Consider the following 230686-nt stretch of genomic DNA (forward strand, 5'->3'; position numbering starts at 1 on the left):
GAATTACAAAAAGCGAAATGATGATACAGGTTGATATTACGACAAACTAGTTCATGCATGCTTTTATCAGCCTATTTTTCATTGGTCTAACAAACTTTGGGGCAGATCTGAGCTAGCTGGCACTTTTTGAGAAAAATGCCACGAGTAAAACGTCAGGTCTATGAAGCCTCTGGACAATTCTGAGTCAGTTAGTTTACTAATTTAGCTTGTTTCGGATAACTTTTAGTACTCCAAAGCACAAACAGCTATCGCTTCTCACGATGGCTGATATGCACGAAATGGACAAAACCAAGCAATCTCTATCTATGGCATTGGATTCGCTTTATGCAGAATGTTTCGCTGAACATGCAAAATGGAACTAGACCCGAAAACGCCCTAGATATTCAGCCCTAGAGATATTAAGTCTTTTTCACATTGGCCTATATCTTCAAATTGAATTGCATGCATACCAACAGACTTTGCTCCTTCCACGTTGTAAAGCATGTCATCAATAAACACGGTCTCTGAAGCTATAAGTTCGTACTTATTGAGTAACAAGTGATAAATTTCTGGTTGAGGTTTCAGCATGCCCACTTCCGCCGATACTATCGCTCCATCAAATAGCGGCCAAAATGAGTAGGTTGACTTTAAGTAGGCTACTATTTCGTGAACGTTATCCGTTAGTGCATAGACACCATAACCTGCACTCTTAATGCGTTGAATGAGAGCAATGGAACCAACTATTAGACGTTGAGTCTGCTTTACATAATAAAACAGCTCTTCACACTCCTGCTCTGAGAACCCGAGAATCTGCTGATACTGAGTTTTGGCTTCTGTTTCTGATATGAGTCCTTTGTTCAAATCTATCCACGTCTGGGATTGGAAGGTTGCTTTGGCAAGTTGTTGATGATCTTCACTCTCCACAAAAGTGAGTCGAGTAATTTCTAAAGGATCCCAACGAACAATCACGTTGCCAACGTCGAAAACAATGTTCCTTACTTTTGGTTGAGCCATAGTTTTATACCTGAATGAATTGGTCGTTTAGACATGCTGATACATCAAAGTAATCCCTTGCTGATGTAACTCCATTTATAGTGGGTTGTGTGGGAGCAACAGCGGTAATATTAACAACATCACACCCAGCGCTTAGGGCGGATTGGATACCTGCTAGAGCATCTTCAAAAACAAGACAATGCTCAGGGAGCACTTTTAGTTTTTCGGCCGCTAGCATGTAACCTTCTGGGTCAGGCTTTCCTTTTTGTACATCCTCTACGGTAACCAATATTTGAGGGACTGGAATTGAGGCAGCCATCAATCGTTGAACGGCCAATTCTCTTGGTGCAGACGTATATATTGCCCAGTCGTGATCGTTTAACTTGTTCAGGAAAGCAATCGCTCCGCGTATAGGTTTTACAGAATCGACATTGTCCAATTCTATTGCTTCCAGCTTAGCAACTTCTTGTTTGATATTAAGGTGGGGCATCAGCTCTTTGATGACGTCGTCCGCTGGGCGACCATGAGATATGGCTAAAATGCGATCGACATTGATGTTATGTTCTAGCGCCCATAGACTCCATGCTTTTACGACAGCGTCCTTTGAATCGACAAGTGTTCCATCCATATCAAAGATGAATTTTGCATAGTTCTTCATTCTTTCAACCTCTTTAAGTTGTTGTTAGTTTTGTTTTTGAGGTTAGCTAAGCTCTTGGGACTATTATTCGGTATATTTCGCGCTTTTAGTCGCACTATTTGGACATTAAGTGATACTATTTCGACAATATTTAAAGGCAGTATTTATTGGATCTAGGCAGAATGAGACCTATACCGACGAAAAGCTTGATACGTCCAGGCTACTCTTGGAGACATCATTTAGATGACTCTCCCTTAGAGTTATTGAAAGCTCATTTTCACAGTGAGTTTGAATTTCTGTTGCTGGATCACTACCAAGGCGTAATCAGGATTGGAAGTGTTGATATAGATGTCACTTCGTGTTCTTTGTTCTTGATTCCTCCAGAATTACCCCATGATTTAAGAGGCTTAGTAGCAAATAGTAAAAAGCTTCCCCCCGAGAGGTACAGTCTATGGGTTGATAAAGAATGGGTGTCGAATATGTTGATGCACTGTAAGGAAATGAGAAAGCTATCCAGCATACTTGGTGATGGCTTATCCATTCAATTTTCCCGTTCAACGGCTGTCGAAGTGAAAACAGTCATCAACCAGATTGATTATAAAACCTCAAGCCTAGAGCAGCTATCGGTGCTTTTTCGTGTTTTTTCAGTGGTAACTCAAGACAAGAATCCCGTGACTTTAGGCTCTTCTGAACATGTTAAATTTGAGTCTGAAAAAGATAGAATAGAAGCACTATCTGAATATTTGAATCAGCACTATGCCCAAGATATTTCGTTGCATGATTTGTCTCAGCATATTTTTTGTTGTGAGCGAACGGTAAATCGTATTTTTATTCGTCATTTTGGCGAAACATTTAGTCAAAGGCTGAAAAAAATACGATTGAGCCATGCTGCTAGGTTGTTAGAAACGTCTAGCCTGAAAGTCAGTCATATATGCCAAATGGTTGGATACAATAATCCTTCAAATTTTAATCGGTTATTCAAGAGCTACAAAGGAATAACACCTAGGGAGTACCGAGATAAATTTTCTAGTAAATAGCAGATAGAACTATGTATTCAGATAGTTGTTCACCAGTTAACACAAGTGAGTAGCTCACTCGTTTGTTCATTAACGCCTTATCACGCCCAAAGAAATTGCATAACAATGCAAGCGGAAGTTGTCGGATAGAAGTGTCGATTTTGCACATAAATGAGAGATGCTGAGAACCGTTGTTCCGCACTCAGTCATAACTACAAGTATCGGAAATTCAGCAGCGTGATCCATTGGTTAGTCATTGCACTAAGGCGGAATGGAGCATTTCTGAGTTACGATGATCTACCCCGCCAGCACAGATTTGAACATAAATGAGTTTCAAAAATCCTAACATTAACGATTCATGGGTAACTTCTTATGAGTCAAATAATTCCAATTAATACGCCGTCGTACAGTGCACACTTTGCCTGGTTGCGTTGAGTTTGTATGCTGTAAGTATGAATTTAAAGTCTCTTATTTATAGAAATTTTAACAATGGAGTATCGCAAAATGAATAGCTAGACGAATCAAGTCGCAGCGTTTTATACATAAGTAGGACTGTATTGCTATACTTATTTCATCAAGTCGAGCTAGGTGTGACTTATATGAATGTTATTCGAAAATGTCTGACTGCTATTTTGCTTTTACCTGGTTTGGTGTTCGCTAAAACACTTATTATTGCAGTAGAAGACTACCCACCACATACATCTAGTACGAACAAAGATCACAGAAGACTACAACAGCCAGTGACTCAGATTTTTGAAGAGCTGGGTTATGAAGTGAAATATGAATATACGTCATGGGCTCGCGCGATAAAAGGAGTAAAATCAGGGAAGTTTGACATTACATTCCCTTGGTTTGAAAGCAAAAATAGAAGAAAAAACTTTATCCTCACCAATCCACTGATGACCCAAAAGGTTGTATTTTTTCACCGCGCAGATACTAACTTTGACTGGGATATACCTAGCGATCTAAGAAAGTATTCATTAGGCACTGTCGTAGATTATACAGCGAGAGAAGTGTTGATTGACTTAGGTCTAACTCCATTAACAGGAAACACAGACACATATGTTTTTCGCCTGTTATACAAAGGGAGAATTGATGCATACCCCGCGACAATCGAAACGGCAATTATAAGAATCAATCAAATATTCGATTCAGAGCAAGCAAAAGAGTTTACTTTCCATGATAAGGCGTTGTTTGAAAATGATATGTATCTTTTATTCAATAAAGAAAGGTTTGAAGGCTCTCCATTACCTCAAGATTTTAATCAATTGTGGTTAGAACACATTGAAAAACATCCCACTCCTGATGGTTACAAGTAAATCAACTTTAGGAGGATGAGCAAAGAAATAGCAGTAATTACATGGTATGGGGGATTACAATCCCAACTATTTTGATGGTATAAGCCCCCAAAGAGCTGCCACTATCAAAACTCTTCAGGGGACAATCATTGTTTTCTACTACAAAGAATCAGCCAGAGACTCAAACGCAGCCATACGCTGTTTATTCGTTTCTCGTGATGCGTTTGAAGCACTATCTGCGGAGGAGAAAGCAGCAATGACAAGTTCTTTCTCTTGATTGATATACAATATTTGTCCAAATACACCACGGAAAGTGGCGACATTATTTACCGAGTCATGCACCCACAAGAAGTTTTTGTAACCTTCTAAATTAGAATCGAATGCACTTGAAGAATCGTCCTTATATATGCTTCCCTTAGTATGCTTTCTTTCTTCATCGGTAAGCGAAAAAGAGTCCTTTACCCACGCCTGTGAAAACACCTGCTCTCCGTTATATTTGCCATCATTTTCCATAGCTAAACCAACACGTGCAAAGTCACGTAATGTGGTATTGAAGCCGCCAGTCGCAATTGGCTGGTATGTCATATCTGCCATAAAGAATGCATCATGTTCAACACCAAGTTTGCTCCAAATATTGTCCGAAATGAATTTATCTAATGGCTGCCCTGACACGCGAGATATTATCCACCCAATCACATCTACGTTTGGGCTGTGGTATTCAAAATTTACGTTTGGCTCAAGATCTTCGTTCGCTTCGAACATAGAAGCAAAGCTCAATAGCCCTCTAGGTTCATCTGTTTTCGTTGGGTCTAAAGCCATAAGATCATAGGCTGGAATGAACCCAAGACGCCTAAAGTATTCGTAATGGACGTCATTAGGATTCATATTTACATAATCTTCTGAATAATTTAGCCCTGTGGTCATATTAAGTAGAGTACGAACCGTTTGATCTCCAAAATGGGTACCCTTGAGCTCTTCAATGTAACGACTTACCAACTCATTTGGGTCAACCTTGCCTTGTTCTACTAGTAACCCCAAAGCCTGACCAACTAGTGACTTTGTGCTTGAAGCCCACAGATGGTGAGTTTTTTCAGAAAAATCACCAAAATAAGCCTCATGAACGACCTCTCCTTTGTGCAAAATTATGTAGCCATCTGTACGGTCTTCAATCATGGCTGCTTGGAAATTAATTTTCTTACCACCGTACTCAAATTCATGAGCGGAATACGTAGGTTTTAAATTCACTGGTAATGCATTTATGTCACCACTACGCGAAACCATTAAGCTTGGATGAATCCCCATATTAGAGAAAGCCCAAGTATTAAACGGCACCTGTGTGTAATTACTTAAAGTCACTTGTTCCGTTGCCTTTGCTGGAACTGTCGACATAACAACCGTATTTTCGTTTGCCTTTGCAAGGCTAGAGCTCATGGCTAGCGCTATCAATAGAGAGGTTTGTTTTTTCATTATTCATCACCATAAACATTTACCAATAAGATGAATCAATAATAAACTGGCAATCCCGTACTAATAAATCCATTATGTACGTATAACGCGCACATCCAATGATGTTTATGATAACGCTAGAACAAATAACATGCTTTACCGCGGTGTATGAAAAGCAAAGCTATAGCTCAGCGAGTAAAGACTTAAACAAGGCCCGCTCAACGGTTCGAGAGCGTATTAATGCTATCGAAGATACAATGAATGCAGTTCTATTTAATATTGAAGGGAAGAAGGCAGTACCTACACCAATTGCTGATGGCTTATATCCAAGAGCTAAACTGCTTGCACGACAGTCACTAGAGTTTCAAAACATCGCCCTATCTGCTTATCAAGGTGAATTAAATGAACTTAATATTCAGCACGACACCACAATCTCACCAAAGCTGTTGATTGCAATCGAGAAAGGCATCAATCCGTTAAACAAAAAAATAAAAATTAACTGGCTTCAGCGAGCGCGCGCAGCAAGCCTGAAAAACATAGAGGAAGGAGAAGCTCTGGTTTCGATCATGACGGGGCTAGGAAAACTTCACCCTAACTCAGCGGTAGGTACTATCAACCTTGGGATTGAGCAACTTGGCGTTTATACCTCATCAAACAACATGTGTAATAACCCCACGACTGTTAATGAACTGCGTACATTACCTCAACTCATATTAGAAGAAGATTTCAATAACAACCTTCGCCACATTGAAGGCGCAAGTGACTATGAAATAATCACTAGTATCCCTCTCTTACTAGAAAAACTTACCTACCATGGATGGGCATTGCTCCCCAATAGTATTGCACACTCGTATATAAAACTCGGTTTAATAAAGAAGCTCGATGTCGTTGAGGTACCCAATACACTATCAAAAGAAATCGTTGCGTTTTATAACCTATCCAGTGAAGCCTCACCAGAACAGCACTCATTAATAATGCGTATTAGTAAGATCGTTCGAGAGCACCTTGAACATAAATAAGGAATAGTTTTAGTTGTTCAAATGTTTGGCTTTGCTTTAAAAAAAGAGAGCAATCGCTCTCTTTTTAGTACTACGAATAATAAAGGAGGGGCTTATTTAATGTATTTGTATCACCTTAAAGAGAGCGACACATTTACGACATGAAATTGGAGAGAGTGATGAGCGCAACTGGTTCTATGTTATTAATCCATGGAGATACGCTGGTTCTGAACCGAAAACTTTTCATCGCTAACCTTTAGAAATGTATTGGACATTTTCCCGGACTGCTCGTTCTCACTGAATGATAATTCTGCCTTTCCATCGTGCGATTCAGTTGCAGCTTTAAAGTTATCCCCCAGCTTAGATACCGAGTAAAAGTTATACAAACTTTCAAGATCATTTTCATTATCGAAGAACTTAACTAGGTAAGAGTGTCCATTTTGATTACTGTATTCAAATTCAACGTTGACCGTACCAATTTTATTTATATCTGAAGCAATGAATGGATTATAAGAAGCAATATTAATTTCACCTTGTGTAAAAGTCTGCTTATCACTCCAATCATCCGCCATTACCAAAGATTCTACTTGCTCAAAAATCGTCGCTTTTAAATCTAAAAACTCGTCATTTGGATTAGTACAAAGTCTTAAGGTTGGTTGCCCTGCATTTCTATTACAATTGGCGGATTCATCCATTTCATTACCATTAGAGCAAGTTGCATCTTGCTGGATGATTTTGTCTAAAGTGATATAACAGACTAAATGCTTACTTTTGTTTTGCAGATCATTTTCATGACGAATCACAAATTGCTCAAGCTCTTGAATACTAAAATATGGCGAATCTAAATACTTTGCATTGAATAGGCTATTTTTTACATCCTGCGTAATCACGATAGAGCGTCTGACTACATGCTCAATGCTATCGTGAAGCTGCTCACCATGTCGTGTTTTTACCGATCCAAGTGCATCAGATAGTGGTTTGAATGTCTCATCCCCCTGCCAGTCATAAGAAAAAGTACTCGATAAGGGCTTATCACTTGAAACTGTAGGGGTTGTTGGAGTAGTTGGAGTAGTTGGCTTCTTCGGGGAAGTCACTGCTGACTTTTTTGACGAGTCAGAATTACAACCAAGCAAAACAACCGTCAATAAAGCAGGCACTATTAGTTTGTTCATCATTAGTCCAGATCCACAGTTTCAAAAATATAGTCGCCATCGACTTCCGTAATGTTTTCTAAAAGAATTAAAACACCATCTTCAAACGTGAAGGCTTTTTGGTGCATTCCATAGTTGTATACATATGAAACAGTTCCATCAATATCAATGACCGTAGAAGCTTCCCCTAAATTTTCAACGAGCTGCACAGGTGTTGTTTCACCTTCTTTTAAAAAGCCGAAGTCATGACTTTTCATGCAGCCTGCAAGGGAAGCGATAAAAAACACAGTTATAATTAAACGTTTCATTCGAACCCTTTATTTTTTCAACGAGTTAATGCTCATATTGAGCAAGACTAAGTAATCATTAAACTCTTGATGGTAATCATTACCTGTAATGCACTTTTCATGTTTAAAGCGATATAAGGCTTGATCCATAAGAATAGTTTTATCCCGCTTGGTTAGCTCTCCATCCGACTGTGCTATTTTATTCATGAGATCAAACTCATTAAGGTTCAATGACTTTGTCTGTGCAAGTAATGATTCTGAACGTAAAATTAACTGCTCTACCGATTCAGAGTCGAATTTTTCATAATGACCACAAAGTACAACTCTATTTTCATTATTAACCGTTAAGCCCTTATGAACTTGGCTGGATAAATACATTTCATAAACATCATTTTTAAATAAAAACGCACCTGTCGTCAGAATGAAAATAGAAGCTAATATTCGAATAATGGTCTTATTCATTAACCACACCTTAATTATTAATAAATACTATGAATTCTTAGAGCTAATTTTATCAAGGAAGTTTTATTGGCTATGTAAGTGAATGTAAGGGTTAATATTCATTGAATACCCACTAATATAAACTTCATAAATATAATGTTTTCACCTAATAAAAAGCCGCACATGACGTGCGGCTTGGTGTCTATTTTTCGATAGTGAAAGGTTGGATGGTAACCTCTACACGGCGGTTCCTTTGCCTGCCTTCTTTTGTCTCGTTAGAGTCAATAGGGCGAGTTTCCCCACGCCCATGGAATTCCACTCGGCTAGCATTCACACCTCTTGATATGAAGTAATCAGCGATAGATTCCGCTCGTTTTTCTGATAAACGCTTATTCAGTGTTTCTGAGCCCGTTGAGTCTGTGTGACCAACAATCACCACACTAGATTCTTCATACTTTAATAACGTTTCTAGCGTCTCATCAAACTTATATAGGCTTGAATGTTTTAGCCTGTCGCTTCCTGGTTCAAAAATCGCCACCCCTTTTTGGGAATCAAAGGTAATGGTCTTTTTCTTTGGTAGAACAGGTGCTGATTGTGGTGCAGGCTGAGGGGCTGCAACTGGTGTTGGCTCTATTGCAGGCTCATTCCAAATATCACCTAGGCTCGCCTCTACTTTTAGCTTTGTTATTTCAGCTCTTAAACGATCAATCTCAAGGTTGTACAAGCGGTTACAGTTAATTCGTTCGCGCTTTTCACCAATTGGAATAACCATTTGCACGTATGCGCCAACTTCGTTTTTATCTTGGATGTTGTTGTAGTATCCATTTTGACTTTTATCGTATTTCTGATCTGTTTGTGAGCCAACTAAACCGGTTTGTACATAGGTTGCACTTGCAATAGTAGATTCACAAGTAACGCCATCGGCTGTCGTTACACGATCGTAACCGCTTGGTACACTGGCAGATGGAATAGACACAGCTGCAGCTTTAAACGTTGCGAATGTGACTACTGAGATGATTGCGGATAATACACTTTTACTTCTGAACATATCTTACTTTTAACCTTGTCTGTTGGCTTTGGCACTGAAACAGTGCAAACAGTAAATTTATATAACTGGTTAGGCTGAACTCTTGGCAACCTAACGCTAATATTCTTAAATTGTTCTGTACTTAAATGAATTTTTTGACCTGTTAAAACACCATTAATTTCAACATTAAAAGACTGTTTAATTTCTCTAATGTTTCCCACTGTAATTTTTATTCGTGGTTGTCCATCTGTAGACAGTTCTTTAATTTCTAACGGGTGTTGTACATGAGAGAATACAGAAAAGCTCATCATGGCAATGAATATAAGTATTAAACTCCGCATCTTATTGTGGTCACCATTTTGTATTCTCCTGCCATTAATTCTGAACGATTAAGATTAATAATTGGTGCTATCCTAATTCCAGGTCGGTAAAATTCGCTTTGAATTAATATGCTTTGGTTCTTACCGGTTTTATTATCAGAAAAACCAAAGTTCAATATTTTGTAATCTTCAAAGTAAGACTCGAAATACTTAGAACGGTTATTAAATTCATGTTCAAAAGATAAGGTTACTGGGTTTTGTTTCGTCGCCATTGCGCCAACATTAAAACCCGCATAAGTCGATAATGTCGGTTTTTTATCGTTAAAGATAAAGCCTCCAGAGCTGTCATCTACCTTAATGAAGCAGTAACTTTCTTTTAATAATGGATTGAACGTGACTTCAAGCTCTCTCTTAAGCTCACCATTAATTAAAATACTCGCTCTTTGTTCATCTCCTCCCAAGTAATCGTCATCATCAGCATAGGTCGCCATCATACTGAACGATTCAATCCAGCGTTTTGAATCATTCGCGTGTGGAACAAACTCAAAATTATAGCCGTTAGAACTGGCTTTCTCAGGAGGCTGAAGCCCTTGATTGATATAGATTGAAGTGAAAAACTCATCATCGGTTCGGTTTAACTTAACATTGCCCTTAAACCGAATGTAATTTCCATCTTTATCCTTTGGAGGCGTTATCGTCCAGTAAGCCCCGAGTTCACGCAGGTATCTTTTATCCTTAACGATTGGAGCCGAAGGTGAATAACACACTCGCGTTGGATATTGTTTACCATCTATCGCGTTTTTTATTGATAAGTTCTTACACGACTGCTGATTTGAGCTTGTGATATAAGTCGCACTCGCAAACGTTGGTAATAAACAGATAGACCATAGGCATAATAGAAGTCGTTTCCTCATCCTTCTTTTGCCTGTATCAATTTAGTTTTTGGGAAATAAACTTTTACTGGAGTACACATTCTTGTTCTTGGAATCCCCGCTTTCGGGCTTCGCGCAATAGTGCAGACTTCTAATGAAACTTTTTTATCTGGCTCGATATTCGGCAATCTTATATAAGCTTTTTTCTGCTCTCGCGCTTGTAGCTTGACGGTTTGCCCTGTCATGATTCCATTCACTTCAATGTCATAAGTGTATGGAGTGCTATTTAAATTGCCGAATTGAATTTGAATGGTTGGTCGTTGGCTGTATACGATCTCTTTAATTTCATCTTGATTTTGCGAATGTGACATTACATTGAAAGAGGTTGCCGCCATTACAGCGGCTATCATCACTAATTTTTTCATTTCTAATTACATGAGATTAAATCATCCTTCTTGCTTTTCGCTTTTGCCTTATCCGTGTTGATGGTGTAAATCGCATTTCCGTTTTTGTCGTTTTTATAAAACTCCAAACGGCTATCGTTAACATCAACTTTTTTAATCCAGCAAATTCTTGGTACTTTTTCAGAAAAAACCAGTGTTGTACTGTAAGAACCAAAAGAGAAAAACAACAAAAACAATGTCGTGATTAATTTAATAGCCATACCTATCCCTTGCATTACTTGTCGATATACAAGTAATGCAACAGCATGGCTCTATATTCCAACGCTATTGGCGGGCTTTATGATCTGCATTCACAAATATCAATCACCCGGTCAAAGCACTGGCGTGTCAACTTTTTGGTTATGCTTTACAGTCAATAGTTAGGACACTTTCTACAGTGTACGAACCTTCTTTGATCTCTGTAGAGTCTAGCTCTGTCACTGCAATTGCTTTAAGCGAAGAACCAATTGCAAACTCTGTAGCCGTATTCTCAGCAAGTACTTTTAGGTAGTCCGCATCACGCTCATTCGCACCAATCCATAGCCCAGCTTTAGCTTCAGAACCATCGATTTTCTTCACATCATTCTTAACCGTATTTACCGTGATGTTTGCTTTAGTCTTGCTTCCGTTTGATGCTAGTTGAAAGTCTACAAATGTTTCACCATTCGCATCTTCATCATTAAATTTAATCGAACCCTCATGGTAAGCATTACCATTCGTGCGGATACCACAAACCTCAGCCACATTCTCTTTAAATGTCATAGTTGCACTCGGTTGAGCGTTAACTGCTGTATGAGGGTTTTGCGAAGCTGCAATTGCTGTGAATGAAGCCGATGCGATTACTAGAGCTAAAATTGTCTTTTTCATGTGATGAATTCTCTTACCAGTCAAAATATTTCGCCTAAAAATTGGCGCGTCAAATTATGGTCGAATTAAAACATTTATATGACTCAAATCACACATTGAGAATGTAATTGCTTGTAAGGCACCCAGCCCTTTGTAAGCCACAATGACCAAAGAACGCTTACATTAGTAAAATTTTTGATTGGAGAAGGTAACATTGAAGGGTTAAATAACAGCGAGAGAACGCTTTCAAACAGAACTGTCATTTCGTTGGCAGGCTTTAGAGAGCCGCTTTAATGACGTTAGTGATGTATTTCATACTAATCAATGTACAAACCTAAAAAAAAAGAACCGCTGCCGGTTCTTTTTATTATTCAGACTTAATCACTTTCTTTTTCTATACAGCCCAAGTCCAAACAAACCAAGAACGAATAAGAATCCAATAGAGCCTCCTGAAGAGCCGCCGCTATTTAAAGCAGGAGCAGGTTGAGGTTCAAGTGTTGGAGCAGGATCTGGCGTTTGTTCAGGCTCTGGAGTCGGAACTGGGCCTGGTGTTGGCACAGGCTCAGGAGTCGGAACTGGATCCGGCGTTGGTTCGGGCTCTGGAGTTGGAACCGGATCTGGTGTTGGTTCAGGCTCTGGAGTTGGAACTGGATCTGGCGCTTGATCACCCACAGAATGATAATTGCTGGTGTCTAAGCTCTGATCATAAACGAGAGGGCTACCAGGGTTATAACCTTCATTATTGATGACGTCATTAATCCAATCTTGATAATGAATCAGTTCAGTAAAATTAGAATGTACGCTACTACCGCTATTTACAATCCCAACCTGAACCTGCTGCCCGTTTGAATGGTTGTAATATAGAGGACCACCCGAATCACCCTGTCCTGTAACGCCATAGTCACCGCGATTATAGTCAGGGTGGATAGTGCATATTAACTTATCTATGTGCGCATAGCCTGAGACGTAGCATGTGTCATCCCCTAGCAGTTTGGTTTGACCATATTGCAGCACTCCGGGGATATAGGTGACAAAACCATTGTCTTCTCTCGCATAACCTAACCCAACCATATCTAGCATGGTATCCGGCACATCGTATTCCTTATCAAAAGGCAATGTAATGGATTCAACATTATCAATAGGGTTAATCGGTGTTTGTAATTCTATAATTGCGATGTCGTAAATTCTTTCATCAGCAAGCGTAAAGCCGAGTGCTTGATGTTTAAACTTAAAGCTTGGGTGAGCGTAAAAGTTTTTAACGGCTTTTAACTCAGATTGGGTCACATCCCTCGTTGGGTTTTTCACTAGAATCTTAAGGCTATGCTTATCGATTGGTGAATAAACGGCAGCTTTTTGGATTCCCGAAGAAGTATTACCCGGCACATTATAAACAGGAGCAGAGGTTTGATAATAAAGACAATGCGCAGCCGTTAAAATAAGCGTATCACTAAGAATAGAGCCACCGCAGAACTGACTACTTGCTTGACCTTGTTCCAAACGTAATTGCGCGTAACTTTTGAACTTACTTACGTCTGCATCATCACCACCAATGACATAGGCTTCTGGAATAGCCTGACCAGCAGCTATACCAGCGCTGAAGCACATCGTCGTTAGCAGCATCGGAATAGTATTTATCTTTTTCATATGCCCTCTCCCTGATAATTTTATAAAACTGGAGGTTAACATAAAAGCAACAAGCCAAAAGAACAAAAAAACCAATTAGGACAACAAGTTAAACGCTATCGTTCTAAATTTTTAATGTAATAAGAAAGAAAACCTTACAGGGCGGGGTTCGCTTAGTAAGCACATAAATGCTTATTCAATTCGTATTATTCCTGATTTCGGTTTACAAAATCAAAGCAGTCAACTGAATCAAAGATGAAGTCGATATATAGCTGGCGCTTACCAATTGATTCCAGATAAGTTAGTTTTATGGACAACACATTCCTGAGCTTGATTAAACAGCATGAAATCGACCAGTTCGCTCTGTAAAGCATGAGTAAAGCTATCTTGCTTGCTGGCTCCCCACTTAGCAAAACCACCTTCCATCACCAAATTATGAATATTCAGCACTGCTATTTTTCGGTCCACTTTGCAGTCCATTCTACCAACGAGCTCACCCTGCCATAAAATTGGCAGACAAAAATAGCCAAATTGTCGCTTGGCTTCTGGCACATAGCATTCAAGCAAATAATCGTAGCCAAACAATGCCTGCATGCGCTTTCTTTGAATCAATAAATTATCAAAGGGAGACAGAATTTTTAGCTTGCTTCTCGCTAGCGGCTGGTTTAACAAATCTAACGATTCCGACAAGGCAAAGTATGTAAAACCATTGACCGAGATCTGTAGCACACTTCCCTCTTCCAGCATTTCAGACAACACTTTCACTACGAGTGGCTTGGTATTTTTCAATAGATAGGACATTTCTGCAGCGTGACCAAGCCCATTAGCTTTCAAATACTGAATGATTAAATAGCGAGCATATTCTTCTGCAGTTGGTATGGAAATATCAACATCTACAGGAACGACTCGCTCTGTTAAGTCATACACCTTATGAAAGTTTGAACGTGAAGAAACCATTAAGTCACCCTGCATGAACAAGGTTTCTAATGCTTGTTTCGCCGGTTTTCCGCCCCACCCTCCTTTGTGTTTTCTTTCGCCCTCAAAATCTTTAGCCATTAATGGACCTTCGCTTTCGATTCGTTGAATAACACTTTTCATCAGATCATGATTGGGCTTATACCAATGGCTTAACGCACCAGTTTTAAAGGCGTTCTTTCGGTACAAACTGAAACGGTAATCCCGCATAGGTAAGTAAGCGGCAGCGTGCGACCAATACTCAAAGACTTTTCTACCTTCTACCAATTCATCAAGGTGACTAAGTTTATAACGCGGGTTTCGATTCCACAGCGTGTGGTGGTGGGCTCTTTGAATAACAGAGATGGTGTCTATTTGAATGTAACCAAGCTGTTCTATCGCAGTGAGAGTATGTGAAACAGCACTTCCTTGCGCTTTCTTTTTAGGTGGTAAACCTTGTGAAATCAGGACTAACTTTTTAGCTTGGGAAGGAGATAAAGCATCCATTTTCATACTCTCTTGAATCGGTTCGAAGCCAATTAACATACGCGATTTCATTCACTTTCACAAAATCAGCACGGTTTAGAAAACGGAAAAAGTAAAGAACCACAATCAGTTAAGCGTTATCATTTAAAAATTCTTATGTAACCGTTATGATAAGCACCAATATCGTCTTGGTGAATAATGAAATGGTAAAAGTAACAGCAGCAAAAGCGGAACTGACCCGTCAAAGAATTATAGATGCGGCATTTAAAATAACGTTAAGCGAAGGTTTTGAAGCGGCGACTTTTACTCGTATATCTCAAGTGGCAAAACTTTCTCGAAGTGGTATTAACACACACTATGCAAGAAAGTCTGACATCGCCAAGGTACTTGCGCCTCTTTATGTTTCTATTATCCAAAAGCCTTTAGATAACAGCTCTACAGAAGCTTTCTATAAATCATGGGTGGATGCTTTTGAGAATAATCCGACCTTTAAAGCCGCGGTGGTAACAGCAGGACCAATCATCCCAAAGTTAACGGGTGTGAAAGGTTTATTTGACTTAATCCAAGGTGACCCAGACCAAATACAGATGTGCGTTTATGCTTGTGTTGGCTACTCGGTTATTAACGCGTAACTTCAAAACACTTTTATCCTGTGAAGCCTTTTACTTCTAGATTCAGCTTCTTTACTAATATGATTACGGTCTATCTACAAAATGAGCCGTAGAATGAGTAATAGAAAAAGGAGCAAGCTCAACAAGCTTCGAATCAATTCAGTGTATGCCATAAGCCTCATTATTTATTGTTGGAATAAGAGTGAGTCAGTGCATTTCTAATGCATCTAGATTGCCGCGATTACAGGTGCGCCAACCCTTATTGCGGATTTAGTCCTTTTACTTTCGACAATAGACCTCCATTGAAGGTGATCCTTTGAGGCTTACCAGTAAGCTAAATCCGTAACTCATCGTAAACAGCTCAATCAACCAAACTATATTTAATTTAGGCTGGGCATTGTACATATTAAGGATATCATCCACAAAAGTATTTATGCATTCGATCTATATTGAAAATAAAGCATCGTATTAGGTTGAATTTACCTATTGAACAAGGCTATAAATAGCGCGCGAAAGTCAGAGGACTTAATAAGAACAAAACCAGAGGATCTCAAATGAAAACGATGACTTGTAAACAATTGGGTGGTGCGTGTGATGAAGCATTCACAGCAGCAACATTTGAAGAGATTGTTGAGCTAAGTAAGACACACGGAATGGCAATGTTCCAACAGCAAGATGCGACTCATATGGCAGCGATGATGGAAGTACAAAAGATGCTTCAAGATCCTGCAGCAATGATGCAGTGGTTTGCGACTAAGAAACAAGAATTCGACAACCAAGCCGAAGACTAGAAGCTTCTGTTGCTTTCTATTGCGCAGGTAACTAAGTAATAAAAGTCACTCAATTAAGCTGGATTATCGAGGCTTAATTATCGAAGCTAAGTGAACAAAGCTAAGCCGTAAAAAGTTCACTGATGAATATCAAAAAGCCAGCGAATCTCAGTATGTACTGTGGTCCGCTGGCTTTTTTATGTGAGTGCTTGTTATGACTTCAGTAACTCACGGAGAATAGTCAATACACCTGAATCTTTATTGCTTGGAGCCATGAAACGCGCGGTTTCTTTTACTGTTTCATGGGCATTTTCCATTGCGTAAGAATGGTAGCTCTCTTTTAGCATTTCTAAATCGTTTAGATAGTCACCAAAGCTCATGGTTTGTTCATGAGTAAAAGCTAAGGTTTGCTGTAAGTGCTTCAAAGCCGCACCTTTAGATGCTTGAGCATTCATCACATCCAACCAAATCTTAGCACTCACCACCACTTGATAATCAGCCCCAAACTTGGCTTCAATTGTTGGGTTTACATGTTCTTGTGAACCATCAAAATGACAGATTGCCACCTTGATAAAATCATCTTCAACCGCTAATAAATCAGCAACTTGCTCGCAGCGATGATAATACTTAGAGAACTCTTTTAGTGCGTCTTGATTCTTCGTTTCAACATAAGCCGAACGCTTACCGCACAAGACAATATGTGCACCTTCAATCTGCCTTGCTTCTTCAATAATGTTCACAATTGATGCTTTATCAAGTGTACAACTGTAGAGTTCTTTCCCTTGGTACATCACTAATGTGCCGTTTTCAGCAATGAACATCATGCGATCTTTTAACGGTGCGAACGTTTCAATTAAGCTGTAATACTGACGACCAGAAGCCGCCGCAAACATAATCTTTTTTTCTTCTAATTGCTGGTACACATCGAAAAATGCTGGGTCTAATTGGCTATGTTCATTCAGTAATGTGCCATCCATATCTGCGGCAATGAATTTGATTGATTGTTGTGGCATCTGTAGGGCTTACCTTAAAAATATTGGTGCATCAAAGTACACTTAAAAAATGGAATACCACCATTACGATGAGAGCAGCATTCAAATATTACTGTGCGAAGATTTATCACTTAACGCTTTTTGATACAAGGGATGAACAATTCTGGCTTGTAAGATAATCAAGCGTGTACCAGCGCTTGAACAGACTGACGATACTGATTTTGGTCTGTCATGCTAACTCCAAACTCGCTTCTTACAATCATGCCTTCAATGAAAGTCATAAGGATTTCAGTCTTCATCATCATTTGAGCCGCGTTCAAATTATCATTCAATTCTAGGCAGCCAATGACCGACTCTTTGAGCCACGCTTTATGCTGATAAGACAACATCGCAATAGTCTCTTCAGTTTCTTTGAATTCAGCTAAAGCATGCATGAACATACAGCCTTTAAAATCTGGCTGTTCAAACCAATCGAAATGCCAATCTAGCAAGGCGTTCAAACGATCCATTACTGATGAATGACCATCTACCCTGCTCGCTAAACTCGATTCAAATCGTTGATGCCTTCTGGCTAAAACCGCTTCGATCAGCTTAGTTTTCGAACCAAAGTGGCGATACATCGACGTCTTCGAAACTTCTGCTGAATCTCTAATCATATCGACTCCAACTGCAGTATATCCGAACTGATTAAACAAGCTTTCTGCAACATCAAGAATATGTTCTTTCTTACTCATTCACTTTCCACGAATAAATGGGGTTGCACGGAGTGTACAGATCTGTATCATAAATGTCGAACAGTACAGGTCTGTACACTTTGAATTATTTCTTGATACGCCCATTAGTTGCGCGTACCCAAAGGGGAAACATAATGGAAAAATTAAAAGGTGGAGGCGCATTACCGCCACAGCCAACATTCAGCCAGGTTTTTAAAGGGTTTCTTGGCGGTACTTTAGGCATTCTGGTTCTTTCACTCTTAGCTGAGTATTCAGGTTCTCCTTGGCTAATGGCACCGTTTGGCGCAACCTGCGTGCTCATTTTTGCCGTACCTTCTTCTCCTTTGGCGCAACCAAGAAACGTTATTGGCGGGCATTTTATCTCTGCTGCTGTTGGGCTTGTGGCACTTTACGGTTTTGGTGATTCTTACATTGTGCTTTCACTTTCCGTTGGCACTGCAATTATGCTGATGCAATATTTCAGAGTGCTTCACCCACCAGCAGGGGCAAACCCAATTGTGGTGATTCTGGCAGGAACCAGTGCTGTTGATTGGTCTTTTCTATTCACGCCTGTACTAGTGGGAAGCATTGCGCTAGTGGTTATAGGTTTGATAGTGAACAACACCTCAACTGCACAAAACTGGCCGGTATATTGGCATGGTGTGCCGACTAAAAGCACTTCTAGTAAGCAATGATAAAATTCAATGATAAAATTCAATGATAAAATTCAATGATAAAAAGCTTATTGAAATAATTTGTTGACCCAAAAACTGATCAGGACTACCATTAATCGTCTTTTAACGATTAATGGTAGTGAGTAATGACTTCAACATGCCAACCATCACTGAATTGTCTTCTTCCTGAAAAAAACGAACAGCAAGAAAGTGATTTTGCCGCATTAGCGAAAGCCCTCTCACACCCGGCACGCATCCGAATTCTCAGCATATTATCTGCATTAGAGAAATCGGGTGGCTGCTTGAATAGTGATCTTGTGACTGAGCTTGGACTCGCACAATCTACTGTTTCTGAACATTTACGCATTTTGAAAACATCGGGTTTTATCACGGCGGAATCGATTCCACCTAAGATGTGTTACCGCATAAATAGAGACACCATTAAACGTTTTGAAGGCATCATAGATAACGTTTTAAATTAATAGAATTCACAAAGCACGCTCTGTAAATCAGCAATATGCGTGCTTTTTAATAAACATATTAATCGTATTTCGACGATTTACGATTGGTAAACTTTTGTTTCCAACATAACCAAATCAGAGGTAATTGTTATGCAACCAAAACTCGGTTTTTTAGATAGATACTTAACATTGTGGATTTTTGCCGCGATGGGGATTGGGGTATTGTTTGGCATTCTATTTCCACAGATTGAGCAATGGAATGAATCCATGTCTGTTGGCACAACCAATATACCACTCGCGATTGGCTTGATTTTAATGATGTATCCACCTTTGGCTAAAGTGAATTACAGCCTGCTAGGTACCGTTGTTAAAGATAAACAAGCCATCAAACTGTCACTTATCATGAACTGGATTGTTGGCCCTATCTTGATGTTCGTGCTGGCTATTACTTTCCTAGGTGATCACCCAGGATACATGGTAGGCGTGATCCTGATTGGTTTGGCTCGATGTGTAGCTATGGTTCTGGTTTGGAACGATATCGGCGGCGGTAACAAAGAATACGGCGCAGCATTGGTTGCATTGAACAGTGCATTCCAAGTCGTCACCTACAGCTTCATGGCATGGTTGTTCATTAGTGTTCTTCCACCAGTATTTGGCTATGAAGGCATGATGGTTGATATCTCGATGATTGATATTGCACACAGCGTGCTTATCTATCTTGGTATCCCATTCTTAGCCGGTTTCTTAAGCCGTAAGATCCTTGTGTCGATGAAAGGCGAGCAGTGGTACAACGAGATATTCATTCCGCGCATTTCACCAATGACTTTGATTGCGCTATTGGCAACTATCGTTCTGATGTTCAGCCTGAAAGGTGAAATGATTGTTGAACTGCCAATGGATGTTTTACTTATTGCTGTGCCACTGACCATCTATTTCACAGTTATGTTCTTCATCAGCTTCTTCATTGGTAAGAAGATGGGCATTGCTTACGACAAAAATGCTTCGATTGCTTTCACGGCAACGGGTAATAACTTTGAACTCGCCATTGCGATCGCTATTTCAGTATTCGGTATTAACTCAGACCAAGCGTTTGCTGGTGTGATAGGTCCTCTGATTGAAGTACCCGTATTGATTTACTTAGTGAATGTGGCTCTAAAAATGAAAGAAAAATACTACCCACAGACGGGAACGGCTGAATCATAACTCGTACTCAGCGACCTTAAGGGCGATAAGATAAGCCCTACAAAAAAATAGCCGTGCCAGTATAAAACTGACACGGCTTTTTTATTGTTCACTACGCTGATTTAATCAGATAGAGAAAGATTCGAACTTAAATTCATCAGCAAGCATTCAAAAACAGAAGTCACGTTATTCGCTGTTATCTGCCCAATTGAACTTGCTTTCATCCACCCCTTCTTTCGCTTCTTTAATTCGCTCTCGTCTAAAGCGCTCTTCAGCACGAGCATCGTCAATTTCTTTCATGATAGCGTCAATATCAGCTTCACTATCGAGCTCTTGGAATTCACCAGTCAGTTCTGTCTCTGGCGTCAACTCGCCTTTTTCATACAGAGCCCACATTTCTTTGGCGTATTCGGTTGTTAATAGTTCTGGTGCGAATTGCCCGTAATATTGACGGATATTGTCGACATCTCTCGCTAACATCCATTCGGCGTTATTGTTGGCAGACGCATCAACCGCTTGGGGTAAATCAATAATGACCGGTCCATGCTCATCCACTAACACATTAAATTCAGATAAATCGCCATGAATGATGCCCGCGCAAAGCATCTTCGCGACATAGCCCATCATTGTATTATGGTCTCGCACCGCTTGCTCAGCAGGGATCTCTACGTCATTCAATCGAGGAGCGACATACCCTTCGTCATCAGTCACGAGTTCCATAAGAAGAACACCGTCAAAACAGCCAAAAGGTTCTGGTACTCTTACGCCAGCTGCTGCCAGTTTATATAACGCATCCACTTCTGCGCTTTGCCACACTTTTTCCTGCTGTTCTCGACCAAAGCCAGAGCCTTTTTCCATCGCTCTTGCTCGGCGGCTATTTCGAACTTTACGACCCTCACGGTATGCCACGGCTTGCTTGAAGCTGCGTTGGCTTGCCTCCTTGTACACTTTGGCACAACGGATCGTATCGCCACAACGTACAACGTACACTGAAGCCTCTTTGCCACTCATTAATTGGCTTTTCACCTCATCGACTAAACCATCGTCAACTAGAGGCTGTATTCTCTTAGGTATTTTCATAGCATCCTTATACCCTAGTTCTCTGATAGATGTAATCTTAAGCTGTGTTCTGGCTTCTATTAATTCAACAAAGTCTTTTATTAATTCAACCTCGCCTCCGATTAATCCAGCAAAGTCTTCAATTTGTCTTCCAACCAAAGCTGAGCAGGTCCTTTCACCTGTAATTTAGAAGTGACGAGATCAACAGGTGGGCTCCAAGCTTTATGATCAAAAGAGCTATTAATTTCGACTAAGGTTTTATTTTTAATTTCCGCTTCCACCATATGCTGAGGCAAATACGCCCAGCCAGCTTTACTATTTAAAACAATGTCTTTGATTGCTCTAAAGCTAGTCGACCACCAAATCTTACCTGCAATGGTCGGAAATTGGTCAATAAGCCCTCCATTATTGCCTCTTAAAACAAACTGTCTATATATAATAAAGTCACTCACTCGCGCTTCATCAAGCTCTGCTAAAGGGTGGTCAGGGTGACAAACCGCATAGAAAGGTAAGCTACCGATAAAGCATGGATCAGCATCCATATTAAAGTTCAAATCAGTAAACATAAGACCAATATCAGCGCGTGATTCTTCAATTAATCCTGTCACATCGGTACTTGCCGTGGAGATAAGCTCAATTTCGGTGGCAGGAAATGTCTGGCTAAATTCATCAAGGATCTTCGCAAAAGAAGGCAAAAGTAATGCATCATCAAAGGCAATTCTCACTAACCCTTCTTCATTATTGCCTATCGCATTAACCGTCACATTAAGGTCTTCAACCTGTAAGACAATGGCTTTCACTTGTTTAAAAAGCTGCTCGCCTTCTGCGGTTAGCGTGGGTTTTCGTGTTGAACGGTCAAATAACTGAACATCGAAATCAATCTCCAGGTTACTGATCCCTTGGCTTACGGCTGACTGTACTTTTCCTAGCTTACGTGCGCTGGCAGAAAAAGACCCAAGCTCCACAGCCGCAACAAACATCCTGAGTTGTTCAATGTTATACATCTCGCTTACCTTCTTCTTTAACCCAGCTCAAACCATCAGTAATAGTGATGGTTATAATCTTTTTATAATCACAAATAAAGATATTATCTCACCCAGACAATCAATATACGCAACAAATTAGAGAAAACGTATGTCACATAAAGAACGAATTTTACACATGGTTCTATTTGAACTTATTGCTCTGGTAATAATGGCAGGGCTTGCAACCTATATTACCGGCAATGGCGCGGGGGAAATGGCTGGCTTAGCTCTTTCGATGTCGTTAATCGCGATGGGATGGAATTATCTTTATAACTTTGGTTACGACAAAGTTTTCGGTGCAGACCGCAGTAAGAGAACAAAGTCAGTGAGGGTATTGCACGGGCTTGGTTTTGAATTAGGTTTACTAGTAATGACGCTGCCTGTACTGATGTGGGTACTACAACTTGACTTCTTAACCGTATTTATCATGGATATTGGTTTAGTGATTTTCTTTGTTCTGTACGCTATTGGATTCAACTGGACTTACGATTCGGTTAGAACTCAGTTGGTCGAAAAAGGCAAAGTTGCAGCTTTGGTTTAACTATCACAGCTCTGGTTTAACTATCACAGCTTTGGTTTAACCGCTGCAGCTTTAATTTAACCATTACAGCTCTGGTTTAATCCATTGATAAACGGCACGACAAGCTTGGAACATTTCCAATATACATAATGGCTGGTAACTATTTTTACCAGCCATTAGCGCTTTTACCAGACATTAACACTTTCAATCGGAACCTCAGTGTAATTATTCACCACTCACGCAGCAGTATCACAAAACTCCTCCAACCAGTTGTACATTCACATTCATAAGCGTAGTTTTAGCCCCCATAACAGATTCATTTGGAATAAAACACTTTCAAATGAGCCCCGCCTAATGAGCAAAGTTGCTCTATTTAACAATTAACGCTCCTTTCATTAACAAATTCATGCTCAAACACTCACTTTTAATGTTCGTTTGTTTTCGAATTCGCAAATTTATGCAAAATACACCCTGCTAAATAAGCACAACTAACAAGGACTCGAACATGACAACAAACAAACACCCCTCCTTATTTGGAGAGTGCCTCGCGGAATTTATTGGTACTGGGCTGCTGATATTCTTTGGCGTAGGCTGCGTGGCTGCACTGGTTTTAACAGGCGCAACATTTGGACAGTGGGAAATTAGTATTATTTGGGGCTTTGGTGTCTCTATTGCTATCTACTGTACTGCTGGCGTTTCTGGTGCACACATCAACCCTGCGGTAACCATTGCCTTAGCTATGTTCCACGGCTTTGATAAGGCGAAAGTTGTACCTTACATTATCTCTCAATTACTTGGCGCATTTTGCTCTGCGGCTTTAGTTTACAGCCTCTACAGCAACTTATTTACTGACTACGAAATCGCAAACAACTTCGTTCGTAGCAGCCAAGATGCTCTATCAACTGCTGGTATTTTCTCGACATACCCACATGCTTCACTTTCTTTCTTCGGCGCTTTTGCTGTGGAATTCGTGATTACAGCAGTACTGATGTTCGCTATTTTGGCTCTAGGTGATGAAAACAACGGCGCATCACGCGGCGCAATGAACCCATTACTGATTGGTATTTTAATCGCAGTGATCGGTGGCTCACTAGGTCCACTGACTGGTTTCGCTATGAACCCAGCTCGTGATTTTGGACCAAAACTCTTCGCTTACTTTGCAGGCTGGGAATTCGCACTGACTGGTGCACGTGATATTCCATACTTCATCGTACCTATTCTTGCTCCTATTGCTGGTGCATGTTTTGGTGGCTGGTTATATCCGAAAGCGATTGCGGCTTACCTACCAGTTGAAGGACAAGGCTGCACAATCCCAAACCAATGTGACACAGAAGAAGAAAAAGAAGCTGAACAAGCTCGAGCTTAAATTTTTGCTATGAGCTGTTGGCCATGAACTGTTAGCTATCGCCTAGAAGCCATAAGCCATAAGCCATAAGCCATAAGCCATAAGCCATAAGCACTCTACATTGACTAAAATATAAATAACGAAACAAAAGGATTCTTACCATGACCGAGCAAAAATACATTGTTGCACTAGACCAAGGCACAACCAGTTCTCGCGCTGTAATCCTCGACCATGATGCAAACGTCGTGAGCTCTTCTCAAAGAGAATTCACACAGATTTACCCGAAAGCGGGCTGGGTTGAGCATGATCCAATGGAAATTTGGGCAACGCAAAGCTCTACGTTAGTTGAAGCATTAGCAAAAACAGGTATTCGTAGTGACGAACTAGCCGGTATTGGTATTACCAACCAACGTGAAACTACGATTGTATGGAATAAAGAAACGGGTAAGCCAGTTTATAATGCGATTGTATGGCAATGTCGTCGTACTGCAGATATTTGTGAAGACCTTAAAGCACGCGGTTTAGAAGACTACGTTCGTGATAATACTGGTTTAGTCCTTGACCCGTATTTCTCAGGAACCAAAGTAAAATGGATTCTAGACAACGTGGAAGGTGCGCGCGAAGAAGCAGAAGAAGGGAAATTACTTTTCGGTACAGTTGATACTTGGCTAGTTTGGAAGATGACACAAGGTCGCGTGCATGTAACGGACTACACCAATGCTTCACGTACCATGTTATTTAATATCAATGACTTATGCTGGGATCAAAAGCTACTTGATGAAATGGGTATTCCAGCATCAATGATGCCTGAAGTAAAACGCTCTTCAGAAGTTTATGGTCAAACGAACTTAGGTGGTAAAGGCGGAACGCGTATTCCAATCGCAGGCATTGCAGGTGACCAACAGGCTGCATTGTTTGGTCAAATGTGTGTAGAAGCGGGTCAAGCGAAGAACACTTATGGCACGGGCTGCTTCTTATTGATGAACACTGGCAAAGAAAAAGTGACGTCTAAGAATGGTCTACTGACTACTCTAGCCTGTGGTCCTCAAGGTGAACCTGCTTACGCACTAGAAGGTGCAGTATTCATGGGTGGGGCTTCAATCCAGTGGTTACGCGATGAAATGAAGTTACTTGCCGATGCAAAAGATTCTGAATACTTTGCAACAAAAGTGGATTCTTCAAACGGCGTGTACGTAGTTCCTGCATTCACCGGTTTAGGCGCACCATATTGGGATGCTTACGCTCGCGGCACCATTGTTGGTTTGACTCGTGGTGTTAACTCTAACCACATCATCCGAGCGACCCTAGAAGGTATTGCCTACCAAACTCGTGATGTACTCGATGCGATGCAAGCGGACTCTGGTATTAAACTGGCGAACCTTCGTGTTGATGGTGGCGCGGTTGCGAACAACTTCTTAATGCAATTCCAATCTGATGTATTGGACACAGAAGTTCATAGGCCTGAAGTAACGGAAGTGACAGCTTTAGGTGCTGCTTACCTTGCAGGTCTTGCTGTTGGCTTCTGGGATAGCATTGATGAGCTGCAAAACAAAGCAGTATTGGATCGCACTTTCGAACCTCATCACGACGAAGAGAAACGCGCACGTCGTTACAAAGGTTGGAAGCGAGCAATCAAGTGTGCGCAAACTTGGTCTGAGCTTCATGATGATGAAGACGTTGAATAACTCAATTTAATAAAATGACATCAAAGAGCATCTATTTAGGTGCTCTTTTTACTTATTAGCTCCCAAGTTTTTGTATTTACGCCCCCTTTTTGGACTTTAAACCATAATTACTGACTTTCGTCACTTCTCTACACTCTCCAATTCGAGCACAATAGCGTGAGTATATATTTTCGAATTTGATGCACTAGAGCTTTTTCTGTGTGCGAAGGAGTGGTAATTGAAACAAATACCAAGACACCAGCAAATTGTTGATCTGGTGAAAACACAAGGATATGTCAGCACAGACGAGTTGGTTGAGAAGTTTGAGGTGAGCCCACAAACCATTCGTAGAGATCTCAATGAACTGGCAGATAGTAATAAAATTCGCCGTTACCATGGTGGGGCAACCATTCCTCTGAGTTCTGAAAACACCTCATACAATACTCGTAAAGCACTAAACTTTAATGAGAAAGATGTCATTGCAGAAGATTTAGTCAAGCATATTCCTGATGGCGCGACATTATTTGTGGACATCGGCACTACGCCAGAAGCGGTCGCTCGCGCACTCAACAAAAATCATAAACAATTACGCGTTGTCACGAACAACATCAATGTAGCTAGTATTCTGTTTCCCAATCCTGAAATTAAAGTGATTCTTGCCGGTGGTGAAGTCCGCAGCCACGATGGCGGGATTGTAGGGGAAGCAACCCTAGATTTTGTTAAACAATTCAGCCTGGATTTCGGTATTTTAGGGGTCAGTGGTATCGACTTTGATGGTTCGCTGCTTGATTTTGATTACCATGAAGTACGAGTGAAACAAGCCATCATCGACAATAGCCGCAGCATTTTCCTTGCGGTTGACCATACAAAATTTGGGCGCAACGCGATGGTTAAGTTGGGTCACATCACTCAAGCTCACATGGTGTTTACTAACCAACAGCCACCACAAGAAATTCTCAGCATTCTCAATGAGTCATCGATTCCTTTAGAAGTCATCGAAACAGGTAACATTCCTTCTGAATAATCTAATCGTCGAATAGCTAAACCGTTGAACCGCTAAATAGTTAGTTAGCTGAAAAGCCATAACCGAATTCGATGATAGGAGTGTTTACTTCTATACTCAGTAAAACCTCATTAAACCTCTTCTTATTTATAAGTAGAGGTTTTTTTATGCTCAAATCACAGAAAACGCTCATAAACGAAAATAAAAAGTGACCAAAAACGAAAGTTCATATAGGATTTGTTTATGTTCTAAAATGCTCGTTCGCTCACGAAGGAATCAGAAATTATGAGTGCTCAACAAAATAATTCAAAAAATAGCCAATCCTCCACTTTAGATTTAATCGTGATCGGTGGCGGCATTAATGGCGCAGGTATCGCAGCAGATGCAGCAGGTCGAGGTCTTAATGTTGGTTTGTATGAAGCCAATGACTTTGCATCAGCGACGTCTTCTGCCAGTTCTAAACTCATCCATGGTGGTCTGCGCTACCTAGAGCATTATGAATTCCGTTTAGTTTCGGAAGCACTCGCTGAGCGTGAAGTGCTATTAAGAAAAGCACCGCATGTTGCACAGCCTATGCGTTTTCGTTTACCTCATCGCCCATTTTTACGCCCAGCATGGATGATCCGCTGTGGCTTATTCCTTTACGATAATTTAGGTAAACGCACGACTCTTCCTGGTAGTAAAACAGTCAATTTAGCAAAGTCAGGGCTACTCAAACCGGAAATGAAAACAGGATTTGAGTATTCAGATTGTTGGGTCGACGATGCGCGTATGGTGCTTCTCAATGTGTTAGCAGCAAAAGAAAACAACGCAGAAGTTCGTAACTACTGCCGCGTAGAGAAAGCCCACCGTGAAGGCGATATTTGGCATGTGACGATTCATGATGTCGTGACGGATGAGCGCTTTGAACGCAAAGCAAAAGCGTTAGTAAATGCAGCAGGACCTTGGGTGAAGCAGTTCTTTGACGATGGTTTAGAGCAAGAATCACCACGTAATATTCGCTTAATCAAAGGCTCACACATTGTTGTCCCTCGTATTCACAATGAGCCACAAGCCTATATCTTGCAAAATAAAGACAACCGCATTGTTTTTATGATCCCTTATCTAGATAAGTTTTCAATCATCGGAACCACCGATCTAGAGTACAAAGGTGATCCACGTGAAGTCGCTATTTCTGATGATGAAGTGGATTACTTAGTCGATATCGTTAATCAGCACTTTGTCGAACAGTTAACTCGTGAAGATGTGGTGTGGACTTACAGTGGCGTAAGACCATTGTGTGATGACGAATCTGACTCGCCACAAGCGATTACTCGTGACTACACTTTAGAGCTGGATGCAGAACTTGACCAAGCACCACTACTTTCTGTCTTTGGTGGAAAGCTAACGACTTACCGTAAGTTAGGGGAAGCTGCACTTAAAAAACTCAGCCCTTACCTTCCCAATATGGGAACACCATGGACTGCAAATGACACGCTGCCTGGCGGTAACTTTAGCTGTAGCCGTGAGCAACTTGCTGAAATGATCCATTCAAAATACGAGTGGATGTCTGAAGCTTTACTGCTGCGTTACGTTACTCAATTTGGCACGTTAACGTGGAATTTACTGGAGGGTGTGAACACCCCTGAAGACCTAGGCATTACTTTTTCAGATGAAGCAAATGGCGTGTACCAGATTGAGATTGATTACTTGATCAACCAAGAGATGGCTGTAACAGATGAAGATATTCTATGGCGCCGTACGAAATTAGGGCTGTACCTCAGTGATGTGGAGCAAACAACCATTTCTCAATACGTGAAAGACAAAAGTGCAAAGGATGTAGGCGTACAAACAAAAGACCCGAAAAAGGTCGTGGAGTTTTCACAAGTGGGATAACGGCAAGTTCATGCTTGAATGAGCATTCCCTAGGCCGCTAACTGCATTAAACAAGAAGGCACTTTCACTTTGAAATAACCATTTTCTAAAGTGAGGTGCCTTCTATCTTCTATCTTCTATCTTCTATCTTCTATCTTCTATCTTCTATCTTCTATCTTCTATCTTCTATCCAAAGCCTAATAGTACCGATTCAATTATCAATTTAAATTTGATAATGATTCAAATACTACCCTGTTTATTGAATCGATAACTATCGCTATTATTTACTCCATCAACACGGCACACACATCCCACACCGTGAAAAACAATGAATCAGAATTCGAGGAAACTAATATGACTACACTGACTATTATTGCGAACATCGTTGCTAATGAAGATAAAATTGAGCTTGTAAAAGCAGAGCTGCTTAAATTAATTGATATCACCCGTGCTGAAGAAGGCTGTATTAACTACGATCTTCACCAAGATAATGAGAACCCAGCCCACTTCACTTTCTATGAAAACTGGACATCTCGTGAACTTTGGCAAACACACATGGGCAATACTCACCTTGCTGAATACATGGCAGCAACAGAGGGTGCAGTAGCATCATTTACGCTAAACGAAATGACAAAAATTGCTTAACTCATTTGGATATTCAGCGTTGAATAAAGCTACCCGAAATGGCTAGCTTCAGAGACAAAAAGACCACGCTTTTATGCATGGTCTTTTCTATGTTTGATTCTTAATAGTGGCGACAGATTAACAAGTCGATTAAACAATCGACTTTATAAGCAGGCGCTTATTCTATTAAAATGGGTGATATTTAAAAATATCCTCAATCATGTCATTGAGCTGAGCTTGACCTTTATTGGCCCGAGCATAAGTTCTTAAACCCATAATCTGAATTTGAACATGCCTTGCTAGCTGCTTGGGATCTTTATCTTGAGAAACTTCGCCTTGCTCTTGTGCAAGTTCAATGACTTGTAAGAAAGCAGTTTCCATCACCCCTAACAAACGTTGAGCTTCTGCTAATACCTCAGAATTCTCTTCGGTTAATTCAGATATGGTTTTCGCCAGCAAACACATTCCACTTGGTGCGGTTGCTGATTTATCAATTATGGTATGACGAACAAATAACTTTAATGCTTGCAGTGGCGAGCCTGCTTCTTGTTGGCATTGAGCTAAATGCGCTAATCCCATGTCTGCGTATTCCGCTAACGCTTCTTTAAACAGACCTTCCTTGCTTCCAAAGCTTGCATAAATACTGCCTGGTCTCATGTCTATGACATCTTGAAGGTTGCGCATCGAAGTGCCATGAAAGCCTTTTTCCCAATACAAGTTGGTCGCTTTTTGGATAACCTCTTCTCGATTAAACTTTGCTGTATTCGCCATTGTTCTACCACTTAGTAAATCTGAACATCTGTTCAATTTTATCGATTATAATAATAAAGATCCACACCCATTTATTATTAACCAAATCTATAATCTGTTTAATGATCATAACTCATTATCAAAATTACTGTTCCTTGTTATTCTTTACCTCAGCAATACAACACATATTAAAACGTAGGGTAAACCCTGCTTCTCAATAAGGAACGAATAATGCAAAAAGTTATCCTAATTACAGGCGCTACTGATGGTATTGGTTTTGAAACAGCAAAAGTGCTTGTTGAGCAAGGTCACCGAGTTTTAGTCCACGGACGCAACCCTGCGAAACTAAAAGAAGTTGAGTCTAAGCTTGCTAGTCTTGCAACTAAAAGCAATGCGATTATTGAAAGCTATGTGGCAGACCTGTCTAGCTTAAGCGACACGGTTGCTCTTGCCGATTCACTTAAAGAAAAACACACGAAAATTGATGTGTTGATTAATAATGCGGGGGTCTTCAACACTGCTAACCCAACGACAAAAGATGGCATTGATGTTCGTTTCGCTGTAAACACTATTGCACCTTACCTGCTCACATTACGCTTACTGCCTTTACTGGGTGAAACCAGCCGAGTCGTTAACCTTTCATCGGCAGCACAATCCACCATTAGTGTTGATGCTATTGCCGGTAAAAAATCACTATCAGATGGCGAAGCTTATGCGCAAAGTAAGTTAGCAATTACTATGTGGACTCGAGAGTTAGCAGAAAAAGTAGTGAAGCAAGAACTCAACGGTAAAGGACCAATGATCGTCGCGGTAAACCCTGCATCAATGCTAGGCAGTAAGATGGTAAAAGATGCCTATGGCGTTGCGGGCGGTGACTTAAGCATCGGCTCTGATATTTTAGTAAGAGCGGCTTTAAGTGATGAGTTTGCTAATGCTTCAGGTCTTTACTTTGACAATGACAGAGGCGTATTTAGCAAGCCACACCCAGACGCTTTAAATGACGATAAAGTACGTAACGTTGTTCAAGCTATTGACGGTGTTATCGATTCTATTCTTGCTTAGTTTCGTTTCGTTTAAATATTGATTTCACCAACAAAAAAGCCTCATAACGAGGCTTTTTTGTTGGTATTAATTAAACCGAAATCAGTAGCCAGTAATTCAGTTTAATAAAAACTTTGAGGAGTTAACCCACCAAACGCTGATGCAGTGAATCTTTCAGCACCGCTCTATCATGCTTCATTTGGTGCATTTCACCATCATCAATTGGAGAGCCATTTAGCTCAAGTTTACGTATTTCTTTATCAAGCTCATCATATTTCGCCATGTCATTTGCAAACACTTCGTCTGTTTTTACCAAACTCGCAATTGCATCTTTCATTTCTGGAAATTCGCTTAGAAGAGAGTGATTTTCACCTAGCATAGAGACCCCTTTGATCGATAAATAAACCTATTGATAGCTTCTTCAAGCCTTCAATGATTTACCATAGCAATTGCAATAATGAACAAATGAGACCTAGGGCACAGCATGAGATAAAGGTCATACAACGACGAAATTAACAAGTATTTAACTTTAAAAGTCCTTGCAATGCAGTCTTTAAGTCGCCTTAATCGAACAGTTCAATAACAAGCTTATTATTTTTAATCACTAGATTAGGTTCCGCTGTTTTTATTAGCGCTTCTTGAACCTTAGCCCCATCCAATTTATAAACAGGATGCTGAGATAAAGCTTGCCCTATCATCGCAACGGCTGGCTTTAATAAAGTTTTCACTTCAGGCGTCAAGCCCTGGCTATGCTCTTCCAGTTTTTCAAGCCTTAATGATTTCAGAAACACTTCCCCTGTTTCTTGATTGTATTCAGGGACAGCACTAAATTCGATATCTAAATCCAACCCCATATTCGGTGAGCTCAAGATCTGAATCAAAGCACTGGTGTTTGCAAAAACAGACACTCGCTCTGCCTCTTCTCGCCCAATTTTTACACGAAGATCTTCAACCGAGACTTGTGCATACATAACATTTTGAACACCAACCGATTGTTCAAGGCTGACATTATCTTGTAGGTATTGGGTCATGTCATTTTCAGTAATGTTGTAGCTTACACATCCGCCCAGCGTGAACGCTGAAAATAATACGAATGTTGATCGACACGCTTTAAAAAATTCCATCGTAGTTCTTATCATTCAACACCACTCTTTAAGTTTATCCGCCATAAGTTTATCCGCTATAAGTTTACTAAAGCCAAGCAATATAGGTGAAGTGACCCACTCAGCATATCAGGCGTTAAAGGCGCAGAAGTTTGATTACAATTCAAAGCCAATGCATAGCCATGAAGATAGTCCACCAGCAGCTCTAACGCGCGCTTTTTGTTTTCATCACTTAAGGATAGCGGGCTTAGCACATTATCAAAACGTTCACTAAAGACATCTGAAGGGCCCAATGCTTCCATCTTCAATAAAGTCTCAAGCAGACCTGGGTACTGGTTTAACAGCGATACATAGCTCACACACAGTAAATTAAGCTCATGCTGCCAATCTACATTCGATTTAGGCTGGTAAATGTCGCTCATAAGAGAAACCGTAATCGATTCAAGTAACGCATTCTTATTTTCAAAATAATGGTAAATCGCCATCGCATCGACACCTAACTGCGTGGCTAATCCTCTAATACTGGGGACCTTCCCACTTTCACGCATCAATTGCTTCGCTGTATCTAAAATCAACGTAGCGCTTAATTGGCTGCCAGATCCTTTAGGGCGCCCTCTCTTTTTCTCCTTGACAGACATTAACTCCCCCTCTTAAACTTTACATTAATTTCTACACTGTAGATTTATTGTATCAGTGATCAACCAAAAACCAAAAACCAAATTTAACCTGAAACTGGAGCAAACCATGTCAAACATCGTATTTATTGCCACAAGCCTAGACGGGTATATTGCCGACAAAGAAGGCGGTTTAGACTGGCTACATGCAGTTCCTAACCCAGAAGGAAACGACATGGGTTACAACGCGCATTCTGACCGTATCGATGCTCTTTTAATGGGAAGAAATACCATGGATATGGTACTCAGTTTTGGCATTGATTGGCCTTATACAAAGCCAGTGTATGTGTTGTCTAACACACTGACACAAGTACCAGAGTCACTTGAAGGTAAGGTGTTCTTAATCAGCGGAGAACTCAATCAGATTATTAAAACATTGAATGAAAAGGGATTTAACGATCTTTACATTGATGGTGGATTAACCATTCAGAATTTTTTGAAGGAAGATTTAATTGATGAACTGATTATCTCGACGATTCCAGTTCTTTTAGGTGGTGGCTCACCTTTATTTGGTGAACTCGTGAAGCCTTTGGACTTTCAGCTACAAAGCTCTACAACTTATCTAGACGCTATTGTGCAAAGTCACTTTATACGTAAGCGTTTTTAGTTGAGCCAAAATGAGTAAAACTTGATTTCCCTCTACCTTGCCTTACTCTAAAGTAGTATTATTTATGGGACTTCATTCTAAATAGATATTTAAAAACACATGAGACTTTTAGTAGATAAAACCGGTGAGCAGTTTTTACAGATACTGGATGAATTCGGCGACGTTATCACCGTCCAATTCATTAGTAATGAGGGTATTCGTAAAGGGAAACCTTTTACTGATTCTATGGCTGGTTTATTTCTTACCGGCTGGAAACCACGCGCTACCTCAACGGCTATTGGCTTAGAGCGCTTCAAACAAGGCAAACTAGAAGATCCAAAAGTCAGCTTTGCCTTACATCAGCTTTATCCTTTGGGTAGAGACGTAAAACTGCCGAATGGAGAAGTCGCCACCATCGCTAGCTATGCCAATACTCATGCAGATGGCTACTATATGTATGTTCGTATCGACACCGAATTGAAGCACTTCAAAATAACCCCTGAGTGGGTATTACTGCCTTCTCAAGTACTTTTGGCTTTACCTTTTTATCCTGCGCCGAAAACTCAGCAGGAAATTGATAATATTGATGAGTTTGATTCATGGGCGGGTGGGTTTTAAGACGAATGCATACAGCTTAAATGCTATGTGATTTGTCGCTAGTCACTTGTCACTTGTCACTTGTCACTAGAATGATGGCGAACCAGTGTCTGGGTTTCAACGCCGCCATAGACATCAATCGTAAAGTCTCTTTGCTTGGCATAGTTTTGCGGGGTTAACCCTATTTGCTTTTTTAAATGACGAATCAAATGGGGCTGATCGCTAAAGCCAAACAGATACGCCACTTCCACCCAATCAATATCTTTCAAATCTCTTTGATAGAGGTATTCCAACATCGCTTCTAGCTTTTGCATGGTATGACACTGTTTAAGAGTCAGCCCAGTTACTCGGCTAAAGCTTCGTTCTAGCGTTCTTTGCGAACAGAATAAAGCGTCTCCCAACTCTGATATTGGGGTATCAGCTAATAAAGGCAATACTTTCCGAGTCAGTTCACTGTGCTTATCTTCTGATGCTTTAGTAACCCAAGGCAGCAAAGCTTGATCTAATATTTTGCAGCATTCATCAGGGTTGCTTTGAGCCAAATTAATCATCGCATCGTCTGTAATTTGGTAATGGTTCAGCAATGCTTGCTGGCTTTGAGCATGCACATTATCTAGCTGTGGATGAGCGCAATCTGGCACATTCAATGAATATAACGCCCCAATTTTGAATTTAATACCAAGGTGAATAAACGGCTTGGAGTGATCAAGCTGCAACGTTTCTCTATAGGGAAATAGCCAATGGCTGCCTAAACCAGCACGCAAAGCCGACTTTGCTTGATAATGATAAGGCTGGTTTGAAGGCGAAATAATAAAATGAGCGTTGGACTCTGGATTCAATTTTGGAAATGCATGGCTATCGCTGTCTGGCTGCTTTTCTATCAGCCAGTAGCACTCGACGTATTTCGCAATTTGAGTAGAACATGGAGGTTGTATCCAACTAATCATGAGAAACCATGCCTTTAATTTTATGGAGTTGTATTGTTTGGAGCCGTACTATTTTGAGCAATATGGTTTGAAGTAGCACTTGATGAGTTATGACGGTTCAAACTCAAATTGAACAATGCGGTTTTTAGATCGCATGCCAACTCGGCTGATCGCTCTTTGAGCACCAATATTACTCACTTCTGTAGAGCAAATTGGCGTTAATTGCTTATTTAATGCATGTTCAACCAAGTGCTCTAGAACGCCTGTTGCAATGCCTTTCCCACGTTCAGATTGCGCCACTATCATACCTAAATCAGCAAATTCTTTTTGAATATCATCAAAGAATCGACACTCACCTGTCGCAACTAGCTGACCTTCAACCCAGTAGCCCCAAAGCTCATCACGCTGAATTAGATTTGCAAAATAGCCAGACAGCCATTCTTTAGGCGCACCAATGGCGCTTGCTGCAAAGTCGACAAAATCATCCAACTTCTCAGGCACAGCAAGCTGCATTGGCAAAGCGTCATTTCTATTATGTTCTTGATCTTTTGATGCTGGTTCGAAACGGTACATCATGGCATTCACGTTAAATGACACCGAATTATCAAGAGTCATCGCCATGTATTCCGTTTCTGCCGTACTCACAAAGGCGCCATTTAAAGTGCCAATCACTGAGCTATTTCCTTGTGCTATCAAAGTATACAAGTCGCAAGCTTCAGCTTTCGCAAGTGGTGAAAGGTAAAATTGCAGCAAGTAGTTCTCACCATTTACCACGCAATAACCAACCAGTTGATTGTCTTCATAAAAACCGAAATGATCCGACATTGGGACAAACCCGAAGTGCCACATCCCATCTAAAGGAGCGGTTGCAGCAGCAAAATACGCTTGTTTTAGTTCACCAAGTTCACTGATGGATTCAATCTTTTTAATGTCTAACATCGTAATATTTCTCACGTACATTTTAATTTATGCACGCTAATTCACGTACACGATTCTCAAGTTTTCAGCCAAAGGCTTCGATACCGAGAATAGTAAAGGCTTCTACTTTCGATAGATTGAACAAAAACGACAACCGAGCTTTTTACCTGCATCAATAGATGCTAAAGCCCCAACAGAGCGGCAGAACAATTAGATTGATAACACGTTGATTTTATATAAATAATAAGGGACGTTTATAATAAAAACTTATAAGGAAAGCTTAGGTTGAATAAAATCAATAAATGCAGAAATTCGCTTAGAAACAGAAGACGAACGGTAATACACGGCGTTTACCCACTCCCTTTCAGTATTACTTAGTTTTTCATCCTCTAATACTGACATTAGCCTGCCGGCAGCCAAATCGTCACGCACCATAAACCCCGACAAACAAGCAATACCATTTCCTGCAAGAGCAAGCTGCCTGACCGTTTCACCATTACTGGCAGACACGGTAGGCTCAATAAACGGGTGCTTAGGCAAAGGCCACTGATTCAAAACTTTTACCCCAAGAAAGCCAATAGTTTGATGGTTAGAAAGATCGGCTGTTTGTTTAGGGGTGCCACGTTTTGCCAAATATTCAGGCGAAGCGACCAAAAATAGAGGGCTTTTACCAAGCAATCTTGCGTGTAATGTTGAATCATTGAGCTTTCCGATACGAATAGCGAGATCAGTTTTCTTTTCGATCAAATCAACAAACCCTTCGTTTGAGGTCAGTTCAAGTTCGATCTCTGGATAAGCTTCTTTGAAACTCTGCACTAAAGGGATAAGTTGATGGAAAATGAAGGGGCTTGCCGCGTCCACTCTCAAGCGTCCTTTCGGCTTTTCGCCTCGTGAAACAATGTCACCTTCTGCTTGCTGAATGTTCTGAAGAGCCACCTTGATTGAATCGACAAACTGTCGCCCTTCTTCTGTAACTTCAACACGTCGAGTCGTGCGATTAAGTAAAGTGACCCCAAGCTGCTTTTCTATCTTACTAACAGAGCGAGACACTTTGGCGACTTGTATGTCTAACGCCTCTGCTGCTGCGGAAAACCCACCACTTTCGACCACTGCGAGTAGTATTTCCAAATCATCTGATCGAGTGAGCATGTTCACCACCTTTCTCTCTTGTTAGAACACGTGAAGTTCAATTCGTTGAGTGCCAGTTAATCAAACCTATTAGCTTCTAATTAAATCTATAGCTCCTGATTAAATCTACAGATCCTGATTAAATTTATAGTTTCTAATTAAGCCCTTGCTGATTAAGGCACCAATAAAGATGGCTTATTATTGCATTTTTAACAAAAGAAATTTGCTAGTAATACTATTTTTCACAAAGGTAATTCCCACCATAATCTCGCCATCCAATACATACAGCCCAAAAATTCTGACTAATAATCAGCACCACCAAACTTTAGGCTGTCACTATTAATCGACACGAGATTACTTATTATGCCTTTAGCATTATTTGCTTTAACGCTCAGTGCGTTTGCCATAGGAACCACTGAATTTGTCATTGTTGGATTGATTCCAACCATGGCTGCTGACTTAAATGTTTCCCTTCCTTCTGCTGGTCTTCTGGTTAGCTTGTATGCCCTAGGGGTTGCGATTGGCGCCCCCGTACTGACCGCATTAACAGGGAAATGGAACCGAAAATACGTATTACTGACCATTATGTCTTTGTTTGTTCTTGGTAACTTACTGGCATGGCAAGCGCCGGGCTACAACACGCTTATTACTGCTCGCATTCTTACCGGCTTGGCTCACGGCGTCTTTTTCTCAATAGGATCAACCATTGCTACCGGTCTTGTGGCGAAAGAAAAAGCTGCCAGCGCCATTGCGATTATGTTTACAGGTTTAACCGTGGCACTGGTGACTGGCGTACCACTCGGCACCTACATTGGTCAAAGCTTTGGTTGGCAAGCAACATTTTTGATTGTGGCGATACTAGGATTAATCGCTCTGATTGGTAGCGCGTTCTTAGTGCCCAACAATTTAAAACAGCCACCAGCAGCAAAGTTATCAGCACAATTAAAAGTATTAACTCAGCCTCGTTTACTTTTGGTTTATGCGATTACTGCTTTAGGTTACGGCGGCACATTTACCGCGTTTACTTACCTTGCACCTATTTTAGAAAACATCTCTGGGTTTGATTCAAGTGCAATCAGCTTGATCATGTTGGTTTACGGGGTATCAGTGGCTATTGGTAACATTTGGGGCGGAAAAATGGCTGATAAAATGGGACCAATTAAAGCCTTAACCATTATTTTCTCTGGCTTAGCCACTGTGTTAGTTGTGTTTAACTTTACTGCATTTAGTCCTTATACCGCTGTTGCAACTATCCTAATTTGGGGCGCATTTGCTTTTGGTAATGTCCCTGGCTTACAAGTTTACGTAGTGAAATTGGCAGAAAAATACACACCTGATGCGGTCGATGTGGCTTCTGGCTTAAACATTGCGGCATTTAATGTGGGCATTGCACTGGGTTCTTGGGGAGGAGGCATCATTGTCGCTGAATCTGGGCTAATGAATACACCTTGGGTTGGTGCAGTGGTTGTTATCATCGCATTGGTGCTAACTAGAATCAGTGGCGCGTTAGATAAAAAGCCAACCGTTGAAGTCGCTAGCGTAAAGATGGCTTAACTCATCAATATGACTAAATCCTCGAATACCGCTTTAAGTGTTTAAAAGAGTAAACATCATCAAATTCAATCAATAAGCACGCGTGATATTCACAATAAAAATGGCAAATATTGAACAAGGGGCATGATTCGTTCGTGCTCCTTGTCCATATGCACATAACGAAAATAATCGCTCTGAAAAAGTGTTATTTACGCCAATTTGAGACCTCTTTATCAACAAAATAACCACACAAATACTATGCTTATATAGGCATAGGTAACAAGAGGTCAGATTATGGAATATAGACACATACTTGTCGCACTGGAGCTTTCAGAAGAAAGCAATGTGCTGATAGAAAGAGCCAAATTTTTAGCCGAATTACTCGATGCTAGAATTTCTTTCATTCATATTGATGGATCACACGGAGAGATATACCCCGATCTAATAAACTTACAAACGACAACAGGATTAGCGCCACTCAACACCAGCTCAATTAAACAACTAAGAGATTTTGAAGCCGCTATCGACTACCCAGTAAGCAATATATTAGTTGGTACTGGTGATTTAGCCGATAAACTTGCAGAAACGATAATGGATAATAACTTTGACTTATTGATTTGTGGTCACCACCACGATTTTTGGAGCAGAATCATTTCCTACTCTAAACATCTTATCAATAAATCTCCTATCGATATTCTAGTGATACCAATAGAGCCTTAAATGATAAATTACATTAAGCGTTACAACACTTAGCCAGCAGAGCATTTCACTCTACTGGCTTTTTTACGTTTTGATTTTTAAGATAAATGAAGCACGAGCCATAGAATATCCACTAAGCCGTCAATTCCAGTCTGTTTCCATCTGGGTCAAACACGCAGCTTTCATAGTAACCGTCACCAGTGCGTCTCGGACCATCAATCTTCTCATATCCATCTTCAACTAAACGCGCTGTAAGCTCATCTACCGCTTCTTCTGAGCCTAACGACATCGCCATATGAATGAAGCCTGTAAACTGTTCATATCGGTCGTCTTGAGATTTAGGGATAGAAGGCATTTCCATAATTTCTAATCGGCTACCACTCTCGAAAGACAAAAAGTAAGAAGAGAACTTCTTCTTAGGGTTAAAGTATTTATCGTTAGCTGTGGCGTTAAAATATTTGATGTAGAAATCTTTTAATGTTTCAAGTTGGTTGGTCCAAATCGCGATATGTTCAATTTTCATTCTCAAGTATTCCCATTAATTTCGAGACTGTTCTTTTCAGTGCTGATGGTTCAGTACCGAACCATTCAATACAGATAGGTTAATGGGAAATAGAGGAACAAAAAACAGAACATAACTGAGTAATTATGTTCCGATTTTATTTTGAGCACTTATTGTGACGACTAGATACTAATCACATCTTTAAGCGGATAATCACATAGTTAACCGGATAATCACGTCTAGCATTTGATCAAAGCATGGACCTAGCGCTTGCTCATCAACAGCATGGCAATACACACCTTCCAATTGATCCGATTTATAATCACCAGCAAGATCCGTGTCATCCAGCATTGCAGGATCGTTCGCCATTCTAAGCAGAAGATCTTCACCATATTCGCTGTCAGGTCCGGACGTTGACGTTAATGAGGAACCAAGCCCAAGTGTAAATACATAAGTGCCTTCTAACCTTGCGGCTTCCGCCATATCTTCAACTAAGTTACGAGCCACCCTATTTACCTTGGTAAACAATTGGCTGGTGCTGTTTGTTGTATATTGAGTGACGGGTCTGACTGAATGGCTTGGGTTTAATACTTTAAACTCCGCTTCGTCTTCATCATGAGGGTTATAGTGTTCTGGCAGTTCTTCTAAATCCGAATAAATCGAGCTACCTGCATACCCATCACCGGATAATTTAGTCGCCATCGAATCATGTCGCCATAATCCATAAGGTGTCCCACTGCTCTCGTCATTGGTACGAATAGCCCCTGCATGAATATTGCCATCGGTAAATTCAAAATGAGACGCAAATGTATTCGGTGCGCCATCCGTAAAAAATACGATGACCTTTAAATTAGCAGGATCAGAGACATTTCTGATTTCATCAAGCGCTCTATACATCCCCTCCGATGCATTAGTGTATTGGGCATTCCAATAACTCCCGAAATTAAACGCATCAATCGCAGTAGTAATATCTGAGCGGCTGTGACCTCTTGCGTCAGTAAACTCAACGGGGACTTGCGCTCCAAAGGCAAATTTAACCAAAGAAATACGGTCGAAGCTTTCATGGAAGTTTTCAACAAATGATTTAGAGCGATCCACCACATCTTGGGTAACATCGCCAATACTGCCGTAACGAAGAGAGGTCGTATTATCAATGACCAGCACCAAATCCACAGGTCGACGAACAGACTGAGCCTCAACACTCGACTCGAAGCTATCGAAACCTAATATGGAAAGAAACAAATTTGGCACTTCTACTGTGGCGTTAATATCGATAGAAATATTGCCAAATTCGTCATACCCATAGTTCACATTATTTAAGGTAGCGGTGCTGTTATGAAAATCAGCAGGCATATTTGCGGAAAAATACCGGTTGGCGGCTTCTCGCCCTGCATCTTCACCATTTGCAACCGCTCTAGCAGCCGCAATACTTGCCGCATCCACCGCCGAAAATAATTTCGCTTTCACTAAAAAAGTACGGCCGGTATCCACAGCCAGCCCAATGACGGCCAGTAAAATTGGTAACGCAAGCACAGTCAGTATTGCGACTAACCCTTTCGAACGTTTCCATTTTATTTGAGGTAACTTCTTCATAACCAGTACCTTCTATAAATAAGTCGTGTCAGTTATTGAAACGCCACTTTCTAAGAAAAAGCTGAAAGCGGGATTGTACTCATACAAAACTTCAACAACGTAGACAGATTCACCTTCAGACAAATCAATGGCAAAATTGGATAATGATGGTAGGTCATCTTCATCCAGTACACATTGATCATTGCTATCCCAACTTGCGCAATTACCCCACGTCTCACTGTCCACTGAGTAACCAAAATTATCCCATCGGTGTTGGCTACTTACGTAAGGGTCGGCATCGTCCTGTCCAACAACCAACGTGATGTAAATATTACCGTCTGCACTCAAATCAAGTGGTGAACTTGTACTGGCAACAATATCCATAATTTCTTGTGGTGTTTCTGTACTACTACGAGAAATAATATTCGCCCCTTCTCTGCTTACACTAATGATCAAGTAATTGGCTTGAATCATTTGAATCAACTCGATTAGACCAACCAGAATCAGTAATAAAACAGGACTAACAATCACGGTTTCAACCGCCGCAAAGCCACGCTGTTTTGAATTAATCGGTTTGAGGAGAGCAACGTTGGAGTTATGTGCTTTAGCTTTAGCTTTGGATTTAGATTTAGATTTAACTTTAGTGTAGGCAGCTTTAGAGCTAGCCATCTTGGAGCAAGTGGCTTTAACATGGTCAGCTTGGGAATGAGTTAAAGACGATAAATGCTTAGACATAAATACACCTAGAATGACTCGTTTTTCATGGCCGCACTCACGGTAAATTTGTAAGTACCGTCTTCAACGAAAGGTAATATATAAGGGCTTGTCGTTGACCACTCACAATCAAGATGGATTGCGATAATATCACCAGGACCACCGAAGCCCGTCACAGCATTCCCATAAAGATCTTCGACTCGAATGTCATCAGTTTCGATAACTCTAGAAAGCAAACCATTAGAAGAGTCGGTGATTTTTTGGATAATGGCGGCTTCACGGTTACTGGCTCCATCGGGGTCGAGATTTGATTGACCTGTCACTGCATACCGCGCGCCTTCTCTCACCGCCTGTTGCATTGTGAGTTTGACGTAACCGTACATGCCTATATCAATGATTGTTAGGATAAGCGTTAAGAAAAAAGCAACCACAGCGGTAAATTCAATCACTGCAATACCACTTTGTTTAGACTTGTGTGCCGCAGCTTGCTTAGACTTATGTGCCACAGCCATATTTGCAGAAGCGATATTATTCCCTGAAAAAGTTTGGCTTTGTGTGTTGGCTTGGTGGCTTGCAGCAGATAGAAGGCACTCTTTAGAGAGCACTAACGGCGGTTCGAAAAAAATGGCAGGCTTGTTTACTAAATCAGCTTGTGTTTGAGCACTTGACGTTTCCATAATAAGACATCACTCATGTTTTAATTACATACTCTCCCATGCAATTAAATTTCATTGATGACACTTCTATAGATTAAATTTGGTGGGTTTTCTAATGCTATTCACTAAATTATCAATAGTGAGATTATTGAGGATTTTAAGAAAAATAGCTCATCCGATCTAACTCCTTCTAAACTCTCAATTAAGTATTACGAGGCAGTATTTCCCTCTCTTTTTTATTTTTAAAAAACTTAATTTTTAAAACCAAAGTTTACTGAAAACATGAAACTCATAAGGGTAAGTTTAACCTGCACATCAATGTCTATTATGATTTTGCAACTCACCAATCAGTGGTCTAGGTTTGGCGATACCAAAACCTTGAGCGTAAACCACATCTAATGCAGTCAGTAGCTCCGCATGAGCTTCAGTTTCAACAAACTCCGCCACCGTCAGTAGCCCCATATTCTGCGCAATTTGGCTGATGTTTTTTACTATCGCTTGGTCAGTTTCATCAGTAATTATATTTTTAACGAATGAACCGTCTATCTTAAGAATATCAACCGGAATACGACGTAAATAGTCAAACGATGCATAGCCAGTTCCGAAGTCATCCAGTGCAATCGTACAACCAAAAGACTGCAAACGAGTAAGATTGTCGATAACCAAACATTCGTTTGTCAGCGGCATGCTTTCAGTTATCTCAAAGCACATCTTATTCAGCGGAATATCAAATTCTTTCGCACAATCTAAAATGTAATTATCAAAATCGATCTGAGTAAGAGCCTGCGCAGTGAGGTTGATTCCGCATCGGTCAATGCTTTCCCACTGACTAACATGCTCAGACAACACTTTAAACGTATTCCTGATTACCCACTTATCCAACTCAATCTCTAAGCCAAACTCATTGATCAACGGGAAAAACTCAGCTGGTGCTAATACATCTCCGCCCTGTTTAGGTAAACGAAGTAAGACTTCAAAAGACAATTCTGAGTGAGTTGGGTTTTGCAAATTACGATATGGCTGGCAATACAGCTCAAATTCATCGTTATCAAACGCTGCTTGAATTTGGCTCAATTTACGAATCGAAGGATCTGTCTCACTGGATAGCATGACTTGCGAAATAGGGCTTTGCGCGTGGCTCTCAATGTTACGTGAACAAAGCTGTGATACCACTTGTTCGAACTCTAAGTCAGTATCTAGAAAGACATAGCGCACTTCTGGTTCAAGAATTTTTATCGAGCGATGATTCCAATCAAAAGAGAACTCGCATAACTGCTGGTGAAGGGTTTCAAGTTCTTTATCTAAACCTGACTTTTCAGGTAACAGATAGAGTAATGAAGTCGTAAACGGGGCGACATAACCCTGATTACATAAGGTGTTTTTTTCTTGCAAGAACTGGCTTAACTGCTTAAGCAACTCACTTTTTTCAGCCAATCCTAAAGCTTTAACCAGCCTCGTGACTTGAGAAAGGTCGATCACAACAAGCGCTGGGATTTGAGAATGACCTTTTGCGTCCACTTTTAGCTGAGCAAGAGTATATAGGCGCGTATATGGGTCTCTACGTTCAGATTCGATTGCGGCTTTATTGGTGAGGTAGTTTTTGATGGCTTGAGTAATCATCAGAAAAATGGTCACACACAGCGAGAACAACACCACAATCAAACCATAAAAAACACTGCTATCAATTAACTGCTGCTCATAGGCACTGACAGCCCCCGCAACATTAAACAACACAATAATCGCTGTAAAAATTGCCGGTAGAATAAAGCCAAATTGCCCTAAGCCTAACCCAATAATTGGCATGATTAATACGGAAAGCGCGCTGGAGGTAACATGATTTTTAGCTCCAAACGCTGCCAATAGTACTAAGCCTATCGCTCCCAACCAGTACCAATGCAGTTTAGAACGGTTAGATTGCTCATACATAGCACGGTTAAGTGCCAACAACTTATCACCACCTTCAGCTGAAACAAACGCCAACATAAAAAACAGCAAAGGAGTTAAAACTAACTGCGTCATCGAGCCGCTTAAAATGCCATAACCGTAATAGTTCAAGTCCGTCATTAACGGGTAGTCGTACAGATACGCAATCAGCGTCATTACTAAAGTGTTAATAATGGGATAAAGCACGATCATCAAGCCAGTATAGGCAATCGCAATTAAGGTAAGGTTCTTATCTGCTAAGCGCTTTTGCACATGAAGAAAAAGCTCAGAAAACAGCATCATGACCAGTGGTAACGCGAGCGAAAAAGTGAGGGCTACTGCGAGCCCGCGCTGTGAAATGAACAAATAATGTAAGGCGAGCCCTGAAATAATGCCGGGCAAAGCTTGTTTTCGGTAACGAAGAAGAAGAGCGGAAACTAAACCTGCGGTCAGCGAGATCACATGCACTCTATCCGCTTCAAGCGTAAACCAAAATGAAAGCTGGAAACTCAACAAAACTAATAAAGCGGTCGCAACACTTGATAGAGTAAAATTTGATTTCGAACGGTCGGAAAACAGCGTAAAGGACGAATAATTCATTTTATAGTCTCAAGCATTACAAATAATAGTATGGCATTCGCACATTCTAATGATAATAGCCTCTTTTAACAGTCGTTATGGTCGTTTTTTCTCCATCAATCGGCATTAGCTCGTCTTCTAAACATCAAAATCCCAAAAGATGACCAATAATTAAAACAAACAACAATCATAAGAAATTGATATTACTTACTTTAAATCAATAATCATGATTTATTTTAAATTTTATTTCTAAACATTTCGTCTTACTAAAATGGGCTTCGTCTTAGAGATGTAATTAGAAAATAATTAAACCAATTCGGAGTAATACCATGATTAAATTGATTAGCTTTAAAAACTGCCCATTTGTACAACGTGTTATGGGTGCCCTTGTAATGAAGAATGTGCCATTCGAAATCGAATACATCGAGCTGAATAATAAGCCTCAATGGTTCCTAGACATTTCACCTAATGGTCAAGTGCCCGTACTCGTCACCGAAAATGACACGGTACTGTTTGAGTCAGACGCCATTGTTGAATACTTAGATGATAAATACGCTCCGATTGAGGAAGTATCCGCAGAACAAAAGGCGCTAGATCGTGCATGGTCTTACCAAGCAAGTAAGCACTATATGCCTCAATGTGGCACCATGGGCAGTAAAGATAAAGAGACCTTTGACACTCGCCTTACCAACCTTGCTAAAGCCTTCACGAAAGCGGAAGGAAAACTAGGTGATACGCCATTCTTCAAAGGTGACTACATTTCTAACGTTGATATTGCGTGGCTACCAATACTTCACCGAGCATCCGTTATTAAAGACCACTCAGGCTACGACATGCTAGATGGCTTCCCTAAAGTACAAAAATGGCAAGCGGCATTGATTGAATCAGGTTTAACGGCTAAGACCGTTCCAGCTGATTTTGTTGAGAAGTTTAGCGGCTTTTACCTAACCAATACTTACTTAGCAAGCTTAAAAGACAATAAAGAAGTAGCGTAACCAAGGCTCTCGGCTCTAGTAGAGATAAACTGCCGAAGCGGCTTAATCCATTCACTTACCGTCACTAGATCCCCCTGAATCGCGAGTTCTTACGACCTCGCGATTTTTCTACTCTCATCGCTAATTCCCCAGCCATTCATTCGGCACTCTAACTGCCACCACGCTCGCTTTGGCACATACCACTCCTTTAGATAATAATTGACAATCTAAAGTGATTTTATTCTCTTTGGCTTCTTGAATAGTTGCCTGAAGTTCGACTTCACAATCTATGGCGACAGGCTTTAAAAACGAGACATCTAATTTCCCTGTGGCAAACCAAATGGTGTCACCTTCGCCAATGGCTCGCCCAGCCATTTGGTAACCTTTTGCAATGGCGGTGCAGACACAATGGCAATCGATAATCGTAGAAATGATGCCGCCGTTAAGAAAATGAGTCGGTCCGGCAGAGTGGTGGGAAGAAGGCATAAAAAAGCAAGATGAGGCATCATCCTCTGTCCAATAGCTTTTGATTTGCAGCCCATCAGGGTTTTCAGCCCCACACCCGTAGCAGTGGTTATTTGGAATTTGGTCTTGGAACATTATTGGCTTAGTCATACTCCCCCTCCATTTTTACAAAGTATATAAGAGTATGAAAAAAGTGCAGGTTTCTATGATTTACACGATGTCAGCTCCACCAGCTGATCAAGGACATCTTTATCTAATATTGGGTGAGGCTTCACGCCCAAAACCAAAACAATATCCACGGAGGGCAACGCTGGCATATTCTCTAACACCTTCAAATTCGAAGTCGTGCTCAATTTACCCAGCACACCTATAGCTAAACCTTCTTGAACAATACCCCGCAATGCAGAAGCCGTATTACAACATGCAAGCAATTGGTAAGGAGTACCTTGTTTGGTCAGCACATCCACTGCCGCGCCGTGATATTTACAATCCGATTGAAACAACGCAAGCGGTAAAGGTTGAGAATCATCAATCTCAAAGTCAGGATGGCTTATCCACACACCTACATCATTGGTTAGCCAATAGCCTTCTTCCGTGCCTGGAGCACGAGTCAGAATTGCCGCGTCTAACTTTCCTTCATCCAACCATTCTCGCAATGTGATACTGGGTTGGCTGAAGACTTGAATAGAACACGTTGGTTCTGACTGTTTTAAAATACGGATGACTTTAGGAAGAATGGCGTCGTTGTAATCTTCAGGACAACCCAGCCGAAGTGGTTGTTTATTTTCGTAACGCTTCACTTGTTTCAAAGCTTTGTTGTGTAAAGCCACCAATTGTTCAGCATGAGAACGTAATGCTAGCCCCGCCTCACTTAGCACTAAATTTCGCCCTTCTTTCTCAAACAGGGTGACACCAAGCTCTTCTTCCAACTTACGCATTTGCGCACTGAACGCTGATTGGGTGCGGTTAATTTGTTTGGCTGCTCGGGTAAAGCTGCTGGTTTCAACAAACGCTAGAAAGCTTCTCAACGCATCAATATCCATATCTTTCGCTATCCATCGTTTCTATAAATGTATGACATCAAAATTATCCGTTAGTCCCGGATAACACAATCCCTTAATCTGAAAACACACAAGGCAAAACTCACACTCGCGACAAACAAGGAAGAATCATGCAGCTTTTTATTGGTAATCAAAATTACTCCACTTGGTCATTACGCGCTTGGCTTATCTTTGCCCAATATAAGATTGAAGCCGACATTACTAAACTTCAACTGTTTAGTGATGATTTCTACAATACATTGCAAGAAGTGACACCTACGGCAAAAGTACCCACATTGGTCGATGGAGATATTCATGTATGGGACTCTCTCGCCATTTTGGAATACGTTAATGAAACCTATCTAGATGGGAAAGCATGGCCGACTATCACAAAAGAGAAAGCTCACGCACGAGCGATTACCGCTGAAATGCATTCTGGCTTTTTTGATTTAAGAAATGAGCTGCCAATGAACTGCCGAGCAAAGCGCGAACTTGATCTAAGCAAAGGAGCATTAAAGGATTTATCGCGTATTGATGAGCTTTGGTCACAACAAATGGATCAGCACCCAGACGGATGGTTATTTGGCGAGTGGTCCATTGCAGACGCAATGTATGCCCCTGTTGCATTAAGAGTAGAAACTTACGGTATTAAGTTATCTGAAAAAGCGACTGTTTATCAGCAAAAAGTACTGAATAGCCCTGCGATAAAACAGTGGTTAGCAGAGGCGAGCCTAGAAACTGAAATCGTAGAAGAAGACGAGGCTGGTTCTCCCGCTTAACTGCTCTAAAATCACGTTTGGTAAAATCAGTTAAACCAAGCTGAGCAAGGCAAGGCAAGGCAAGGCAAAGAATAAAACACCGCTCAAATTTCGAAGCGGTGTTTTATTTTGGGGGGTACTTGTGAAGCGTCTTAGATGCACAAAACAATCGAGCCACAAAGCATCAATAAGATGGTCGCATACCAAAATGCTTGCACTTTATTATCAGCAACGTTTACTCGAATGTAGTTAACCTCTTCATTTGCCATGGTGACAAATTCAGAATAGTCGATTGATAATTCTCTGTTTGCATCTTTTAAATTTTGTTGAAGCTTGCTAAAAACAGTATCAACAAAACCGCCAGCGCCTCCTTCTGTGCCCGCAGAAAGGGCAAGGTTATCCCATACCACCATCCGAGATTCGTATTCACTTTCACTTACTCGGTTCATTGCACGTAAGTCATACTCACGTTTAGTACGTTCATAACCCATTTTTTTCAGGCTAAGGTTTTGTAAACCATTCACAGTTGGTACTCCAAAAATTTCATTAGATATAAAAGAGCATTCAAAGGCTCATAAACTGTGACAAAACAGATCTTAAAAAGGGCTATCTAATGACAATTTTTTCAGGATAAATATATTTTCAGAGCTTCGAAGAGCAAGATAAATTGCTCACCTGAAGCGCTTAGTTTCGGGCAGGCATAGTAGATAGGTCGTTAATTCATCGCAACTAGGGGATTTTGTCTAGACGACAAATAGTTTTGCGCGAATAAATGGCTTACAAAGGAAAGGAGCTGAAGATTAAATTTAAAGTAAGTGGGGATAAACGAAGATAAGCAGACAAGCAGACAAGCAGACAAGCAGACAAGCAGACAAGCAAAAAGTAATGAACGAAAACCGAATACAAAAATAAGTACCGCAAAACGGATGTTTACGATACTTATATTGATCATCTAAAGCAGTTTCTGCTCAGAAAACTAAGGGATGACTCGTTAGCGATTAATTTGCCGCAGCGTGATGTTTCACAAGTTTTGTATGCAGTTTGTCTTTCAACTCCATGCGTTCAACTTTGAGGTTATGCATATTGTCATCATCAATTGGGCTGCCAGAAATTTCTAATTGGCGAATATCATAATCAAGCTCATGATACTTTTGAAGAGCCGCTTTGAATGCTTCATCATCATGATTTAGCTGGACAATATCGAGTTTAAGCTCTGGAAAATCTAAAATAAAAGCATGGTTTTCATTTAGCATCGGCATTTCCTTTTATAATCTGATTGTTCGTTAGTATAGAAGTAAATCCCAACCAGAAATGCGGCTTAAAACGCAAAATCGCCAGCTTATTATGACTCTACTGCTTTTCAGTAAAGGTCACTTCATATTGACCTAATTCACTATAGTTAACCTGGGTGAGTTGGTTGAATTCAACGTTGACAACACCACAGTAAGATCCAGTAATCAAAGCTTCACCCGCTTGGAAAGCTACGCCTCTGCGAGTCATGTAATTCACCAGCCAATAGATAGGGCTTACTGAATTCTCATTTGGATGAACGCCAGAAAAAGACTGTTTGTTATCCCCTTGAGTCACTTCAATTGCAATAGACGCGGCTGAGAAGGCTTTGTCACGTTCAATTTCAGGGCCAATGAATAAACCTTGGTTAGTCAAACCGTCTGCTAACAAATCTGGAAATTCAGTGCCACTGTCTGCAGCGTAACGTGCTTGGATGAGTTCCAAAGCCATATGGCAAGAACCAATCGCGTCATTGATTTGTGCTTCAGTGTAACCTTCATCGCTAGCAAGCAACGCTTTCGATAACACAAATGCAATTTCTGGCTCGATGCGTACAACACCTTTGTCCGCATAAAGCGCACAATGCGTACCTTGTTGTACGTCATTACCAAAAATAGGGCCAACAACCAGCTTACCTTCCGCTAATGGTTGCAAGCACTTCCAACCCGCCACGGTGTCATCATTTAACTCGATCATTGCTGATTGAATACATAGTGCATCTTCAACGCTGTTTGGGCGAATTGCTTCGCTTAAGCATGGCGCTTTAATTCCTGCAACACGACGGCTCAACAGCTCTTGAGCGGCTTGCTTATATAGATCACTCATATTGGATCTTCTTTTATTTGTATTATTAAATTACATGTATGATATATCAATTTAATTCAACAGGGTAGAGAATCATTCTTGCTCTTCGACACTGTTATCGAATACGTAACTGGTCATTATTCTTTATCAAAACTGTCCACAATAATCGCGCCCATTGAGGCTGGCATTGTGATCACGATTATCCGTTTAAACGAGACAATTGGGTCTTCAGTCAAAGGCAGTTTATCAATGCAGAACAGCACTAACGCGACTACAAAAGCCGCCATTAAGTAAGCAATAACAATTCGAGAAACAAATACTAACTTACGATTACTGACTTCCCTTTGAAAAACACTTTCATAGGTATATAGCCCAAGAAAAACCACAGACAAAGTGAACAACAACATTAAATTGGTGGCAGGCAAGGTTTCCCCCAACTTCCACGCTTCTTCAGAAAAAGAGATAGGAACAGCTAAAGCGAATGCGCCAACAAATATCTGGCTTGCATCTTCAATATTAAAGCTCCATTTCATTTTAGCCTCCGCTTCCATTCGGTTTAGTTTCTAGCACGTTTAGTTTATAGCTCACAGCAATCTTCATTTATAACTTACAGCAATCTTGAATCCGTCTTGAATCCAAGTCGATTCTTACTCTGCGCCCAATATCCTCTTTATCCATCATCCATCATCCATCATCCAGAGACTAAGCTTCGCTGTTAAAGCCTCGGAAAATGTTCATCAGCGTAATCATGGTAAACACAATAATTACGAAGGATAAATGCCACGCTTCACCTAAACCTAACTTCACTAACCCCATACTGACTAGAGATGAAACCACCATTTGCCCGCCGCCCGACATAGCCGCCGCCGCACCAGCATTTTTCTTGTAAGGCTGCATAACCAAAGCTTGAGCACATGGCAAAGCGATACCATTACCTAAAATCATTAACAGCTGACCCAGCATCAAATACAAAGGTTCAACAGGGCAGAAAAAGAACCACACCGCTGCTGCCACATGCAAAACTGGCGTGCATAACAGCATTTTCTTGCTGCCTAAAATTGGACGGAATCGGTTACAAATACTGGTGCCCCCCAACATACCCAATGCCGGAATCACCGCCCACATTGCGTATTCGTCGGAAGTCATCCCGATTTGGTTTTGCATAATAAATGGCATCACGGAAACCGTGGTGATCATTAAGCTAAAGTTCAACCAGCCAATGCTCGCAAAGCTCATGAAGTAACGTGACGTCAGCAGTTCTTTGTATTGCAGCACCATATTTTTTACCGATGGAATACTAGAACGCTCAGCCACTGTTTCTTTAAAGCGAAACGCAATAATCACCCACGCCAGTGATACATAACCAAACAAAGAGATGAACACCATGCTCCAGCCGAAGTGGAAATTAATGAACCCGCCAAGCACTGGTGCAATTAAAGGAGTAATCGAAGCAGCCATCGCAATGTAAGACATCGCAACGGGCAGCTCTGCGCCACTGAAACGATCGCGAGTCGATGCTCTCGCCAGTACCGCGCAACACCCGGTGCCTAACCCTTGCAGGAAACGTCCCATCACAATTCCAGTAAAGGAGTCGCTCAAAAATATGATCATCAATAAACCGAGCAAGGCGATAAACAGCCCAGTTAACAACACTTTCTTGCGCCCTAACGCATCTGAAATCGGTCCGTAAATAAACTGAGAAGGACCAAAACCCAATAGATAAATACTGACGAGCAGTTGAGCTTCTTCAAGAGAGATTGAAAAGTCTTTAGCTATCCAAGGTAGTGACGGAAAAACTAAGCCCATACTCAGCTGACCTACACTGATAATTAAGCAGGCTAAAAGAATGGTTCTAAATTGAAATGGGCGACTCATGATTTACTGCCTTCTTCGTCAAATTCATCGACTAACCGCTGCGCACCATTTCCATTTTCATGGAGGATGTCTTCAGGGTTGAGTAACTGGCACTTCTTCATACTCAAACAGCCACAACCAATACAGCCCGTTAAATTCTCACTTAATGACTGGATCTGCTTCATTTTATGGTCGAGATCTTTCTGCCACTTCTTAGCAACCTTTTCCCAATCTCGCTTCGTCGGCGTTTTGTTCATGGGTAAGCTCGCAAGCTCAAGCGTAATTTCTTCAAGGGTGAAACCGATGGATTGAGCCACTTGAATAAGCGCAATTCTGCGCAACATAGAGGTGTTGTATCGGCGTTGGTTACCATTAGTCCTTATCGATGATATGAGGTTCTTGGTTTCGTAAAAACGCAGAGCAGACGCTGCCACTCCGCTTCTTTCTGACAGTTGCCCTACGGTTAGGTAGTTATTATTTATCATGATGTTAAACCTGAAATACAACGATGAGATCAATATGAATGAAGACATTAACTTGAAGTTAACTTTAATTATATACTATACGCCAACGGGCAAATTTTGTTCGAATAATTAAACTGATTTCTTATATTTTATGGAGAGAGTCTAAGACAGGTATTGATGCTCACTACGCAAGAGACGTAAATAGTAATGAGCAACAAAGCAGACAAAGAACAGCCAGAATAACGGTACGACTTAACAAAGCGATGGGGCTTAGTTAAGTGATGAGGCTTACCAAAGTGATGAGAATAAATAAGCGATGAAAATAGATAAGTCACTTAATTCAATCGATAGACGCGCCACTGAATAAATAGATAGGCATGTAGATATGTCACTTAAATAGATAAAGAGAAGCGACTAACTACCGCCAAAGCATAAATACTTCACATCTAAATATTCATCGATGCCTTGTTTAGCACCTTCTCGCCCAATACCCGACTGTTTGATTCCGCCAAAAGGGGCAACTTCCGTTGAAATGATCCCTTCATTAATCCCCACCATGCCATATTCCAACGCTTCAGCAATTTTCCATACTCGATGAATATTCTGGCTATAAAAATACGCCGCTAACCCGTAAATGGTGTCGTTCGCCATATGGATTAACTCTTCATCACTGTCAAAGCGCATGATTGGCGCCACGGGACCAAAGATCTCTTGCTGGACGATATCCATGTCATGGGACACATTTCGAAGCACCACCGGCTGCATGAATAATCCAGGAAGCGTTTTAAGAGGAGTGACTGGGATAGCACCTTGCTCAATAGCGCGGTCAATTTTAGATTGAATACCCGTCTTCGCTGATTCACTGATCACAGGACCTATATTCACCTCGCTTTCCAAACCGTTCCCTACTTTGAACTTTTGAACCTCAGCATCTAACTTAGTCACAAAAGTATCGTACACATTGCTGTGAATATAAAATCGGTTCGCGCAGACACAAGTTTGCCCAGCATTACGAAACTTAGATGCCAATGCGCCTTTTACTGCGGCATCAATATCTGCATCTTCAAATACAATAAACGGAGCATTGCCGCCGAGTTCCATAGAAGTTCGCTTAATGTCATGCGCACTTTGCTGCATCAACAGGCTTCCAACTTTAGTCGAACCAGTAAAGGACAGTTTTCGTATCAATGGGTGTGAGGTGAAAATATCTCCAACTTGAGGCGCTGTGTTTCCTAGCACCACTTTTATCACGTCGCGCGGGATACCCGCTTGATAGGCAAGTTCAACGACAGCAAAAGCCGATAGTGGCGTCAGTTCAGCAGGCTTCACGATAAAACTGCAACCAGCAGCCAATGCCGGAGCCGCTTTACGGGTGATCATCGCAATAGGAAAATTCCAAGGCGTAATGGCGCATGCCACGCCAATTGGCTGTTTGATGGTAACAAAACGTTTATCGCCAGAATTAGCGGGAATGGTTTCCCCATATGTTCGCTTGGCTTCTTCTGCAAACCATTCTATAAAGCTTGCCCCATAGAGCACTTCACCTTGAGCTTCGGGTAATGGTTTACCTTGCTCTAAGGTCATTAACCGGCTTAAATCTTCTTGGTTCTCTAATAGCAGTTCATACCAGCGGTGTAAAAAGCCTGAACGAGTTTTCGCAGGAAGTGCCGCCCAACTTTTTTGCGCCGTATGCGAACGCTCAATGTCGGCTAATATTTCAACATCACTTGAAACTGGTGCATAGCCGATAATATCGGCTGTCGCAGGGTTACTCACAGCAAGCGCTTTGTCTGATTCTGTAACCATAAAAGACAGTAAGCTTTGATTTTTTATCTGTTGCATACGAATACCTTTTCGTTGTCTGACATTCTTAGCGTTAAGCCATTTTCCAGACTGAAAACAAGCTTAATTCACCCACCATACCGCTACAAACCACTTGTCGAACGACAATATCGTTTGATCTTTTTTAGCTCCTATTGTGCGATTAAAAAGTTGTGGTCTACCTCATTTCGGCACTATTTCTTGCAAGGGATACAACTCGTTCTTGCAAGAGATACAACTCGCCAATTTCAACTTATTGAATAATTTTCAGTCCATTCGGGTAATAAAGGTTTGCTCATCATCCACAAAAGCCACAAAGCCGCCGTGATAGATGAACACTCGACCCCGCCCCTCAACTAGACAGGCTAGCTGTGGGTTCAAATCTTCTTCATTACCCTGGCTTTGAAATGTACCGGTATCGGTGATTACGCCGCTAAATGTAGGCAGATACCCATAAGTACGCTTGGCTTGATCAATCAAGTTCAATTCGCTGAGGGTAGAGAAGCAAGATGGGATCGCACCGGCTTCTTCGATAAACATAGTTTTCAGTTCTTCAAAAGCTGTAATCACCAGCCAGTCGATGCCGTTAACATGATGGATAAACATAGATTATAAATACCTAGTTTCTCGATAATTTTGATGCGGAGATTCTATCACTATCAAGGGCAAAACGTAGTGAAGATTTAGTTGCTAAAGATGGTGATTCTGCGCCATTTCCGGATATTCAATAGACCAACTTGAAACAAGTTTTTGCTATTAAGGCTGATTGTCCATTTATGCCACAGGTGTCAATGAATGGGCTATATTTATTTTTTGATGTTGTACTTAATCAAAGTTATATACATCAAATACAATTATTATCATTTGGTATAAATAATTATGGATATATGCGGTTTATGGAGCAACCAGGTGAAATTTCTCAGTTCTTAGATTTTCTAGTGGATGCAATTCTGATTGTTGATCAGCATTCTAATATTGTGTTTGCGAATAAATCATGTGCTCAGTTATTTGGTTATGAGAGAGAGGTATTGTTAAACCTTAGACTGAATGACTTGATGCAGCCGGATGTTGTTAATCACCATGATATGAAGGTCAGTAACTTTGTACTTAATCAATCTCAAGCTAGAGAAATGATGTCTAGAAGTGTTATGCCTTGTCGAAATGCTAATGGTGAGGGGTTTAACGCAAGGATTTCCATCGGAAATATTATGTTTAATGGTGCGAAGTGTGGGATAGCAACGTTACATGATTACTCTAGAGTTCAAGAGGTAATCGATGAACTAAAGGATGAAGCGAATACGGATGCATTAACAGGTTTGTTTAATAAGCGGCACCTTGAGAGTTTATTAGAAAATCAGTCATTAAACGTGCTTAATTCTGGTTGTTTGGGAGTTGCCTACCTAGACTTAAACGGATTTAAATTAATTAATGACACGTTTGGGCATGATATTGGTGACCAGCTTCTTGTTGAGATATCTACTCGCTTGAAAGGACAGTTACGGAGTAGTGATATCTGTTTTCGAGTAGGCGGAGATGAATTCCTAGTATTGTTTGATATTCATGATCACAAGAACTGTGAACAAGAAGCTAAAGGTATTGCGAGTAAACTGCGTGAACTAATTTCAGAGCCCGTTTCGGTAGATAAGGTCGATGGTGAGATTGCGGTTGGAGTCAGTATTGGAATTGGCATTTATCCGCATGATGATCGTGAATTATCAGTATTAATAGATAAGACGGACAGAGCTATGTATATAGCTAAAAAGAAAAAACTGCCGTACGTGCTTACTTCAACTTTAAGCTGATCTGCATTAGTAATTAAAGTGATTGACCGTTTTGCTTATCTTATAAGTACTGATGAGCTATCGATATTCTTTTCGAGCAGTACTGACTGCCTCGATCGCTATGAGCAATAACCTGCTCAGGAAACCGTAGGCGAGGTGTCATTCACCTCGCTATTTCCTACGGTCGGACATGTACCAATGCGATATCGAGACCAAAGGAGAAGGATTCTTAGGAGAACTCCACTTTTATTAAACTAGGCTTTTATTTCTTCTATATTTTTCTGCATTGTTAAGCATTTTTGTTTGAACAGATTTCAGTGTTTCAATCTCTTTCTCAGACACACCTTCAAGTAAAATATCATTCCATTCTTTAATGATTTGAATCAGTACCATCTCAATCGCTCGGGCTTTTTCAGTCACAAAGACTAACCTAGCGCGGGCATCATTCGGGCAGCGCTCTCGCGTGACCATACCTTTCACTTCTAGTTGTTTCAAAACCCGTGTGGCACTGGCTTTATCAACTTGCACTTGAGCTGCAAGTGCGTCTTGTGTGATCCCCGATTCAACATAAAGAGCCATGATAAAGGGTAATTGTGAGAACGAAATATCGTGAGTCTCTAATAGATTGCTGAGTGCCCATAACTCTTGACGATAGAGCGTTGCAATTTGCTTGCTGATCGGGTTTTTGGGTGCTGTGCTTTTCATTCGTTCCTCGATGAACTTTTAATAATTAGTTGCGCTGTCAACTATATTGTATCTTTGATAATACCAATAAACAACAATTGAAGAGAACCGAGGCCAATAATGAAACATCAAAAATCCATTCCGATAATATTGACCACTTTGTCGACGCTTTGTGCTGCTTCGTCAGTAATGGCGGCAAGTGATGCAACAGCCTACATAAACGGTAATATTTACACGGCTAATACGCAGCATCAATTTGTCACCTCAGTTGTTGTTGAAAATGGTGTGTTCAAATATGTTGGCAACGACTCAAAAACGGCAGCTTCATTTAACAAAGACATAAGAGTTGTTGATTTGAAAGGTAAAACCGTGTTCCGGGGCTATATGACAGCCATATCCATCCAATCGGGGCAGGTGAAAAACTGTTATTTGAATGCCATCTTCCTGCCAGCGCTAACGCTGAAGAAGTCATCACTTTGGTTGCTGAGTGTGTGGATACAATGCCTGCGGGTTCATGGATCATCGGCTCTGGTTGGGGGTCCGATATTTTGATGTCTGCTGATATCCCAACGATCAAAATGCTTGATGACGTATCAAAAGATAGAGCCATTTTGCTTACGGATTACAGCCATCACAATGTGTGGGTGAACAGCAAAGCCATCGCTGAAAGCAAAATTACACTTGCTAGCATGGAGCAATACAAAGACTTAGTCATCTATGACGATACAGGTGCTTTCTCTGGATTTTTCTTAGAAGGTGCGGGTGCCCCGTTACATAATGCCGTGCCTAAACGCACCAGTGATGAGTATGCGCTTTCAGCTAAAAAAGTGATTACTGAACTGAACAAAATGGGCGTTATTGGTGTTAAAGATTCTTACGTATTTGATAAGGAATACAACGCGTGGAAACAACTCGATGATAATGGCTTATTGACGGCGAACGTCGCGTTATCATGGGGTTGGCCGACTAGCAATAATATGAGCCAAGATGAAACACAAAAAGCGTTCATGGATATGGTCAAACCAAGTTCAGGACACCTTTATTCTAAATTCGCCAAAATGACGCTAGATGGTATCCCACCGACAAAAACGGCTGCGATGTTAGCACCCTATAGCGATGATGAAAAAGCAGCATTAGGTAAGCTTAATTATTCCGAAAAGTTGCTTGCAACAAACTTGATGTGGTTGGATAAGCACGGTTTTACTACACAAGTTCATGCTGTGGGTGATCGAGCAGCGCGTACCATGCTCAATGCGGTTGAAAAAATGCGTGAGATACAAGGTGATTCGGGGTTGAGACATGAGATTGCCCATGCATGTATCGTTGATCCATCTGACATCAAACGTTTCTCAGAGCTGAATGTGGTTCCTAACTTCTCACCTATTTTCTGGTACCCAAGTATGTTCCAAGATGGGTTAGAAATGGCGATCGGTAAAGAGCGTGCGGGTAGAAACTGCGCGGTTAAAACGTTATCGGAAAACGGAGCGATGCCAACAGGGGGTTCTGACTGGCCCATATCACCCGATGTGAATCCATGGAAAGCAATGGAATCTCTGATTACTCGTAAAGACCCTAATGGCCTGCGTGCTGACGAAACAGTATGGCCAGAGCAAAAAATTAATATTGTTCAAGCGTTAGAGCTATATACGATTAATGGCGCTAAAGCTCAGCGCCGAGGCGATAAAGCAGGTTCAATTGAAACAGGTAAATCTGCAGATATGTTATTACTAAATCAGAATGTGTTTGATGTTGATTCGAACGCTCTCGGTGAAACAAAAGTGGATCAAACCGTATTTGAAGGAAAAACAATATACACAAGTCCAGAATCTCAAGTTAGAACAACAATCGAGAAATATTCAGCAAGTGTATTCAACGCAGATACAACAAGTTTAAAGCAGATGTTTCACACTAACGCAGTGATGGCTGGTGATCTTCCTCATGTTCATCTTGCAGGCACGCCTGAACCATTTATTAAAGATGTCGCTTCACGCCCATCGATGGCTTCTCAAAACATCAATTTCATCTCTAAAATTACTTACATTGATGTTCAAGGTGATACCGCAAGCGTAACTTTAGAAGAAGAGAACTTTTTCGGTAATGGTCGTTTCGTTAACTATTTGAGCTTAGTTAAGGAAAACAACCAGTGGCAAATCGTATCTAAAGTATTCACACATAAATAATCATTCAGAGGGTTCAGGTTTTGAACCCTCTACTGAAACCTTGCCAGCCATTTGCTAACTCATGAACAGCATTTTAGTCGACACACCTATAGTTACGGCAATCATGACAAACTTGATAAGCTGCTGACCTTTCGCCAAAACCAGTTTCGCTCCAACCTTTCCGCCGATGACTTGCCCGATAAACATCAACAAACCAACATCCCAAGGAATGTGTCCGTCGTAGACAAAGCACTTCAAAATATACGGCAGAGTTTCCACAAGCCGCGATAGCGGAGTTTTTACGCACGGGTGGTTACGATCTTCACATGCGAAAAGTGTCAGAATTTTTCATACGACGTTGCCTATCTTCCATCTCCCGCTCTTTACCCTTCCTTCTACACTGCAACACACATTGGAGTGCCAGAAACTGGATCACGGAATACTCTGGCTTTTAAGTCGAAAACTTCATCAAGTAATGCTTCGGTAAAAACCTCTTCAGGTGAACCTTGCGTTATCAATGCGCCTTGCTCTAACACTATTAAATGGTCACAGTAGCGACAGGCTTGATTTAAATCGTGCAACACCACAACAACCGTTTTGCCATTGTCGTTCATTTGCCTCATTAAATTCATGAGTTCCACTTGATGAGACATATCTAAGTAAGTCGTCGGTTCATCCAGCATCACAACGTCTGTATCTTGAGCCATCACCATAGCGATCCATGCTCTTTGTCTTTGACCTCCAGAAAGTGACTCGACGGCTTTATCTGCAAATTCCGCCACCCCTGTATTTAACATGGCCTGTTCAACGATCTTTTTATCTTCCTGATTCAGACGCCCCCAATGAGATAAATAAGGTGAGCGACCGTATTCCACCAGCTTCCTAACAGTAATACCTTCGGGGCTCACTAATATTTGAGGCAATAGCGACAAAGAACGAGCTAAAGATTTATCTTGATAACTGCTTATGGCTTTACCCTCAAACAGTACTTCCCCAGAAGACGGTTTATTTATACGCACTAAGGTTTTCAATAAGGTGGATTTGCCACAGCCATTAGGCCCTACAAGAGCCGTAATTTTCCCTTTAGGAATGTTCAAAGACAAATCTTGAATGATGGTTTGCTTGCCGTACGCGACGGAAAGGTTCTGCGTTTGTAGCATGTTTACCAACCTCGATAACGATACAGTAGAAAGATGAAATACGGCGCGCCAATCACCGACGTTAACACACCTGCGGGCAATTCAATTGGCGGCTGGATACCCCGAGCGAGGCCATCAGCGCAGACCACGAGTAAGGCACCGAGAATAGCGGCACTTGGGACTAAGAATTTATGATTATGACCAAACAACAAACGTGCTAAGTGAGGAGCCAGCAACCCAACGAAACTAATGGTACCCGCAACAGACACACTGACACTGGCAAGCAAGACGGCTGCGATCAACGCCCATATTTGGATTTTTTTCGGAGCGACTCCAAGCGTTGTTGCACTTTCATCACCAAGCCCCATCACATCTAAACGCCAGGCTAGCCAAAAAGCCAATGGCAGTAACAGAAGTAAAATGAACCAAATATAAGGGACTTGCTGCCAATTTCGCCCCCACAAACTGCCCGTTAACCAGACCATTGCAGTGTTAATTTCAACTGGATTGACGATCAATAAAAAATCGATGCCACTCGCCAGAAAGGCACTGACCGCAATACCAATTAAAGCCAGCCGAGCCGCTGTGGGTTTTGACCAATAAGCCAGTACCGCAATCAAACCTGCTGCAAATAAACCACCAAACATAGCAACAAATGGAAGCAGTGATACGGGGGCATTAGGAAACAACACTAAACAGGTGGTCGCCGCTAGACCTGCACCAGCACTTATCCCCATGAGATCGGGGGACGCTAATGGGTTACGGATAACCCCTTGAACTAAAACGCCCGAGAGCCCTAACCCCGCACCGACACCAATCGCCAGCACCATTCGGGGTAAGCGATATTGGTGAATGACAAAATCGGTATTCGAGAAGGCAAAGAGATGATCGATCACTTGCCCAAAAGGAATTTGAGCAGCACCAGCGAAAAGCGTTGCGAAAGAAGACACCATCAATAGTGTCAATAAAGCCATCAACTTGGCGGTAAGGCTCATAAGGATCTCCTTACAACAATAACAATGAAGCAAGGCGTCCCAAGTAATGCAGTAATTACGCCGACGGGGGTTTCTGCCGGGAACGCAATTGATCTAGATAGCGCATCAGACCACACAACCAATGCTGCTCCACTTAAAGCAGAAACGGGAATAAGCACGTGGTAATTATGACCGACTATTGGTCTCACTAAATGAGGGACAAGCAAACCGACAAAGCCAATAGGGCCGGCTATCGCGACGCAGGTTCCCGCGAGCAAAACTATCGCGACGCCACTGACTAAACGAGTCATAGATACATTACTGCCTAGCCCAACAGCCACTTCTTCACCTAACGATAATAGATTCAAATTACGCGCTAAACCCATGGCTAAAATCAGCCCCAATAATGCTGGCGGCCAAAGCAGTTGCCATTGAGAAGCATCGACACTTGAAAGCGATCCTGTTAGCCAATGCAATACGCTGTATGCCATGTCATCCGCTAAGATCACCGCAGCGCGAGTTAAACCAATAAGCAAAGCACTAACCGCGATCCCAGCTAAAACCAAACGTAATGGATGAAAGCGAGAAGAAAAAAAACCGCCCAAAATCATGACGGTAATACCACTAAACAGTGCACCTGTTACCGCATTTAAAACAGGATTGATTTGGCTTAAAACCGGAACCCCGATAGAGGCAAGAGCCATAAAACATGCAGCACCAGCGTTAATACCAAGAATGGAAGGTGATGCTAATGGGTTACGAGTGAGCCCTTGCATTAATACACCCGCGACAGCCAGACATGCTCCAATCATTAAGCCGGCATGAGCGCGTGGCGCACGAAGCGTTGCTAAAATCTGCTGTATCATATTGGCTTCATCAAAGTGAAACCAATACTGAAATAGGCTGTTTAATGTTAATGAAAAATTCGACCAGCCCAGCATAGACACGGCATAGCCAGAACAAGTAATGAACACCACCAAAACCGTAAAAGCGACGGTGCGCCAATGCGGCTTAACCATCGCTTTACCCTGTGTAAGAACAGATATACTCATTAGTGACCTAGTAAAGTTTCAAGCTCATGAGCAATTTCTTCAGCGGCAAGCATGCCACGATTTAAAGACCATAATGCCGGAGACACTTCGACCACTTGCTCTTTTTTTGATGATTTTAGGATCTTGAATAAAGGGTTGTTTTTCCATTCATCCACAATATTTGGTTGTGAATAAGCACCAACCAACAGCCAATCAGGGTTTGTTTTTAATAAGAACTCAAAGCTTGTCGGCAGGTAGGCTTTGCCTGAATGTAGATCTTCGGAAGGAGTGTTGTCTTCTTCCTGCTTAGCAAGAGGGCTTAAAATCCCAAGAGAACTTAACACCCCACCAGCATAGGAAGCTGGGCTATGAAGCCACATGCCTTTATCCGAAACAACTGCAAATTGAACCGTTTCTTTACTGACTAATCGGTGTTTACTTTGAGCCATATGATGTTGATGCTGCTTTATACGCAGCGCCATTTTCACTTCTTTATCTAATGCAATGCCAATTTTTTGGGCCGATTCTAAGTTTTCTTCGTATGTTTCACCTCGGCTTTTAAGTAATAGAGTCGGGGCAATGCGTTGTAAATCTTGGTAAATAGTTCGGTGCCTTTCTGCATCTGCAATAATCAAATCCGGCTTCAATACCGCAATGGCTTCCAAACTAGGCTGAGATCTCATACCAACAGACTGCCACTTGCCTATTTTTGATCGAACAGAAGCAATCACCCGCGTTTCATCATTATCATCAGCCACCCCAATCGGCGACACTCCAACCGCAGCCAAAGCGTCCACAAAAGAAAACTCAAGGACGACAATTCGGGTTGGCACTGATTCTATTTGAAACTGACCTTGCTCATCCTTTACCGTGCGTATTTCTGCACTTGAAAAAGAAGACAGCAACATCATGACAACTCCGAAGATGGCATATACCCAGTTCCACTGTTTTTTAGTATTCATCTTTTCACATTCCATAACCTGATAAATCAACAGGTTTATAAATTGATTCCCTTGTAAATTGATTAACTTACAAGTCAAAAAGCTGCCAACTCGCATTTCCTGCTCAGATTGACAACTTTTTGAGATAACTTTGATTTAACTTTATTTAACTCTTTTTAACCCTTACTTAACTCTTATTTAACTAAAGTTAAAACTGGTAGTTAAGATCAATCGTGTAAGAGCGCCCCGGAGCCGGATAGCGTCCTACAGGGCTGGTATCAATACCGCGGAAGTAATACTCCTCAGCAAAGAGGTTATTCACCGCAACATTCATACGTAGCAGGTTGTTTTCATCTTTATAAAGATCCGTGCCTAAATTAAAGTTCCAGACCATATAAGACGGTACTTTTCCTTTTGCTCCGGTTGCATCTTCTTCACTCGTATTAGCATTATCGGTATACGCATCACTGAAGTAGAAACCTGATAACGTCGTATCAATTTTTGTAAAGGCGTATGTTGCATCCCAACTAAGTTGATGCTGTGATGTATGAGGAAGTTGATTTCCCTTATTCGCACCGTCTTCTTCAAGGGTTGCATCTAGGAAGTTATAGCTTGCCCCTAAGCTTAACGCCTGCATAGATTCAGGAGTGTAACGACCAGACACTTCAATACCTTGGTGAAGTGTCTTACCAATGTTGTCAAAGGTTTGCGTTCCACTTTGCCACTGAAGTTGGTCTTTAAAATCAATGCGGTATAACGCAACATTAAAGCTGGTTGACTGTTGGGTGTAACGCGCCCCTAATTCGTAGTTCCAAGCAAGTTCGCTACCTTCTTCACCCAAACCTCGGATGTACGCAATTTGCGGTGCTCTCAATGATTTCTGCGCGTTCGCATAGCTAACCCAATTTTCATTCAAGTGATAAGCAAGCGTTAAGCCTGGTAGCCATTCCGTCACTTTGTTGTTCGAATTTTCACTCTTTCCTATATCTTTAAATGCCATATCTACTGATTCATATCGAACCCCAGGTGTGACTTTTAAAGTATCATTCAAGAAGCCTATTTCATTACTGATGTAACCGGCGAAGGCATCCGTATCCAAGTGCCAATCACGTGGTGTTGCGGTTGCACCACCCGCAATAGGTGTTTGAGTTAATTTGTAGTCCACATCTTCATTAACGTAACGCGCACCAACAATCCAGTTTTGGCTCACGGATTTGCCTTGACCGAAATAAAGTGCCAGTTTTGGCTCGATGCCGTATACATTGAATTCACGTGGGGAAGTGCGAATATGAGTCGATGGCAAAGCTGGATCAGCCCAATGTCCACCTGCGCTATTAAAGCCCCATTGGAAGAAACGTTCCGACTTATGACCAAAAGTCAGTAGTTCAAACTCGGCACCATCGGCAATATCTAAATCATGAAGGTATTTCAGGCTCCAACGTGTAGATTGCCCTTGGTATTCGTCATAAGGACGTTTAGATTGAGTGCGATCTTGCTTGTAGTCATCAGGCGATAATGCCCCTGGCATTTGAGTATCGGCATCGTAACGCTGAATAAAAGCTTGTAACTCTTGTGTATCACTCAGTAACCACTGAACTTTTGCTTGGAAATTTTTAACGTCCGTATCGGAATGATCTCTGAAGCTTTCTCCTTTTAAGAAGTTACCCTCAAGCTGTAAAGCCAAGTTATCCGTTAACCAACCGCCGGTTCTCAAGTAAAAGTCATTAAGAGGCGTATCACCGTCTTCAAATACCGTTAATCGGTTACTGACCTCTGTCTGCCATTTGTGAGGTATCGGCTTAGTGACTAAGTTAATGACACCTCCAACGTTGTTCGGTCCGTATTGAACGGCAGCACCGCCGCGAACAATATCAATCCTTTCAAGCATAGAAAGTGTCGCTGGGAAAATGGATTGTCCAGTATGGCCATATGGAGCCAAAGTGAGTGGCACGCCATCCATCAAGAACTGAGCATGACCACTTCGGCTTGCTTTTAAACCTCTAACGGAAATATTCGGCAAGACTCCTGTGCCCGTTTCATCTTGCACCTTGATGCCTGGAACACTTTGCAAAGCAGAATCAATAGAATGAGCCGCGGTTTTTTCAATTTGTTCACTAGTCAGTACCGTACGAGCACCAGGGTACTCACGAACATCTTCAACCTGTGAGTTGCCGATAACACTTGCGGTCACCACCACCGTTTCCATTGCCGTCACATTGTTATTCGGGTTAGACGCCGCCATAGCGCCCATCGAAGTAGCGGAAAGAATCGCGATACTGAGTAAGCTGCGACGCGGAAAATGATTACGTAATGCACCATCCAAATTCTGGTAAGACATGGGAATCCTTAAAGAAAATTAGGCGACTTAATTGTTTATTTAAGTCGCCATAAAAGCTTAAGACTCATATTGAGTAATAAGATAAATGAATCTTTCGATAACAAGCTGTAAACGCTCGTTTATTTTCGAGTTGTCTATGGGTAAGTTGTTTATTGAGCTTTAGTATTTATGAAGCTCTAGAATTGATACCCGTAACTCAGCATGAATTCGACAGGAGCACCGTAACCAATCTGATTCAGACCCGACTTGCCATTCGTTGCACCCAAAATGTATTTTTCGTCAAACAGGTTATAAACGTTGGCTTGTATTTTGTGTGATCCAGTAGTGTAAGCCGTCATCAGATCAACCGTGGTGTAATCGCCGAGTGCTACCGCTTCATCGTTGCCTGAATAACGGTCACCTACGTATTTCACCCCGCCACCAAGGCGCCAGTTGTCATCCAGTTGGTAAGTACTCCAAAGTGAAAACAGGTGATCAGACACATCATTTGGCTTTTTACCTGTATCTTTGTCTTCCGCATCTAAGTAGCTATAACCGACAGAGATGTCCCACTCTTCCGTGATTTTCCCTCGGGCTTCAAGTTCTAGGCCTTGGTGGCGAGCTTCAATTTTAGCAATCACATCCCCATCGGTATTCGTTTGAGGCTGCTCTTGATCGATTTGGAAAATAGCAGCGTTAAGCATTAAAGCGTTATCAAGAAGGTAGGCTTTGGCTCCCACTTCCTTTAAGTCTGTTTGGAAGAACTCAGCCAATTTAGGGTTAATGTAAATCCCTGAATAAGGCAGCTGCCATGAGCGCGCTAAGCTGCCGTAGACCGAAACATCATCACTAATTCGGTACACCAAACCGGCGCGATAACTTACTTTATCGTCATCTAAGTTTTCTTTTTCAGCACCGGCTTTTTGTTGTTCAAGATCCATGGAGTCATAACGCACATTACCGATCAGCGATAAATCACCTAAGGTGTAAACGTCTTGAATATAAATGCCAGTTGTTGTTGTCGTGTTATCACGAAATGGTTTGAAGCCAGGATCTGGAGTTGGTCCCACGACTGGATCATAAATATCTTTAGGAGGAAGAGTTTTATCACTCGCCAACGTTAAGTCGATATTGATCTGATTGTAATCCGCACCAATCATCAGTTGGTTATCACTTGTTTCCCATACCAACTCGGATTGAAGGGTGGTAGTGGTACGAGGGTCGTAACCAAAGTTGTTTACGGTTTGTGAGACTTCACCTGCGGTGACTGTCCCTTGGCGTGTACCTTTCTGTTCTAATTCTATATGGCTGTATGATGCTCGGTTATTCCACATCCAATCTTGATTCAACTGCCACTCATAATTAACCGCTAGGCGTAAACTATCAGACTTTTGATAATCATTGGTGCCGCCATAGAAAGTATCAACGGGTACGTCGACTGGCTTACCATTATGCGAAGGAACGCCACGGTATGGCACCAATTCTTGATGAGCATATTCCACATCAATATCAATGATATGGTTGTGAGCGGGTAAGAAACGAAGAGTCGGTGCAATAAAGAAGTCATTAGAATCGACGTGATCAACGTATGAGTCTCCTTCGCGATACTCTAGATTCACACGTCCATTGACCTTATCTGAAAAGGAAAATGAGCTATCGACTTGACCAACATACTGGCTATTACTGCCAACACTGCCATTAACATGGGTAAACGTGTCACCATTCGCACGCTTGGTGACTAAGTTGATAATACCGCCCGCAGAACCTCTTCCATACAAAGCGCCAGCTGCACCTTTGACCACTTCGACTCGTTCGATATTGGCTAAACTGCGGTAGGATTGAAGCGTACCGTCATCACGCATGCCATCTCGGTACATATCATTTAAAGCATCAAAGCCACGAATAACAAATTGATCTCGGCTTCCTTCGCCCAGCGTGTTATTCACTCCAGCAACGCCGTCAAGTGCATCCACTAGACGTACCGCGCCTCGGTCTTCCATTTCAGTTTTTGTTACTACCGATACAGATTGTGGAACGTCTAACCACTCGACATCTGTTTTCGTTCCTGATTGCGGCATATGCTCTGCATAGCCCTCGTATTGATGCCCATAGATTTGCATGGTCTCAACATCAGACTCTTGGCTAGAAGTTCCTGTATTCGCAAAGGCACAAGTCGTCATAACAAGGGTAGAAAATGAAGCTTTAATTGCTAAAGAGAGAAGGCTCTTGGAGGGTAATAATGTCGTCATTCTTAATTCCATTTTAGTTTGTAAAAACCAACGGGTGAGAATAAGAACAAATATCATTTATATTTGCAATAGATATTTTGGGGTTATTTATAATCTACAAGTATGAAACCCGACTAGTAATAAAATTAACAATAAAATATACGGGAAGAATAACTGTGCGAGCTTTTAACTAAGACGGATCATGCTACTGAACCTTGCCCTTGCCAAATCCAACTTCACTTCACTTAAAATCGTAAATACTTACAGATTGGGTTTTATCTAAGGCTTTAGGATTAAGTTTTGGTTATGGAGATAATGCAAAGCTAGATGTCTAAATTGATTTCTATGAATGCTTCCAAAAAAGGCAATAGGAACAGCCGTAAACGAAAATACCACCGAAAGGTCGGTGGTATTAATTGGTGAATCAATATCCCCATTGAAACGGTAAATATCTATATTTAAACGGTAAGTGGCTATATTTAAACGAAAAAATAGGATACCGACGTCAAGATTAGGCTAAGGTTGCCCCAACCCCGTTATTGACTTCATTGAATAATACGTTGGCTTAAATGATTCAGCTTCAGTAGTGCTTGAAGCCTTAACTGAGCTCAAATCATGAATGAAGAAACGACTGGTCATGGTGTGCTTTCCATCATTCATAAATATTTCTATGACAGACTGATCAACATACATTTCAATCTGCTGCGTAGAAGCCCGTAACCTTGGTGATTTACGAACTGATCCATATTCTTCAGCGTAAAGCTCACTCATCTTGGAGCGATCAAGGGTAAACTCAGTCTCGCTGCCACTGAAGGTTATTTTTTCTCCAAAAGGATTACTCAGCTCAATTGAAAAACCCTTCACACTGGCATCAATCGTTAAGCAAAAGCTTTTACTTGGTAAGTCAAAGTCTCCTTCAAATACAATGGCTTCATTACGTAACGCCGTAATTTCTTCAACAACCTTTTGTACCAAAAATCCATCCTGAACATGCAGCTCTCTAGGCAGTGTTAACATGCCTGCCCATTCATGTTTCACGGAAGGGGTATCAATTTCAGGCAGCCCAACCCAAGCGTACATAATGCGACGCCCTTGTTCGTCAACATAGGTTTGAGGCGCATAGAAATCGAAACCGTAATCGGGCTGCTGAATGCTTTGCTCCCCTTCCAGTTCCATCGAACCAACATTTAATCTGTCACCTATTAGGTAGGTCACTGAATAAATATTCTTAAGATCATACGGGGTAGAAGTCGATATACCTTGAGGAGAAAACAACATTACGGCCTGACCATCTAACTCAAAGAAATCCGGGCATTCCCACATGTAACCAAAATCATCATACGAAGTTTGAATCGGTCCTTTATGCTCCCAATCAGTCAAGTTTTGACTGTGGTAAAGCACCATTGCCCCTTTTAAACTCTGTGTTTGAGCCCCCACAACCATGAAATAATCATCTCCTTGCTTCCACACCTTAGGGTCACGAAAGTGTTCGGTATAAGCAGAATTTTCAACAATGATTCCTCTCTTTTCCAATACACCACTTTTATCTAAAGTCGCGTAGCACTGCGTGGGAATTCGATTCCAATTCTCGTCTCTTTGGTTGCCCGTATAGAACAGCAATGCTTTATCGCCTTCAACGATCGCACCACCGGAATAAGCCCCATGAGAGTCGAAATATTGATCAGGATGAATAGCAATGCCGTGATCGGTAAAATGTATAAAATCTTTGGTTGAAAGGTGATACCAATATTTCATGCCATGAACAGGACCAACAGGCGTCCATTGATAAAAAACATGGTGCTCACCATTGAAATAACACAAGCCATTTGGATCGTTCAGCAGACCAAATTCAGGGGCAATATGATAATTAGGGTATCCTCCATCTAGCCGTCTTTTTCCAATCATTTCAGATATCTGAGAATCAGAAATATCTTCAATACGACGGTATCTTTGTTCAACCGTCCATTTTTTATTTTCTTGTCTAGCCATACGATTTAAACCAGTCATTTCCGCAGTGAACTCGTCACTCATTTAGCGATGATAAACTCAAGCAGCTCTTTTTCAGTAGGTAGAGCACTCATGGCGCCCTTTTGAGTTGTCGCTAATGCACCGCAGGCATTCGCCCACTGTATTGCTGTTTGCAGTACATCTTGTAATGTATCGGCATTTTGCCAATTGGACAGACGAGATAGCTTTGCTAAAAGTCCACCAACAAATGCATCACCAGCACCAGTTGTATCGACTGGTTTAACCGCTTTTCCTGATACTAATTTTCGTTCTTTATCCGTGACAACAAGTACACCTTTTGCCCCTTGGGTCACTAATACCAATGAATTATTCAAAGGCTTAATGGCATCAAGCCCTTCATCGATTTCAAGAGTATCCGTCAGGAAGGTCAATTCTTCCTCTGAAAATTTCACCACATCGGCAAGGCTAATAGCTTCCATAACCACGGGTTTAATCTCTGCTGGGTTAGCCCAAACTTCATCACGTAAATTTGGATCAAAACTGATATAACCGCCCGCCGCTTTCATTTTTTTCAATGCAGTAAGCGTTGTGGAACGGCTGGGTTCATTCGCTAATGCAATAGAACATACGTGCAGCCACTCTCCTACTGAAAACGTAGGAATATCATCTAGCTGAATAAATTGGTCAGCACTTGGCTTAACCATAAAAGTGAACGTTCGCTCGCCATCTTTATCGAGATCGACAAGTACTGTCGATGTTCTATGCTGAGCGTTTTTCACTAAGTTATCGACATCCACTTGCTCATTCGCAAGCGTTGTTTCCATGAAGTACCCGAATGGATCCTCACCAACTCGACCAAAAAACGCAGCGTCGCCGCCAAGGCGTGCAACCGCTACGGCCACATTAGCTGGTGCTCCACCAGGACATTTCAATAAGGTGTTACTTGAATCTGGAATTAGGTCAACAACCGCATCTCCAGTTACCCACACTCGGTTCATAATACTTACCACCAAAAAATACTTAACACCAACAGCTCAAATTTACCTGACGGCTTGTTCCGCTATTCGTTATCCATCAACCCATTTTTCATCCATCGATTTGTCCGTTATCGATCAATACAGCGATAGGCTGTGACAACTATGCGGATGGGTCATACCAGCTATGCAGGCAGTCTTACTATCTACTGTCGTGACAATTACTTAAAAAAAGCTAGCCAAGCCAATGCTTGGCTAGCGTCCTAAAAAAGGAAAGAGAAGCTGAAAAAAGGGGGACAGCTTACTCGTAAGGCAGCAGAAGCTTCTGCCGTTATTTTACCTGTGCTAAGCCGCGGCTTTTGTATTCACGACTTTCGATTGTTTCGCTTGTTCACGTAAACCAAGCACAACCGTAAGACTAAATGCAGTCGCAAAAGCAATCAGCATCCCAACAACATAGTATCCAATCTTGTCTGGAGCGATGGAAATAATCCCAGGGATACCCGCCGCGCCAAGAGCTTGAGCTTTCACCGTAAACATAGTGATAAATGCACTAGACAGAGCGGCAGCAACAATGGCAGCAATGAATGGGTAGCGTAGTTTTAAGTTCACACCAAACATCGCAGGCTCTGTAATACCAAGAAGACCAGTAACACCCGATGGAATCGCAATTCCTTTCATTTTTTTGTCTTTTGTCATAAGACCAACCGCAAGCGCCGCTGCACCTTGAGATACGTTGGACATAGCAGCAATAGGGAAAATGAAAGTACCGCCCGTTGTCGCAATATCAGCCAGAAGTTGGGTTTCAATTGCAATAAAGCTATGGTGCATACCTGTAATAACAAAAGGCGCATAGATGAAACCAAACAACGCTCCACCAATGAAACCCGCGCTGTTATAAATCCAGTTAAGTCCATCACCCAACAAGAAACCAATATCACGAGTCAGTGGACCCACTAACGTGAAAGTCAGTAACCCTGTGATAAAAATAGCAAGCATAGGAGTTAATAGATTATCCAATACCGATGGGATGATTTTTCTTAAACCAAGCTCCACTTTTGCAAGAATAAAAGCAGAGACAAGGACAGGTAAAACCGAGCCTTGATAACCTACTTTTTCTATTTCAAAGCCAAGAATGTTCCACACTGGAATTGAACCAGATACAGACGCACCGCCAAATCCCCATCCATTAAGCAAATCAGGGTGAACCATCAGCATCCCTAGCGCTGCACCTAAAAATGGGTTACCGCCAAATTTCTTACTCGCAGAGAAAGCCAATAAAATAGGCAAATAAACAAAAGGCGCATTAGCGAAGGTATTGATCATATTTGCAAGGTCAGTTAATCCTGGATTTGCATCAATCAAAGAGAGCCCATCAATGAATAAGCCTTTAGCGGTCAAAAGATTGTAGATACCCATCAATAAGCCACCAGCGACAATAGCTGGAATGATAGGTACAAAAATGTCAGAGAGACCTTTCACTGCGCGCTGTACGATGTTTTGGTTTTCAGTACCCGCAGAAGCAACATCATTGGTCGACATATCACTCATGCCTGTCAGTTTTGCCATTTCTGCATACACTTGGTTCACAATGCCAGAGCCAAAAATAACTTGGTATTGACCCGCCACTTTAAACTGCCCTTTAACACCTTCTAAGTTATCGATTTCACTTTCATTGATTAAAGATTCGTCCGCGACCGCTAAACGCAAGCGAGTTGCACAATGCGCGAGTGCCGTAATATTGTTTTTGCCACCTAAGTGATCTAATAGCTGCTTTGCTATTAATGGATAATTCATGACATACCCCAGTTATATCTAATTTGTATACGCTTGAAGTTTTTTTGGGAACGTTTGCAAAGCTGATTTTTGCTGATCGAATAGTAATCGTCAAAGATAAACAGCAAATAGTGTGAAATTGATCTGTAAAAAGGCTCCATAGCGAGTACTAAGCACGGTAGAATCATTCTTAGAAAGTAGATTGTTGACGAAAATCTGCAAACAATCCCAACTTATTAAAAGAACAATCAAACGGATAAATTCAGATGGCAAGCCTACATGATGTCGCCCTCATAGCTGGGGTTTCAAAATCAACAGTGTCACGTGTCATCAACGATGAATACGGCGTAAAAAATGCGACCAAAATAAAGGTCCAGAAAGCAATTTCTGAGTGTGGTTATGTGCCTAACCAAGTCGCCAAAGATCTTAAATCACAGAAGACAAACTTGGTGGGCGTGATTGTTTCACGCGTTTCTTCTCATGCCACAGCTTTAGGTATTGACGGGTTAACCAGCATCCTCGAAAAAGCGGGAAAACATGTATTGCTCGCCAGTACCCATCAAGAACACCAAAAAGAGCTGGAGTACATACAGATTTTTAACCAAAAGCGTGTAGAAGGGATCATTTTATACGCCACTCACTTAGACAAAGTACTGGTTAACGCGATCCAAAACTCTAATGTTCCTGTCGTCTTAGTCGGGCAAGATGGCTCAATGCATAATATTCCAAGCATTGTCCATGATGACTACCGTGTTGGCTTCGAGGCAGGTAACCGCCTTATCAAACAGGGTTGTAAGAACATTGGCTTTATTGGGGTTCAAGGTGATGATGTCGCGGTTGATAAGCTGCGTTCCCAAGGTTTAACAGATGCACTGGAGTTCAATCAGTTACCGCTCCTGTTTCATTCTCGTGGCGATTTCTCTATTGAATCTGGCTACGAAATAGCAAAAGAGTGTCTTGCTAATTTCGACTGCATTGACGGTATTTTTTGTGCGACCGACAGAATTGCTGTTGGCGCTTTACGAGCTATTAATGAAAGCGGTATGACTCCAGGAAAGGAAATAAAAATACTAGGCGTTGGTAATGATGAACTCGCTTCTGTTTGCAACCCGACGTTATCGACGTTTAGCTATGCCTTTGATAAAGCAGGTGAAAATTCCGCTAAGTTGCTGTTAGAACGAATTAAAAACCAAGGTCATGAGATGAGTAAGGTTGTGCTTACTTTTCAAAATATTGAAAGAGAAACCTGCTAATACAATTTCGCCAGCCTAAATTAGGCTGGCGAAGTCTTTGTTTTTAATCACTACACTTTAAAGTGGCGACCTAAAACCAAGTTTCCATTTGAAGAGCAAAGAGCACTTCACCGCCCTCTCCCATTGTCGCTGCATCCGCAGCAGTGCTTACTGAAAAGTTGTCCAAGTCTTCACTCCAATCTACATAACTCACAGCAAAACGTAACTCTGGTCGGTCAAAGAAGCCTTGGCTTGTAGATAACTTCAAAGTTGGCGCAATAGTCGCTTTATAAAAGCTGCCGCTCGCTTGATCCGTGGCGTTATCTAAGTCCATGTATTGATATGAACCTTCATAAACCATTTCAAAGTTCTCAGTTAACTCTTGTGCTAGCCTTAAGTTAACTGTCGCCCAAGCGAATTCATCATTTTTTTCAAAGCGATCTTGGCTGTACTCTGCCATGAATGATGGCGCAGCACGCCAGTTATCAGCAAAACGAGTCACACCGTAAGTAAATGCACGTACTGCCTGCGCATCTTGAGTAAGCGAACCATTTGAGCCAATACCCTTCAGCTCTGCGCCTAAGCCATCACCCAATAGAATGCCTGACTTAGAAAAACCATCTGCCAAACCGAAGAAGCTATTGGCATGGTAAGCCACTAACGCATGAATACCTTTATCAGCGGCATTTTGCGTTAATTCTTGGTTATCAGAAGCCGTCATACCGCTTAACATAAACTGCCACTGACCAACCCAGTTATTCATGGTCGCAATGTAATTTTCTACATCCGTAGATGAGCTATCAATTTCACCAAAATCTCGACCATAAATTGAGAAATTCGCTTTCCACTCATCAGCTAACTGAACATCATAGACACCCGCACCAGTACCCGATAAGAAAACGATATCAGAATCTAAAAAGTGGATATCATAGTTTGCTCGATCAAATCGCTTTCCCGCCCAGAACGTTGCATTAGACAGTGATTCCGAGTCTCGGAATGTACTCAGGTTTGATAATTCGGAATACACTTGCCTTACGTTTAACTTGCTGTCGTCAGCCGTCCATTCATTGTTCGTTTCTACGCTGTCCGCCAACATAATATGGAAGCGTGCGCTAGAGCCATCATCCATAAAACGATTATGAATGAGGTTTGCTTCAACGTAATTATCGTCTTCTACACCCAGTCGACCAATCGGTCCACCCAGAGCACCAGCTGGCGTCATATAAGGACCCGAACCTGTTGCTCCATTCATATCATCATTGATTAACAACCCTGCGCGAGCATAACCATGAAATTCAAAGGAAGATGCTTGGTCATCAGCCTTTTCCGCCGTTTTTTCTGTCTCTACAAGTCTCGCTTCTAAGTCATTAATACGTTGTTCAAGTTCTGAAACCTCAGTATTCGCCAGTACATTATTTGATCCAAGTCCCAGCACCACAGCTAAGGTAAGTAAATTCATTTTCATTTTTTATATTTCCGTTTTGGATTGTAGTTAGGTACACATTTGCAAACGTTCCCATAAATACAGATTCAAACAGATGAAATATAATGCCAGTAGTGTAAAGGCATATAAAGTAACCAGTAAGCTATAATGAATACTGATAACTTGTTTACGTTATTGCTAAGTCAGGAATATACGAAATAAATCGGGAACGATCCCGAACATTTATAAAAAGTGTAATTTCAATCACGTAAAAAGAGGCTGAATGAACCAAAACTGCCTCAGAGATCGAGTTTAGTGATTTTTACAAAGTGAGTGAGCAGAGCTAAGAGCTAAGAGCTAAGAGCTAAGAGCTAAGAGCTAAGAGCTAAGAGCTAAGAAAGCGCAGCATATAAATACTCAATAAACGCTATCGTTCATAAGAGTGCAGGTATTGATTGGAATAGAAAATAGAATCCATAAAGAAAATAAGCACAACATAGTTGGTATGTTGTGCTTTATTGATAGTGGTCACTCTAGATAATAGCCACAGCTACAGCTGCTTCAATAGCGAAGCTTTATAGCGGGTTGACTCTAGTAGGCAAGAACACCTCACCTAGCATGCAACGAACACTACCACCGCCAATATCTTCAATCGTTTTTACGTTGAAAGGCAGCAGTTTTCCGTGAGTTGCAAGCTGCGTAAGTTGGGCGGGAGAAAAAGCATCATAAGCTGACTGAGACATAGCAATCACTTTATCTCCGTTGATCGTCTCTAACTGTAAAATATTGCCACAAAAACGGTTCATTTGATCTAAAGAGATAGAGATAACTTGCTTATCTTTCGCTAAAGACTTAATCACAAAGCGTCTCTCAAATTCAGGAATGACTTCATCGCAAATCACACAGAAATTATCGCCTATCGCCATCATTACATTGGTGTGGTAAATCGGGTGCCCTGAAGGCAATGCCGTTTGAAAAGAGACAACACGATTGTAACCAATACGTTTGGCGTAATCTTCTAGCACCTCACGGTCACAACGCTGCGACAGTGCGGCATAAATCGTTTTATTAATGTGATCGATAACCATTACACCAGTACTTTCCAAATAAGCACCTTCTTTAAGGTAAGACTCTAGGGAATCAACTTGGTTAACAATGCGACCAGACTCTTCTAATGCAGTCACTAAAGCATCAGGCTTCACTTCTTGCTGGCGGTTTTCACAAGCCATAGGAAACGTATACAAGCTTCCATCTGAACATGAACTAAACCAATTATTAGGAAATACTGCATCAGGGGTTTCAACATCTGACTCAGGGTAATCAAACTCTACAACTTGCACACCTTCTTTACGCAATGACGACACCATGCTTTTAAACTCAGCCATAGTTTGCTGCTTAACTTCAGCTTCACTCAAACTAACTTGGTGTTGGAATTCATTGTCGAGAGCGGTTTCTTCATTAAAACGAAACTCTTTGGGTGGCACCATAACAACGCAGTTAGCATTTTGAACGTTGGTAACATGCAGTGGTTTTTTATGTAGGCTTAACATCTGGACTATCCCCCTCATTTAACTAACGAGAATTGTAAACAAGTTGTTACGTTAAAATTCACTGAAATCGCAGCTATTTTTCCTTCTACAACGTTTTTTTACTGACTAATAAGTAAATAACCGTAATTTTTACTGTTGTTTGAACTGCATTTAACATTACCAGGATGTTAACAACTCATTTATCAAGATAAACTAAATGTGTAAAATCATTGATCTGGTTACATTTTAATCCAATAAACGGTAGGATTATAAAATCAGCAGCATAAAGAATAGAGTCACGCTATATCTCTTCTAATTTTCAAGCAAACTCCCTGTTTATTATAACGAAAACTTAACCCAGCACTTTCTCGCCACTACCGCGAGAACCCTAAACTTTTAACATTTAGATCGGCATTCAGATATGTAACGTCACAGAGTATATAAAAGAAAGAAATAACAACAAAAATGGCTTTAAGCACTCATGAATGAGGCTTTGTAAGGAAACCTATATGTATAAGAAATTTGAAAGCTTTACCGAAGCTTTCCCTAAGGATGAACCAATACAACCGCCCAGCGGGATATTGGCTTTTTGTCGACATTACACCAAAGGCTTTGAAAAACCGTTAATAATCCTTGGCTTAATGAGCATGGCGATTGCGGTTATTGAAGTATCGTTATTCGGTTTTATGGGACAACTTGTTGATTGGCTATCCACCAGTAACCCAGAAACCTTTTTAGCAGATAACCAATCCACCCTAATTGGCTTGAGTGTATTGCTACTGATCGTGATGCCAATAACCATCGCGATTTATTCATTGCTTCTCCATCAGACATTGCTTGGTAATTACCCAATGGCAATTCGATGGTTGGCTCACCGCTACCTTCTGAAACAGAGTCTGTCTTTTTACCAAGATGACTTTGCAGGGCGTATTGCAACGAAAGTGATGCAAACATCGCTGGCGGTACGTGAAACTGTCATGAAAATGGTCGATGTCTTTGTTTATGTCATTGTCTACTTTACTGCCATGATTTTCATGTTGGCTGAAGCAGACTGGCGCTTAATGGCTCCAATGCTTGTCTGGCTATTCATTTATATTAGTATCCAGCTGCATTATGTACCGAAACTAAAAGACGTATCTTCAGAGCAAGCAGATGCCCGTTCATTAATGACAGGGCGCATTGTAGATAGCTACACCAACATCGCTACAGTGAAGCTGTTCTCTCATAGTAAGCGAGAAACCGAATACGCAGAAGAAGGCATGGAAGGTTTCTTAGATACTGTGCATAGACAAATGCGCTTAGTTACAGCCTTTAATATTTGGGTAGAGATCGCAAACTATTTACTGGTCTTCAGTATTGCAGCAATTTCCATCATGTTATGGATGGACAGCGCGATTAGCGTTGGTTCAATTGCTATTGCGATCAGTCTAGCGCTACGTATTAATGGCATGTCTAAGTGGATCATGTGGGAAATTGGCGGTCTTTTCGAAAACCTTGGAACCGTAATCGATGGCATTAAGACTTTATCTAAACCTGTTGATATTTTAGACAAACCAGATGCCAAACCGCTTACTGTTCCTCAAGGTGGTATCACTTTCGATAACGTCAGTTTTAACTACGGTGAGAATAAAGGTGTCATCAATAACCTAAACTTAAATATCAAGCCGGGTGAAAAGGTTGGATTAGTTGGGCGCTCTGGTGCGGGTAAATCCACTCTGGTGAACTTATTGATGCGCTTCCATGATGTAGAAAGTGGTGAGATTCGCATTGATGACCAAGTGATTTCATCGGTGACACAGGACTCACTGCGCAGCAAAATTGGTATGGTGACGCAAGATACTTCTTTGCTGCATCGTTCAATTAAAGACAATATTCTTTACGGCAACCCTGGTGCAAGCGACGAGCAGCTGTATGCCGCAACTAAGCAGGCTCATGCTCATGAGTTTGTGGAAACACTGACCGACCCGTTTGGTAATGTTGGTTATGATGCTCAAGTCGGCGAGCGCGGTGTGAAGCTTTCTGGTGGTCAACGTCAACGAATTGCGATTTCACGAGTATTACTGAAAAACGCACCTTTGTTGATACTTGATGAAGCGACTTCAGCCCTTGATTCAGAAGTTGAAGCCGCTATCCAAGAAAGTTTGATTGAACTGATGGAAGGCAAAACGGTTATTGCCATTGCGCACCGTTTATCGACCATTGCTGCAATGGATCGTTTGATCGTACTTGACCAAGGTAACATTGTTGAACAAGGCAGCCATAAAGAGCTAATCAGCCAAGATGGTATCTATGCTCAATTATGGGCGCACCAAACGGGTGGCTTCATTGGCGACGATTTAGGACAAGAAAAAGAAGATTAAAAATATTGGTTATAAAATATGCGATTCGCTTCACCCTTTGTAGTCCACAGATTGCAAAATGGCTATAGCAAAACGACATATTGTAACAATATAATCACACAATAAACCAAGACGCTTCGCTTGCGCGTTTCTGGAATAAGGCTAGACTTCGGGGGGAGGCTAGCCTTTCTTTTACCCGCCGCTTCATGATGTTCTCCTTTCATATCTTCCTTTTTTTTCTTAAAATCTCGGCCAATGACTTATATCGAGATCAATCATGAACAAAAGTATTCTTACTAACCTCCTTGCACTGGCTTTGCTAGGGGCTGGGTATTCACTAGCGAACCAATACCTGTTATATGCAGGGCTATTCGCTTTCTCTGGCGCTATCACTAACTGGCTAGCCATTCATATGCTTTTCGAAAAAGTACCGGGGCTATATGGTTCAGGCGTGATCCCAGCACGCTTTGAAGAATTCAAAGCCGCTATAAAACATTTGATGATGGAACAGTTCTTCACAGACAATAATATTGACCGCTTCTTAAATAGCGAAATGTCAGGCAAGTCACTTAACCTAGAGCCGGTAATCAACAAGATTGATTTCAACCCAACTTTCGATTCATTAGTCGAAGTAATCGCTAATTCTTCTTTCGGCGGGATGCTTGCGATGGTTGGCGGAACTGAAGCTCTTCAGCCGCTAAAAGCTCCATTTGTAGAAAAGATGCAGGCTTCAGTTGTAGAGATTAGCCAAAGTGATGCAGTGAAAAATGCGATAAAAGAAGAGTTAGAGTCTCCAGCGATGATGGATGAGATTAAACAAAACATCGAAGCGATTATCGACCAAAGATTGAATGAGCTGACGCCTAAACTTGTCAAAGAGATGGTTCAACAAATGATTAAGCAGCACTTGGGCTGGCTTGTTGTTTGGGGCGGAGTGTTCGGCGGCTTAATCGGTTTAATCTCAGCGGCTTTAACGGTATAACTCGAACACTATTTAGCTCAAATACTGTATAGCTCGAATTAAAACCCAAGCGCTGGAAGTGATTGATAAGTAAATCAGCATTCACTCATAAAAAATGGAAGCTCACGGGCTTCCATTTTTATATTCACTGACTCAGTTTTTATTAATGCACTATTTCATAAGTGCGTAATGCTATAAATGCCCTACCTAAGATTGCATTATATCTAAGACAAAAGTGTCGAAGCGAAGGCAAGCGCTTTTAAGGCAGAGTACCCAACAGTTCAGCATTCACACCAAAGCCCGTTTTGTGCTCTTCGATCACAACTTCACTTCGAGTTTGTATCACTCCAGGTAATGTACCCAATTTTGTTGCCATAAAGGCTTGGTAGGCTTTCATATCTTTTACTCTGACTTTGATCATAGTGTCAAAGTCACCAGAAAGTGAGTAGCACTCTTCCACTTCTGGCATCATTTCGACTGCCTGTGCGAATTTCTCAAAAATCGAAAAACTGGTTTGATCCAAACGAATATGAATAAACACTTGTACATCTAAACCCAGCTTTTCTGAGCATAACTCTGCGTGGTAGCCCTTAATAAACCCTTCTTTCTCAAGTCGTTTCAATCGGTCTGAACACGGCGAAGTAGTCAGGTTAACCTGCTTAGCAAGTTCGACAACAGGCAAGCGACCTTTCATGTGTAAAATTCGTAGTATTTCTTTATCAATACGATCTAAATGATGCTGCGGCATAAAAACTCTAATGTGACGTTGAATATCGGATTATATTCTAAATAGAAAAACAGGAAGAAAAGTCCCTTCACAACTTAACAAATAAATTACATATTCGCGATAAGCGTATTTATATCAACAAGTAAATACTGAGTGATACTTTTGAAGTAACATCACACTTTTCTGCTAAAGCACTAAACAAAGTGAACAGTAAAACATCGATGAGCTTCAGAAAAACTCGTTAAATAGCAGTTGTTATATAAATAATACAAATACTAAGCATTCAATCATAAATATGACCGGGTGATGTTAATAATTTGAAATAATAATGACCTTTTTAACAAATAAGTTGAGCTTTATAGACAAGTACATAAGTAAGGTAAGGCTAATAATAGATAAAAAATAAGAGAAGGATACTCGGACAATGATGACACAAGTACTTGCATATAAGCCTTACGGAATTGGCTCATGGACTCACACAACGGTTTCTAAAGATGTCGCAAGAGTCTTAGCGATAGAATACGCAAGCTATGGTTGGCCGGTCATGATTGACGGGGATGAAGCACAACAACACGCAGCTTAATGCTTAATGCTTAATGCTTAATGCTTAATGCTTAATGCTTAATGCTTAATGCTTAAAAGAATAACTCAATAGCAACGTCAGGCTAGCCCAATTTGGGTTTGAGGGACAGCACTTGGGCTTTCAGAACGACAATTACACGTTCTACAAAAGTGCTGTCTTTCCATCTCATAATAACACTCACCACTAAAAAACTTAGCTGCCCACTGCTGCATTCGACCGGGAAGGGTATCGGCTTCCAATTCACAACGTCTCATCACTGACTTATGTAACGTCGTTCTTTTACATGCTTTGCAATATAGATCTGGCATACCTTTGTCCTATCAGGTTTATGTAGTTACTGACAATTGACACATCTTGTCCGATAGAGTTCCGTAATTCATCGTAGGGATTATAAAAATGAGGCGTGTGTTCAATAAATCGACATTTTCAAGTCCATTTATATGACATGAAACATCCACAACACTTTCAAAAAACAAATTTCCTTACAGTTGCCCCTACTCTATCCCTTACATAGCTTAAATTTACAATGTAAATCACTTGTTACATTAAAAATCTAAACCGCTTACTTAAATAGATAAAAAGCCACTCATTTAACGAGCAGATGAGTGACTTTGTAAAGAACCTCTCTATAAGCGGTAAGTATTGTGTTTAGAAACCAAACTTACCGTTATCATTTTTCCAATCAGAACGAGTTGGAATAGCTTCGATGGTGTCCCAATGTTCTACGATTCTTCCAGCTTCAACTCGGAATAAATCATAAAATGCGACGTGCTGATTCATAAAGTGACCTTCACTCACCGACAGAACGAAGTTGCCTTGTCCTAAAATGATATGGTTCTTTTCGAAGACCATTGGCATGCCTGCTTTTGCAAGTGCTCCTAATGCTTCACCTAATCCACTTAAACCGTCGGCAACCCCAGGGTTATGCTGTAGGTATGCACTGTCTTCATTATCAATATAGTGGTTTATTTTTGACATATCACCATTGATTAGAATGTCACTAACAAAGCCAGAAACAATCGCTTTATTCTCTTCTGTTTTGTCTAAATCAGTCACGAGTACTGTTCCATCTAACTGAGTTCGCCCACTCGCGTTCGCAGGGGAAATAGCTTGTAGGTTGTCCCAATGCTCGACAATAAGTCCATCTTCAAAACGGAAAATATCGAACCCTGCTTTTGGACCAAAAAAATCATACTCCGTGTGCGTTACAACATAATTCCCATCTTGGAACGAACGCTTAACCTGCGCTTTTGCGCTTCCTTTTGGCAATTGTTGCATCACGGCGCCAAAGCCTTCTAGCCCATCTCCGACAGCAAGGTTATGTTGAATATACTTCTCAGGGTTAACATAACTAATGGCTGCATGGTCACCTGTTTCAATACTTGAAACTAATGCGACAGCCTTATCTTGAAGGCTTAGATTGTGCTCTTCTGAGTGGTTCGCTTCTAAATGAGTTGAACATGCTGCCAACCCTAACGCACTCGCGGTTACTAATACTGATTTAACTATTTTCGATTTAATTGTTTTTGATGAAGTGGTTTTGGGTGCACTTGTTTTAGATGAACTTATTTTAGATGCAATTGCACTTGATGAACTTGCACTTGAAGAGATTGCTTTTGGTGCATTTAAAGCGTTAACGGCTACTGATGATAGGTTAAGTTGTGTTTTCATTCTGTTGTCCTCGTATTGGCTTGGGAGCAATATTAGAGAAAACAGACAAGATGAGGGAGAGTGTATATGCGCTTAAAAATGGTCAATCTCGAACCTTTCATTTAGCTACCTGACAATAATAGGTAGCTCCAGATAGAACCAAGAACCAAGAACCAAGAGCAACGATTACAGACCACTTTCAATTGAAGGGGTTTTATATCTTTTTTGGAAATCACTCGGCGTCATGAAAGTGTGATTTTTAAAGTACTTAACAAAATTACTCGCGTCATCGAAACCAAAATCATACGCCATTTGCTGTGAGGTTGTACTGTTCACCACCATCTGTCGCTTCATCTCAAGCACCGTGAATGAATCGATCAACTGCTTGGCTGTCATGCCTGTTGCTGTCTTGCATATCTGATTCAGAGTTTTATACGTCGTATTCACTTGAGCTGCGTACCAATTAGCATCACGCACTCTTTGATAATGTTGTTGCAATAACTCAAAGTATCGAGCAAATTTCACACTCTGCTGATGCGTCAGTTTATCTTGCCTCACTTCCGGTCTAAGCCTGTGAAGGATCAAAGCAAAAGCAGAAAATAGGTACATCACAATAAGTGGTTCTGGTGTATCGCTATCCAACTCTTCAATGGTTTGCTCAATAAGCGTGCGACCGCGAACGAAGTTTTTATCGTCTAAATCCAGCAAAGCAGAGTGGCTTGAATTCAAATGGGTAGGCGTATAGTTCGGCAAGCGCATATTCGCATGAACATTATCAAGAAATGCTTGAGTAAATACGATAGCCGTACCTTTCGGCTTAGAAGAAAAATCAAAGGAATGAACTTGTTCCCTTTGAATAAAAATGACACTGCCTTTCGAGAAGCGATAGTCTTTAAAATCCACCATATGAGTGCCATTTCCCTCTTCGATAAAGACTATCAAAAAGAAGCTGATTCTGTGTGGTTTTTGAGAATCATGTTTTCTCTCTAAAAGGCCTTCATTCTCTTCTGGATTTCGGTTTTTCTCTTGGGTTTGAAATAACCGAGAAAAATTAAATAACCGAGAAAGAGGAATGAACTCGATTTCTGATTGATTGGTTTTTTGGTGATTGAAGTGAATACTAGGGATACCAGACACGAATTAAATATTCCTTACTTGCTCAACCAAATCATCAAGATACAAAACCATGACGGGAAACTGCCACAAAAAGACAAGGCTACATGTTGGCTTTATCAGTGTAATCCACATAAAAAAATAGAGCCACCGAAGTGACTCTATTTCATTTACTTAATCATAATATTTCATTTGTTTAACCAGAAAATTCGTAAACTGAATTCAGTTCAACCTAATCTAGATAAACCTTAATCTAATTCAACTAAGTTCTTTTTAAATGCAGCATGCTGTTTCTTAACTGAATCTTCAGGTTCGCCAGTCATGTAGCTTACAACCACAATAGAAATGGTTGAAAGGATGATTCCCGGTACAATTTCGTACACGTCAAACCAACCGCCAGTGAATTGCTTCCAAAGTACAATCGTTACACCACCCACAACAATACCCGCTAGAGCACCATTACGGTTCATACGAGCCCAATATAGGCTAAGTACAATAGCTGGACCAAATGCAGCACCAAAACCAGCCCAAGCGTAAGATACAAGGCCAAGTACTGAGCTATCAGGCGTCATAGCTAGGAATAGAGCAACCAAAGAAATAAGTACAACAGCAATACGACCTACGCGAACGATCTCTTCTGATGTTGCATCTTTCTTCAGTAACTGCTTGTAAAAGTCTTCCGCTAGAGCTGAAGAAGAAACAAGAAGTTGTGAATCAGCAGTACTCATGATTGCCGCTAGAATTGCAGCAAGTAAGATACCCGCGATTACAGGGTGGAACATTGCATTCACAAGAAGCATGAAGATTTTTTCGCCGTCATCTAATGCTGGAGAACCAGAATTAGTCACGTAAATCAAACCAACTAAACCTACCAGCATTGCACCAACCATAGACAATGCAGACCAAACAACTGCAATGCGGCGAGCGGTAACTAAATCTTTGTTTGAACGTGTGGCTTTAAAACGTGCAAGGATATGCGGCTGACCAAAGTAGCCAAGACCCCATGCAGCTAGAGAGATAATAGCAATGGCCGAAAGTGGCTCACCTTTCGCATCATTCCAAAGTGTAAGAAGCTCTGGGTTGATGGTGTGAAGGTCGCTAGAAAGTTGACCTAAGCCACCATTCATTGCTGCGATAGGCACAATTAATAGTGCTGCCGACATCAGTAGACCTTGCACTAAATCTGTCCAAGATACCGCTAAGAAACCACCAAATAACGTGTACGATACAACACACACTGTGCCGATGATAACCGCTGTTGTGTAATCTAGGCCAAATACCGTTTCAAACAATTTACCACCAGCTACCAAGCCTGAGCTTGTGTAGAAAAGGAAGAATAAAAGAATGAAGAAAGCAGAAATTGTTTGGATCAGCTTCGAGTTGTCATTAAAACGACGAGCTAAGAACTCAGGTAAAGTCAGAGACTCAGTCGTAATACTGTAAGTACGTAAACGCTTAGCACTGATAAGCCAGTTTGCCCATGTACCAATTAATAAACCACCAGCAAGCCAAAACGCTTCAAAACCAGCAGCATAAGCATAACCAGGTAAACCAAGCAGCAACCAACCACTCATATCAGAAGCACCCGCAGAAAGTGCCGCAGGCCAAGGGCCTAAACTGCGCCCACCCAAGAAATAATCACTTGAGTTGGATGTACGTTTGTAAGCAATAACTCCGATCGCAAGCATCATGATCAGATACGCAATAAACGTGGATGTTATTGCAAAACTATTTTCTATCATTTGATAGTCCTCATTTTAAAATCGCCTTCCCTGTCCAGCACACTCTCGCCACCGCCTTATTGCACAGCATAAAAAGAGTACTGGGAACCCACTTAAACATTGATGCTTAAGTGGGAAAGTATTGAAGGTTAGTGGGCTTCGCTTCCAAGCTCTAGCAAGGTCGCATTACCACCCACGGCTGTTATATTTATAGTTCGCGTACGCTCTGTAATAAAGCGCAGCGATAGGTGTGGATCGTGAGCAATATTCATTGCGTTCAGATCCGTTTCAGACACTAAACCGACGATAGCACCGTCACGCTTAGCAAGTTGTAAATTGATAGCTTGTTCTGTTTCTGTATTGCCAACGTAGCCAACACTTCTTACATCGCATGACAACAACTGTTGAGCCGCGTCATAAGGTGCAATCTGAACAAGGTTTGAAGGAAAGCTAGCTTGCTGCACTGCTTTTTCAATTAAGTTTGTGAATTCCACATCATCACTACAAAGCTGCACGCTATTGCCAGCCAGTAATGCTGAAGTGAGCATTGCCATCGCTGTTTGCTGAGCTTGTAAAGAAGCATCACAATGATCGACAACCACTAATGCAACACCGCGACCAGCAGCGTATAACTCATTCGTTTCACCGGTTGGACCAACCAATGAATGCCCTTCTTCCAACAGCGAAGATGCTTGCTGAAGATGGAAAGAAACCACTGCCGCTAGATCTGAAGATGAAGTTTCGATTTCAGATTTAAGTGAAAGTACAAACGCACTTTTATGATCGAAATCGGTTAAATTCCACTGTTCCCACGCCAGCAAAGCATCAGAAAAACCCGTCACTTGATGAACCATGATACTGCTCCTTATGCCTTGCTTTGAAATTGAGAAAAATGAACGTCAGTAAAGCGGTACAAGTAATGTGGACCACCCGCTTTAGGGCCGGTGCCCGATAAACCTTGGCCGCCAAAGGGTTGTACACCAACCACAGCACCGACTTGGTCACGGTTGATGTAACAGTTACCCACTCGAGCATGTTTCTCGATCCAGCGGTAAGTCGTTTCATTACGGCTGTGGATGCCCATCGTCAAACCAAAGCCCGTTTGGTTAATTTGCTCAACCACTTGTGTTAATTCACTCGCCTTAAAACGAACAATGTGTAGTACAGGGCCAAACTGTTCTTCTTTTAGGCAACTGATGTCGGAGATTTCAAATGCACTCGGCGGGACAAAGTCACCATGCTCACAATCTGAACCTAATGTCAGCTGCGCAACTTTTTTCTGTGTTTGCGTCATGGTTTCTAGGTGAGCTAACAACTTAAGTTTGGCATTACTGTCGATAACCGGACCAACGTCTGTCTTATGTAAATGCGGGATGCCGACACTTAGCTCATCCATCGCACCTTGAATCAAACCAATCACACGGTCTGCAATGTCTTCTTGAATAAACAGAACACGCAAAGCAGAACAACGCTGACCCGCAGAAGCAAATGCTGAACGCACCACATCACGTACTACTTGTTCTGGAAGCGCAGTACTGTCCACAATCATTGCGTTTTGACCACCGGTTTCCGCAATAAACGGAACTGGCTTAGCTTTACGACTCGCCAAAGACACATTGATACGCTGCGCTGTTGGTGTTGAACCTGTAAAGGCAACACCGGCAATCGCATTATGGCTGGTTAACGCACTGCCAATTTCAGCTCCACGACCCGGTAGCAATTGAATAGTGCCAGCAGGGAATCCCGCCTCAGCCATTAGTTCCACCGCGCGAGCAGCAATTAAGCTGGTTTGTTCAGCCGGTTTTGCTACAACAGTATTACCCGCAACCAACGCAGCCGTAATTTGACCTAAGAAGATAGCCAGCGGGAAGTTCCAAGGGCTAATACATACAAAGACACCGCGACCTTGGCGAGAAGCACTACGGGAAACACCATCAAATCCAGTCAGCTCGAAAGCTTCAAGATTGCTTGCTTGCTTCGCGTAGTAACGACAGAAATCAACCGCTTCACGTACTTCATCAATACTATCGTGAATAGTTTTACCCGCTTCTTGATGACAAATCGCCACCAGTTCCGCCAAGTTTTCTTCGAGTAAATCAGCCAGTTTATCTAGCGCAGCGCTCTTTATCTCTATCGATGTTGCTTTCCAATCACCAAATGCGGCTTCTGCACCCAGAATCGCTTCGGAAACATGATCAAGGTTTGCAAAAGCCACCTTTCCAACAGGAATACGACGATCGTAAGGCGCGGTAATCAATTCTACATTGTGATCAGCCTTGATCATGCTTTCAGCAAGAGGCTGCCCATTAATAACGGGGCCCGCAGTCCATTGCTTATCAAGGAAAGAATGGACTTGTTTCTCAAATACCTGAGCTTCACTTTCAATATCAATATTTACGCCATAAGCATTTTTACGCTCAGGGAAGACTTGTGAAGGCAAAGGAATTTTCGTGTTATTCAGCGTATCAAACGTTAAAAGCATATCAACAGGGTGTTGAGTTAGCTCAGCCACAGGGCAACGCGCATCCACTAAACGGTGAACAAAAGAACTGTTCGCACCATTCTCAAGTAAACGACGAACAAGGTAAGGCAGTAAGTCTTTGTGGCTACCAACAGGCGCGTAGATACGAACAGACTGCTGGTACGCTTCCATTGCATGGTTATAAAGTGAATCACCCATGCCATGTAAACGTTGGAATTCATAATCTTTGTGCTCAGCCATCACTGCAATGGCAGATACGGTGTGAGCATTATGGCTAGCAAATTGAGGGAAAATATTGCCTCGTACGCCTTCACTTAATAAGAAGCGAGCACATGCTAAGTACGCCACATCGGTTGACTCTTTACGGGTATAAACAGGGTAATCATCGTAACCAGCTTGTTGCGACCATTTAATTTCACTGTCCCAGTAAGCGCCTTTTACTAAACGAAGTGGGATTAAATCACCTTGCTCTTTCGCTAGGCGGTTCAACCACATAAGCACTGGAAGTGCACGCTTAGAATATGCTTGAATCACAATTCCAAGCTTGCCCCAGCCTTTAACTAAATCACTGCTGTACAGTTTTTTGAAGAGCTTAAGAGACAGTTCTAAGCGATCGGCTTCTTCAGCATCAATCGTTATTGCAACATTCAACTCTACTGCTCGGTTAAGCAATTGAATCACGGTGTCATACAGTTCACTTAGGACACGATCTTCATTCGCTACTTCGTAACGAGGGTGAAGCGCTGAGAGTTTAATTGAAACTGAAGGAAGCGGGCTTGTTTCGCCGCCATTGTTTGAGCTACTACTGTTAGAGCTTAAGTTATCTCTACCAACAGCTTCAATCGCCATCAAGTAATCTTTAAAGTACTTGTTCGCATCTGCAGTAGTTAATGCCGCTTCACCCAACATATCAAACGAATAGGTGAAACCTTTTTCGCGCATTGGTTTGCCGTTTTTCTGCGCTTCAGCAATGCTGCGACCAAGAACAAACTGGTGCCCCATGACTTTCATGGCTTGGTGCATCGCTTTACGAATAACAGGCTCAGAGAGTTTGTTTACTAAACGATTAACCGCTTGAGCTGGGCTCTGCTGTTCTTTGCTAGATAAGCCAACCACTTTACCAGTGAGCATAAGCCCCCAAGTAGAAGCATTAACAAAAACAGAATCAGAGTTTTTAAGGTGAGATTTCCAATCGGCGACGCTCAGCTTATCGCGAATTAAAGCATCTGCGGTCGCTGAGTCAGGAATACGCATAAGAGCTTCAGCCAAGCACATCAACAAGATCCCTTCATGGGTATCTAAACTGTACTCAAGTAGCAATGCATCAATCATTTGGATAGATGATTTATCGGCACGAATCGCTTCAATTAAGCTGGTCGTTTTATCCGTGATTTGCGCTTTTTCAGCCTCAGAAGGGGTTGCTAGCGGCAGTAGTTGCTTTAGCCATTGGGTTTCATCCACCATATATAATGGTGAGATAAGCGTCCAAAGTGTATCAAGCGGCTGCTCAATAAATTCTGGCTTTAACACATCAGTAGCTGTAAACATGCGTTTTCCTTAATCTCACACCCGAAATTAGTTCGGGATCTCTACAATGGCAGCAGTGTATTTTGAGTGTATAAGGAATACTTGTCAAAAACTCCGAGTTTTTTGCTAAAAACTCGCTTTATTAACAAAATAAAAACATGGTCACACGAAAAAGCTTAAAATAATATGTCGTTTTGTTTAACTATTTAACAATTTTTTGTTTTTTATACTGAGATGGCGACATGCCTTGCAAACGAGAAAAGGTATGGGTGAATGAAGATTGACCTGAAAAGCCGGAAAGTTCGGCAACTTGACCTAGTGTTAAATTCCCTTGCTCTATCAGTTTGCGTGAAAGATCAATTCTCTTCCCTAGGACATATTGATGGGGGGTAATACCCATTTGATCTTTAAATAGCATATGAAACTGGCTCTCACCTAAAAATACGCTACCGGCCAGTTGAGCGACAGAGATCTTATTAGAAAGGTGCTGTTCGATGTATCTGTCTAATGCATCAAGGTCGAAACGCGAATCTTTAACGGATGTTTCGAATTCAGAAATGTGCCTTTGAAGCAGAGCAATAACCGTGTCATTACATGCTCGGCTTAACAACAAATCATCTGGACTGGCTTGCATTTCCTGCACTAACATCTGTATAAGCTTTTGAATTTGCATATCTAATTGAAAGTAGATATTCGATGAAGCCAGCTGATTAATTTTCTCTAGCATCAATGGATCATCATTGGTTGGCATCGGCATATTCAATACTAAAATATCCGACTGACCAACAACGCCCCCGAAAGCATGATCAGAGCTAGCCGTCACGACACAGCCTTGCCCAGGACCAACTAAATTTCCTTTACCACTGACCTCAAACTCGGCCTGACCTTTCAAGCCAATCACCACTTGTGAATACTGATGCTCATGGCAATCCATATGTGAAGGCAACGTAATAATTTCCGCAGGGCGCGGCATAGATAAACCAAGGGGTTGGAGGTCAATGTTAGGAAAAAGTGGCGTTTTAGGCATGGCATAAGTGTTCCGGTCAACAAGGCATGAATGATACTCCTAAATCGAAATAAGATGAATTTGTAAATTGCATCCTTTGCTATAGCTTCGGCTAGAGCAGCACATCTCGAAGATCAAGAATGAAAAAACAAAATGATCTTTATGATCATGCCTCCGGAAAGATGATCAAGAAGTGGTAAGTTACGGTTTATGTAAAATCAATTCAGGTAAAACAACACTCTATTTACTTAACTCTATCTTTACTTAACACTCTCTATTCTAAATTTCGTACAAAGCTCAAATAGCTGGTCTTAAATTCAAAAAATGCTGAGAAAGTACCGAAACAAGGCTTTAGAGTAGATTGGAATACAATAAAACGGTATAAAGGAGAGTATTGTGTTAATTGCTAATAACTGATGAACAATAACTAGAAATTTAACACTAAATGAATGAGCCAATTTAATTTTTACATGCTGCAGGGACCTATGACTAACTTTCGAATTTCAGCGCTTTTACTTGCGCTATCCCCTTTTTGGGTATCTGCATCGGTATCAGCTGAAGAACTGAATCAAGTCGATCCCGTTTCAGCCATCGATGCAAAGTTACACAATAAAAACTCCGATATTGAGCAACTTTCCGCAACAAAAGTATCCGCGACCGAAAATTTGCAGCAGCTTAAAAATCAAAATAATAAGCTATTACGTGAAAGTGAAGAATTAAAAGCCAAGCGTAATCGAAGCAAGTCAGTATTGGATAAACAATACAGCCGTTTGCTTGAAGATCCGGAAATTGATTTAATCTCTTTCCAGAAAAGCTACCAAGATGCTTGGGCTGCCGTTAAAGAGAATCAATCCTCTTTACAGGATAACCAACAAGCGATGAGTGAAAGTGAAATTCGTCTTTCTCAAATCAAGCAAAAACAAGCGCGTCTGAATAATGAATTAGCGAACCTAAAAGAAGCGAAAGTAGAAGCACGTGTTAAGCGAACTGCAACAGAGCTACGTGAAAGTGCTGTTCTTGAAACCAGCTACACGACAACGTGTTCATCCACAATGACGCTTGGTGAGTGTACTGCTCAAGGTAAATACCTGACGAATCAAAAAGCCGTACAAACCTTCAAAGCGCAGTTACTTGAACAGCTCACAGAAAACACTTTAGCTAAACAAAACTTGCAAGATGTTCAGCTAAATATCCATGTCCAAGATAGCCAAACCATCAAAAGTGGGTTCTCTGGCAACAACTCTTACTTCATGCAAATCCAAGCTCAGCTTCAAGCAAAACCTGAAGCCGTCGCAGCATGTAAATTGTTGAATGTATCGACTCGCTACTGTTTAACTGGCAGCCAAGCCGCTGTCGTCAAAAAAAATGACAAACAATGGGCTAACGTGACAGTTCGTTCTGATCAGTACAATGACTCAGTCACGATCAATGGCATTAAGTACGGCAGCACACCAATCGAAGTGGCTTTGCCTAGCGGACGTCATCAAGTCACGGTGTCTAAAGCTGGCTACGAGTCTTATAATCGAACAGTAACCATTAATGGTAGCGATACTATTTGGGTAAAATTACTTCCTAACAAAGAAAGCTAATTTCTCCACATAGCCGTACCTATTTCACAAAGCTGAATGAATATTCGCCATTTTTTCGATAGTTATTAAAGATAACTTCAGAAAAAATGGCGTTTTCGTTTAGAATATCCCATTAGCCTAAATTTTGATTGAAGTAGCCCAACATGCGACAAGGTTTTCCTGCTCTATTATTTGCACTTGCTCCCTGCATCATGACACCCGCTGTTCTCGCGCAAACCTCTTCCTCAACAGTGACCAGTGCTTCTACCGTCACAGAGATCGAAAGCTCGTTATTTGACGAACATGCAAACCTTGCGTCTTTAAATAAAAAGCTCGCAGATAAGCAGAATCAAGTCGATAACCGTGCGCAGCAGTCAGAACGTTTAGTGAAACTTGCAACCCAAGCTGAAAACAGTCTAGCAAAAGCAAAATCAAGTTTAGAGCAAGACTACACGCGCATGATTGATGAGCCTGATTTTGATATATCACCTGCTCAAAATCGTTTCCAAGGTGCTTGGAAAGCCGTAAAAGAGGCTAAGCTTTCGGTAAGTGATTCAGAACAAGCACATCAGAGTTTATTGCTTGAACTAAACGCAATTCAAGCAGAAAAATCTTCAGTGGAAACTTCAATCACAGCACTGAACAACTCCAAATTAAGAGCAAGAGCAGAACGCCTTCGCGGTGAATTGACTCAAGCTGACACGCAAACGGTAAGCTTTACCAATAATTGCAGCAGTGACATGACCCTTGCTCAATGTTCAAATCAAACCGTGACTTTGGCACTTCAAAAGGCTGTGAATCAATTTCAAAACAGCGTGATTGATAACACAACCGAAACCAAGCAAGTCAAAGATAACTTAGCGTCAACGTCTTTAAATATTCATGTTTTAGATCATACCGTAACCACCGCAAGTTTTTACGAAGGCAGTAAATACAAAGCGATTGTGAAAGCTAATCTAGAAACTCGCCCAGATAAGAATACGCCTTGTCGATTACTTAACATCAAATCATCAAGTTGTTTTACAAAGAGCGATGAACAAACCAGCGATCAACAAAAAGAAGTCGCTTGGGTAAACTTGGTAGTTCGTTCAAACCAATACAACGATAATGTGGCTATCAATGGCGTTAAATATGGCAGTACACCTGTAGAAGTGATGCTTCCTACAGGTAAGCATATGATCACCATCGCAAAGGAAGGCTACCTTTCTTTCCATCAAGAACTAGAGATTTCTCGCGACCATAATTTAAGAGCCGTGCTGCAAGCGAAGCAAAACTCACTGAATGTTGGCAGCAAGTTTGCAGACCCAATGACTAATCACAGCCAAAGCCCTGAAATGATTGTTGTTGGCTCCGGTCGTTATTTACTTGGTGAGAACAATGCGAGACAAGTAATTGTTGATAAGCCTTTTGCTTTATCAGCCACTCCAACCACAGTTCAAGCATTCAAATCTTTCGTGGAAAAAACAGGCTACCAAACCGATGCTGAATTAACCAAGACTTGTAATAGCATCAGTAATACTGAAATCACGCCCATTTCAGATAGCTACTGGCGCAACCCAGGCTTTAAACAGACCGACAATTCACCAGTTGTATGCGTTAGTCGAAGTGATGCAGCGAACTACACACGTTGGCTATCGAAGGAAACAGGTTTCACTTACCGCTTACCACAGGCTGATGAATGGGAAGTAGCGGCTCGGGCTGGTCAGGATACCAGTTTCTGGTGGGGGAATGACTTTGGTGCAGGAAAAGCGAATACCGGTTGGTCTGGTACACCTTGGTCGAATAACAGCACCTCTCCAGTTCGTTCTTTCCCACCTACACCTACAGGTTTCTACGATATGGTGGGGAACGTATGGGAGTGGACACAGGACCCGCAAGGTAGTGCCAAAGGAGGAGCCTGGAGCTTCTCTCCAAAGGAAGCAAAGGTCTTTAATGAGCTAAATATAGCGCCATCAACTTCTGCAAACTACCTAGGGTTTAGAGTACTTAGAGAGCTGTAATTAGAAATACTGCAATTAAAGAGCAGTCAATTTATAAAGGGGGGGGGGGGATATCCCCCCTTTTTTCGTTTTGCCACACGCTGTAAATTACGTTTCAGGGTAGTAAGTCACTCTGACATCCTTTGATGTCTCTAAATGGGTTTGCATACCCTCGTGAACCCATTTAGAACTCTTCTACACGTCGACAAGGTTTTCCTTGTCTTTAGCCAGCCCTTCTTCAGGCTGGCTTTTTTTGTTTATATACCTTGCCGTCTATCTAGTATTGCCTTACTTTCAAATTTCAGCATCTAACACACCTAACCCCTTTATCTTTATCTTTATCTTTATCTTTATCTTTATCTTTAAAATAAGCTAAATCGACGTTGGATAATTACTAAGCGAACAGTACTTTGAAGAGCACTGATACATGCTTTTCAGCACACACCACGATAAGAAACTGGTATCATTAGGTTTAATTTACATCTGAGAATTTAACTTTGTCGACACCTCCCCCTCTCCTTCAACAATCCCTCTTTGCACAGTTACCCGGTTGCTGGGGATGTAAAGATACTCAGTCTGTTTTTATCTATGCAAACTCAGCTTATATCAAGCTGATTGGGTTAGGCTCTGAAGATAACTGCGAAGGATTAACTGACTTTGATATGCCCAGTCAAACAGTAGAGTGTGCACAAGAGTTTAGAGATCAAGATCAGTATGTAATGGAAACACAAAGAACATTAAAGGTATTGGATATACACCCTTACCCCGATGGGCGTTGGCACGCTCATATCTTCACAAAAACACCTTGGTTTAATGAAGATGGGCAAGTTCAAGGGACTATTTTTTATGGGCAAGAACTCACCGACACGGCGATTCTTGAAGTGGGTCATTGGGTTTGTAGAGCAACCAGTAAAGATGCAAGTGAGGGCTCACTATCGGGATCTAAGCCTCGTCAATCTAAGCTGTCTAAACCTCTCACCACGAGGGAGTCTGAAGTCTTATTTCTTTTGCTCTATGGAAAGAAGCCTCAATATATCGCCAACACATTAAACATTTCGATTAAAACGGTTGAAGGTCATGTTGCACGGCTCAAAACCAAATTCAATGCCACCAGCAAAAACCAATTAACGGACTTCGCATTAGACTCTGGGTTAGGATCAGTCATACCTGAAACATTATTAAAGAAGCAAATATCAGTTGTTTTACACAGTGATGCATCATCCTCAGTAGCATGAAGAAAGAATTCACGCTTTAAGAGGTTTAAAGGTCAAGAAGTTAAGAGTTTAAGAAGTGAAACGAATTAACGATATCAAGTCACCCCAAAATTGAGTGACTTGAAATAATAGAAAAGTAGCGGCTTATTTACTATCGATTAGGCACAAAAGACTCGCTATGAATCGTGATCTATGGCGCTAAGCGATCAATATCCCAACGGCTGTCATCACGAGAAAATAAGAAGCGGTCATGTAAGCGATGTTCGCCACCTTGCCAAAACTCAATACTTTCAGGCTTCACTCGAAAACCGCCCCAAAATGTTGGAACTGGAATTTCGCCTTTAGCAAACTTCTGTTTCAGTTCTAAATATTTACCTTCTAGAACACCACGAGCTGAAATACGGCTACTCTGCTTACTTGCAATGGCGGCTAATTGGCTCTCTTTTGGGCGAGACGAAAAGTACTTCATGTTTTCCAAAGCAGTCAGCTTTTCTGCCGTACCTGTAATGTGCACTTGTCGCTCAAGTGGGTGCCATGGGAAATGTAGGCTGATCTTGCTGCAATCTTCTAAGTGCTGCGCTTTTCGACTACCCAAGTTGGTATAGAAAATAAAGCCGTCTTCTTCCACATTCTTGAGCAGCACAATACGCTGGAATGGCTGACCATTTTTATCCACTGTCGCGACTGTCATCGCCGTTGGGTCAGTGAGCTTCGCTTCAATCGCCTGCGCCAACCATAAATTGAATTGGTCGATAGGGTCTGCTTGTAAGTCTTTACGTCTTAGACCGCCTTTTGCGTATTCGCGGCGAATATCTGTCAGTTCCATTTGGTCGCTCCTTAGAATTTTTTGTGATTTTGCGCTCTAATCTATTGAAAAACAAGCCCATTAAGTTGAATTTACGCGGTATAAAACCTTGGTGTTAACAAGATCTCGTTACTTCCTTCCCCATACTGATAACATATTTAAAATACTTGTTTGTACTGAGTTTACTTTGAGCGTTAAACGACTAATTTTATTGAAACCCTTTTTTATATTGTCTCTAATTTTAGGAGGCATTGGGCTTTGTGCTACTCACCATATCGCGACTCAATACCAAGATAAAGTAGTTTCCAAAGAGCTCAAAGACGCAGCCAACAAAGCTAACCTTCAAATTGAATCTGAACTGGCTAAATTCAAGCAAATTCCTAATCTACTGCGACACGACCCAAGATTACTGTCTTACTTAACATCGAATAAGCAAAACCAAAACCTGAATGAGTTGCTCCTGGAATGGTCAAATCAAAGCCTTGCCGATGCTATTTATATTCATGATCGAACAGGGACAGTGATCGCGTCCAGTAATTACTTAAATCCACGAACCTTTCTTGGTGAAAACTTCGCTTTCCGACCTTATTTTAGTGAGGCAATTCAAGGTAACCAAGCTCAGTATGTTGCGCTTGGCGCTTTATCGAACATACGCGGTTACTTCATTTCTTCCCCACTAACCGTCGACGGAGAAATTGAAGGCGTGATTACCGTAAAAGTAAGCTTAGAAAATATCGAAGTAATCTTAGCGAGCGATAATTTTGAAATCATGATCCTTGATAGCAATAAAATCGTCTTCTTATCAACGAATAAACGGTGGCTATATCAAGCCTTTCGCCCTCTTAATGAGTCGCAGCAAGTTGAAGTTAATCAAAACAGGCAATACGGTCGTAACACCATTCAGATCATTAATGAATTCCAAACACTCATTGCATCAAATGCTTCTGTCCCTCATTCACAATTACTAAGCCATCATGCATTTAAACTTTACCCAATCGCAGTAGAGAACAACGATTATCAAGTTATCGCCCTAAAAGAAGCAAGAATTGGACAACTCAAAGTACTGCAAGCCGACTTTATCTTTTTCATCATCTATAGCTTACTGGCGCTCATCGCTTGGTCATGGCGACAGACTTACACAGCCAAAATCGCGTTAACTGATCTTAATAAGCACTTAGAACACACAGTAGATAAACGTACTCAATATTTGCAGCACTCGAATCAGCAATTGCAAAAAACCATTTTCCAATACCAAGAGTCCAAATTGAAACTCAAGCAAACCGAGCAAGAACTGACTCAAACAGCCAAACTAGCCGTTCTGGGTGAGCTTTCTGCCAGCATTAACCATGAAATTAACCAACCCTTAGCGGCACTAAGAACATACAGTGAAAATAGCTTAAAGCTGCTTGAGATGAACCAGATCGATATGGTGAAAGGCAACCTCCAAAAAATGATTGAGCTTAATCTGTCCATTGGGGAAATTATTGCTCGCTTGAAAGTCTTTACTCGTAAAGTTACCCAACAAGAACATCACGTAGCAAACCTGCATGATGCTGTTAACAATGCCACCAGTATTCTCAGTGCCGCTATGATTAAACAAGGCATTACGCTAAGACTATCGGCGATACCCGAAAACATAATATTGAGCATTCATCCTACAGAATTGGAGCAAGTGCTCGTTAATCTGATTCACAATGCTGCTCAAGCGCTTATTCAGCACCCAAGCCCACAGATAGGCATTGATTGGGATCTTAATCATGATAAGTGTGAACTAGTCATTTGGGACAATGGTCCGGGCATCGCAATGGAACAGCTTCCTAAATTATTCGATCCTTTCTTTACGACAAAACCAGAAGGATTAGGCCTCGGATTATCCATTTCTAAACGAATTATCGAAGCTTACAGCGGTGAAATACAGGCTAAGACAAGAGAGCCATCGGGTATGCAGTTCTCTCTGTTTTTAACCGCACAAACTGTTATTAACCGCACAAACCGTTGTTAACGACCAAACTGTTTTTAGCAATTCAAACAATTGTTAACAACCCAAGCAATTATTAACAAACCAAGCAATTGTAACCACTAAAGCAGTTTGTAATAACCCAAACAATGCACCCATCCAAATTAACCAATGAAGCGACTCTGTGACGTATTCAGAAGGATTGAGTTAACATGCCAAATATCTACTTTGTAGACGACGAACCTGCCATTCGAGATTCAGTACAGCAAGCCATGCTTATTGAAGGGGTGATGATCACTTGCTTCCCCAACGCAGTCGAAGCTTTACAGTGCATGGACACTTCACAGGCTGCCATTGTTATCACCGACATACATATGCCAGTGATGACAGGCATTGAATTCACTCAGCAGTTACTCGAAAAGAATACGCATTTTCAAGTCATCGTTTTAACTGGACATGGGGATGTTCAAACGGCAGTGTCCGCGATGAAAGCTGGCGCGTATGACTTTCTTGAGAAACCTTTTGCTATTGATAAGCTGCAAACGGCAATCCAGAAAGCAACCGACAAACTCGATTTAATGCAAGAAAACGTATTGCTCCGCAAAGAGTTAGACATGCAGACACACGTTGGACCAAAGCTCCTTGGACAATCTCAAGCTATGGTTAAGCTGCGTCGAGATCTGGTCGCATTGAACCCAACGCAAGATAACTTCATTGTATTAGTCGGTGATACAGGTACAGGTAAACGTATTACCGCGCAATACCTGCATGATCTTCACAACCCATATGATTCAGAGCTCTACGCTCTCGCGGCTCATGAGCTGCCAACCAATGATGAATTAGAATTTAAGCAGTTTATTTCGAGTAGCCTAGCGAAGCCTCAAATAGGCACGATCTACCTTTACCAAGCCGACATTCTGACAGTTCAACAATGGGGCTGGCTTGCGGAGTTAAAATTAGAGTGCAACAAATGTGCAACTAGTGTCATTATCGCGATCCATAGCCCACCGACAACATTTCACGGTGAGTTTCGCCGCTTCGATTTGTTACCCTTGTGTGAACGAAAAGAAGATATACGAATCTTGTTTAAACATTTTGCACGAAGCGCAGCGAGTCGTTACCAATTACCACCACCGACCATCACTGAAGAAGAAATTCAGCAGCTTACAGATAAACCGTGGTCAGAAAATATTAAGCAACTTCGCCAACATGCAGAATTAAGAGCACTCAAACCTAGTGACTTATCAAGTGTCAATTGTCTATCTAATGATGAGCAAAAATCACTCAACCAGAGAATTGACCTATTTGAACACACTTTATTGATTGAAGTTCTACATCGATATCACGGACGATTAAAAGATGTGCAGCTAGAATTACAAGTATCTCGAAAAACGCTTTATGACAAACTAAAAAAGCATCGACTTGATAAAACCAATTTTAAAAATGGATAACCTAATAAAATGCATTAAGCTGAAGAGTAAATAAAAACAAAGCCTTAACATTTATATTAACTAATAATACACTCAAGAAGCTTACTTTTATTACGCAAACAAGGACAGTAAATGAGCCGAAAAGGTTTTAACAAGCTCAGTACCACTGAATTGGAGTATGTCGACGACAAAACCGCGGCACTTCTACTCAATACTCCAACAAGTGCTCGCATCATGCTATGGGTAATGGTGCTCTTTTTTGTAGCGGCTATCGGGTGGGCAGCATGGGCTGAAATAGACAAGGTAACGGTGGGGCAAGGTAAAGTCATTCCTTCTTCACAAATTCAAGTCGTGCAAAACCTTGAAGGTGGTTTAGTAAAAGAAATCCTCGTTAGGGAGGGGCAACAAGTTCAGAAAGGTCAGCAGCTATTGTTGATTGATGACACTCGTTTTCGCTCAGACTTTCGTGAACGAGAACAGCAGGTCGCAAACTTAACCGCTAGCGTATTAATGCTATCCGCTTCTTTAACCAGCGTTGCGATTGATGAAAATTCATCTCAGAATAACTGGGAACAAAGCATTCGCCTTTCTTTCAATAAGCTGGCATTCCCTCCTAAGTTTTATGAACTCCAACCAAAGCTCGTTAATCGACAAAAAGCAGAATACCGACAAGATCTGAATAACCTAAAAAACCAATTATCCGTATTTGATCAACAAGTCGAGCAGAAACAACAAGACCTTGTAGAAATTCTCGCACGCACCAAAAACTTACGAGAAAGCTACCGATTTGCGAGAAAAGAGCTAGAAATAACGAAGCCTCTTGCAGATGAAGGGGTTGTACCTCGTATTGAGTTATTGAAACTGCAAAGACAAGTGAACGATACGCGACGCGAGATGACATCAAGTGAATTAAAGATCCCCCTACTTCGCTCCGCGATTAAGGAAGCGCAACTTAGCAGAATTGATGCCGCGCTTAATTTCCGTTCAGACCAACAAGAAAAATTAAACCAAGCACAAGATAAGCTGTCTGCACTGACAGAATCTGCCGTTGGTCTTGCTGACCGAGTAAACCGAACCGTTGTGGTATCACCTGTAACAGGAACAGTAAAAACATTAGGTATTAATACGGTCGGCGGTGTAATTCAGCCAGGTATGGATATTGTAGAAATTGTACCAACGGAAGATTCACTGTTAATTGAGGCAAAAATTGCCCCTCAAGATATCGCTTTTCTACGTCCTCAACTTGCTGCCATCGTAAAGCTTAGTGCTTATGACTTTACCAAATATGGTGGTTTAGAAGGCATTTTGGAACATATCAGCGCCGATACCACTCAAGATGAAGAAGGTAACAGCTTCTATATTGTAAGAATTAGAACAGAGCAGCATTCATTCGGTAACAACGGTGAACTGCCCATCATTCCAGGGATGACCGCCTCAGTCGATATCATTACAGGCAAAAGAACGGTTCTAGAATATATATTGAAGCCAATACTAAGTGCTCAAAATAATGCACTTAAAGAATAAAGTAGATAACACCCGAGACAAGAAACTCGGAAGCAAACACAGCATAAAAAGCATCAGCAGTGCCGCGGTTATTTTAATGCTGTGTGCTTCATTTACTTCATCTGCATTGAATACAAAAGATCAGCAGTGGGTCAGCGCAGTCACTCAGACATACGGTGAAAGAGCAGGTAAACGAGTCGCGACTTGGCGCTCGAATATCTCAGAGTATAAGAATTTAAGTGAAACAGACAAACTGACTTCTATTAACCAGTTTTTTAATCAACTGTATTTTGTGAATGATGATGTCTTATGGGGAAAAAACGACTATTGGGCAACCCCGCTAGAGTTTTTAGGAAGTAATGCTGGCGACTGTGAAGATTTCACGATAGCTAAATACTTCTCACTTTTAGAGCTAGGCGTACCTGATAAGAAGCTGCGTTTAGTCTATGTAAAAGCTCTTGAGTTAAACCAATTTCACATGGTACTGGCGTATTACTCTACCCCAAGTGCCGAGCCGCTTATTTTAGACAATATCAACCCTGAAATAGTGCGAGCTTCAAAACGAAGAGACCTATTACCTGTTTATAGCTTCAATGGTAAAAACCTTTGGCTAATGAAGTCCAAGGCAGGTAACGGAAAACTTGCAGGTAAGTCTTCACGATTGAGTCTATGGAACGACTTACGCTCACGTGAACGCTCTCTAAAATTAAACAAACCCATTATCAATTACGATGAGTAGATACAATGACTTTATATAAACAGCTTGTGGTCGGAATGGTTGCGGTCTTTATCTTGCTTATGGCATCGGTATTTATGATCGAATTTAATACCACCCGTGATCACTTAAAAGAGCAACAACGCTCTGAAGTGAATAACACCATAAATACCGTTGGGCTGGCGCTAGCACCTTATTTGGAAGACAAAGACCCAATTGCGGTCGAGTCAGTCATTAATGCTCTCTTTGATGGCAGCTCTTACTCGGTCGTGCGTTTAATCTTTCTTGATTCGAGTGATGAAATTCTCCGTTCGTATCCAGTCAAGCCTAATGGTGTTCCCACTTGGTTTACTGATTTGCACCTCTTCGGACAAATTCACGAGCGTCGTGTCATCACCAGTGGCTGGATGCAACTGGCTGAAGTCGAAATTGTCAGCCACCCAGGCGCGGCCTATGAGCAGCTATGGCAAGCATTCATCAAACTATCAACCATGTTCGGCATCATTTTCATCATCGGGCTAGCGGCAATTTCGTGGATACTCAAACGTGCATTACGCCCGCTTTCTCTGATCATCGTTAAAATGGACCAAATCGCTAAAAACCAGTTTGGAGAACCTCTCACTCGCCCTAAAACAAAAGATTTAATTATGGTGGTTGACGGTATTAATCAAATGTCAACGCAAGTTGAGATGGCATTCAAAAACCAAGCAAAAGAAGCGCAAAAATTAAGAGAGCGCGCATACATCGACCCTGTCTCTCAGCTTGGTAACCGTGCGTTCTATATGTCTCAACTGAACCAATGGCTTGCTGAGTCTAGTATTGGTGGTCTAGCCGTACTGCAAGCTCAATTCATTACTGATGAATATGAAGAGAAAGGCTATCAAGAAGGGGATTCTCTGGTACATCACCTTGCTGACCAATTGAAAACATCCATCACCTCTCCAGGTCTCACAATTGCTCGTATATCTAAAGATGAATTTGGTTTCATTCTGCCAAACGTTGATGAAAGCGAATTGAAGATTATTGCCGACAGCATCGTTGTATGTGTGCAAGACTTACAATCGGACCCGACAGGTACAGCAAGCGCGGCTATTTCTTTAGGTGTAACTTACAGTAGCCAAAATAAGACCAGTACCGAAATTATGTCGTTGGTGGATAACGCTTTATCTATTGCGAAATCAAGCCCTGAGCAAAAGTACGGTTACATTTCCGGTGACGACCACGCAACAATAATGGGTAAACAACAGTGGCGAGATCTAGTAGAAGAAGCGATTCACGATGAGCTCGTGACCTTCCGCCTACAATCGGCTAATAACACTTTCGGCTCTACCTACCACCAAGAAGTGTTTTCTGCGATTGAAAAAGATGGGGTTCGCTACAGTGCTAACCAGTACTTGTTTGCATTAGAACAACTTGAATCAAGCCATATTCTTGACCAATTTGTAATTGAGCAAATGATTAAGAAAATGAAGTCTGGCGAAGTACAGAACCCTGTCGCGATTAACATATCTTCAAGCAGTGTCGCGCAGCCAAGCTTCATTCGCTGGGTTGGTAATATCCTTGAAAAGAACCCGACTCATGCACCTAAACTGCATTTTGAAATCCCTGAAAGCTGCTTCATTCAAGAGCCTCATTACACGGCTCTATTATGTAACACGCTACGAAGTGCAAATGCGGTATTCGGTGTTGATAACTACGGTCGAAACTTCCAATCACTGGATTACATCAATGAGTTCAGACCAAGTTACGTGAAACTCGATTACCTCTTCACTCATAACTTAGATGATGAGAAACAGAAATTCACACTGACATCAATTTCTCGTACTGCCCATAACTTAGGCATTACGACCATTGCTTCACGTGTCGAGACTCAAACACAGTTGGACTTCTTGTCTGAGCACTTCGTGGAAGTGTTCCAAGGCTTCATTGTTGACAAATAGTTGTAAGGTCAAATTACATGCAAGATCCACTATTAAATTCGCTGATTTACGTAAGCCGATATTACGGATTAGCCAATTCGCCTGAAGCTTTAGTCAATGGGTTACCCCTGACGGACGGCAAACTGACGCCTTTTCTATTTCCACGTTCAGCTGAACGTGCTGGGCTAGTTGCGAAAGAAAACCGAGCGGAGCTCGATAAAATTCCACACCTGATCCTACCCGCTATTTTGCTACTTAAACAGGGCGGAGCATGTGTTCTTAACAGCATTGATTTAGAGAAATCAGAAGCAGAAGTCACAACAACTGAAAGCGGCATGGTGCCTATTGTCATTCCTTTGGAAGAGCTCAAAGAGCAATTCATTGGACGCTACTTTCTCGTTAAAAAACAATTTCGCTACGACGAGCGATCACCTGAAATACTCAAAACCCGTGATGGTCACTGGTTTTGGAGCACAATCTGGCAATCTAAAAACATTTACCGCGACGTATTAATCGCCTCGATTTTGATTAACTTGTTTGCTATTGCTGCACCCATGTTTACACGTTTGGTGTATGACAAAGTTGTCCCCAACTTGGCGTTTGAAACACTGTGGGTGTTAGCGAGTGGTATTTTTGTTGTCTTCCTTTTCGACTTTGCTTTGAAATTGATGAGAAGCTACTTCATTGATGTCGCGGGTAAAAAATCCGACATTATTATCTCGTCTAAAATATTCAGCAAAGTTTTAGGGATACGCATGGAGGCAAAGCCGCCTTCCGTCGGAGCTTTCGCAAGGCACTTACAAGAATTTGAGTCTATTCGTGAATTTTTCACCTCTGCCACTATAAGCGCTTTAATCGATCTACCTTTCGCCTTGCTGTTTCTATTACTTATCTGGCTAATGGCAGGCAACCTAGTACTGGTTCCGATTGTTGGCGTCGTCATTTTGATTATTCACGCAATGCTCATACAAGGGCCATTACGTAAAACAATTGAAGAAGGCTCTCGTTTAGCGTCTCAAAAATACGCCAACTTAATCGAAAGCTTAGCGGGTTTAGAAACCGTAAAAATCTTCAGTGCTCAAAGCCAATTCCAATACCGTTGGGAAGAAGCTGTCGCGCACATGGCAGAGTGGAACATCAAGAGTCGTCGAATTACGGATAGCATTCAAAATGCTGCTGGGTTCGTTCAACAAAGTACCAATGTCGGTATGATTATTTTGGGCGTTTACTTGATTGCGGAAGGCGAACTGACAATGGGTGGATTGATTGCCGCCACTATGTTGAGTGGTCGTGCTATTGGACCTCTGGTTCAGTTATCTTTGCTTTCTACTCGCTATAACCAAGCAAAATCATCGATGACAATTATTGAACAAGTTATGGATATGCCAGATGAACAAGAGGAAGGTAAGCGATATATTCACCGCCCTATCGTTCAAGGACGCGTAGAACTTGATAAGGTCAGCTTCAGCTACCCTGAATCATCAGTAGCATCAATCAGAGATCTCAGCCTAACCATTAACCCAGGTGAGAAAGTTGCCATTATTGGGCGAATTGGTTCAGGTAAAACGACATTAGAACGTCTCATTATGGGTCTATATAAGCCTACAGCAGGGCATGTTCGTATTGATGATACTGACATCGAACAATTGCACCATGTCGACGTACGACGCAACATAGGCTGCGTGCCTCAAGACAGTAACTTATTCTTTGGCTCAATTCGCGACAACATTACATTAGGTCGCCCACTTGTGGATGACAGAGATGTCATGGACGCTGCCAATCGAGCTGGCGTGACGGTATTTACTCAGCAAGACCCTGCGGGTTTAGAAAGGCAAGTCGGTGAAGGTGGTGCTCAGCTTTCGGGTGGTCAACGCCAAGCGGTTGCTATTGCCCGTGCCATGCTAGGTCGCCCACCTGTATTGTTAATGGATGAACCAACCAGCGCTATGGATAACCGTTCTGAAATGCACATTAAGCACCAGCTTGGGCAAATGAAGAAAAGTGAGACCCTCATTCTCATCACCCATAAAACATCCATGCTTGATATTGTAGACCGAGTGATTGTGATGGAAAAAGGCAGCATTATTGCTGACGGACCTAAACAACAAGTTCTCTCTGATTTGAAGCAAGGAAAAGTCAGAGCAGTTAGTTAATCCAGCTCAGTAAAAAAGTAACAAAAAGGGAGCGTAGTCGCTCCCTTTTTTGTTTTACGAATTCATTATTACTCAATACAAAAACAACGCCGCAATTTAACGCTGTGCCGTATTAATACGATACCTTGAGAAATACACCCTAAACCGCGACGTCTTCATCATCCATCTTAAACGAACACTGAATCTCATACTGGTTAAATGAAAACACACTGCCACCATGGGTACGTTTTGTTGTCACCACTTCATCTCCAAACTGAACAGAAACTCGCGTATACACTTTATCGAAAGCCTCAATATTACAGTTTTGTAAGTGTTCTTCGAAATCCATTTCGAGTAGTTCGAGTTGAGATTGCCCAGCATCAAGTGCTTGGCTATTTTGAATTTTCATCTCTTCTATTGAACGCTGTTCTTCTTCCGTTCTTTCCGCTTTTGGTTTTTTCTTAAATTCTAATTCTTTGCGAATAACTTCCATGGTCGCCGCTTGGGCTTGTTTATAGGCATCTTTCAAAGCCACAATTTTTTGCTTATAACTGTCATACTTCGCAAACGCGTGCACTTTAGTCGCAGTATCGCCTTCGACCCCCAGCAGAACACATTTTATGCTTCCACCGACTTTAGCTTCACCACCGCTTAATGTGCCATGCTTTTTCATTGTATCCATGACAAGCAAGTCATGCCCGCAGCGGATATCATTACTCATACTATGCACACTTAACTGGATATCTTGCCCAGCTTGCAGTTCAGAAAATTGAGCATAGCTTGCGGTAATATTACCTTTAGTAAATACCTTACAACTTTTCGGCTGACCATCACTGACAGTATGTCCGATAATACCTTTACCTACCGTGATATCACCTTGAGCCTGAACCTCCGCCGATTCAATAAAACCACCGACAGTAACGCTACCTGAAGCTTTCACCACCATGCCCGATTCTATGTCTCCAGAAACAAACACGTTGCCCTTAAACTTCACATGTCCGGTTCCCACTCCAACACTATTTAGGCAGAGTGCGTTATCCACTTCAATACTCTTTTCTTTAATAATGGGGAGACCAGAGTTGGTTGCGACAAGAACGTTCGGATCTTCAGAAGAAATGTGAGTACCTTTACCGGCTTTTAAAAGGCTGTCTTTACCCGGAAGAGGTGGGATGATTCGACCTTGAACCGTAAAACCTGCTTGCCCTTTTGTTGCTGGGATGCGCTTCATGACTTCGTCATTTTCACCGACGGTAATAGTTTGACCTAGGTCTCGCATATCGAGTTTCCCAGAATCTTTACTTCTTGGTTTGAGTACTTGCTTAGAGACATCTTTAACAAGTGGAATGAACTGTGCGTCTTTACCTTTCGTAGCTTGCTTACCTTGTGCCACCGCCTGTGTGAATTGCTCTCCAGGTTTTAGCTGATTACTCATCAATAAGACTTTCTTCAGTGCCAGTTTGTTTATCCCTTTCGTGATATGTGCTTGGGCTAAACAATGGACAATTTCATTACCACGCAAGCCACGACCTTTATAAGCCCCCGTAACAATAATGCTCGCGAGCATTTCATCTGTAGTAACTTCAACAGTGGCAGATGCATTTCGCACTTCGGCAATCACCACTCCCTCGTAAGCTTCGCCTTTGCCTTCTTTTGCTAAGTTGACGAACCTCAATACCTCATCTTCGATAAGAAAATAGTCCGTTACCTCTAGCGTTTTTAATACTTCAGGCAGACCTTTAGGGTCAAATACAGCATCAACCACAAAACCAGATTGCAGCTTGGCTACAACCTTTTGTTTATCTTCTGACAATGTAACGATGCTTTCCCACATAAGATCGCAGCTTCCAAGAAAAAGTGACTAAGGATCAGTCTATATAATAAATAAATCCGATAAAATGTTGCTATTACAATAATCAGGGTCACATCACTTACTTTAAATCCTGAAACAACATCTCAATATTGAGAATTACATAAAAATACTTAAATAATTAAAGATTATTCACAGAATTCATCAGTAGACCCTAAGCTATAGACAGCAGTAACGCCTTTTCCTTCATTGTAGTAGTTCAATGAATGGCATAAATGAGACACCAATATGATCCCTCGCCCATAAGCCTGCATGTCATCAGGTTGATTGTATCGGTTAATATCAAACCCACTTCCATTATGTTCTAACTGCATAATGAGTTGTCTTTCTTCTGGTTTGAAATCCAGCTTAAGCTGTACCCAAACACTCTCACCTAATTCTCTTAAGCGTTGCTCTCTCAATTGGTAGAATGAGTAGAAGCCATCAGGGTCATCTTTCATTTTCGAATCCAAATCCAGCAAGCCGTGCTCAATGGCATTCGCAAATAGTTCTGAAAGTACCGAACAGACTAAATCAAGATCTTGCCCACCAGATATGATCCCTGTCAGATATTGCCTCACTTCTGCCATAACCGTCACCTGAGTAAGCACAGACTTAGGGAAAAATAGTGAAGCACTACTCGGTACATTACTGATACCACTGGCTTGTGTTGTACTCGCTTCTGTCTGGCGGTTCTTGATTGGAAAGTTCATTTGTAGAATAGAAACATCATCGCTGTCTTTTTCCGTCGAGAACTGATGCACCTCTTCATATAAGGTTTCGATGATGGAGCCAGATTGTACTGAGCATGACTTCTGGAAGGTGGATTCCAAGCGATGTTGACCAAACTGTTCACCATCCAAATTCACAGCTTCTGTAACCCCGTCGGTATAGCTGATAATTTGATGCCCTTCTTCAAGCTTCATATTCACTAAGTTCAATTCGAACTCATGCTTATCTAACACACCTAATGGCATATGACTTGACCGCAACTGATGAAGAATATTCCCATCACGATCTAAAACATAACTATCGGGTAAGCCCCCTCCCCACCAACTCACATCAAGCCCATTACTTTTAATTTCGAAAACACTGGCCGCCAGCATCATCCCCATAGGCAAAAATCGAACAAGTGAGTCGTTCACTTCGGTGACTATTTCACCTAGAGATAACCCCTTTTCCGCCATTGAAAAAAATGCTCGAGTCGCCGGAATAGCAGAGATAGCCGCGGGTAAACCATGACCTGTAGCATCCGCAATCATGACATAGAGACCGCCGTGAGGACGATTAGCGACAAGAATGAGATCGCCATTAAAGACCGTCGAAGGTGTCGATATGTATTTGAGCCCTGAGATATTGGAAAGCAATGAACTCATTTCATCCATCAGATTGGTAAAGATCGATTCCGCTATCGTATGGTCATAATTGACTTGTTCGTGAAAATGATGAAGTTCATCTCGCTGCTCGCGAAGTTCACTATGCATACGTGCAATTCTAAAATGCGCTTGAACCTTTGCGAGTAAAACAGAGCGGTCGATGGGCTTAGGAATAAAGTCATCGCCAAGGTTTAAGCACCTTTTATAAGAATCTTTATCGTCTAATACACTCAGAAACAAAATAGGGATATGATGATTTGGGAAGGCTTTTCGAATATCTTTGGCGGTTTCAAATCCATCTTTAACGGGCATCATCACGTCTAAAATGATGATATCAGGCAATATCGACATCTCTTTCATGGATTCAACGACGCTTTCTCCATCTTCGAAAGCATAAAATTGCTCAGCAATATCATTCAACATAAACCGACATAATTCTCGGTTTGTTTCATGATCATCCACAACAACTATTCGCATGCTCGATCTCCTTAGAACGGTATTATTCGATCATAAATTTCTTATCAAACCTCGATATCAATAAGATCTTTTTCACTTGAGGCATGGTATTCGTAATCGTAATTTTTTGATTAGGAGAAAGGTATTTTTGCATATTAAGAAGCATGCCTAGCCCTGCACTATCAATGTAATCGACTCGTCGAAAATCAATGGTGTAGTTGAAGTCTTTTTTTTCGTAATAACATTGGCGAAACTCTTGTACTAAATTAAAGCCAAAAGCGCCTTCAATCGCAATTTCAATATTGTTACTGCCATTTACCGTGCTGGTTAGCGACATATTTGCCCCCACTTGTTTTCGACAAAAGTTGCTTTTAATTCACAACCTTCTCTAAAAAATTGTCTCGATATATCTTCTAAAAAATTTATCTTTTAAAACCATTTACCACCTAAATCCAATTTATCTTTTAAAACTATTTACCTTACCGCCTAAAACCGTTTACCGTCTAAAACAGCTCCACTTCACCTTCATCAATACTGCTTTGATTCGCAGCAGGAGCACCTCTGTTTAGAGAAGCATCCAATAGCTCCTCAAGCCTTAATGAGAACTCTTCTTCCGAGATTTCTTTTCGATTGAAAACATTCACGAGCTGAACCACTTCATCGAACAAGTACAACGTTTTATTCGCGTATTCCCCTTGCTGAGAAACAATATCGGCAAACTGCAATGCACGAATACCATTCCCGACTTGTTGCGATAACTCTTGCCCAAGCTCTCTAATTTTAAGAACTTCTTTCTCTACCGCGACATTCACTTTTTGAACCCCGGTGAGCATGTCATCCACTTGCTCTTTTGATTCGATCGCTATCGTCATATCAATTGATGCCATGTCCCCTACAGTGGCGTTCGCCTGTTTTACAGTTTCTTGGGCTATGTTTATTTCGCTCTCAATTTGATCATTCAGCGTCTTCGCTTTGACGGATAATTCACGAACCTCTTGTGCAACAACCGCAAATCCTCGCCCAGCGTCACCGGCTCTCGCGGCTTCAATCGCTGCATTCAACGCCAGCAAATTAGTTTGTTCTGAAAGCCCTCTGACTCTTTCTAGTAGTTTGAATACCGTATCTAATTTGTCTGACATGTCATGAATACTATGAACGGCAGAGATACTTTTCTCGGAAATGTCGACCAGCGTTTTTACAAATTGGTCGATGATTTCTTCAGTACGGGGGAGGACTCTCGATAAGCTGTATTCACTTTCTTGATTGGCAAGCATGTCATTCACTAACCCTTCAGATACTTGGCTTTGTTCTTCGCTGACTTTCTGTAATCCAAAGAAACTATCATTCAGAGTTTCAGCCGACTCTTCGATAATCTGAGTTTGTCGATTAAGAGATTGGTGAATATTAGGTAAGTTATCGGAATAAAAACGATTCACTGAACTCATCAAACTTGCGCTCACCTGATCGGTTTTTTCAGATGAAAGGTCTGGCTCACTGTCTTTGTGATGTGAATTTGAAGGGAAAGTGAACCAAGGTAGAGCTGCTGCAACTATCATTAGCCCTATCTGAATACTCGATGTGGCGTACAACACCGCGATTGCTAACAATATGACTTGAGTCGTTATTACGACTGCATATTTCATTTTTGACTGTAACGTCATTTCATTATTCATAAGCCGTCCCTGACATTTTTGTCTTTCTTCATTCTAATTATTGGAGTTATCTCGCATGTTCATTCGTTAGACACACATTTCCGAATCTCCTTTGGGATCTTTGATAACGCTCTAACATGCTGCACAGCCCCAACTTCGACTGCGACTCTTGGCATCCCCCATACCACTGAAGACTGTTCATCTTGAGCGATAGTGATAGCGCCATTTTGCATCATTCTTAACAAGCCATTCGCACCATCACTTCCCATTCCAGTTAAGATGATGCCAAGTGCTTTATCACTGACAACTTCAGCGACAGAATCAAACATGACGTCTACTGAAGGTTTGTGTCTGTTCACAGGGGGGCGATCATCAACCTGACCAAATAGCTTCCCTCCTTTACGTATAATCACGAGGTGCTTATCACCAGGGGCAACATACGCTCTTCCATGAATAAGTGGCACAGTGCCGTCACTCAACTCTTGGACATTCACTTTACTTACGCTGTCTAAACGGGCAGCAAAGGGTTTGGTAAACAAAGCGCTGATATGCTGAGTAATCACTATAGGTGGGAGACCACTTGGCAATGCTGATAAAACATGACGCACCGCTTCAGTTCCTCCAGTTGAAGCCCCTATTGCAATCAACTCAAGATTTGACTGACCGGGAGCCATGGGCGACAAATCCACATAACTCGAAACACTTTCTATTGGCTTGCCAGTTACATTCGCCATTGCGGCCATTTTAAGCTTTTTATTGATCAATGATTTATAGCTCAGCATGTCTCCGGTGTTGTCCATTGCTGGCTTAGGAAAATAGTCGACAGCACCTAATTCCAATGCTTGCAGCGTGGTTTCCGCTCCGTGCTGAGTCAAAGTGGAGATCATCACGACAGGCATAGGTCTTAAGCGCATTAGATTTTTTAGAAACTGCACACCATTCATTTTTGGCATTTCAATATCTAGCGTGATCACATCTGGATTGTGCTTTTTGATCAAAGCTCTTGCTTCGTAAGGATCTTCCGCGGTGGCGATCACTTCTAAAGCAGGATCCGAGGAGATCAACTCTGATAGCAATGCTCGGAACACGGGGGAATCATCCACAACGATCACTTTAATTTTTCTACACATTAAAATAACTCCACATCGTCGCTGGGTTTACGACTATTACATTCAACTTGTTGAGCGTAATGGTCTTCTTCGTGTTTTAAATGACTCACTTTTGCAAATGGAATCCGTTTTAGCCAAGCCTTTCCAGATAACGGATCAAAAATAATCTTACGAGGCTCCAGTCCTCCAAGGTCATAGGCATCTAGCTCAAAACCTTCTTGTTTGGCGTAACGTAAAACAAAGTCGACATTTTTCTCCCCAATCGCCGATTTGATGCCGTGCATTTGTGCCCCTCCAAAGAGCTTCATATGCATTCGACTTCGAGTTGCACCAAGAGAGATCAGTTGATTTACTAGCATTTCCATTGCATAGCTCCCATATCGAGAAGCCGTCGATACCACATCATCATGTGACCAGTGATGATGTTCACTGCTGTGCGCCATCGGCAATAAGAAATGATTCATTCCTCCAACTTGAGCAAAAGGGTCCCAAATACAAGCCGCAACACAAGAACCTAACCCCGTACTGATGACTTCCTTTTCGGTTGTACAATACATACCTCCAGGAAGCACTTTGACAACATGCTGCTGCCTCAATTCATGGTAAAAACGGCTGTAATAAGCACCTTGCTCTTTGGCTAACACTCGATATATTTCCTCATTACCCACTCCATATGTGCCATTTAGATGGCCTATGACCAATTCGCGTCTTAACGCCTATGTGTAAGCTCTCTGTTTGTCACACTACTCTGCTTGTCACGCTACTTTATTTTTCACACAATTCGGTTTGGCACACTACAATTTCAAATAAATGGTATTACCTAAATGCTCAAACAGTTGGCAATCTGCCCCTACACTTTCAGAGTGACCAATAAACAACGAACCTCCTTCATTAAGCTGCTGGCAAAAACGTTCGATCAGTAATTTTTGTGTGGGTTTATCAAAGTAAATCATCACATTACGGCAAGAAATAAGGTCAAATTTTTTCGTCATTGGCCAGTTTTCTAGAAGGTTCAGTTGCTTAAAAGCCACTTGTTGCTGAAGTTTTTTAGCGCATTTTATTTTCCCAAGAAACTCTCCTTTGCCTTTAACAAAGTTTCCTTTGAGATATGGCTTAGGAATGCTGTCTATCGCTTCTTCGTCATAGACTCCAGCTTTAGCATGAGCCAGAACATTGGTATCAAGATCGGTTGCCAATAGTGCGACCTTAGAAAAGTGTTCGAATGCACTCGCGTGATTCAAAGCTGCCATATAGCTATATGGCTCTTCACCGGTAGAACAACCGGCAGACCAGATTCGAACCTCCTGCTTTCGTTGTTCAATCCACTTCGGAACCAATGTTTTTTCAAGGAAATCAAAATGATGCTTCTCGCGGAAAAATGACGTTTTATTCGTAGTCAGTGCATTTACAAATGCCATTTGTTCAGAATCAGAACGTTCAATTATTTTCCGATAATCCGCGAAACGTGCCACACCTTTTTCACGCATTTTCCTACTGACACGCCCATACACCATCGCATACTTCTGGTCGGTTAAATGAATGCCCGCATTCTTATGAATAAACCACTGCACAAATTTGAAATCTTTTTCTGTTAGCTCAAACTCTTTCTTACTATCAGTCATTGCATGCGTGCTTGGGTTCATCGAACTCATTTTGTCTGCCTGGCTAGCAGGCTTAGTTAGAACTCTTCCCATTCATCTCCATCCTCACGGAACGACACTCCAGAATTAACAACCTTGGCGTTTTTTATTTCGCTCACATTGCCTCTTTTTGGGACAGATGAAAGGTTACCTTGTGCGCCGTACTGAGCGACATTACTGTCGGTACTAAAGAAGTTCATGAGATTAAGCAGTTCTTTGCCTTCAGATCTTAGTGACTGGCTGGCAGCCGATGTTTCTTCTACTAATGATGCATTTTGCTGAGTCATTTCATCCATGGTGGTAATGGCTCGGTTTATTTCATCAATACCAGTCGACTGCTCTAAGCTTGATTCAGCAATTTGCTGGATAAGTTGTGAGACGCTAGCTACCGCGTCAACAATTTCATTTAAAGTTTCCCCAGATTCATCAACTAAACGAGAGCCTTCATCTACCTTCTCTACGCTGTCTTTAATTAAGCCTTTAATTTCTTTCGCTGCTGCTGCACTTCGTTGTGCAAGGTTTCTTACCTCTCCTGCCACTACAGCAAAACCGCGCCCTTGTTCGCCTGCTCGCGCTGCTTCAACCGCCGCATTGAGAGCTAACAAGTTTGTTTGGAAAGCAATCTCGTCAATGACACCGATAATGTCGGCAATCTTCTTACTCGCACTGTTAATTTCTGACATAGCCGATACAGCTTGCCCCACAACCTCTCCGCCTTTACCTGCTTTTTTAGCCGCATCATCAGACAGCTCATTAGCACCTTTGGCATTTTCCGCATTTTGCTTAACCGTTGCGGTCATCTGCTCCATGCTGGCAGCCGTTTCTTCTAAATTAGAAGCTTGTGCTTCCACCCTTTGGCTTAAATCATTATTCCCTTCGGCAATTTCTGTAGAAGCCGTCGCGACTCTCGCAGATGATGTGGTGATCTTATCAACCATATTTCGAATGTTTAGAATAGACGTATTAACCGCCTCCGCTAGACGCCCAAACTCACCTTGATTACTGTCTGGCATCGTCGTTTTTAAGTCACCATCAGCCACTTTACTCATGACATCAATACACTGCCCTAAAGGTTCGACTAAGGTGTCTAACAAACCATTGACGCCGTCGCCTAACTCTTTCATGAAACCACTGTAATCCGAGGTGTCAATACGCTCATCCAGCTGACCAGAAATAGCCTTTTGAATCAAACTCTCTACTTGGCGCTGGCCATCTTGTAGCTCTGTTATATCGACCCACTGCAATGCTGGCCCCATAAAATTTCCGTTCCCATCACGCATGGCGATACACGTTAAATTAAATTCTAATGTGCCGACTTTAATATCCGAGGAAAATGGCAAGCGATCAGGATTGGCAATAATGCTTCGTTGGTGGGCCGGATTTTTATGGAAGATGTCGATGTTCTTACCCACAAGGTTACTCGCATCGAACCCTGAGAGTTCTTTGCGTAACTCACTTTCTCGACCTTTCAGTAAGGTAGAAAGGGATGGGTTTACGTACTGAATAATTCCATCTTCATTTGCCATCATTAGGTTTGTTGTCATACCTTCAACGGCAGAAGCTAAGCGACCAATTTCAGCTTCTTTTGCACGCTCTTCGGTGACATCACGCCACTCAAGAGTGTTCCCAATATAGTCACCTTTAGTATCAAAAATAGAAGCGACATTCAGTTCTATTTTTAAATGCCCAATGGTTATATCTGTACTGTAAGGTAGGTTACTTGGGTTGCTGAGCAACTGGCGTTGATGCGCGGGGTTGCGGTGAAACTCATCAATACATCGCCCCATCAGCCATTCTTCTGTAGCTAAAAAGCCAGACCAAACACTTCTCAATGTTGCTTCGTGTTTTTTAAATAAGTTAACCGTTTCATTGTTGATGTAAGTGATCAGTAAATCTCGATCAATCATCACCATAGCGGTTTGAGCTTGATCAACTGCCGCTTGCAAACGAGCCACATTGTTTTCCTGTGCTCGCAATGCCGTAACGTCTTGCCACTCCAAAGTATTGCCAACGTAATTCCCTGAAGAGTCAATAATTGCCCCAACATTTAATTCAAGCAGCACATCTTGAACGGTAATCGTTGTGCTGTAAGGGAGGTTGCCTGGATTAGAGAGTAGCTGTCTTTGATGTTGCGGGTTGGCATGAAAGCCATCAATACAAAATCCAACCATGAAGTCTTTATCTGCTCGAAAGTTTGGCCACACTGATTGAAACGTCGCTTCATGCGCTTTCAACAGAGTAATTGATTGCTGGTTGATATAAGTAACTTTGAAATCTCTATCTACCATCATAAGAGCAGTTTTGGCCGCGCCTAAAGCTGAAAGTAATTGTTCTTTGGATAAGCCATCCTCTTCCACAGAGGTTTCTTCCATTAATGCATCTGATGCCGCTTCATCAAACTGAGCAACAGGTTCCTTTTTTCTATTCCAAAATGACATATTTACCTCACATTAGCGCTTCTTCTACTGTCGTTGAATTGAGCTCGTTTACATCAAATAGAGCTTCAAGATTTATTATAATAAGATGCCCATTGGCTTCTGATGCAATGCCTTTGATGTAACTTTCATCAACCGTGACAGACATATATGGAGCAGGTTTAATGGCGGTAGGTTCGAATGTGTACACTTCAGCCACCGCATCAACAATGATGCCCAAAGGATGTTTTTGCTCATCATTCAACACAATAACCACCGTTGTGTTGTTGATTACAGAAGGCGTTAAATTGAATCGCATTCGTAGATCAACAATCGGTATATACTCCCCTCTTATTTCAAGCACTCCTTTTAAATAACTGGGTGAGTTAGGCACACTCCGAACGTCACTCCACCCACGCACTTCACGTACATCCAAAATAGGCACGGCGTACTCTTCATGTTCCAAAATAAAACTTAAATACTCTTCTGCAGCCATGGTTTCCTTACCCTCGCGGAAGTGTCTGGTTACTGTGTTTTAAGATGAGGTCGATATTAAGCAGTTCTGTGGTATCGAGCAGAGACATCACTTGGTCATCAACATTCAATAAACCTTGAATAAATGGATTGATTGGGGACTGTCCTACCGCGGGATAAAGTTCGTTATCACCTTGGCTCACCACATCAGAAACAGCATCCACAACTAGCCCCATCAACTTTTCACTTTCGTCATATTGGGAACGTAAAACTAAAACAACAGTGGTCGGCAGATAGTCACAAGTTCCTATTCCAAAACGAGATCGCAAATCAACAATAGGAACAATCATTCCTCTCAGGTTTATCACTCCTTTCACAAAGCTTGGAGAACGTGGAATTGGAGTAGGTCTTTCCCACACTCTAATTTCTTCAACATCTTGAATGACGACGCCATACAATTCGTTAGCCAAACAAAAACTGAGAAAATCGGCATTTTCACTGATTTCAGCATTCATCACGTGTGTCGACATATCAGATGAATCAACCACGACTTGTTGCTCCATACTTGCTCCTTGCTTTGCTTTGCTTTGCTTATGGCTTATGGCTTATGGCTTATGAAAAAGCACACACTAAGCCGCAATTCCACCTTTATTCACTTTATTATCTGAAGCTTTATCTAAGAACGAGGTAATCAAACCTTGGATATCGAGAATGAGAGAGACCGAACCATCGCCTAAAATGGTGGCACCAGAGATGCCAGGCACCTTGTTGTAATTAGACTCTAAACTTTTAATGACCACTTGCTGCTGATCGAGCAGCTCATCAAGAAGTAAACCAACTCGGTTGCCTGCCGCTTCAACAAAGCAGAGAATTCGATTATGAAGATCGCCACTCTCCCCCATACCGAACTCTTCTTGTAATCGTAAGATCGGAATGTTTTCATCTCGTAGTCGGTATAGCTCCACACCACCTGACGCATGCTTTACGCATTGAGTATCAATTTGGATAGATTCAATAATGGTAAGAAGTGGGATGACATAAACTTCACCGCCAACTTTGACAAGTTGACCATCAAGAATGGCGAGCGTGAGAGGTAAGCTAATAGTGAATTTACTGCCCTTACCTAATTCAGATTCAACTTCAATGTGCCCACCGAGCTCTTCAATATTTCTTTTCACAACATCCATACCCACACCGCGCCCAGAAATATCGGACACTTCGTCAGCCGTTGAAAAGCCAGGGGCAAAGATTAAGTTTAATACTTGCTTATCTGTCATCTCCTCTCGGCGAGCGTCACTGACGACGACACCTTTTTCTACCGCTTTATTCCATAACCTATCGCAATCGATCCCTGCGCCATCGTCTTCCACTTCTACAATGATCGCTCCACCTTGGTGAAAAGCAGTGAGTTTAATAACACCCATTTCTGCCTTACCGTTTTCTTGACGGAGCTTGGGGATCTCGATTCCATGATCAATACCATTTCGAACAAGGTGTACAAGCGGGTCGACAATCCTTTCGAGTACGGTTTTATCCAGCTCTGTATTTTCACCAATGATTTGAAGGTCGACTTGTTTTTCTAAACGACCAGACAAGTCTCTTACTAAGCGAGGAAAACGACTAAACGCAAAACTCATAGGCAACATACGAATGTTAAGTACATTCTCTTGCAAGTCTTTACTGTTTTGTAAGAGTTGGTCTAATCCTGCTTTTAGCTTCTCAAGCTTATCAACCGTAAAATCATTACCGATTTCAGTCAGCATTGATTGAGTAATAACAAGCTCACCAACCAGATTTATCAACCCATCCACTTTATCGATATCAACGCGAATAGAGCTCACACCAGAATCTGATTTACTCGGCTTAGTCTGAATCGGTTTCGGCTGAGGATCTTTAGCATTGGTAGAACAAGGCTTTGCTTCTGTCGCGGTTTGAGTAGTCTCACTAGACGACACATTGGATTCTTTAGACCGCGTTGGGGTATCGATAGTTGATGACGCAGTATCTACAGGCATTATTTCTGTTTCTGCACCTGTAATGGGGGAGGCAGCTTCTGTTGAAGTTAGGGATGTTTCACTTGAGTCGGTATGAAACGAATTTAACTGCTGGGTTTCTTTATCATCATTAGCAGAAGTGTGTCTTACAATAGTCAGGTCACATTCATCTTCTACCCATTCGAATACTTCGACAATATCCTCTTCTTGTATCTCACCATTTAATTCAAACCTCCAACTCAAGTAACACAGCTCCGCTTCGAGTTCTGCTAAATCTGGTAGGTCGAGTTGGGTATTGGTTATCACGATTTCTGAATCGAGGTCTTTTAGTTCTCTTATAATTCTCAGCGGGTCGTTACCACTGAAGAACAAATCTGAATGTGGGACAAAGAGGACTCTCCAGCTTGCTTTCACTTCATCATTATTGTCACTTACTGAGTTATCGAGTGCTCTCGCTGTCTCACCATCTAAATGACTATCTTCAGAAACTGATGATTCTTTTTCAGAACGAAGCAAACAACTGAGTTCATTGCTGACTGATTCTTTAAAATTTAAATCAACATCGACTTTGTCTTCATGCCCTTCCAACATGGCTTTAATGCAATCACAACTTCTAAGCAGAACATCGACCGTTTGCTTTGTTAATTGCAATTCATCGTTTCTGACTTTATCTAAATAAGCTTCTACCGAATGAGTGAATTCGCTTATATCAAATAGATTGAAAGTTGCCGCTCCCCCCTTAATAGAATGAGCAGCTCTAAAGATAGTGTTAATGGTTTCAATATCGACGGTCTCAGGTTCAAGATCTAAAAGAATTTCTTCGAGCACTTCTAAGTTCTCGCAACATTCTTCGTAGAACATTTTACGTAGCTGGTCCATATCTAAAGCCATAACTGTCCCTACCCTGAGTGAGCACGATTATCTTTGTTACTACTGAATTGGTTTTTCTAAAACTAAAAACTAAAAGCTAGAGCACTCGCTTCAGTGTTTTCAGTAATGTCTCTGGGTTAAACGGTTTCACTAACCAACCGGTGGCGCCAGCAGATTTTCCTTCCTGCTTTTTTTCCACACTGGTTTCCGTCGTTAACATGAGAATTGGAATGAATTTATATTGGGGAATACCTCGAATAGCTCGAACAAGATCAAAGCCACCCATAATAGGCATGTTTACATCGGAGATAACAACATCATACTTTGTAGTTTTCGATTTTCGTAAAGCATCACTTCCGTCATTCGCTGTCTCAACATCATAGCCTGCATCTTTCAATGTATGGCTGACCATCTGGCGAATTGATACTGAATCGTCTACTGCTAAAATTTTCTTCATTTGAAACCCTCAACATCCATTTACGAGTAAAACTGAGCTTTGAGATCGAGCAAAGCAATTGAGTCATTCAATATTTCAGATTCATTCTCTATTCGAATATCTACCCCTACGTGTTTAGCGGATACAAACAGAGAAGCTAAAGCTTGTAAACCTGCAGTATCGACACGTGTCACTTTCGAGGCATCAATGGATATTGATTCATTGTGAGTAAGCCATTGTAGATATTTTTCTTTCGAATTGAGAACTGTTGAAATCTCTAAGGACTCTTCCAGTACATATTCCATATGTATCCCTTTCGAAACTGGAGTTCATAAAACCTAGTGAACATTAAAATCGGGTGCTTTTCTGCAAGTTTTAGAACGCCTTCAAACCTAAGTTCTAGCCAGCAAACTTAAGTATTAACCTTTGAAACTTGTCTCTTATTATTCAGTGTAGGTTGGAATATTCATTTATCAAATCAAACACGAGTAATTATCTTTAAGCATTTACTTAAGGAATGTATGGAAATTAATTTCAAACAGAAACACTGAGTTAAAAAAATGAAATTATCATTAGCAATTCGTCAATTATTTTTAACCCTAGTTCAATAGTGCGAGGACCAATAGATTTGAACTGAACAAAGTTGAGTTGATGAAATAGAAGTAGAAGTAGAAGTAGAAGTAGAAGTAGAAGTAGAAGTTTACAGTGTAAATTGATTTGGTGGTTCAATTTACACTGTAAAGTCGGATGAATTAGTTGGTTGAAGTAGTAAGAGCCAGTTCTATTTACACTGTAAATTACAGAGTATATTTTTCACATCCAAACGAATTTGAGATTCAGCCTGTTTCCGTCCAACAAATCCATAGTCAGAAACACACTCGGACCAAGTTTTTTGCTGGATAGCTTTAGCGATTAATAGCAGGGAAAATTCACCCTTCCCATTCGAATTCAGGTATAAGGCGACTTTCACTAGCAAATATCCAACACTATCAAAACTGTTTCCACCATGAACATAGTGCTCAAGTAAGCGAACTTCTGAAGCAGAAAGGCTAAGGCCTAAAGACTTGGGTAATAGTGCTTTTACCATTAGAGGTTCAAGTGAAGCTAAAGAACTAGAAGCTAAATAAAGGAAGTTTTGTTCAAAGCCATGAACAGCATCACCAATCCAGTGTTGAGAATTACTTTGTATTGGCTTAAGCATAAGTAAAGAATGACAACCACTCGCTTGGTCTCTTTGATGCCCTAAATGAACTGGAGAATATCCATTGTTTTTCCAGAAGCTAACCAATTCACTCGTTGCGCCATAGCTTGTTGCAAAGTAATCAACATCGGATAATGAGCTTGAAAGGTTATCTAACATTAAACTGCCTAACCCCTGATTTTGATAACGAGGATGAGTGGCAATCCTCATAATTCGAATACAGCGAGAACTTGCTGATTCTGCAAAACCTAAATGATTGGCTAAAACAGCAGGCGCTAAATGACCTTTAGGACGACGCTTACCAAGCTGAATATCTTGAATGACCTCAGATGATAACCCGCCCTCTTCCACTGTTAAGATACACCCTAGACAAGTGTTTTCATGAAATAAGGCATAAAGCTCAACAGACGCGTTAGACAATATCTGCATTAAGTCATTGGGTGATGTTTGATAATGGGCACTTACCAGCAAAGCGAAACATTGTTTTAATTTTTCAGGATGAGTAACAAAGTCTTCCTTGGGCAGCTTTTCCCATAAAAGAGTTTCACTTCCTAATAGGTTATCACTGTTGTTTTCTCGAATAGAAAATGGATCAAGTGAACGACCTACTGCCTGATCTTCCAATCGAGTATGATTAGCTCTTCCTGCGACTGGCTTATCTTGGGTAAAATCTACATTCAAAAGAAAACAATCAAACAGCCAATTTTCAAGTGGGTCATTAACACTCCAACGAATTGGCTGTTCAATAGTGCAAGCTTTCCAATTTGGTCTCACCTTAGAAAGCCAAGATTCGAACTTTATTCCAAATCCTCTCCCACTGCCTTCATAGCCATGCAACGTTGTTGAAAAGACTAAACGGTGATAACTCTCAACCATTTTTTTTAGCATCGGAATAGGAATAGCAGCCGCTTCATCAACCAACAATAAGTCACAATCAGGTTTAGATTGAAGCAACTCATCTGGGGCAATAAAAGTGACTCGCGACTGACCAAATTTAAGCGTCCCCTTCCCTTCTCTCTCAGCGCCTTTTAATAAATTCAGAGCGTGATAAAAAATAGGTTCTACAGCTTTAATTGAGGAAGCGGTAACCACAACGTTAAATGGTGAGCGCATCAAAAGAAGTTGTGCCGTAGCAATACCAAGCGCGCTACTTTTACCACGCCCGCGATCAGCGGTTAGCACGAGTGGTCGTTTACGATGACCAGACACCACTTTCAAAATGAGTTCTATGGCGTGATTTTGTTGGCTAAATTTATCGGCTATTTTTGCTGTTATGCTTTTTTTAGGTAAATCAGAAGGCGGATGTTTTTCATCAAGCTGCAATAATTTATCGAAGTGCTGAGTTAACCAAGATTGATCAATAGAAGGTTTTTTCTGTTTTTCCGGAGGTAATATTATCGCAAGTCCTCCGCCAATAATGGATCCAAGCGCAGCACTAAAACTGTTAGCATCAAACTCAAACCTGAAATCACATATCAATAACTGACACTCTCGCCCTAATAGCTGCTGCCCTTTATTAATAGAAACATGATTCACTCCTTCCCGACTTACACCTCCAATTTGAAAAACATTCAATTCAGGATATTGAGCTAAGTAAGTTTGAATCACGTTATCTTGCCAAATATCGCAGCCACGTAAAACAACACCATAGCGGTGGTCATTGTGCTGCGCGATAGAAGAAAGATCAGTAAGGAAATTAAGCGGCTGAGTAGTCATAAATTGCATCCAGATTTATCTGTCATGCAGTTTACCACAGGTATAAAAAAAGCCGCATGCGCGGCTTTTTGAAATAAAAGTAAAAGTTAAGCGAGTTTAGATTCAACAAAAGCTAAGATATCTTGCATCGTCGCATCATCCACTTTCTTAAGATTAAGAGCCAAATTAGAACCTTTACGGCTGTAGCTTGCACGACCTTTTATCAAATCAACTTTCGGTGACGATTTTTTCACAGGTGCAGGAACCAATTCTAAAATCCAAGCTTCGAGCGTTTCAGTCACATCTTTTGTCAAACGAGCCACGCCTTGAGCATCGCTTCTTTGCCAAACAAACCCTTCTGAACCCGTACACTTATCAAGTAAAACGATTTGCTGTTCGTCAGTTAAACCGACAAATTGTTTATGCAGTTTAACAATCGTTGGGCGACCCAAATCGCTGACATTAGGATAAGCTTGCAGTAATTCCAGTGGTAAAGCCGCCGCTTTTAGCGCCCCACTCACTAATGCTTCACTGCACTGAAAGATTTTAGCGAGTGCTTTTTGATCTTCAGCTTCGCCTTTATCGAGTTTCGCTTGCATCTCTTTGCCTTTCTCGTATAACGAAAGTGGCTTATGAGCATTAGCGACATCAGAAAGGAACTTAGCGTGCTCTGAATTAATATCTTCAGCAACATAGATTAAGAACTCTTTACCAGCAAGAATACAAGACATACGACGACGACTACCGTCAAGTACCTCAATCTTGCCATCTTTATTCTTACGACCGACAGCTGGATACTGCTGACCTCTTTCTTTTAAAGTCGTAAGAACATCTGATAATGCATGTTCATTTAGAAATGATTGTTCACGGGCATTTTCTTCAAATACTACCGTTTTGTTTGCAACCTGATCCGCAGGAATACGCACCAACTCAAACGAAACTAGGTCTTCACCCGCGACAGAAAGCTCGATAATTTGAGCCTGTTCTTTCGCCGCCGTTTGAGCCTCTTGAGGAGTCACAACACGACGCTTATTCGCTTTTCCAAATAGCTTTGCGTTTAAGTCTGAAGTTTTAATTGCCATGTGTTACTTACCCCTGATTTAGTGAAGACCAATTACTATGAAGTACGCGTTCCAGTTCTAAAGCACTTTTTTGAACAGCATCTTGAGCGGTAGCAAGTGTCTTTTTGCCCCCTTCAAAGTCGCTTGTTGTTAAGTCAAAAACAGTACTGTAAGTATCGGCACACGTTTCAAATGCGCGGCTTCTTGGTATGGTTGCCATCATCACTTGGTCACCCAATAAATAGTTCATCTCAGTCAGAACTGAAACTTGTTTTTTATTGTCGTCTTCAAACATGGTTGGCATGAGTCGAACAAACTCTAGACCTTTCCAGTCATCTGGGAACATTTCATACACAGTCGGTAAATGTTGGAAAAAGTTAACCGTAGAAGCCCAATCCAAACGCTTAGCAGCACATGGAATAAGTAACGCATTAGATGCGTACATTGCATTCCAAACCAGTGGATCAACGTGTGGACCGGTATCAATCATGATGACGTCAAAATCATCAGCAATCTTATCAATTAATTTCTCTTTCAATAAACGAACAATATCTAAAGACTGGTTTTGAGAAAGATGCTGCCACGCTTCTGCGTTAAACATCGCATCTTCAGGGAATGCAGAAATTGTCTTTAAGTTAGGATATTGAGTCGGTAATAAAACGTTCTTACGTAAGAATTCAATATCAACGTCTTCACCTTCTGGCACGTTATCCAACATAATATCGACAGCTGAATAAATGTTTTCGTGTTCAGATACACTAATTTGAGGGTTCAAGAACAAACGAAGTGACCCTTGTGGATCCAAGTCAATCAAACAAATGCGGTAACGCTTTTCCAAATTGAGCGATAGACAAGCCGCAAGATGAACCGCAGTCATGGATTTACCTGTACCACCCTTCTGGTTTTGTACGTTAATAATCCACGGTTTATGATCAACATTTTTTTTGCGTTCATGGAATTTCGGCAAACCAGCCGCATCCATAAGCATGTGTGCTTCTTCAAGAGAAATAGAATAATGGTTAGCATTATTCTTAGTAAATTGATGACCTTCAGCTTCAAGTTTATTAATCGCATCATCTAACTTACGACGAGTTAAACCCGAACGTGTTTCCATTAAAGCTTTAGACATAGGAGGAAAGTGCTCATCACTTCTCTCTTCTAAAACAATCTCAATGCGATCAGCCTGAACCTGTTGTGTCTGTTCGGCTAGTTGATAGAGATTTTCAATCGTTTGTTCTCTTTTCATTGCCAATATCCGTAATGATTAACCTGCACACATTGTACAGCAATAAACACCAAAACCAACAAAAACATGAACATACATTCAGGAGCAATATCACATAAAATAAACGAACAAATCGATAGTTTGTGTAAATCGATAGAAATAATGAACAAATATATTAATAAAACGAGAGTAAACACCAGACAAAGTTAACAATAATAAAAATGTTACAGCATCACCTATTTACAATGTAAATGATGATAAAAAATATAATCTTCGGAACGATTGAAATTTATGCATAAACTACGGCAAATGTGATTTGGATTGTACTTTTAATTATTGAAGATAACGAGGTGTCTACTTAGACGAAAATTGTCCTCTGAATTCATTTACTCATATCGTTGTATATAAATACACCACTAACTGTGGAAGAATGATCAAGAGATAACAATGATAGAAATGAATAATTTACAGACAGGTCAGGAAACATGATCAAGGTTTAAATGCGTTTATATTGATCTTAAGATTCGTCATATCAAGAAGATCCACTTTCGGAAAAATGATCAAGATAAACAAATAGCGGAAGCATGATATTTTTAGTCTAGATTACGGATAAACGTAGATGTACTGGGCATTTGAGTCCTATTTATAAGGCTAGCCCCAAAATCCAATGAACAAACATAATAGAAAAACATATTTAGCTCATTTCCTGATCATGCTTTCAGGTTTATCCAAATACAGACCAATAACGGGAACTTCAATACATTAAAGAGTGAGGGTAACGCAACTACTTATAAAACACTTTAAGTGACTAAAATTCATCCAAATTCACTTTGCCGTGATCATTCTTCCATAGAGAATTCCCATAATGCCGCGAGCGAAGACACCCAAAAACCTCCCCAATACTTCTGGGCTGTGGATAACGTGTTCACATAAGATGATCATTCTTTCGGGTGCTACTTGATCATCTTTGTACCGCTCTAATGATCATGTTTCTAGATATCTGTGATCATACTTTCAATATTAAATGATCATAGTTTCGGGCTTTATATGATCATGCTTTCAAAGCCTTAAAAATTAAACCCTTTATTAACAGGTAGATACAACCCAAATCGCAACCAGATCATTAGATCACTTAATCAATATAGATCATATTAATCAAAAAGATCAGTTATTTAAAAGCCAATAAATTCTCTTTATTTATGATCAAAATTTCTTTATCCTTCAGGAACTATAGTGATATTACGGCTAGTGTGATACGGATCAACAATGAAACCTGAAGATAAATTATTAATAAAAGCCCGCAGCCATAAAGATGGTCATTTGTTTGAAGTCTCTGAAGCAGCTGTGGAGTGGATTGATCAGTATCAGCATTTCAAAGGTGTCACTAAAAGCATCGTAGAATTACTCAATTTAATTTCACTACGTGGTTTCAGTAGCAAAGATGGCTACGTTTCTACTACAGAGATAATTGAATCAACCGATGGACAAGTCACGCGAGCTGCGCTCCAGCAACGGTTAAGAGCGGCGGTAAACATTGGCTTATTTAAACAACACCCTGTTAGATTTGAAGAGGGTTTAGCCGGTAAAACCATGCTTCATCGTTTTGTTAACCCTAGCCAGCTTATATCTGTATTGGGGGCTACAAGCTTAGTCACTGAATCGGTAAAACAATCAGAAAAACAAAAACGCTCGAAAGCATTAGCTCAAACACAAGTAAACAAACGTTTACTAACTGAACATGGGTTAAACACACCACCTTCAATGAAAGATGAAGCAGACCAATTTATTGTTTCTCCAACAAATTGGGCTGGAATCATCGATCAAGCACTTGCTCCACCAAGAACTCGTAAAAATTACCAAAAATCGATGGTTTCGATCTCTGGAACTCGAGCGGTGATCGAGACTCGATCTTCAAAAAATATTATGACTGTTGATGATCTCATGACGTTATTTGCGCTGTTTACGCTGACGGTTCAATATCACGATCACCACCAAGACGATTATCACCTAGACGCTAAGCACACTCCGAATAAAACGCCGTTGTATATCACTGATATTTTGTCTCTAAGAGGTAAAAAAGACAGTGGACCTGCGCGTGATTCAATTCGCGATAGTATTGATCGTATTGAGTTTACCGATTTTCAATTGCATGAACTAACGGGGCGCTGGTTAAGTGAGAACATGCCAGAAGGCTTTAAGAGCGATCGTTTTAGATTTCTAGCCCGTACTATCACTGCATCAGAAGAAGCACCTACAGAGGGCGCTGACGGCGAAATACGCATTAAACCAAACCTATACATCCTGGTTTGGGAACCATCTTTCTATGAAGAGTTACTGACAAGAGATTATTTCTTCCTATTTCCTCCTGAAATTCTTAAGCAACATACACTTGTTTTCCAAATGTATTCTTATTTCAGAAGCCGTATGGCACGTCGTCATTCTGATAGCATGCTTTTAAGTGAACTTAACCAAAAACTTGCTCGTAATATCGATTGGCGCCGTTTTTCTATGGATCTTATTCGAGAGTTAAGAAAGTTAGGGGAAGTGGAAAATACCGCTGAGCATTTCCAGGTTAACCTTTGGGGTTACCACTTAACGATCAATACCCTGAGCGATAAAGGAAAAGCGACAGATTACCAAGTGGACATTAAGTGTAATGTTGAAGAAGTATTGCGTTATTCTCGTGCTCGTACCACGAATGCGGGTAAACGAAACATGGCTCCGACGCTACCAAACCCACTCCGAAACGAGATGGTTTCTAAACAAAAATTAGAAGAGCTTTCTGAAATTATTGATGGTGAATTTGAACCTATTCAACGTAAAGCGCCTTCGCCAAGAGGAAAGCTAGGACGTCGTGTTAAATTACGTAAGCACTCTGTTGAAATCAATGCTGATGAAATAATGATTACTCTATCTAAATATACGTCATCAGAAGCTCTAGAACGCAGTATAACGGCATTGTCTGCAATGACAGGGCACTCACACGCTTCAATCAAAGATGAATGCTCAGAGCTGGTTGAGAAGCTTGATTGGCTGAGAGTCGATGGTGAAGTGTTGAGTTATGAAACCTTGAGTAAGGTGATTGAGCTATACAATGACCGAAGTACCAATAAGCACTTATCTATAGAGCGTTTAATTTCAGGTTTAGCGGTTCGACGTAAAGTATGTAAGCAAGTCTATGAAGGACATCTCGATGAAAACGTCTTTTTGGCTTTAGATGAAGTGGCGATTGGTCATTAACTGCTGAATCCAAGATTTGATGATAATTGAACATAACGCTGACAATGAACTGACATTACAAACTCAGTGGCTGGTTATTATTTATCCCGAATAGACAACCTTTTTGTCCTTTCTGATGATTAATAGATTGGCTCATATTGTTACATCATACTGAATTGATTTTTGCGAGTTCTTAATGAACTCGCTTTTTTTTGCTTAAAATTCAAGGTGATGATCATAAGAGACAAAATGAAAGATGATCACGGTATCCATGATCATGCTTCCAATTAATGCGATCTTATTGAGCTTGCTACTTGATCATCGTTCCAAGAGATCGAAGACATGAATTTCACATGAGATTCGATCAAATTTTCCGATTCTCTTTGCCAAGTAATATCTCGTTGTTGGTTGCTGAATTCGAGCGCTAACACACACAAATGCTGTATTCGTTTCACACACCATTCTTTCAAGCCTTGTTCAGCCATTAGATCACAACAGACAGATTGCAACTTACTGTAAGCCAACATGAGGTATTGATATGCCTTTTCACTATCATGATGCAGGTAGAAAGTATGTAAGCGCAAACAGCCATCAAGCCAGCAAGCAATACCTTTGCTCTGTTGATCTGTGATCTTTGGACCCCACACTGTTTCTGGTGGATTTAAGATCAAAGGTTGTAATGCTAATACTTGATCATGCTTCTGGTTTTTATACCAAGCGCCGATCTTTTCTAACCATGCATCTAGATCATTCATGCGACATTATCCCACTGTTTAACAAAGTGATTTTCATTAACTTGATGAACGTTTTCTTGAACGACGCCACTCTGTTCTCGAATTACATCGGCGTCTACTGAATAGTTTGGTTCATTTTTAACAAGTTCGCCAAATGGTAAATCAGGATCGGGTACCGCAGAGATCAGTAATTTTGTGTATGGGTGCTGAGGATTCGTCAAAATAGACTCTGTTGAACCCCACTCGACAATTTGCCCTTTGTACATTACAGCGGTCTCTTCCGCTATGTAGTGAGCTGTCGCGAGATCGTGCGTGATGTATAGAAACCCTATCCCTAAGTCCTTCTTCATGCGTTGCATGAGGTTTAGCACACCTAATCGGATGGATACATCGAGCATTGATGTTGGTTCGTCTGCAAGTATGACTTTTGCACCAACGGCCAGCGCACGTGCCAAGTTCACACGCTGTCTTTGTCCGCCACTTAATTCATGTGGATATTTTGCTAACGTTTCTTTTGGCAACTCCACTTGCTTTAGTAATTCAAGCAAACGATCTTGCAACTGTGTATTACCACTGACTTGCTTATGAATCTTTAAAGGTCTGGTTAGGTGGTGTTCTATTGTGTGAGTTGGGTTGAGGGAACCAAATGGGTCTTGAAAAACCATTTGTACTTTTCCTCTGTAATCCAGTACGTCTTTTCGATTCTTTAATTCACGAATGTCTTTGCCTTCAAATAAAATTTCACCTTCAGTAGGCGGGTAGACTTTGGTCATCAAGCGCGCACAAGTACTTTTTCCACAGCCAGACTCACCGACCAAAGCCAGAGTTTTACCTGCATAAAGATCGAAACTAACACCATGTAGGGCTCTGAATATGTCTTCTTTTCCTAATCCGCCGCCGACTGTGAATTCTTTGACGAGGTTTTTAACTTGCATTATTGGTTGCGTCATGTGAGCTCCTAGCTAGCGATTGCTTGTTTGGTTTCGTGAATATTAGGGAATGAACTCCACAGCTTTTGTGTATAGGCATGCTGCGGGTTATTTCGGATCTCATGAGATTGGTTTACTTCTACGATTTCTCCGTAGCGCATGATGGCAATGCGATCGCACAATTGGCTCATTAATGCCAAATCGTGAGTGATGAATAATACTGAGAAGCCAAACTCTTCACGCAGTTGATAGATTTGTTGCAATATTTCACGTTGTACTACTACATCAAGCGCAGTAGTGGGTTCATCCATGATGATCAACTTCGGATTGAGCGATAAAGCGATAGCAATGACTAACCTTTGACGCATGCCCCCTGAAAATTGATGTGGATATTCAGTTAAGCGGTGTCGAGGGATATTGACGAGATCTAACAGCTTTTCTGCGCGATCTTTTGCCTGTTCATCACTCATGCCTTGGTGGTGGCGTAATACATCAGCAAACTGCTCTTGAATTGGAAGAACAGGGTTGAGAGAGTTCATCGCACTTTGGAATACCATGGCAATTTCACTCCAGCGCAAAGTATTGAGCGAGGAATCGGAGAGTTTCAGCAGATCGCAGCCGTTAAAGATGATCTCCCCACCAGAAATAAACGCTGGTGGCTTGTGTAATCGGTTGATGGCAAAAGCAATGGTACTTTTCCCACAGCCTGATTCGCCGGCAAGCCCGAATATTTCACCTGGTGCAATGGAAAAGCTTACTGATTTAACGGCGTTAAAATCGCCATCATCGGTGATGTAGTCGACACAAAGGTTCTTCACATCGAGAAGTGGAGGAGGAGTGAGTTCTGCAGTCATTGAAGTTACTCTTAATGTAATGATAATTATTATCATTATCTTTTTGTGACTTTAAAGAGAAGTAGGTGACTAAAAAAGGTTGAACTGACTCGTAAATATTTTTAGAGAATGTAAGGAATTTTCAAATAGAGACAGAAAGGATGACTTGAGAAATGAGAGTTGGATCAAATGACTTTTTCGACGGGGAATCTTTTAACTGTAATTCTAGAAAATGGCTTTGGCAAAGCATAATTGATGAAATTATTATTTCGCTTTACGAACAGTCGAAATCATCACATTTCAGTACAGATTTTCTTAACAAGCGAATGCACATTTGCTACAGATTACTTGTCCATTACATGGTGCTTTCGGAGGAAAATATGTCCATTAATTCTATCAACCATGATGAAATGACAAACATAACAAACAAATGGGATGCGGATGAACAGATATCCCTAAAACCAGAAAAACAGGTGAAGTCAGCAGAAGCTCGTCGCCGTATTGAAGCGCTCAGAGAAATCCGTGAAAGTGGATTGAGCCTTGAAGAAGCACGAGAGTTAGGTTTGATTCATTAAGCTTAAAATTTCTTAGCTTTAATCTAACTAAGCTTTAAGTTGTAAATTGGTTTATTTGACAGGGGGGCAGGAAGCCGCCCTTTTTATTATTTATCAAATGGTTAATTGATAAATCTTGGAAAAGCCAATTCCACCAGCCATAACATTCTAAATGTAATGTTCTTATTCAGAACTATAGCCCCTTGTCCCCGCCCAATTTGACACCTAACGTTACCCACACTAGCTTTAAAATGAAAACTATAATTATAAAACCTACTGCATAGGTTTTACACTATTTGTTGTGCTAGGAGTCAGTTATGTCAAGTGATGTGCTTTTCTATGAACCAGAAGACAGCAACGGTTACCTTTCCAATTTCGCCAGTTCTCCTATTGAAGTGAATGATCAAGTTTGGGCAACGAGTGAACATTATTATCAGGCAATGAAGTTTACTTCTTCAGAGCTTAGGCAAAAAATTTTTTACGCCGCTTCCCCTGAAGACGCGTTTATCTTAAGTCGTCAATATGAGGATCAAGTTCGTAGCGAGTGGGATGAAATAAAAGTGGACGTAATGCGTTTCATTGTCACCGAAAAGTTTAAACAAAACCGATACTTTTCACATTTACTTGCCAGTACTGGCGATTCGATTATTAAAGAACATTCGCATATTGATTCCTTTTGGGGAGATGGAGGAGATGGCTCGGGTCAAAATAAACTGGGTCATATTCTTATGGATATTCGTCAGAACCTCCAACAAACCGAACCATTTAATCATGTGGATTTTGTCGATAAAGCCAAGCTCCCAACCCAATGGGGAACATTCCAAATGTATGGTTTTGTTGAGCGGGCTACGGGAAAAGAGCACTTGGCATTAGTTTATGGTGACTTATCTGAACAAGCTTCACCGCTTATTCGTCTTCATTCTGAATGTTTAACTGGCGATGCCTTATTTAGTGCCCGTTGTGACTGCGGCTTTCAGCTCTCTAGAGCGATGGAAAATATAGTGGAGGCAGGGAGTGGAGTCTTGCTCTATTTAAGGCAAGAGGGGCGTGGGATAGGGCTCATAAACAAGATAAGAGCTTATCACCTACAAGATGATGGGGCTGATACAGTAGAAGCAAATGAAAGACTGGGTTTTGAGGCTGACATGAGAGATTATTCTTTTTGCAGAGGTATGTTGAGCTTCTTGGATATTAACTCTGTACGGCTTATGACAAACAACCCTCGAAAAGTAAAAGCTATGGAAAAATCAGGCATAAACGTGGCAGAGCGTGTTGCCATTCAAGAAGGGAATAACCCACACAATAACCACTATTTGAAAACAAAAGCTGAAAAACTAGGGCATATGTTCGATGAGAGCTTTGTGCGTTAGTTATTTAAAAGTCCGCTAGTTATTCGTTATTTAACAGCCTATATAGAAAATAAAATGAAGCCCCAACCGGAATTGGGGCTTTTTTGTTTTCTTTGATAGTAAACGAGACACTTATGGCATGGCATTTATCAGTACTGTTGAACGATCTTATCCAATTGACCATTTGCTTTGAGGGTAACGAGTCGCTGGTTAATAAAGCTTTGTATCTCAGGGTCCATTTGAGGATCAAAAGCAAGGTGTATGGGGTAGTTAGGAATGACAGAATCAAAATTTTGAAGTTGGAAAGTACTTTGATCTAAGTTTTGCTTCGCTAAGTTATATTTAACACGAGATTCCATTTCAACGAATACAGTATCGCCCGGAATACGTTTAAGCACTCGGAAAGCGGCTGTGTAGTCCTTAACTCTTAATTCTTCTATTTGCCCTTCCTGAAAATAAGGGTCGAGGTTTGGGTACTCAAACCCTAACAACAGCACAACGGCTTTGTTTTCTAGATCATCCATATTTTCAAAATTAAAAGGTTTAGATTGGCTGCTCAATAATGTGTGTTTTACATTGTAAATTGGGATGTCAGATAAGTTACGCGACTGAATATTTCCCCATGTAGGGCTACCATAAGTGATCCAGTTATTTTGTTGCTGAGATTCTAATAATGTGATCATTCTGTTAAAAGGGTAGGTGTGGAATTCTAATTCATATTGTGAGCCTTGAAAGACCGCTTGAACAATATCAGTCACCATTCCGCTGTGGTCACTACCATTAGTTTCTATTTGAAAAGGTTGAGCCTGGTTTGCTATCACGTAATAGTGAACGGATTCGGAAGCCATCAGAGAGTAGCTTGAAAGTAAACTGACTAATGAAGTGATCATAATGGATTTGTGCATAACCTTCCCTGAGTAGTTATTGATTTACTACTATAATACTAGTTGAATATATGATGTTTGAGATAAAAATAGGTACTAAAGTATGGTGAAAATGGATAGACGCTATGTAGGATTATCTCGCCAGTTACTGGGAGTCATCATTGTTATCAGTACCTTGTTTACCGTAATAGTGACAGCTTTAAGCTTGTATGTTGAATACCAAAACCGAGTTTCGTACATCAGCTCTCAAATTGAACAAGTCGAAGCGGGTTACCTATCAGGATTAAGTTCCAGTTTATGGGTGGAAGATCGTGATCAGCTTTTGGTTCAAGCCGAAGGGATTTTTCGTTTGCCTGTCGTGAGCCATGTATTTATCCAAGACAAGAATGAAACTTTAGTTGATCTTGGTACTTCGCCTGCGGAACAGTCGCACTCTCAATCATGGGATATGGTTTATGAGATGGGCGGAAAAGAGTATTACCTTGCGACGCTTACTGTCGAGTCGGACTTGAGTATGATTCTGCAAGACTTCGGTCAGCGAATTGGCCTTTTATTATTGTTTGAAGCCATTAAAATTTTCCTACTTTCTATTGTTTGCCTGTCCGTGGTTTATCACTTAGTCGTAAAACGCTTGATGACCATGTCCTCTGAAATTCGCCATTTTGAAGAAGGTAATAAGCCTGCATTATTGAAACCTTCTAAATCTCATTATGATGATGAAATTACCGTTTTAGAAAACAACTACAATCAATCGATAGAAGAAGTGCGTAAGCATTATGAACAGTTAGAAAAAGCCCGTGAAGTGGCAGAGAATGCCAACCGAAATAAGAGTGAATTTTTAGCCAATATGAGCCATGAAATTCGTACTCCAATGAATGGAATTATAGGGTTATCTTCACTGCTTTCGGATATGGATATGCCCGAAGAGCAGAAAGAATATATCGAGATGCTCAACACTTCTTCACTCACTCTACTTGACTTAATCAACGACATTCTCGATTTCTCCAAAATTGAAGCGGGGCGGTTAGAGTTGCAATATGAGCCTTTAAAACTTGCCGATATTGTTGCTGACGTTGAATCCACTTTTAGAGTTAAAGCTGAACAAGAAGGTTTGCTGTTTAAGTTGACTATCGATCACCGCATTCCTTGTATGGTGAGTGGTGATGGAACTCAACTAAGACAAGTACTTAATAATCTAGTCGGCAATGCCATTAAATTTACGGAAAGTGGTTACGTTCACCTCCACATGCAGTTGGATAAAGAGCCTGTAGATATGGGCAGAGTGAGCATTCGTTTTGAAGTAATAGACAGCGGAATTGGTATTGCGCCAGATAAGATTCGGTCCGTATTTGATAAATTCCAGCAAGCTGATGGCAGTACGACTCGTAATTATGGCGGAACTGGTCTTGGGCTCGCGATTTGCCAGAAAATCGTCGCGTTAATGGGGGGAGAACTAAAAGTCGTCAGTGAAGAAGACAGAGGAAGTACCTTTTACTTCACTATTGATTTTGACTCGAGTGATGTTTTAGGTAAACGAAACGTCGATTTTGAATCACTATCGGTATTGCTGGTGGATGACAGCCAATTCAATATGCGTATTACGTCCTCGCAATTGCAATCATTTGGTGCCAGTTCTATGTGCTGTGAGCATGCAAAAGTGGCGGTTGACTTGGTTCAGCAGTCCATCATAGATAACAAACACTATGATCTTGTTTTAATCGATAAAGTCATGCCAGGAATGGATGGGTTTGAACTGGCCAAAGCCTTAATTAATCGATTCCAATCGCAATGCCCACGCTTAGTGATGGTGTCTGCCTGCCCAGAGACCCGTGATGAAGAATTGGCAAAACGAGTTGGCTTTGTGGCTTATTTGGCTCGACCATACCAAGACAACCAACTTAAGTGGCTCATCCGAAAGGCACTATCAGAAAATATTGAAGTTCAATATTCGCAGGAGCATGTCTCGCCTTCTCATACCCAAGATAGAATGAATATATTTGATACATCAAGGGCTGAGATTCCAAAACCTGAGATGTCTAGAACTTCAAAACCTAGCGCAGATGTACCTACTCAAATGAAAAGGCAAGAACCGGCTCATGAAGTTGCTAAGAACACAGATACTAACTTGAATTCAGAGTCTTTAGAGCAAGCCGAAGCGTATAAAGTGCTTGTGGTTGAAGACTCATTAGTCAACCAGCAAGTAGCAAAAATGATGTTGACCAAGCTAGGGTTACATGTCGATATTGCTGAAAATGGTAAAATTGGCGTTGATATGTATAAATTGTATGATTATCAAATGATCTTTATGGACTGCCAAATGCCTGTGCTTGATGGCTTTGAAGCAACTAAACAGATTCGTCAACTTGAGTCATCAAGTGGACGTAAACCGACTCCTATTGCAGCTTTAACCGCCAATGTTGTGATGGAAGATAAGCACTTATGTTTTGATGTGGGAATGGATGAGTTTCTATCTAAACCCGTGAACCACCACGCATTGAAAGAGGTGGTTGTCCGTTATATACCGGATTTAGTTATTCCGGTGGGAAAAAATACACATAAGATTCGTTAAAGAATCAAAATTAAGAAATAACTTTGATTCAGCCCCTAGCATTAAGGGTTAAGCCCTGAGATTGTGCTCAATATGTTGGTTTTACTGGGTGGCAATGTGCTATATTTCCCGACCAAGTGTATTACTGACTAAGGCTGCACATGTCTATCAACCTTTCATTACTTCCGCCCGATGAGAAAAATAAAATCGAGCTGGATAAGCAAGCTTCTTTCCTTGTATGGAAATTGAAGCAAGCCAAATGTGGTCCTGAAGCCCTTGTAGAGCAATCTATGAAATTAGAGGATCCACAAGAAAAGATTTGGTTTGAGCAGTCTGTAGATAAATACAAACGAGTAATGGGTGTCGCATAATTGTGGCTTTCTGTTACTCAGCAAGGCTGTTGAATTGAAATGACACAGCTTTTTGCTAGAATTTGCCCCGTTAATTGAATTAGAGAGAACATCCCGATGGGAAGAAGTTTTGAAGTGCGCAAAGCCTCTATGGCGAAAACTGCAGGCGCAAAAATTAAAGTTTATTCTAAATACGGTAAAGAGATTTACGTACTGGCTAAGAACGGCAGTTCTGACCCAGACATGAACCTACCTCTTAAGCACCTTATTGCTAAAGCGAAGAAAGACCAAGTACCAGCACACGTTATCGACAAAGCGATCGATAAAGCAAACGGCGGCGGCGGTGAAGACTTCCAACCTGCTCGTTACGAAGGTTTTGGCCCAGGTGGTACAAGCGTAATCGTTGATTGTCTAACAGACAACGGCAACCGTACATTCCAAGATGTTCGCCAATGTTTCGTAAAAACTGGCGCGAAAATCGGTGTTGAAGGTACGGTTTCTCACATGTTCGCTCACCAAGCTGTATTCCAGTTCGCTGGCGAAGATGATGAAATCATTCTAGAAACGCTAATGATGGACGACGTTGATGTGACTGACGTTGAGCTAGAAGACGGTGTGATCACTGTATTCGCTCCAACGACTGAATTCTTCAAAACTAAGACTGCGCTAAATACTGCGTTCCCAGAGCTAACTCTGGATGTTGAAGAGATCACGTTCGTACCTCAAAATCACGTTGAAATCCCAGAAGCAGACGCTGAGAAGTTCCAGAAGTTCCTAGATATGCTAGACGACTGTGATGATGTTCAGCAGGTTTACCATAACGCTGAGCAGTAATAGATACTGCATCAATCGCAATTTTCTCTTATCGGCTAACACTGATCTAAGCTTAAAAATTGTGAATTGAAGAGTTGAATAAAAACCGAGCCTAGTGCTCGGTTTTTTTATACGTAAACGTCTCTTTGTACTTAAACCACAAAACAACCTTGATCATACTTCCGCTTTCTATATGTCCCACCCAATTTTAAATCTACATTTTAACTTTCATTTTCACTTTCTTTATAGTCATCAATATCATTGATTTACCAATTACCAATTACCAATTACCAATTACCAATTACCAACTTCTTTACCAACATAACCAACTACCAACTATACGTTACTAGTGATCCGTTGCTTGCCCGCTTAACTATTTGCTTACTGAAGTAACTTTGTTGGTATCAGTGTGTGCTGGAGATTTTGGTTTGCATAACCACTCAGCTAACTTCCTTATTTGTGGCAGTACCGTTAAATTCAATAATAGGGCAAATGGCCACGCTAATAGAAAGCTTTGTAACCAAACTGGTGGCCAGTCTGCACTAAAACCCATCTTGTAGCCTGAAATAATGCCAGACATCATGGATGCCATGGTGAAAGAAGACATTAGTGTTATTAGCCAAAATTGTTTTCTGCTCATAAAATCTCACTTAATTGTTTATATTCGTATCTGTTGTTTCAATCAGGTAAGCTTACCGTTAATCAATATTGAGAATAATAGGCAGATATAGAAGTATGAATTCCATATATGGAAACGTGGATGATCTATTTTTGTTTTGTACCGTTGTAGAAGAAGGCTCTTTGCTGTCGGCTTCTAAACGTTTACAGCTCCCTGTATCAACCATGTCACGTCGACTCACTGCATTGGAGGATCGGCTTAATGTTCGGTTGCTTGAGAAGCAAGGGCGTGAGCTGGTGGCGACAGCTGACGGGGAGTTGGCATTTGCAGCCTTCAGCAGCGGGATGGAATCTATTCAATCGGCATTTGAAGGTTTGTTGCAAGAGAAAACCGTTGTTCAAGGCACTATAAAACTCGCGGCTCCCCATAACTTCTATACTGGATTTTTGAGTAAGACGATTGAAACCTTCCTTACTCAATATCCTAAAGTTCAGCTTGATTTGGTTTTAAGCCAAGAGCAGATCGCCCCTCAAACAGACCGTGATTTATTGATGACATTTGATATATCAGCTTTGGACGGTATGATTGCCAGACCACTATTTAAGGCGCGACATGGCTTCTTTGCTAGCCCTGAATATATAAGCTCGCATTCAGACATAAATGCCCCCTCTGATTTAGAAAACCATGATTGGGTTTGTGTTGATCAGCAGTTACAGGTGCCTGTGTATCATGGTGAGAGCCTAAAGCACGTTGTTAAAATCAAACCTAAGTTGATTGTGAATGATATTCGAGCGGTCGCCGCTGCTGTTGAAAAAGGAATTGGCATTGCTTCACTTCCGTTTCGCCATGTATTGCCTGAGATGAATCTTATTCAATTGCTACCTGAATATCATCGTAGTGATCGCCAAGCTTATTTAGTGTACAAAGAAAGAAAATACCAGCCAAAGGCACTGACGTTGCTCATTGATGCTTTGATTGAAGGTGTTCGATCATTTCACCATTTAGCGCCCGTCAAATAAAAGGAGAAAGGAATGAAAGTAAGTTTTATCGGACTCGGAGTAATGGGTTTCCCTATGGCAGGGCACCTGAAAAATGCGGGCTTTGACGTTACTGTGTTTAATCGAACTTATGCTAAAGCATTATCTTGGGCTGAGCAGTATCAAGGCCAAGCTGCTGAAACGGTGGCGGATTGTGTTGCAGACGCTGATGTGGTTTTAGTTTGCGTGGGTAATGATGATGACGTTCGCAGTATGACCACCAGCGAAACGGGTGCGTTAGCAGCAATGAAATCAGGTGCGATTCTTGTTGATCATACGACTACGTCAGCTTTATTGTCTGAAGAGCTAGATAAAGCAGCCAAAGAAGTGGGTGTTCGCTTTATGGACGCGCCAGTTTCGGGCGGGCAAGCCGGGGCTGATAATGGCGTTTTAACGATCATGTGCGGTGGTGACGAGGTATTATTTAATGAACTGCAACCTATCTTCGAAGCGTATGGCAAATCTTCAGTGCTTATGGGTAATGTCGGCCAAGGTCAACGTGCAAAAATGGTTAACCAAATTTGTATTGCAGGCGTGTTGAATGGTTTGTCTGAAGGTTTGATTTTGGCTGAAAAGTCAGGACTTGATATTCCAACATTGGTTGATTGCCTTAAAAATGGTGCCGCAGGCTCGTGGCAGATGGAAAACCGTGCTGTGACCATGGCTCAAGATAAGTTCGATTTTGGCTTTGCCATTGATTGGATGATTAAAGACCTAGGTTTCTGCTTAGATGAAGCTGAACGTCAAGGTGTGCGTTTACCGCTTACTGAGAAGTCTATGGCAGCGTATAAAGCGTTATCTGACTCTGGTGAAGGCCGAATGGATACTTCGGTATTGATGAAAGCCGTTGCGGCAGAGTCTAAAATCTAGAGTGTGGTTAGCGTACTTTATCGTTGGCTTCTTAATCGCTAGTTTTTAATCAAAATGGCTGCCTGTTTTGCAGCCATTGTTTTCCTCGTTTTCTGTGTTTGTTTGGTTTACCTCGGCATAATGGGGCATTGTCGTTTCAAACTTCGGCTTATTTCCCTTTCCTATCCATTCAAGCGGTATCAATACCGTTTACTCCACTTAATTCCCATTCACGCCCATTAAATACCTTTCGTCGCATTCAACTTTCGTCATGACAATTTACGGTTAATCTTTCATCATCAATTTATGAAAGGAAATCGCCGCTATGACACATCTAACTTCGAATACTCATGTCACTACCTTCTCTTCTACTGCTTGTTTTAAGCAGATCAAAACAACCTTCAGCTCTGCGCTTAAAGTACCAATGCTAGGTTTAGCTGCATCTTTACTTTTTTCCGCGCCATTTACGGTGAATGCCAATCCCAATAATGAAACGCTTTCTATTTACAACCAAGCTGCTCAAGGTGATGAAGATTTGGTTGAAGTGGCATATGAGCAATTGAATGCAACTTTAGAAAAAGAAGGGGCGACGCCTCTTACCTTGGTTTACCTAGGTAGTACTGAAACCTTAATGGGGCGAGATGCTTTTCTACCTTGGAACAAAATGAAGTTCGTAGAAAAGGGGCTAGCGACCATTGATAAGTCTTTGCACTTGTTGAGTGATTTTGAAACGCCAATCCATGAACAAGAGAGAATTCAAGGGTTACCAGAGGCTTACCTGACTCGCGCTATGGCAGCGGTTACTTACTCTTCTCTACCCGATATGTTTAACCACTTCGAGCGAGGCTATGACTTGTTCATCGCTTTATTAGCTGAAGATAACTTCCGTGCACAACACTTTGCTGCTACTTCATGGGTTTACCGTTATGCGATTGAAGCTGCGATTCGAGCTGAAGATATGAATCAAGCAAAAACGTGGTTAGCTGAAATGGAAACTCAAGATGGTTCAAATATTGAAACCATGACCGCAAAAGCGTTAGTCGAAAAAGCAGGCTCAGAAAGCTAAACATCTAATACCCAATACTAAATACAGAGCAAAGAGCAAAGAACGAGAGGGAAGCGGCATGATTCAATTCAATCAAATTAAGAAAAGTTACCAACTAGGGACTCAAACTGTGGCTGCGCTGCAAGGTGTGGGTGGGGTTATCCAAAAGGGCGAAATGGTTGCCTTGTGCGGTCCTTCTGGTTCAGGAAAAAGTACTTTGCTTAACATTTTAGGCCTACTGGATATGGACTATCAAGGGGCAATCACTTTGGATAATAAACCCTATCCGAAAGAACGAATTGCGGCTGCAACCTTCCGTCGTCAGCAACTGGGCTTTGTATTTCAAAAATTCAGCTTAGTCCCAGTGATGACGGCACTAGAAAATGTCGCTTATCCATTAATGCTAAATGGTCTGGATAAAGCGCAGCAGGAATCTATGTCAATCGACATGCTAGAGCGTGTTGGATTAGGTGATTTTATTCATCATCGACCAGATAATTTGTCTGGTGGGCAACAGCAACGAGTGGCGATTGCGAGAGCTTTGATCCATAAACCTACATTAGTTATTGCTGATGAACCTACAGCAAGTTTAGACAGCCATACAGCCAACATCGTGATTGATATTATGAAAGAACTCGGCCATGAGATGGGGACAACCTTTGTGGTTGCGACACATGACTCTCGAATGGCCGAGCGCTGTGACCGAGTGATTGAATTATTGGATGGTCAACTTCTAGGTGAACAATTGCATCACTCAACTAAGTTGGAGGCGGTGTTATGAAAGCATTAACTGTTTGGGCTCCTATACGCTTAGCTTGGTTGAATTTACTGCGTAATGGTCGCCGAAGTTTATTGTCGGTTTTAATTATCGCAATTGCTGTTTTTGCGTTAACCAGTGCTGGTGGGTACGGCTTATACACCTACGAGTCTTTACGTGAATCCACAGCTCGTGATACCGGTCATTTAACTTTGAGCGTACCTGGATATTTTGAGCAAGATGAGGAGATGCCGCTGAGTAATGGTTTAGATAATGCTCAAGCGTTAATTCAAAACATCATTGGTGATACAGATGTACGTGGTGTGCAACCTAGGGTGTATTTCAGTGGCTTAGTGTCTAACGGAACTAAGACGAATATCTTCATGGGTACGGGCGTGAATGAACGTGAATTTGATATGAAAGGACCGTTCTTAGACGTTCGCAGCGGCAGCACGCTATCGGATGTGAATTCACCTAGATATGATTCTCAAGAGCCGCAAGTGATGCTGGGTATTGATTTAGCTCGTAACCTTAAAGTTGAGGTCGGTGATTGGGTTACTTTATTGGCTACGACCAGTGACGGCGCGTTGAACGCTTTCGATTTCAAAGTACAAGGGATCTACTCAACCGGTGTTCCAGATTTAGATAAACGTCAGCTGTATGTTCACGTTACCAGCGCTCAAGAACTTCTAGCATCAGAAAAAGTCAGCACCTTATCAGTCTTCCTATTTGAAACGGCTTTGACCGATTCCGTACAAACCCGCTTAGAAAGTAAATTGTCTAAGCCTTCTTTATCGCAAGATCTTAGCTCACAAAAGATCGAGATCACTCCTTGGCAAGATCGAGCATTTTTCTATACCAAAGTGAAAGATCTCTATGACCGTATTTTCGGGATCATGGGCGCTGTGATGGCATTGGTTGTTTTTGTCTCTTTGTTCAACACCATGACCATGTCGGTGACCGAGCGCACTCGTGAAATTGGAACCTTAGCCGCCCTTGGTAGTTACCCATCGGAAATTGTTTCTGGTTTCTTAAGAGAAGCAGGACTATTGGCATTGATAGGCAGCGCTGTTGGCGCGATAGCCAGTGCATTCATCAGCTTATTATTGCTGGTGGTTGATATTCAAATGCCACCACCACCGGGTAGATCGGAAGGTTACCCACTGAATATCTACTTCTCCTTTGAGCTAGTTGCTGCCGCAACACTATGTGTGATGTTGATTTGCTTAGCAGCGGCTTACTTTTCTGCAAGAAAAGGCGTGAATAAACCCATTACCGAGGCACTAGTGTATGTATAACTTCAAAGAGATAAGACGCTCTCAACGTTTCCTGATTAACAGCTTTTTTATAGTGTTTTTGTTCATGGGTAACATCGCGAATGCATCACAAAGCTTAGATAGCCAATTTGTAAACGACATAGCTGTAAACGACAGAGCGGTAACCGAGATGATCGCAAAAGCAGATCGCTACCGACTCAACTCAGAAGCGGCTTCAAAGGTAATTTCCTTAGTCAACTTATACGAAAGCGGGCAATTGGACAAAACACGTCAATACAATGTTTATACGCGCCCAAATCGAGAATCATTAGTTGTGTTTAAATCGGCGGTAGAGGCGGGGCAAAAAATGCTCATGATAGAAGATAACTACTGGCTATTGATGCCGAAAAGTCGTCGTCCTATTCGTATTACGCCAATGCAAAAACTTTTAGGTGAAGCGTCGGTAGGGGATATCTCAACTTTAACGTGGAGTGAAGATTACCAAGGCTCTTGGGTGCAGCAGCAAAGCCTAACTTTACCTTCAGGTGAAAGCATACAAGCGCATCAGTTGAAGTTGGTATCGAAAACCAAAGGGGCAAGTTACCAAACCATCGATTTATGGGTGAGCGTTGACCGAGCCTTTCCAATTAAGGCTGATCTGTACTTACGTTCAGGAAAAATAGCTAAGCAAGCATGGTTTGAAGAAGGGGTGCGTAATGAACTGCCGAGCGTCGTTGCGATGACGCTACTTGATAAGATTCAACCCAATAAAAAGACGGTTATTGAGTACCTCGAAATTTCAGAACAAAAGCTAGAGGATAAGTTCTATAACCCAGCCTATTTATCTCGTAATAGTGTTTCAGGGCTTTAATTATGTTCATGAACTCGTTTACTCATCCATTCGCTAATTTGAAAGTCCCTTCTTTATTGAAGATGTTGGTCGCGATGGGTTTGCTATGTGCGGGGGGAAATGCTCACGCTGAGTTGTCTTCATCTGAAAGTGCGGAGTTAGATCGTGCTTATCAAGAGCAAGCTTGGTCGTTTGCATGGGATTGGCAAATCAGTGCAGACACCACCCAATCCAGAGAAACGCCTTTTAGCTTACAAAGCGATCACAGCTATCAATCGGTTAATGCGCTGCTTGATTTAGAAGTAGGTTACGAAAACTGGCTGGGTCTATTTGCGATCAAAGGCAACGATTTATACAGTCATAGCTCCCATTTTACTTCCGTTGATAGCAATTCCAATTACGGTTCGTCGGACACTGACTTTGAAGCTGAATTCATTATTCGAGAGCTATTTTGGCAAGGTGAATGGGATTTATCGAGTGACTGGCTTGGTGATCATTATCTCGATGTAACCTTAGGGAAAGTTCGTTTAGATTGGGGAGTTGGGTATGGCTATCGCCCACTTGACGTTATTAAACCTTACCGCCGAAACCCTGTCGGAATAGTCGCAGAAGAAGGGGCTGGCGTGTTCTCTCTTTCTTCGTTTGATGGGCTAGGGGAATGGACGCTCATTTATAGTGATTCCTCTTGGACTTCTCATGATAGTGATTCGCAATACACCAATGAATTAGAGCAACAAAGTGAACAGCAAGGGTTTGGTATACGCCGTTATGGTTTAGTGGGAGAGCATGAATACCAATGGCTCGCTTATTATGATGACGTTAGGCATGGCTTACTTGGGGCAAGTGTGGTCTCTGTGCTTGATCTTGCTTGGGAGTTTCATGGTTCAGCGGTGTATCAGCGCCACAGCCTTGGCTACCAGCAGCCCAATACACAACCAAATAACTTGCAGCCTGTAAAATTATCCGAGCAAGGGGAAGCTTATCAAGCGCTTGTTGGTTTAACGTGGGCGAATGAAATTGGCAATAGTATTATTCTTGAATACTGGTTTGATAGCCGAGCATGGAGTGGCTCTGAATGGAAAGAAGCAATCAACAGTGCAACGCTATTAAAAAGTAACCCAGCAACCGCCACACTGGCTGGTTCCTATGCTCAGGGTTATCAGCACGCCAATATCGTTCAGCATAACCTCATGTTTCATTGGACATTAGACTCAACTGCATGGGCGCATATTTTTTCAGATGGCATGAATGAAACACCTCAAGATGATTCGTGGGGATGGCTAAGCAATGTGACTCCAACCTTAGATGTACTGATTTCTCCTGAAGATGGGGGCTTTATAGTGACTCAGTGGCTTAACTATCAAATGGTCGATAGTGGTTCATCTTCGGTTGATTTGGAACTTGCTGCACGCTTTTTAGCTGGTAAAAGTGATTCTGCTTACGCCAACCTACCAGATAGCCATATATTCATTTTAAATATCAAAGGACGATTCTAATGGCATTTAACATTTCTCAACGAATCAAACCTAAGCACTTTCCGTGGATTAAAAGTGTATTACTGACTAGTTTGTTTTGTGTATTAATTGCGTTTACCACACAAACGGTTTGGGAAGGTGGGATCGCAAATCATTTATTGATCAGCTTTGGTTTTGGTTATAGCGCAATATTGTCTTCATTCGTGATTGTTCGGTTATTCCCCAATATCTCTAAGTTGCTCGAAGCTGCTACCTCTATGGTATTTTCGTTATTATTTGGAACACTCAACGCCCGTTTCTGGTTAGATGAATACTTAGATGACTCACAGTCTGGTATGAAGTCTGTTGTGTTACTTGGCATTGTTTTTTGCACCATTTGTTATTACTACTTTTATACAAAAGAACAAAAGCTGGTGGCTGAAAATGCCCTAGAAACGGCAAAACGAAGACAGGCTGATCAAGATAAAGCGTTGGTTCAAAGTCAACTGAAACAATTACAAAGCCAAATTGAGCCGCATTTCTTGTTTAATACGCTAGCGACAATCAGTGCCTTGATTGAAACTGATAATGATAAAGCCAAGCTCATGCTGGAAAAGCTAACGGAGTTATTACGAGTAACACTAAAAAACAGTCGTAATGAACAATCTACCATTGAACAAGAACTTGCTTTGATTGACGCATATTTAGGTATTCAAAAAATTCGTTTAGGTGAAAGGTTAACGTTTTCTATCAACAGTGAAGGCATTTCAAATGCTCAAGTTTTACCACCATTTTTGATTCAGCCGCTTGTGGAAAACTCACTGACGCATGGGATTGAACCAAGGGCTGTCGGTGGTCATGTTGCCATTCAGATTACTCGCAAAGAATCACTCCTCGTGATTGAAGTGTCAGATAATGGCGCGGGTTTGAACCCAGAGTCTGGCTCAAATACTACTGGGCATGGAGTGGGTCTTAGTAACATAAAACAACGAATTGAAACTTTGTTTGAAGGTAAGGCAAATATGTCTATCAAAGAGCAAAGTACTGGTGGTGTCATTGCAACTTTGTCGCTGCCTGTTTAATTTAGTAATTTACAGTGTGAATTTAAAGGAATGAAGTGCATGCAAGGGGTTAATCAACCAAATAACGTTACTGCGATAATTGCTGATGATGAAGCGCTGCTTAGGCGACACCTTGATAAAACGTTAGCTGAAGTGTGGCCAGAATTAGACATTGTCTCTTGCGTTGATAATGGGTTGAAAGCATTACAAGAGATTGAAAGTCTTACCCCTGATATCGCATTTTTAGATATTCGAATGCCAGAGATTGATGGCATGAAACTCGCTCAAAAATTACAATCTCTGCCTACCCCTCCGTTAATTGTGTTTATCACCGCTTATGACGAATACGCGGTGAAGGCTTTTGAACAAAATGCTGTGGATTACTTACTCAAGCCCATTAATGAGGCTCGTTTAAGTGCAACGTGCGAGAAGCTACAATCTAGATTAGCCTCTTTACACTCAGCTCAAGGGGAGGGGGCTCAACTTGAATCGTCAGCAGCCTCTTCGGTGCAAACGCCAGATCTGGCGGCTTTGATGGCGCAAATACAGCAACTCTCACAACCAGCTCAAACACCGCATTACCTTAACTGGGTGAAAGCGAATGTTGGCGATGACTTACATTTAATCTCAATTGATGATGTTTTGTTTTTTAAATCGGAAGACAAATATGTGTCGGTGTTTAAAAAAGACGAAGATGGTAAGTTGCAAGAGTTCATCATTCGTACTTCTTTAAAAGAGTTACTTAGCCAACTTGATCCTGACCAGTTTTGGCAAATTCACCGTTCTACCGTGGTAAAAGTTTCCTCTATCCAAAAAGTTAAAAAAGACTTCTCTGGGCAAATGTCGGTTCATATCGAAGGTAGAAAACTACCAGTCAGCCGTTCTTCCCAAGCCCTCTTTAAAGGTATGTAATTCCAATCTTAATTTCTCTTAGTAGGTGTACCTTCTGTAAAATCTGTAATTTATAAAATAAACAGTTTCACAAATAGTAAGCCTTCGCCTCAAAACTAAAAAGTAGGCTTGATGACAGAAATGTAATGATATTTGAGGGGATATATTAGGTAGTAGAAATACCACCTAAAGAGGTCGTCATGAAAGCACATTATGCCGCTGTTGTACTTTGCGTAGCATTAGCCGGGTGCAGTTCTCAGCCTACACAAACCTTATTAAAATCTGACCCGTATTGGGTGACTGGTGAATTAGACAATGGTCTGAAGTACCATATTTATCCTGACAAAGAACAGCCGGTTTCTGTTCGGATGATTGTCCATGCTGGTTCGCTCCAAGAAAATGAACAACAGAAAGGTTATGCCCATTTTGTTGAGCATATGGCTTTTAATGGCAGCGAGAACTTTTCAGAAAATGATGTTGTGCGTTTATTCGAACAGGCTGGCGCAAGTTTTGGTGCTGATCTCAATGCATACACTTCCTATCAAGAAACCCTATATAAACTCGACCTTCCTGATAATAGCCAATTAGAGCAAGCCATCACTTGGCTGCGCGATGTGGGTGATGGTTTAGATATTTCACCGACAGAAGTCGAAAAAGAAAAGGGTGTGATTCTTGGAGAATTCCGTTACTCACGCAAAGAAGATAAACCCCTTTCCTTTAAGTTCTATGATCACTTAATTCAAGACAGCCTGTATGCCAAGCATGACCCTCTTGGCACTAAAGCCTCCGTGACAGAGACGGAGGCACAAGGGCTGAAAGACTTTTATCAAACTTGGTATCAGCCTCAACTCGTCGAAGTGGTTATTGCCGGCGACATCACGCTTAGTGAAGCAATCCCACTCGTGGAAGAAAAGTTTTCAAGTTGGCAGAGAGGGGAGACTCCGTTCCCTATTAAGCAAAAACAAATCACATACAATGATAATGATTTTGTCGATTATGTTGGGGGCAGTGAACCTCCAAGTATCGGAATCGTGATTGATCGTGGTGCCAGAGTCACTACCAGCCATGAGCAACAACACCAATTATGGTTAGATGAAATCTCACAACAACTGATTCAACAGCGCCTCTCTGATGTATTTATTGATGCAGCATTGCCGGTTCAGTGGGCTTTTTCTAATAGTTACTTAATAGAAAATCAGCGCTATTCAATAACCAGTGTCGCTTTTCCTACTCAATATCGTGAGCAAAGCCAGCAACAGTTTTTAGCAACGTTGGCTTCTTTACGAGACTACGGTGTAACTGAAAACGAGCTGAAAGCCCCATTGCAAGAGTACACATCGTATCTCAATGACGTGAATAGCAATTGGGACAACATGAATGGAATTGGTCACGCTGAGGGTAAGTCTGCTGCGTTAGTTATTGATCAACAAGTGCAATCTCAGTTGGATTACGTAGCCAGCATGAAAGTATTCTTGGCTGATTTGAATGTTAAGACGATCAACCGCAACCTCGATAAGTTGTTATCAAGCTCTTACTTTATTGGCTTAGGGTTAGATGCTAGTGAGGACAAAGCTGCAATGCTGAGTGATATCTCTGGTCTGAAATCTACATTCAAGAAAAAGGGCTCAAAACCGCTGCTAGTGACGGCAAGTAATGCGTTTAACGTGCCTGAAAAGCAAGGTGAGATTGTATCGGTCAAACAAATTCATGAAGACCCAAGCTTGCAAAAGTGGACTTTAAGTAACGGTTTAGATGTTTGGTATTTACGAAGCTGCCATGCAGGGAATCAGGTTGGTGTTTACTATGCTAGCCAAGGTGGTAAAGCAGCATTAGACCCAAGTTTGTTTCCAGCGGTTGAAGTGGCTATTCCCGCAGTCACCAGAAGTGGGGTTGGGTCTTTTACTGGGTCTCAACTGGATGCGCACTTGAAACGCCAAGATATTCAAGTCTATCCATTTATTAACTTTACCCATCACGGTCTAGAAATTTCAACCAAGAAAAAAGGGATCGCGGAAAGCTTTGCGGCTCTTAATGCGATTTTGACAGGAGTGAAGATCGACGCTGCTCAATTAGAAGCGGTAAAAGAAGAGTTTGCTCAAAATCGTAGTGCTTATTTAGCAACGCCGTTGGGCGAATTTACGCAAATGGTGAACAAGAATAGTTATAAAAACAGCAGCCGACATTTTATTTTAGAAGCGGATGCCGTGCAGAGTGTGACCACCAAAGATGTGGAGAGCATTTATCATCAACTGTTCCAAAAGCAACGAAACAATGTCCTCGTGGTTGTGGCTGACATTAACCCGTTAGAAATTAAGCCGTTGGTGCGGCAGTATATTGCTTCGCTACCTTTGGAAAGCACTGGAACTTCTGATTTCACCGTTGCTTACCAAGAAGATGCAGTGTCGAGAGTTGAGGCAAATGTAAATACAGAAGACAGTAGCCAATATTTCCTTAGAGTCGTGTCTGACAGACATGCACATCAATCAGCGAAGGATGTGTTTATGGATGACATGTTGCAAAGAATATTGAGTCGCCGTTTAACTTCGTATGTGCGTGAAGAACTCAGTCTAGATTATGCACCCTACGCGGTTGCAGCAGCGCAAGATAGTGCGCCAAGTAACGATTGGTTCCTTGGTGCGCAAACCGCCCCAGAGAACACCGATCAAATTGAAGAAGCCATCGACAAGGTGATTGCCGATATCTTAACGGGTATTTCGGAAGAAGAAACCAAGGTTGCGGCAAAGCAGTTGGTGGTGGATCTGAATCCAATGAAAGATAATCCAACTCAACAAGCTTGGTTTATTGCACGTTATTTGATTCATGGTTATGGAGTGAATGCATTAATGGATATTCAAGGAATGGCATATTCCATTTCCTCTGAAGATATGTCTCAGCACGCTAAAGGCATTTTTGGTAGTGGTGGCTGGACTTCTAAGAATATCATGAGACCGAAGTTGTAAATTATAACTCTGTATGAACTTTATCCAAATCGAGGTGAGAGTCGAGAAGTCGCTCTCACTTTTTCGTATTACTAGAATGTAAATGGTCTATTTACTACGAATTACAGGAGTGATGTAAGCTTAAATAATTTATAAAATGAAGATCGCGATCACAAAGCTATTCGTACAATTTAATATTAAATAATAATCATTAGCTCAGCCTGTATATTGTCCTTGAATGACATTAAGAGGTTGTTATGAAAAAATATTATTTAGCGACAGCGCTTTGCGTTACTTTGATTGGCTGTAGCTCAACTCCCCAAAACACCCAACTCCAACCAGATCCTGCCTGGATTTCTGGTCAGTTAGAGAATGGTCTTACCTACCATGTTTATCCCGATCATGAAGAATCCGTTTCTGTTCGATTATTGGTTCATGCGGGCTCATTCCAAGAGAACGACCAACAAAAAGGATATGCCCATTTTGTTGAACATATGGCATTCAATGGCAGTGAAAACTTCTCTCAAAATGACGTTATTAGCTTGTTCGAGCACGCAGGTGCCAGCTTTGGTGCGGATCTTAATGCGTACACTTCTTACCAACAAACGGTGTATCAATTAGATTTACCTGATAACACGCAATTGAAGCCGGCTTTAACTTGGTTGCGAGATATTGGTGATGGTCTTGAGATCGCAAGTCGCGAAGTTGAAAAAGAAAAAGGCGTGATTTTAGGTGAATTCCGTTATTCACGTTTAGAAGATAAACAAGTCGCAGATAAATTTTATGACCATTTTATTGAAGGTGGTCTGTATGAGTTTAATGATGCTCTGGGTACGAAAGAGTCGGTGACTCAAGCGAACTCCCAAGGGTTAAAAAGCTTTTATCAAACTTGGTACCAGCCTCAATTAGTTGAGGTGATAGTGTCAGGGGATATCGACATTAATGATGTCATTCCATTAATTGAAAAGCAGTTCTCAGATTGGGAGCGCGGGCAAACACCTAAGCCGGAAAAACAAAAAATCACGACGTTTAATGAAGGTGACTTTATTGAATATGTGGGTAGCCGTGAGCCACCAAGCATAAGTTTGATGATGAACCGAGCGCCTAGTGTGATTGAAAACCACGCTCAACAGCATCAGTTGTGGCTTGACGAGTTTTCTCAGCAAATGATTCAACAGCGCCTGAATAAAGCATTTAACGACGCTGCGCTGCCAACTCAATGGGTCATATCTCAGAATTACTTGATGGAATATCAGCGTTACTCATTAACCAGTGTGGCATTCCCCGCCGGTGAGCGAGAAGTGACACAGCAAAAGCTATTCTCGACTTTAGCGTCACTGCGTGATTATGGTGTGTCGGAAAATGAGATAGTCAGTGAAATTCAGATTTACCAAGGTTTGCTCGATAATGTTGAGCAAGATTGGGACCAGATGGACAGTGTCGTTCATGCTGATTATAAAGCCTCGTCTCTAGAGGTTGAGCAAAAAGTACAGTCACAGCGAGACTACCAAGCCAGCCTTGAAGCCTTCCTTGATAATGTCGGTCTTGATGTGATTAATGACAATATTGAGGATCTACTGTCTAGCGACTATTTCTTGGTTGTCGGAGTCGATAAAAGTGAAGACCGAACCGCGATCATAAGCAGTATCGATAGCTTGAAAATGGAATACAGCAAACCTGGAATTCCACCATTATTTACCATGACCAGCAGCGCTTTTGTTATTCCTAGCGCTCAAGGGGACATCGTTACTAAAGAGCAACTGTATACAGACCCACATATCCAAAAGTGGATGTTAAGTAACGGCATTGAAATGTGGTACTTGCGAGACTCTCTTGCGGGTGACCAGGTTGGGCTGTATTACGTAAGTTTAGGTGGAAAAGAGGCTTTAGACCCTAGTTTATATCCTACGGTTGAAGTCGCGCTTCCTGCTATTGCGAGAAGTGGTGTTGGCAGTTTTACGGGTTCTGAACTTGAAGCTCATATGGCTCGTGAAGATATTCAGGTGTATCCATTTATTGATTCTACTCGTCATGGTATTGAGTTTAAGCTGAAGCGAGATGGGTTAGCAGAAACGTTCGCAGCCTTAAACGCTATTGTGACAACTCCAAATGTATCACCAGACCAATTAGAAGCAGTCAAACAAGAGTTTATAGAAGCTCGAGAATCTTTCTTGGAAAGCCCTGTTGGTCAATTTGATCAAGCCATGAACCAGAATAGCTTCGCGCCGAATAGCCGTCACTTTTTGTTAGACGGAAAAAGTGTTGAGTCTGTGTCAGCGGACGATGTGCTTAGTGTCCATCAGCAATTGTTTGGTCAGTTACGAAACAACAAGCTAGTGATTGTCGGAAATATTGACCCAAGCGAGTTAATGCCTCTTGTTCGTCAATATGCGGCTTCTATTCCATTGAAAAAGGTGGCAACACCTGACTTTAAGGTCGATTACAATAAGCCGTTCAAAGAGCGCATCGACTTAGCGATTAACAATGAAGACAGCACTGAATACATTCTGAGAGTGGTGTCAGAAAGTTCACCAACTCCTCTTTCTGAAGAGTTGGCGACGTCTGGAAATGAAGGAAAGTCAGCGAAAGATGTTTTCATGGCTGATCTCCTACAACGCATCCTGACCATTCGTTTAGATGGGTATATTCGTGAAGAGCTGAGTTTAGATTACTCGCCTTATGCTTATTCGATATCACAAGACGGTGAGCCAAGTTATGACTGGTTTGTGGGAGCACTCATTGCACCTGAAAATGCGGATAAAATAGAAGTCGCCATTGATAAAGTGATTGCTGATCTGCTGAAGGGTATTTCTGAAGATGAAATTAGATCAGCGGGCAAACAATTGGAAAATGACTTCACCCCGTTAGAGGTAAGCCCTGTCGATCAAGCGTGGTTTGTGTCTCGCTATCTGATTCATGGCTACGGAGTCGAAGCTTTGTTTGATGTTAATAAGATGGTGAATTCAATTTCTAGCCAAGAAATGAACGAGCTTGCTGAGCGAATTTTTGGTGAAAATAGCCGGCAAGTTAAGAATATCTTACGTCCTAAAAGCTAAGTTCATTACATTCTAGTGAATCAAAGTAGGCGTATATTTTCTACGTTTATTGATATGTTTTAGTTAGGGGAAGTAAAGTCCTCTGCATTTTAAAGCCAAGCACTTGTTGCTTGGCTTTTTTATAGGGATAAAAAATATAAGGGAGCTAAAAGTATAAGAGTAAAACACAATAGGTTGCCATCGAAGTGATGAGCCATCATTGTCAGCGTTATGTCAAATATGAATGAGTTTGCTTTTAAATCAATTGTCACTCTCACGGATGTTCTATATTGTCGCCACTTATACCTTTTGAGTGTGAATTGATTTGCTGAAACTAGGTTTTCGACTTGTGTTACTTTTGCTGTTACTAAGCCTTGGCTTAGTGAATCTGCATGGGCATACGTTTAATTCCATCCAAACTTTGGCATATACGTCTACTCAGAAAATCTGCGATTCTCAAGCTCAGTCAGTGGAAAGCGATAGCGCGGCTTCACTCGTAGATAAGGGTTTCAACAATGATGTAGGTACGGCTTCAGACTGTGCTAACCAAATAGCTGGATCTTCTCACGACAGTACTCATTATCATGACACTGAAATGAGCGTTCAGTGGAACACATTCAGACGAATACTCAGTAATGATCAAGATGCCTCATCTGATCTAGAGCCTGTCTATCATCTACTTATCGACTTTTTTCCTCCATCATTGCTCGCTTTAGTATTAGCAGCCGTCCCGCTGTTTGATTCTAAGCTACACTGGACCAGTCTTATTCAATCGCCTCCTTCGCGGCTATCAGGCTGGAAAGAAGGCAATATCCAATACTCGCATTTCCGAGACTCTCTTTACTAATTACTTCCCTATTTAGGTAAGGCTGCTGCGCTGAAACATAACGGTTCCGCCTGCCAGTGTTCGCCTAAAAAATAACTAGCAACAAAGTAAATACTTACTGTAATCACAGCCAAAGGTCGAAATTCCGATCTAGCCGCGTTACGTGTGAGTTCTGTATTAGTGAATATAATAAGAGATCTTGCTTGTGAAAAAACACAACAGAAGACAACCCATTAACCGCTATTCAAAGTGGAAATACGTGGTGCTCATCGCCACCATCATCATTATGATTTTTAGTGCGCTACCGTCATGGTATGGCGAAAATGCAGCCATTCAGGTTAGCCAGCGTTCAAGCTCGACTTCTCAGAGTGGCTCGTCAAATAGCATGCTAGGAAGTGATGTACTCGATGCAACAAAAGTCATGCAAACACTGGCAAGCCAAGGTATTCAGGCTCAATCTGCTCATCAGAAAGATAAGCGACTGGTCGTGATCTTAGAAGATGCCGAGCAGCAAGCTAAAGCGAAGCAAGTACTCACTGAAAGCCTAGGCAGTAATGCGACAGTTGCGTTAGCCATGGAACCAGCGGCTCCCGCTTGGTTGACCGATATGGGGTTTTCACCAATTCAACTAGGCTTGGATTTACGTGGTGGTGTGCAGTTCTTATTAGAAGTGGACATGGCACCAGTTTACCAAGCGCAAGTTCAGTCTGTGATTGATGAAGTGACCAGCGAAGTGCGCTATGCACGAGGCCGTATTGCAGGTGATGCCGCTGAGCTGACTTTCAGGACAGAAGCGGATTACCACCAAGCTCAAACCTTGATTAATGAGCGTTTTCCGCAGTGGCAAGTGCATACTTCAGATAAACGCTTAACTCTGACTCAAACAGAAGATGAGCAGCGCACATTACGTAACTTAACCGTCCAGCAAAACTTGCAAATCATGCGCAGCCGTATTGAAGAGTTAGGGGTAACAGAAGCGTCAATCCAGCGCCAAGGTGAAAGCCGAATTCGTATTGAATTACCAGGTGTTCAAGACCCGGCAGCGGCGAAAGATGTGATAGGCGCAACGGCTTCTTTGGCGTTTTACTCCGTGTATGAAATGCCAACAAGAGGTACGCAAACCCTTCAAGATAAAGACGGAAACTCAGTGATTGTTGCTCGTAAAGCGGTATTGAATGGCGAGCATATTATTGATGCGAGAAGTGGTATTGGGGAGATGGGCAGCGCTGAAGTTAACATTACTTTAGATTCCGCTGGTGGTCGTAAAATGTCTGAGTTTTCTCGTCGCAACATTGGTGAACCAATGGCGACCGTTTACAGTGAATACAGCCGTGACCGCGCAGGTAACAGTGAGCAAACCAGTGAAGTGATCAGTGTTGCGAATATTCAGTCTCAGCTAGGCAGCCGATTCCGTATTACGGGAGCTGGCAGTATGGATGAAGCTCATGAGCTTGCACTACTGCTGCGTGCTGGGTCGTTGACCGCGCCTGTCACCATCATTGAAGAGCGCACCATTGGTCCATCATTAGGGGCTGAGAATGTCACTAATGGTTTTGCTGCTTTAGCACTTGGGCTTGGGCTGACGCTGACTTTCATTGCCTTGTGGTATCGACGCTTAGGTTGGGTGGCGAACTTTGCTCTGATCATCAATATGACCACATTATTTGGCTTAATTGCCATGCTGCCTGGAGCGGTGCTCACATTACCGGGTATCGCTGGTTTAGTGCTTACGGTGGGTATGGCTGTGGATACCAATGTTCTGATATTTGAACGAATCCGCGACAAGATGAAAGAGGGGCGAAGCTTTGCTAGCGCGATTGATTGCGGATTCAGCAGTGCTTTTTCGTCTATCTTCGATGCGAACTTCACCACCATGATCGTTGCCATTGCACTGTACGCGATAGGTAATGGTCCAATTCAAGGTTTTGCATTAACACTAGGTTTAGGTCTTCTCACCAGTATGTTTACTGGCATCTTCGCATCACGCGCCATTATCAATTTAGTTTGGGGGCGTGATCAACGCCACGACGTAAGGATTTAAGCATGAAAATTACCGATAAAGTAATGACAAGATCGCGTCTAGCGATGTGCGGTTTATCACTGGTGTTGTTTTTCGCTTCTGTGATGTTAGTGACCGTGAAAGGGTTCAATTGGGGCTTAGATTTTACAGGTGGTGTGGTTGCGGAAGTTCAGTTATCTGAACACTTATCTAAAGAAGAGTTGAAGCTGACTCTTGACCAAGCCTTAAGTCAAGATGTGCAAGTGATTGGCATGGGCGAGCAAGATCGCTGGACGATACGTTATAGCCAAGTCGCACAAGGGGAACCATCAAATACTGCAGTTCAACCTAACTTAGTCGAAGTGTTGAACCAGGTTAGTGAGCATGTACAAGTGCTAAATAGTAGCGTCGTTGGTCCGCAAGTTGGCCAAGACATGGTGGAACAAGGTGGTTTAGCCTTGTTGGTGTGTTTCGTACTTATCATGCTGTACTTGAGTGTACGTTTTGAGTGGCGCTTAGCATTGGGCGCTTTGTCTGCCTTGGTGTATGACGTGACTTTGATTTTGGGGCTGTTTGCGTTAACGCAACTTGAATTTAACCTGACGGTTCTTGCTGCGATCTTGGCGATATTGGGTTACTCACTTAATGACTCGATCATTATTGCTGATAGGGTTCGTGAAGTCTTACGTGGCAACCCGAATGGTGAAACAGATAACTTGATCAACCGCTCGATTCAAGCAACCTTCTCACGCACCATGGTTACGTCAGGCACTACATTAATGACAGTCTCTGCATTATGGCTGTTAGGTGGCTCGGCTCTGCAAGGGTTTGCTATCGCATTATGTGTGGGTATCGTCAGTGGTACTTGGTCATCAGTTTCAGTTGGGATTACCTTACCGAGATTACTTGGTCTTCAACCTTACCACTATCAAGTGAAGCCAATCGAAGAGACTGAAGAAGGGTATTCGTGATTGCCTGTCCTAAACAGATAAACAGATAAACAGATAAACAGATAAACAGATAAACAGAAATAATAAGGCTAGCCGGTGAGTTTTAATCATCGCTAGCCTTTTTCTTTTTATGGATGATTCACTAAGCTCTGTGGTGGTCTTATGATGTGAATATATGTGTATTAACACATAAAATTACCGCAATTCTAGGTCATTTTAGTTTCTATGCATTATGTTTATCTGAGGCTTAATAAATGGAGAGTAAGTCATGGAGTACAGACATCAATGCCACGTTGGCGACCATGGTGATGCACTTAAACACCCAGTGCTTGCTGCTTTAATTCAATCACTTGTTGCGCAGCATGCGAGTTTAAATATTATTGATACACACGCTGGAACGGGCTGCTATGACTTAACGAGCGCACCAGATAATCATGCTGCTGAGTTTAAAGAAGGTGTTGGCTACCTTTGGCAAAATAAAGAGCACTTACCTAGACCGTTTCACGCATTTCTTCGTACTCTCTCCGCCTTTAACCCAGGCGAACAACTGACACTGTACCCTGGTTCTGCCGCTTTAGGTTTCCAGCAAGGTAGACCTCAGGATGCGTTTCATTTTTCAGATATTCAACCCGATGAAGCGACATTGCTACAAACGAATATCGAGCAAATTCGATCGGATCTTCATATATCGAGTACGTTGTCGATACTCGCTGGCGATGGTTTAAAAGCTCTGCCGTTATCGGTTGGTACGGACCATTCTCATCACCTTATTGTGATTGATCCGCCTTATGAAGAGGATGAAGAATATATCGCGGTGATAGATGCGTTATGTAAAGCGTATAAGCAAAATGAAAAAGTGACGGCATTAATTTGGTACCCACTTTATACCGAAGATAAAAGTTCATTGATTTTACAAAGAAGTTTATTAGCCTCAAAAGAGCAACAGCTCCCCGTTCCTATACAAGCAGAGCTAAGGCTAAGAGACCCAAAAGATGATGATCGCTTAATTGGCAGTGGCCTATTGTTGTTTAATCCTCCTGTAGGAATGGCAGCTTTAGTGGCGGAAGTGCTGGAGTATTTACACTGTGAATTGGCTACAAAAGGCGAAGGGTATTGGCAAGTTAAATCCTTGTCTCGCTAAGCTAAAAAGCCCGTCACATAAGTAACGGGCTTACTAAAAATCGTCTACGTATTTTAGGACGAGACAGTATTGAGATTTAGGGCTTAGTGTTTGTCTTAGTCAGATAGGTCAAACTGCATTCCAATAGACAGCCCAATCAAATCTTCACCGGCTTTCAGTTCTCCAAAGTATTTACCATGAGAGAAGCCAACCGCAATAGAAAATGTATCTTGCATAAGCTCAGGGTCATTATCGGCAACCACCCCTTCAGCTTCAATGTATATAGGGAAAGAGAGCACATCGGGCATATTGTATCGGTAACTCAGAATAACCCATTCAGCCCATTCACCATTCGTGATGGTATTTTGGTGCTCAGGATCAATCACTTTGTCATCAATCTCGTACTCTTCTTTCGCGTATTGACCTTTTATTCTCGCTGAAAACCAATGCGTTTCGTCAAGGCGGTATCGAGCGCCAGCTTCACTGGTTCGAGAGTTTCTAAGCTCTGAGGTTCCGAGACCATACTTCGCAAAAATGTCCCAATCTTCTAGCTCATGAATATATTTAACGTGTATTCCATGCTCTAAACTATTCTCTTCATGGTAGAAGCCCGGTAAGTCACTGTATTCTGTATCGTAATAATACGTAGACTCTCCGACATAAGTTCCATCTAATGCTTCGACTGACACTTCAAGTTGGTGTGCATAGGTTTGGAAAGAAAGTAATCCTAAACCGATAGCGGTATAAAACTTGTTCACTGTTAATGCCTGCTTACAATTAGTAGGCGAGAACTATGTCACATATTTGTTTTTTATATAGCACGAAAATTGATTAACTGTGTCTCGAAAATCATGACAATTACTAGGTCAGGTCAGCGACTTACCACACCCTAAGCACGTTGGCTGTATATCTGGTGGCAGCATGATGATTAGCCCGCAGTGTGGGCACAGATCGCCTTGAGTTACTGAGATAGATTGAGCGAGAGTTGGGAGTTTTATTAAAGAGGTAATATGCATACGCCAGTCTTAAATTTATCTTTAACGGATTCGAACGCTTCAGGATACGCCGCTTTAGCCGCTGAGCGAGTCTCAAAGTGCTCGCTTGAAAGCAAGTTACCTAATACTTCAACGGTACTAAATTGCGTGTCGTCTTTGATGTAGTGCCCCGCAAATGCTGAACCAATATAAGTGAAGGTGATCGCTGTAATAGTGTCATCGGTATTCTTACGTAGGCTAACGCATTTTTGGTCCTTGGCTATTTTTTCAAAATGGACACGACCTCTGCCTTTCTCCGGAGTGTAGTAATAAACCGCTTTATCATGAACATATTTCCCACCTTGGTGCTGCGCAAAGTCAGTATCAATAAGGATAAAAGCCGGTTTTTGGGCGGCTTGTATTTTTTCTAATAATGTCATTTTTTCTCCAAACTGTTCTGAATCTGTACGGTGATTATATGTTATTGGAATGCCATTCCATATGCGAGCGGTATCTCTGATTGATTTGGTTTATTTGCTTCTCAATTACTAACACTACTTTGTTCTTCAAGGCATCTTCATTTAAAGTAGAGCGCACAAACGAGTAAATGATTAAACAAGGAATGGTTATGTCTGAATATGGAGCGGTTATTCGCTGGAATCGTGGGAAAGATGAAATTTTTAGCGACAATCAATATAGCCGAGGGCATATGTGGGAGTTTGATGGTGGAGTCAAAGTACCAGCTTCCTCTTCTCCTCATGTCGTTCCTTTGCCTTATTCTGTTGAAGCCAATGTCGACCCAGAAGAAGCCTTTATTGCTGCCCTATCAAGTTGTCATATGCTGGTTTTTCTCTCTATTGCTGCCAAACGTAACTATGTCATTGAAGAATATGTGGATGATGCCGTTGGAGTCTTAGAGGAAGACACTGAAGGGGTAACATCGGTGACTCGAGTGACACTAAGACCCAAAATTGTGTTCTCAGGAGACAAACAGCCGACCTATCAACAGCTTGAAAAATTACACCATTTATCCCATCAACACTGCTTTATTGCTAACTCAGTAAAAACGGTGATTACCACCGAGATTATTATGTAATGAGTACGTTAAAATAGTGTTTTTCTGCGTATTTTGATTAAGGCTTCATAGGTTATGTTTAGCGTTCCACTTAACAGCTTTGTCCACCGAGTGCATGATAAAGAACAGGTTCTCGATTGCGCTTCTCTTGAATCATGCTCTCTTAAGCGGATTCGTCGTTCACGACATTGGCTGTTAACAGGATCGGAAGAGCAACTCAGAAAACTGCAAAGCACGCTAAGTGATGAGCATGATTTATGGATTAAAAGTGCAATTGATAAAGCCTTGCCGATTCCGATTGTGTGTTTGGAGAGTTTATTGGCTGAGACACCCAATTTAACGATCAAACAACTGGTTAGCTTATCGGGTTGTTCGCTGGCGGAAGCTCGTTTAGCAATGGATGAGTTTGAAGGTTTGGCTTAACTTAGCTCTAATCTAGTTCTGGTTCTTTTAACACTAAAAAGCCCACTCAATTATGACTTCACTGAAGGATTAATTGAGTGGGCTTTCATTCTTTACGCGGTTATCGAGGATAACGGGTCGCGATTTACGCGTTAGCGATTTTAACTCGAATTGTACTTTTGTTGAAGCTAGTCATGTTCAGCGCTTTAAGGGCTGCTTGAGCTTCTTCTTGATCTGGTAACTCAACAAAAGCAAAACCTTTTGAGTAGCCAGTTTCTTGGTCTAGTACAACTGTACATTCTGTTACTGAGCCATGCTCTGAAAACAAAACGCGAAGTTCTTGTTCTGTTGTTGCGCGCGATAGGTTGCGAACTAAAAGTTTCATGATGAACCATTTTTATATGAATTTACGTTGTGCATTCTCTCACACTTTCGTGTATTCCTCACATGATCTTTATTGGCGATTGATCGTGATGTCAGAGACAAAACCATGCTCGGTACTGACTAATGCTTGTTTAAGCATGGTTGCCGCTTCATCAGCGGCCATAAAGCTAGAGGTATCAAGCTGCTTACCACTGGATGCCCAAAATTCGGTCGCCATGCCACCTGGGTACACTGCTACAATTTTCATTGGGCTACCTTTCAGCTCTAATCGAATAGACTCAATGAATCCTTTTACCGCCCATTTTGCTGCGCAATAAGTAGATTCTTCTGCTTTTGCACTTTGTGCGGCAGTCGACATCACAACCGCAACCGTCACGGCTTGGTCGCGGTAGCGTTGCACCAGTTCTCGGAGCAAAAATATGGTGGAGTGAATATTGTTGTTTAGCATGTCAGTAATGCTACTTGGATCTTGGTCTTCAATCTTTCCAAAATAGCCACTCCCCGCGCTATGAATAACAAGGCTAGGCGGCGTTTCAAGGTTATCAAGCAGGTTAGATACGGATTGAGGGTCACACAAGTCACAAGGCAACGCGGTAGCTGAATGTGGAAGGCTTGTGGAGAGTTGGTTTAAACGCTGCTCGTTGCGACCTGTTATGGCGAGTGGATGTTTATCAGTTGAATATAACTTTGCGAGGGCAGCACCAAGACCACTGCTTGCACCGGTAATTAAGATCATAAGGCTTTCATACTATTTGGATTAAGCCGTTATCTTACGGTTGAGGTTTGGGTATTGCTGAGATCTAGAGTTGATTTTGATACTGTGCCTGAAAGTGAAAGTGAAAGTGAAAGTGAAAGTGAAAGGTTGAGATATGTGCTTAGATGGTCGGGCTTACCCTGCCTATTAAAAGGCAGGGCTAAGATTTAATCTTCGTATTGCTTAACGGCAAACGAATCTTCAATTCTGTTCAGCTCTTCTTGTTCTTTTTGCTTAATTTCTTCTTGGCGTTCAGCTTTTCTTTCATTCAGCGCTCTTTTTTCTGATTTAGTCAGAAACTTCACCGCTTTTTTGTTAGTAAGCGCATACGCGACAACATCTTCACCTTTCTCTCTGCGTTCGTTTACACGTTGTGAAAAACGTTCATTATCGCGTTCTTTACGCTCCGCAGCACTTAACTTGCTCATTTTTATTGCCTCATTAGTTAATCACGGTAGGTTTGGTCACTACCCTCAGGTAAACAAATGAGATGCACATTCATATAACTGATAAAACCATTTTAGCATAATAGCCAGAGCAATTAGCTATGCAATCTGGCTGCGAGCCTTGATTAGTAAGGTATTGGAATTAAATTTTCTCGATATATAGGATAATTTCGCCGACCTTGAAGCCAAATTTAGACATGTCTGTTTTGTTAAATAGGCGGTTCTCATCGATCAAAAACATCCAGTCATCAAGAGTAACTTCGTATTGGCTGCCATCCACTTCAATCTCAAGGCTGTATTGCCAGTACAGGGCTGAGCCTTCGGTTTTGCCTTTTGCGACTCCAACCACATCCCCAGCGGTTCCAGTGTAGGCATTGTCTCCAGTTCGGGTCAGGTTCCAATTTCTTATGGAACGCTCACCATCGTCAAAGGTAAACCACTCTTTGATTTCACCCTGATCCCCTTCCCATGTGGCTAATAGCTTTACATCAAAGCGGCGCAGTAAATTCCCAGAACGATCCAGTACCATCCCATAAGCTTTGAGTTCCCCATCAAAGAATTGCTCTAGCTTTAATTCTGGAGTGGTCTGAGCGTGCTTTTCAAGGCTTGCGGAGCCACAGCCAAACAGGAACAACGCGCAGAATAAACCAATGAGTCGTTTCATGACTAATCCCTTAAGTATTAATTATTGAGTGCTAACTGCTAATCTGTAATCACTGAGTGTTAAATGTTGATAGATGGTTAGCTGCATTCTTGAGTGTATTTGAATCGTTTTTTATTTGGCGAGCCCAAGTAACTGCTTTCTCAGTTTAGGCTCTGAAGTGTTTTCAGATAACCAGATAGAAAGGAATGCCTCGCCAAACCCTTTATCACTGACCACGCCTATGGGTTGATCATCAAAATAAAAGCGACTGGTTTGGTCTTCTGCAACAATGATGGTCAGTGTGTTACCTGGTTTGACGTTTGGCCACAATGCATTGAGAGGTTCAAGCCAAGTGTTAATGTTCTTTTGGGTGTAACCCAATTGATTCCATTGATCTTCTGTTGCATCAATCAGAGCTTGGCTATCAATCGATTTTTGATATTCGATCTTCAATGCTTGTTCGCCTGTTGATACGGAAGCAAACAGCTCGGCTGAGTAAATCGTCCAAAACATATAATTCATTTCCCCTTCACCAAGCTTTTGAAAATCACTGGTAGGAGAGGCACTAATAGAAGAAGCGAATCCAGAAACCGCGAGCAAAATAGCAGCGAGGGTTATGCGTCTTGATATAGGAAATCGAGTGGTTAGTAGCTGTCGCATGCATCACCTCAAAGGTTGAAAAGCCATAGGTTTGTGGAGGTAGGAATAACCTGAGACTAAGATAGGCAGTAATGTTCCCCAGCCAATCATCAGCGACGCGATCATCCATTCGGTTTGCCAATTTGTTTGTAAAGCTCCAGCTTGAATACCGCCCCAGTAGCTACTGGTTCCGCCTATGGCTCCAATGACAATAAGAGTTACGGTTGAGCGATTCACCAACCAATGCAAGCTGTGGTTCAGGCTTATCAAAAATAGAACCCAAATCATCACAAGCCAAGCTGGGAAATGAAACCCTACATTGGCCGCTTCTTCATTCACTAATAATGAGGAAGTGGCTGAAGATGTTTCAAGTGGCAAAGCACTCAGACCGCCAATACTCAGCTGTAAGCTGTCCATTGCTATTCCAATTGGCAGCAGTAATAGCAGTTTTAAATCGTCTTGTTTGGTGGGTGACAAAGCAAAATGTAATGCAATTATCACACTAACTACCCACCAAGCTTGCTCTGTATAAAAAGCGGAACAGAGCCAAGCCGCTTGAAATAAAACGAGGTTAATAATCCAAAATCGTTTCATCTTGGGCTCCCAAATAGCGAGGTTTTCTTGCCACAATATGATGAGTACTGATCACTCGCTCTAAAAATGCACCTTCGCAATAGCAGAAATAGAAAGTCCAGAGGCGTTTGAATTCTTCCGAATAACCGAGCGTCTGCAGTTCGTCCCAACTTTTATCAAAGGCAGTTTTCCAATCGTTTAGGGTTCGAGCGTAGTGCAGACCAATGTCATCCACTTCGTGAATCACCATATCGGTATGAGTGGCAAGGTGATGGCTCATTACTGAGACAGAAGGCAGACAACCGCCCGGGAAGATATACTTTTGAATGAAATCGACACCTTTGCGATATTTCTCGTAACGTCCGTCAGCAATAGTGATGGCTTGAACCAACATTTTCCCTGTCGGTTTGAGCAAATTCGAACAGGTTTCAAAGAAGGTTTGCATGTATTCGTGACCAACGGCTTCAATCATCTCAATCGAAACCAGTTTGTCGTATTCGCCTGTGAGAGTGCGATAGTCTTGCTTCAACAGGGTGATTTTGTTCGTTAATCCAAGTTGTTCTACACGTTGTTCTGCAAGAGCATACTGAGCATCTGATATGGTGGTAGTGGTTACTTGGCAACCGTAATGTTGAGCCATGTAAATCGCTAGTCCACCCCATCCAGTCCCAATTTCTACCACGTGATCGGTTTCTGAGAGTTCTAATCGCTCACAGATAGTGCGCATTTTGTTTTGCTGAGCTTCATCTAATGTCAAAGCTTCTGAGCTATAGATAGCAGAGGAGTACTGCATCGATGGGTCAAGAAAGCGTTCATATAACTCATTGCCAATGTCGTAGTGAGCTAAGATATTTCGCTTTGAACCTTGCTCGGTATTGGCGTTCTTGCGTCTAAGTAATAGATTTTTGAATTGGTTCAGCCATTGGGTTTTGCTGTCTAGTTCATCCAATTGTGATTGGTTTTTAGCCATAATTTGAATGACGCGAGTTAAGTTCGGGCTGGTCCACTTACCGTCTATATACGCCTCAGAAGCTCCGATACTGCCTCCTGTCACTACGTCTTTATAGAAGCTGGAATCGTGAACGACGATTTGACCAAGTAATGAGGCAGAACGTTCACCGAAGATTGAGTGGTTGTCTCCTTCGATGATTTCAATGCACGCGTCTTTAAGTTCATCCAATACTCGAAATATGAGAGTTCGGTATTTACTCGAGTGGGTCGCTTTGTCCGTTTGGGCTAGTGCTGAATTTTGGTTTTGTTTTGCTAGCTGTTCCATGTAAACCTCTCTCGGGTCTCGTATCTAATTAGAATGCCGTGTTTGCTTGATCTTAAATCCTAGTACAAATAAACGAATGTCTGATGACGTGTACTGGATTTTTTCATTTATTTTTAACTGCTTAGCGATGACCCTCTCACTTGAACCGATTTTTGCTTAACCTTAACTCCGTACTCAGAGGTAGCCGCGAGTAAAATGAGTGAGTGATCCTCTGTTTCATTGTTGTATACGGGATGATTAGCAAAAGGGTTCATTTAAAAAGAGTATTTTTTTAATAATAAGTTGGAGCGATAGAAAGTAAGGGTGCTCAAAAATCTGATAGGGGAGTCGGCGAGGGAAAATTGAAGGGTACTGAGAGCCCCTTCATTGGTATCGACTAATGGCTAAAAGAATCTAGTAAGAGTGACTAAAGCCATTTTATTCGTCACTGTAGTTTAAGTATTGGATACACAAGTCATGGAAGGCTTGAGCCTGTGGGGAGATGGTTCTATCGGCTAATCGGAAGATACCAATTTGTCGTTTTAATGGTGGATCAATAAGAGGCACCCACACTAATCGAGTTTCATTGGTTGGGAAGGCTAGCTTAGGCAAAGTGGTGACACCAATCCCTAATTCGAGCACGGAAAACAGTGAAGTGATGTTCTCTACCGAGTACAAAGCTTGCTCACTTAATGTGCGTGCAGGGGTTGGGTCAAGCAAGGTGCAAGTTCCGTTTCGAATGAAAGGTTGTTTTAACAAAGTTTGCCATTCTATCCCTTTAGGTTGTTGTGCTATTGGGTTGTCTTTTAAGCAAACGACGCCGATGGGATCTGAGATAAGAGGGGTAAATTCAATGGAATCTTCCTCAAGATGAGAGCTATTTCCCAGCGCTAAGTCCACTTCCCCTGAGAGCAATCTTGCTTCAACCCCTGCCGCGTTATCATCAATCAGGCTCACTTCAACGCTTGGGTACTGTTCGCAAAAAGCCCCGAGTACGCTAGGGATCAATTTCGCAGCAACAGAGGGCACGCTCGCAATTCGAACTCGGCCTTGTTGTCCCGCAGCAGCAGCTCGAAGGTCATTGTTTAACGCATTGTAAACATTCAGGAATTGAATGATTTTTGGTAAACATATTTCACCAAATGGCGTCAGGGTGGATTTATTTCCAGTTTCAAAAAGGGGCTGACCTAGAATTTTCTCAAGCTCTTTTATAGATGTAGAAAGGGCGGCTTGTGATCGATTTGCACGGTGAGATGCGGCTCTAAATCCACCTTCTTCGACGACCAAAACAAAATGTTTTAATTGTTGGAGCTTAATACTCATTGGCTAACATCCTTCTCATCCCTTTATTTTCCGTACTTTCTCATGGTGATAAGTTTTATTTATCAAATGCACAAAATTTACCGTTAGATTTATCAGGTGTCAACGTGCAGTATTTAACCATCTTGAAACATTTTAGTTACAAAGTTGGATGAAGCCGTGAATGCACAAACTAAAAAACACCCAGTAAAGACCTCTCTTTTTGCATCTAAAGCGCCTCTTGAATGGGCGATTGTTAATAACGGTACGCTTTATACCGCTCAGATCCCAATTGATGACACAGGTGCGGTAGTTGAAGGTGGAATTGAAGCTCAAACACGCCAAACCTTTAGCAACCTTGTTCATACTTTGGAGTGCGCTGGCGAATCGATGGATTCCGTTTTACAAGTGCTTATCTATGTGACTGACCGTGAGTACTTAAAAACAGTAAACAGTATTTACGCTGAATATTTCAATGCCCCATACCCAAACCGAGCTGCCATTGTGGTGGCTGGGTTAGCTCGCGAAGAAATGCTGGTGGAGTTTGTGGTTTACGCTTCAGCCTCTCAGCCAGAAGAATAAGCGACTAAAATTGTTTAAAGCTCAATTACTGAAAAGAATCTCAGTTACTGAAAAAAGCCCGATTACTGAAATAAAGATCAAATTGATAAGAAACCAAAAAAAGATCCCATACATAAACACTAGGTTGCCAGACTCAAATACAGCCTAAATGTCACAAGGAAAGAATGATGACTCAAGTACATACGACTCAGACAGCAAGCACTCAAGCAGAAAATGCGTTGTACATTGCAGGTGAATGGCAATCAGGTATTAGTACCGTTGCAAATATCAACCCTTCAGATATTTCTGAAAACCTTGGTCAATTTGCTCAAGCAAGTACAGAGCAAGTTCAACAGGCGATTTCAGCGGCAAAACATGCTCAACCTGAGTGGGAAAAAACACCGATCGAACGTAAGCAAGCGGTACTTCAAGCTATCGGTGATGAACTGATCGCCCGTTGTGATGAGCTAGGTACGCTGCTTTCTCGTGAAGAAGGCAAACCTTTTGCTGAAGGCCGTGGTGAAATTTATCGCGCGGGTCAATTCTTCCAATATTTTGCTGCTGAAGTACTTCGTCAAATTGGTGATAACGCTGCTTCCGTCCGTCCAGGGGTCTCCGTTGAAGTGACTCGTGAAGCTGTGGGCGTTATCGCCATTATCTCTCCTTGGAATTTCCCAACGGCTACGGCGGCTTGGAAAATTGCACCAGCATTAGCGTTTGGTAACAGCGTTATCTGGAAACCTGCGAACTTAACACCGGCGAGTGCCGTTGCGCTGACTGAAATCATCCACCGACAAGGCATCCCTGCTGGCACATTTAACCTAGTGCTAGGTAGCGGCTCTCAGGTCGGTGATGCGCTTATCCATTCTAAAGATATTAACGGCGTTAGCTTTACAGGTTCTGTTGATACTGGTCGTAAAGTTGCAGCGGCGACGGCGCCTAACTTTGTTCGTTGCCAGTTGGAAATGGGCAGCAAAAATGCGCTGGTTATTGCCGACGATGCCGATATTCAAACTGCTGTTGAAGCGACTATTGCGGGTTCATTCTCTGGTGCGGGTCAAAAATGTACAGCGTCTTCTCGTTTAGTGGTGATGGATGGTATTCATGATCAATATGTCGATGCTCTGATTAAACGCATGAGTGAGCTAAAAGTGGGCCACGCTCTACAAGACGGCGTATTTATGGGACCTGTGGTTGACGGTAAGCAGTTGGAGTCGAACTTCAATTGGATAGAAAAAGCGCGCCAAAGCGGAGGCGAATTAGCATTCGGTGGTGAACGTTTAAGCCTAGAGCATGAAGGCTTCTATATGTCTCCAACCCTATTCTTAAATACCCAAAACAGTTGGGAAGTAAACCAAGAAGAAGTCTTTGCACCAATGGCAAGCGTGATTCGTGTTGCTGATTTGGAAGAAGCTATTGCAACAACAAACGATACTCGCTTTGGCCTTACTGGCGGCATCATCACTCAAAGCTTGCGCACTAGTGCCATGTTTAAACAACAGGCTCAAACGGGTTGTGTCATGGTCAACTTACCTACCGCGGGTACTGATTATCACGTTCCATTTGGCGGACGAAAAGAGTCTAGCTTTGGTCCTCGTGAGCAAGGTCAGTATGCGAAAGAGTTCTACACCGTGGTTAAAACCGCTTATCAACGTCCGTACTAATTGAGGTCGGTGGTGCGTCATTAATACGCACTACCTCCACAACATATTAAGACGGTTTATTAAGGAGTGGTTATGTACCAGCAACGGATTGTTATAGATGGATTGCAGTATTGCAATTGGGATAGAGAATATTTTCAAACCCTAAAAGCCAGTGGGATTACTGCGGTACATGCCACTATGGTGTATCACGAAACGGCTCGTGAAACGCTGACTCGCTTTGCTGAATGGAACCTAAGGTTTGAACAAAATGCTGACCTGATTATGCCAATCCACTCTATGGCAGATGTCGAAATAGCAAAAGCGACGGGCAAAGTAGGGATCTTCCTTGGCGCGCAAAACTGTTCACCGATTGATGATGAAATTGGTTTGATCGAAGTGATGCGTAAGCAAGGGCTGTTGATCATGCAATTGACTTATAACAACCAAAGCTTATTAGCGACTGGCTGTTATGAGCAAAATGATACGGGTATTACGCGCTTTGGTAAGCAAGCCATCGAAGAGATGAACCGTGTAGGCATGATCATCGATATGTCTCATAGTGCTGAGCGTTCAACTCTAGAAGCCATTGATATGTCTTCTCGCCCAATTTGCATTAGCCACGCCAATCCCACTTTTGCTCATGATGCTCTTCGTAATAAATCGAATGAAGTGATCAAAGCCTTAACGGCTCGCGATGGCTTAATCGGTTTCAGCTTATACCCATTCCATTTACCTAATGGTAGCCAATGTACCCTTGAAGACTTTTGCCAAATGGTGGCGACTACCGCAGACCTTGTCGGTGTTGAACATTTAGGGATTGGTAGTGATTTATGCCTAAACCAACCTCAAGCCGTACTTGAGTGGATGCGTAATGGTCGCTGGTCAAAAGCGATGGACTATGGGGAAGGATCGGCAAATAACTCTGGTTGGCCTGATGCTTTACCTTGGTTTTGTGGAAGTGCGGGTATGGAGAATATTTACAACGGATTAATACGTCACGGATTCAGTGAATCTGAGGCGGGACAAGTACTGGGTGAAAACTGGTTTAACTTTCTTAAACAAGGGCTCAAACCTCTTTAAACAGGGCTAAAGCTTATTAACTCAAGCTAAGGCTTATTAATCAAAGCTAAAGCACATGAAACAAAGGCATAAACCTCCTTAACTAAAGGCAAACCATTTAACAAGGCAGTTTTAGTGTCATAGACCTCTAGTGAAATGGTGAGTATTTAGTGAAATTAAGGCGAATGCTTGTTTAAAAAGTCACCCGAACATGGACCTCCTGCTCAACAAAAAAATAATAGGGCAGGTGTTAAACACAACCTTTTGTAGCCATTGTTAATGGCGCTGCAAAGAAACCTCTGGAGTCAGAGTATGTCTGATTTAACCAATAGCGTGAAAGCTTCAAATGTAGCAAATGCAAATCTATCTTCGGCAAACCGTTCTGCTTCAGGTAAGGCGAGCCAGCCTGAATCAACATCCGATAAACTGGGGTTAAGTAACCCTGCCTTATGGTACAGCGGCGGATTCATCGCTCTGTTTGTTGCCCTCGCTTTATTTGATGGGGAGCTGTTATCAAGCCTAGTAAATTCGGGGTTTGGATGGTCAGTTAAAGTGTTTGGTCCTTATTGGCAAATACTTCTTCTGTTGACATTTCTGATCGGTATTGGCTTGGCAGCAGGACGAACCGGTAAGGTTATTCTAGGGGGAATCGCAAAGCCTGAAATGGATGGGTTCCGTTGGATGGCGATTATCTTTTGTACGCTTCTAGCTGGTGGCGGTGTGTTCTGGGCAGCGGCTGAGCCTATCGCGCACTATGTTAGTCCTCCTCCATTGTATGGCGCGCAAGAAAATACCCAGCAAGGTGCAGTTAACGCTTTATCTCAATCTTTTATGCACTGGGGCTTTTTAGCGTGGGCAATTGTAGGCAGCTTAACGTCTATTGTGGTCATGCATTTACATTACGATAAAGGTTTACCTCTTAAACCTCGAATCTTGCTTTATCCAGTACTTGGCGAGCGAGCATTGAAAGGTCATACCGGCGCTTTAATTGATGCATGTTGTATTGTCGCGGTAGCGGCCGGCACGATTGGTCCTATTGGGTTTCTTGGCTTACAAGTCAGCTATGCGTTGAACGCTTTGTTTGATATTCCAGACGGCTTCACAACTCAGCTCATCATCATTCTTTTTGCGATTGCACTTTATACATTGTCAGCTTTGAGTGGCTTGAATCGCGGCATGCAAATGTTGAGTCGTTATAACGTTATCCTTGCGATGGCATTGATGATTTACATTCTGATTTTTGGTCCAACTAACTTCATCTTCAATGGTTACATTCAAGGTGTAGGCAGCATGATTGATAATTTCATTCCAATGGCAACTTACCGTGGTGATGAAGGCTGGTTAAGCTGGTGGACGGTGTTCTTCTGGGGCTGGTTCCTAGGTTACGGCCCGATGATGGCTATCTTTATCGCTCGTATTTCTCGTGGGCGTAGCATTCGCCAATTGGTCAGCACCATCAGCATTATTGCTCCATTAGTTACCTGTTTTTGGTTCACGATTGTTGGCGGTACGGGTCTTGCGTTTGAAATTGCAGAACCAGGCACAGTAAGTAAAGCATTCGAAGGGTTTAACTTACCTGGAGCATTACTGGCAGTGACACAGCAACTCCCTATGCCGATGCTGATTTCAATCTTGTTCTTGATTTTGACCACAATCTTCATTGTGACAACCGGTGACTCGATGACCTACACCATCAGTGTAGTAATCAGTGGTGAAACTGAGCCAAATGCTGTTATTCGAGTGTTCTGGGGTGTGATGATGGGGGTAACGGCATTAATCCTTATCTCCCTTGGCTCTGGCGGTATTTCTGCCCTGCAATCATTCATTGTGATAACCGCAGTTCCGGTTTCATTAATCTTGCTCCCTTCTCTTTGGAATGCACCACAAATAGCAATGAAGATGGCAAAAGAGCAAGGGCTATAAACGAATAGCTATATAAATAAGTAGCTATATCAACAAGTAGCTATATGAAAAATAGCGATAAACGAACAGCTATAAGCCGATAGATCAGAGCTGCAAATAAGCAGCCAATGCAGGAGGCGGGATCGTCCGCCTCCAATGAAATCCAATAACGAGCAATACTCTATAACTATAAAGGTGGTGAGCAAAATGGATGCACATCGTTCTACTTACACTGAAGCACAACTGCGCAATGCAGACATCGTCATGGCACCTGAAAGGCTTGGTGCAATGCACCAAAACCGAATCAGTTTCGTGAGAACTCTGATTCGAAAAATGGCGCAACAGCAATGGAAAGTCACAAAGCATGAATGGCAGCTATGCCCACGCGGTTTTGGCCACGTTATCTACAAATTAGCGACCCCTAACCATGTTTATCATTTAGTCGTATTTTGTGATGAGATTGCCGACGATGAACGCAATGATCGTGTAATTGCTGAAAAGTGGGACGTAACTTTTGCCTTAGTCTATGGTGATGTTGATGTGAGCTTGCTGGAACAACTGCGAGCGAATGTACCGCTTCAAGAAGCGGGGCGTAATCCAAACAATGTTTTGGTGCTGGCGCGTGCAAACAAGAGTGTTCGTGTGTTTGAACATATTGTTAGTCATTTAGCGAAAGGTGTTCAACCCACTACTGATGAACTTGCTGAAGTTGGGTATATTCTCCGCACAACCGCTGTATATGGTAATGGCAAGTTCGGTATTGCTGATTTTAAGATTTTAGAAAATAACCCAGATTTCAATCAGTCGTTTAGTGCTCAAATGTGCGCGGTGTATATGCTTCGTGAATTCAGTTTAGATTGGGTTCACTACTTGGCTGAGCAACAAGGTGGTGAGGCTGCCATTCCACTTCACCGAGGCTTACAGCGATATCTTGGTGTTGGTAATGCGACGGGCCTTGGCATGGCGCCTTATCTGATTAATCACCCAAGTGTTGTTGACCAATGGATGACGACGCGTGAAACCGCTTTAGCTGCTGTGCTTGCCTGTGAAAGCGAACCTGCACTGTATGATTCCTTGCAGTCATTGATTCAAAAAGGCATCAGCCATTTAGAGCAAGTCATCACCATCAATGAACACCAAAAAGAGCTGAACGCGATAGCGGTGCACGATTTAAAACAGTTGAATAGCAAATTTGATTCTTTCATGTCTACAAATATTGAATCTAGCCCTACTTCTAATCCGAATCAAAACCAAAGCTATCGTTCAACTTGGAATGATCTTGTTAATAAAACACAGCATATGAGTTTGGAAGCCCAAGAAATCCTGCTCTCGTGCTTGATGGAATTGTACCCAGAATTAGTGGACGCCCATCAAGATAATATGAACTGTGATGAAACCTTGTTTCTACCAAGCGGCAAGAAAATTCAAGATCTACTTGTGACCTTAGAAGAGAATTACGGTTGGGCAATCAATACTGATTTTACTAAGCCTGATAATAACTACTGGTTTTGGTATCGGTCACAAGATAAAGAAGAACCAAGGTTAGGAGTACGCGGCGAAGAGCCAGGTGAAGAGCGCGAGCTACCATTAGATATTGGTCGCCAAGCTTATCGTTTGTACCATGCTTTACAGGAACATGCGCCTGAATTGTCACTTGCTGAGTTTCTAATACAGAGACCTAAATATCGTGCGATTGCACGCCGAGTTTGGACATTAGGTCATAAAGCGATGGGCGATATTCAAATGAATGTGTTGCACCAGTCATCTCTACCTATGCATTTGCTACGCTGCAAATTAGCGGTATTTGGTGCCACGAAATTTGATCCAAGATCGGACCGCTGGGTTCGCGTGACCTTCTTCCAAGGAGCACCATTACTGGATGAAATCAGCGAAGGTGAGTGGTTATTCCCATTGCTTCCGAGCAAGTTGGAATTAGGTCAACAACAACAGCATCAACAACACCAAGGTATCGTACCGGGGGAAGAGTTATGATCGTTTCTCACAATGAATTGGTGGCTGCGGTAAACAAAGCCTTTTTAGGTATGCGCCGCTCATGCGGTGAAGCCGATGTTATCGCCGGTATGGTAGCTGATCTACAAATGGTGGGGTTGGACGGTGTTCGCCATTTTAATAATGCGAGTGACTTTATGGGGTTGGAAGACGATTGCCCTGTCGATATTTCTGTCACCTCAGACAATACCATTGAAGTCGATTTACACAAATGCAGCTTAGCGTGCCACTTGCCTGTAATAATGGACTACGCCATCGAAAAAATGATTGGCGTTAAAGCATTAAAAATTGAGCTAAATAACTGTCATAACCGTTGGTTGGCTTACAGTGAATTAGTGAAGTTAGCAGCAAAAGGGATAGCATGCACTGCGAGGTGGGATAACGGGACAAGCCCGAAACGCACTTTGTATGTCTTGAACCGGGGCTGTGTGGCACCTGAACTGTTTCTATCTGATTTGCTGATGGAGTCAGAAGAGAATCTACATAATATGACGATTGAATTATCGGTCCATGATTTTGATGTGGTGCATTTATCACAAGGCTACACGACTCATATTGAGTCTCATAAGCTGGCTGAAAAACAGAAAAAAGCGTGGAATGAAGGGATTTATATTGATGACTCGCAGTGGAGTACATTGAAAGAAACCGCGACGGCTATCTTAGTGGAAAGCAGCCAGCGATCTGTTCAAGGTGCTGGTGAGCTGTTCACCGCTGAATCCTAGCCTGAGCAATGAAATTATAGCCAGAACGCTTATGAGAGCTTAGTTTCCCCTTAGCTAGGCTCTCACTTTGTGATTTAGAGAGTGTTCGTCACTCTCTTTTTTTATTTTAATACTTTCACTTCCTACTTACTTCGCTTTGTTATTTAAGGATGCATTAAAGACAGCAAATGTTCAGAGGCAGTTTTTGGATCTTCTGCGTGGCAGATGGCTGAAACCAATGCCAAACCATGGACGCCCGTTTGTGAGAGTTGCGGGATGTTGGATTCATTAATCCCCCCAATGCCAACAATCGGTAATTGCGTCGCTTTGAGCGCCATTTCTAACCCTTCAATTCCCCAGTGTTTCTTGGTGTTGGTCTTGGTTGGTGTAGAGAATATCGCACTTAACCCAATGTAGTCGATTGGCAAAGAATTGGACTCTTCTAACTGCTGTTCATTTTCAATAGACAGGCCAAGTATCTTATTTGGTCCAATTAACTGGCGCGCAAAATTTGCTGGCATATCGGATTGACCAAGGTGCACACCATCAGCATCAACGGCAAGTGCCACATCAACACGGTCATTAATGATTAACGGTACATCAGTACCCGCTAAAATTTCTTTAACCGCTTGAGCCCGTTCAATAAAGGCGCGCACATCACCATGCTTTTCACGAATTTGTACCATAGTGACACCGCCTTGCACTGCTTGTTCAACAACAAACCTTAAGGTATCGAGATCTTGTTGGTCATCAGTAACCAGATAAAGTGTGTAAGGGTTCATAGGGACCTTCAAATCAAAGTTCTGAGAGATTTATTTTCTGAGAGAGGTATTAGCCCTTCCTCTTTCTAATCTAAGGAGTAGGGCTATATGATTAAGTGCTTTTTTTGATGATTAATTTTGTATTCTAAGACGCTGTAGCAATGTTGCTTCATCAAGTTGATAAAGCTCATCAAGTAAATTCATTTGTAGGCTGCCTGGACCGCGAGATTGCTCTGCTGCGATTTCTCCCACGACTCCAAGAATTGCCGCCGCTGCTAGCCCAGTATCATCACCCACCGCGGCGAATGCGCCAGTTAGTGCTGTTAAAGTACAACCCATACCTGTCACGTAGGGCATCATTTCATGCCCATTGTTTAGTTTTACGATTTGGTCTTGGGTGACGACATAATCCGTCTCGCCAGAAATCACTACGTTAGCACCGTATTCTGAAACCAAACATTGTGCAGCTCCTAATGCGGCATCACTGCTATCTAAGGAATCTACCCCTTTGCTTTGTGCTTGTTCGCCAGCAAGTGCAATGATTTCAGAGGCATTACCTCGAATAATGAGTTTATTCGCTAAGCGAGCGATAGTTCGTGCGGTTTCGGTGCGAAGTGTGCTTGCGCCGCAGCCAACTGGGTCGAGAACCACAGGTTTGTTGTGTGCGTTTGCTTGCTCCACGGCGTAGCTCATGCGAGGGGTCCATACACTGTCTAGCGTACCAATGTTGATCACTAGCGCACCTGAGAACGACATCATTTCTGCCATTTCTTGAGTGGAGTGCGCCATGATTGGAGACGCCCCAATCGCCAGTAAGGCATTCGCGGTATTGTTCATTACTACGTAGTTCGTAATATTGACGACCAGTGGCTTTTGCTCTCGAACAGCACTAAGTGCTTGAGTGATTTTTTCGATTAACACGGCTAGTTCCTTGTTTATGAATGGCTTGACTGAAGATGCTCGGATTGAGACTGAGACTGAGACTGGAGAGGGTTAGCTAGGCTGTTAATCGTGCTCAGTATATTGAGCCCTTGCTGCCAAAAAGCCACTTCCATGCGAGTTGCGGTTTTAAATATATGAACGATGTTTTGGCCACGTTCGCTATTAATATCAATATCCGCGAGAAGCTGGTTGAAGTATTCAGCGCCAGTTGCTACTCCTGATTGGAATTCTTCACCGCCGTAAAGGTTTATCCAACTTGCGTATGGGTTACCTTCCTGCACCGTGGTATCACTTTCGATTAATGCTTTGCCAATCACCGCATAGCCGATTGAACAAGGCGCTAAAGCCGCGTAAAGGTCAACCAAGTCTCCCGTCATTCCCGCGTCTAATACATAGCGGGTATAAGCAACGGTGCCGAAATCCTCAGGTTCATTTTCAAGATCACTTTCGGTTAAACCCCATTGCTCGCAGTAAGTCACATGATGGGCAATTTCAGAATCCAACAAAGCATGGACGCTAGGTAAAGCTCGGCGCATATCAGCCAATGTTTTTGCCTTATAAATAGCTAGGGCATAAGCACGCGCATATTGCTTAAGGAACAAGAAATCTTGTTTGAGGTAATGCAAAAAACAAGGTTGCTCTAGGGTGCCTTGCGCTAACTGAGTAACGAATGAATGCTCGGTATAGTCTTGCCAATCTTGTTCGCAAGCTTGAATTAAATCTTGGTATTTCATGGTGCTTTCCTAATCGAAGTAAGCACCGAGAGCCAGTTCTCGGTACTTATCCAGAATGATTTTATGAGTTCGGCTTAAATTATTGAGATCAGCTTAGTTAAACGTTGGTACGTAGTTTGACGCTTTAGGTAAAGATTTGATGATGCCTTTGTCATACATGAACTGTGCGTAGTCATCGTAACGTTTAAGATCGACTGCCGAGGGGCGTAGAGCGAAGCGAGTAAGTGTGTCGTTCCAAGCGCGCTTATTCAGTTCGTTGTTCAGTGTGTCTGGCGAGTAAGCCACAAACTCTTTCCACGATTCTTGAGGGTGGTTGACAATGTAAGTGGTCGCTTGTTCTAGCGCTTTGTTGAATGCTCGAATCGCTTTTGCATCATGCTTATCGGCATTCGCAACAAAAACTAATTCATCGTATGCAGGCACGCCGTGCTCTTCAGGGAAGAAGGCTTTAGCTTTAAACCCTTCTAGTGCTAATTGGTTGGTTTCGAAGTTACGTAACCCGCCCCAAATTGCATCAACTTTTCCAGAAGCAAGAGATGAAGACAGCGCCCAGCCAATATTGATTGTTTCAACATCTTCAAATGCGACATTTTCTTGAGCAAGCATAGTGCCGATCGTCGCTTCTTCATTGCCTGCTATCGCGATGCCAATCTTTTTACCTTTTAAGTCGGCTAATGAATCATTCTTGCCGTTATCTAGCACCATTAACGTATTGAGTGGTGTTGCGATCAGTGTAGAAGCGCGAACCAGTGGTAAGCCTGCTGCCACATCCATGGTTAAGCTTGGTTGGTAAGTGACCGCAAGATCAACGCGACCTGCTGCGACCAGTTTGGCTGGCGTACTTGGATCGGCGGGCTCTTGTATCTCAACTTCGATGCCTTGATCTTTAAAGTAACCACGTTCATGCGCAATAACGATTGGACCGTGGTTGGGGTTCACGAACCAATCAAGCATAAGTGTCATTGGCTTTTCAGCTGCTAACGCGTGACCTGAAGTAAGAGAAGTCAGCAGGGCAATAGCACTCATTAGCTTGGTCTTTAACGGCTTGTTTTTTAATAGCTTAGTCTTTAATAAACTGGTCTTTAATAGATTAGTACTTTTCACTTTGTCATTTCCTTTTGCATTATGGGTGTCTGTGAGACATGTTCTGAGTTTTTACTTTTAAGGTTGCTCGCAGCTTGGGCTTATTATTGGTTTTCCCAAGGTATTGCTTTTTTTAGTATTTTGTCGGTGATGAAATAAAGCGAGATGGATAGCACCGCCAGAATGAAAAGGGCGGCAAACATTTCATCAATGATCATTCGCGCGTTCGCTTGTAGCATTAAATATCCGAGCCCAGCACTAGAGCCGACCCACTCGCCTACGACTGCGCCAATTGGGGCAATGACAACGGCGACACGTATTCCAGAGGCTAATGTTGGCAATGCTGCTGGCAATTGAATATGTCGCAGTAATTGCCATTTTGATGCGCCCATTGTTTTAGCAAGATCTAAGTAGCCCGTTGGCGTGTTTCTTAATCCGTCATAACAACAAGTGGTGACAGGGAAGAAGATAATGATGGCTGCCATCACGACTTTAGATGCCATGCCATAGCCTAACCAAAGCATTAAAACTGGGGCGATAGCAAAAACAGGAATGGCTTGGCTGGCAATTAAAATAGGCAGTAACCAGCGTTTGAGCGGCTCAAACATCAACATTTGCAACGCGAAAAATAGCCCCATAGAAAGCCCAAGCAGTAAACCGAATATGATTTCTTGAGCGGTCACCCATGTGTGCTTGAGTAACACGTCATGCCTTTCAATAAGCTTTATCATGACTTCTAGCGGTGCTGGTAATATGAAGCTCGGCATGGCAAACACCGTTACCACGAGCTGCCATAAACCTAACACCACGGTGGCACTTATCAGCAAACGTACCGCAGGGTGGGTGCCTTGTTTTTGGTTAAGCTTTGTTTCAACTAGTTTTGTCTCAACTGACGTCGTATTTTGTAATGTGTGATTACCGGTTTGGTTACTCATAGTCACGCTCCAGCTGATTGAGGATCGCTTGTTGGAGTTGTGCGCACTCCGCATCTATCTCTCTAGGCGGGCAAGTTGAAGGCACAGAAAGAGGGTGAGCATTAGCAGGGGTGCCTTGCAATACATACAAGTTATTTGCTAAACGAACCGCTTCTTGGGGATCATGAGTAATCAGCACAACGGTTTTATCTTGAAGTAATTCACAGGCTAGTGTTTGCAGCTTGTGCCTAGTGACAGCATCAAGCGCAGAGAATGGTTCATCCATCAATACGACGGGTTTGTCTTGCATCAGCGTTCGAGCTAATGCAACGCGCTGGCGCATGCCCCCAGAAAGTTGAGCAGGTTTTGCATCTGCGTAGTCAGCCAGCCCTACTGCTTTTAAGAGTGTGAGAGCCTTTGCTTGAACATTGTTAGCTGAAGTAGCTCGCTTGGAATGAGAGCCGTTAGACTGAGTCATAAAACGTTCACTCAAACAGACGTTATCTATCACTGAAAGCCAAGGCAGAAGAAGGTCTTGCTGCGCCATGTAGGCGATACGACCCTGCAAAGGCAGGGTGTCTGAGGTAGACAGTGAGCCATTCCATTCGACTTTGTCTTCTAGCAAACCAGCTAAATAACGTAAGACGGTGGTTTTCCCGCAACCACTTCGACCAAGTAGTACCGTCCATTTCCCAGCTTCAAGGTGTAAATGCAGGTTAGCTAAGGTGTCCACAGCACTGTCGTGGTAGCGCAAGCTGGCGTTGCTTATTTCAATACCGACTTTTAACTGGCTTGTATGGTCTACGTGAACTGGTTTCTTTGGCTGACATTCAGGTGCTTCCTGTATGTCAGCAGTATTAGCGGACATCAGCATGCCCTGCATAGAAGTGGTTTACTGGTCCATGCCCTTGCCCAACCTGTAGTTTATCCGCGTGAGCAATCGCTTCAGATATGTATTGTTTACCTAAATTAACGGCTTGGCTTAATTCATTACCTTGGGCAAGAAAAGACGCAATAGCAGAAGAAAGAGTACAACCAGTACCATGCGTATTTTTGGTCGGGCAACGCTTTGCACTGATTAGAGATGAGCTACTAGGTAGTATGAGCAAATCATTACTGTTTTCGTCTTTCTCTAAATGCCCGCCTTTCAGTAACACTGCTTTTGCCCCTAATGCTCTTAACTCTTCAATCATGCCTTGCATGTCAGATTCGCTTTCAGGAACGGGCTTTCCTGTTAAAGCGGCACCTTCCGGTAGGTTCGGGGTGATAATATCCGCGAGTGGAATTAGCTCATTTTTCAATGTGCTGATAGCCGATTCTTTCAGCAGTAAATCACCGCTGGTCGCTACCATTACTGGGTCGATAACTAAATGTTTAGGTTGGTACTGCTTAATTTTTTCGGCAACAACTTTGATGATCTCAGAGTCTGCCAGCATGCCGACTTTGACTGCCACAATATTTAGATCGGTGAAAACAGCGTCTAACTGGCTTGCCACGTGTTCTAAGGGGATGGGGAAAATGGCAGATACGCCTTGAGTGTTTTGCGAAGTGATAGCTGTGATGACAGAGCAAGCGAAGCTGCCAGTTGCAGACATGGCTTTGATATCAGCTTGAATACCCGCGCCGCCGCCACTGTCTGAACCTGCGATGGTTAAAACGATCGGTGTCGTTAAATCTGAAATGGTATTTTTTGAAAGGTATTCTGAATGAAGCGATTGTATTGATGATGTCATGATGGCTCCTACTGTCGAAAAGACGCAGGAGAACAGGCATAGATCGATGAAAGGCGTGCAGTGAGAACAATGGGTGAAGACCCTATTGAAGTACTACGCAGATCAATGCTTATAGTTCCCTACGCCAGTGCTAACTGAATCAGGTTCAACGGGTCTCGAATTACGATCTCAGCAAATACAGATAACTGCATTTGCCCCCCGACTATTGAGCATAATCATAACAGTAGTGTTGCTGTGGGTGTACTTGTTTTAAAATTAATTGCTTCAGAAATAATTGCTTCAAAAATAATTAGTTTTAAAAATAACAATTGAGCGAACTTTATATTGAGTAAACTTTAAGATTCGTTGGTTTTAGTTTCAGGGTGTGCCACGAAAGGAACTTTTTTAATAAAGAGTTTCAAAGCCTGGTAATAGATACCAAACACAATTTTAAAGGTCATGGATGGAATGCTGAGTAAAGTATTCCATAAATCTCTTGGAGAAATAGGTCTTTTAGATAGGGCTAATGTCGCGTCGAAGACCTTGCGTTCTATATTTTGGTCATTGGGTTTATGATTTTCGATATGGACCAACGTGCTGTGGGCTGGTGGTTTAATCTGCCAGTGATACATCATATTAAGATCCATAAAAGGAGAGACATGAAAGTCTTTTTTTACTTTCATCTCTTTCGCCATATCAATCAAATAATAGTGCCTTTGACGCCAAGGCGTGTTACTAACCTCGGCCAGCATGTATTGGCAATCACCTTTTGAGTCGTAGCAAAAATAGCAATTGATTGGGCTAAAGTAGAGCCCTAAGCAGCGGCATTGCACTAGCATTGTTACTTTGTTTTCGGTATCCCAACTCCCACCTAATAGCTTTACTTTATCTGAGATTCGGTTCTTTAAATTACCGGGCTCGTTCCTAATGTAATCAGACTCCACAAATCGAATGGGATTAAACCATTTCAGCCCAAAAACAAGGCTGCGCGATGTGGTTTTAGCCAACTCATCAAGGTCGATACCCATCATGAACAGTTGATAGCTGAACTTATGGGTAATCTCACCGAAACGGCGGTGGCGGACATTGCCCCAATAAATGCCGCTGAACTCATCTTCGCTGCGTGCTGAGTTATCGCGTGCAGAACTAGAGTGTGTTGAGTTCGTTTTCATAAACCGAGACCAAAACGTTTAGTCACATCTAAAGCGCTGCGTACGCCGTCTTCATGAAAGCCGTTATACCAGTACGCTCCAGCAAAGTGGCAGCCATTTTTTCCACAAATTAGCTCGCGTTTATGCTGCGCGGCAACCGTTGTGGTATTTAGAACTGGGTGATGATAAACGTAGCTTCTGATGATTTTACTTGGGTCAATAGCTTCACTCTGGTTAAGCGTTACGCAGAAGGTGTCGTCGCTTTCAATGCCTTGCAGAATGTTCATGTTGTAAGTCACGCAGGCTGGTCGTTGGCTATTACCATCCAGCATGTAATTCCAACTTGCCCACGCTAATTTTCTATCAGGAAGTAAGCTAAGGTCAGTATGTAAAATTACTTCATTTCGACTGTAAGGTATCGCGCCTAATACTTCATTTTCTTGAGGTGTTGGTGCTTCAAGTAAGCTCAATGCTTGATCGGAATGACAGGCAAAAATGACATCATCAAAGCTTTGTCTTTCACCGTTTTCAAACTCAATGATGATTTCTGGGTTCGTGCTAGATTCATCACGAATCACTTTGTTGATCGAGGTGTTTGTCTGAACTGGTTTTTTTAATCGTGACAGAATGACATCGACATAAGAGCGGGACCCTTTTGGAATGACATACCATTGCGGGCGGTTAACAATGTCCAATAGACCGTGGTTATAGAAAAATTGGATAAAAAACTTAAGCTCAAACTGTTCCATTTCATTCAGGCTGGTTGACCAAATTGCAGCACCCATAGGTAAAATGTAGTGCTGGCTGAAAAAATCAGAGAAGCTATTGGATTTAAGAAAATCACCTAACGTGACATCTTCAGGGAAGTCATTCGCTTCATAAGCCTGCTTACATAGCTTATTAAATTTGATGATTTCTGAAATTAGTTTCCAAAATTTTGGTTTGAAAACATTGCGTCTTTGAGCAAATAGCGAGTTAATTCCGTGCCCGTTGTATTCAAACTTAGTTGTGGTGTTATGCACACTAAAGCTCATTTCTGTAGGCTGTCGCTCAACGCCTAATTGAATGAGTAATTGATTAAAATTTGGATAAGTTCGGTCATTAAAAACAATGAAGCCCGTGTCAATAGAGTAATCTTTGCCTTTATGCTCTATATCAACCGTCGCGGTGTGCCCGCCTACGTAGTCATTCTTTTCAAATACTGTTACGTCATGGTATTCATCTAATACATGGGCACAAGTTAACCCAGAAATTCCAGATCCAATAATAGCGATTCTTTTCATTTGCTAACCCATCCTTGTTGCAAGTTTTTGCCAGAGTGACGTTGGGAGAAATCGTAGGCATTTCATGATGAAAATAAACCTTCTCGGAAAGCTGATATCTGCCTTGCCTTGTTCAATGCCTTTTATGATTCTTTGAGTCGCTTGTTCGCTGCTTATCAGCATTGGCATTGAGAAAGTATTACGATCTGTGAGAGGGGTTTCAACAAACCCAGGGTGAACTAAAGTGACGTTAATATTGTGTGGAGCAAGCGTCACAGACAGTGTGTTACCTAAATAGCTTAGCCCCGCTTTTGATGCGCCATAAGCTTCTGCTCTTGGTAGGGGTAATAAGCTTGCACTAGAACTGACGAGTACCAAGCGACCACCCGGTTGAATGTGCTTAAGCCAGGTTTGTAGAGCATAACCAATGGATATTAGGTTAACGTTGATAATGCGCTCAAACATTTGAGCGTCAAAATTGAGTGGGTCGTCGATGTATTCACAGTCCCCAGCATTGAGAATCAGTAAATCAATAGGTTCTTGATTCTCAAGAGAAGGGTAGTTGTGATAGTCGGTAAGATCGAAGCATAAAGGCGTGATAGTCGCATGTGAAGGTAACTGCTCAATCAGCTTATTTAATTTAGGCTGGCTGCGGCCACAAGCAATCACTTCATGACCTTGATTGGCGTAGCTAACGGATAATGAGTGCCCAATCCCAGAAGTGGCACCTGTGATTAAAATACGCATTATTGGCTCGCTCTTTTCTTGATGGCTTTAACTGCAGATCCAAGTAATGGGATATGCTCATAAAGCATGGCGCCAACATCAAGGTAGTCTTGATGGAAAATGACCAAGTCATCTTGTTCTTTTAAGTGAGAGTGACCTTGAACAGTGATTGGGTTTTGACCATTCAACTGTTTATGAACAAAGGTCATTTTCCAATATACCGCGGCTTCGCCACTTTGTGATTCAAATGCATGCTCAATGATGAAATTACAGCTCGTCACTTTTGTGTATATTTGCTCAAAATAGTGAGTTAAAGCGGGTAGTCCATTAACGCGATGCATAGGGTCTTTGAACTCAATATCAGGATGATAAACTGATTTGAGTGAATCAAAGTCAGTCGTTCCAAGTTCTTGGTATACATCTAAAAAATTTTTTAGCCAAACCGAATTATCCATAATCAGCGTTCCAACCCTTGTTTATTCCTTTACTTAAAGAAAGCTAATGCTCTCAGTCTGGCTTGTTTATGCTCCACTATTGGTGCCCAATACTGGTCTTGATCTGGATGCTTTTTCAGATAGTCATGAGGAAAGTGAATATCTTTATCAGGCAGATCGGCAAGCTCTGGTAGATATCTACGAATGAAAATACCTTTTGGATCAAATCTTTCGCTCTGCGTGATTGGATTAAATATCCTAAAGTAAGGCTGAGCGTCACAACCAGTGCTGGCAGCCCATTGCCAGCCGCCATTGTTGGCGCTGAAATCACCATCGATGAGATGAGACATGAAGAAGTGTTCTCCCCATCGCCAGTCAATGAGTAAGTGCTTGGTTAGAAAGCTCGCAACAATCATTCTTAGGCGGTTATGCATCCATCCTGTCGTGGTAAGTTGTCTCATAGCAGCATCAACAATTGGGTAGCCAGTTTTACCTTCGCACCATGCTTTGAAGCTTTGGTGGTCTGGGTGCCACATTAAACCATCGTATTTGGTTTGGAAGTTATTTCCTTTAGCGAGCTGCGGGTAATGGAACAACAAGTGTTTGTAGAAGTCTCGCCAGATTAATTCATTGAGCCACGAAAATGCCGAATGTTGAGTGTCGAACAAAACGTCAGGGTTCTGCTGAATCAACTGTATTGCCAACCAGCGCGGACTAATTGCACCAATAGCAAGGTAAGGGGATAACCCGGATGTTCCTTTTATTGACGGAATGTCTCTATTACCGTGATAGCTAGAGACTTTATTTGCAAGAAAATCAGGAATGACATGTTCAATAATTTTTTCGCTTAGTGGCCAGCGATCTGATGATTGGCGAGGATAGTCTATATCCCAACGCGACTCTGAGTTTATATGCGAAGGGCTACTGGCTTCGTTTATTTCATGCGTATTTGCATTGTGTATTACTGGATTTGACCGAGACGATGGAGATGGGCTGCACTCGATACCTGTTTGCTGAACGCGCTTCAACCAAGCGTTTTTGAAAGGCGTGAATACCTTAAACATCTCACCTTGTTTATTGAGTACTTTTCCTAAAGGCACAATAGTGTCACTTTGAAAGATTTCTAAATGTAAGCCTTGCTCAATAACTTGTTTATCGCGGTTTACCTCATCGCATTCAGGTTCGGTATTGGCGAAGATGCGGCCGATATTATTGTCTGAGCAGAATGTTTTTAATTGCGTGATTTGATCTGCAAAATCGGTGGCGTTGATGTGGGTTAACGCTATGCCGAGTTCATGCAATTGTTCCGATAACTGCTGCAAATGGCGACACATCAAATCTGCTTTAATCGGTGCAAGATGATGTTGCTTCCATTGCAGAGGTGTCGAGATGAAAACAGCGCGTGTAGCGCCGTTTTCTATTGCTGCGACTAAGGCTGGGTTGTCATGAGTTCTTAGATCTCGCCTTATCCAAAGTATGTTGTTCAATAGCCGTATCTCAGTTTAAGTTCTTGAGGGTGCGGGTTAAGGTACACTTGCGTTTGTAAGTACTCGTTCGGGTATTCAATTAAATAGTGATTAATCAATGTCAGTGGAACAAGTAGCGGAATCAACCCTTCACGGAAGTCATTAATCTGGGTCGATAGCTCTTGCCTATGAACACTGGTCAGTTGCTTCTTGAAGTAGCCTTGTAGATGCTGCAAGGTATTCGCATGGCTTCCTCGGTTAGCATGATGAGATAAAGCTTCCATCAACCCTGTAATGTATTGTTTAGCCATGGTATCCACATCAAGCTCTGCATTCGCAAGCAGTTGCCCAAGCTTTTTATAGCCTTCAATATGATGGCTCATCACTAGATATTTGTGTGCACTGTGGAATTGGATGAGCTTATGTTTGGTGATGCCTTCATCAACCAAGTTCAACCACTTTGAATAGGTAAACACGCGAGTCATGAAGTTTTCTTTGAGAACCGGATCATTCAATCTTCCATTTTCTTCGACTGGAAGTAATGGGTTGCCATTCATGATTTGCTGGGTAAATAGACCAACACCAGTGGACTCTGAACCTCTACCGTGGTGGTGATACACTTTCACACGTTCCATCCCGCATGTCGGGCTTTTTTGACACACGATGAAACCGGCTAAGTGCTGGCTTTTTTCTGAATGCTTTTGGCCAAACTCGATAAGTTCTTGTGTCACATCTCCTGAACCATCAGGGCGAGAAACATGAATCACATTGTCCAAACCTCTTGTTTGGCGAATGGTTGGTCGAGGGGTAGGCAAACCAACACCCATTTCAGGGCATACTGGTTCTAGTTCTACATAATCCGCGAGATCTTCTGTACAAAAACGCGATTTCTTATGTCCTGTGTCAAAGCGTACTTTTTGCCCTGCCACGCACGCACTGATGCCTATTTTAATTTTCTTTTCCATTGCTTATCTCCCTCAAGCCAGTGTCTCTATTTTATTGTCGTTTTTATTGCTGCTCTTTTATTTTAGCTGGTACTTCGCTCGACACTTCATTTAGATAGAGTGCTTAATCATTAATAGATGTATTTACCTAGTGGGTTAAATAGCTGGCTAACCCCTTTAGTAAAATGAAGTGCATCGCTAGATACAGTTAAGCATACGCAACCTTCTTGTGTCACTGGGTTATGCGTGTGTTTGCCGTCTAACCACACAAAATCACCTGCCGAATAGTGCCCCATTTCATCATCAAAGCTGCCTTGCAACAGTAATGTAATTTCAAAGCCTTTGTGTGTGTGTGAAGGTACTTGACCTCCTTCAGCGATATGCAGCAAGCTGGCATGTCGTGGGCCATCTTCAAAGTCTAGTCGTGCCCGAGAAATTTTCCCTAGACCTAACCACTCTTTTCGTACAACTGAATGCAATGCTCTTGGCATAGTAAAAGACTGCCCAGCCACTTCGATTTCCATAGTTTCGGTGGGTGCTGCAGTTTGAGCTAAATCTGTATTGGCGGTGATTTGGCTGATCATGTCTAAATCCATAAGATTCAGCATGTCGTCATTCTTATCGCTCTCATCATTCTGAGTTTGTGCAAAAATAGCGTCAAAATTGATGGCTACATCTATATTGGTTTCATCAACATTATTGTTTTCATCATCATTGCTTTCAACATCGAGGCGATTTTCATTGTTCTCATCTGTCTCGATTGGCTCAAATAAAGCCTGCGCAGCTTGCTCTGTTAGTTGGGCAACGGTTGCTTGGCATTCGGCGCACATTTCTACGTGACTTGCGACAACCAGTGAAATCGAATCTGGAAGAGTTCCTGCAACAAATTCTTTAAGTACATTAAAGTTTGGGTGATGTTTAATCATGGCGTTGGTCTCCCATTTGTTGCTTTAATTTGGCAAGTGCTAAACGTAATCGAGACTTCACTGTACCCAATGGTACATCCAGCTGCTGTGCTAGTTGCTCTTGCGATAACTCTTGGAAGTACACACCTTTCACTATCGTTCTTTGGGCGGGAGGAAGAGTATCGATTTGGTTCATGATGTGGCGCGACATTAAGTGATCGGCAAAAGGAGACTCTTCCTCATTGCTTTCAGCTAATGCGGCATCAATTGGCCAAATATCGTCAGCCACATTTTGCTCGGCTTTTGATTTTATTTTTCTGAGCATATCGAATGCGGCATTTCGCATCACGGTATACACCCAAGTAGTAGCTGCACCTTTGTCTTCATTATAAAGGTGTGCTTTTTTCCAAATGTTGGTCATGGTTTCTTGAACTAATTCGTTGGCTGAAGCCTCATTGTTCAGTTTGGTCATACCGAAACGTTTAATCTTCGGTGCAAAAAACTTAAACAGTTGAGTAAAGGCTTGCTTGTCTCGCTTATTCGCAACGAGAACCAGCCAGCTTGAAAGCTCAGTAGGTACTTGCGATTCAGGGATGATGACGTGCTCCTTGTCTTTCCCAGTTGTGCTGATTGTATTTTCCATATTAAACCAACTATTAAGCGAATTTAGCGATCATTACGACGCTAGAACTAAAATAGATCACTTTTATTTTTAACTTATTTCGTCTTTTGTTGTGCTCCCTGTTACTACCTCGTTTAATAACGCTACTAATGATGGAAAACTGTTGGGTGAAAGAAAGGTTTCTTTTCTATCAAGTGAGATGGGTAGTATTTCAATAAGCCGAGAACAAACCCAGGCAGGGTCATCAAATTTAGTGTGAGAATACAAAGATTGAATGAGTTGATGTTCTTGAAATAGCTTCTCTAAAAAACCAGAAAGCCGTTGTGCTGGTTCACTATTATCAGGTTTAGACCAATGTTCTGTCGCCATTGCACTGCCTATTAATAAGCCATCTTCTTGGTAGCTAAAGTTAGATAATGTCACCAATTCAACGCCTTCGACATCCACTTCTAAAATATTGTCTTCTCCCATATCGAAGTCGACAATGGCCACTTTTATACCCCAAGTGCTGGTTTGAAAATCTTGTTGTTTATTGGATCGAGCAATCACAAACCCTTTTCCTTCAGCCGCCTTCGCTATCATGGATAAATATTTTTGTTCGAATATACGCAATCGCTGCCTACCTCCGGGCAACAAAAATATGGGTAGAGGAAATACAGCAAGGTTATGGTGAACTTGCTGCGTTGAGGCGGGAACTAAATTATTACTTACCATTGCCTGTTGTGTATTTTTTGAGGTTGATTCCTGCATATGCCACTCTTTTAAATAGGTACGCTTATTGGTTAGTACGCGCAGCAGGTAACACGCGATCAGTGCTGTGAGCTTTCTTTTGTTTTACAGTGTAAAGCTGAGAGGAACCATGCAAGGAAGAGGAAGCCATGATCAGTTGCAACCATTACGATTACATTGAAATTGTTTGCCTGTATAAATATGAAGTCTTACTGACGTTAAAGTCAGGTGAGAGTATCCAAGGTGTCGCTAATGACACGAAAAGAAATGAAAACAAGCAAGAATGTATTTTGATTAAACGAGAGACTGATTCAGTGTTAGTAGTATTAGATGAACTGGTCCGTTTAGAAGTGCTTACTCAGAACCCCAAGTTTAAGTTGGTGACATTTTAAAGCCTGCACTTTTTGCATTCTAAACGCCGTTAGTTTTATGGAAAGACAAAGTACGCCGTTGCTGAATTGAGACTATGCGTGTTTATGTGCGGTAAGGCTTTCTCTCAATATTGAAATAGGTAGAGTCGAGATAAGGATACTTTTGCTCAAGCAATCAAATGGAGAAAATGACCAAGATGAATCAATTACCTGATAATGCCGATATTCGCACACATTTAGAAGACGCCTATTTTGCTGATTCCTTCTACACCGATATTCAATACCAAGGCCAGTCAGCCATGGATGTTTATATGGATCTTATGAAAGCTACGCCGAAGTGGGTTTCAGTGTTAATGGCGCTGAGAAACAAAGTCGTTGGGCTATTCGGATTGAAAAATTTAGGCAATCTGACCGATGTTGATACAACAAAATTGGCGGCTGATTATCAGGTTGGCGATAAAATTGGTATTTTCTCTTTGTATTCAAAATCAGAGACTGAAGTAATTGTCGAAGACAGAGATAACCACCTTAACGTGAAACTCTCTTTTAAAATTGAACCGAATGGTAATACAGCGAAGGTTCACGCTACTTCTGTCGTCCATGTGAAAAATAAGCTGGGGCGAGTCTATATGTTTTTTGTAGGTCCTGTTCATAAAATCATCGTTCCAAGTTCTCTAAAACAGCTGCCTTATGCCATATTGTCTTAGGGAGATAAAGGTATGTCGCTAGGGTTTACTCATGCTTCATACCATTTCAATGTGAGTAATTGAGGAAGTGATCAATGGATTATCCTATCGAAGGTGCCTGCCAGTGTGGGCAAGTGACTTATCAACTAAAGGCTGAACCGAAAATGGTATTAGCTTGCCACTGCAAAGAGTGCCAGAAACTATCTACCAGCCCTTTTAGTGTGACAGCAGTTGTGGGGCAAGGTGACATTGAGTTTCAAGGTCAGTTAAAAGAGTGGAGCCGAATGTCAGATTCTGGCAATCGTAATAACGCCGCTTTTTGCCCTGATTGTGGTAATCGCGTTTATCACTATAATCCGGACGATCAAACCACCATTAAATTAAAATTGAAACCTGTCGGTTTTGATCAGGACACTATTTTCCAACCTGTGGCACATGTTTGGGTTTCTGAAAAATTGAGTTGGGTGGAGATTCCTGAAGGTGTGAAAGTCTTCGAAAAACAACCTTAACGATTAAAGTCTTTAGCATCTCAAGGAATGAATATGATTGTTATTTATGGCATTAAGGCGCAACTCAACCCTATCAAACTTCAGCTATCCGATATTTTGCAGTTTTGCTTAAACAGCGAAATGGGTCTGCCTGACGATAAGCGAGCGCATCGCTTTGTCCCGCTAGATAAAGAAGATTTCTTTTACCCAGAAGGTCGCACAGATGCGTATACCGTTATTGAGATCAATATGATGGAAGGGCGAACGGTTCGTACGAAGAAAGCACTCATTAAGAAGATTTTTTCTGAGATTGAACTCAAGCTTGGGATTAAACCCATCAATATAGAGATCACTATCAAAGAGCAACCTTCGCACTGCTGGGGGTTTAGAGGAATGACAGGAGATGAAGCACAAGATCTTAGATACAAGGTGAATGTGTAGGTTTTTGTAGAATCTTTTGCTAAGCCTTATTTTTGGTTAGTCCTGCAGGTTTAATAACCTGATTTAGAAAGTCGGTGAGCTTAGTTAAAGCCCTCGTTTGATGAGAAAATGAAAGCGATTAAAAAAGACAAGTATGGGTTCATACTTGTCTGTTTTATGGGTCGAGCTTTAGTTTAAAACAGGTCTAAATCGTAAACCTATCGACTAACTCGTTCAGTTGATGTGCCTTGCCATTAAGATCTTGGCTGCCAACACGGTTATCGTTCGCTAATGAAGCGGATTGGTTACTTTGGTCTGAAATCACGGTAATACGCTGTGAAATCTCTTGCCCAACATGGCTTTGCTCCTGAGTTGCGGTTGCAATTAAAGAGTTCATATCCATGATTATATCGATAGAGCCTTTGATTTTTTCCAGTGCATCTTTGGCAGAGTTTGCTTCCGTAACGGCGCTCTTACTTCGAGACTGACTTGTGTCCATTGCTTTCACTGCATTATCGGAAGCGGACTTGAGTTGCTCAATCATTTTGTGAATGTCACCCGTACTTTCTTGAGTTCGGCTTGCCAATTTTCTTACTTCGTCTGCAACTACTGCAAACCCACGACCTTGTTCGCCGGCTCTGGCTGCTTCAATCGCTGCATTTAAAGCAAGTAAGTTGGTTTGCTCGGCTATATCTTGGATTACTTCAAGGGAAGACGAAATATTTCTTACATCACCTTCTAGTTTAGAAATCACTTCACTCGCTTGAGCCACTTCAGAAGCTAAGTCTTGCACGGAATGAACCGCAGAAGAGACAATCTCGTTTGCTTCATTCACGTTGTCTTCTGCATTCTTTGCTGAATCTGCCGCTTGATTCGCATTGTTAGATATTTCGTGAGCCGTTGAAGTCATTTCCGTCATTGCGGTCGCAACTTGGTCGGTTTCGAGTTGCTGCCCAGAAGCCAGTTCATCCACTTTGGCTGCTCTGCCCGACATGTTATTGGTTTCATCCACCACTTGTTGGCTGACCAAACTCACCTTTCCAATAATGTCTTGCAGGCTGGCGACAAAGATATTGAAGTTTGTAGTCAGGGTTTTAAATTCCGGTACCGATGAAATATCCATACGAGCGGTTAGGTCTGCATCACCACTTGCGAAGGCACGAATAGAATCATCAAATTGTTCAAGTGGTCGCATGATACTGCGGTTGATGTACATGGCAAAAATGATCACCACAACGGTAATCCCTAAACAAAATAAAGCGATGGTGACTAAACTTTTGTCGGCAATCTCTTTTGATTGTTTGTCCATCATAGCGATGGTGCTATCGACATCGTCAGTATAAAAGCCAGTACCAATCATCATGTCCCATTGCGGGAAAAATACAGAATAGCTCAGCTTAGGCTGCGGGATAGTTTGGTTTGGTTTTGGGAAGTAGTAGGTCGTGAATTTGTTCACTTTTGCATTTTTTAGGAGGTCCTGAATCAGGTAATTACCTTTCTTATCCTGTAAGTTGAAAAAGTTTTCACCAACCCCAGCATCAGATTGCCCTTGCAGAACACGAACCCCTTTTGATGTGTAGCCGAAGATGTAGCCATTTTCACCAAAGTTGATTTCTTTCAGTGTATTAATGGCATCTTCTCTTGTGCCATTGCTTGCAATGATAGGATTAAGAGCCGTTTTGGCTATATCGACATAAGATCTAAGCTCAGTCTTTTTAATTTCCATCATACTTTCATGGGTGGTTTGGATTTGTTTCTTGTTGAGGTTATTCAGCTCCATATAGCTCAAAGTCATCATGCCAATCGTGATAATAAGCAATGGGAATATGGACAGAATATAAAGTCGTTTGCGAATGGTAATACTCATCTTGGTTTCCTAATTGAGCTATAGGCAGTATTCACTAACCTTATAATTTTAATAGTTATCTAGTGAGCTTACTTTGAAATTATAAAACGAAATGTGAACAGATCGTTATTTATATATAGTTGCATGTAATTACAGTGTTAAGTGCTGACTTGTACTTTGTATTATTGGGTCTTATGTAAGTAAGCTGAGTGTAATTAAACCTGAAGAAACAAAATTTTATTCCTGCAGGCTTATTTTATTGTTGGTATTTATCTGTATTTACTCTTTGTAATGCTTTGATTGTTTTTGGTTTTAATCTATTTATAAATTTAAATGCTGTTGCCAATTTTGATTGATGGTTTCGTAGTTAAATATACAAAAATCTTTTCGGTCACTTAAATAGTTGTTCTCTACTTCATTCAGCAGGTTAGTGTGTTTTTCAGGGTCACTGCCGTAAACCAGACATAAGGTTGAAAAGTAACGCTGTAAATCAAAACTGTGCTCGTCAATATATTCGCCAAAATCGTAGTAGTCAGGCCTGTCTTCTGACTCAAAAGCAAACATATCTGCAGCACTAATAGCAGCATCATCGCCACCATCTATGTAGTTCAGCAATACGATGGTGGCGAAGTTGTCTACGGCGTCTTCTTCTTTCCCTAATATCGCAATATTTTGATCTTCAATATAAGCATGACCAGCTTCATGAAGCAGTGTATGTAAAAGAGTATCTATCGCGCCCAGTTGAGCGGGCTTATTGTACTTTTCGTCGTATTTATTCTTCGTAAAATAATCGATAGATTCGGCGTAGAAAGAGTAGGGAATATGAACGGTATGAGTTGCTGGGTCATACATCGGTCCCTCTTCCCCTCCGTATTGCATGAGTAGAGTGCTATTGAATGGGAAGATTTGTTCAGAAAGGTCAATGAGCGTATTGTTGATTCCACTTGCTTCGATTTCAGCTTTCAGAGACGCTTCAAAGTCATCTTGTGCAGGCAAGTATTCAACGGTCACGCTTTTTTTAGCATCAGCAGTACTTTGAGAATCACTTGTGCTGTCAGATGCACTAATGATTCCTGCCTGTAAAGGTGTACAGATCAAACAACTTATCCCTGTGAGCCATAGTGTTCTCATATTTCTCTCTTATTTTATCAATTCAATTCAGCTTTTTAGCATTCCTTTACTGAATATTGGTGTGTGAACGATATAACCTATTTATAGTTTAGATAATAACGGAAGTTTCGATAGTTGAATCACACATGTTCTTTATTACTTACTTTTTCAAGCTTGGCTTCATGAGCGTTTACTTGGCTTGTTTTACAAGTCGCGCTGCATTTTGGGTTCTGTGTAGCGAGCATCTAGTGAGTTATCAAGTGAGCGGGAAATAGTATAAAAAGGGTGTGCTGCTATCCGTAAGATAAAATTCGGTAGCGGCGTTTATTTATGCTATACTCCGCGCCCCAATCCGCGTTGGCTTGCTAAATTTAGGAAATTATTATGAGTGGTACAAACGAACTTCAACAAATTAACAACCGTCTAGACAAGTGTCGCCACAAGTTAGCGGCTGCTAAGGCTCGTAATGATCGTCCTGTCGTTAACCAATTTGAAGACGAAATCAAAAAGTTAACTAAGAAAATTGCACAGCTGAAACACAAGCAAAGCTTCGATGTGAACCAAGAGCGTAAAGCACTGGTTGATATGCCATTTCGTCGTGAAATTACGAAAGCAGAGCAAGCGGATATGGGTAAACTGAAAAAGTCAGTTAAAGGACTAGTGGTTGTTCACCCGATGACTAAAGTGGGTAAAGAACTTCGCCTTGAAGTGATGACTGGGTTTGCCCCGAAAAAATTCTAATTACCGATACGGTAATGAAAAAGGAGCTAGTGATAGCTCCTTTTTGCTTTTTTGGGGATTTGAAAAGTTACTTTGTGATGACATTAGTTACGTTTACTTCAAATCATAGGTTTGATTGTAATCACAAATTCTTTTGTTTTTTATAAAACTTAACTTGCCACTAACATAGGTTTGAACCTATTGAGTAAGTTAGTTTCTTTTTTAACCATGATTATCTTATCAACTTGCATACAGGCAGAACAAGAAACCAGTTACTGACAAATTGAACTCATTAGGGAAGATGAGAACGTAAAAATATAGAGGTTATATGAATCATTTAATTTCAATAGGGCCACTAGAATCTTTCCTAATCGCGATTAGTGTGTTGTTTCTAGGTCATTTTGTGAACGCAAAGCTCCCAGTACTTAAAAAATACAATATTCCAGAACCCATTGTTGGTGGGTTGCTTGTCGCTTTTGCTATCACAGGTCTTCACTTCAATGGTATCGATCTAGAGTTTTCTTTACCTTTACAAAACACCTTCATGCTGATGTTTTTCGCAACGGTAGGTTTAGCGGCAAACTATACTCAGTTAATCAAAGGTGGAGCGAAAGTCTTCCTGTTCTTAGGGGTGGCTTCAGTCTATATCATCATCCAAAACGGTGTTGGCGTGACGCTAGCAACGGCTCTCGGTTTAGAACCATTAATGGGGCTTATTGCCGGCTCGATAACGCTTTCTGGCGGTCATGGAACGGGTGCGGCTTGGTCTCAAACGTTTGCTGATACTTATGGTATTGCGAATACACTGGAAATCGCAATGGCATCTGCAACCTTTGGTTTGATCATTGGTGGCATCATTGGTAGCCCTGTCGCTCAAAAGCTTATTAACAAGAATAACCTTGAATCTGAATACGGCACGGGTACTCATACTCATGAACGTTTTCCTGAGCTAGTCACTTACAACGAATACGAAGAAGACAAGGTAACCGCAAAGAAGGTTATTGAAGTGCTGTTTATTCTTCTTATCTGTATTACTGGTGCTCGTTATTTAGAGCAGTGGGTGAGTACTTTTGAAATCACTTGGTTGATGATTCCTGACTTTGTGTACGCTTTGTTTATTGGTGTATTCATCACCAATGTGTTTGAAGTGACCAAAATCCATAAGACGGACAGCGAAACGGTCGATATTCTCGGTACGGTTTCATTATCGCTATTCTTAGCAATGGCCTTGATGAGCTTAAAGCTGTGGAACATTTTTGACCTTGCGATCCCATTCCTCGCTATCTTAGCGGTTCAGGCTGTGGTTCTCGGTATCTTCTCGTACTTTGTGACGTTCAAGGTTATGGGTTCAAATTATGATGCGGCGGTTATGGCTGGCGGGCACTGTGGTTTCGGCTTAGGGGCAACACCTACTGCTGTGATGAACATGGGTTCACTTGTGAATCGCTTTGGTCCATCACCTCAAGCTTTTATGGTGGTTCCCATTGTTGGTGCTTTCTTCATCGATATCGTTAACTTGATTATTCTACAAGGGTACATTTCCTTTATTGGATAATCGTACTCATTGGTAGATATAAACTCGAAAAGCTCTTCTATTTGGAAGAGCTTTTTTATTGCTCACGAATAAGATTTATTCTTTAAATGACTTCCAACATATTGATTCAAAAGCAAGAGATGCTTACAAGCACTTACACTCCTATGGAAACTGATGTGTTATTTTCGGTGCCATAAATAAATGAGCGTTGTGTTCTAGGAAGTAATCGATGATAAAGAAAATATTTTGTTGTTTGGCTCTAATTCCTAGCACGCTACATGCAGAGTCAACTGTGTATTTGAGCGGTGATTACCTGACGAATGGTTCTAAATACGCTCTGCAATATGGCTTTTATTTTACCGCTAGCCCTGAAATGAATTTTGGCTACGAATTGGAATACGCGAAATACAGCGACGATGTGCATTCATTCGGTTTGAACGTGAAACCGGTTTTCCCCTATGGGAACTTTTATGTGGCTCCTATCGGCGGGGTGCATTATTTCAATGACAATATTGATATGGCTTTTGTTTATGGCGGGGAAGTGGGTTATACGCAGGGGCGTTTGACGTTTCGAGTTGGCTATAAAGAAGCTTCTGAAGATTTTAAAAACAGTGACAATGTTTACGTTGGTGCTGGTATCAATTTCTAACTCTTATAGGCCCTTCTTGAGTTAGGTTTAGGCTGCTCTATTTATTTTATGTAAATAGAGGCAGCCAAATTTTTATTAGAATTAAATACCCGTTCGGTGAATGATCTGAGCGAGCGTGAAGAAATAAGAAATAAGAAATAAGAAATAAGAAAGAAGGAAGAGATGTGTTATTCCACAATCTCAACCTCCTCTATAATAGCTAAGCCAATTGCAGTTCACGTAATAGCGGGAAAGCAGCCTTGGGGTGGTTACCAGTGACAACGAACCCAACGAAGCTATTCGCATCGTTAAATGCTTTAGCTACTATGCCGTTTTGGGTAAATTCCGCTTCCCAGCGTGTTGCAGTCTGAATGTGCTTTCCTGACAATTGGATAGGATAACTCGGCGTTTTCACCTTGGTTAGCATCGGTGGTAAAGCTAAGTTACCTTCAGAACTGGTCAGTTGCTTTGCAAGAACGTTTGCAGACAAAATGGCAGGTTGTAGGTAAGCCATCACTCGCCCTTCAATTTCTGCGCAGTCTCCAATCGCAAAAATATTTCTGACGCTGCTAGACAGTGTTGAGTCAACCACAATGCCTTGATTGACGTCGATTCCCGCTTGTATCGCCAGCTCGATGTTGGGGCGAAGACCCGCAGCCGCGATTATTTCATCAAATACAATTTCATCCTCTTCAGTACGATTAGCTGAAGCCATCAGATGGTTAGTTACCTCTAGACCTGATGAACATGTGCGTAAAACTACATTATCATCATTATGTTTAGCTTCTATAATCGCCGTATTGGTTTTCACTCTGACACCACATTTGATGAGTTCTCGTTCCAGCTCATCAGACACAAAAGTGGGTAAAAGATTAGCCAATAAATGAGACGCAGGCTCGAAGACCGTGACTTCTTTACCTGCCACTTGTAGATCAAGCGCTAGCTCAACACCAATTAACCCGCCTCCAATAATGGCTATTCGTTTTGCAGCATCAATGCGAGGTTTGGATTGATGAAACTCGCTTAGGCTGTTCAAGGTGAGTACCTTGTTATGGTCCAGTCCTTTTACGGGCGGAACAAACGTACTCGCCCCTGTCGCCAATACCAATTTTGAATAGTGATGACGTTTACCATTCGCTTCAATGTATTGCACTTCGGCATTAATGCTTTCCACACGAGTGTGGGTATGGACAACAATATTGTATTGCTCAGCCACAGCGGCTGCGGTATTCAGCGTAAGATCTTCTACACTTTGGTTTTGGCTGAATACATGGGAAAGGCTCGGCTTGTTGTATTCAGCACCGTTATCCGACGTGAAGAGCTCAATAGCAATTTGAGTATCGATTTTTCTGAGCATTTTTATAGTCTGAAGTGCAGCGAACCCACCGCCTATAATGATGATTGGCTGCATGTTATACCTCTACAAACACTTCTTTGCCCAAGCTGCATTCTGGGCAAAGGAAGTAATCTGGTACTTGTTCCCAAGGTGTTCCTGGCTCTACATCTTGGTTTGGTTCGCCCAGTTGAGGATCGTAGATCCATTCGCAAACGGTACAGCGCCAGCAAGTGCAGTCTGAATTGTGGCTTGATTGCTCAACCTCAGCCTTAACTTCAATCTCTAAATCTGAATTGCAAACACTACTCTCAGCGTTCTGCTTAGTACTTGTTCCCGATTCTACAATTTGAGTTTTCTTGCGCTCAACTTGCTTTGGTTGGCATACCTCATCAGCATCCACTCGCCATACATCCGCGAGAGTCATGCCATAATCGATGCATTGTCGTAGCGCATCGGTATCGGGTTTCCAATGAATGTGCTGCGCAGGGCTAACTTCAAAGTTGGCTTCACGAAGGCGTGCATCAATACGTTTTACAGCACCACCAGTCCAGCCAGACGACCCAAATGCTGCGGCTCTTTTTTCAGCAAAACGTAGGCCATGTATCTCTTCCAATAACGCAGCGATTTGCGGCATCATTACGTTATTCATGGTTGAAGACCCAACTAACACGCCTTTTGAGCGGAAGATGTTGGCGAGAATGTCATTTTTGTCATGCTTAGAAATATTAAAGACTTTAATTGCTGTTTCTGGGCTGCTTTTACGAATACCTTTTGCGATGGCATCAGCCATCATTCGAGTGTTGTTAGACATGGTGTCGTAGACAATCGTAATACGATCTTCTTTATAAGCTTTAGACCATTCGTAGTACTGCTCGACAATTTGGGTCGCGTTATCACGCCAGATACAGCCATGTGAAGTGGCAATAACGTCAATAGGTACGCCAAGGCTTAATACTTCTTCTATCTTGGCTTTCACGAGAGGAGCGAAAGGGGTCAGGATATTTGAGAAATAACGTAAGCACTGATCATGAAGCTCTACTTGGTCCAGTTGATCATTAAATAGGTTTTCGTCGCAGTAATGTTGACCAAAAGCATCGTTACTGAAAAGTACTTCGTCACTGGTTAAGTAAGTAGCCATTGAATCCGGCCAGTGCAACATTTTCATCTCAACAAAAATAAGCTGTTTGCCGTTACCTATATCGAGCGCATCACCTGTTTTTACGGTTCTAAAATTCCAGTCAGGTTTGTGGTGATGACCAATAATGGAATTCACCCCAGCCTCTGTACAATAGATAGGTGTATTAGGAATTTTTTCGAGTAAAGCAGAAAGGGCACCTGAATGATCTTCTTCTGCATGCTGGCAAATGATGTAATCAATCTCATTGAGATCGATTTCCATTTCTAGGTTTGCTAGGAATTGATCGGTAAAGCGGTGGTCAACAGTATCGACAAGAACCGTCTTCTCTTCACGGATGAGGTACGAGTTATAGCTGGTACCTTTGTTCATGTGATATTCCTTGCCATGGAAGTGTTCAGTTTCCCAATCGTGAATACCAACCCAGTGAACATTGCCTTTAACGTGAATAGTCATAATGATAATACCTTATTAATGTTTTCTAAGGTCATCTTTGCACTAGTCATGCCATGTTTTTATCTTGTTGATTTTATAGGTTTATTGTTTTTAATCTTTAATTATAGTGTCAATGTGACATGGTGTTGAATTGAGTCCAAATGACTATTTAAGGTCTTTTTGTTTGTTCTAGATAAAATTATGTTCTATCTAGAGGATAAGAGGATAAGAGGATAAGAGGATAAGAGGATAAGAGGATAAGAGGATAAGAGGATAAGAGGATAAGAGGATAAGAGGATAACTCAAATTAAGGTTTCTATTTAAGCTTTTAGCACCAAATGCTTTGTTCATTAAAAAGTGTTTTACGCATAAAAAAGGCCAGGCTGAGCCTGACCTATTATTTAAAGCTGTATGTCTAACACAAGCACTATTGCTTAGTATTAAAGCGTTGTTACCACTTCATCAAGAGCTAGGCGAGCTTTTGGTTTACCGTGGTTGTAGTCTTCGCCTTCTTTATGGAAGCCGATAGCTAATGCTACATCAACAACGTGACCTTCTAGCTCATCTGCAAATTCTTCACCGATCATTGCAGCGTCAACACCTTCCATAGGGGTAGATGAGATGCCTAGACGAGCAAGCGTATGCATGATGTTACCCAGTGCAATGTAAACTTGAGACTTAGTCCAGTTACCGTTAAACCCTGTTTCGTCTGTGTTCATGTCAGCGAAAGCGTAAGCACCTAAGAATTGCTCGTACATTTCAGCTGGTAGATGGCCTGAACTTACTTCAGTGTCAGCACGTTTCGCGAATTTCTCTTTCGTGTACTTAGGGTCATGTGCGAAAAGAATAGTGTGTGACGCTTCTTTTGCATGAGGTTGGTTAAACTGGAACATGTTTTCGAAAGTATTGTGGAAACGTTGCTTCGCTTCGTCACTCTCGATGATGATGAATTTCCAAGGCTGAGAGTTAATAGAAGAAGCTGATAAGCGAAGCGCTTCTTTGATGATAGCCATGTCTTCCGCAGAAACACGTTTTTCAGCATCGTATTTTTTAACAGTGTAACGAGTGTTTAAATCAGTGATGATTGGATGAGTCATGTTGAATCCTAATATCTATAATACTAAATGTTGAAGGGTTTAATGTTCAATAACGTTCACAATAAACAGACAACCCATAAAATTTACAGAACTAATTAATATTTATTCTGTTTTAAATGGGCATCGACCTTACCCAATTATCGAATTTCTGCGGTAGCTCAAGTCGATGAACATAAGGTAATCGAAGTTGTGAATAAAAAAAATGGCAAAGATACCTAATTACTATGGGTTTAAATGTCCATAATGTGGTGGTTAGTGTGATGTTAAGCAGGTGTTGAGGTGCTAATTCACTCTTTTTCACCCAGTTATGTCCATATCAATCTAGGTAATGGTTTAGCGACCAATAAAATTATCAAGATATTGCGGATTGTGGACACAGGTGCTTTTCTAATAGAAAGATAGAAAGATAGAAAGATAGAAAGATAGAAAGATAGAAAGATAGAAAGATAGAAAGAAGAAGCTTGGGTAAAGCGTATTAGTTAATACGCTTTGATACCATATTGACGAAGCTTAGCGGGGAACACCTTATCTAGGTTAGCAATGTCTTCTGGAAATAATTCAATTAAAGCAAAGCCATGCTTTTCATAGATGAGAGTAGTGGCGATACGTTTCTCATCATCAACATTACCACTGTCTGTTCCCCAGTATTGAACATAGACTTTGCCAGATGGTAAGTAGAAATCACTCATCACATCTTGCTCAATAGGAAGAGGGCGCTCATAACCGTGTACTACACCTGCCATATAGAGCCAGTTATCTATGATCAGTTCTCCCTTTGAACGTACATAGTGCCCATCAAGTGTTCGATGTTTGGCTTCGAATTTTTGTCTGAAACTAGAAAATGAAACATCAGTGGAGTGACTTTCTGCATCCTGACCTAGAAACTCAACAACCGACTGGCGAAGTCTTTTGTGACGAACAATAGTATCGTGCCACGTCACATATTGGTTTTGGGTTTGCTTATCTTCGCGTTGTTCTCCACCTGCTTTTAGACCGGTTTCTGTCACTTGCCAGCCTTGATCGCTTTTTATGATCCATCCCAATTCACTCAGAAGTAGATTTATTTTCTTTGCACTCAATTCAAAGTGTTTGGCGACTTGCGTTGCTGTGAGTGTTTTGCCTGATGTGGATGCATGGTCAATCAGTAGGTTTTCAGGCCAGACGATAAATGTGCCGAACTTGCTGTGCTCAATATATTCCCCGCCGAATTTTTCACCGCGCTCCGTTAATACCCACTTATCTTGCGATCTCACTATATATCCAGCGACTTTGAGTTCATTGAAAAGTTGTTTTACTTCTATTTCTCTCAACTTTGCTATGGAGGAGGTTGAGCGTTTGTCTGGCATCTAATGTCCTTTTCACCACACATTGAACATGAATTGCATTTTATCGGGAAAATGAGAAGGAGTGAACTAGACTTTGTTTATCTTTTTCGTTCAAGTTTCTTTAGTTTTATCGTCCAGATTTCTTTAGTGATTGCACGGATCTGCTGTATGAAGCGAAATATCGTTAGTGGTTAGATAAAGACTCATACTTCTCTTATAGGGAGATATGTCGATCTAGATCACAAAGTGTTCGACCTGTGCGTTTTGGGTTTTATAAAGTACCAATAAAACGTCATGTTTATTTTGTAATTTTATTACAAATACTAAGATTTATATGAGTTATGATTTATATAACACACCGATGTATGCTGTACTGTTGTGCTGTTTTTCATTTAAAAATTATCCGCTTTATTAATAATGTGATCTTGGTCTCCATTTATTTTTTATATACATGGCTCTTAGTGTGATTTGAATCACTGGTTGTTGATAGTAATTATCAATTAAGTGGCTGTGTAATTAACATTCATGGTGTTTTTGTGATATTGATTTGTATTACTAATACTATTTACCTAATTTTTAGTGATGTGAGTCACACTTCCTGGCGTGAGGTGCAATTTTGAAATCTTGTGATACATTTTAATCAACTTTTGATGACACATTTTTGGCCACTTGGCCGTCCAAAACATTACGGGGTTCTACCTATGCTATCTCCAGAAGCGAAGATCAAGGTTCAAAACTTTGGTCGTTTTCTATCTAACATGGTGATGCCAAACATCGGCGCATTTATTGCGTGGGGTTTCATTACTGCTCTATTTATTCCAACTGGTTGGTTACCTAACGAAACGTTAGCGTCAATGGTTGGTCCTATGATTACCTACTTACTACCATTATTGATTGGTTACACTGGTGGTAAGATGACTGGTGGCGACCGTGGTGCGGTTGTCGGCGCTATCACGACAATGGGTGTTATCGTTGGTACTGATATCCCAATGTTCATGGGTGCAATGATTGTTGGTCCACTAGGTGGTATCGCAATTAAGAAATTCGATGAAGCTGTTCACGGTAAAGTGAAGAGCGGCTTTGAGATGTTAGTGAATAACTTCTCAGCGGGTATCATCGGTATGATCTGCGCAATCATTGCGTTTGTAGTTATCGGCCCTGCTGTTAAAGTTCTTTCTGCTGGTCTAGCGGCTGGTGTTAACGTAATGGTTGAAGCGGGTGCACTTCCTCTTGCATCAATTTTCGTTGAACCTGCAAAAATCCTTTTCCTAAACAACGCAATTAACCACGGTATTTTCTCTCCACTGGGTATCCAGCAGTCAGAAGAACTTGGTCAATCAATCTTCTTCCTAATTGAAGCGAACCCAGGTCCAGGTCTTGGTCTTCTTCTAGCGTACATGGTATTTGGTAAAGGTAATGCTAAGCAATCAGCTGCTGGTGCATCTATCATCCACTTCTTCGGTGGTATCCACGAAATTTACTTCCCATACGTACTGATGAACCCACGCCTAATCCTTGCTGTTATCGCAGGTGGTATGGCTGGTGTATTCACAAACGTGATTTTTGCTTCAGGTCTATTGTCTCCAGCATCTCCGGGTTCAATTATTGCAATCTTGCTGCTTACTCCGAAAGCATCATTTGTTGGCGTAATTCTTTCTGTAATCGCTGCAACAGGTACTTCTTTCCTAGTCGCTTCTCTTCTTATGAAGACACAAGGTGACACGGGTGAAGGCGAAGACTCTCTAGAGAAAGCATCAAGCGCAATGAAAGACATGAAAGCTTCTTCTAAAGGTCAAGTGACTGGTGAAGCGGTTGATATGTCTAAAGTGAACGCTATCTACGTTGCTTGTGATGCGGGTATGGGTTCAAGTGCAATGGGTGCAGGTCTTCTACGTAAGAAGGTTGAAGCGTCTGGCTTAGATATCCATGTAACGAACCTTGCAATCAACAACTTGCCTGCAGACTCTCAGATTGTTGTGACTCACAAAGATCTGACAGACCGTGCACGTAACCACGCAACAGCAGCAATGCATATCTCTTTGAATAATTTCTTAGATGGACATGTATACGACAACCTAGTTGCTGAGTTACTTGACGCTCAAAACGGCGAAACTAAAGCGCCAGCAACCGCTCCGGTTGCAGCAGCAGAAGAGCCTCAAGGCACGCTAACACTATCAAGCGATAACATCTTTTTAGGCATGAAGCCGACGTCAAAACAAGACGCTATTAAGTTTGCCGGAGAGCAACTAGTGAAGCTTGGTAACGTTGCGCCAGAATATGTTGAAGGCATGTTCGCCCGCGAAGAGCTTGTAACGACTTACCTTGGCGAATCAATCGCAGTTCCTCACGGTACTATCGAAGCTAAGCAGTACGTACAGAAAACAGGCATCGTATTCTGCCAATACCCTGAAGGTATTCAGTGGGGCGAAGATGAAGATGACATCGCTAAGCTTGTTATTGGTATCGCGGCTCAAGGTGATGAGCACAACATGGTGCTTATGGCTATTACGAATTCACTTGATGACGAAGAAGCAATTGAGTGCTTGAAGTCAACATCTAACCCTGAAGATGTACTTCGTATCCTTAACGGTAAGTAATCGGGCTTTTAGTCTAGGCTCCTGAGTGAAGAGACCAGTGTTCCCCCTCACTGGTCTCATTTTCGGGCCTACATTGATTTTCATTAAGGTGGCTACCTCAGTTGGTTAACCGCAATTAAGTCTGAATAGCTGACTGCTTAATGCCACGAAATTGATGGCATGTTGTTGAGCCGTTATCTATGTAGATTCAATCTTTATAAGGTTTAAAATTATGAAAGCGTTACATTTTGGTGCAGGTAATATCGGTCGTGGTTTTATTGGTAAATTACTAGCAGATGCTGGCATCGCTGTAACATTCGCAGACGTAAATGAAACGGTTGTGAATGCGCTAATTGAACGTAATGAATACCCAGTAAAAATCGTTGGTGAAGAGTGCGTTGTAGAAGTTGTTAAAAACGTAACTGCAGTGAACTCAGCAACTGGTGCAGTCGTGGACAGCATTGCAGAATCTGATTTAGTTACGACTGCGGTAGGTCCTACAGTTCTAAAGATTATTTCAAAGTCGATTGCTCAAGGCATCGAGAAGCGCGCAGCTGCAGGCAACACTTCACCAATGAACATCATTGCTGCAGAAAACATGGTTCGCGGTACTAGCCAATTAAAAGAAGCGGTTTTAGAGCACCTTTCAGATGAAATGAAAGCGTTCACTGAAGCACACATTGGCTTTGTTGATTCAGCTGTAGACCGTATTGTGCCACCTGCAGAAGCCGGTGAAACAGACCCACTAGCAGTAACCGTTGAAACATTCAGCGAGTGGATCGTAGATCAAACTCAGTTCAAAGGTGAGATCCCAAACATCCCAGGTATGGAATGCACAGATAACCTAATGGCGTTTGTTGAGCGTAAACTATTTACTCTTAACACGGGTCACCTAATCACGGCTTATCAAGGCGTATTAGCAGGTCATGAAACAATTAAAGATGCGATTGAAGATGATGTGATTCGTGCAGAAGTTACGGCAGCAATGGAAGAAAGTGGCGCGGTATTAATTAAACGCTACGGTTTTGATCCAGAAGCGCACGCCGCTTACATCCAAAAAATCCTAGGTCGTTTTGCAAACCCGTTCCTACGTGATGAAGTGGATCGTGTTGGTCGCCAGCCAATTCGTAAATTGAGCCCTCAAGATCGTTTAATCAAACCATTAAACGGTACTTTAGAATACAATCTGCCAAATGGTCACCTTTTGAATGGTATTGCTGCTGCATTCCTTTACAAAAATGAAGATGACCCTCAAGCGGTTGAACTTCAAGCAATGTTTGAAGAAAAAGGCTTCGTTGAGACATTAGCACATTATTCTGAGCTGAATAGTGACTCAGAAGTTGTTAAACTAGCGGAACAAGCCTACTTAGCCTTGAAATGATAGTTCATCAAAGTGCCACGAATGTGGCACTTTTCCATTATAGAGCCGCTATGCCAATACAACCGAGTCATGAAACTGAATTATTAGAAGCACTATCCGAAGCCGATAGTGCTTCTGAGTGTTTGCTTGCAGCTTATGACGCACTGGATGATACCGTGGATGCCTTATTGCAAAATATCTTCCATAAGGATGATTATGCAGTCAAATTTGTTGTTGAGCCTTTGCTTAGCAATGATGGGCCGCTTGGTGACATTATGGTTAGAGGTAAGCTTCTGCTTGGTTTAGGGGTAATTAGCAAAGAAGTGTATGACGACATTGAAATCTTTGTCACTCTTAAAGAATGGGCAAAGATACAAGAAAATAATGTCAGCTTCACTGAGATTGATGTGTTGTTTGAACTGAATAAAGTCAATGCAATAAAGAGAATCATGCCAATCGATTATGATGAGGATATGGTGAAAACTATGTCAGGGCCTATGTTGGAAATGTTCTTAGGCAGACACCATCAAAAAGTTCAATCGACAATAGTCTTGGCAATTACAGACATTGTTAACACCCTTTGCAGAGAGAATGCGCTTACTTCGTAATCGATATTTTTAAGCTTAGTATTCGTTTGAAGAGCCGTTTCCCGTTTTTGGTTTAGTTTTCAGTTCCTGGTCTAGCTTTCAGTTTCAGTATTCGATTACAGAATTAAGTTTCTCGTTTAGCCTAGCATTTTTGCAACCTCGCCTTCGATTTCTCTTTAGTTTCGCTAGAGCCTATTCAATTGAGGCATTTCATTCCAACCCTATTGTGTGTTGAATGACTGCCTCAATTTATTGAGATTTCAAACCTGTATTCAGTTTTGATTTAATGAGTGCATAGATTTAAGCACAAACCACACCTTCTGTAGCAAACCCCTTCTCTTGCTTTCTTTTAAGCCACACTTTCTCATGGAAGAAGTAAGCGACAGAGTTAATTGCTGGTTCAATTGTTGCCATCAATCCCCCGATAAACGCGTCACCCGTTAATGCGAAAGTCACAGTAAATGCCACACTAAAATGAATAACGGCAAAGCTAGCGGTCTTGATTTGAGTCATCGATTCATGACGCTTCAGATAAGGCACTTTTTGCCATGCTTTTTCATGCATATAGAAGGCAACGGTATTAATTGATGGCTCTATCATGGCAATCAAGCTGCCTAATAAGAAGTCGCCTGTTAAAGAAAAAGCGACCAAAGTTGCAATGGAAAAATGGATTGCTGCAAACGTTGCTGTCTTGATCATCGTAATATCCTCATGAATCTTGCTCTGTGTCTACCTGGCTATTATTGATAATTATTCGCATTAACGAAAGTTGATAATTCCTATTACGTTAATAGGTTTTTGCAATGGGGATTATGTTTATATTTTTGGAGAAATGGAGAAATGGAGAAATGGAGAAATGGAGAAATGGAGAAATGGAGAAAGAGGTTTACTAGCGGTAGCAAGGCGTTGTTCGATGACGATTGTTTAGTAGATATAAAAAATGCTGCGCGAAATAAAAAATCCGATACTGGATAGCCAATATCGGATCTTTTTTCATTCACGTTTAACCTAAGATCTAAAATCTCGATTCAACGTGAAGGAGAGAGATTATCTCAAGTCTATAAGATTATAGGTCTTGGATGTTCTCAGCTTCTAGCTCATGGAAGTAGCGAAGCGTTTTAACTTTAAGCTCTTGTTGAGCTGGCTCATCAGCAACGATGATAGCTTTACGGTGCATCTGTAGAGCGGTAACCGTCCACATGTGGTTTACTGAACCTTCGATAGCCATTTGAAGCGCTTGGGCTTTGTTGTGACCTAGAGAAAGGATCATCACTTCTTCAGCATCTAGAAGAGTAGCAACACCGATTGTTAGTGCGTATTTAGGAACTTGGTTGATGTCGCCATCAAAGAAACGAGAGTTCGCGATACGAGTATCTTCAGTCAACGTTTTGATACGAGTACGAGAAGATAGAGAAGATCCTGGCTCGTTAAATGCGATGTGACCATCAATGCCTACGCCGCCCATGAACAAGTTAATTTTGCCGTAAGAACGGATTTTTTCTTCGTATGCTGCACAGTGAGCATCGATGTCGTCTGCTTTACCATCAAGAAGGTTGATGTTTTCAGCTTGGATATCTACGTGGTTGAAGAAATTCTCGTGCATGAAAGTGCGGTAAGACTCTGGGTGGTTAGGGTCAATGCCTACGTATTCATCCATGTTGAATGTTACAACGTTTTTGAAGCTTACTTCGCCAGCCTTGTAAAGTTCAATTAGCTCAGCGTAAGTAGTTAAAGGAGTACTACCAGTAGGAAGGCCTAGAACAAATGGACGCTCAGCAGTTGGAGCGAACTTGTTGATAGAATCTGCGATGTGACGAGCAGCCCATTTACCTACTTTTGCTTTGTTGCTTAATGGAATCAGTCTCATTGATGTAGCCCCTAGATATTAGAAATTATAGTGTTCTGAAACATTAATTCGCATTATAAAATAAGTTAATGCGATCTGCTATTGTTTTAAGTCAAATTTTTGCGATTTAGGTCAGATATGTGCGAATTAGCTCAAAACATAATCTATTTATATATGGATAATTGGCAGAGTTAAAGAAGAATATGATGAACAATAAATGGCAGGTATATTCATTTGCCAATACAAGCTTCAAACCTATACTTAAGCAAACAACTCTTTAGATAAGCAATGCTTCAGTTAAATAATTCTTCAGTGAAATAGTGCATCAATGAATAGATAGCAGGATTGAATGGTCAACTATGGTTTATAAGATTAGCCCGAAAGAAATTTTTCAAGCTCACTCCCTGATCATGCATTTAGGAACCGATACTACAATGGGTAAAATGTATGAAGGTATTGAAACCAGTTGGAATGAAGATAAAAAAGAAATCAGAATGAGAACAGATGGTGCACAGCTAAAGGTTAAAGATCTAAAACGCTACCATATTGATTATGCTAATGAAGATAAGAAAGATCGTTTATTTGAAAAGTTGTATAAGATTTTAGAACAGCAGTAATGCCTGCTGAATAGCGATATGAAAAGAAGCAAGCTCACTTTGAGGCTTTTGTCTCCAGTACTTAAATTTTTTCTTTTTACTTCGTAATCTTTAAAGGTAAACGCAAAAATTAAAGGTGAACCCAAAAATAAAGTGCCTGCTCCATGTTGAAAGCAGGCACTTAAAATCGGGTTTAATCTTCTTCTAAAACTAGGTCGTTCTCGAATTCTTCCCTAAAGCTGCCAGCTCGTTTGCAACCATTCAATGTATGGAAACGGCGACGCCCGCGAGCAAGCCTAATGTACTTAAGCCAGACTTGCTCCAACTTCGACTTAGCCTTATGCGGATGAGCCAATACTCTTAAAAAATGTTTTTCTTCAGAGTTGGTAGGTAGCAGCTCCCCAGTCTCAAGTGCAAGCATGGTGTCGCCAAACAAGGTTAGGATTTCTTCTTCTAGAAGAGTAAAATCGCCTGACTTGGCAAAACCTCGTGGGAATTTATTGGTGTCATAAAAACGTTTTTTTCCGTGTCGGAATTCAGTCTCAGACATATCAGCCTCAGTATATGGTTAGATATAATATAGTTAGATAGAAAATTGTGTGTTTGTTCACGTAAAAACTAAGCTTTGTATAAGTAACTGCTGTTTACACAAAATAGTTGTTTACATACCGCTATTGTTCGCATGAAATAATGCCTCACTAGAAAGCAGTAGTGGTTCACGCGAAAATATTGTCAAAAGGCGAAAATGAAAAACAAAACGTTTTTGCCTTTACGATAAACAATCCTAGATCAGCTATTTAGCAGATTTATTACAGAGATGTATTTGATGGATGTGAAAGTATTTAGAACCTTTCTTGAGGTTGCTAGAGTGCGACATTTTGGTCGTGCTGCAGAAAATTTGTACCTGACTCAAGCGGCAGTAAGTGCGCGTATCAAACAGCTGGAAAGCTACTTTGACACGCAACTTTTTATTCGTGATCGCAATAATATTAAGCTTACTTCTTCGGGTGAGCGCTTGATTGGTTATGCAGAAGTAATGGTCACCACTTTGCAGCAGGCTAAATTTGAATTGTCTTTAGAAAGTGGCAAAGCACTTCAATTAACACTAGGTGGAACCCCAAATGTTTGGGATGCGTATTTGCAAAACTGTTTAAGTGTGGTGACCGATTCATTCGGTGGCTATGGCTTCATGGCTGAAGTTATGGGGCGAGAGCAACTAAACAGAAACTTACTGGAACGTACTTTAGACATGGCTTTCGCTTTCGATCAGATTAAAGCAGAAGAGCTGCATTGTAAGAAAGTGGCTGATCTTGTTTTAGTGCTGGTTTCGACTAAGCCTGACGATTTAGAATCTGTATTCGCACATAAATATGTGTATGTAGATTGGGGAACTCGTTTTGGCTCTGAACACGCAGAGCGTCATCCAAAAGTACCAGCGCCTTATCTTCGTACATCTACTGCTCGTATTGCGTTAGATTTCATTTTAGAAAAAGGTGGCAGTGCTTATTTACCTGTATCTTTGGTTGAGCCATTTATAGCCTCTGGGCAGCTCTATAAAGTCAAAGGCGTAGAAGATTGGTATCGACCTATCTATTTAAGTTATCGCAAGAGCAGCACCTCTGTAGACGCGATTATGCAAGTTGAAGAATTAGTGAAAGAAATCGACCCTTCAACTGCTTACACTTTGCAGCAAGCTGCAGAACCTGCTGCCGATTAGCATTAAAAGTAGCCTAGTTTTTTGTAAATACCGTTTAAGAAAATCTAGGCTAAAAGGCTTCTAAGTTAATAGCAATTTAAGCAGATAACTATCTAGGCTAATATGTTGTGGTCAATAGCTACCCAAGCTAAGAATCATATAGCTTTAAAGACAAAAATGGCTCCTGTAGATGGGAGCCATTTTTATATCTAATACCTTTACTCCACTTAATTTATGCTCTTATGAACTAAAGTCTGAGTAATTTGTGCCCTGTAGGACATCGGAACTAACGAGTTTAAAGATTCATTAGGTTCTCGAGAGACTCTTCTAGCGAGTGAGACATATAAGAGTAAATCTTATGTCCATCGCTTGCATCGATTTGAATTTGAGAGATGCCGTTATCACCTAAGCTTTCTAGGTGGTTGAGAGACTGCTCAACTGACATACAGGTAAGCACTTGGTGGTTCTTTAAAACAATTCTACAAGTGTGTAGATTCATAGCCAATATCCTTGTTAATAAGTGTGCCTCCGCATCTTTTTGTGCAAAGTACTCACTATCTGACGTTGTTAAAAATAAAATTATTACTAAGTAAAAGTAGCTAATTATTTCCAAAAAATACAATTTTTCTTTAAAGCTGCTGACCATTCAGTTCCGAAAGTGGCTAGTTTTTAGCTGTAATAGGGATACACTTTTTAACAACAATCTAGGTATCAAGTGTTAAGCAGAGTTTCAATATGACGCAAACAATACATGACTATAGCGACCTCACAAATGAGCAATGTAGCCAAGCTCGCTATGCGAGAGATGCACGTTTTGATGGTCTATTTTTTATAGCAGTGAAAACAACTGGGATATTTTGCAGACCTATATGCCCAGCAAATCCGCCAAAAGAACAGAATGTTGAATATTATACGAACCCTGCTCAGGCATTGAATGCTGGTTACCGTCCTTGTTTACGTTGTCGTCCAGACAGCGCACCCTCATCATTTGCTTGGAAAGGGGTTGAAACTACCTTTTTGCGCGCATTAAAGCTGATAGATGCTGGATGTTTAAGCTCTGGAACGACAGCTGAGTTATCTGAACGATTAGGGATTTCAGACCGATATTTAAGACAACTCTTTGAAACCTATTTGGGTGTTTCGCCTAAACAATACGCTCAATATTTACAGTTAATGTTTGCTAAACAATTGCTGCACAACAGCCAAATGAGCATTACTGATATTGGTTTTGCCAGCGGTTTTAATAGCACTCGCCGTTTTAATGATGCCTTCAGTAAAACCCTTCAACTTTCACCGACACAAGTTAGAAAATCTAAGCCTATGGAAAACGTATCAAACCATATTCAATTGGTGTTTCGCAGCCCACTCAATTGGCAACATATGTTGGATTTCTATCGAGTGAGGCAAATAGCGGGTGTTGAACAGATTGGAGATAATGACTACCAAAGAACAGTAATGATCAATGGTGTTAAAGGTTGGTTTAAAGCGACGCGAGTTAAAGACAATACTCTCGATATTGAATTCCAACTCAGTGATATTAGCCAGCTGCGAAGTTTGACTGCATCCATAAGAAGAATGTTTGATTTAGACGTCGATATATCAAAAATCGAAGCTTTTTTTGAATCCGTTGAGCCACAATTGGTTCGGAAAAGTGGTATTCGTATTCCTGGTGTTCTAAGTACATGGGAAGCAGGAGTTCGGGCGATATTAGGTCAGCAAGTATCAGTGAAAGCAGCTATTGGTCAATTGAATCTCTTAGTTCATGAGCTATCAGCTTATGGTCTAGCCGTGGATGAGCTAGCTGTTAATGAACTGACTGTTAATGAGTCAGCAGCGTTTGGTGAACTCTCTGGTATCGGAAAACAAGATAAACAAAAAGATAATGAGCGACTCTATTTCCCGACACCTCAACAGGTTTCTTCTGCTGATTTGAGCTTTTTACGAATGCCTAATAGCCGCAAAGAAACCTTAAAGCGATTTGCAGAATACATGGTAGAAAATAGCCATGAACATCCGAGTCAATGGATAGCCTTAAAAGGCATTGGTCCTTGGACGATTCAATATGCCTTGTTACGTGGCTTAGGTGAACCCAATCATTTATTAACGGGGGATCTTGTGGTTAAGAAATTTCTTGAAGATAAACCGACTATTACTTCAGACAGTGTTTCCCCGTGGGGAAGTTACGCCACTTTCCATTGTTGGAATCAGTAGCACTTGAACCTTAAACGCCTTGTTTAAACCTTACTCACTTTCTTTATATTTTAATTAAGCCGCTTGAATGCTGAGCGATAAAGAGAGCCGAATGACAGAGATAACGAAAATGAATCGATTCACATATTACCAAAGCCCATTTGGGCAGATGACTCTTCAAGCTAACGATGATGGCTTATTAGGTGCTTGGTTTGAAGTTCATACGACTCAACCTGAAGATCTCGGAATTCGAGATGATTCGTTCCCAGTGCTACTGCAAACCATTCGTGAACTTAGCCAATATTTTGCAGGTGAAACATTCACTTTCTCGTTGCCTATCGCCGCGAAGGGAACAGAGTTTCAGATGTCGGTTTGGCAAGCATTGTTAGCAATTCCTTATGGTGAGACATGGAGCTACCAACAAATCGCAGATTTTATTGGAAACCCCAAAGCAGTACGAGCCGTCGGGTTAGCAAATGGAAAGAATCCGGTTTCCGTTATTGTGCCGTGTCACCGAGTGATCGGGAAGAATGGTAAGTTAACGGGTTATGCTGGCGGAGTAGAGACAAAGCAAAAGCTTCTGGAATTAGAACAAGCGATCTAAGCGATAATTTAAGAATAAAAATAGTTCTATTTGGAGAGCACTAAGCCGCTTACTGATGAATAAGCGGCTTTTTAATTCGTGATGAAACTAATAGTAATTGATAATCGTACTTTGGTTATTTAGCCAAGCTCAGATTTGGATAGCTGTAGCAAGGTATTGCATCAAACAGAACTTAACTAAACAGTGCTTGGTTCAACATAAGGTGTATTACGATGCTTGCCGCGTAACCGATGGCAATCACGGGCATCCACTTCAAATGTCCAAAGAATGTGTACTTACCATGTGCTGCGCCCATCAAAGCGACTCCAGCCGCACTGCCTATTGAGAGTAAACTCCCGCCGACACCAGCGGTTAATGTCACTAATAACCAGTTACCCATCGACATTTCAGGCTCCATTGAAAGCACAGCAAACATCACCGGAATATTATCGACAATAGCTGAAAGTACGCCTATCGCAACATTCGCCCAAATCGGATCCCACTGGTTATACATGATTCCCGAAGCCAATTCTAAGTAGCCAAGTAAGCTTAGCCCTCCTACGCACATCACAACGCCGTAGAAAAACAAGAGTGTGTCCCATTCGGCGTGGGACACTCGTCTAAATACGTCAAATGGCACCACCGAACCTAATTTTTTTAGTGCCGCTTCATCATGGTTAGCAATCGCAAGGGCTTTTTTTCTCGCTAAGGAATTCGGTAAAGATGTTCTTAGGTAGTAGCCGAAGAATTGGAGATAAGCGAGCCCCATCATCATGCCCATAACGGGTGGGAAGTGAAGCACGGCGTGAAATGCCACAGCCGTCGCAATGGTGAATATAAACAGCAAAACAATACGTTTTGCACCTCGTTTAAGTTCTATATGTTGGTGAACCGTGTCTGGCTGACCTTTTGGAAGGAAGAAAGACATGATCAATGCTGGCACTAAGTAATTAATTACGGAAGGTAAGAAGAGCGGCATAAATTCAGAGAAGCTGACATGCCCAGCTTGCCACACCATCAAGGTGGTTATGTCGCCAAAGGGGCTGAAGGCGCCGCCAGCATTGGCTGCAATAACGATATTAACGCAGGCAATATTGATAAAACGTGTGTAAGAACCAGCTACTTTTAAGACTACAGCGCACATTAATAAAGCGGTGGTTAGGTTATCGGCAATCGGAGAAATAAAGAACGCCAACAAGCCCGTTAACCAAAATAGTGAGCGAAAGTCGAAGCCTTTTCCAACCATCCAAGCTTGCAAGCCATCAAATAGCCTGCGTTCTTCCATCGCACTTATGTAAGTCATTGCTACGAGTAAAAAGAGTAAAAGCTCTGCGTATTCTAATAAATTATGTTCAAGAGCTTGCTGAGCGACTTCGATAAGGTCGTGCTCTTTATAGACAAAACCTATGATGATCCAAATTAAACCGGCAGCAAGCAATACGGGTTTGGACTTGCGCAGTTTTAAGTATTCCTCAAGCATGACAACGGTATAAGCGATGGTAAAAAGGACGAGTGAAAGGTAGCCCGGAAATGATTGAGTAAGGTTTAATGGCGTTGCAGCAGGTGCTACGGTTGAAGCTAAAGCCAACGAAGATACGAAATAAGATAAGAGTAGAACCGTTAGCTGAATGCCTTTCATATACGCTCCAAGTTAATAGGGAATTAACACGCGTAAAAATAGTAGACGTAAATCAAAGGTCTAAGTGTGATTCATATCGAAAATAAGTTGATAAGCAGAAATGAAAAAGCTCCCCCATAAATAGGGGAGCTTAGGAAGGTAAGCTTAATTGTTCTGCAACTTAAATAAGCCAAATAACTTTAAGCGGCGTTTTGATCTGCTTCTATAGGCATATCGGCAGCGAAAATCTCCACAGGCCAACCATACGATTCATATTCTTCGGCAAGTTTAAGAGCGACAATACGAGAGACAGTTACCGATACCCACTTACCGCAGCCCATCACTTGATACTTGATTGTGTTCATTTCCATAGCCGGTGTCGCCTTTCTAAATACTATTATTTGAGGGCGATTTTATATAATGCCTAAAATAGGGTATTTCGTATTGAGCTCAAATGCTTCTTATATTAGCTCAGCACCTAAGTGGTAGGGTAATGGATAGATACCGTATGATATGAATAGATAATCTATTATTTTTAATTGGATTAACATTATGATTTTAAACGACTTAAGATAAATCTGACGAGTTCTTTGTGAGAGATCTCTTACGCTAATAAAAGACATCCGACATTAATAATATTAAGGCATTTAACTAGTTGTTAGTTTTGTTTTTAAATTATTTATTGGAGGTAAATTTTAGTTAACATGTCAAATCACAGTTTTATGTATTAATTATCTTAAATTAAATAACTTTATCATCTTCTTGATTTTGGTCATGAGAGTGTGGTCTGAGCTCTAGCACAATACATACGTGTTCTGTTCCACATAAACAAGATGTATAGAGGTTTTTATGACTAACCCTGTTAAGTCCGATCGTAAAGTTACCATCGGTTGTTATATTGCGTTGGCGTTTGCTGTCGTATTTTTTTCTGGACTAATGAAATCAAATGAATGGTATGGAGTGTTTGATTTTACTACGTTGAATGGTTCATTTGGTCAGGTCGCTTATGACGTCAGTGAAACGGCGGATGGTGTGCAAGCGGCGACGACTTCTCTTCGCGGCAAAGGCGGAAGCGGTGCTCGTGATGGGTTCATTTTTGCTTTAACTTTGATCCCTACCGTGATGTTTGCCTTAGGCATGATCAATGTGCTTGAGCATTATGGTGCTCTTGAAGCGGCTCGTAAGCTTCTGACCCCTCTTCTAAGACCATTAATGGGTATTCCCGGCAATTCTGGTTTAGCGCTTATAGCCTCATTGCAAAGTACCGATGCAGGTGCCGCAATGACTCGTCAACTCAAAGATGAAGGTCACCTAACGAAACGAGAAACGGACATTTTCACTATGTTTCAGTTTACCGCAGGTGCAGCCATCGTGAACTTTTTCTCCTCTGGTGCGGTGTTATTTACCTTAACGGCAATGGATGGATCTTTAGCGGTGACTTCTTCTATTGGTTTAGCGGTAGTCGTGATGTTTGTCTTCAAATTTGTAGGTGCAAATTTATTCCGTATTTACCTCAATATTACAGAAGGTAAGGAAGATAAATCTCAACCCAAGAAAGATGAGACCCTAACAGAGGAGACAGCATAATGAGCGACGTTAAAGCGAAAAAGCCAATGGTGACCGATATATTCGTAGAGGGTGCGAAGAAAGGGTGGGTAATAGCTACAACTTCAACTGTGCCGAATGTGCTTATGGCTTTTGTGATAATTAAAGCGCTGCAAATTACGGGTGCTCTTGAACTTATGGGTAACGTATTTGCACCTATTATGGCGGTCTTTGGTCTACCTGGAGAAGCTGCTGCGGTTTTGATTGGTGCGTGGATGTCAATGGGAGGCGCAGTTGGCGTTGTTATCACGTTATTTGATCAAGGGATTTTAAACGGTGACCACATTGCAATTCTTGCCCCTGCTATTTATCTAATGGGCTCTCAAGTTCAATATATGGGGCGTATCATGGGACCGATTGGCACTGAAGGCCGTTATATCCCAGTGATGATCGCAATATCGGTACTGAATGCTTTTGGTGCCATGTTCTTAATGAATATTATCTTGTAGAGCAGCCTTGTATCTAATTAGATATGGATATTAGCTTCATTAAAATAGAAAACCCCGCTTGGCTTTCACCAAACGGGGTCTATTCTTTTTGCAGCTATCCTGCTACTGACGTTGTTACTTATTCTTCAATAAGGTTACGTATGCTCCCTGCATCGTTCCTTGAACTGGCTAAATCCTTTAACCTTTCCTACTCATCGCCATCCTAGCGGTGTCCTTAAGCCTATCTTCCTGACTAGCAACTCTTTCCTAGAGCGTTACATCCTTGCTGACAACTCATCCTAAGCCATCAAATCTTCATCCTGAAGATACCTACTCCATTAGGGTTTGTCCTGTTCCTGCCAACATCCTGTCGACCCATTAATTAAACACTCTATTGATGTTCTTCACAATGGACGAACAATAACAATAATATGCACATGGTTGTTTATTTTTGTTATTAACATTTATGTATCAATTGGTTAGAAGCTGATTAATTGAATGGGTTACAGCAAGAAAGCGTCATATCCTACATGCCGTGTGCGAGATCTCTTACAAATCGAATGATAACCTAATGCTACTTCACCTAAAGAGTACGCTCATTGAGATGAAGGGTGGTCATGAGCTCTACAGACTCAGTTAAAGAGAGTAAAAAGTAGGTCAGCATTATCGGTAAAATTATATATTAATGAATAGAGTCGTGACTCAAGTAACACTGTTTAAGTTAGTGGCAGCTTAAATTTGCCGATCGACGGCGAGTTGGCTAGATTGAGCAAAGAAATGAATTAATTAGGAAATATTATGGTAACGGCACTTTATGCATCTTTACTCACTGTGGTAATGATTTGGCTCGCGTTTGAAGTGATTAAGCAAAGGAAGTTGAATCAAATCGCACATGCCGATGGCGGGGTAGAATCACTACAAGTTGCGCGTTCTGCGCAAAGTAATGCCATGGACTACATTCCGATCACCGTTATTCTCATGGGGTTGTTAGAGATGAATGGCGCGAATGTGTGGTTCATTCATGTGACGGGTTTAGTCTTTATTGTTGGACGCATCATTCATGCAAAAGGGATTCTTGGGCGTAGCCTTACAGGGCGCAAACAAGGCATGATCATGACGCTGCTAAGCATGGTGAGTTTGATTGTTCTAAACTTGGTTTATTTACCTTTCGATAAAATGTTTTAGGGAGTTTTATGGCATTGCGCCTTCCGCCTGCATGGATGATTGTTTTATCAGGGTTAGTACTGAACATTATGGCTATTGTGCTATCCAGTTTGGTGTTAGATGAATTAGTTTCTGAACAGGCGGCGTTTGGTGAGCAAAAAAGCAGCAATGTATATTCAATACAACTGGCATGGAATTCGATTGAAACATTAGAACGCAAGCGGGAATCGATTTTACTGCATTTAGATAGATCACCCATTCAACCTCTCAACTCTCCTTCTTCTCTTTATACTTCTCCCTTGAGACCTTCACCTTTGAGCGATGCTTTACAAGGGCAACTTTCAGTTTGGGTTGGTGGTAACGTACCGGCTATCGAGATATCTAATCTTTCTGAAATCATGATGTTGATAAACACAGCCCAACAAACGGAACGAACAAGAATTGATGATTATTATCTGGAGAATTTAGGTCTTTCAGAAACGATGCAGTTATTGGACGATAAAATGGCGTTTTACAAAAATATTGCTCTATTTCTACAAATCTTTGGATTGGCTTTAATTCTAGCAAGAGATCTTGCCCGTAAGTCTTAGCTAGTATCGGCTGTTAGCTTGTTAGCTAGAAGGCTTTCTACATCCTTTGTTCTTCCATTCTTTTCACTTGTTCTCACGCCACAATCACTTCATAACCACCTTTTCTTTTGGCAAATTAGGGTGCTGTTTGTTTTGATAATTGGGCAATTGTTCTTTTAGACCTTCAAAGGTCGATATTGCTCCAGACATAGACAGCTTGTTAGACAGCCAATCGGGTAATGCACCGCCGGGATCAGCATAAGCGGTGTAGGTGATGTGCGTGGCACCACTATCTAAAGGTTGTAAGACCCATCGGGCTTTAACACCAAGGATTCGGATGTAATTAGGCTGTAAGGGAAGGTAGCTAGAAGCGTCTTTGATGGTGAGAACGAATTGGCCATCCTCGATTTGGTATCGGGAGTAGGTCACCATGTCTCTATCTTTTGCTGGCCAAGGGGCAATAAATTGGGTGTAGACAATATTTTCATTCGTCGATATTTGTTGAAGCACATGGCTGCTCCCGACGTTATCAATCCAATTCGGTACATTACTACTATCCTCTAGTAACAATAGAAAGCCGGAATAACTAGTTTGAGCAAAGGTTTGTGTCCTTATTTCAATTAGCCCGTCGGTGTGATGGCGTTTGTGTAATGTGATCCCGTTTTCGCTTTTTACAAACAGCCATGGAAGGGGGCTTTGGGTAAGAACCGGAAAGCAGAAAAAGCATAGAAGCAGCAGTGTTTTAGCGGTCATATTAATCCATTAATAAAAAGCTATACCGATTCAGTTTACATCAAAACCGGTCATAGCTTTTATTTGCAGGTTAATAAATATGATGAGTGATTATCGAAGCAACCATTTTTTTGCAGGTGTTTTTTCAATTCCGACTATTAACAGAAAGCTGATGATTATCGTGGCTGGATACACGAGTAGATCTTTAGCGACACCTTGTATCTCTAATGCTCCTGCAACATTGAACATGAGAATAACCACCAGTAAGTGGCTCACGTAAATACCAAGCATTCGGCTTGAAATAGAGCTCACCCATGCAGATTGTCCGAAGTTAGGGTTAGCAAGTAACCACATAAAAATACCAGTCCCCCATAAAGCCGTTCCGAATAAGAAGTCATGCATATTGAATGGGCTTTCTACGTAAGTCAGAGCATAAGCTTCGGCAAAGTGGATAGCCATTCCAATGAGTGCCATCAGAATTGCCTGGCGAGACGATAAACTCCAATTATTCTTTCTTGCGTTAAATCCAATCACCACCATTAATGTGCTAAAAAATGGACCGTTACGAGTAAAGAAAGGTGATGGGAACTCAGTGATATTGACGTAGCTTCCTGCTAGTACACCATAAAGGTAGAGCCCTATAGCGATAGGAAGTACATACTTATTTAACTTCATGTCCAATAAAATCGTGATGACAAGTACGGCGCAAATTAAAGCAGGTAAGAACCATAAATGAACCAAGCCGCCTTCCATCAGTGAATTGATAGGGTTTGACATTAAATAGCCCCAATACCCTTCACGTTCGCCTAGGTAACCATGCTCCATAACATTGTGAATGTTGAATGGCGTCGCTAAACAAATGACGCTCCAGACCAACCAGGCTTTAAGTAATGGCTTGGAGTAAGCGGTGAGAGTTTGCCAAGGTGATTGGGTGAGCTTTGGCTGAATTAAATAACCGGCAATTAAGAAGAATAAAGGTACCGCAAATCGCGATGCTTGGTTGAGTACGTAACCAACCCAAGGCACATCATCTACTTGCCAATAGGTCAAAGCCATTTGGCAATGTAAGCCAATAATGGCGAGTATTGCGATTACGCGTCCAAATTCAAGGCTCGCAATTTTCTGACGAGCAGGTGATGGGGAAGATACTGACATAATTTTTCTCAATATAAACAAGGCGGAAATTCCCCTTGCGAATCAGTTGTTCATCGGGAAATAAAGCTAAAGTACGAGTTAAAAAGTTATCAGTATTTCCTCTTTGGTTGTTGGTCTAAATCATGGTTTTGGCTGGTGGCTGTGCGATATCACTCCCAATTTAAAAATGAGATCAAATCAAATTAGCCGCAGACAAAATAAAGATACCCAAAGTACAGGTGATGAGAGATACCGAGGTGGTGAGTGCAATAATATTAGCTGCGAGGGTCGAATTTCCGCCCATGGCTCTTGCCATTACATAGCTTGCCGCCGCTGTTGGAGCTGCGCTCATCAAGAAGATGAGACCTAGATCTAACCCTTTAAACCCAAAAGCCAAAGCACCAAGGGTAATCGCTAATGGAGACAGGACCAGTTTGTAGCCAGTGGCAAACCAAGTTGGTCCTTTATCGTGTTTGAGTGAGCGAATATCCAGTGAGCCACCCGTACACAAAAGAGCAAGAGGTAAGGTCATATTGGCAAAGTACTGACCCGCGTCAGCAACCATTTTAGGGACGGGAATCGATAACGAATAAAATAAAACTCCACAGGCTATCGAGATAATTAAAGGATTGCGTGTGAGTGTTTTGACGATCAGCTGGATGGCTTTTCCGCCAGACTCTTCGCCCTTAGGTGTTAAGGCTATGACGGCTTGAATATTGTAAAGTACCGTTGTTGAAGCCACGTAAATCGCAGCAAGGGCAACGCCTTCATTCCCATAAATGTTCGCAACATAAGCAAGGGCAATAATGGCGGTGTTTGCTCTGAATCCACCCTGAATAATCACCCCTCTATCTTTAGGATCTTTTATTGCCAGTTTGGTCGTAAATATGGTGAATAGGAAAAAGAGAAAGTTAGCGACTAATCCGTAAATAACCAGTTTCGCGCTTGCTGAAAAGTCATGATTAGATTGAACAATACTGAGGAACAACATAGCAGGTAAAGTGACTTGGAAGACCACTTTAGAGGCGACATCGATAAAATTTTCATTAATCAAACCGATTCGTTTTAGCAAGACTCCCAAAACGAGCATCAAGCAGATAGGACCTGTTATAGAGGCTGAAAAAGCAAACTGCTCCCAGAGAGATGTCATGAATGTTCCTTATAAATGAATTGATGGCTAACTTAAATCCAATCCAATCCAATCCAATGGGTTATGCCGCTTAATGCTTAAGTTATAGTGCCAAGGGCAAGACTTACTGCTCAATGTTTGTATGAATACTGTCGCATTTTTCCACAATTTAGGCTTTCAACAAAGTAATTTGGGCATTGAGATAAAGAAAATTTGCAAAAAAGTACGAACGTGCTAAAAATAACATCATTAAGAATGAAGTGACCGTGAAAGTGATAATTTTGGTGAATAATGAGCAAGGGTAAAATAACCAAAGAGTACATTTTGAGCTGTGCATTTGAGCTTGCTAGTGAGAATGGTTTAGAAAGCTTAACCATTGGTGAGCTGGCAAAAAAATGTGGCATGTCGAAAAGTGGTCTTTTTGCGCACTTTAACTCAAAAGAAAACTTACAAGTGTCGGTTTTAGAATACTCGAACACCATTTTTACTCAGCGTGTTATTGCTCCTGCTCGAGAGTTAGGCGATGCAGACATTGAAGCGAAATTAAAGCAGTTATTGGAAAACTGGTTAGGATGGAATCATTCATTCCAAGGTAGTTGCATGTTTATTGACGCTTGGAAAGATGCTTCCAGTGAAAGCTCTCCGATTCAAAAGGCGTTGCAAGACACCATTGCTGTTTGGATTAAGTATTTAACGATTCAAATCTCTAAGGCAATCGAAAGTAAACAGTTTCGAGCGGACTTAGATGCGAAACAAGCCACATTTGAACTCTATGGTTTGTATTTGAGTGCAAATTTATTTTATTCGCTGCAAGGTCAACAGGCGAGTCATCGCCACTTTTGGCAAGGTGTTGAACGCCTTGTCACAAGCTGGAAATAAATAGGACAAACATTAAAGGAGGAATATAGCCTCCTTTTTTAGACTAATAAAAAGCACGGTCGTTCGTTTTGGGCGGTTGGCATAAGGACAGAGTCATGAGTGAAAAAATCTATTTTAATACTTCGAATAAATTTAGCTTTAAACGAAGCTTGATAGGCGCGACAACGAACCTGCATTATATTTTGGCACCGTCTCATGCAAAAAAAACGGCTCGAAAGTTGTTGCTGACGCCTGTGCGAACAGAGGCAAAAAACGCAGAACCAGAAGGTTTAATCAAAGCTGAAGTGGTTGGGCGTGATGGAGTTTTAAAAACGTATTCGCTTGGCTCTGGACCTGCTTGGGTATTGACTCACGGGTGGTCAGGTACTGCTAGCCAGTTTTACCCTTTGATGGAACATATTGCTAAGCAGGGTTTCACAGCTTTGGCTTATGATCATCCAGCACATGGTGGAAGCGAAGGTGTTCATGGTCATATACCTGCATTTGTGAATGGCTTAGAAGCTATCTTAGACTCGGCTGATGAAGTTGTAGGGCTAGTTGGGCATAGTATGGGAACGGCTTCAGCATTGGAGTGCAAACACGCAAAGCTTGAGAATAAACCGCTACTACTGATTGCTCCTGTATTGGACTATTTGGATAACCTGTTTGGCAGCGTTGCGCGTTCTGGCTATTCAATGAAACTATTTGAAGCGGTTGTAGGGGAAGTTGAAGAGCAGTTTAACTACCCAATTCAATCTGTCGATCCATATGGGAAGTTAGCGTTACGATCTTCTCGTACCATCATCGTTCATGACGAAAAAGATAAGTTTACGAAGTTTAGTGTGTCACAACGTGCTGCGAATGAAATGGCTCAGGTCAATTTGGTTGCGACTCAAGGTCAAGGTCATGGGCGGGTAATGAAATGTCAGGAAGTGTTCGAGAGTTTCGATAATCTGATTAAATAAGTTGTACCTATTCCCTCTATTCTTATCTGCTCATTTGCAAGGCAAGGCAAGGCAAGGCAAGGCAGCGTATAAAGTAGATTGGGAAATGGGCTTTGCAGGAATGTCGCTAAGGGATTGAAGCGAATGGCATGAGATTATGCCATTCGTATATTGAGTAATTTTATTTAGCTACGTTTTTGCTGAGATCGAAGCGCACAAAATTATCGTCTTCATATTTCACTTCATATGAAAAACGATTAAACATAAAGACGGAATTGAATACCTTGGTACGATCATACTTAGACAATTTGCCTAAAAAACTGATTGTTGATTCAAGGTGACCTTCAGGAGAGAAGTGGCGATTCAAATCATCAGCCAAAACACAAATGAAGTCTTTGCCTCCTTTGTAATCTAAATCCACCTCGTTAGGTGAAGATAGCATTACTGTGCTGTTCAGCTCTCTTTCTATAGAACGAACCAGCAATAAATACTCTTCTAAATCTGCGGCTTTCACTTCACTATGAAAGTTGATCACCTCTAAAAAAAGCACTTCTAAATTCACTTTTTGATTATTGGTCGCACTTAATAGTGATTTCAATTTTTTCTTTAAAAGTTTGTATTTAGATGTGGTTGACTGTTTTTTTAACCAAAGCTTTAAAAGCAGGTTTTTGTCATTGAGAGGAAGTGGCGATTTTTTTTCTAGCTGCTTGAATTCAAGGTGCAACAATGCACTTAGAGATAGCTCTCTAAGTAGAAGGTGCGCTTGTTCTTCTTTAGATAATAGTGATTTCAAATCTTTATTTATTCATGGTGCCGAGAGAGGGACTCGAACCCTCACACCCAAAGGCACTAGCACCTCATGCTAGCGTGTCTACCAATTTCACCATCTCGGCAATCAATGTTATTGAGGAATGTCGAACTCTGAACGCTCAGCAGGAGCTTGAACTGAAGCCGGGCTTTCTTCTTGAATCGTTGGTGAGCTCATAGATATGTTAGTCAGTACGATGCTGCAACCAAAGAATAGAACAGCAGAAGCCGTTGTTAGTTTATTCAAACGGGTATCAGATTCTGAAGAGTTAGAAGCTGCGCTTGGCGTGCCAGTATTGAAGGCTGTCCCCATATTTACGCCTTTGCCTTTTTGCAAAAGAATTAATGCAATAGTAGCAACTGCAGATACAAGGCAGATTGTTGTGATAATAGTTTCCATAACGCTTTTAATACCCAAGTTAAACGACCGTTGATGATAACTAAGAACGCCTAATTTGTATAGAAACAAGCTTTAATGAGAACCTGAGTGGTTAAAAAATGCTCACATATTGCGCGGGTAAATATTTGCAGCGTTTTCATGCGTTATGTTCAACTGATTACGCGACTCTGATCGATATGATTCTAGAATATATTCGCTCTGCAAACATGTTCGATTCTACACAATCTTCGCAACTCCCCAGTATCCGCAACTCACTAATATTGGCAATGATCAACATTAAGTACTTTAAGCTACAGACTTGGTGGTTGTGTCACTATTCATAAGACTTGGCTCATCTTTATTTTCTTCCTACATGATTAAAACTAAATCAACTGAAGCCTATTCATTATGGCTGAATTTATGAGCGCGCATTTGACTTGCGGCTAACTTCTAACTGGGAATAGAAATGGATAATGTTATCGACCTTATATTTGATGGTCCCCATTTAAACGGGGGGCAGCAAGATTTTACGTTTTATGCAGAGGGTGGAAGTCCCGTTATCGTCAATCGTATTGTTGATTTTTTAGACACTAATCGAGCGAAACTAGCTGAGATCAATCTAAGCCTTTATTTATGTAACAACTTGGCTTTAGTTGACCAACTTAGGCAGTTGGCTGTGCTAGGGGTTGAAATAAATATCTATTCGATACCACTGGAAGGCTATGACGGTAAAGTGGCAAATAATGGTATTTTCCCAAGTTACTTTAATCATTCAGTACTGAATAATACTAAAAGCGGTGTTAATAAAAGCAGTAAGAAAGACATCGCAGAGCGAGTATATGATTACTTGAAGCATTCTGAGACGATGAATCTATTCATTTATGATCATATCTACTTGCGTTCTAAATCGGTCAAACCGTTTTCTCGTGGCACTGTGCCGTATAGCTTACACATCAAAAACCTTTATATAAAAATGAAAGATGGGAGTAGTTACACGGTTATTACTTCATCGAACTTAGCAGTGAGAGATCTACGGAAAGAAGAGATGTGTATCGTATTGCAGAACTCGCAAGAGTCTGGTGATAAAGCGGCTGAGTTTTATAGGCAGTTAACAATAAATAGTACTGATTATCGATTACTTAATACTAATGACGCGCACTCAAGTAATCCGCTAAACTTTCAAGAAGACACTGATAAGATTACTCCTCGGCATGGCGTTGATAATGTGTATTTTACCGGCAGTTTCTTATCCAAATCTAATGCTAACGTTGAAGCTAAATTGTCCGAACTCATCTCGAAAGCTCAAAAAAGAGTGATGATTTGTGGTCAGCATATAAGTAATTGTGCGTTGCTGCCGACCAAAGTGGGGGAGCAAGAGAAAGAAAAAAAGAAAGTGGAAGTGTCAGTATTATCCCAAACCTACACAGATAATACATATGATGCGGAATCTAAAACGGTCAATATTGACGGAAGAAGAGTGAAGTCTCGAACCCCACAAAATTCAGCAGGTTTTCGTCGGTACATTAATCAGCTGAAAAATATCCCTCAGGCAAAGTGTTACTTTAATGATTCGATTCACTTGAAGTTTATTGTGATTGACGATCATGTTGTCGTTTCTTCTGGAAACTTTACCGATACTCAATTTATCTATAAAGATGTATCGATAAGCCAATTTTCAAAGATGCCCAATGCCTCTTATCAAGGCACATTTTCAGAGGTTAATGCCTACTACATAGGATTAAATCAACCTAAATTAGCCCAACAGCTTTCAAACCACTTTCTGACCCTTGTTCGCTTACCGACAACAGTCACAGCATTTGAGAATCATTGAACTAACTGACTGGTTTACTTAACGAAAAAAAGCACTGACCTTATGTACAGCTCTTTGCTATAATCGGCGCCAAATTTAAGGGTAAGTTTAAAGTTATGACAGATAGAATTGTTTCATTTTTTGCCGGCGCTGGCGGGTTAGATCTAGGTTTCGAACAAGCAGGCTTCAATGTAGTTTGGGCAAACGAATACGATAAGGATATCTGGGCGACATACAAAAAGAACCACCCACATACAACTTTAGATCAGCGAAGCATCACTGCTATCGAAGCGGATGAAGTTCCTGAATGCGATGGAATTATTGGTGGTCCACCTTGCCAAAGCTGGAGTGAAGCAGGCGCGCAGCGTGGTATCGAAGATAAGCGTGGGCAACTGTTCTTTGATTTTATTCGTATTCTAGAAGCGAAAAAACCAAAATTTTTCTTAGCAGAAAATGTGAGCGGAATGCAGCATTCTCGCCATGCGGATGCTTTGGATAACATCAAGAAAATGTTTAAAGAAGCGGGCTACGATCTGTTCTACCAAATGATGAACGCGGTTGATCACGGTGCTGCTCAAGACCGTAAGCGCGTTATTTTTGTTGGGTTTAGAAGTGACCTAGAAATTGATTATACGTTCCCAGATCCAATTGAAAAAGAAGATCGTAAAGCGTTAAAACATATTTTGAAGGATCTGGATGGCACGGCGGTACCTGCTCTTGATAAGCAAAGACCAAACCCTGACGTTAAGTTTTTAAACCATGAATATATGATTGGTGGGTTTTCGACCATGTTCATGTCTAGAAATAGAGTAAGAACTTGGGATGAGCCTTCATTTACTATTCAGGCTGGTGGTCGGCATGCTCCGATTCATCCGAGCGCACCGAAAATGGAAAAGGTTGAAACTGATAAATTCAAATTTGTTGAAGGGCATGAATACCGACGTTTAAGCGTACGTGAATGTGCTCGAATCCAAGGTTTCCCTGATGAATTTGAGTTTGTTTATAAGAATGTAGCAGCAGGTTATAAGATGATTGGTAATGCTGTGGCTGTGCCTTTCGCTCAGGCAGTTGCATTGAGTATCAAAGAACATTTAGAGCAAGCTAAATCAAAACAAGCCGCTTAATTCTTTGTAAAGACTCTTCTGAGAAAGGTATAAGACGTACCGTTAACAAAATAGAAGTGTCATTAGTAAAAACACATGGCTAACTGGCTTTGAGTTGAGAAAAAAGGTCAAGAAGATTAATGGTTGTTAAGCTTACTTGACCTTTTTTATGCCAGATTTTTACGAGTTACTCACTTCAATAAGATCCTCGTAAACCTGTTAGTGAATGATTAACGATTAGGTTAACCACTCATTATTAGCAGTGAACGATTAACAAGGACCAATCTCTTTCCAAACGCCCCACTTACCAGTGGTTGTTGGATCTTCACCTGTTGTCCACCATTTAGCTTCCCAAATAGTGCCGCCTTTAGTGACTTGGTCGCCACCAGTGTAGATAGCGCCAGAATCCCATGCATTTGTACATGTGCCACCATCAATCACTTTCTTAAGTACTTTAACAGAAGTAGAAGCGGCAGAGTTTGCAACGCCATCGCTTACCGTTACTGTGAAGTTTAGAACAGTGTCTTGCGTATATTCACTCGCGACAAAACTTACTGAAGCGCCTTGAACCGTTGCATTAAGACCTGCTGGTACATCCCAAGAATAAGTCAGTGCATCTTGGTCTGCATCACTTGAACCTGATGCATCAACCACTACCACATCTCCAGCGTTAACTTGAGAAGGAGCTGATACAACCGCTACAGGTGCCGTATTAACAGGATCCGTGTCTTTAGCTTTTACTGTCACAACAACTGTGTCCGTTGCCGAAGCACCTTCGTTATCCGTTACTGTCAGCGTGAACGTCAGTGTTTCTTGTTGCGCTACTTCAGCTACATCAAAGCTTGCTACTGCGCTGCTTGCATTTGCAAGAGTGACAGCTGTACCGCCTACTTGAGCCCATGCATAGCTAGCAATAGTGCCGTCGCTGTCTTTAGAAGTACTGCCATCTAAAGATACAGAAACAGGGCCAACAACCGTTTGGTCTGCACCTGCTGCAGCCGTTGGTTTACGGTTTACTGGGTCTGTCGTGCCGCCCGCTAAACCTTCGTGCATTGCATTTAGGATATCGCCATTATCCGCATCGATTTCCCACGAGAATAGACCCGCTAAACCTAAACTACGAACGTAAGCACCTTTCGCTTTTACTGAACGGTCATCATCAAACGTAATCAACTTACCTGAAGTACGGTTCCAAACGTATGGCGCTTCTGCCATTTCGTCATAGCCGTATTCAAAGCCATTAATGCCCTGGTTATTTGCACCAAGCATGTGTGTTTTAATGCCTTTGTAGTCAATAACGCCGTCTTCCCAAACACCTTGTGCAGTGCTGCCTTTCAGTTTGCCGTTACCTACACCTGTCATTGGGTCAGTAGGATCTGTTAGCGAAGAAGGCATCACACCTTCCCAACCACGGCCGTACATTGCGGTACCAACAACCAGTTTGTTTGCCGGAACACCTTGAGCAAGCAGCAGTTGAATGCCGTTGTCAGTTGTGTAAGCCGGACCTTTAAACTGCTCGCCATTTTCATCCGTACCAGAGCCATCACATTGACCCGGGCGCATGAAGTTACCACAGTTAAGAGCAGTCTGGTGACCTAGTACGTTATTCCAACCGCCGTAAAAATCGTAAGTCATCGCAAAGATGTAATCCATGTGCTGGATAGCTTCGCCGTAGTTCACGTCTTCAATCTTATCGTGACCAACACCAATGGCTGAAGTCAGTTCGTAAGTACGACCATTGGTTGCTTCTAGCTCATCAAGCATTGCGCGAAGTTCTTGCATCAACGCAATGTAAGCCGGACCATCATTCACTGTATCACCAAGGTTCGCGTTTTCACCGCCACCACCAGGGAATTCCCAGTCAATATCAACACCGTCGTAGAATTTCCACGTGTTCAGGAATTTCTTAACAGAAGCGACAAACGTGTCTCGGTTTGCTTTAGTTGTGAAATCGAAGAATGGGTCTGAAAGCGTCCAACCACCGATTGATGGGATGATTTTTAGATCAGGATTACGCTGTTTAAGCGCCATCATCATCGCATAGTTACCCTTGATAGGAGAGCTGTATTCATGCCCTGCTTGTGGGAAGCTTTTTTGGAATGCAGCCCAAGGGTCATGGATAACGACTTCGTAGTCATTCACGCCATTACATGCTGTCATTAGAGCGTTGTAACTGTTACCGCCCACTGATTTAACGGATTCGTTTGGACCACAAATTGGGATAAAGCCGTAAAGGATGTGAGTTAAGTTATCCGCAGGAAGGTTATCAACCGTGTAATCACGACCGTAAATACCCCATTCAACAAAGTAAGTACCTACCACTGTATTTGGGTCTGTATTGTAAGTCTTATTGTTTGGATCGATATTCATTGTGAGAGGAGGAAGGTGAGAGCCATCCGTATCTGCAATGGTGATTTTAGCTGGAGCACTGATACTACAACCCGTAGCATCACATGCTTCAATTTTCATTTCGTATAAACCACCTTGCCCATACTCAAAAGAGGCTGTGGTTTGGCTGCCAGTTATTGGACCCGTTGCCACTTTTACACCATCGAAATAGATGTTGTAAGTGTCACCTGGTGTACCACTCCATTGGTTGAATTTTACTGCCACT

General features: G+C 41.6%; 213 protein-coding genes, 1 tRNA gene and 1 riboswitch (1 of these 215 cut by a window edge). Of the genes, 87 read left to right on the top strand and 127 right to left on the bottom strand.

Annotated elements, in window-relative coordinates:
• Window positions 1-375 precede the first annotated feature (375 nt).
• Together F0226_RS03385 and F0226_RS03390 are read right to left on the bottom strand one after the other, a co-directional pair.
• Complete coding sequence (locus F0226_RS03385; RefSeq protein ID WP_029827040.1) at window positions 376-993, bottom strand: HAD family phosphatase; 618 nt, start codon at window positions 991-993, stop codon at window positions 376-378.
• Window positions 994-997: 4 nt separating this feature from the next.
• Entirely contained in the window at window positions 998-1630 is a 633-nt protein-coding gene (locus F0226_RS03390) for an HAD-IA family hydrolase (protein WP_171734324.1), read from the bottom strand.
• A gap of 146 nt (window positions 1631-1776) precedes the next feature.
• Between F0226_RS03390 and F0226_RS03395 the strand changes: the two genes are divergently transcribed.
• Together F0226_RS03395 and F0226_RS03400 are read left to right on the top strand one after the other, a co-directional pair.
• A complete protein-coding gene (locus F0226_RS03395; protein ID WP_171734325.1) occupies window positions 1777-2646 on the top strand; it encodes an AraC family transcriptional regulator in 870 nt (289 codons plus the stop codon).
• Window positions 2647-3224: 578 nt separating this feature from the next.
• Window positions 3225-3944 (top strand): transporter substrate-binding domain-containing protein, encoded by a 720-nt coding sequence (locus tag F0226_RS03400; protein ID WP_171734326.1) that lies wholly within the window; start codon window positions 3225-3227, stop codon window positions 3942-3944.
• A 138-nt stretch (window positions 3945-4082) separates the two neighbouring features.
• Here F0226_RS03400 and F0226_RS03405 read toward each other — a convergent pair whose 3' ends face one another.
• A complete protein-coding gene (locus F0226_RS03405) occupies window positions 4083-5390 on the bottom strand; it encodes a serine hydrolase (RefSeq protein WP_171734327.1) in 1308 nt (435 codons plus the stop codon).
• Between the two features lie 98 nt (window positions 5391-5488).
• Between F0226_RS03405 and F0226_RS03410 the strand changes: the two genes are divergently transcribed.
• Window positions 5489-6388: a LysR family transcriptional regulator gene (locus tag F0226_RS03410; protein WP_171734328.1), complete on the top strand. Its 900-nt coding sequence runs from the start codon at window positions 5489-5491 to the stop codon at window positions 6386-6388.
• A gap of 182 nt (window positions 6389-6570) precedes the next feature.
• On the opposite strand, the gene F0226_RS03415 is transcribed toward F0226_RS03410, so the two are convergent.
• The 10 genes from F0226_RS03415 to F0226_RS03460 all read right to left on the bottom strand — a co-directional run bounded on the left by F0226_RS03415 (window position 6571) and on the right by F0226_RS03460 (window position 14838).
• Entirely contained in the window at window positions 6571-7542 is a 972-nt protein-coding gene (locus tag F0226_RS03415; protein WP_171734329.1) for a hypothetical protein, read from the bottom strand.
• Window positions 7542-7826 (bottom strand): hypothetical protein, encoded by a 285-nt coding sequence (locus F0226_RS03420; RefSeq protein ID WP_171734330.1) that lies wholly within the window; start codon window positions 7824-7826, stop codon window positions 7542-7544. The genes F0226_RS03415 and F0226_RS03420 overlap by 1 nt, the downstream gene beginning before the upstream one ends.
• Before the next feature lie 9 nt (window positions 7827-7835).
• Window positions 7836-8267: a hypothetical protein gene (locus F0226_RS03425; protein WP_171734331.1), complete on the bottom strand. Its 432-nt coding sequence runs from the start codon at window positions 8265-8267 to the stop codon at window positions 7836-7838.
• 181 nt (window positions 8268-8448) lie between these two features.
• Window positions 8449-9294: an OmpA family protein gene (locus F0226_RS03430; RefSeq protein WP_171734332.1), complete on the bottom strand. Its 846-nt coding sequence runs from the start codon at window positions 9292-9294 to the stop codon at window positions 8449-8451.
• Between the two features lie 307 nt (window positions 9295-9601).
• Window positions 9602-10507, bottom strand: a complete 906-nt coding sequence (locus F0226_RS03435) for a hypothetical protein (RefSeq protein WP_171734333.1) — start codon at window positions 10505-10507, stop codon at window positions 9602-9604.
• Entirely contained in the window at window positions 10504-10890 is a 387-nt protein-coding gene (locus F0226_RS03440) for a hypothetical protein (RefSeq protein WP_171734334.1), read from the bottom strand. The genes F0226_RS03435 and F0226_RS03440 overlap by 4 nt, the downstream gene beginning before the upstream one ends.
• A gap of 2 nt (window positions 10891-10892) precedes the next feature.
• Window positions 10893-11129 (bottom strand): hypothetical protein, encoded by a 237-nt coding sequence (locus tag F0226_RS03445; protein WP_171734335.1) that lies wholly within the window; start codon window positions 11127-11129, stop codon window positions 10893-10895.
• Between the two features lie 139 nt (window positions 11130-11268).
• On the bottom strand, window positions 11269-11775 hold the full coding sequence (locus F0226_RS03450; RefSeq protein WP_171734336.1) for a hypothetical protein: 507 nt from the start codon (window positions 11773-11775) through the stop codon (window positions 11269-11271).
• Between the two features lie 360 nt (window positions 11776-12135).
• Window positions 12136-13398, bottom strand: a complete 1263-nt coding sequence (locus tag F0226_RS03455) for a trypsin-like serine protease (RefSeq protein ID WP_171734337.1) — start codon at window positions 13396-13398, stop codon at window positions 12136-12138.
• 258 nt (window positions 13399-13656) lie between these two features.
• Complete coding sequence (locus F0226_RS03460; RefSeq protein WP_171734553.1) at window positions 13657-14838, bottom strand: crosslink repair DNA glycosylase YcaQ family protein; 1182 nt, start codon at window positions 14836-14838, stop codon at window positions 13657-13659.
• Between the two features lie 146 nt (window positions 14839-14984).
• On the opposite strand from F0226_RS03460, the gene F0226_RS03465 reads away from it, so the two are divergent.
• Both F0226_RS03465 and F0226_RS03470 read left to right on the top strand, forming a co-directional pair.
• Window positions 14985-15449, top strand: a complete 465-nt coding sequence (locus tag F0226_RS03465; RefSeq protein WP_253820747.1) for a TetR/AcrR family transcriptional regulator — start codon at window positions 14985-14987, stop codon at window positions 15447-15449.
• A 533-nt stretch (window positions 15450-15982) separates the two neighbouring features.
• Window positions 15983-16219: a DUF1059 domain-containing protein gene (locus tag F0226_RS03470; protein ID WP_171734338.1), complete on the top strand. Its 237-nt coding sequence runs from the start codon at window positions 15983-15985 to the stop codon at window positions 16217-16219.
• Window positions 16220-16410: 191 nt separating this feature from the next.
• Here F0226_RS03470 and F0226_RS03475 read toward each other — a convergent pair whose 3' ends face one another.
• Together F0226_RS03475 and F0226_RS03480 are read right to left on the bottom strand one after the other, a co-directional pair.
• Window positions 16411-17211 carry a Cof-type HAD-IIB family hydrolase gene (locus F0226_RS03475; protein ID WP_171734339.1) on the bottom strand — a complete coding sequence of 267 codons (801 nt, stop codon included), beginning with the start codon at window positions 17209-17211 and terminating at the stop codon, window positions 16411-16413.
• Between the two features lie 158 nt (window positions 17212-17369).
• Window positions 17370-17924, bottom strand: a complete 555-nt coding sequence (locus F0226_RS03480) for a TetR/AcrR family transcriptional regulator (RefSeq protein ID WP_171734340.1) — start codon at window positions 17922-17924, stop codon at window positions 17370-17372.
• A gap of 131 nt (window positions 17925-18055) precedes the next feature.
• On the opposite strand from F0226_RS03480, the gene F0226_RS03485 reads away from it, so the two are divergent.
• The 3 genes from F0226_RS03485 to arsB all read left to right on the top strand — a co-directional run bounded on the left by F0226_RS03485 (window position 18056) and on the right by arsB (window position 20241).
• The gene (locus tag F0226_RS03485; RefSeq protein WP_171734555.1) at window positions 18056-18598 is read left to right on the top strand and encodes an HPP family protein; all 543 of its coding nucleotides are present in this window, start codon (window positions 18056-18058) and stop codon (window positions 18596-18598) included.
• Window positions 18599-18723: 125 nt separating this feature from the next.
• The gene (locus tag F0226_RS03490; RefSeq protein ID WP_171734341.1) at window positions 18724-19059 is read left to right on the top strand and encodes a winged helix-turn-helix domain-containing protein; all 336 of its coding nucleotides are present in this window, start codon (window positions 18724-18726) and stop codon (window positions 19057-19059) included.
• A 129-nt stretch (window positions 19060-19188) separates the two neighbouring features.
• Window positions 19189-20241, top strand: a complete 1053-nt coding sequence (gene arsB, locus F0226_RS03495; protein WP_171734342.1) for an ACR3 family arsenite efflux transporter — start codon at window positions 19189-19191, stop codon at window positions 20239-20241.
• Window positions 20242-20406: 165 nt separating this feature from the next.
• Here arsB and F0226_RS03500 read toward each other — a convergent pair whose 3' ends face one another.
• Together F0226_RS03500 and F0226_RS03505 are read right to left on the bottom strand one after the other, a co-directional pair.
• Window positions 20407-21300, bottom strand: a complete 894-nt coding sequence (locus tag F0226_RS03500) for a PA4780 family RIO1-like protein kinase (protein WP_171734343.1) — start codon at window positions 21298-21300, stop codon at window positions 20407-20409.
• 101 nt (window positions 21301-21401) lie between these two features.
• Window positions 21402-22283 carry a LysR family transcriptional regulator gene (locus F0226_RS03505; RefSeq protein WP_171734344.1) on the bottom strand — a complete coding sequence of 294 codons (882 nt, stop codon included), beginning with the start codon at window positions 22281-22283 and terminating at the stop codon, window positions 21402-21404.
• Window positions 22284-22413: 130 nt separating this feature from the next.
• Here F0226_RS03505 and F0226_RS03510 point away from each other — a divergent pair, with 130 nt between their 5' ends.
• The 6 genes from F0226_RS03510 (at window position 22414) to F0226_RS03535 (ending at window position 29335) form a co-directional block, all read left to right on the top strand.
• Complete coding sequence (locus F0226_RS03510) at window positions 22414-22845, top strand: PACE efflux transporter (RefSeq protein ID WP_171734345.1); 432 nt, start codon at window positions 22414-22416, stop codon at window positions 22843-22845.
• A gap of 484 nt (window positions 22846-23329) precedes the next feature.
• Window positions 23330-24190, top strand: coding sequence for an MIP/aquaporin family protein (locus F0226_RS03515; RefSeq protein WP_171734346.1), 861 nt, complete (start codon window positions 23330-23332; stop codon window positions 24188-24190).
• Window positions 24191-24330: 140 nt separating this feature from the next.
• A complete protein-coding gene (gene glpK / locus F0226_RS03520) occupies window positions 24331-25854 on the top strand; it encodes a glycerol kinase GlpK (protein ID WP_171734347.1) in 1524 nt (507 codons plus the stop codon).
• A 217-nt stretch (window positions 25855-26071) separates the two neighbouring features.
• Entirely contained in the window at window positions 26072-26857 is a 786-nt protein-coding gene (locus tag F0226_RS03525; RefSeq protein WP_171734348.1) for a DeoR/GlpR family transcriptional regulator, read from the top strand.
• A 264-nt stretch (window positions 26858-27121) separates the two neighbouring features.
• Complete coding sequence (gene glpD / locus F0226_RS03530; protein ID WP_171734349.1) at window positions 27122-28711, top strand: glycerol-3-phosphate dehydrogenase; 1590 nt, start codon at window positions 27122-27124, stop codon at window positions 28709-28711.
• Between the two features lie 333 nt (window positions 28712-29044).
• Window positions 29045-29335, top strand: a complete 291-nt coding sequence (locus tag F0226_RS03535; protein WP_171734350.1) for a putative quinol monooxygenase — start codon at window positions 29045-29047, stop codon at window positions 29333-29335.
• Between the two features lie 165 nt (window positions 29336-29500).
• Here the strand turns inward: F0226_RS03535 and F0226_RS03540 are convergent, their stop codons facing one another.
• Window positions 29501-30085, bottom strand: coding sequence for a TetR/AcrR family transcriptional regulator (locus F0226_RS03540; protein WP_171734351.1), 585 nt, complete (start codon window positions 30083-30085; stop codon window positions 29501-29503).
• A gap of 210 nt (window positions 30086-30295) precedes the next feature.
• On the opposite strand from F0226_RS03540, the gene F0226_RS03545 reads away from it, so the two are divergent.
• Window positions 30296-31126: an SDR family NAD(P)-dependent oxidoreductase gene (locus tag F0226_RS03545; protein WP_171734352.1), complete on the top strand. Its 831-nt coding sequence runs from the start codon at window positions 30296-30298 to the stop codon at window positions 31124-31126.
• A gap of 121 nt (window positions 31127-31247) precedes the next feature.
• Here F0226_RS03545 and F0226_RS03550 read toward each other — a convergent pair whose 3' ends face one another.
• From F0226_RS03550 to F0226_RS03560, 3 genes are all read right to left on the bottom strand, one after another.
• On the bottom strand, window positions 31248-31484 hold the full coding sequence (locus F0226_RS03550; protein ID WP_171734353.1) for a YdcH family protein: 237 nt from the start codon (window positions 31482-31484) through the stop codon (window positions 31248-31250).
• A 184-nt stretch (window positions 31485-31668) separates the two neighbouring features.
• Entirely contained in the window at window positions 31669-32229 is a 561-nt protein-coding gene (locus tag F0226_RS03555) for a DUF1439 domain-containing protein (RefSeq protein WP_171734354.1), read from the bottom strand.
• A 56-nt stretch (window positions 32230-32285) separates the two neighbouring features.
• Window positions 32286-32846 (bottom strand): TetR/AcrR family transcriptional regulator, encoded by a 561-nt coding sequence (locus tag F0226_RS03560; RefSeq protein WP_171734355.1) that lies wholly within the window; start codon window positions 32844-32846, stop codon window positions 32286-32288.
• Window positions 32847-32952: 106 nt separating this feature from the next.
• Here F0226_RS03560 and F0226_RS03565 point away from each other — a divergent pair, with 106 nt between their 5' ends.
• The gene (locus F0226_RS03565; RefSeq protein WP_171734356.1) at window positions 32953-33489 is read left to right on the top strand and encodes a dihydrofolate reductase family protein; all 537 of its coding nucleotides are present in this window, start codon (window positions 32953-32955) and stop codon (window positions 33487-33489) included.
• 99 nt (window positions 33490-33588) lie between these two features.
• Complete coding sequence (locus F0226_RS03570) at window positions 33589-34086, top strand: hypothetical protein (protein WP_171734357.1); 498 nt, start codon at window positions 33589-33591, stop codon at window positions 34084-34086.
• Window positions 34087-34142: 56 nt separating this feature from the next.
• Here F0226_RS03570 and F0226_RS03575 read toward each other — a convergent pair whose 3' ends face one another.
• From F0226_RS03575 to F0226_RS03585, 3 genes are all read right to left on the bottom strand, one after another.
• The gene (locus tag F0226_RS03575; protein ID WP_171734358.1) at window positions 34143-35012 is read right to left on the bottom strand and encodes an AraC family transcriptional regulator; all 870 of its coding nucleotides are present in this window, start codon (window positions 35010-35012) and stop codon (window positions 34143-34145) included.
• Between the two features lie 87 nt (window positions 35013-35099).
• On the bottom strand, window positions 35100-35930 hold the full coding sequence (locus F0226_RS03580; RefSeq protein WP_171734359.1) for a GNAT family N-acetyltransferase: 831 nt from the start codon (window positions 35928-35930) through the stop codon (window positions 35100-35102).
• Window positions 35931-36176: 246 nt separating this feature from the next.
• Window positions 36177-37058: a LysR family transcriptional regulator gene (locus F0226_RS03585; RefSeq protein ID WP_171734360.1), complete on the bottom strand. Its 882-nt coding sequence runs from the start codon at window positions 37056-37058 to the stop codon at window positions 36177-36179.
• A gap of 342 nt (window positions 37059-37400) precedes the next feature.
• On the opposite strand from F0226_RS03585, the gene F0226_RS03590 reads away from it, so the two are divergent.
• Complete coding sequence (locus F0226_RS03590; RefSeq protein WP_171734361.1) at window positions 37401-38591, top strand: MFS transporter; 1191 nt, start codon at window positions 37401-37403, stop codon at window positions 38589-38591.
• 273 nt (window positions 38592-38864) lie between these two features.
• Window positions 38865-39290: a universal stress protein gene (locus tag F0226_RS03595; RefSeq protein WP_171734362.1), complete on the top strand. Its 426-nt coding sequence runs from the start codon at window positions 38865-38867 to the stop codon at window positions 39288-39290.
• Window positions 39291-39402: 112 nt separating this feature from the next.
• Here the strand turns inward: F0226_RS03595 and F0226_RS03600 are convergent, their stop codons facing one another.
• The 5 genes from F0226_RS03600 to F0226_RS03620 form a co-directional block, all read right to left on the bottom strand.
• Entirely contained in the window at window positions 39403-39792 is a 390-nt protein-coding gene (locus tag F0226_RS03600) for a VOC family protein (RefSeq protein WP_171734363.1), read from the bottom strand.
• 192 nt (window positions 39793-39984) lie between these two features.
• The gene (locus F0226_RS03605) at window positions 39985-41364 is read right to left on the bottom strand and encodes a vWA domain-containing protein (protein WP_171734364.1); all 1380 of its coding nucleotides are present in this window, start codon (window positions 41362-41364) and stop codon (window positions 39985-39987) included.
• Window positions 41365-41376: 12 nt separating this feature from the next.
• A complete protein-coding gene (locus F0226_RS03610; protein ID WP_253820749.1) occupies window positions 41377-42078 on the bottom strand; it encodes a TadE/TadG family type IV pilus assembly protein in 702 nt (233 codons plus the stop codon).
• Window positions 42079-42086: 8 nt separating this feature from the next.
• Entirely contained in the window at window positions 42087-42734 is a 648-nt protein-coding gene (locus F0226_RS03615; protein ID WP_345776501.1) for a TadE/TadG family type IV pilus assembly protein, read from the bottom strand.
• Window positions 42735-43028: 294 nt separating this feature from the next.
• The gene (locus F0226_RS03620; RefSeq protein WP_171734365.1) at window positions 43029-45236 is read right to left on the bottom strand and encodes an EAL domain-containing protein; all 2208 of its coding nucleotides are present in this window, start codon (window positions 45234-45236) and stop codon (window positions 43029-43031) included.
• A 308-nt stretch (window positions 45237-45544) separates the two neighbouring features.
• Between F0226_RS03620 and F0226_RS03625 the strand changes: the two genes are divergently transcribed.
• Window positions 45545-46210 (top strand): glutathione S-transferase family protein, encoded by a 666-nt coding sequence (locus F0226_RS03625; RefSeq protein ID WP_171734366.1) that lies wholly within the window; start codon window positions 45545-45547, stop codon window positions 46208-46210.
• A 120-nt stretch (window positions 46211-46330) separates the two neighbouring features.
• Here the strand turns inward: F0226_RS03625 and F0226_RS03630 are convergent, their stop codons facing one another.
• Both F0226_RS03630 and F0226_RS03635 read right to left on the bottom strand, forming a co-directional pair.
• Entirely contained in the window at window positions 46331-46804 is a 474-nt protein-coding gene (locus tag F0226_RS03630; RefSeq protein ID WP_171734367.1) for a PaaI family thioesterase, read from the bottom strand.
• Between the two features lie 53 nt (window positions 46805-46857).
• Window positions 46858-47697, bottom strand: a complete 840-nt coding sequence (locus F0226_RS03635; protein ID WP_171734368.1) for a LysR family transcriptional regulator — start codon at window positions 47695-47697, stop codon at window positions 46858-46860.
• Between the two features lie 128 nt (window positions 47698-47825).
• On the opposite strand from F0226_RS03635, the gene F0226_RS03640 reads away from it, so the two are divergent.
• Window positions 47826-48473, top strand: coding sequence for a glutathione S-transferase family protein (locus tag F0226_RS03640; protein ID WP_171734369.1), 648 nt, complete (start codon window positions 47826-47828; stop codon window positions 48471-48473).
• Window positions 48474-48604: 131 nt separating this feature from the next.
• Here the strand turns inward: F0226_RS03640 and F0226_RS03645 are convergent, their stop codons facing one another.
• From F0226_RS03645 to F0226_RS03680, 8 genes are all read right to left on the bottom strand, one after another.
• A complete protein-coding gene (locus F0226_RS03645; RefSeq protein WP_171734558.1) occupies window positions 48605-48943 on the bottom strand; it encodes a thiamine-phosphate diphosphorylase in 339 nt (112 codons plus the stop codon).
• Between the two features lie 507 nt (window positions 48944-49450).
• Window positions 49451-49705 carry a YdcH family protein gene (locus tag F0226_RS03650; protein ID WP_171734370.1) on the bottom strand — a complete coding sequence of 85 codons (255 nt, stop codon included), beginning with the start codon at window positions 49703-49705 and terminating at the stop codon, window positions 49451-49453.
• 97 nt (window positions 49706-49802) lie between these two features.
• Entirely contained in the window at window positions 49803-50567 is a 765-nt protein-coding gene (locus F0226_RS03655; RefSeq protein ID WP_171734371.1) for a hydratase, read from the bottom strand.
• Window positions 50568-50683: 116 nt separating this feature from the next.
• On the bottom strand, window positions 50684-51079 hold the full coding sequence (locus tag F0226_RS03660) for a DUF2391 family protein (protein WP_171734372.1): 396 nt from the start codon (window positions 51077-51079) through the stop codon (window positions 50684-50686).
• Window positions 51080-51248: 169 nt separating this feature from the next.
• Window positions 51249-52421 carry a multidrug effflux MFS transporter gene (locus F0226_RS03665; RefSeq protein WP_171734373.1) on the bottom strand — a complete coding sequence of 391 codons (1173 nt, stop codon included), beginning with the start codon at window positions 52419-52421 and terminating at the stop codon, window positions 51249-51251.
• Complete coding sequence (gene soxR, locus F0226_RS03670; RefSeq protein ID WP_171734374.1) at window positions 52418-52885, bottom strand: redox-sensitive transcriptional activator SoxR; 468 nt, start codon at window positions 52883-52885, stop codon at window positions 52418-52420. Before soxR ends, F0226_RS03665 begins: the two co-directional genes overlap by 4 nt.
• 393 nt (window positions 52886-53278) lie before the next feature.
• Window positions 53279-54706 (bottom strand): NAD-dependent succinate-semialdehyde dehydrogenase, encoded by a 1428-nt coding sequence (locus F0226_RS03675; protein WP_171734375.1) that lies wholly within the window; start codon window positions 54704-54706, stop codon window positions 53279-53281.
• A gap of 246 nt (window positions 54707-54952) precedes the next feature.
• A complete protein-coding gene (locus tag F0226_RS03680) occupies window positions 54953-55291 on the bottom strand; it encodes a cytosolic protein (RefSeq protein WP_171734376.1) in 339 nt (112 codons plus the stop codon).
• 131 nt (window positions 55292-55422) lie between these two features.
• Between F0226_RS03680 and F0226_RS03685 the strand changes: the two genes are divergently transcribed.
• Window positions 55423-56487, top strand: coding sequence for a sensor domain-containing diguanylate cyclase (locus F0226_RS03685; protein WP_171734377.1), 1065 nt, complete (start codon window positions 55423-55425; stop codon window positions 56485-56487).
• Window positions 56488-56715: 228 nt separating this feature from the next.
• Here the strand turns inward: F0226_RS03685 and F0226_RS03690 are convergent, their stop codons facing one another.
• Complete coding sequence (locus tag F0226_RS03690) at window positions 56716-57171, bottom strand: MarR family transcriptional regulator (RefSeq protein WP_171734378.1); 456 nt, start codon at window positions 57169-57171, stop codon at window positions 56716-56718.
• A 401-nt stretch (window positions 57172-57572) separates the two neighbouring features.
• Here F0226_RS03690 and F0226_RS03695 point away from each other — a divergent pair, with 401 nt between their 5' ends.
• A complete protein-coding gene (locus F0226_RS03695) occupies window positions 57573-59330 on the top strand; it encodes an amidohydrolase family protein (RefSeq protein ID WP_253820756.1) in 1758 nt (585 codons plus the stop codon).
• Window positions 59331-59384: 54 nt separating this feature from the next.
• Here the strand turns inward: F0226_RS03695 and F0226_RS03700 are convergent, their stop codons facing one another.
• The 10 genes from F0226_RS03700 to F0226_RS03745 form a co-directional block, all read right to left on the bottom strand.
• A complete protein-coding gene (locus tag F0226_RS03700) occupies window positions 59385-59588 on the bottom strand; it encodes a hypothetical protein (RefSeq protein ID WP_171734379.1) in 204 nt (67 codons plus the stop codon).
• Between the two features lie 116 nt (window positions 59589-59704).
• Entirely contained in the window at window positions 59705-60469 is a 765-nt protein-coding gene (gene fecE, locus F0226_RS03705) for a Fe(3+) dicitrate ABC transporter ATP-binding protein FecE (RefSeq protein ID WP_171734380.1), read from the bottom strand.
• A 2-nt stretch (window positions 60470-60471) separates the two neighbouring features.
• On the bottom strand, window positions 60472-61443 hold the full coding sequence (locus F0226_RS03710; protein ID WP_171734381.1) for an iron chelate uptake ABC transporter family permease subunit: 972 nt from the start codon (window positions 61441-61443) through the stop codon (window positions 60472-60474).
• Window positions 61440-62441, bottom strand: a complete 1002-nt coding sequence (locus F0226_RS03715) for an iron chelate uptake ABC transporter family permease subunit (RefSeq protein WP_253820757.1) — start codon at window positions 62439-62441, stop codon at window positions 61440-61442. Before F0226_RS03715 ends, F0226_RS03710 begins: the two co-directional genes overlap by 4 nt.
• Window positions 62442-62473: 32 nt before the next feature.
• The gene (locus tag F0226_RS03720; protein WP_253820750.1) at window positions 62474-63415 is read right to left on the bottom strand and encodes a Fe(3+) dicitrate ABC transporter substrate-binding protein; all 942 of its coding nucleotides are present in this window, start codon (window positions 63413-63415) and stop codon (window positions 62474-62476) included.
• 187 nt (window positions 63416-63602) lie between these two features.
• On the bottom strand, window positions 63603-65732 hold the full coding sequence (locus F0226_RS03725) for a TonB-dependent siderophore receptor (protein WP_171734384.1): 2130 nt from the start codon (window positions 65730-65732) through the stop codon (window positions 63603-63605).
• A 176-nt stretch (window positions 65733-65908) separates the two neighbouring features.
• Window positions 65909-67891: a TonB-dependent siderophore receptor gene (locus F0226_RS03730; RefSeq protein ID WP_253820758.1), complete on the bottom strand. Its 1983-nt coding sequence runs from the start codon at window positions 67889-67891 to the stop codon at window positions 65909-65911.
• A 564-nt stretch (window positions 67892-68455) separates the two neighbouring features.
• On the bottom strand, window positions 68456-69928 hold the full coding sequence (locus F0226_RS03735) for a sucrose-6-phosphate hydrolase (RefSeq protein ID WP_171734560.1): 1473 nt from the start codon (window positions 69926-69928) through the stop codon (window positions 68456-68458).
• A 38-nt stretch (window positions 69929-69966) separates the two neighbouring features.
• A complete protein-coding gene (locus tag F0226_RS03740) occupies window positions 69967-70905 on the bottom strand; it encodes an aminoimidazole riboside kinase (protein WP_171734385.1) in 939 nt (312 codons plus the stop codon).
• Between the two features lie 321 nt (window positions 70906-71226).
• Window positions 71227-72678, bottom strand: coding sequence for a sucrose-specific PTS transporter subunit IIBC (locus tag F0226_RS03745; protein WP_171734386.1), 1452 nt, complete (start codon window positions 72676-72678; stop codon window positions 71227-71229).
• Window positions 72679-72923: 245 nt separating this feature from the next.
• Between F0226_RS03745 and F0226_RS03750 the strand changes: the two genes are divergently transcribed.
• The gene (locus F0226_RS03750; RefSeq protein ID WP_171734387.1) at window positions 72924-73910 is read left to right on the top strand and encodes a LacI family DNA-binding transcriptional regulator; all 987 of its coding nucleotides are present in this window, start codon (window positions 72924-72926) and stop codon (window positions 73908-73910) included.
• 70 nt (window positions 73911-73980) lie between these two features.
• On the opposite strand, the gene F0226_RS03755 is transcribed toward F0226_RS03750, so the two are convergent.
• The gene (locus F0226_RS03755; RefSeq protein WP_171734388.1) at window positions 73981-75354 is read right to left on the bottom strand and encodes a carbohydrate porin; all 1374 of its coding nucleotides are present in this window, start codon (window positions 75352-75354) and stop codon (window positions 73981-73983) included.
• Window positions 75355-75887: 533 nt separating this feature from the next.
• The gene (locus tag F0226_RS03760; RefSeq protein WP_171734389.1) at window positions 75888-76862 is read right to left on the bottom strand and encodes an arginine deiminase-related protein; all 975 of its coding nucleotides are present in this window, start codon (window positions 76860-76862) and stop codon (window positions 75888-75890) included.
• A 488-nt stretch (window positions 76863-77350) separates the two neighbouring features.
• Between F0226_RS03760 and F0226_RS03765 the strand changes: the two genes are divergently transcribed.
• Together F0226_RS03765 and F0226_RS03770 are read left to right on the top strand one after the other, a co-directional pair.
• Entirely contained in the window at window positions 77351-79201 is a 1851-nt protein-coding gene (locus F0226_RS03765; protein ID WP_171734390.1) for an ABC transporter ATP-binding protein, read from the top strand.
• 256 nt (window positions 79202-79457) lie between these two features.
• Window positions 79458-80162: a DUF445 family protein gene (locus F0226_RS03770; protein WP_171734391.1), complete on the top strand. Its 705-nt coding sequence runs from the start codon at window positions 79458-79460 to the stop codon at window positions 80160-80162.
• Between the two features lie 238 nt (window positions 80163-80400).
• Here the strand turns inward: F0226_RS03770 and F0226_RS03775 are convergent, their stop codons facing one another.
• Window positions 80401-80889 carry an Lrp/AsnC ligand binding domain-containing protein gene (locus F0226_RS03775; RefSeq protein ID WP_171734392.1) on the bottom strand — a complete coding sequence of 163 codons (489 nt, stop codon included), beginning with the start codon at window positions 80887-80889 and terminating at the stop codon, window positions 80401-80403.
• A 403-nt stretch (window positions 80890-81292) separates the two neighbouring features.
• On the opposite strand from F0226_RS03775, the gene F0226_RS03780 reads away from it, so the two are divergent.
• On the top strand, window positions 81293-81451 hold the full coding sequence (locus F0226_RS03780; protein ID WP_171734393.1) for a hypothetical protein: 159 nt from the start codon (window positions 81293-81295) through the stop codon (window positions 81449-81451).
• A gap of 77 nt (window positions 81452-81528) precedes the next feature.
• On the opposite strand, the gene F0226_RS03785 is transcribed toward F0226_RS03780, so the two are convergent.
• The 7 genes from F0226_RS03785 to F0226_RS03815 all read right to left on the bottom strand — a co-directional run bounded on the left by F0226_RS03785 (window position 81529) and on the right by F0226_RS03815 (window position 90971).
• Window positions 81529-81759, bottom strand: a complete 231-nt coding sequence (locus F0226_RS03785; protein WP_171734394.1) for a hypothetical protein — start codon at window positions 81757-81759, stop codon at window positions 81529-81531.
• 340 nt (window positions 81760-82099) lie between these two features.
• Entirely contained in the window at window positions 82100-83122 is a 1023-nt protein-coding gene (locus F0226_RS03790) for a nuclear transport factor 2 family protein (protein ID WP_253820751.1), read from the bottom strand.
• A 165-nt stretch (window positions 83123-83287) separates the two neighbouring features.
• The gene (locus F0226_RS03795; RefSeq protein WP_171734395.1) at window positions 83288-84238 is read right to left on the bottom strand and encodes a helix-turn-helix domain-containing protein; all 951 of its coding nucleotides are present in this window, start codon (window positions 84236-84238) and stop codon (window positions 83288-83290) included.
• Between the two features lie 224 nt (window positions 84239-84462).
• On the bottom strand, window positions 84463-85953 hold the full coding sequence (gene putP / locus F0226_RS03800; protein WP_171734562.1) for a sodium/proline symporter PutP: 1491 nt from the start codon (window positions 85951-85953) through the stop codon (window positions 84463-84465).
• A gap of 131 nt (window positions 85954-86084) precedes the next feature.
• Entirely contained in the window at window positions 86085-86789 is a 705-nt protein-coding gene (locus F0226_RS03805) for a 1-pyrroline-5-carboxylate dehydrogenase (RefSeq protein WP_171734396.1), read from the bottom strand.
• 11 nt (window positions 86790-86800) lie between these two features.
• Window positions 86801-89965 (bottom strand): bifunctional proline dehydrogenase/L-glutamate gamma-semialdehyde dehydrogenase PutA, encoded by a 3165-nt coding sequence (putA, locus tag F0226_RS03810; RefSeq protein WP_171734397.1) that lies wholly within the window; start codon window positions 89963-89965, stop codon window positions 86801-86803.
• Between the two features lie 181 nt (window positions 89966-90146).
• Entirely contained in the window at window positions 90147-90971 is an 825-nt protein-coding gene (locus F0226_RS03815; RefSeq protein ID WP_171734398.1) for an AraC family transcriptional regulator, read from the bottom strand.
• Window positions 90972-91435: 464 nt separating this feature from the next.
• Between F0226_RS03815 and F0226_RS03820 the strand changes: the two genes are divergently transcribed.
• The 3 genes from F0226_RS03820 (at window position 91436) to F0226_RS03830 (ending at window position 95732) form a co-directional block, all read left to right on the top strand.
• Window positions 91436-92539 (top strand): PEGA domain-containing protein, encoded by a 1104-nt coding sequence (locus tag F0226_RS03820; protein ID WP_171734399.1) that lies wholly within the window; start codon window positions 91436-91438, stop codon window positions 92537-92539.
• Between the two features lie 143 nt (window positions 92540-92682).
• Window positions 92683-94518 (top strand): formylglycine-generating enzyme family protein, encoded by a 1836-nt coding sequence (locus F0226_RS03825; RefSeq protein WP_171734400.1) that lies wholly within the window; start codon window positions 92683-92685, stop codon window positions 94516-94518.
• A 476-nt stretch (window positions 94519-94994) separates the two neighbouring features.
• The gene (locus F0226_RS03830) at window positions 94995-95732 is read left to right on the top strand and encodes a helix-turn-helix transcriptional regulator (protein ID WP_171734401.1); all 738 of its coding nucleotides are present in this window, start codon (window positions 94995-94997) and stop codon (window positions 95730-95732) included.
• Between the two features lie 169 nt (window positions 95733-95901).
• Here F0226_RS03830 and pdxH read toward each other — a convergent pair whose 3' ends face one another.
• Window positions 95902-96537, bottom strand: a complete 636-nt coding sequence (gene pdxH, locus F0226_RS03835) for a pyridoxamine 5'-phosphate oxidase (RefSeq protein WP_171734402.1) — start codon at window positions 96535-96537, stop codon at window positions 95902-95904.
• A gap of 142 nt (window positions 96538-96679) precedes the next feature.
• On the opposite strand from pdxH, the gene F0226_RS03840 reads away from it, so the two are divergent.
• The 6 genes from F0226_RS03840 to F0226_RS03865 all read left to right on the top strand — a co-directional run bounded on the left by F0226_RS03840 (window position 96680) and on the right by F0226_RS03865 (window position 106193).
• On the top strand, window positions 96680-98518 hold the full coding sequence (locus tag F0226_RS03840; protein WP_345776505.1) for an ATP-binding protein: 1839 nt from the start codon (window positions 96680-96682) through the stop codon (window positions 98516-98518).
• Window positions 98519-98685: 167 nt separating this feature from the next.
• Window positions 98686-99924: a response regulator gene (locus tag F0226_RS03845; protein WP_171734404.1), complete on the top strand. Its 1239-nt coding sequence runs from the start codon at window positions 98686-98688 to the stop codon at window positions 99922-99924.
• Between the two features lie 111 nt (window positions 99925-100035).
• Window positions 100036-101427 (top strand): HlyD family type I secretion periplasmic adaptor subunit, encoded by a 1392-nt coding sequence (locus tag F0226_RS03850; RefSeq protein ID WP_171734405.1) that lies wholly within the window; start codon window positions 100036-100038, stop codon window positions 101425-101427.
• A gap of 76 nt (window positions 101428-101503) precedes the next feature.
• A complete protein-coding gene (locus F0226_RS03855) occupies window positions 101504-102145 on the top strand; it encodes a transglutaminase-like cysteine peptidase (RefSeq protein WP_253820759.1) in 642 nt (213 codons plus the stop codon).
• Window positions 102146-102150: 5 nt separating this feature from the next.
• Window positions 102151-104061, top strand: a complete 1911-nt coding sequence (locus F0226_RS03860; protein WP_171734407.1) for an EAL domain-containing protein — start codon at window positions 102151-102153, stop codon at window positions 104059-104061.
• A 17-nt stretch (window positions 104062-104078) separates the two neighbouring features.
• Complete coding sequence (locus tag F0226_RS03865; protein WP_171734408.1) at window positions 104079-106193, top strand: type I secretion system permease/ATPase; 2115 nt, start codon at window positions 104079-104081, stop codon at window positions 106191-106193.
• A gap of 139 nt (window positions 106194-106332) precedes the next feature.
• On the opposite strand, the gene F0226_RS03870 is transcribed toward F0226_RS03865, so the two are convergent.
• The 16 genes from F0226_RS03870 to F0226_RS03945 all read right to left on the bottom strand — a co-directional run bounded on the left by F0226_RS03870 (window position 106333) and on the right by F0226_RS03945 (window position 125642).
• Entirely contained in the window at window positions 106333-108003 is a 1671-nt protein-coding gene (locus F0226_RS03870) for a FapA family protein (RefSeq protein WP_171734409.1), read from the bottom strand.
• A gap of 164 nt (window positions 108004-108167) precedes the next feature.
• On the bottom strand, window positions 108168-109871 hold the full coding sequence (locus F0226_RS03875; protein ID WP_171734410.1) for a fused response regulator/phosphatase: 1704 nt from the start codon (window positions 109869-109871) through the stop codon (window positions 108168-108170).
• A 22-nt stretch (window positions 109872-109893) separates the two neighbouring features.
• A complete protein-coding gene (locus F0226_RS03880; protein WP_171734411.1) occupies window positions 109894-110187 on the bottom strand; it encodes an STAS domain-containing protein in 294 nt (97 codons plus the stop codon).
• 166 nt (window positions 110188-110353) lie between these two features.
• A complete protein-coding gene (locus F0226_RS03885; protein WP_171734412.1) occupies window positions 110354-111523 on the bottom strand; it encodes a methyl-accepting chemotaxis protein in 1170 nt (389 codons plus the stop codon).
• Between the two features lie 59 nt (window positions 111524-111582).
• On the bottom strand, window positions 111583-112632 hold the full coding sequence (locus F0226_RS03890) for a chemotaxis response regulator protein-glutamate methylesterase (RefSeq protein WP_171734413.1): 1050 nt from the start codon (window positions 112630-112632) through the stop codon (window positions 111583-111585).
• A complete protein-coding gene (locus F0226_RS03895; protein WP_345776502.1) occupies window positions 112632-113255 on the bottom strand; it encodes a chemotaxis protein CheD in 624 nt (207 codons plus the stop codon). The genes F0226_RS03890 and F0226_RS03895 overlap by 1 nt, the downstream gene beginning before the upstream one ends.
• 150 nt (window positions 113256-113405) lie before the next feature.
• Entirely contained in the window at window positions 113406-114254 is an 849-nt protein-coding gene (locus tag F0226_RS03900; protein WP_253820761.1) for a protein-glutamate O-methyltransferase CheR, read from the bottom strand.
• Window positions 114255-114289: 35 nt separating this feature from the next.
• Entirely contained in the window at window positions 114290-116689 is a 2400-nt protein-coding gene (aer2, locus tag F0226_RS03905; RefSeq protein WP_171734415.1) for an aerotaxis transducer Aer2, read from the bottom strand.
• Between the two features lie 7 nt (window positions 116690-116696).
• Window positions 116697-117161 (bottom strand): chemotaxis protein CheW, encoded by a 465-nt coding sequence (locus tag F0226_RS03910; protein WP_171734416.1) that lies wholly within the window; start codon window positions 117159-117161, stop codon window positions 116697-116699.
• A 7-nt stretch (window positions 117162-117168) separates the two neighbouring features.
• Window positions 117169-117669: a chemotaxis protein CheW gene (locus F0226_RS03915; RefSeq protein WP_253820762.1), complete on the bottom strand. Its 501-nt coding sequence runs from the start codon at window positions 117667-117669 to the stop codon at window positions 117169-117171.
• A 99-nt stretch (window positions 117670-117768) separates the two neighbouring features.
• On the bottom strand, window positions 117769-120024 hold the full coding sequence (locus tag F0226_RS03920) for a chemotaxis protein CheA (protein WP_171734418.1): 2256 nt from the start codon (window positions 120022-120024) through the stop codon (window positions 117769-117771).
• Between the two features lie 76 nt (window positions 120025-120100).
• Window positions 120101-120460, bottom strand: a complete 360-nt coding sequence (locus F0226_RS03925) for a response regulator (RefSeq protein WP_137371807.1) — start codon at window positions 120458-120460, stop codon at window positions 120101-120103.
• 20 nt (window positions 120461-120480) lie between these two features.
• Window positions 120481-120744 carry an STAS domain-containing protein gene (locus F0226_RS03930; protein ID WP_171734419.1) on the bottom strand — a complete coding sequence of 88 codons (264 nt, stop codon included), beginning with the start codon at window positions 120742-120744 and terminating at the stop codon, window positions 120481-120483.
• Between the two features lie 476 nt (window positions 120745-121220).
• Window positions 121221-123356: a GNAT family N-acetyltransferase gene (locus F0226_RS03935; RefSeq protein WP_171734420.1), complete on the bottom strand. Its 2136-nt coding sequence runs from the start codon at window positions 123354-123356 to the stop codon at window positions 121221-121223.
• Between the two features lie 86 nt (window positions 123357-123442).
• Window positions 123443-124417 (bottom strand): ParB/RepB/Spo0J family partition protein, encoded by a 975-nt coding sequence (locus F0226_RS03940; protein WP_171734421.1) that lies wholly within the window; start codon window positions 124415-124417, stop codon window positions 123443-123445.
• A gap of 7 nt (window positions 124418-124424) precedes the next feature.
• A complete protein-coding gene (locus tag F0226_RS03945; RefSeq protein ID WP_171734422.1) occupies window positions 124425-125642 on the bottom strand; it encodes a ParA family protein in 1218 nt (405 codons plus the stop codon).
• Between the two features lie 1245 nt (window positions 125643-126887).
• Here F0226_RS03945 and F0226_RS03950 point away from each other — a divergent pair.
• Window positions 126888-128861 carry a replication initiator protein RctB domain-containing protein gene (locus F0226_RS03950; protein ID WP_171734423.1) on the top strand — a complete coding sequence of 658 codons (1974 nt, stop codon included), beginning with the start codon at window positions 126888-126890 and terminating at the stop codon, window positions 128859-128861.
• Between the two features lie 266 nt (window positions 128862-129127).
• Here F0226_RS03950 and F0226_RS03955 read toward each other — a convergent pair whose 3' ends face one another.
• From F0226_RS03955 to F0226_RS03965, 3 genes are read right to left on the bottom strand one after another with little or no spacing between them, the layout of a single operon-like run.
• On the bottom strand, window positions 129128-129595 hold the full coding sequence (locus F0226_RS03955; protein WP_171734424.1) for a transcriptional regulator: 468 nt from the start codon (window positions 129593-129595) through the stop codon (window positions 129128-129130).
• Window positions 129592-130524: an ATP-binding cassette domain-containing protein gene (locus tag F0226_RS03960; RefSeq protein WP_171734425.1), complete on the bottom strand. Its 933-nt coding sequence runs from the start codon at window positions 130522-130524 to the stop codon at window positions 129592-129594. Before F0226_RS03960 ends, F0226_RS03955 begins: the two co-directional genes overlap by 4 nt.
• An 8-nt stretch (window positions 130525-130532) precedes the next feature.
• Entirely contained in the window at window positions 130533-131357 is an 825-nt protein-coding gene (locus F0226_RS03965) for an ABC transporter ATP-binding protein (RefSeq protein ID WP_171734426.1), read from the bottom strand.
• A 359-nt stretch (window positions 131358-131716) separates the two neighbouring features.
• On the opposite strand from F0226_RS03965, the gene F0226_RS03970 reads away from it, so the two are divergent.
• Window positions 131717-131911 carry a hypothetical protein gene (locus F0226_RS03970; RefSeq protein WP_137371798.1) on the top strand — a complete coding sequence of 65 codons (195 nt, stop codon included), beginning with the start codon at window positions 131717-131719 and terminating at the stop codon, window positions 131909-131911.
• A 296-nt stretch (window positions 131912-132207) separates the two neighbouring features.
• A complete protein-coding gene (gene ribA, locus F0226_RS03975) occupies window positions 132208-133260 on the top strand; it encodes a GTP cyclohydrolase II (protein ID WP_171734427.1) in 1053 nt (350 codons plus the stop codon).
• 128 nt (window positions 133261-133388) lie between these two features.
• Here ribA and F0226_RS03980 read toward each other — a convergent pair whose 3' ends face one another.
• The gene (locus F0226_RS03980) at window positions 133389-134144 is read right to left on the bottom strand and encodes a transporter substrate-binding domain-containing protein (RefSeq protein ID WP_171734428.1); all 756 of its coding nucleotides are present in this window, start codon (window positions 134142-134144) and stop codon (window positions 133389-133391) included.
• A gap of 82 nt (window positions 134145-134226) precedes the next feature.
• Between F0226_RS03980 and F0226_RS03985 the strand changes: the two genes are divergently transcribed.
• The 3 genes from F0226_RS03985 (at window position 134227) to F0226_RS03995 (ending at window position 137855) form a co-directional block, all read left to right on the top strand.
• Window positions 134227-136692, top strand: a complete 2466-nt coding sequence (locus F0226_RS03985; RefSeq protein ID WP_171734429.1) for a response regulator — start codon at window positions 134227-134229, stop codon at window positions 136690-136692.
• Between the two features lie 140 nt (window positions 136693-136832).
• Window positions 136833-137042: a DUF3283 family protein gene (locus tag F0226_RS03990; protein WP_171734430.1), complete on the top strand. Its 210-nt coding sequence runs from the start codon at window positions 136833-136835 to the stop codon at window positions 137040-137042.
• A 96-nt stretch (window positions 137043-137138) separates the two neighbouring features.
• Window positions 137139-137855 (top strand): YebC/PmpR family DNA-binding transcriptional regulator, encoded by a 717-nt coding sequence (locus F0226_RS03995; protein WP_171734431.1) that lies wholly within the window; start codon window positions 137139-137141, stop codon window positions 137853-137855.
• Window positions 137856-138207: 352 nt separating this feature from the next.
• On the opposite strand, the gene F0226_RS04000 is transcribed toward F0226_RS03995, so the two are convergent.
• Window positions 138208-138474: a DUF2798 domain-containing protein gene (locus F0226_RS04000; RefSeq protein WP_171734432.1), complete on the bottom strand. Its 267-nt coding sequence runs from the start codon at window positions 138472-138474 to the stop codon at window positions 138208-138210.
• A 95-nt stretch (window positions 138475-138569) separates the two neighbouring features.
• Here F0226_RS04000 and F0226_RS04005 point away from each other — a divergent pair, with 95 nt between their 5' ends.
• From F0226_RS04005 to rlmJ, 15 genes are all read left to right on the top strand, one after another.
• Window positions 138570-139472, top strand: a complete 903-nt coding sequence (locus F0226_RS04005; RefSeq protein WP_171734433.1) for a LysR family transcriptional regulator — start codon at window positions 138570-138572, stop codon at window positions 139470-139472.
• A gap of 12 nt (window positions 139473-139484) precedes the next feature.
• Complete coding sequence (locus F0226_RS04010) at window positions 139485-140360, top strand: NAD(P)-dependent oxidoreductase (RefSeq protein ID WP_171734434.1); 876 nt, start codon at window positions 139485-139487, stop codon at window positions 140358-140360.
• Between the two features lie 403 nt (window positions 140361-140763).
• Window positions 140764-141405 (top strand): hypothetical protein, encoded by a 642-nt coding sequence (locus tag F0226_RS04015; RefSeq protein WP_253820763.1) that lies wholly within the window; start codon window positions 140764-140766, stop codon window positions 141403-141405.
• A 58-nt stretch (window positions 141406-141463) separates the two neighbouring features.
• A complete protein-coding gene (locus F0226_RS04020; RefSeq protein ID WP_171734436.1) occupies window positions 141464-142165 on the top strand; it encodes an ABC transporter ATP-binding protein in 702 nt (233 codons plus the stop codon).
• Window positions 142162-143439, top strand: coding sequence for an FtsX-like permease family protein (locus tag F0226_RS04025; protein WP_171734437.1), 1278 nt, complete (start codon window positions 142162-142164; stop codon window positions 143437-143439). Before F0226_RS04020 ends, F0226_RS04025 begins: the two co-directional genes overlap by 4 nt.
• Before the next feature lie 64 nt (window positions 143440-143503).
• Window positions 143504-144268: an outer membrane lipoprotein-sorting protein gene (locus tag F0226_RS04030; protein WP_171734564.1), complete on the top strand. Its 765-nt coding sequence runs from the start codon at window positions 143504-143506 to the stop codon at window positions 144266-144268.
• A gap of 2 nt (window positions 144269-144270) precedes the next feature.
• The gene (locus F0226_RS04035; protein WP_345776503.1) at window positions 144271-145743 is read left to right on the top strand and encodes a hypothetical protein; all 1473 of its coding nucleotides are present in this window, start codon (window positions 144271-144273) and stop codon (window positions 145741-145743) included.
• Window positions 145743-146783, top strand: coding sequence for a histidine kinase (locus F0226_RS04040; RefSeq protein ID WP_171734438.1), 1041 nt, complete (start codon window positions 145743-145745; stop codon window positions 146781-146783). Before F0226_RS04035 ends, F0226_RS04040 begins: the two co-directional genes overlap by 1 nt.
• A gap of 39 nt (window positions 146784-146822) precedes the next feature.
• Window positions 146823-147674, top strand: coding sequence for a LytTR family DNA-binding domain-containing protein (locus F0226_RS04045; protein WP_171734439.1), 852 nt, complete (start codon window positions 146823-146825; stop codon window positions 147672-147674).
• Between the two features lie 179 nt (window positions 147675-147853).
• Entirely contained in the window at window positions 147854-150613 is a 2760-nt protein-coding gene (locus F0226_RS04050) for a M16 family metallopeptidase (RefSeq protein WP_171734440.1), read from the top strand.
• Window positions 150614-150849: 236 nt separating this feature from the next.
• Window positions 150850-153648 (top strand): insulinase family protein, encoded by a 2799-nt coding sequence (locus tag F0226_RS04055; RefSeq protein ID WP_171734441.1) that lies wholly within the window; start codon window positions 150850-150852, stop codon window positions 153646-153648.
• Window positions 153649-153976: 328 nt separating this feature from the next.
• Complete coding sequence (locus F0226_RS04060) at window positions 153977-154474, top strand: hypothetical protein (RefSeq protein ID WP_345776504.1); 498 nt, start codon at window positions 153977-153979, stop codon at window positions 154472-154474.
• A 178-nt stretch (window positions 154475-154652) separates the two neighbouring features.
• A complete protein-coding gene (gene secD / locus F0226_RS04065) occupies window positions 154653-156494 on the top strand; it encodes a protein translocase subunit SecD (protein ID WP_171734443.1) in 1842 nt (613 codons plus the stop codon).
• 2 nt (window positions 156495-156496) lie between these two features.
• Window positions 156497-157423 carry a protein translocase subunit SecF gene (gene secF, locus F0226_RS04070; RefSeq protein WP_171734444.1) on the top strand — a complete coding sequence of 309 codons (927 nt, stop codon included), beginning with the start codon at window positions 156497-156499 and terminating at the stop codon, window positions 157421-157423.
• 247 nt (window positions 157424-157670) lie between these two features.
• Window positions 157671-158543 carry a 23S rRNA (adenine(2030)-N(6))-methyltransferase RlmJ gene (rlmJ, locus tag F0226_RS04075; RefSeq protein ID WP_171734445.1) on the top strand — a complete coding sequence of 291 codons (873 nt, stop codon included), beginning with the start codon at window positions 157671-157673 and terminating at the stop codon, window positions 158541-158543.
• A gap of 95 nt (window positions 158544-158638) precedes the next feature.
• Here rlmJ and F0226_RS04080 read toward each other — a convergent pair whose 3' ends face one another.
• Both F0226_RS04080 and F0226_RS04085 read right to left on the bottom strand, forming a co-directional pair.
• Window positions 158639-159280, bottom strand: coding sequence for a hypothetical protein (locus F0226_RS04080; RefSeq protein ID WP_216606540.1), 642 nt, complete (start codon window positions 159278-159280; stop codon window positions 158639-158641).
• A 239-nt stretch (window positions 159281-159519) separates the two neighbouring features.
• Window positions 159520-159936: a hypothetical protein gene (locus F0226_RS04085; RefSeq protein WP_171734446.1), complete on the bottom strand. Its 417-nt coding sequence runs from the start codon at window positions 159934-159936 to the stop codon at window positions 159520-159522.
• 188 nt (window positions 159937-160124) lie between these two features.
• Between F0226_RS04085 and F0226_RS04090 the strand changes: the two genes are divergently transcribed.
• Window positions 160125-160592 carry an OsmC family protein gene (locus F0226_RS04090; RefSeq protein WP_171734447.1) on the top strand — a complete coding sequence of 156 codons (468 nt, stop codon included), beginning with the start codon at window positions 160125-160127 and terminating at the stop codon, window positions 160590-160592.
• A gap of 54 nt (window positions 160593-160646) precedes the next feature.
• Window positions 160647-160994, top strand: coding sequence for a ribosome recycling factor family protein (locus tag F0226_RS04095; protein ID WP_171734448.1), 348 nt, complete (start codon window positions 160647-160649; stop codon window positions 160992-160994).
• Window positions 160995-161118: 124 nt separating this feature from the next.
• On the opposite strand, the gene F0226_RS04100 is transcribed toward F0226_RS04095, so the two are convergent.
• The 8 genes from F0226_RS04100 to F0226_RS04135 all read right to left on the bottom strand — a co-directional run bounded on the left by F0226_RS04100 (window position 161119) and on the right by F0226_RS04135 (window position 166990).
• Window positions 161119-161358 carry an RNA-binding protein gene (locus tag F0226_RS04100; RefSeq protein WP_171734449.1) on the bottom strand — a complete coding sequence of 80 codons (240 nt, stop codon included), beginning with the start codon at window positions 161356-161358 and terminating at the stop codon, window positions 161119-161121.
• A 69-nt stretch (window positions 161359-161427) separates the two neighbouring features.
• Window positions 161428-162093, bottom strand: coding sequence for an SDR family NAD(P)-dependent oxidoreductase (locus F0226_RS04105; RefSeq protein WP_171734450.1), 666 nt, complete (start codon window positions 162091-162093; stop codon window positions 161428-161430).
• A gap of 185 nt (window positions 162094-162278) precedes the next feature.
• Window positions 162279-162539, bottom strand: coding sequence for a DNA polymerase III subunit epsilon (locus F0226_RS04110; protein WP_137371771.1), 261 nt, complete (start codon window positions 162537-162539; stop codon window positions 162279-162281).
• 160 nt (window positions 162540-162699) lie between these two features.
• Window positions 162700-163221, bottom strand: a complete 522-nt coding sequence (locus tag F0226_RS04115; protein WP_171734451.1) for a DUF3833 domain-containing protein — start codon at window positions 163219-163221, stop codon at window positions 162700-162702.
• 111 nt (window positions 163222-163332) lie between these two features.
• Window positions 163333-163860 (bottom strand): chalcone isomerase family protein, encoded by a 528-nt coding sequence (locus F0226_RS04120; protein ID WP_171734452.1) that lies wholly within the window; start codon window positions 163858-163860, stop codon window positions 163333-163335.
• 3 nt (window positions 163861-163863) lie between these two features.
• Window positions 163864-164433, bottom strand: coding sequence for a DUF2878 domain-containing protein (locus F0226_RS04125; protein ID WP_171734453.1), 570 nt, complete (start codon window positions 164431-164433; stop codon window positions 163864-163866).
• A complete protein-coding gene (locus F0226_RS04130) occupies window positions 164411-165688 on the bottom strand; it encodes a cyclopropane-fatty-acyl-phospholipid synthase family protein (protein ID WP_171734454.1) in 1278 nt (425 codons plus the stop codon). The genes F0226_RS04125 and F0226_RS04130 overlap by 23 nt, the downstream gene beginning before the upstream one ends.
• 417 nt (window positions 165689-166105) lie before the next feature.
• Window positions 166106-166990, bottom strand: a complete 885-nt coding sequence (locus F0226_RS04135) for a LysR family transcriptional regulator (RefSeq protein WP_171734455.1) — start codon at window positions 166988-166990, stop codon at window positions 166106-166108.
• A gap of 156 nt (window positions 166991-167146) precedes the next feature.
• On the opposite strand from F0226_RS04135, the gene F0226_RS04140 reads away from it, so the two are divergent.
• The 6 genes from F0226_RS04140 to F0226_RS04165 all read left to right on the top strand — a co-directional run bounded on the left by F0226_RS04140 (window position 167147) and on the right by F0226_RS04165 (window position 174863).
• On the top strand, window positions 167147-167548 hold the full coding sequence (locus tag F0226_RS04140) for a RidA family protein (RefSeq protein WP_137371765.1): 402 nt from the start codon (window positions 167147-167149) through the stop codon (window positions 167546-167548).
• 164 nt (window positions 167549-167712) lie between these two features.
• Window positions 167713-169191, top strand: coding sequence for an aldehyde dehydrogenase family protein (locus F0226_RS04145; RefSeq protein WP_171734456.1), 1479 nt, complete (start codon window positions 167713-167715; stop codon window positions 169189-169191).
• Window positions 169192-169263: 72 nt separating this feature from the next.
• The gene (locus F0226_RS04150) at window positions 169264-170250 is read left to right on the top strand and encodes a membrane dipeptidase (RefSeq protein WP_171734457.1); all 987 of its coding nucleotides are present in this window, start codon (window positions 169264-169266) and stop codon (window positions 170248-170250) included.
• Between the two features lie 291 nt (window positions 170251-170541).
• Window positions 170542-172152, top strand: coding sequence for a BCCT family transporter (locus tag F0226_RS04155; RefSeq protein ID WP_171734458.1), 1611 nt, complete (start codon window positions 170542-170544; stop codon window positions 172150-172152).
• 135 nt (window positions 172153-172287) lie between these two features.
• Window positions 172288-174123, top strand: a complete 1836-nt coding sequence (locus tag F0226_RS04160; protein WP_171734459.1) for a hypothetical protein — start codon at window positions 172288-172290, stop codon at window positions 174121-174123.
• Window positions 174120-174863 (top strand): DUF3726 domain-containing protein, encoded by a 744-nt coding sequence (locus F0226_RS04165; RefSeq protein ID WP_171734460.1) that lies wholly within the window; start codon window positions 174120-174122, stop codon window positions 174861-174863. Before F0226_RS04160 ends, F0226_RS04165 begins: the two co-directional genes overlap by 4 nt.
• A 143-nt stretch (window positions 174864-175006) precedes the next feature.
• Here the strand turns inward: F0226_RS04165 and thiE are convergent, their stop codons facing one another.
• The 16 genes from thiE to F0226_RS04245 all read right to left on the bottom strand — a co-directional run bounded on the left by thiE (window position 175007) and on the right by F0226_RS04245 (window position 189248).
• On the bottom strand, window positions 175007-175624 hold the full coding sequence (thiE, locus tag F0226_RS04170) for a thiamine phosphate synthase (RefSeq protein ID WP_171734461.1): 618 nt from the start codon (window positions 175622-175624) through the stop codon (window positions 175007-175009).
• Between the two features lie 111 nt (window positions 175625-175735).
• Window positions 175736-176524: a hydroxyethylthiazole kinase gene (gene thiM / locus F0226_RS04175; protein ID WP_171734462.1), complete on the bottom strand. Its 789-nt coding sequence runs from the start codon at window positions 176522-176524 to the stop codon at window positions 175736-175738.
• A 14-nt stretch (window positions 176525-176538) separates the two neighbouring features.
• The gene (gene tenA, locus F0226_RS04180; RefSeq protein WP_253820752.1) at window positions 176539-177279 is read right to left on the bottom strand and encodes a thiaminase II; all 741 of its coding nucleotides are present in this window, start codon (window positions 177277-177279) and stop codon (window positions 176539-176541) included.
• 93 nt (window positions 177280-177372) lie between these two features.
• Complete coding sequence (locus tag F0226_RS04185) at window positions 177373-178305, bottom strand: ABC transporter substrate-binding protein (RefSeq protein ID WP_171734463.1); 933 nt, start codon at window positions 178303-178305, stop codon at window positions 177373-177375.
• Window positions 178306-178466: 161 nt separating this feature from the next.
• Window positions 178467-179297 (bottom strand): ABC transporter permease, encoded by an 831-nt coding sequence (locus tag F0226_RS04190; protein WP_171734464.1) that lies wholly within the window; start codon window positions 179295-179297, stop codon window positions 178467-178469.
• A complete protein-coding gene (locus tag F0226_RS04195) occupies window positions 179290-180144 on the bottom strand; it encodes an ABC transporter ATP-binding protein (RefSeq protein WP_171734465.1) in 855 nt (284 codons plus the stop codon). Before F0226_RS04195 ends, F0226_RS04190 begins: the two co-directional genes overlap by 8 nt.
• A complete protein-coding gene (gene thiD, locus F0226_RS04200; RefSeq protein ID WP_171734466.1) occupies window positions 180134-181009 on the bottom strand; it encodes a bifunctional hydroxymethylpyrimidine kinase/phosphomethylpyrimidine kinase in 876 nt (291 codons plus the stop codon). The genes F0226_RS04195 and thiD overlap by 11 nt, the downstream gene beginning before the upstream one ends.
• Window positions 181010-181108: 99 nt before the next feature.
• Window positions 181109-181220, bottom strand: a riboswitch (TPP riboswitch).
• Between the two features lie 124 nt (window positions 181221-181344).
• Window positions 181345-182160 carry a DUF1365 domain-containing protein gene (locus F0226_RS04205; RefSeq protein WP_171734467.1) on the bottom strand — a complete coding sequence of 272 codons (816 nt, stop codon included), beginning with the start codon at window positions 182158-182160 and terminating at the stop codon, window positions 181345-181347.
• Window positions 182157-183422 (bottom strand): FAD-dependent oxidoreductase, encoded by a 1266-nt coding sequence (locus F0226_RS04210; RefSeq protein WP_171734468.1) that lies wholly within the window; start codon window positions 183420-183422, stop codon window positions 182157-182159. Before F0226_RS04210 ends, F0226_RS04205 begins: the two co-directional genes overlap by 4 nt.
• A 3-nt stretch (window positions 183423-183425) precedes the next feature.
• Window positions 183426-184148: an SDR family NAD(P)-dependent oxidoreductase gene (locus F0226_RS04215; RefSeq protein ID WP_171734469.1), complete on the bottom strand. Its 723-nt coding sequence runs from the start codon at window positions 184146-184148 to the stop codon at window positions 183426-183428.
• On the bottom strand, window positions 184148-184582 hold the full coding sequence (locus F0226_RS04220) for a nuclear transport factor 2 family protein (RefSeq protein WP_171734470.1): 435 nt from the start codon (window positions 184580-184582) through the stop codon (window positions 184148-184150). Before F0226_RS04220 ends, F0226_RS04215 begins: the two co-directional genes overlap by 1 nt.
• Window positions 184583-184611: 29 nt before the next feature.
• The gene (phrB, locus tag F0226_RS04225) at window positions 184612-186048 is read right to left on the bottom strand and encodes a deoxyribodipyrimidine photo-lyase (RefSeq protein ID WP_171734471.1); all 1437 of its coding nucleotides are present in this window, start codon (window positions 186046-186048) and stop codon (window positions 184612-184614) included.
• A complete protein-coding gene (locus tag F0226_RS04230; RefSeq protein WP_171734472.1) occupies window positions 186045-186992 on the bottom strand; it encodes a DUF523 and DUF1722 domain-containing protein in 948 nt (315 codons plus the stop codon). The genes phrB and F0226_RS04230 overlap by 4 nt, the downstream gene beginning before the upstream one ends.
• A gap of 110 nt (window positions 186993-187102) precedes the next feature.
• On the bottom strand, window positions 187103-187897 hold the full coding sequence (locus F0226_RS04235; RefSeq protein WP_171734473.1) for a ChrR family anti-sigma-E factor: 795 nt from the start codon (window positions 187895-187897) through the stop codon (window positions 187103-187105).
• The gene (locus tag F0226_RS04240) at window positions 187890-188519 is read right to left on the bottom strand and encodes a sigma-70 family RNA polymerase sigma factor (protein ID WP_171734474.1); all 630 of its coding nucleotides are present in this window, start codon (window positions 188517-188519) and stop codon (window positions 187890-187892) included. Before F0226_RS04240 ends, F0226_RS04235 begins: the two co-directional genes overlap by 8 nt.
• Window positions 188520-188588: 69 nt before the next feature.
• On the bottom strand, window positions 188589-189248 hold the full coding sequence (locus F0226_RS04245) for an LON peptidase substrate-binding domain-containing protein (RefSeq protein WP_171734475.1): 660 nt from the start codon (window positions 189246-189248) through the stop codon (window positions 188589-188591).
• 128 nt (window positions 189249-189376) lie between these two features.
• On the opposite strand from F0226_RS04245, the gene F0226_RS04250 reads away from it, so the two are divergent.
• The 4 genes from F0226_RS04250 to F0226_RS04265 all read left to right on the top strand — a co-directional run bounded on the left by F0226_RS04250 (window position 189377) and on the right by F0226_RS04265 (window position 191213).
• On the top strand, window positions 189377-189619 hold the full coding sequence (locus F0226_RS04250) for a Rho-binding antiterminator (RefSeq protein WP_171734476.1): 243 nt from the start codon (window positions 189377-189379) through the stop codon (window positions 189617-189619).
• A gap of 176 nt (window positions 189620-189795) precedes the next feature.
• On the top strand, window positions 189796-190305 hold the full coding sequence (locus F0226_RS04255) for a DUF2867 domain-containing protein (protein ID WP_171734566.1): 510 nt from the start codon (window positions 189796-189798) through the stop codon (window positions 190303-190305).
• 74 nt (window positions 190306-190379) lie between these two features.
• A complete protein-coding gene (locus F0226_RS04260) occupies window positions 190380-190793 on the top strand; it encodes a GFA family protein (protein ID WP_171734477.1) in 414 nt (137 codons plus the stop codon).
• A 33-nt stretch (window positions 190794-190826) separates the two neighbouring features.
• Entirely contained in the window at window positions 190827-191213 is a 387-nt protein-coding gene (locus tag F0226_RS04265; RefSeq protein ID WP_171734478.1) for a tautomerase family protein, read from the top strand.
• 184 nt (window positions 191214-191397) lie between these two features.
• Here the strand turns inward: F0226_RS04265 and F0226_RS04270 are convergent, their stop codons facing one another.
• Both F0226_RS04270 and F0226_RS04275 read right to left on the bottom strand, forming a co-directional pair.
• The gene (locus tag F0226_RS04270; RefSeq protein WP_171734479.1) at window positions 191398-193059 is read right to left on the bottom strand and encodes a methyl-accepting chemotaxis protein; all 1662 of its coding nucleotides are present in this window, start codon (window positions 193057-193059) and stop codon (window positions 191398-191400) included.
• 300 nt (window positions 193060-193359) lie between these two features.
• Window positions 193360-194169, bottom strand: a complete 810-nt coding sequence (locus tag F0226_RS04275; RefSeq protein ID WP_171734480.1) for a DUF4344 domain-containing metallopeptidase — start codon at window positions 194167-194169, stop codon at window positions 193360-193362.
• 363 nt (window positions 194170-194532) lie between these two features.
• Between F0226_RS04275 and F0226_RS04280 the strand changes: the two genes are divergently transcribed.
• The 3 genes from F0226_RS04280 (at window position 194533) to F0226_RS04290 (ending at window position 197051) form a co-directional block, all read left to right on the top strand.
• The gene (locus F0226_RS04280) at window positions 194533-194889 is read left to right on the top strand and encodes a YibL family ribosome-associated protein (protein ID WP_171734481.1); all 357 of its coding nucleotides are present in this window, start codon (window positions 194533-194535) and stop codon (window positions 194887-194889) included.
• Between the two features lie 307 nt (window positions 194890-195196).
• A complete protein-coding gene (gene gltS / locus F0226_RS04285; protein ID WP_171734482.1) occupies window positions 195197-196423 on the top strand; it encodes a sodium/glutamate symporter in 1227 nt (408 codons plus the stop codon).
• 208 nt (window positions 196424-196631) lie between these two features.
• Complete coding sequence (locus tag F0226_RS04290) at window positions 196632-197051, top strand: hypothetical protein (protein WP_171734483.1); 420 nt, start codon at window positions 196632-196634, stop codon at window positions 197049-197051.
• Window positions 197052-197250: 199 nt separating this feature from the next.
• On the opposite strand, the gene norW is transcribed toward F0226_RS04290, so the two are convergent.
• The 4 genes from norW to F0226_RS04310 form a co-directional block, all read right to left on the bottom strand.
• On the bottom strand, window positions 197251-198441 hold the full coding sequence (norW, locus tag F0226_RS04295; RefSeq protein WP_171734484.1) for an NADH:flavorubredoxin reductase NorW: 1191 nt from the start codon (window positions 198439-198441) through the stop codon (window positions 197251-197253).
• Window position 198442: 1 nt separating this feature from the next.
• Entirely contained in the window at window positions 198443-199957 is a 1515-nt protein-coding gene (gene norV, locus F0226_RS04300; RefSeq protein ID WP_171734485.1) for an anaerobic nitric oxide reductase flavorubredoxin, read from the bottom strand.
• Window positions 199958-200376: 419 nt separating this feature from the next.
• Window positions 200377-201033 (bottom strand): nitroreductase family protein, encoded by a 657-nt coding sequence (locus tag F0226_RS04305; protein ID WP_171734486.1) that lies wholly within the window; start codon window positions 201031-201033, stop codon window positions 200377-200379.
• Window positions 201034-201512: 479 nt separating this feature from the next.
• Window positions 201513-202379 carry a glycerol kinase gene (locus F0226_RS04310; protein ID WP_171734487.1) on the bottom strand — a complete coding sequence of 289 codons (867 nt, stop codon included), beginning with the start codon at window positions 202377-202379 and terminating at the stop codon, window positions 201513-201515.
• Window positions 202380-203059: 680 nt separating this feature from the next.
• Here F0226_RS04310 and F0226_RS04315 point away from each other — a divergent pair.
• From F0226_RS04315 to F0226_RS04325, 3 genes are all read left to right on the top strand, one after another.
• A complete protein-coding gene (locus F0226_RS04315; protein WP_171734567.1) occupies window positions 203060-204955 on the top strand; it encodes a PTS mannitol transporter subunit IICBA in 1896 nt (631 codons plus the stop codon).
• 211 nt (window positions 204956-205166) lie between these two features.
• Window positions 205167-206315 (top strand): mannitol-1-phosphate 5-dehydrogenase, encoded by a 1149-nt coding sequence (locus F0226_RS04320; protein ID WP_171734488.1) that lies wholly within the window; start codon window positions 205167-205169, stop codon window positions 206313-206315.
• 50 nt (window positions 206316-206365) lie between these two features.
• Window positions 206366-206902 carry an MltR family transcriptional regulator gene (locus F0226_RS04325; protein ID WP_216606542.1) on the top strand — a complete coding sequence of 179 codons (537 nt, stop codon included), beginning with the start codon at window positions 206366-206368 and terminating at the stop codon, window positions 206900-206902.
• Between the two features lie 279 nt (window positions 206903-207181).
• On the opposite strand, the gene F0226_RS04330 is transcribed toward F0226_RS04325, so the two are convergent.
• Together F0226_RS04330 and nagB are read right to left on the bottom strand one after the other, a co-directional pair.
• Window positions 207182-207580 carry a DUF2061 domain-containing protein gene (locus F0226_RS04330; protein WP_171734490.1) on the bottom strand — a complete coding sequence of 133 codons (399 nt, stop codon included), beginning with the start codon at window positions 207578-207580 and terminating at the stop codon, window positions 207182-207184.
• Window positions 207581-207947: 367 nt separating this feature from the next.
• The gene (gene nagB, locus F0226_RS04335) at window positions 207948-208748 is read right to left on the bottom strand and encodes a glucosamine-6-phosphate deaminase (RefSeq protein ID WP_171734491.1); all 801 of its coding nucleotides are present in this window, start codon (window positions 208746-208748) and stop codon (window positions 207948-207950) included.
• Window positions 208749-209086: 338 nt separating this feature from the next.
• Here nagB and F0226_RS04340 point away from each other — a divergent pair, with 338 nt between their 5' ends.
• Window positions 209087-209344 (top strand): DUF3081 family protein, encoded by a 258-nt coding sequence (locus F0226_RS04340; RefSeq protein WP_171734492.1) that lies wholly within the window; start codon window positions 209087-209089, stop codon window positions 209342-209344.
• A gap of 172 nt (window positions 209345-209516) precedes the next feature.
• On the opposite strand, the gene F0226_RS04345 is transcribed toward F0226_RS04340, so the two are convergent.
• Window positions 209517-209873, bottom strand: a complete 357-nt coding sequence (locus F0226_RS04345; RefSeq protein ID WP_171734493.1) for a DUF413 domain-containing protein — start codon at window positions 209871-209873, stop codon at window positions 209517-209519.
• Window positions 209874-210149: 276 nt separating this feature from the next.
• Between F0226_RS04345 and F0226_RS04350 the strand changes: the two genes are divergently transcribed.
• Window positions 210150-211040, top strand: a complete 891-nt coding sequence (locus F0226_RS04350; protein ID WP_171734494.1) for a LysR family transcriptional regulator — start codon at window positions 210150-210152, stop codon at window positions 211038-211040.
• A gap of 274 nt (window positions 211041-211314) precedes the next feature.
• On the opposite strand, the gene F0226_RS04355 is transcribed toward F0226_RS04350, so the two are convergent.
• A complete protein-coding gene (locus tag F0226_RS04355; RefSeq protein WP_171734495.1) occupies window positions 211315-211518 on the bottom strand; it encodes a hypothetical protein in 204 nt (67 codons plus the stop codon).
• 236 nt (window positions 211519-211754) lie between these two features.
• Between F0226_RS04355 and F0226_RS04360 the strand changes: the two genes are divergently transcribed.
• Both F0226_RS04360 and F0226_RS04365 read left to right on the top strand, forming a co-directional pair.
• Window positions 211755-213230 (top strand): AlkA N-terminal domain-containing protein, encoded by a 1476-nt coding sequence (locus tag F0226_RS04360; RefSeq protein ID WP_171734496.1) that lies wholly within the window; start codon window positions 211755-211757, stop codon window positions 213228-213230.
• Window positions 213231-213321: 91 nt separating this feature from the next.
• Entirely contained in the window at window positions 213322-213813 is a 492-nt protein-coding gene (locus F0226_RS04365) for a methylated-DNA--[protein]-cysteine S-methyltransferase (RefSeq protein WP_301338145.1), read from the top strand.
• Window positions 213814-213985: 172 nt separating this feature from the next.
• Here F0226_RS04365 and nhaD read toward each other — a convergent pair whose 3' ends face one another.
• Together nhaD and F0226_RS04375 are read right to left on the bottom strand one after the other, a co-directional pair.
• Entirely contained in the window at window positions 213986-215431 is a 1446-nt protein-coding gene (gene nhaD, locus F0226_RS04370) for a sodium:proton antiporter NhaD (protein ID WP_171734497.1), read from the bottom strand.
• Window positions 215432-215610: 179 nt separating this feature from the next.
• On the bottom strand, window positions 215611-215781 hold the full coding sequence (locus F0226_RS04375; protein ID WP_171734498.1) for a hypothetical protein: 171 nt from the start codon (window positions 215779-215781) through the stop codon (window positions 215611-215613).
• 478 nt (window positions 215782-216259) lie between these two features.
• Here F0226_RS04375 and F0226_RS04380 point away from each other — a divergent pair, with 478 nt between their 5' ends.
• From F0226_RS04380 to F0226_RS04395, 4 genes are all read left to right on the top strand, one after another.
• The gene (locus tag F0226_RS04380) at window positions 216260-216997 is read left to right on the top strand and encodes a nucleoside recognition domain-containing protein (RefSeq protein WP_171734499.1); all 738 of its coding nucleotides are present in this window, start codon (window positions 216260-216262) and stop codon (window positions 216995-216997) included.
• Window positions 216997-217464: a YjiG family protein gene (locus F0226_RS04385; RefSeq protein ID WP_137371719.1), complete on the top strand. Its 468-nt coding sequence runs from the start codon at window positions 216997-216999 to the stop codon at window positions 217462-217464. The genes F0226_RS04380 and F0226_RS04385 overlap by 1 nt, the downstream gene beginning before the upstream one ends.
• A gap of 777 nt (window positions 217465-218241) precedes the next feature.
• On the top strand, window positions 218242-218628 hold the full coding sequence (locus tag F0226_RS04390) for an MAPEG family protein (protein ID WP_171734500.1): 387 nt from the start codon (window positions 218242-218244) through the stop codon (window positions 218626-218628).
• Between the two features lie 8 nt (window positions 218629-218636).
• Window positions 218637-219197, top strand: coding sequence for a DNA mismatch repair protein (locus F0226_RS04395; RefSeq protein WP_171734501.1), 561 nt, complete (start codon window positions 218637-218639; stop codon window positions 219195-219197).
• 84 nt (window positions 219198-219281) lie between these two features.
• Here the strand turns inward: F0226_RS04395 and F0226_RS04400 are convergent, their stop codons facing one another.
• From F0226_RS04400 to F0226_RS04410, 3 genes are all read right to left on the bottom strand, one after another.
• On the bottom strand, window positions 219282-219929 hold the full coding sequence (locus F0226_RS04400) for an START domain-containing protein (RefSeq protein ID WP_171734502.1): 648 nt from the start codon (window positions 219927-219929) through the stop codon (window positions 219282-219284).
• Between the two features lie 90 nt (window positions 219930-220019).
• Complete coding sequence (locus F0226_RS04405) at window positions 220020-221063, bottom strand: acyltransferase family protein (protein ID WP_171734503.1); 1044 nt, start codon at window positions 221061-221063, stop codon at window positions 220020-220022.
• A 172-nt stretch (window positions 221064-221235) separates the two neighbouring features.
• On the bottom strand, window positions 221236-222192 hold the full coding sequence (locus F0226_RS04410) for an AEC family transporter (RefSeq protein WP_171734504.1): 957 nt from the start codon (window positions 222190-222192) through the stop codon (window positions 221236-221238).
• 270 nt (window positions 222193-222462) lie between these two features.
• Here F0226_RS04410 and F0226_RS04415 point away from each other — a divergent pair, with 270 nt between their 5' ends.
• Together F0226_RS04415 and F0226_RS04420 are read left to right on the top strand one after the other, a co-directional pair.
• Window positions 222463-223050: a TetR/AcrR family transcriptional regulator gene (locus F0226_RS04415; protein WP_171734505.1), complete on the top strand. Its 588-nt coding sequence runs from the start codon at window positions 222463-222465 to the stop codon at window positions 223048-223050.
• Between the two features lie 95 nt (window positions 223051-223145).
• On the top strand, window positions 223146-223994 hold the full coding sequence (locus F0226_RS04420) for an alpha/beta hydrolase (protein ID WP_171734506.1): 849 nt from the start codon (window positions 223146-223148) through the stop codon (window positions 223992-223994).
• Window positions 223995-224154: 160 nt separating this feature from the next.
• On the opposite strand, the gene F0226_RS04425 is transcribed toward F0226_RS04420, so the two are convergent.
• The 3 genes from F0226_RS04425 to secG all read right to left on the bottom strand — a co-directional run bounded on the left by F0226_RS04425 (window position 224155) and on the right by secG (window position 225180).
• The gene (locus tag F0226_RS04425) at window positions 224155-224766 is read right to left on the bottom strand and encodes a DUF2913 family protein (RefSeq protein WP_171734507.1); all 612 of its coding nucleotides are present in this window, start codon (window positions 224764-224766) and stop codon (window positions 224155-224157) included.
• 15 nt (window positions 224767-224781) lie between these two features.
• Window positions 224782-224866 (bottom strand) — tRNA-Leu (locus F0226_RS04430).
• Window positions 224867-224874: 8 nt separating this feature from the next.
• Window positions 224875-225180 carry a preprotein translocase subunit SecG gene (secG, locus tag F0226_RS04435; protein ID WP_171734508.1) on the bottom strand — a complete coding sequence of 102 codons (306 nt, stop codon included), beginning with the start codon at window positions 225178-225180 and terminating at the stop codon, window positions 224875-224877.
• A 445-nt stretch (window positions 225181-225625) separates the two neighbouring features.
• Between secG and F0226_RS04440 the strand changes: the two genes are divergently transcribed.
• Both F0226_RS04440 and F0226_RS04445 read left to right on the top strand, forming a co-directional pair.
• The gene (locus F0226_RS04440) at window positions 225626-226990 is read left to right on the top strand and encodes a phospholipase D-like domain-containing protein (RefSeq protein ID WP_171734509.1); all 1365 of its coding nucleotides are present in this window, start codon (window positions 225626-225628) and stop codon (window positions 226988-226990) included.
• Between the two features lie 95 nt (window positions 226991-227085).
• The gene (locus F0226_RS04445; RefSeq protein ID WP_171734510.1) at window positions 227086-228093 is read left to right on the top strand and encodes a DNA cytosine methyltransferase; all 1008 of its coding nucleotides are present in this window, start codon (window positions 227086-227088) and stop codon (window positions 228091-228093) included.
• A gap of 249 nt (window positions 228094-228342) precedes the next feature.
• Here F0226_RS04445 and F0226_RS04450 read toward each other — a convergent pair whose 3' ends face one another.
• A protein-coding gene (locus F0226_RS04450; protein WP_171734511.1) for a glycosyl hydrolase family 18 protein crosses the window boundary here: on the bottom strand, window positions 228343-230686 show its 3' portion. Its footprint extends 185 nt past the window's final position; 2344 of the gene's 2529 nt are visible here — the last part of the coding sequence; the start codon falls outside the window, past its right edge — the gene reads right to left on this strand; its stop codon occupies window positions 228343-228345.

The organism is Vibrio sp. 99-70-13A1 (genome assembly GCF_013114625.1).
In the GTDB taxonomy this organism is placed as follows: domain Bacteria; phylum Pseudomonadota; class Gammaproteobacteria; order Enterobacterales; family Vibrionaceae; genus Vibrio.

What these genes read in the sequence shown, in the direction of transcription:
- F0226_RS03570 (WP_171734357.1), top strand. Translation starts at nt 33,589, where the DNA reads ATGAGACTTTTAGTAGATAAAACCGGTGAGCAGTTTTTACAGATACTG.
- F0226_RS03545 (WP_171734352.1), top strand. Translation starts at nt 30,296, where the DNA reads ATGCAAAAAGTTATCCTAATTACAGGCGCTACTGATGGTATTGGTTTT.
- F0226_RS03630 (WP_171734367.1), bottom strand. Translation starts at nt 46,804, where the DNA reads ATGACTAAGCCAATAATGTTCCAAGACCAAATTCCAAATAACCACTGC.
- rlmJ (WP_171734445.1), top strand. Translation starts at nt 157,671, where the DNA reads ATGGAGTACAGACATCAATGCCACGTTGGCGACCATGGTGATGCACTT.
- F0226_RS04005 (WP_171734433.1), top strand. Translation starts at nt 138,570, where the DNA reads ATGAATTCCATATATGGAAACGTGGATGATCTATTTTTGTTTTGTACC.
- F0226_RS04415 (WP_171734505.1), top strand. Translation starts at nt 222,463, where the DNA reads ATGAGCAAGGGTAAAATAACCAAAGAGTACATTTTGAGCTGTGCATTT.
- F0226_RS04360 (WP_171734496.1), top strand. Translation starts at nt 211,755, where the DNA reads ATGACGCAAACAATACATGACTATAGCGACCTCACAAATGAGCAATGT.
- F0226_RS04410 (WP_171734504.1), bottom strand. Translation starts at nt 222,192, where the DNA reads ATGACATCTCTCTGGGAGCAGTTTGCTTTTTCAGCCTCTATAACAGGT.
- F0226_RS04030 (WP_171734564.1), top strand. Translation starts at nt 143,504, where the DNA reads ATGGGTAACATCGCGAATGCATCACAAAGCTTAGATAGCCAATTTGTA.
- F0226_RS04390 (WP_171734500.1), top strand. Translation starts at nt 218,242, where the DNA reads ATGGTAACGGCACTTTATGCATCTTTACTCACTGTGGTAATGATTTGG.
- F0226_RS03585 (WP_171734360.1), bottom strand. Translation starts at nt 37,058, where the DNA reads ATGCTCACTCGATCAGATGATTTGGAAATACTACTCGCAGTGGTCGAA.
- tenA (WP_253820752.1), bottom strand. Translation starts at nt 177,279, where the DNA reads ATGAAATACCAAGATTTAATTCAAGCTTGCGAACAAGATTGGCAAGAC.
- F0226_RS04445 (WP_171734510.1), top strand. Translation starts at nt 227,086, where the DNA reads ATGACAGATAGAATTGTTTCATTTTTTGCCGGCGCTGGCGGGTTAGAT.
- F0226_RS04405 (WP_171734503.1), bottom strand. Translation starts at nt 221,063, where the DNA reads ATGTCAGTATCTTCCCCATCACCTGCTCGTCAGAAAATTGCGAGCCTT.
- F0226_RS03640 (WP_171734369.1), top strand. Translation starts at nt 47,826, where the DNA reads ATGCAGCTTTTTATTGGTAATCAAAATTACTCCACTTGGTCATTACGC.
- F0226_RS04215 (WP_171734469.1), bottom strand. Translation starts at nt 184,148, where the DNA reads ATGCGTATTTTAATCACAGGTGCCACTTCTGGGATTGGGCACTCATTA.
- F0226_RS03785 (WP_171734394.1), bottom strand. Translation starts at nt 81,759, where the DNA reads ATGCCAGATCTATATTGCAAAGCATGTAAAAGAACGACGTTACATAAG.
- F0226_RS04220 (WP_171734470.1), bottom strand. Translation starts at nt 184,582, where the DNA reads ATGGATAATTCGGTTTGGCTAAAAAATTTTTTAGATGTATACCAAGAA.
- F0226_RS04055 (WP_171734441.1), top strand. Translation starts at nt 150,850, where the DNA reads ATGAAAAAATATTATTTAGCGACAGCGCTTTGCGTTACTTTGATTGGC.
- F0226_RS04185 (WP_171734463.1), bottom strand. Translation starts at nt 178,305, where the DNA reads ATGAGTGCTATTGCCCTGCTGACTTCTCTTACTTCAGGTCACGCGTTA.
- F0226_RS03580 (WP_171734359.1), bottom strand. Translation starts at nt 35,930, where the DNA reads ATGTTAGACATTAAAAAGATTGAATCCATCAGTGAACTTGGTGAACTA.
- F0226_RS03890 (WP_171734413.1), bottom strand. Translation starts at nt 112,632, where the DNA reads ATGTGTAGAAAAATTAAAGTGATCGTTGTGGATGATTCCCCCGTGTTC.
- F0226_RS04380 (WP_171734499.1), top strand. Translation starts at nt 216,260, where the DNA reads ATGACTAACCCTGTTAAGTCCGATCGTAAAGTTACCATCGGTTGTTAT.
- F0226_RS03445 (WP_171734335.1), bottom strand. Translation starts at nt 11,129, where the DNA reads ATGGCTATTAAATTAATCACGACATTGTTTTTGTTGTTTTTCTCTTTT.
- F0226_RS03815 (WP_171734398.1), bottom strand. Translation starts at nt 90,971, where the DNA reads ATGCCTAAAACGCCACTTTTTCCTAACATTGACCTCCAACCCCTTGGT.
- secG (WP_171734508.1), bottom strand. Translation starts at nt 225,180, where the DNA reads ATGGAAACTATTATCACAACAATCTGCCTTGTATCTGCAGTTGCTACT.
- fecE (WP_171734380.1), bottom strand. Translation starts at nt 60,469, where the DNA reads ATGCTACAAACGCAGAACCTTTCCGTCGCGTACGGCAAGCAAACCATC.
- F0226_RS03825 (WP_171734400.1), top strand. Translation starts at nt 92,683, where the DNA reads ATGCGACAAGGTTTTCCTGCTCTATTATTTGCACTTGCTCCCTGCATC.
- F0226_RS03440 (WP_171734334.1), bottom strand. Translation starts at nt 10,890, where the DNA reads ATGAAAAAATTAGTGATGATAGCCGCTGTAATGGCGGCAACCTCTTTC.
- F0226_RS04145 (WP_171734456.1), top strand. Translation starts at nt 167,713, where the DNA reads ATGATGACTCAAGTACATACGACTCAGACAGCAAGCACTCAAGCAGAA.
- F0226_RS03460 (WP_171734553.1), bottom strand. Translation starts at nt 14,838, where the DNA reads ATGGATGCTTTATCTCCTTCCCAAGCTAAAAAGTTAGTCCTGATTTCA.
- F0226_RS03450 (WP_171734336.1), bottom strand. Translation starts at nt 11,775, where the DNA reads ATGAAAAAGACAATTTTAGCTCTAGTAATCGCATCGGCTTCATTCACA.
- F0226_RS03480 (WP_171734340.1), bottom strand. Translation starts at nt 17,924, where the DNA reads ATGAGTAAGAAAGAACATATTCTTGATGTTGCAGAAAGCTTGTTTAAT.
- F0226_RS04115 (WP_171734451.1), bottom strand. Translation starts at nt 163,221, where the DNA reads ATGAAACGACTCATTGGTTTATTCTGCGCGTTGTTCCTGTTTGGCTGT.
- F0226_RS03490 (WP_171734341.1), top strand. Translation starts at nt 18,724, where the DNA reads ATGACTTCAACATGCCAACCATCACTGAATTGTCTTCTTCCTGAAAAA.
- F0226_RS03540 (WP_171734351.1), bottom strand. Translation starts at nt 30,085, where the DNA reads ATGGCGAATACAGCAAAGTTTAATCGAGAAGAGGTTATCCAAAAAGCG.
- F0226_RS03935 (WP_171734420.1), bottom strand. Translation starts at nt 123,356, where the DNA reads ATGACTACTCAGCCGCTTAATTTCCTTACTGATCTTTCTTCTATCGCG.
- F0226_RS03740 (WP_171734385.1), bottom strand. Translation starts at nt 70,905, where the DNA reads ATGAACCGAGTGTGGGTAACTGGAGATGCGGTTGTTGACCTAATTCCA.
- F0226_RS03505 (WP_171734344.1), bottom strand. Translation starts at nt 22,283, where the DNA reads ATGTATAACATTGAACAACTCAGGATGTTTGTTGCGGCTGTGGAGCTT.
- aer2 (WP_171734415.1), bottom strand. Translation starts at nt 116,689, where the DNA reads ATGTCATTTTGGAATAGAAAAAAGGAACCTGTTGCTCAGTTTGATGAA.
- F0226_RS03690 (WP_171734378.1), bottom strand. Translation starts at nt 57,171, where the DNA reads ATGAAAAGCACAGCACCCAAAAACCCGATCAGCAAGCAAATTGCAACG.
- F0226_RS04095 (WP_171734448.1), top strand. Translation starts at nt 160,647, where the DNA reads ATGTTTAGCGTTCCACTTAACAGCTTTGTCCACCGAGTGCATGATAAA.
- F0226_RS04120 (WP_171734452.1), bottom strand. Translation starts at nt 163,860, where the DNA reads ATGCGACAGCTACTAACCACTCGATTTCCTATATCAAGACGCATAACC.
- F0226_RS04255 (WP_171734566.1), top strand. Translation starts at nt 189,796, where the DNA reads ATGAATCAATTACCTGATAATGCCGATATTCGCACACATTTAGAAGAC.
- F0226_RS04280 (WP_171734481.1), top strand. Translation starts at nt 194,533, where the DNA reads ATGAGTGGTACAAACGAACTTCAACAAATTAACAACCGTCTAGACAAG.
- F0226_RS04040 (WP_171734438.1), top strand. Translation starts at nt 145,743, where the DNA reads ATGGCATTTAACATTTCTCAACGAATCAAACCTAAGCACTTTCCGTGG.
- F0226_RS03775 (WP_171734392.1), bottom strand. Translation starts at nt 80,889, where the DNA reads ATGCCGCAGCATCATTTAGATCGTATTGATAAAGAAATACTACGAATT.
- F0226_RS03960 (WP_171734425.1), bottom strand. Translation starts at nt 130,524, where the DNA reads ATGACGCAACCAATAATGCAAGTTAAAAACCTCGTCAAAGAATTCACA.
- ribA (WP_171734427.1), top strand. Translation starts at nt 132,208, where the DNA reads ATGTCAAGTGATGTGCTTTTCTATGAACCAGAAGACAGCAACGGTTAC.
- soxR (WP_171734374.1), bottom strand. Translation starts at nt 52,885, where the DNA reads ATGATAAATAATAACTACCTAACCGTAGGGCAACTGTCAGAAAGAAGC.
- F0226_RS04000 (WP_171734432.1), bottom strand. Translation starts at nt 138,474, where the DNA reads ATGAGCAGAAAACAATTTTGGCTAATAACACTAATGTCTTCTTTCACC.
- F0226_RS04150 (WP_171734457.1), top strand. Translation starts at nt 169,264, where the DNA reads ATGTACCAGCAACGGATTGTTATAGATGGATTGCAGTATTGCAATTGG.
- F0226_RS03780 (WP_171734393.1), top strand. Translation starts at nt 81,293, where the DNA reads ATGATGACACAAGTACTTGCATATAAGCCTTACGGAATTGGCTCATGG.
- F0226_RS04385 (WP_137371719.1), top strand. Translation starts at nt 216,997, where the DNA reads ATGAGCGACGTTAAAGCGAAAAAGCCAATGGTGACCGATATATTCGTA.
- pdxH (WP_171734402.1), bottom strand. Translation starts at nt 96,537, where the DNA reads ATGGAACTGACAGATATTCGCCGCGAATACGCAAAAGGCGGTCTAAGA.
- F0226_RS03565 (WP_171734356.1), top strand. Translation starts at nt 32,953, where the DNA reads ATGTCAAACATCGTATTTATTGCCACAAGCCTAGACGGGTATATTGCC.
- F0226_RS03655 (WP_171734371.1), bottom strand. Translation starts at nt 50,567, where the DNA reads ATGAGTGATCTATATAAGCAAGCCGCTCAAGAGCTGTTGAGCCGTCGT.
- F0226_RS03385 (WP_029827040.1), bottom strand. Translation starts at nt 993, where the DNA reads ATGGCTCAACCAAAAGTAAGGAACATTGTTTTCGACGTTGGCAACGTG.
- F0226_RS03735 (WP_171734560.1), bottom strand. Translation starts at nt 69,928, where the DNA reads ATGGCTAGACAAGAAAATAAAAAATGGACGGTTGAACAAAGATACCGT.
- F0226_RS03635 (WP_171734368.1), bottom strand. Translation starts at nt 47,697, where the DNA reads ATGGATATTGATGCGTTGAGAAGCTTTCTAGCGTTTGTTGAAACCAGC.
- F0226_RS03850 (WP_171734405.1), top strand. Translation starts at nt 100,036, where the DNA reads ATGAGCCGAAAAGGTTTTAACAAGCTCAGTACCACTGAATTGGAGTAT.
- F0226_RS03455 (WP_171734337.1), bottom strand. Translation starts at nt 13,398, where the DNA reads ATGAAAAAGATAAATACTATTCCGATGCTGCTAACGACGATGTGCTTC.
- F0226_RS03415 (WP_171734329.1), bottom strand. Translation starts at nt 7,542, where the DNA reads ATGATGAACAAACTAATAGTGCCTGCTTTATTGACGGTTGTTTTGCTT.
- F0226_RS04260 (WP_171734477.1), top strand. Translation starts at nt 190,380, where the DNA reads ATGGATTATCCTATCGAAGGTGCCTGCCAGTGTGGGCAAGTGACTTAT.
- F0226_RS03390 (WP_171734324.1), bottom strand. Translation starts at nt 1,630, where the DNA reads ATGAAGAACTATGCAAAATTCATCTTTGATATGGATGGAACACTTGTC.
- F0226_RS04250 (WP_171734476.1), top strand. Translation starts at nt 189,377, where the DNA reads ATGATCAGTTGCAACCATTACGATTACATTGAAATTGTTTGCCTGTAT.
- F0226_RS04015 (WP_253820763.1), top strand. Translation starts at nt 140,764, where the DNA reads ATGCTAGGTTTAGCTGCATCTTTACTTTTTTCCGCGCCATTTACGGTG.
- F0226_RS03605 (WP_171734364.1), bottom strand. Translation starts at nt 41,364, where the DNA reads ATGAAGAAGTTACCTCAAATAAAATGGAAACGTTCGAAAGGGTTAGTC.
- secF (WP_171734444.1), top strand. Translation starts at nt 156,497, where the DNA reads ATGAAAATTACCGATAAAGTAATGACAAGATCGCGTCTAGCGATGTGC.
- F0226_RS04240 (WP_171734474.1), bottom strand. Translation starts at nt 188,519, where the DNA reads ATGGAAAATACAATCAGCACAACTGGGAAAGACAAGGAGCACGTCATC.
- F0226_RS03970 (WP_137371798.1), top strand. Translation starts at nt 131,717, where the DNA reads ATGTCCATTAATTCTATCAACCATGATGAAATGACAAACATAACAAAC.
- F0226_RS03855 (WP_253820759.1), top strand. Translation starts at nt 101,504, where the DNA reads ATGCTGTGTGCTTCATTTACTTCATCTGCATTGAATACAAAAGATCAG.
- F0226_RS03420 (WP_171734330.1), bottom strand. Translation starts at nt 7,826, where the DNA reads ATGAAACGTTTAATTATAACTGTGTTTTTTATCGCTTCCCTTGCAGGC.
- nagB (WP_171734491.1), bottom strand. Translation starts at nt 208,748, where the DNA reads ATGAGACTGATTCCATTAAGCAACAAAGCAAAAGTAGGTAAATGGGCT.
- F0226_RS03650 (WP_171734370.1), bottom strand. Translation starts at nt 49,705, where the DNA reads ATGCTAAATGAAAACCATGCTTTTATTTTAGATTTTCCAGAGCTTAAA.
- F0226_RS03430 (WP_171734332.1), bottom strand. Translation starts at nt 9,294, where the DNA reads ATGTTCAGAAGTAAAAGTGTATTATCCGCAATCATCTCAGTAGTCACA.
- F0226_RS04210 (WP_171734468.1), bottom strand. Translation starts at nt 183,422, where the DNA reads ATGAAAAGAATCGCTATTATTGGATCTGGAATTTCTGGGTTAACTTGT.
- F0226_RS04160 (WP_171734459.1), top strand. Translation starts at nt 172,288, where the DNA reads ATGAAATCCAATAACGAGCAATACTCTATAACTATAAAGGTGGTGAGC.
- F0226_RS03550 (WP_171734353.1), bottom strand. Translation starts at nt 31,484, where the DNA reads ATGCTAGGTGAAAATCACTCTCTTCTAAGCGAATTTCCAGAAATGAAA.
- F0226_RS03620 (WP_171734365.1), bottom strand. Translation starts at nt 45,236, where the DNA reads ATGAATTATTCGTCCTTTACGCTGTTTTCCGACCGTTCGAAATCAAAT.
- F0226_RS03925 (WP_137371807.1), bottom strand. Translation starts at nt 120,460, where the DNA reads ATGAAGAAAATTTTAGCAGTAGACGATTCAGTATCAATTCGCCAGATG.
- F0226_RS04105 (WP_171734450.1), bottom strand. Translation starts at nt 162,093, where the DNA reads ATGATCTTAATTACCGGTGCAAGCAGTGGTCTTGGTGCTGCCCTCGCA.
- F0226_RS03665 (WP_171734373.1), bottom strand. Translation starts at nt 52,421, where the DNA reads ATGAGTCGCCCATTTCAATTTAGAACCATTCTTTTAGCCTGCTTAATT.
- F0226_RS03985 (WP_171734429.1), top strand. Translation starts at nt 134,227, where the DNA reads ATGGTGAAAATGGATAGACGCTATGTAGGATTATCTCGCCAGTTACTG.
- F0226_RS03770 (WP_171734391.1), top strand. Translation starts at nt 79,458, where the DNA reads ATGAACAAAAGTATTCTTACTAACCTCCTTGCACTGGCTTTGCTAGGG.
- F0226_RS04125 (WP_171734453.1), bottom strand. Translation starts at nt 164,433, where the DNA reads ATGAAACGATTTTGGATTATTAACCTCGTTTTATTTCAAGCGGCTTGG.
- F0226_RS03410 (WP_171734328.1), top strand. Translation starts at nt 5,489, where the DNA reads ATGATGTTTATGATAACGCTAGAACAAATAACATGCTTTACCGCGGTG.
- F0226_RS04375 (WP_171734498.1), bottom strand. Translation starts at nt 215,781, where the DNA reads ATGGAAATGAACACAATCAAGTATCAAGTGATGGGCTGCGGTAAGTGG.
- F0226_RS04355 (WP_171734495.1), bottom strand. Translation starts at nt 211,518, where the DNA reads ATGAATCTACACACTTGTAGAATTGTTTTAAAGAACCACCAAGTGCTT.
- glpD (WP_171734349.1), top strand. Translation starts at nt 27,122, where the DNA reads ATGAGTGCTCAACAAAATAATTCAAAAAATAGCCAATCCTCCACTTTA.
- F0226_RS03760 (WP_171734389.1), bottom strand. Translation starts at nt 76,862, where the DNA reads ATGTTAAGCCTACATAAAAAACCACTGCATGTTACCAACGTTCAAAAT.
- F0226_RS04035 (WP_345776503.1), top strand. Translation starts at nt 144,271, where the DNA reads ATGTTCATGAACTCGTTTACTCATCCATTCGCTAATTTGAAAGTCCCT.
- F0226_RS03725 (WP_171734384.1), bottom strand. Translation starts at nt 65,732, where the DNA reads ATGTCTTACCAGAATTTGGATGGTGCATTACGTAATCATTTTCCGCGT.
- F0226_RS03860 (WP_171734407.1), top strand. Translation starts at nt 102,151, where the DNA reads ATGACTTTATATAAACAGCTTGTGGTCGGAATGGTTGCGGTCTTTATC.
- F0226_RS03590 (WP_171734361.1), top strand. Translation starts at nt 37,401, where the DNA reads ATGCCTTTAGCATTATTTGCTTTAACGCTCAGTGCGTTTGCCATAGGA.
- F0226_RS03595 (WP_171734362.1), top strand. Translation starts at nt 38,865, where the DNA reads ATGGAATATAGACACATACTTGTCGCACTGGAGCTTTCAGAAGAAAGC.
- F0226_RS04100 (WP_171734449.1), bottom strand. Translation starts at nt 161,358, where the DNA reads ATGAAACTTTTAGTTCGCAACCTATCGCGCGCAACAACAGAACAAGAA.
- F0226_RS03475 (WP_171734339.1), bottom strand. Translation starts at nt 17,211, where the DNA reads ATGCCACAACAATCAATCAAATTCATTGCCGCAGATATGGATGGCACA.
- F0226_RS03980 (WP_171734428.1), bottom strand. Translation starts at nt 134,144, where the DNA reads ATGCACAAATCCATTATGATCACTTCATTAGTCAGTTTACTTTCAAGC.
- F0226_RS03755 (WP_171734388.1), bottom strand. Translation starts at nt 75,354, where the DNA reads ATGAAAATGAATTTACTTACCTTAGCTGTGGTGCTGGGACTTGGATCA.
- F0226_RS03930 (WP_171734419.1), bottom strand. Translation starts at nt 120,744, where the DNA reads ATGGAATATGTACTGGAAGAGTCCTTAGAGATTTCAACAGTTCTCAAT.
- F0226_RS03945 (WP_171734422.1), bottom strand. Translation starts at nt 125,642, where the DNA reads ATGAAAAGAGAACAAACGATTGAAAATCTCTATCAACTAGCCGAACAG.
- F0226_RS04275 (WP_171734480.1), bottom strand. Translation starts at nt 194,169, where the DNA reads ATGAGAACACTATGGCTCACAGGGATAAGTTGTTTGATCTGTACACCT.
- F0226_RS04025 (WP_171734437.1), top strand. Translation starts at nt 142,162, where the DNA reads ATGAAAGCATTAACTGTTTGGGCTCCTATACGCTTAGCTTGGTTGAAT.
- F0226_RS03845 (WP_171734404.1), top strand. Translation starts at nt 98,686, where the DNA reads ATGCCAAATATCTACTTTGTAGACGACGAACCTGCCATTCGAGATTCA.
- thiE (WP_171734461.1), bottom strand. Translation starts at nt 175,624, where the DNA reads ATGAACCCTTACACACTTTATCTGGTTACTGATGACCAACAAGATCTC.
- glpK (WP_171734347.1), top strand. Translation starts at nt 24,331, where the DNA reads ATGACCGAGCAAAAATACATTGTTGCACTAGACCAAGGCACAACCAGT.
- F0226_RS03870 (WP_171734409.1), bottom strand. Translation starts at nt 108,003, where the DNA reads ATGTGGGAAAGCATCGTTACATTGTCAGAAGATAAACAAAAGGTTGTA.
- F0226_RS03435 (WP_171734333.1), bottom strand. Translation starts at nt 10,507, where the DNA reads ATGAGGAAACGACTTCTATTATGCCTATGGTCTATCTGTTTATTACCA.
- F0226_RS03610 (WP_253820749.1), bottom strand. Translation starts at nt 42,078, where the DNA reads ATGTCTAAGCATTTATCGTCTTTAACTCATTCCCAAGCTGACCATGTT.
- F0226_RS03400 (WP_171734326.1), top strand. Translation starts at nt 3,225, where the DNA reads ATGAATGTTATTCGAAAATGTCTGACTGCTATTTTGCTTTTACCTGGT.
- F0226_RS04315 (WP_171734567.1), top strand. Translation starts at nt 203,060, where the DNA reads ATGCTATCTCCAGAAGCGAAGATCAAGGTTCAAAACTTTGGTCGTTTT.
- F0226_RS03750 (WP_171734387.1), top strand. Translation starts at nt 72,924, where the DNA reads ATGGCAAGCCTACATGATGTCGCCCTCATAGCTGGGGTTTCAAAATCA.
- F0226_RS04195 (WP_171734465.1), bottom strand. Translation starts at nt 180,144, where the DNA reads ATGTCCGCTAATACTGCTGACATACAGGAAGCACCTGAATGTCAGCCA.
- F0226_RS04440 (WP_171734509.1), top strand. Translation starts at nt 225,626, where the DNA reads ATGGATAATGTTATCGACCTTATATTTGATGGTCCCCATTTAAACGGG.
- F0226_RS04010 (WP_171734434.1), top strand. Translation starts at nt 139,485, where the DNA reads ATGAAAGTAAGTTTTATCGGACTCGGAGTAATGGGTTTCCCTATGGCA.
- F0226_RS04400 (WP_171734502.1), bottom strand. Translation starts at nt 219,929, where the DNA reads ATGACCGCTAAAACACTGCTGCTTCTATGCTTTTTCTGCTTTCCGGTT.
- F0226_RS03625 (WP_171734366.1), top strand. Translation starts at nt 45,545, where the DNA reads ATGATTAAATTGATTAGCTTTAAAAACTGCCCATTTGTACAACGTGTT.
- F0226_RS04130 (WP_171734454.1), bottom strand. Translation starts at nt 165,688, where the DNA reads ATGGAACAGCTAGCAAAACAAAACCAAAATTCAGCACTAGCCCAAACG.
- F0226_RS03730 (WP_253820758.1), bottom strand. Translation starts at nt 67,891, where the DNA reads ATGACGACTTGTGCCTTTGCGAATACAGGAACTTCTAGCCAAGAGTCT.
- F0226_RS04305 (WP_171734486.1), bottom strand. Translation starts at nt 201,033, where the DNA reads ATGACTCATCCAATCATCACTGATTTAAACACTCGTTACACTGTTAAA.
- F0226_RS03790 (WP_253820751.1), bottom strand. Translation starts at nt 83,122, where the DNA reads ATGAAAACACAACTTAACCTATCATCAGTAGCCGTTAACGCTTTAAAT.
- F0226_RS04310 (WP_171734487.1), bottom strand. Translation starts at nt 202,379, where the DNA reads ATGCCAGACAAACGCTCAACCTCCTCCATAGCAAAGTTGAGAGAAATA.
- F0226_RS04020 (WP_171734436.1), top strand. Translation starts at nt 141,464, where the DNA reads ATGATTCAATTCAATCAAATTAAGAAAAGTTACCAACTAGGGACTCAA.
- F0226_RS04325 (WP_216606542.1), top strand. Translation starts at nt 206,366, where the DNA reads ATGCCAATACAACCGAGTCATGAAACTGAATTATTAGAAGCACTATCC.
- F0226_RS03820 (WP_171734399.1), top strand. Translation starts at nt 91,436, where the DNA reads ATGACTAACTTTCGAATTTCAGCGCTTTTACTTGCGCTATCCCCTTTT.
- F0226_RS03470 (WP_171734338.1), top strand. Translation starts at nt 15,983, where the DNA reads ATGAAAACGATGACTTGTAAACAATTGGGTGGTGCGTGTGATGAAGCA.
- F0226_RS03910 (WP_171734416.1), bottom strand. Translation starts at nt 117,161, where the DNA reads ATGGCTGCAGAAGAGTATTTAAGTTTTATTTTGGAACATGAAGAGTAC.
- F0226_RS03660 (WP_171734372.1), bottom strand. Translation starts at nt 51,079, where the DNA reads ATGAAATGGAGCTTTAATATTGAAGATGCAAGCCAGATATTTGTTGGC.
- F0226_RS04395 (WP_171734501.1), top strand. Translation starts at nt 218,637, where the DNA reads ATGGCATTGCGCCTTCCGCCTGCATGGATGATTGTTTTATCAGGGTTA.
- F0226_RS03465 (WP_253820747.1), top strand. Translation starts at nt 14,985, where the DNA reads ATGATAAGCACCAATATCGTCTTGGTGAATAATGAAATGGTAAAAGTA.
- F0226_RS03515 (WP_171734346.1), top strand. Translation starts at nt 23,330, where the DNA reads ATGACAACAAACAAACACCCCTCCTTATTTGGAGAGTGCCTCGCGGAA.
- F0226_RS04290 (WP_171734483.1), top strand. Translation starts at nt 196,632, where the DNA reads ATGATAAAGAAAATATTTTGTTGTTTGGCTCTAATTCCTAGCACGCTA.
- gltS (WP_171734482.1), top strand. Translation starts at nt 195,197, where the DNA reads ATGAATCATTTAATTTCAATAGGGCCACTAGAATCTTTCCTAATCGCG.
- F0226_RS03535 (WP_171734350.1), top strand. Translation starts at nt 29,045, where the DNA reads ATGACTACACTGACTATTATTGCGAACATCGTTGCTAATGAAGATAAA.
- F0226_RS03560 (WP_171734355.1), bottom strand. Translation starts at nt 32,846, where the DNA reads ATGTCTGTCAAGGAGAAAAAGAGAGGGCGCCCTAAAGGATCTGGCAGC.
- F0226_RS03885 (WP_171734412.1), bottom strand. Translation starts at nt 111,523, where the DNA reads ATGAATAATGAAATGACGTTACAGTCAAAAATGAAATATGCAGTCGTA.
- arsB (WP_171734342.1), top strand. Translation starts at nt 19,189, where the DNA reads ATGCAACCAAAACTCGGTTTTTTAGATAGATACTTAACATTGTGGATT.
- norW (WP_171734484.1), bottom strand. Translation starts at nt 198,441, where the DNA reads ATGCAGCCAATCATCATTATAGGCGGTGGGTTCGCTGCACTTCAGACT.
- F0226_RS04205 (WP_171734467.1), bottom strand. Translation starts at nt 182,160, where the DNA reads ATGAAAACGAACTCAACACACTCTAGTTCTGCACGCGATAACTCAGCA.
- F0226_RS04110 (WP_137371771.1), bottom strand. Translation starts at nt 162,539, where the DNA reads ATGAGCAAGTTAAGTGCTGCGGAGCGTAAAGAACGCGATAATGAACGT.
- F0226_RS03865 (WP_171734408.1), top strand. Translation starts at nt 104,079, where the DNA reads ATGCAAGATCCACTATTAAATTCGCTGATTTACGTAAGCCGATATTAC.
- F0226_RS04270 (WP_171734479.1), bottom strand. Translation starts at nt 193,059, where the DNA reads ATGAGTATTACCATTCGCAAACGACTTTATATTCTGTCCATATTCCCA.
- putA (WP_171734397.1), bottom strand. Translation starts at nt 89,965, where the DNA reads ATGTTTACAGCTACTGATGTGTTAAAGCCAGAATTTATTGAGCAGCCG.
- F0226_RS04135 (WP_171734455.1), bottom strand. Translation starts at nt 166,990, where the DNA reads ATGAGTATTAAGCTCCAACAATTAAAACATTTTGTTTTGGTCGTCGAA.
- F0226_RS03765 (WP_171734390.1), top strand. Translation starts at nt 77,351, where the DNA reads ATGTATAAGAAATTTGAAAGCTTTACCGAAGCTTTCCCTAAGGATGAA.
- F0226_RS03720 (WP_253820750.1), bottom strand. Translation starts at nt 63,415, where the DNA reads ATGAATACTAAAAAACAGTGGAACTGGGTATATGCCATCTTCGGAGTT.
- F0226_RS03405 (WP_171734327.1), bottom strand. Translation starts at nt 5,390, where the DNA reads ATGAAAAAACAAACCTCTCTATTGATAGCGCTAGCCATGAGCTCTAGC.
- F0226_RS04085 (WP_171734446.1), bottom strand. Translation starts at nt 159,936, where the DNA reads ATGACATTATTAGAAAAAATACAAGCCGCCCAAAAACCGGCTTTTATC.
- F0226_RS04345 (WP_171734493.1), bottom strand. Translation starts at nt 209,873, where the DNA reads ATGTCTGAGACTGAATTCCGACACGGAAAAAAACGTTTTTATGACACC.
- F0226_RS04090 (WP_171734447.1), top strand. Translation starts at nt 160,125, where the DNA reads ATGTCTGAATATGGAGCGGTTATTCGCTGGAATCGTGGGAAAGATGAA.
- F0226_RS03675 (WP_171734375.1), bottom strand. Translation starts at nt 54,706, where the DNA reads ATGCAACAGATAAAAAATCAAAGCTTACTGTCTTTTATGGTTACAGAA.
- F0226_RS03510 (WP_171734345.1), top strand. Translation starts at nt 22,414, where the DNA reads ATGTCACATAAAGAACGAATTTTACACATGGTTCTATTTGAACTTATT.
- F0226_RS03645 (WP_171734558.1), bottom strand. Translation starts at nt 48,943, where the DNA reads ATGGGTTATGAACGTACTAAACGTGAGTATGACTTACGTGCAATGAAC.
- F0226_RS03920 (WP_171734418.1), bottom strand. Translation starts at nt 120,024, where the DNA reads ATGGCTTTAGATATGGACCAGCTACGTAAAATGTTCTACGAAGAATGT.
- F0226_RS04365 (WP_301338145.1), top strand. Translation starts at nt 213,322, where the DNA reads ATGACAGAGATAACGAAAATGAATCGATTCACATATTACCAAAGCCCA.
- F0226_RS03950 (WP_171734423.1), top strand. Translation starts at nt 126,888, where the DNA reads ATGAAACCTGAAGATAAATTATTAATAAAAGCCCGCAGCCATAAAGAT.
- F0226_RS03715 (WP_253820757.1), bottom strand. Translation starts at nt 62,441, where the DNA reads ATGGTTAAGCCGCATTGGCGCACCGTCGCTTTTACGGTTTTGGTGGTG.
- F0226_RS04190 (WP_171734464.1), bottom strand. Translation starts at nt 179,297, where the DNA reads ATGAGTAACCAAACCGGTAATCACACATTACAAAATACGACGTCAGTT.
- F0226_RS04155 (WP_171734458.1), top strand. Translation starts at nt 170,542, where the DNA reads ATGTCTGATTTAACCAATAGCGTGAAAGCTTCAAATGTAGCAAATGCA.
- F0226_RS04320 (WP_171734488.1), top strand. Translation starts at nt 205,167, where the DNA reads ATGAAAGCGTTACATTTTGGTGCAGGTAATATCGGTCGTGGTTTTATT.
- F0226_RS04045 (WP_171734439.1), top strand. Translation starts at nt 146,823, where the DNA reads ATGCAAGGGGTTAATCAACCAAATAACGTTACTGCGATAATTGCTGAT.
- F0226_RS03900 (WP_253820761.1), bottom strand. Translation starts at nt 114,254, where the DNA reads ATGAACCCAAGCACGCATGCAATGACTGATAGTAAGAAAGAGTTTGAG.
- F0226_RS03995 (WP_171734431.1), top strand. Translation starts at nt 137,139, where the DNA reads ATGGGAAGAAGTTTTGAAGTGCGCAAAGCCTCTATGGCGAAAACTGCA.
- F0226_RS03805 (WP_171734396.1), bottom strand. Translation starts at nt 86,789, where the DNA reads ATGGTTCATCAAGTGACGGGTTTTTCTGATGCTTTGCTGGCGTGGGAA.
- F0226_RS03680 (WP_171734376.1), bottom strand. Translation starts at nt 55,291, where the DNA reads ATGTTTATCCATCATGTTAACGGCATCGACTGGCTGGTGATTACAGCT.
- F0226_RS03600 (WP_171734363.1), bottom strand. Translation starts at nt 39,792, where the DNA reads ATGAAAATTGAACATATCGCGATTTGGACCAACCAACTTGAAACATTA.
- F0226_RS03915 (WP_253820762.1), bottom strand. Translation starts at nt 117,669, where the DNA reads ATGTCGACACACGTGATGAATGCTGAAATCAGTGAAAATGCCGATTTT.
- nhaD (WP_171734497.1), bottom strand. Translation starts at nt 215,431, where the DNA reads ATGAAAGGCATTCAGCTAACGGTTCTACTCTTATCTTATTTCGTATCT.
- F0226_RS04420 (WP_171734506.1), top strand. Translation starts at nt 223,146, where the DNA reads ATGAGTGAAAAAATCTATTTTAATACTTCGAATAAATTTAGCTTTAAA.
- F0226_RS03875 (WP_171734410.1), bottom strand. Translation starts at nt 109,871, where the DNA reads ATGCGAATAGTTGTTGTGGATGATCATGAAACAAACCGAGAATTATGT.
- F0226_RS04245 (WP_171734475.1), bottom strand. Translation starts at nt 189,248, where the DNA reads ATGCAGGAATCAACCTCAAAAAATACACAACAGGCAATGGTAAGTAAT.
- F0226_RS04340 (WP_171734492.1), top strand. Translation starts at nt 209,087, where the DNA reads ATGGTTTATAAGATTAGCCCGAAAGAAATTTTTCAAGCTCACTCCCTG.
- F0226_RS04235 (WP_171734473.1), bottom strand. Translation starts at nt 187,897, where the DNA reads ATGATTAAACATCACCCAAACTTTAATGTACTTAAAGAATTTGTTGCA.
- thiD (WP_171734466.1), bottom strand. Translation starts at nt 181,009, where the DNA reads ATGACATCATCAATACAATCGCTTCATTCAGAATACCTTTCAAAAAAT.
- F0226_RS03615 (WP_345776501.1), bottom strand. Translation starts at nt 42,734, where the DNA reads ATGGAAACGTCAAGTGCTCAAACACAAGCTGATTTAGTAAACAAGCCT.
- F0226_RS03500 (WP_171734343.1), bottom strand. Translation starts at nt 21,300, where the DNA reads ATGAAAATACCTAAGAGAATACAGCCTCTAGTTGACGATGGTTTAGTC.
- F0226_RS03745 (WP_171734386.1), bottom strand. Translation starts at nt 72,678, where the DNA reads ATGAATTATCCATTAATAGCAAAGCAGCTATTAGATCACTTAGGTGGC.
- F0226_RS04230 (WP_171734472.1), bottom strand. Translation starts at nt 186,992, where the DNA reads ATGGAAAAGAAAATTAAAATAGGCATCAGTGCGTGCGTGGCAGGGCAA.
- F0226_RS03710 (WP_171734381.1), bottom strand. Translation starts at nt 61,443, where the DNA reads ATGAGCCTTACCGCCAAGTTGATGGCTTTATTGACACTATTGATGGTG.
- F0226_RS03425 (WP_171734331.1), bottom strand. Translation starts at nt 8,267, where the DNA reads ATGAATAAGACCATTATTCGAATATTAGCTTCTATTTTCATTCTGACG.
- F0226_RS04165 (WP_171734460.1), top strand. Translation starts at nt 174,120, where the DNA reads ATGATCGTTTCTCACAATGAATTGGTGGCTGCGGTAAACAAAGCCTTT.
- norV (WP_171734485.1), bottom strand. Translation starts at nt 199,957, where the DNA reads ATGACTATTCACGTTAAAGGCAATGTTCACTGGGTTGGTATTCACGAT.
- F0226_RS03880 (WP_171734411.1), bottom strand. Translation starts at nt 110,187, where the DNA reads ATGTCGCTAACCAGCACGGTAAATGGCAGTAACAATATTGAAATTGCG.
- F0226_RS03575 (WP_171734358.1), bottom strand. Translation starts at nt 35,012, where the DNA reads ATGATTAGTTGGATACAACCTCCATGTTCTACTCAAATTGCGAAATAC.
- F0226_RS04265 (WP_171734478.1), top strand. Translation starts at nt 190,827, where the DNA reads ATGATTGTTATTTATGGCATTAAGGCGCAACTCAACCCTATCAAACTT.
- F0226_RS04050 (WP_171734440.1), top strand. Translation starts at nt 147,854, where the DNA reads ATGAAAGCACATTATGCCGCTGTTGTACTTTGCGTAGCATTAGCCGGG.
- F0226_RS03990 (WP_171734430.1), top strand. Translation starts at nt 136,833, where the DNA reads ATGTCTATCAACCTTTCATTACTTCCGCCCGATGAGAAAAATAAAATC.
- F0226_RS03955 (WP_171734424.1), bottom strand. Translation starts at nt 129,595, where the DNA reads ATGAATGATCTAGATGCATGGTTAGAAAAGATCGGCGCTTGGTATAAA.
- F0226_RS03555 (WP_171734354.1), bottom strand. Translation starts at nt 32,229, where the DNA reads ATGGAATTTTTTAAAGCGTGTCGATCAACATTCGTATTATTTTCAGCG.
- F0226_RS04350 (WP_171734494.1), top strand. Translation starts at nt 210,150, where the DNA reads ATGGATGTGAAAGTATTTAGAACCTTTCTTGAGGTTGCTAGAGTGCGA.
- F0226_RS04330 (WP_171734490.1), bottom strand. Translation starts at nt 207,580, where the DNA reads ATGATCAAGACAGCAACGTTTGCAGCAATCCATTTTTCCATTGCAACT.
- F0226_RS03965 (WP_171734426.1), bottom strand. Translation starts at nt 131,357, where the DNA reads ATGACTGCAGAACTCACTCCTCCTCCACTTCTCGATGTGAAGAACCTT.
- F0226_RS03940 (WP_171734421.1), bottom strand. Translation starts at nt 124,417, where the DNA reads ATGGCAATTAAAACTTCAGACTTAAACGCAAAGCTATTTGGAAAAGCG.